This is a genomic window from Paenibacillus sp. J22P143, assembly GCF_059692035.1.
The window spans coordinates 1-189784 of record NZ_JCAUAQ010000007.1; the positions used below are offsets into that span (position 1 = coordinate 1).

General features: G+C 45.0%; 137 protein-coding genes, 2 pseudogenes and 1 riboswitch. Of the genes and pseudogenes, 43 read left to right on the forward strand and 96 right to left on the reverse strand.

Going from position 1 to position 189784, the window contains the following annotated elements; all coding sequences use genetic code 11:
• Nucleotides 1-298 precede the first annotated feature (298 nt).
• Nucleotides 299-691, forward strand: a complete 393-nt coding sequence (locus AC58PQ_RS13505) for a hypothetical protein (RefSeq protein ID WP_497242441.1) — start codon at nucleotides 299-301, stop codon at nucleotides 689-691.
• A 356-nt stretch (nucleotides 692-1047) separates the two neighbouring features.
• Here AC58PQ_RS13505 and AC58PQ_RS13510 read toward each other — a convergent pair whose 3' ends face one another.
• From AC58PQ_RS13510 to AC58PQ_RS13525, 4 genes are all read right to left on the reverse strand, one after another.
• Nucleotides 1048-1431, reverse strand: a complete 384-nt coding sequence (locus AC58PQ_RS13510; protein ID WP_497242442.1) for a hypothetical protein — start codon at nucleotides 1429-1431, stop codon at nucleotides 1048-1050.
• A 112-nt stretch (nucleotides 1432-1543) separates the two neighbouring features.
• A complete protein-coding gene (locus AC58PQ_RS13515) occupies nucleotides 1544-1819 on the reverse strand; it encodes a hypothetical protein (protein WP_497242443.1) in 276 nt (91 codons plus the stop codon).
• Nucleotides 1820-2009: 190 nt separating this feature from the next.
• The gene (locus tag AC58PQ_RS13520) at nucleotides 2010-2951 is read right to left on the reverse strand and encodes a DUF5107 domain-containing protein (protein ID WP_497242444.1); all 942 of its coding nucleotides are present in this window, start codon (nucleotides 2949-2951) and stop codon (nucleotides 2010-2012) included.
• A gap of 14 nt (nucleotides 2952-2965) precedes the next feature.
• Complete coding sequence (locus AC58PQ_RS13525; protein ID WP_497242445.1) at nucleotides 2966-6304, reverse strand: DUF5107 domain-containing protein; 3339 nt, start codon at nucleotides 6302-6304, stop codon at nucleotides 2966-2968.
• Nucleotides 6305-6418: 114 nt separating this feature from the next.
• Here AC58PQ_RS13525 and AC58PQ_RS13530 point away from each other — a divergent pair, with 114 nt between their 5' ends.
• On the forward strand, nucleotides 6419-7303 hold the full coding sequence (locus AC58PQ_RS13530; protein ID WP_497242570.1) for a helix-turn-helix domain-containing protein: 885 nt from the start codon (nucleotides 6419-6421) through the stop codon (nucleotides 7301-7303).
• Between the two features lie 18 nt (nucleotides 7304-7321).
• Entirely contained in the window at nucleotides 7322-8101 is a 780-nt protein-coding gene (locus AC58PQ_RS13535) for a helix-turn-helix domain-containing protein (RefSeq protein WP_497242446.1), read from the forward strand.
• 47 nt (nucleotides 8102-8148) lie between these two features.
• On the opposite strand, the gene AC58PQ_RS13540 is transcribed toward AC58PQ_RS13535, so the two are convergent.
• Both AC58PQ_RS13540 and AC58PQ_RS13545 read right to left on the reverse strand, forming a co-directional pair.
• Nucleotides 8149-9189 (reverse strand): S-layer homology domain-containing protein, encoded by a 1041-nt coding sequence (locus tag AC58PQ_RS13540; RefSeq protein ID WP_497242447.1) that lies wholly within the window; start codon nucleotides 9187-9189, stop codon nucleotides 8149-8151.
• Between the two features lie 249 nt (nucleotides 9190-9438).
• Complete coding sequence (locus AC58PQ_RS13545; RefSeq protein ID WP_497242448.1) at nucleotides 9439-18189, reverse strand: S8 family serine peptidase; 8751 nt, start codon at nucleotides 18187-18189, stop codon at nucleotides 9439-9441.
• A gap of 370 nt (nucleotides 18190-18559) precedes the next feature.
• On the opposite strand from AC58PQ_RS13545, the gene AC58PQ_RS13550 reads away from it, so the two are divergent.
• The gene (locus tag AC58PQ_RS13550; RefSeq protein ID WP_497242449.1) at nucleotides 18560-19465 is read left to right on the forward strand and encodes a LysR family transcriptional regulator; all 906 of its coding nucleotides are present in this window, start codon (nucleotides 18560-18562) and stop codon (nucleotides 19463-19465) included.
• Nucleotides 19466-19517: 52 nt separating this feature from the next.
• Here AC58PQ_RS13550 and AC58PQ_RS13555 read toward each other — a convergent pair whose 3' ends face one another.
• The 10 genes from AC58PQ_RS13555 to AC58PQ_RS13600 all read right to left on the reverse strand — a co-directional run bounded on the left by AC58PQ_RS13555 (nucleotide 19518) and on the right by AC58PQ_RS13600 (nucleotide 36767).
• Nucleotides 19518-21119 (reverse strand): glycoside hydrolase family 43 protein, encoded by a 1602-nt coding sequence (locus tag AC58PQ_RS13555; RefSeq protein ID WP_497242450.1) that lies wholly within the window; start codon nucleotides 21117-21119, stop codon nucleotides 19518-19520.
• Nucleotides 21116-21439: an L-rhamnose mutarotase gene (locus AC58PQ_RS13560; protein WP_497242451.1), complete on the reverse strand. Its 324-nt coding sequence runs from the start codon at nucleotides 21437-21439 to the stop codon at nucleotides 21116-21118. Before AC58PQ_RS13560 ends, AC58PQ_RS13555 begins: the two co-directional genes overlap by 4 nt.
• Before the next feature lie 36 nt (nucleotides 21440-21475).
• Complete coding sequence (locus tag AC58PQ_RS13565) at nucleotides 21476-23407, reverse strand: DUF8034 domain-containing protein (protein WP_497242452.1); 1932 nt, start codon at nucleotides 23405-23407, stop codon at nucleotides 21476-21478.
• A 33-nt stretch (nucleotides 23408-23440) separates the two neighbouring features.
• Nucleotides 23441-24340 (reverse strand): aldo/keto reductase, encoded by a 900-nt coding sequence (locus tag AC58PQ_RS13570; protein WP_497242453.1) that lies wholly within the window; start codon nucleotides 24338-24340, stop codon nucleotides 23441-23443.
• A gap of 136 nt (nucleotides 24341-24476) precedes the next feature.
• Entirely contained in the window at nucleotides 24477-26744 is a 2268-nt protein-coding gene (locus AC58PQ_RS13575) for a hypothetical protein (RefSeq protein WP_497242454.1), read from the reverse strand.
• Nucleotides 26745-26825: 81 nt separating this feature from the next.
• Complete coding sequence (locus AC58PQ_RS13580; RefSeq protein ID WP_497242455.1) at nucleotides 26826-30473, reverse strand: discoidin domain-containing protein; 3648 nt, start codon at nucleotides 30471-30473, stop codon at nucleotides 26826-26828.
• Between the two features lie 246 nt (nucleotides 30474-30719).
• Nucleotides 30720-32990, reverse strand: a complete 2271-nt coding sequence (locus tag AC58PQ_RS13585) for a DUF5703 domain-containing protein (protein WP_497242456.1) — start codon at nucleotides 32988-32990, stop codon at nucleotides 30720-30722.
• A gap of 119 nt (nucleotides 32991-33109) precedes the next feature.
• Nucleotides 33110-34855 carry a hypothetical protein gene (locus tag AC58PQ_RS13590; protein WP_497242457.1) on the reverse strand — a complete coding sequence of 582 codons (1746 nt, stop codon included), beginning with the start codon at nucleotides 34853-34855 and terminating at the stop codon, nucleotides 33110-33112.
• A 46-nt stretch (nucleotides 34856-34901) separates the two neighbouring features.
• Nucleotides 34902-35798: a carbohydrate ABC transporter permease gene (locus tag AC58PQ_RS13595; RefSeq protein WP_497242458.1), complete on the reverse strand. Its 897-nt coding sequence runs from the start codon at nucleotides 35796-35798 to the stop codon at nucleotides 34902-34904.
• Between the two features lie 18 nt (nucleotides 35799-35816).
• Nucleotides 35817-36767, reverse strand: coding sequence for an ABC transporter permease (locus AC58PQ_RS13600; RefSeq protein WP_497242459.1), 951 nt, complete (start codon nucleotides 36765-36767; stop codon nucleotides 35817-35819).
• 152 nt (nucleotides 36768-36919) lie between these two features.
• On the opposite strand from AC58PQ_RS13600, the gene AC58PQ_RS13605 reads away from it, so the two are divergent.
• Together AC58PQ_RS13605 and AC58PQ_RS13610 are read left to right on the forward strand one after the other, a co-directional pair.
• Nucleotides 36920-38476 (forward strand): response regulator transcription factor, encoded by a 1557-nt coding sequence (locus AC58PQ_RS13605; RefSeq protein WP_497242460.1) that lies wholly within the window; start codon nucleotides 36920-36922, stop codon nucleotides 38474-38476.
• Between the two features lie 104 nt (nucleotides 38477-38580).
• Complete coding sequence (locus AC58PQ_RS13610) at nucleotides 38581-40305, forward strand: sensor histidine kinase (protein WP_497242461.1); 1725 nt, start codon at nucleotides 38581-38583, stop codon at nucleotides 40303-40305.
• Nucleotides 40306-40327: 22 nt separating this feature from the next.
• Here AC58PQ_RS13610 and AC58PQ_RS13615 read toward each other — a convergent pair whose 3' ends face one another.
• The 9 genes from AC58PQ_RS13615 to AC58PQ_RS13655 all read right to left on the reverse strand — a co-directional run bounded on the left by AC58PQ_RS13615 (nucleotide 40328) and on the right by AC58PQ_RS13655 (nucleotide 74853).
• Nucleotides 40328-45199, reverse strand: a complete 4872-nt coding sequence (locus AC58PQ_RS13615) for an Ig-like domain-containing protein (protein WP_497242462.1) — start codon at nucleotides 45197-45199, stop codon at nucleotides 40328-40330.
• Between the two features lie 128 nt (nucleotides 45200-45327).
• Nucleotides 45328-47538, reverse strand: coding sequence for an S-layer homology domain-containing protein (locus tag AC58PQ_RS13620; protein ID WP_497242463.1), 2211 nt, complete (start codon nucleotides 47536-47538; stop codon nucleotides 45328-45330).
• A complete protein-coding gene (locus AC58PQ_RS13625; RefSeq protein WP_497242464.1) occupies nucleotides 47535-47732 on the reverse strand; it encodes a hypothetical protein in 198 nt (65 codons plus the stop codon). Before AC58PQ_RS13625 ends, AC58PQ_RS13620 begins: the two co-directional genes overlap by 4 nt.
• A gap of 634 nt (nucleotides 47733-48366) precedes the next feature.
• On the reverse strand, nucleotides 48367-54564 hold the full coding sequence (locus AC58PQ_RS13630) for a right-handed parallel beta-helix repeat-containing protein (RefSeq protein ID WP_497242465.1): 6198 nt from the start codon (nucleotides 54562-54564) through the stop codon (nucleotides 48367-48369).
• 564 nt (nucleotides 54565-55128) lie between these two features.
• Nucleotides 55129-59997: an Ig-like domain-containing protein gene (locus tag AC58PQ_RS13635; RefSeq protein WP_497242466.1), complete on the reverse strand. Its 4869-nt coding sequence runs from the start codon at nucleotides 59995-59997 to the stop codon at nucleotides 55129-55131.
• Between the two features lie 748 nt (nucleotides 59998-60745).
• The gene (locus AC58PQ_RS13640) at nucleotides 60746-65845 is read right to left on the reverse strand and encodes a right-handed parallel beta-helix repeat-containing protein (protein WP_497242467.1); all 5100 of its coding nucleotides are present in this window, start codon (nucleotides 65843-65845) and stop codon (nucleotides 60746-60748) included.
• 50 nt (nucleotides 65846-65895) lie between these two features.
• The gene (locus AC58PQ_RS13645; RefSeq protein ID WP_497242468.1) at nucleotides 65896-67542 is read right to left on the reverse strand and encodes an S-layer homology domain-containing protein; all 1647 of its coding nucleotides are present in this window, start codon (nucleotides 67540-67542) and stop codon (nucleotides 65896-65898) included.
• Between the two features lie 72 nt (nucleotides 67543-67614).
• On the reverse strand, nucleotides 67615-72282 hold the full coding sequence (locus tag AC58PQ_RS13650) for an Ig-like domain-containing protein (RefSeq protein ID WP_497242469.1): 4668 nt from the start codon (nucleotides 72280-72282) through the stop codon (nucleotides 67615-67617).
• Nucleotides 72283-72579: 297 nt separating this feature from the next.
• On the reverse strand, nucleotides 72580-74853 hold the full coding sequence (locus AC58PQ_RS13655; RefSeq protein ID WP_497242470.1) for an AraC family transcriptional regulator: 2274 nt from the start codon (nucleotides 74851-74853) through the stop codon (nucleotides 72580-72582).
• 250 nt (nucleotides 74854-75103) lie between these two features.
• Between AC58PQ_RS13655 and AC58PQ_RS13660 the strand changes: the two genes are divergently transcribed.
• The 4 genes from AC58PQ_RS13660 to AC58PQ_RS13675 all read left to right on the forward strand — a co-directional run bounded on the left by AC58PQ_RS13660 (nucleotide 75104) and on the right by AC58PQ_RS13675 (nucleotide 80361).
• Complete coding sequence (locus tag AC58PQ_RS13660; RefSeq protein ID WP_497242571.1) at nucleotides 75104-76021, forward strand: ABC transporter permease; 918 nt, start codon at nucleotides 75104-75106, stop codon at nucleotides 76019-76021.
• Nucleotides 76022-76041: 20 nt separating this feature from the next.
• Nucleotides 76042-76923, forward strand: a complete 882-nt coding sequence (locus tag AC58PQ_RS13665; protein ID WP_497242471.1) for a carbohydrate ABC transporter permease — start codon at nucleotides 76042-76044, stop codon at nucleotides 76921-76923.
• A gap of 64 nt (nucleotides 76924-76987) precedes the next feature.
• The gene (locus tag AC58PQ_RS13670; protein ID WP_497242472.1) at nucleotides 76988-78541 is read left to right on the forward strand and encodes an ABC transporter substrate-binding protein; all 1554 of its coding nucleotides are present in this window, start codon (nucleotides 76988-76990) and stop codon (nucleotides 78539-78541) included.
• A 281-nt stretch (nucleotides 78542-78822) separates the two neighbouring features.
• Nucleotides 78823-80361: an ABC transporter substrate-binding protein gene (locus tag AC58PQ_RS13675; RefSeq protein WP_497242473.1), complete on the forward strand. Its 1539-nt coding sequence runs from the start codon at nucleotides 78823-78825 to the stop codon at nucleotides 80359-80361.
• Between the two features lie 72 nt (nucleotides 80362-80433).
• On the opposite strand, the gene AC58PQ_RS13680 is transcribed toward AC58PQ_RS13675, so the two are convergent.
• The 9 genes from AC58PQ_RS13680 to AC58PQ_RS13720 form a co-directional block, all read right to left on the reverse strand.
• Nucleotides 80434-81261 (reverse strand): helix-turn-helix transcriptional regulator, encoded by an 828-nt coding sequence (locus tag AC58PQ_RS13680; protein WP_497242474.1) that lies wholly within the window; start codon nucleotides 81259-81261, stop codon nucleotides 80434-80436.
• Between the two features lie 259 nt (nucleotides 81262-81520).
• Nucleotides 81521-82735, reverse strand: a complete 1215-nt coding sequence (fdhA, locus tag AC58PQ_RS13685; RefSeq protein WP_497242475.1) for a formaldehyde dehydrogenase, glutathione-independent — start codon at nucleotides 82733-82735, stop codon at nucleotides 81521-81523.
• Nucleotides 82736-82779: 44 nt separating this feature from the next.
• Nucleotides 82780-85740 (reverse strand): malectin domain-containing carbohydrate-binding protein, encoded by a 2961-nt coding sequence (locus AC58PQ_RS13690; protein WP_497242476.1) that lies wholly within the window; start codon nucleotides 85738-85740, stop codon nucleotides 82780-82782.
• 197 nt (nucleotides 85741-85937) lie between these two features.
• The gene (locus tag AC58PQ_RS13695) at nucleotides 85938-86879 is read right to left on the reverse strand and encodes an aldose epimerase family protein (RefSeq protein ID WP_497242477.1); all 942 of its coding nucleotides are present in this window, start codon (nucleotides 86877-86879) and stop codon (nucleotides 85938-85940) included.
• Between the two features lie 36 nt (nucleotides 86880-86915).
• On the reverse strand, nucleotides 86916-88154 hold the full coding sequence (locus AC58PQ_RS13700; RefSeq protein WP_497242478.1) for an NAD(P)/FAD-dependent oxidoreductase: 1239 nt from the start codon (nucleotides 88152-88154) through the stop codon (nucleotides 86916-86918).
• Between the two features lie 13 nt (nucleotides 88155-88167).
• A complete protein-coding gene (locus AC58PQ_RS13705; protein ID WP_497242479.1) occupies nucleotides 88168-88488 on the reverse strand; it encodes a MocE family 2Fe-2S type ferredoxin in 321 nt (106 codons plus the stop codon).
• Nucleotides 88478-89611: a fatty acid desaturase family protein gene (locus AC58PQ_RS13710; RefSeq protein WP_497242480.1), complete on the reverse strand. Its 1134-nt coding sequence runs from the start codon at nucleotides 89609-89611 to the stop codon at nucleotides 88478-88480. Before AC58PQ_RS13710 ends, AC58PQ_RS13705 begins: the two co-directional genes overlap by 11 nt.
• A gap of 35 nt (nucleotides 89612-89646) precedes the next feature.
• Nucleotides 89647-90552 (reverse strand): creatininase family protein, encoded by a 906-nt coding sequence (locus tag AC58PQ_RS13715; protein WP_497242481.1) that lies wholly within the window; start codon nucleotides 90550-90552, stop codon nucleotides 89647-89649.
• Nucleotides 90533-91513, reverse strand: coding sequence for an aldo/keto reductase (locus tag AC58PQ_RS13720; RefSeq protein WP_497242482.1), 981 nt, complete (start codon nucleotides 91511-91513; stop codon nucleotides 90533-90535). Before AC58PQ_RS13720 ends, AC58PQ_RS13715 begins: the two co-directional genes overlap by 20 nt.
• Nucleotides 91514-91700: 187 nt before the next feature.
• Here AC58PQ_RS13720 and AC58PQ_RS13725 point away from each other — a divergent pair, with 187 nt between their 5' ends.
• A complete protein-coding gene (locus tag AC58PQ_RS13725; protein WP_497242483.1) occupies nucleotides 91701-92585 on the forward strand; it encodes a helix-turn-helix transcriptional regulator in 885 nt (294 codons plus the stop codon).
• A 188-nt stretch (nucleotides 92586-92773) separates the two neighbouring features.
• Here AC58PQ_RS13725 and AC58PQ_RS13730 read toward each other — a convergent pair.
• The 17 genes and pseudogenes from AC58PQ_RS13730 to coxB form a co-directional block, all read right to left on the reverse strand.
• Nucleotides 92774-92914, reverse strand: a pseudogene (locus tag AC58PQ_RS13730) (aldo/keto reductase); the annotation flags it as partial.
• Between the two features lie 65 nt (nucleotides 92915-92979).
• The gene (locus tag AC58PQ_RS13735) at nucleotides 92980-94845 is read right to left on the reverse strand and encodes a hypothetical protein (RefSeq protein WP_497242484.1); all 1866 of its coding nucleotides are present in this window, start codon (nucleotides 94843-94845) and stop codon (nucleotides 92980-92982) included.
• Between the two features lie 201 nt (nucleotides 94846-95046).
• Nucleotides 95047-95226, reverse strand: a complete 180-nt coding sequence (locus tag AC58PQ_RS13740) for a cellulase-like family protein (RefSeq protein WP_497242485.1) — start codon at nucleotides 95224-95226, stop codon at nucleotides 95047-95049.
• A gap of 33 nt (nucleotides 95227-95259) precedes the next feature.
• Nucleotides 95260-96432 carry an SGNH/GDSL hydrolase family protein gene (locus AC58PQ_RS13745; protein WP_497242486.1) on the reverse strand — a complete coding sequence of 391 codons (1173 nt, stop codon included), beginning with the start codon at nucleotides 96430-96432 and terminating at the stop codon, nucleotides 95260-95262.
• Between the two features lie 240 nt (nucleotides 96433-96672).
• The gene (locus tag AC58PQ_RS13750; RefSeq protein ID WP_497242487.1) at nucleotides 96673-100035 is read right to left on the reverse strand and encodes a right-handed parallel beta-helix repeat-containing protein; all 3363 of its coding nucleotides are present in this window, start codon (nucleotides 100033-100035) and stop codon (nucleotides 96673-96675) included.
• A gap of 227 nt (nucleotides 100036-100262) precedes the next feature.
• On the reverse strand, nucleotides 100263-101780 hold the full coding sequence (locus AC58PQ_RS13755) for an ABC transporter substrate-binding protein (RefSeq protein ID WP_497242488.1): 1518 nt from the start codon (nucleotides 101778-101780) through the stop codon (nucleotides 100263-100265).
• A gap of 92 nt (nucleotides 101781-101872) precedes the next feature.
• Nucleotides 101873-102763 (reverse strand): carbohydrate ABC transporter permease, encoded by an 891-nt coding sequence (locus AC58PQ_RS13760; RefSeq protein WP_497242489.1) that lies wholly within the window; start codon nucleotides 102761-102763, stop codon nucleotides 101873-101875.
• A gap of 14 nt (nucleotides 102764-102777) precedes the next feature.
• Nucleotides 102778-103692 (reverse strand): ABC transporter permease, encoded by a 915-nt coding sequence (locus AC58PQ_RS13765; protein ID WP_497242490.1) that lies wholly within the window; start codon nucleotides 103690-103692, stop codon nucleotides 102778-102780.
• A gap of 186 nt (nucleotides 103693-103878) precedes the next feature.
• Nucleotides 103879-106185 carry a helix-turn-helix transcriptional regulator gene (locus AC58PQ_RS13770; protein WP_497242491.1) on the reverse strand — a complete coding sequence of 769 codons (2307 nt, stop codon included), beginning with the start codon at nucleotides 106183-106185 and terminating at the stop codon, nucleotides 103879-103881.
• Nucleotides 106186-106577: 392 nt separating this feature from the next.
• Nucleotides 106578-107858, reverse strand: coding sequence for an ABC transporter permease (locus tag AC58PQ_RS13775; protein WP_497242492.1), 1281 nt, complete (start codon nucleotides 107856-107858; stop codon nucleotides 106578-106580).
• Nucleotides 107851-108756: an ABC transporter ATP-binding protein gene (locus AC58PQ_RS13780; RefSeq protein WP_497242493.1), complete on the reverse strand. Its 906-nt coding sequence runs from the start codon at nucleotides 108754-108756 to the stop codon at nucleotides 107851-107853. The genes AC58PQ_RS13775 and AC58PQ_RS13780 overlap by 8 nt, the downstream gene beginning before the upstream one ends.
• A gap of 130 nt (nucleotides 108757-108886) precedes the next feature.
• Nucleotides 108887-109342, reverse strand: a complete 456-nt coding sequence (locus AC58PQ_RS13785; protein ID WP_171632365.1) for a DUF420 domain-containing protein — start codon at nucleotides 109340-109342, stop codon at nucleotides 108887-108889.
• A gap of 16 nt (nucleotides 109343-109358) precedes the next feature.
• Nucleotides 109359-110216: a cytochrome c oxidase assembly protein gene (locus tag AC58PQ_RS13790; protein WP_497242494.1), complete on the reverse strand. Its 858-nt coding sequence runs from the start codon at nucleotides 110214-110216 to the stop codon at nucleotides 109359-109361.
• A 99-nt stretch (nucleotides 110217-110315) separates the two neighbouring features.
• Entirely contained in the window at nucleotides 110316-110633 is a 318-nt protein-coding gene (locus AC58PQ_RS13795; protein WP_497242495.1) for a cytochrome C oxidase subunit IV family protein, read from the reverse strand.
• The gene (locus AC58PQ_RS13800; RefSeq protein ID WP_497242496.1) at nucleotides 110634-111248 is read right to left on the reverse strand and encodes a cytochrome (ubi)quinol oxidase subunit III; all 615 of its coding nucleotides are present in this window, start codon (nucleotides 111246-111248) and stop codon (nucleotides 110634-110636) included.
• Nucleotides 111245-113080: a cytochrome c oxidase subunit I gene (gene ctaD, locus AC58PQ_RS13805; protein WP_497242572.1), complete on the reverse strand. Its 1836-nt coding sequence runs from the start codon at nucleotides 113078-113080 to the stop codon at nucleotides 111245-111247. The genes AC58PQ_RS13800 and ctaD overlap by 4 nt, the downstream gene beginning before the upstream one ends.
• A gap of 66 nt (nucleotides 113081-113146) precedes the next feature.
• Nucleotides 113147-114163 carry a cytochrome c oxidase subunit II gene (gene coxB / locus AC58PQ_RS13810; protein WP_497242497.1) on the reverse strand — a complete coding sequence of 339 codons (1017 nt, stop codon included), beginning with the start codon at nucleotides 114161-114163 and terminating at the stop codon, nucleotides 113147-113149.
• Between the two features lie 280 nt (nucleotides 114164-114443).
• Here coxB and AC58PQ_RS13815 point away from each other — a divergent pair, with 280 nt between their 5' ends.
• The 4 genes from AC58PQ_RS13815 to AC58PQ_RS13830 all read left to right on the forward strand — a co-directional run bounded on the left by AC58PQ_RS13815 (nucleotide 114444) and on the right by AC58PQ_RS13830 (nucleotide 119390).
• Nucleotides 114444-115139 (forward strand): YhcN/YlaJ family sporulation lipoprotein, encoded by a 696-nt coding sequence (locus AC58PQ_RS13815; RefSeq protein ID WP_497242498.1) that lies wholly within the window; start codon nucleotides 114444-114446, stop codon nucleotides 115137-115139.
• Nucleotides 115140-115350: 211 nt separating this feature from the next.
• Nucleotides 115351-117396, forward strand: a complete 2046-nt coding sequence (locus AC58PQ_RS13820) for a DEAD/DEAH box helicase (RefSeq protein ID WP_497242499.1) — start codon at nucleotides 115351-115353, stop codon at nucleotides 117394-117396.
• Between the two features lie 154 nt (nucleotides 117397-117550).
• Nucleotides 117551-118138 carry a guanylate kinase gene (locus tag AC58PQ_RS13825; RefSeq protein WP_497242500.1) on the forward strand — a complete coding sequence of 196 codons (588 nt, stop codon included), beginning with the start codon at nucleotides 117551-117553 and terminating at the stop codon, nucleotides 118136-118138.
• A gap of 109 nt (nucleotides 118139-118247) precedes the next feature.
• Nucleotides 118248-119390 (forward strand): conserved virulence factor C family protein, encoded by a 1143-nt coding sequence (locus AC58PQ_RS13830; RefSeq protein WP_497242501.1) that lies wholly within the window; start codon nucleotides 118248-118250, stop codon nucleotides 119388-119390.
• Between the two features lie 95 nt (nucleotides 119391-119485).
• Here the strand turns inward: AC58PQ_RS13830 and AC58PQ_RS13835 are convergent, their stop codons facing one another.
• On the reverse strand, nucleotides 119486-120733 hold the full coding sequence (locus AC58PQ_RS13835; RefSeq protein ID WP_497242502.1) for a M48 family metallopeptidase: 1248 nt from the start codon (nucleotides 120731-120733) through the stop codon (nucleotides 119486-119488).
• Nucleotides 120734-120923: 190 nt separating this feature from the next.
• Here AC58PQ_RS13835 and AC58PQ_RS13840 point away from each other — a divergent pair, with 190 nt between their 5' ends.
• Nucleotides 120924-121739, forward strand: a complete 816-nt coding sequence (locus tag AC58PQ_RS13840; RefSeq protein ID WP_497242503.1) for a C39 family peptidase — start codon at nucleotides 120924-120926, stop codon at nucleotides 121737-121739.
• Nucleotides 121740-121928: 189 nt separating this feature from the next.
• Entirely contained in the window at nucleotides 121929-122426 is a 498-nt protein-coding gene (locus AC58PQ_RS13845; protein WP_497242504.1) for a hypothetical protein, read from the forward strand.
• Here AC58PQ_RS13845 and infC read toward each other — a convergent pair.
• Nucleotides 122408-122896: a translation initiation factor IF-3 gene (gene infC, locus AC58PQ_RS13850; RefSeq protein WP_497242505.1), complete on the reverse strand. Its 489-nt coding sequence runs from the start codon at nucleotides 122894-122896 to the stop codon at nucleotides 122408-122410. The genes AC58PQ_RS13845 and infC overlap by 19 nt on opposite strands.
• 150 nt (nucleotides 122897-123046) lie before the next feature.
• On the opposite strand from infC, the gene yxiS reads away from it, so the two are divergent.
• A complete protein-coding gene (gene yxiS, locus AC58PQ_RS13855) occupies nucleotides 123047-123355 on the forward strand; it encodes a protein YxiS (protein ID WP_497242506.1) in 309 nt (102 codons plus the stop codon).
• Between the two features lie 64 nt (nucleotides 123356-123419).
• Here the strand turns inward: yxiS and AC58PQ_RS13860 are convergent, their stop codons facing one another.
• The 3 genes from AC58PQ_RS13860 to AC58PQ_RS13870 all read right to left on the reverse strand — a co-directional run bounded on the left by AC58PQ_RS13860 (nucleotide 123420) and on the right by AC58PQ_RS13870 (nucleotide 126115).
• A complete protein-coding gene (locus tag AC58PQ_RS13860; protein WP_497242573.1) occupies nucleotides 123420-124451 on the reverse strand; it encodes an LLM class flavin-dependent oxidoreductase in 1032 nt (343 codons plus the stop codon).
• Nucleotides 124452-124735: 284 nt separating this feature from the next.
• A complete protein-coding gene (locus AC58PQ_RS13865; protein WP_497242507.1) occupies nucleotides 124736-125413 on the reverse strand; it encodes a phosphatase PAP2 family protein in 678 nt (225 codons plus the stop codon).
• A gap of 36 nt (nucleotides 125414-125449) precedes the next feature.
• Nucleotides 125450-126115, reverse strand: a complete 666-nt coding sequence (locus AC58PQ_RS13870) for a TVP38/TMEM64 family protein (RefSeq protein ID WP_497242508.1) — start codon at nucleotides 126113-126115, stop codon at nucleotides 125450-125452.
• Between the two features lie 415 nt (nucleotides 126116-126530).
• On the opposite strand from AC58PQ_RS13870, the gene AC58PQ_RS13875 reads away from it, so the two are divergent.
• From AC58PQ_RS13875 to AC58PQ_RS13910, 8 genes are all read left to right on the forward strand, one after another.
• Nucleotides 126531-127961 (forward strand): FAD-binding protein, encoded by a 1431-nt coding sequence (locus AC58PQ_RS13875; protein ID WP_497242509.1) that lies wholly within the window; start codon nucleotides 126531-126533, stop codon nucleotides 127959-127961.
• A 1-nt stretch (nucleotide 127962) separates the two neighbouring features.
• Nucleotides 127963-128496, forward strand: coding sequence for an MFS transporter (locus tag AC58PQ_RS13880; RefSeq protein WP_497242510.1), 534 nt, complete (start codon nucleotides 127963-127965; stop codon nucleotides 128494-128496).
• A gap of 269 nt (nucleotides 128497-128765) precedes the next feature.
• Nucleotides 128766-129791 carry a BMP family lipoprotein gene (locus AC58PQ_RS13885; protein WP_497242511.1) on the forward strand — a complete coding sequence of 342 codons (1026 nt, stop codon included), beginning with the start codon at nucleotides 128766-128768 and terminating at the stop codon, nucleotides 129789-129791.
• A 98-nt stretch (nucleotides 129792-129889) separates the two neighbouring features.
• Nucleotides 129890-131389: an ABC transporter ATP-binding protein gene (locus AC58PQ_RS13890; RefSeq protein WP_497242512.1), complete on the forward strand. Its 1500-nt coding sequence runs from the start codon at nucleotides 129890-129892 to the stop codon at nucleotides 131387-131389.
• Nucleotides 131382-132449, forward strand: a complete 1068-nt coding sequence (locus tag AC58PQ_RS13895) for an ABC transporter permease (RefSeq protein WP_497242513.1) — start codon at nucleotides 131382-131384, stop codon at nucleotides 132447-132449. Before AC58PQ_RS13890 ends, AC58PQ_RS13895 begins: the two co-directional genes overlap by 8 nt.
• Entirely contained in the window at nucleotides 132433-133356 is a 924-nt protein-coding gene (locus tag AC58PQ_RS13900; RefSeq protein ID WP_497242514.1) for an ABC transporter permease, read from the forward strand. The genes AC58PQ_RS13895 and AC58PQ_RS13900 overlap by 17 nt, the downstream gene beginning before the upstream one ends.
• A 32-nt stretch (nucleotides 133357-133388) precedes the next feature.
• Entirely contained in the window at nucleotides 133389-134066 is a 678-nt protein-coding gene (locus AC58PQ_RS13905) for a sulfite oxidase-like oxidoreductase (protein WP_497242515.1), read from the forward strand.
• Nucleotide 134067: 1 nt separating this feature from the next.
• Nucleotides 134068-134799 (forward strand): nucleoside phosphorylase, encoded by a 732-nt coding sequence (locus AC58PQ_RS13910; protein ID WP_497242516.1) that lies wholly within the window; start codon nucleotides 134068-134070, stop codon nucleotides 134797-134799.
• Nucleotides 134800-134997: 198 nt separating this feature from the next.
• Here the strand turns inward: AC58PQ_RS13910 and AC58PQ_RS13915 are convergent, their stop codons facing one another.
• A complete protein-coding gene (locus AC58PQ_RS13915) occupies nucleotides 134998-135849 on the reverse strand; it encodes a sugar phosphate isomerase/epimerase family protein (RefSeq protein ID WP_497242517.1) in 852 nt (283 codons plus the stop codon).
• A 184-nt stretch (nucleotides 135850-136033) separates the two neighbouring features.
• Between AC58PQ_RS13915 and AC58PQ_RS13920 the strand changes: the two genes are divergently transcribed.
• Together AC58PQ_RS13920 and AC58PQ_RS13925 are read left to right on the forward strand one after the other, a co-directional pair.
• A complete protein-coding gene (locus tag AC58PQ_RS13920) occupies nucleotides 136034-136885 on the forward strand; it encodes a helix-turn-helix domain-containing protein (RefSeq protein WP_497242518.1) in 852 nt (283 codons plus the stop codon).
• Nucleotides 136886-136931: 46 nt separating this feature from the next.
• The gene (locus AC58PQ_RS13925) at nucleotides 136932-137321 is read left to right on the forward strand and encodes an MmcQ/YjbR family DNA-binding protein (RefSeq protein ID WP_497242519.1); all 390 of its coding nucleotides are present in this window, start codon (nucleotides 136932-136934) and stop codon (nucleotides 137319-137321) included.
• A gap of 76 nt (nucleotides 137322-137397) precedes the next feature.
• Here AC58PQ_RS13925 and AC58PQ_RS13930 read toward each other — a convergent pair whose 3' ends face one another.
• The 8 genes from AC58PQ_RS13930 to AC58PQ_RS13965 all read right to left on the reverse strand — a co-directional run bounded on the left by AC58PQ_RS13930 (nucleotide 137398) and on the right by AC58PQ_RS13965 (nucleotide 144240).
• The gene (locus AC58PQ_RS13930; RefSeq protein WP_497242520.1) at nucleotides 137398-138513 is read right to left on the reverse strand and encodes an aminopeptidase; all 1116 of its coding nucleotides are present in this window, start codon (nucleotides 138511-138513) and stop codon (nucleotides 137398-137400) included.
• Between the two features lie 3 nt (nucleotides 138514-138516).
• Complete coding sequence (locus AC58PQ_RS13935; protein WP_497242521.1) at nucleotides 138517-139128, reverse strand: ArsR/SmtB family transcription factor; 612 nt, start codon at nucleotides 139126-139128, stop codon at nucleotides 138517-138519.
• 548 nt (nucleotides 139129-139676) lie between these two features.
• Nucleotides 139677-140336, reverse strand: a complete 660-nt coding sequence (gene thiE, locus AC58PQ_RS13940; protein WP_497242522.1) for a thiamine phosphate synthase — start codon at nucleotides 140334-140336, stop codon at nucleotides 139677-139679.
• The gene (gene thiD / locus AC58PQ_RS13945; RefSeq protein ID WP_497242523.1) at nucleotides 140333-141175 is read right to left on the reverse strand and encodes a bifunctional hydroxymethylpyrimidine kinase/phosphomethylpyrimidine kinase; all 843 of its coding nucleotides are present in this window, start codon (nucleotides 141173-141175) and stop codon (nucleotides 140333-140335) included. The genes thiE and thiD overlap by 4 nt, the downstream gene beginning before the upstream one ends.
• Nucleotides 141176-141436: 261 nt before the next feature.
• Nucleotides 141437-142204 (reverse strand): thiazole synthase, encoded by a 768-nt coding sequence (locus AC58PQ_RS13950; RefSeq protein WP_497242524.1) that lies wholly within the window; start codon nucleotides 142202-142204, stop codon nucleotides 141437-141439.
• 4 nt (nucleotides 142205-142208) lie between these two features.
• Nucleotides 142209-142412 carry a sulfur carrier protein ThiS gene (gene thiS, locus AC58PQ_RS13955; RefSeq protein ID WP_056608183.1) on the reverse strand — a complete coding sequence of 68 codons (204 nt, stop codon included), beginning with the start codon at nucleotides 142410-142412 and terminating at the stop codon, nucleotides 142209-142211.
• A complete protein-coding gene (gene thiO / locus AC58PQ_RS13960; protein ID WP_497242525.1) occupies nucleotides 142396-143619 on the reverse strand; it encodes a glycine oxidase ThiO in 1224 nt (407 codons plus the stop codon). The genes thiS and thiO overlap by 17 nt, the downstream gene beginning before the upstream one ends.
• Nucleotides 143620-144240, reverse strand: a complete 621-nt coding sequence (locus AC58PQ_RS13965; protein WP_497242526.1) for a thiamine phosphate synthase — start codon at nucleotides 144238-144240, stop codon at nucleotides 143620-143622.
• A 144-nt stretch (nucleotides 144241-144384) separates the two neighbouring features.
• Nucleotides 144385-144483, reverse strand: a riboswitch (TPP riboswitch).
• 149 nt (nucleotides 144484-144632) lie between these two features.
• On the opposite strand from AC58PQ_RS13965, the gene hflK reads away from it, so the two are divergent.
• The 3 genes from hflK (at nucleotide 144633) to AC58PQ_RS13980 (ending at nucleotide 147670) form a co-directional block, all read left to right on the forward strand.
• A complete protein-coding gene (gene hflK, locus AC58PQ_RS13970) occupies nucleotides 144633-145643 on the forward strand; it encodes an FtsH protease activity modulator HflK (protein ID WP_497242527.1) in 1011 nt (336 codons plus the stop codon).
• Nucleotides 145640-146512: a protease modulator HflC gene (hflC, locus tag AC58PQ_RS13975; protein WP_497242528.1), complete on the forward strand. Its 873-nt coding sequence runs from the start codon at nucleotides 145640-145642 to the stop codon at nucleotides 146510-146512. The genes hflK and hflC overlap by 4 nt, the downstream gene beginning before the upstream one ends.
• A gap of 174 nt (nucleotides 146513-146686) precedes the next feature.
• Complete coding sequence (locus AC58PQ_RS13980) at nucleotides 146687-147670, forward strand: bile acid:sodium symporter family protein (RefSeq protein ID WP_497242529.1); 984 nt, start codon at nucleotides 146687-146689, stop codon at nucleotides 147668-147670.
• A gap of 45 nt (nucleotides 147671-147715) precedes the next feature.
• On the opposite strand, the gene AC58PQ_RS13985 is transcribed toward AC58PQ_RS13980, so the two are convergent.
• Together AC58PQ_RS13985 and AC58PQ_RS13990 are read right to left on the reverse strand one after the other, a co-directional pair.
• On the reverse strand, nucleotides 147716-148024 hold the full coding sequence (locus AC58PQ_RS13985) for an SdpI family protein (RefSeq protein WP_497242530.1): 309 nt from the start codon (nucleotides 148022-148024) through the stop codon (nucleotides 147716-147718).
• A gap of 6 nt (nucleotides 148025-148030) precedes the next feature.
• Nucleotides 148031-148219, reverse strand: a pseudogene (locus AC58PQ_RS13990) (ArsR family transcriptional regulator); the annotation flags it as partial.
• A 130-nt stretch (nucleotides 148220-148349) separates the two neighbouring features.
• On the opposite strand from AC58PQ_RS13990, the gene AC58PQ_RS13995 reads away from it, so the two are divergent.
• Both AC58PQ_RS13995 and AC58PQ_RS14000 read left to right on the forward strand, forming a co-directional pair.
• Nucleotides 148350-149471: a hypothetical protein gene (locus AC58PQ_RS13995; RefSeq protein WP_497242531.1), complete on the forward strand. Its 1122-nt coding sequence runs from the start codon at nucleotides 148350-148352 to the stop codon at nucleotides 149469-149471.
• Nucleotides 149472-149569: 98 nt separating this feature from the next.
• Nucleotides 149570-150343 (forward strand): hypothetical protein, encoded by a 774-nt coding sequence (locus AC58PQ_RS14000; RefSeq protein ID WP_497242532.1) that lies wholly within the window; start codon nucleotides 149570-149572, stop codon nucleotides 150341-150343.
• A 60-nt stretch (nucleotides 150344-150403) separates the two neighbouring features.
• Here the strand turns inward: AC58PQ_RS14000 and AC58PQ_RS14005 are convergent, their stop codons facing one another.
• The 5 genes from AC58PQ_RS14005 to AC58PQ_RS14025 form a co-directional block, all read right to left on the reverse strand.
• Nucleotides 150404-150946 (reverse strand): GNAT family N-acetyltransferase, encoded by a 543-nt coding sequence (locus AC58PQ_RS14005; RefSeq protein ID WP_497242533.1) that lies wholly within the window; start codon nucleotides 150944-150946, stop codon nucleotides 150404-150406.
• Between the two features lie 266 nt (nucleotides 150947-151212).
• Entirely contained in the window at nucleotides 151213-152271 is a 1059-nt protein-coding gene (locus tag AC58PQ_RS14010; RefSeq protein WP_497242534.1) for a sulfate/molybdate ABC transporter ATP-binding protein, read from the reverse strand.
• Nucleotides 152272-152284: 13 nt separating this feature from the next.
• The gene (gene cysW / locus AC58PQ_RS14015; RefSeq protein ID WP_497242535.1) at nucleotides 152285-153157 is read right to left on the reverse strand and encodes a sulfate ABC transporter permease subunit CysW; all 873 of its coding nucleotides are present in this window, start codon (nucleotides 153155-153157) and stop codon (nucleotides 152285-152287) included.
• Between the two features lie 41 nt (nucleotides 153158-153198).
• Nucleotides 153199-154035: a sulfate ABC transporter permease subunit CysT gene (cysT, locus tag AC58PQ_RS14020; RefSeq protein WP_497242536.1), complete on the reverse strand. Its 837-nt coding sequence runs from the start codon at nucleotides 154033-154035 to the stop codon at nucleotides 153199-153201.
• A 17-nt stretch (nucleotides 154036-154052) separates the two neighbouring features.
• Nucleotides 154053-155171, reverse strand: coding sequence for a sulfate ABC transporter substrate-binding protein (locus tag AC58PQ_RS14025; RefSeq protein ID WP_497242537.1), 1119 nt, complete (start codon nucleotides 155169-155171; stop codon nucleotides 154053-154055).
• 292 nt (nucleotides 155172-155463) lie between these two features.
• Here AC58PQ_RS14025 and AC58PQ_RS14030 point away from each other — a divergent pair, with 292 nt between their 5' ends.
• Entirely contained in the window at nucleotides 155464-157605 is a 2142-nt protein-coding gene (locus tag AC58PQ_RS14030) for a methyl-accepting chemotaxis protein (RefSeq protein ID WP_497242538.1), read from the forward strand.
• 70 nt (nucleotides 157606-157675) lie between these two features.
• On the opposite strand, the gene AC58PQ_RS14035 is transcribed toward AC58PQ_RS14030, so the two are convergent.
• The 3 genes from AC58PQ_RS14035 to AC58PQ_RS14045 all read right to left on the reverse strand — a co-directional run bounded on the left by AC58PQ_RS14035 (nucleotide 157676) and on the right by AC58PQ_RS14045 (nucleotide 159989).
• Nucleotides 157676-158896, reverse strand: coding sequence for an ATP-binding protein (locus AC58PQ_RS14035; RefSeq protein ID WP_497242539.1), 1221 nt, complete (start codon nucleotides 158894-158896; stop codon nucleotides 157676-157678).
• A 112-nt stretch (nucleotides 158897-159008) separates the two neighbouring features.
• Nucleotides 159009-159434 carry a GTP pyrophosphokinase gene (locus AC58PQ_RS14040; protein WP_497242540.1) on the reverse strand — a complete coding sequence of 142 codons (426 nt, stop codon included), beginning with the start codon at nucleotides 159432-159434 and terminating at the stop codon, nucleotides 159009-159011.
• Nucleotides 159435-159518: 84 nt separating this feature from the next.
• Complete coding sequence (locus AC58PQ_RS14045; RefSeq protein WP_497242541.1) at nucleotides 159519-159989, reverse strand: GNAT family N-acetyltransferase; 471 nt, start codon at nucleotides 159987-159989, stop codon at nucleotides 159519-159521.
• A gap of 178 nt (nucleotides 159990-160167) precedes the next feature.
• Here AC58PQ_RS14045 and AC58PQ_RS14050 point away from each other — a divergent pair, with 178 nt between their 5' ends.
• Both AC58PQ_RS14050 and AC58PQ_RS14055 read left to right on the forward strand, forming a co-directional pair.
• Nucleotides 160168-161583, forward strand: a complete 1416-nt coding sequence (locus tag AC58PQ_RS14050) for an RNA-guided endonuclease InsQ/TnpB family protein (protein ID WP_497242542.1) — start codon at nucleotides 160168-160170, stop codon at nucleotides 161581-161583.
• A 175-nt stretch (nucleotides 161584-161758) separates the two neighbouring features.
• Nucleotides 161759-162487 (forward strand): hypothetical protein, encoded by a 729-nt coding sequence (locus AC58PQ_RS14055; protein WP_497242543.1) that lies wholly within the window; start codon nucleotides 161759-161761, stop codon nucleotides 162485-162487.
• A gap of 45 nt (nucleotides 162488-162532) precedes the next feature.
• Here the strand turns inward: AC58PQ_RS14055 and AC58PQ_RS14060 are convergent, their stop codons facing one another.
• The 20 genes from AC58PQ_RS14060 to AC58PQ_RS14155 form a co-directional block, all read right to left on the reverse strand.
• Nucleotides 162533-163108, reverse strand: a complete 576-nt coding sequence (locus tag AC58PQ_RS14060) for a hypothetical protein (protein WP_497242544.1) — start codon at nucleotides 163106-163108, stop codon at nucleotides 162533-162535.
• Between the two features lie 341 nt (nucleotides 163109-163449).
• Nucleotides 163450-163971, reverse strand: a complete 522-nt coding sequence (locus tag AC58PQ_RS14065) for a YbjN domain-containing protein (protein WP_497242545.1) — start codon at nucleotides 163969-163971, stop codon at nucleotides 163450-163452.
• 52 nt (nucleotides 163972-164023) lie between these two features.
• Complete coding sequence (locus tag AC58PQ_RS14070; RefSeq protein WP_497242546.1) at nucleotides 164024-164302, reverse strand: hypothetical protein; 279 nt, start codon at nucleotides 164300-164302, stop codon at nucleotides 164024-164026.
• Nucleotides 164303-164800: 498 nt separating this feature from the next.
• A complete protein-coding gene (locus tag AC58PQ_RS14075) occupies nucleotides 164801-165637 on the reverse strand; it encodes a tetratricopeptide repeat protein (RefSeq protein WP_497242547.1) in 837 nt (278 codons plus the stop codon).
• 104 nt (nucleotides 165638-165741) lie between these two features.
• Nucleotides 165742-166923, reverse strand: coding sequence for an anhydro-N-acetylmuramic acid kinase (locus AC58PQ_RS14080; RefSeq protein ID WP_497242548.1), 1182 nt, complete (start codon nucleotides 166921-166923; stop codon nucleotides 165742-165744).
• Entirely contained in the window at nucleotides 166901-167902 is a 1002-nt protein-coding gene (locus tag AC58PQ_RS14085) for a GNAT family N-acetyltransferase (protein ID WP_497242549.1), read from the reverse strand. The genes AC58PQ_RS14080 and AC58PQ_RS14085 overlap by 23 nt, the downstream gene beginning before the upstream one ends.
• Before the next feature lie 41 nt (nucleotides 167903-167943).
• Nucleotides 167944-168858, reverse strand: coding sequence for an N-acetylglucosamine kinase (locus AC58PQ_RS14090; RefSeq protein ID WP_497242550.1), 915 nt, complete (start codon nucleotides 168856-168858; stop codon nucleotides 167944-167946).
• Between the two features lie 25 nt (nucleotides 168859-168883).
• On the reverse strand, nucleotides 168884-170023 hold the full coding sequence (locus AC58PQ_RS14095) for an exo-beta-N-acetylmuramidase NamZ family protein (RefSeq protein ID WP_497242551.1): 1140 nt from the start codon (nucleotides 170021-170023) through the stop codon (nucleotides 168884-168886).
• A 90-nt stretch (nucleotides 170024-170113) separates the two neighbouring features.
• Complete coding sequence (locus tag AC58PQ_RS14100) at nucleotides 170114-170818, reverse strand: PIG-L deacetylase family protein (RefSeq protein ID WP_497242552.1); 705 nt, start codon at nucleotides 170816-170818, stop codon at nucleotides 170114-170116.
• Entirely contained in the window at nucleotides 170818-171786 is a 969-nt protein-coding gene (locus AC58PQ_RS14105; protein ID WP_497242553.1) for a GNAT family N-acetyltransferase, read from the reverse strand. Before AC58PQ_RS14105 ends, AC58PQ_RS14100 begins: the two co-directional genes overlap by 1 nt.
• A gap of 28 nt (nucleotides 171787-171814) precedes the next feature.
• Nucleotides 171815-172675, reverse strand: coding sequence for a carbohydrate ABC transporter permease (locus AC58PQ_RS14110; RefSeq protein ID WP_477588856.1), 861 nt, complete (start codon nucleotides 172673-172675; stop codon nucleotides 171815-171817).
• A 16-nt stretch (nucleotides 172676-172691) separates the two neighbouring features.
• Nucleotides 172692-173594: a carbohydrate ABC transporter permease gene (locus tag AC58PQ_RS14115; protein ID WP_497242554.1), complete on the reverse strand. Its 903-nt coding sequence runs from the start codon at nucleotides 173592-173594 to the stop codon at nucleotides 172692-172694.
• A 95-nt stretch (nucleotides 173595-173689) separates the two neighbouring features.
• Nucleotides 173690-175126 carry an ABC transporter substrate-binding protein gene (locus AC58PQ_RS14120; RefSeq protein ID WP_497242555.1) on the reverse strand — a complete coding sequence of 479 codons (1437 nt, stop codon included), beginning with the start codon at nucleotides 175124-175126 and terminating at the stop codon, nucleotides 173690-173692.
• Between the two features lie 30 nt (nucleotides 175127-175156).
• The gene (gene murQ, locus AC58PQ_RS14125; protein WP_497242556.1) at nucleotides 175157-176071 is read right to left on the reverse strand and encodes an N-acetylmuramic acid 6-phosphate etherase; all 915 of its coding nucleotides are present in this window, start codon (nucleotides 176069-176071) and stop codon (nucleotides 175157-175159) included.
• A gap of 175 nt (nucleotides 176072-176246) precedes the next feature.
• On the reverse strand, nucleotides 176247-177113 hold the full coding sequence (locus tag AC58PQ_RS14130) for a MurR/RpiR family transcriptional regulator (RefSeq protein ID WP_497242557.1): 867 nt from the start codon (nucleotides 177111-177113) through the stop codon (nucleotides 176247-176249).
• A 284-nt stretch (nucleotides 177114-177397) separates the two neighbouring features.
• On the reverse strand, nucleotides 177398-178078 hold the full coding sequence (locus AC58PQ_RS14135; RefSeq protein WP_497242558.1) for a hypothetical protein: 681 nt from the start codon (nucleotides 178076-178078) through the stop codon (nucleotides 177398-177400).
• A 159-nt stretch (nucleotides 178079-178237) separates the two neighbouring features.
• The gene (locus AC58PQ_RS14140; protein ID WP_497242559.1) at nucleotides 178238-178468 is read right to left on the reverse strand and encodes a hypothetical protein; all 231 of its coding nucleotides are present in this window, start codon (nucleotides 178466-178468) and stop codon (nucleotides 178238-178240) included.
• A 259-nt stretch (nucleotides 178469-178727) separates the two neighbouring features.
• Complete coding sequence (locus tag AC58PQ_RS14145) at nucleotides 178728-179204, reverse strand: UPF0158 family protein (RefSeq protein ID WP_497242560.1); 477 nt, start codon at nucleotides 179202-179204, stop codon at nucleotides 178728-178730.
• A 148-nt stretch (nucleotides 179205-179352) separates the two neighbouring features.
• The gene (locus tag AC58PQ_RS14150; RefSeq protein ID WP_497242561.1) at nucleotides 179353-179688 is read right to left on the reverse strand and encodes a cupin domain-containing protein; all 336 of its coding nucleotides are present in this window, start codon (nucleotides 179686-179688) and stop codon (nucleotides 179353-179355) included.
• Between the two features lie 217 nt (nucleotides 179689-179905).
• Nucleotides 179906-180874, reverse strand: coding sequence for an ROK family protein (locus AC58PQ_RS14155; RefSeq protein WP_497242562.1), 969 nt, complete (start codon nucleotides 180872-180874; stop codon nucleotides 179906-179908).
• Nucleotides 180875-181462: 588 nt separating this feature from the next.
• Between AC58PQ_RS14155 and AC58PQ_RS14160 the strand changes: the two genes are divergently transcribed.
• The 4 genes from AC58PQ_RS14160 (at nucleotide 181463) to rocF (ending at nucleotide 186246) form a co-directional block, all read left to right on the forward strand.
• A complete protein-coding gene (locus tag AC58PQ_RS14160) occupies nucleotides 181463-182794 on the forward strand; it encodes a spore germination protein (protein WP_497242563.1) in 1332 nt (443 codons plus the stop codon).
• Complete coding sequence (locus AC58PQ_RS14165) at nucleotides 182791-183900, forward strand: GerAB/ArcD/ProY family transporter (protein ID WP_497242564.1); 1110 nt, start codon at nucleotides 182791-182793, stop codon at nucleotides 183898-183900. The genes AC58PQ_RS14160 and AC58PQ_RS14165 overlap by 4 nt, the downstream gene beginning before the upstream one ends.
• A complete protein-coding gene (locus tag AC58PQ_RS14170) occupies nucleotides 183897-185006 on the forward strand; it encodes a Ger(x)C family spore germination protein (RefSeq protein ID WP_497242565.1) in 1110 nt (369 codons plus the stop codon). The genes AC58PQ_RS14165 and AC58PQ_RS14170 overlap by 4 nt, the downstream gene beginning before the upstream one ends.
• Nucleotides 185007-185334: 328 nt before the next feature.
• Nucleotides 185335-186246, forward strand: coding sequence for an arginase (gene rocF, locus AC58PQ_RS14175; protein WP_497242574.1), 912 nt, complete (start codon nucleotides 185335-185337; stop codon nucleotides 186244-186246).
• A 110-nt stretch (nucleotides 186247-186356) separates the two neighbouring features.
• Here the strand turns inward: rocF and AC58PQ_RS14180 are convergent, their stop codons facing one another.
• Nucleotides 186357-186719 (reverse strand): hypothetical protein, encoded by a 363-nt coding sequence (locus tag AC58PQ_RS14180; protein WP_497242566.1) that lies wholly within the window; start codon nucleotides 186717-186719, stop codon nucleotides 186357-186359.
• Nucleotides 186720-187176: 457 nt separating this feature from the next.
• Between AC58PQ_RS14180 and AC58PQ_RS14185 the strand changes: the two genes are divergently transcribed.
• From AC58PQ_RS14185 to AC58PQ_RS14195, 3 genes are read left to right on the forward strand one after another with little or no spacing between them, the layout of a single operon-like run.
• Nucleotides 187177-187782: a TetR/AcrR family transcriptional regulator gene (locus tag AC58PQ_RS14185; RefSeq protein WP_497242567.1), complete on the forward strand. Its 606-nt coding sequence runs from the start codon at nucleotides 187177-187179 to the stop codon at nucleotides 187780-187782.
• Nucleotides 187779-188201: a DUF3995 domain-containing protein gene (locus AC58PQ_RS14190; protein WP_497242568.1), complete on the forward strand. Its 423-nt coding sequence runs from the start codon at nucleotides 187779-187781 to the stop codon at nucleotides 188199-188201. The genes AC58PQ_RS14185 and AC58PQ_RS14190 overlap by 4 nt, the downstream gene beginning before the upstream one ends.
• A 5-nt stretch (nucleotides 188202-188206) precedes the next feature.
• On the forward strand, nucleotides 188207-189355 hold the full coding sequence (locus AC58PQ_RS14195; protein WP_497242569.1) for an FAD-dependent monooxygenase: 1149 nt from the start codon (nucleotides 188207-188209) through the stop codon (nucleotides 189353-189355).
• Nucleotides 189356-189784: the final 429 nt, after the last annotated feature.

Below are 189784 nucleotides of genomic sequence, written 5' to 3' on the forward strand. Positions count from 1 at the left end.
ACACGTTTTATGGAGGCGTCCTTTTCCTTTACTGTGATACGGTCATTATATTCGTCAATCCCTGGACAGGCAATTCCGTCAGCTTTTGGGCATTATGATTCAGCGGCAACAATAATGTAATTGTACATGATAACTGGGAAACAACCCCAACTAATGTTTGGTTTGAATTTGATGATGAAGACATTGATGATATTTATAAAATCAATGAAGTTTTTTAATTGAATTAATAGATTAAAGATAATGCAGCAAGCCATTGTGCTTACTGCATTATCTTTTATTAAGAAAGGAGCATACTATATTGAAACTAGTGAAATCAATATTTATAGTATTTCTTATTATGATGCTATCTTGTGGATGTACATCAAAAAACTTTTCAAGTTTTAAAATAAAAGATCATTTACCCAAAGATATTTCAAAGATAAATAAAATAATTATTATTAACGGTAATAGTGGTGAAAAAAAGAATATCACAGAAAAATCCCAGATCAATCATTTTTTAAATTCGATTCAAAATATTGAACTTACTACTGCGAGCGATCAAAAGGAAAAGGATGGATTTAATTATTCCATGCAATTATTTGAAGATTCAAAAAAAATGTTTGAATTTACAAATTCTAGAATTGTAAATTACTATATTGAAAATAATAAAACTCTTGATGACGAAATAAATAGATTTTTCATGAATAATTAAAATAAGCAGGTCGCTGATTGGACTGATAAAAGAACGGCTCTGTTCGCATCAAAAGCGAAAGAGTCGTTCCTCGTTTTTCTCCTGATTTCTCGAAATAGATAGGCAAGTCACTAAAAAAAATTTCTTCTAGTGATTTCTTCCTTGAAAAAATCTCCAGAGCACCATTCATAAACTCGTTTTACAAACTCATCTGTGGAATATTCAGCAAATTTATTAATATCATTAAAGGTCTCGAAGTAACTAGTTACCACTTTACTTATTTCAGGTACTTCCTATCTCCTTACCATGTGATTGTTGCTTAGTTGAGCATCCGATTAATGTAACTAATAGTATTATTATAAGAACGAAACCTCTTTTCATATTTCTATTATTTCATTTCCTTTGGTTTCCAATAAATGATTTTCATGAGGTTCTGTCTCAGTGGCTGTTATTATAAAATCGCCTTTTAATTTAATTCCTTTCGTTACTTTTAACGATAACCATAAAGGAAGAAACAAAAATAATGACGTAATTACTCCGAACAGTATCATTACAATTGGAATAAACAATAAATCAGACAAAATTTCTTGTGTTCCAGTAATCTCTTTGCCATTGAAAGTTGATTTTACATTCCCGCCTAATAAGCTAATTATTGCAAACAATAGCCCCGTTAATATCCCTATTGATATTGAAATATAAAGATTCCATTTAATAAAAGAACCAAAATTTATGTGCTTAATTACTATTTCCTGCTTCTTCATCGTTTCTCTCTCTCGGAATATGATTATAATGTGTAGCAGATTTCCACTGCTTAATTTCATTAAATATTTTTTTGAACATTTGATTAACTCCAATTTAAATTATTTAATCAACTCAAATTTTTGTCTTAGCCATATATTGTTTTTCAGTCCAGGCCCACACCCATAATCCCCAAATGATCCCTCCGATTGGAAAGAAAATTAGTGAACTTAGCAGCAGTTTGAAAAACTCCCAATCTAGTTGTATGGAATAAGAATCCAAGAAATCCATAGCCAATGTGAACATTACTGCTGTTGGTACGCCCCATCCCAATATTCCGTTGTAGATAACAAACTTTTTCTTACCCTTTGCTCTAAGTTTTTCCCATCTTTTCCTTTGATGTTCTTTCAATTTCACCCATCCCCTTAAAATGAATGTCTGCCTGAATTACTTATCGTTTATCACTCCTTCTTTTAATTCAATTAATCCCAAAATATCCCTGCTCACATCGGTACTTTGTACTCAAATTACGGAAAAGATCCACAAAAAAATAAAGACAGCACCCCAATGGAGTAACTGTCCTGAAACCAATAACTTCAATTTAATTAGAGTCTAACGCGTTAACAACATTCCGCCAATCACCTTCACCGATGGATAGCTCTAAATACCATTCAAAAGAGGTATGTGCCGGTACCGTTTGTGCAGTCCCATTACTTACGGCCCTATCCAGGGAATCATAATAGCCAATACTAGGCTCCAAAGCACAAGTAACGCGATCATTGAACATGCCTTCGTCCATCCAAACACCTAGATAAGGAACCTTATCCTTGGGGACAGAGACGATCAAGAAGTTATTGCTTTCCTGACCGTATAGGCCAGACCAACTTACGGGTACTTGCCCCTCATAATAAAACTTTCTTCCATCCCCCGTAACCTCAGGAGAAATCAGAGACACGTCATCCCAGGCATACGTTTCTCCATCCTTCAGCTTATGACCAGCGTACACGCAAAGCATTTCCTCCATCGATTCGGGTAGAAGAAGTCGAGTCGGTTCCGTGACTGCGAATTGGGGGTGAGGCACCCACAGGAAAGGCATAGGCTGGTCACCACTATTATCAATACGGTAATTCATCCTCACCTTATTCCCCGAATGCATGGAGAGGCTTCTAGTAAACCGATAGCGCAACAATGAACTTTCAACCGAACAAATAACCTCGTTCCCATCAACCTTATAATGCCAAGGCAGCGCCCAAATATCCCCATGGTCGGGCAGTTGAATGTTCGTATCCAATTCCCATGGACAAGCATTAATCGTTGGAAAACATTCATCCCAACCGCTCATATCCCATTCGACAAAGCTGGAGCCGTACTCGGGCTGTCTTAAAGGTCTTTCACCCGAATCCAGCATCCATTCCTTGCCGCTAGGCTTATAAAGGATTGAAACCAACTTCCCTCCGAGGTCAGGTACCAGCTCGATACGGATTTGTTCATTTTCCATGGTGATGGATGAGAAGCCTTTATAGGTGTCCGTTGTTACGATCATCTTAACCTCGTTCCTCAGATGCACATACCCCGGTGAATGCGCGCACCTGAATGATTAGCTTCTATATTTAATGCGTTATCGAATTGATCTCTAGCCATTTCCTTGTTACCAAGACCTAGGTGGCCCAGTCCCATCATATATAAACAATGAACTTTATTACGAACATCCAAATTGTCCTCGAATACCAAGAAGTCTGGCAAGGAAACGGCGAAGTAGTCAAATTTCACCTCGTCGAACAGATGCTTCTCAGCGTAATCAATTAGCTTATTGAAACGACGTTTCGCTTCCTTCTCGTTGCCCAAAGCTAGCCAAGCCATTCCTTGATAGAAGATCATATCCGGCGGCTGATCATTATAATACATGGCACTAGCTGGCTCCTCCAATCCCTGGGAAGCAATTTCGAAACACTCTTGCGCTAATTCAGTCTGAGCTAAACCTGCATGAGCGAGTCCAAGATAATAATACACATTATTTTCTTGTGCGCCAGACAGCTTACCTTCTCCTAAATTATCTGGATAAACAAGTGCTTGCCGTAAAAATGATACTGCCGCTTCAAACCGATTTTCAGCTAAAGCTGTCTTCGCAAGCTCGACATGGGCAAATACATGCTGACCCGTTACTTTACCCTCGCCGCCTTCCCATGGGTGGAAATTGCGCGCTTGTATAGCTTGAACAGCTTTATCGTGATAACCTTGCGCATTCAATAGGGTAACATACTCCACATAGAGATCGTCGCGTTTGTTAACTAAAGCTTGGTGTTCCTCTAGTTTCGCGCAACGATTCGCGGCCGTGTAACCTAGCTTCTTATACAATTGATCAAGTTCATAGAAAACACGTGCATCATCTTGTCTACAAGCAAAAGCTTTCTCCATGGCGATCAGCGCCGATGCTGAGTCTCCGCGTTTGTTGAAATATGCGAGAGACAGATTGCGATGTACTGTCGCGAAATCTTCGCGAATGGAACGTGATGCTTCCCAGTGTGTGATCGCATCTTCGTGCCTTTTTTTATCGTAGAACCAATTCCCTAGGTAATAATGTGCTTTATCGTCCTTATCATCCACAGCTATAACGCTTGTCAGTACATGAAGATCGAATAAGCTATTCGGGAAACAGTAATCCGAAGTTGCCGTATTTCCTGCATGCCTGTGAGTACGAGCCAGTTCCGATTGCCCAACATTCTCATAGAGATAGCTAAGCGTGTAATGAACCATCGGGTACACTTCTGAAGAATCGCGATCTTGCACAATGCGTCCTAGCAATTCAATCGCTTCCTCGAACAACCCGGAATTCGCATAATCGGATGCCAAGTTCAAGTAATTATGAGCATCTCCGCGCATAAGTCGCATAAGCTCCGCTTTCGCTTCGTCTGCAAGACCTTGCTCACCTTGGCTTGAAAGTGTAAGGTATCGTTCGTTGGCTGATCCACAATCAGCGATATCCAAAGCGAGTGTCTCCTGGGAGAAGACAAGTGCTTCCTGCAACTGCCCTAGCTTACGAAGTAGTGCAGCTTTCAAGTGACGGGCTTTGTAATTGCGGGAATTGCGGACCAGTGAACGCTCAACCAATTCCAACGCTTCACTGTAGGATCCCTTCTCACAAGCAATTTGTGCCAGTGTGAAGAAGCCAGCATCTTGCCAATTCGCGGACCATGTCGCTTTGTAGAGCGCAGCGAATGCTTCTTCCTTACGTCCCTGCCCTTTCAGCGCAACACCTAATTGATAGAGAGCTTCACTATCATACGGATTCGGATTCCGCCAAGTAAGAGACTTTATAGCCGTCCTGAAGTGTTCTTCTGCCTTGGTATACAGCCCGCGACGCAGCAAGAGTGTGCCGTAAGCGACATTAATACGGCTATCGCTTGGGTCGCGCTTTAAGCCTTCCAAGTAGTAATCTTCCGGCTCGAACGTTGCATGGCGATATTGCTCTAAATGCAGACCAGCTAAATACAGCTGCTCATTCGTTTTCAACTCCGCTGGCTCCAGAAGCGGCTTAGCGGCATCTGGTACTTGCTCAATGGAAGGCTTAGCAGGCTGATAAGCAATGAGTAACGTACCATTGGCATCTCTTACAGTCAGCTTCAAGTCGTGTGCTTGGTCGTTTGCATCCAGTGTAAGGACTGATTTGAATGTTTCCGTTGGAGACAGCTCCACTGTTTCCTTCAGATACGTCCGGCTGCGGCCTTGTAACTCGATAACAGCGCCAGCAAATACGGATGTAGCATAAGCAAATACAACAGCTTCACGCGTCTTCTCGTCAACTTCTAAGTTGACAGCAGCATCGATGGAAGCATTTTTAACGACACCGATATTTTTGTAAGGCATGAAATATTGCTTGAATGATTTTTCTTCATAAGGTTGCAGCCACGTGAAGTCCGGTTGGTTATCTGTGTAAACGCCAGTCATGAGCTCAATATACGGTCCGTCTTCATCCGTCAAATTGCGATCCCATGCTTGCCCGAATTCACCGTTCCCCCACGTCCATTGTTTCTTACCTGGTGAAACATGATGGTTCGCCACGTGCAGCAAACCTGCCCCAACACCATGATCATAACCGCCGACAAAGTTGTAATCGGATTTGTAGGCCATATACGAAGTAGGAACTGGAATGTTCTTGTAGCGTGAAATATCAACGCCAGCGGAATAATCCATCTTGTAGTACGTTCCTGTTGCAATTGGAAATCTAGAGACGTCACGTTTCCCATGGTCAAAGACAGCCGTTACATCTGGAGGAAATACGGATTGCGTATGATCATTTACCGCAACTGCGGGATTCGCCCACCACAAGAACGTTTGCGGTTCCGGTGTCCGATTATACAGCTGTGCAGAAATTTCTAGATAGGCTTTGCCTGGATACAAGGTGAAGCCTGCCGTCACTTTCGTCCCGTACATGCGGTCGATCTCACTCACCCAAACGGTAGCACTTCCATCTTCTTGTTCAGTGAGCTTGTATTCAACCGGACCGTACGTATTCGGACGGTGATGCTGCGGCCAGTTGAATTCGATGCCACCGGAAATCCATGGTCCAGCTAGGCCAACCAGTGCTGGTTTAATAACTTGGTTATAATAAACGAAATCGTAGTCATTCGTTTTGTCCAATGCACGGTAAATGCGTCCGCCAAGCTCAGGCATAATCTCGATACGAACATATTCATTTTCCAGAAACACCATTTGATAGGACTGGGGTTTCTTCTCATCTTCAATTTTATCGATAACTGGATGCGGATATACCTTACCAGAGCTTCCTTGATAAACACGTTTCTCTAAAAACATTGGATTGCGATCAGGCTCCCCAATGCCATAAGTTGGAATCGACGTTGCTTCTTCCCAAATGCGAACTTTCTGACTCACCCTCATCACTCCCTTATCTGATTGTCTCTACTTTACCTCAGAGGATTACAATATCCAATTGACAAAATGCTTAATGTGATGGATTATATTCTTATTATGGAGGGGGACGCACAATTGGAAATGAATAGAAAACCAGAAGGCTTTGAAGAAGAGAAATTGTTCATTCTTCCTGATTATATGCAGACCGAGCTTTCTCGCTCCGAGCTGACGCGTGATTTATTCATAAGTGATATTGGCTTCTTCCGGAATGCCCGTCATCACTATCGGGAACGTCCTGAAGGCAGTAACTCCCATATCTTTATTTTTTGCTCCGAAGGGGAAGGCTGGATCGAACTGGGGCAACAACATGCGATAACTTTGACCCCCAATCACCTAGCTGTCCTTCCTGCCCACACCCCACATCGGTATGGCGCATCTACCCATGCACCATGGAGTATTTACTGGTTTCACCTTCAGGGTGATCATACCGCGGCTTTTATACAAATGTACGGGATGGATAAGGGCCCGCTTCATTTACCCATCAGCGCAATGACCGAATACAAGGATGTTTTTGATAAATGTTATTATCTTCTATCCGATAAAACCTATTCCTTACCCATCCACACCCATGTTTCCCAATCGATCCGGCAACTGATTAGCAGCATCGGTATTAGCGCGGGCGGTACAGCCAAGGACAAAAAAAGGGAGCAATATCTAGAAGCGGCCATCCAATACATGAATGATCATTTAGAAGACGCCATTACACTCCCTGACTTGGCCAACCACATAGGTTTATCTAGACAGCATTTAATTTTATTATTTAACGAAGAAACAGGATTTCCGCCGATTGAATACTTTTTGCGCATGAAAATTCAAAAAGCAGCCCATATGCTCAGTTTAACGGCGCTATCCATCAAGGAAGTTGCCGCAAACATTGGTATGGCTGACCCCTATTATTTCTCGCGATTATTTAAAAAAATGACGGGTTCCGCCCCTAGCGCTTATCGGAATGTTCCGAAAGGGTGACGATTGGAGGAAATGATCATGAACATCGATGAATATTCCTTATTTGCTGGTCACTTTCTAGAAAATGACACGTATTTCATGAAGCGTCCACAAGGCAAAGATGACTGGCTGCTTACCTTCACCCTAGATGGCGAAGGTTATTTTAACATGCAAGGCCATGTACAGAAATGTAAAACCGGTGACTTTAACTTATTGCGCCCTGGAACTCCGCAGCACTATGGGACAAGCCCGAGTGCTACTTGGCAATTCTGCTGGGTTCATTTCCCTGATACCTTTATGGAAACGAATCTTCTTCCCAATCAACCCCTTTTGCACCTCTCTATTGATAGCGAATCCCTTCGCGATCGCATTTATCGTACCTTCATTCGTATCCTCGAGGATTCGCGAGAGCGCAGAGAATATTGGTTTGAACTTTGTAGTACCTCCGTCCAAGAACTTTTATACATCATCGCTCAGAAATCGCACAGACAAATGGATCCGCGCATTGAGGAGGCCCAATACCTACTCTCGAAGAATATGCATCAACCCATTCGGATTGACGAGCTGGCCGCCTCTGTAGGCCTCTCCTCTTCCCGTCTGTCTCATCTTTTTAAAGAAAGCACAGGCCACTCCATCATCGATACCTTGAACCAAATGCGGGTTAAACAAGCTGTCCTCCTTTTGAAACATACGGATCGCAGCGCGACAGATGTTTGCTATGACGTTGGCTTCCAAAACTACAACCATTTCACAAATCAATTTCGCAAATGGTACGGCGTTAATCCCAGCGCGTTAAAAAAAGAGAAAGACCGTTTATAGCCCTTCTCAGGCTACAAACGGTCTTCTTTCATTTAGGAGTTCCCTTATTATTGATCATGGGAAGCAGATTCAATTTCATTGTATGCCCAATGCGTAGCAGGTACGTCTGACCAAGTAGGTTGAGCTACTGTAGAAGTAAGCTCACGACCTAGATAATGATTGATCATCTTAACTGCTTCAGCACGGGTCAATGAGTTGGAAGGCTTGAAAGTTCCATCCTCGTAACCATTGATAATTCCTGCAGCGGCCACTTGATCGATAGCTGCTTTCGCCCAATGACCAGCAATGTCACTGAATTTGCTTGCTGCAGCTGTGTCTGAACTGCCTAACAAGCGAGCAATAATGCTTGTTAATTCTGCACGAGTAATCTCTTGATCGCCGCGGAACGTACTGTCGCTGTATCCGTCCATTAGCCCCATTTGAGTTACCGTTGTAATAGCATTCATTGCCCAGTAATCATTACTTACATCTGTAAATGTCATTGCCGTTCCATTCGCAGATTTAGTTGAAATTTGCGCAAGGATTGTAGCTGCTTCTGCACGCGTAATCTTGCCTGACGGCTTGAATGTGCCATCTGGGTATCCATGTACATAAGCTTTTTTCGTTTTGCCATTACCGCCATTTGCTGATACCTTCTCGCCCACTGACTTAAGTGTAGAATCTAACTGCGAATTCACCAGTTTCACGCTGTTCAGTACAATATCGGCTGCTTCTTCTTTCACTGCGCGAAAGGTTAATGTGGCTAATAGCGCATCTCCATTTTGACCTGGTGTATCTCCAATTTGCGTATGTGCGATTTGAATTTTGTTCCCGTCCACAATAGGATTTATAGCAAATCCGCCGCTTTGGCTGACACCGCTCACAAACTCTATCTTACTAGAATCGTAAGTTACATTAACCTCATACGCGTACAAGTCGCTTAGCTGTTTTCCATTCACCGTTACTTGAAAGCTGGCACCTGCCGTCGGGCTTTCGTTTGAGATGGTCAATAGAAACTGCGGGCCTGCGTCTGCATGTATGACATTTCCGGGAAATATAGTCACAATCAAAAGCAATGCCAGCATATAGGCGAGCAGTTTTTTTATCATCGGAGAAGTCACCCTTTCTTTACCACATAAGAAAGTATAAGTTTTCTTTTTCCGAAAACAGCTTTCTTATTGGCGATAAAATCTACCATATATAGGGATCTTTGGTCGGAGACCAAAGTCTCTCCACTTCTAAACGCGGTCGCTCATCATTGAATTGCATCGATAGAGGTTTTCTCATGCCCTTGCCATGCAAGCATATTTTGAAAAAGGGGGAGAAACTATGTTCTCCCCTCATTTTCAACGATCAGTTTAATGAATTATTGCTTTGGCTACGATCGCAAGGTCTACAATATCTACCTTACCGTCTTTATTGACATCCGCTTTGGCATTCCAACCGTTTTGACCAGATTGTTTGCCATAGCTTAAAGACACAATACCCAAGTCCCCAATAGAAACAACGCCATTTCCATTAACATCTGCTGTTATTTTGTTGTTTTCAAATGCCTGAACTGCCGCTGCAAGCGTAGCTTTGGCATTATCCACCTGAACCTGAGTAGCATTCGAGTCATTAGCTGCCAAAATCGCTGCACTGATGGCTGACTGAAGGATTGCCTTTGAACCCGTCAAATACTGACCGTCCTTATTTCCTTCTACTGCAGCATCATGCTTAGTTTGAGCGCTTGTAATTAAGGCATTCAGCGATGTCTTATCCACAGGTAAAATAATTTGTGTGCCGGAAGAGGCTCCGTTAATTTGCATTTCGTTACCTAGACCGTTAGCAATTGTAATACTACTTACACCAAAGGTTGTATTCGAAACTTCGGTAATAGCTTTGGCGGTAAAGCTAAATTTCAGTAAAGCTCCTTGCGGAACAAATCCATCAGGGTTTGTGCTTGCAAGAATAATCTGAACATGTCCTGGCACTGTCTCTTGATGGTCGATGACTTGCAATCCGTAAACAAGAGAGGTCACCGTATTGAACTGCATATTCACCGCATCATAGGTAAGGGTTAACTCTTGAGCATATATATGTTGGAACTCATTTTGTGTAACATTGCGGAGTCCCATCGTCAAATCAAATGCTCCCCCAGCTATCACCTGCTGTTGATTGGTTAGATAAGCCTGAGGCGATACAGATACTGGTAATACCGTCACGCTGATGCTTGTTGTCAGTGCCACATTGTTCGGGTTTGCAACTCCGTCAGGCAAAGTTACTGTACCGTTCACGGTGAACGTCTGAGCCGCTTGTAAGGAAGGATCATAGGATGAAGCATTAACATCCCATGCCACATTGGCATTCATGCTTCCCGCCTTTTCAGTTATCAGCTGGACTGTTGCTGGCAAGCCAAGAGCTGCTGCCGTCTTCGCCGTACCATTTGCAACTCCGGTGATGGATGCCGGTGCTGTTATACTCAGAAGTGTGTTAACTGAGTCGAGTGTCCACTTCGCATATAACATAGTATTTGCTGTTACTTTATCAGTTGCAAAGTTCCATGCAACTGTTCCCTCAGCATCCTTATACCAACCGCCAAACGTATAACCCGCTTTTGTTGGAGCTGTAGGAGCTGTGATTGTAGTGTTGTAATCTGCATAAACACTTTCTACAATGTTTCCATCTTGTCGATCGAAAATTACGGCAAATTTAGAAATTGACCAATTACCATAAAGTGTCTTATCCGAATAGACGGAGTTAGTGAATTCCCAAGCGTTTGTACGTGCCTCATCTGCAAACCAGTTTACATCATAACCTGTAACAACAGGTTGTGTGATTCTGCGTGCTACAATTTGGTCTTGTACTTGGAATGGAGCACCTACAAGGACAAAATGCACATTGTATCCATTAACAATATTTTGAATAACGTTTACATCCGCATAATCCGTTGCACTTATCGTGATATAGAAATCTCCTGCTTTTGTAAAGAGACTCTTATCTAACGTAATCGTGCCTAAAGCAAAATCTACGTTGTAGTAGGTTGCTGCACTTACAGTATTACCTGCAACTTTAATTTCAGTAATCGCATGTGCCCAATCGGAATCACTGAATTCAAGCGTCATATCATTACCGATAGCGTTATCTGTCGTATCCTCTACAACAAGTGAAGTTGCTAATGCATATTTAGCATAAAGTGTCGTTGGACCTGTAATAATGTTTGCAAAATTAAATGGTGTTGTTAAATCGCTAGTCGTGTACCAGCCAACAAACTTGGAGTCTACCTTAGCAGGATCCAAAGGTTTGGTAGCACGTGAATCAACGATTTGAGGCGCAACAGCATCACCGCCATTAGAAACGAATGTTACCTGATGGCCAATAACTTGGTCAGTAACGATAGCATCCGCATAGCCTTCTGATGAAATCACCACATTCACCTTTTGTCCCACTGTGAACAGGGCATGGTTAAGTGTGATTGCTCCGTCAGTAATCGTGTAATCCGTATCACGAACTAGTGCTTTGGAGCCAATACTAACTTTGTTAATATTTGTTTTCCAAAGTCCCTCATTTGTGAATGTTAACGTAATGTCACTTCCAACGATATTTTGGGCGATGTCTTTTTGTACAGTTGGAGGTGTTTTGATCCAGCTAATGAAGTACGTAGCATTATCTTTCAGCACAACAGGGCCATTCGAAATCGGCGCTTCTTTATCACTTGTGCCTGTATTATCTACATATAGTTTTTTACTAACAGAAAGACCACCATTTACTATATGACTTAGAGCATTTGTCATATCAGGTGCATTGGCTTTTCCATTCACTAGAATGTCGTAGAAATAGGTGTCAGTTGGCGTCTTCACCGTTCCGCCGTTTAAGTCAATATGACGTCTATAACCAAGCTTTACATCTGGAATCACTAGCGATACACCAGGGGTAGTCGATGTAACGGTTAACTTATACCCTTTATTTGGGCTTGCTGAATTTAAGCCTGGCGCTGCACTAAATGCGAACTTTTCAGTTGGATGAGCAGCAGCATAAGCTTCCGTTGCAGTTGTGAAAGAAAGGATTCCGTTACTACCGCTAGATTCCAATTTATATGTGCTAGGATCTAATGTGTAAGTTGTAGGTGTAGTTTCTTGAGTTCCATCACTCTTGATTTTATAGTAAGTTGCTTCAACTACGGAAATATCGTCCTTACTCGTCAACCAAGAAATATTCGTTGCAATATCCGGCAAGGTAACCTTCAGATCACCTTCACCAAGCACCCAGCCAGTTCCACTTACTGTTCCATTCGTTCCGTCGAACTTCAAACCGTTAGGTTTTGTTAAATCGACAGGCGAATAGTTTTGTGTAGCATTAAATTTCCATTTGGCAGCCACTTTAGTATCACCGGTTACGATTACAGCTGGATCCCAAAGCGTCGTTAACTGATTTGTATTCGGATCCACGTTATACCAACCATCAAAAACATATCCAGATCTTACCGGAAGAGGATTTTTAGAAGTAGAATTTGCAATTAAATCTCTACCATTTCTGCTTGATGCTGGTCTATAACCTACCGCTATTGGGTCAACAGCCTGGCCACCTTGGCTATCGAATGTAATGCCATACCCAACCGCTTGCATAGCTGTATAAACTGAATCTCCTCCAATCGTTACAAGCGGGTAAATCGTACCATCTGCTTGATTTGTTGAATTGATTTCAAATTTATATAGCTGAGGCAGATCGTTTGCTCCACCTGGATTTATTGCTGCGTTGGAATAGGTGGAATTTACAGCTGGATTAAGAGTTGCATCGGTCTTAAATAAATTAGCCTTGAATGTAATTTGCCCAGGGATGCTTATATCGTAATATGCACTACCGTTTGGCAATGTCGATAAATCTACACTTTTTGAACTATTTGTTTTAACCACAATTTTATTGATACCGTTACGCCAAGCCGCATCATCAGTAAATGTAAAAGTTAAATCATTTCCTAAATGTGCTTTTGTTGGGTCAGTTATCATTGGAATCGTTGGCGTTGGAATAGGTACAGCTGCAATTGTAAAGCTATTGCTTACAGGAGCATATCCATCAGCCGAAATTTTGACTGTGTAAGTACCAGTTGACTTGAATAATGAACCATGCATTGTAAGTTTTGAAGGAACAAATTGCATCCCTTTTATTGCATCGAAATACACATAACCTTCTGAGATTTTTAATGCTTTATCTGTTGTATTTGGAATCATCTCATTTGTTACATCTACTAAATTTCCGCCAATACCTAGCTCAACTTTAGTAATAGCTTTTCTCCAAACGACATCATCTTTAAATACAGTGTTATTTGGTTCTAAACTAATGCTCGCACCATTTTTCAAAGCATCGTATGTTGGCAGCGTAGATCCTGAAGTTATTTGTGGTGGGCCTGCAAAATTAAGTTTAGCCATTACTTTCTTAAGGTCGTCACCCGCGTTTAAAGTTATGGTACCTCCATACGGTTTTGTAATTGTAGTATCTTGATCCACCGTAAGCTGCGGGGTCGGAGCCGTTATTTTACCGGCATCTATTGCGTTTCGATTCACTTGACCAAAATTTTTGAAAATGTAATAGAAGTCATAATAATCAATTCCAAAACCAGTTGTTCCTGGTTTTTTCCAGTAAATATCAGCATTTCTATTGTCATTCAGGAAAGCCGTTTTAGATGCTAGATTTGCTTGTACAGGGTTATTAAACGCGATCAGGTCTTTGTAATTTAAATAAGCCTGGATTTCTGCAATCGCATCCTTCATATCAATCACATTATCGCCATTGACGTCTCCGCCTAATAGCGTAGGCGTTTGATAACCAGGGATATCCTTGTAACCACCCGTCATATAACCAAACCTATCTGTACCAATGACAGGGGAAGTTAAATATCCCTTAAAATGTCCTGGCATGTAAAGCTCAACGGAGTAAGGTTTATCGCTTACATCCACTGTAACGGCATAGGTACCAACAGTATTACCAAAGTATTCAAATGTGTTATTCTCGGATGTAGGATTATCAGTTATATACGTTTTTCCATCTTGCGAGGAAACCGTAGCCTTTGCACCTGAATCCTTCGTAATACCCTTGAATAATCCGCTAAGCGAATTCTCTCTGAACGCCTCTGCAAACATACCGCCTGTAAGCATAGATGTAGCTTGTCGCACATAAGGCACATTTGTTTCGAAAGCCGGAACAACGGTTTCTGTACCAGACATTGTCAAGGCTGTGTCTCTAACATAGAATTCCCATGGTCCAGAAATCGGGTCAGGATGTGAATAAGTGACATCTGCTTCTAAAATGTTCATATCCTTATCAAGAGCGCCAGCAGCACTAATTCCTGATATCGTAATATCAGTGGACTTACCAGCAGAATATATCGGATCTATATACGGCTGACCTACTGTTAGAACAGTCGTAGGGTCAATTCCTTTGTTGCTTAAATAGGTTTTATATTCTTCTGTAAGTCTGATATTTGCAAATGTATACAAATTACTATAGAGCGTAATTTTACCGCCTGTCATGCCGATGGCATTTTTCATAGCAAAGGTGGTTTTGAATGGTTTATTCGCATCCACTACAGTCTTATCTTGATTCGCAATACCTGCATCGATGCCTCCAGACGATGTATACGTTACATAAGGAGAGCCTTTTTTGATGAATTGATACCTTTGTTTGGTGGAATCCGTATCAGCTGCACCCGCATAGTCACTTGGATAGATCCAAAATTCACTGCCTTTTGAAGTGAGGTCCTCCGCGGTAATACCAAAATGGAACCGACCTTTCGCATCCGTTTTAAAGAGTGTAGTTGGAAAAATACTATCTTGGTAACCCCAAACCACATTCAAGGCTTGATCTAGAGGCACAGGTGTTTTCAGATCCTCAGGACTTGGCACTGAAATTTCACCGTTATTTTTCATGAAGTCGACATTAGAATCATAAACGGTACCATAAAATCCTTTAATTTCTTGTCCAGGTTGATAGCCAGTAGGGTCAATTTCATAAATTCCCGGCTTCGAATCACTGTCCATGTCGATGGTAGGCGCTTGATAGTCAACATATAATGTATCTTCTGCCTTGTAGTGTTTACCAGTTGAGTCAGTAGCAATCATCTCAACTGAATAAGCACCTTCTGTGATAACCGACGGGCTTGTTGCTATTCCGGACTGATCCAGTGACCCGTCATATGCTTTTGTAAATGGAAGATACATGCCTCCCAGAAGCATGGGATTAGGACCAAAAATGACACCTGGACCTGCCGCACGGATATACGCAATATTTTGAATGACACCTAAATAATTTCCATTCTTGTCTTTCAATAGAATGTACATGCTTTCCATTGCATTATTGACAGAGAAGGACATGTATGTTCCGCCAGACCCGGCTGTATCCGGGTTCCAGTTCCCGGTATTGGCATAGGGAAGTGTAAACGCCTTAATGATTATATTCATATCGATTCCTTTTACAGATACGGTAATTGTGAAAGGAATACGGTAAGACTCCGATGGGTCAGTAGAATTAACAAGGTTCATATACCCTTCGTAAGTGCCATCTAATGCATTGGAAGGAACAGTGATTTTCGCTGTTGCTTTAACGGTACTACCACCAGCGACAATAATTGATGTCGTTTGCGCACCAGCAACAGATAAATCTACTTTCACATCATTTCCTGTTCCAGGACCTACTAGATTGGATTTCGCAAATTTTGTCGAAATAAATTGCGTACTCACATTAAATGTTTTACTGCTAGATCCTTGATTGATTACGTTAAAGTCTTTGGACGCAATAACATCATCAGAACCGTTCGTTGAACCTTCGCCTCTGCCTTTAAATCCAAAGAACATGCTTCCTGTAATGTCATCGATTTGTGTTACTACGGGAATACCTGAACTGCTATCAACTGTCGTTGCTTTGTTCAAAACTTGGACTTTGATATTCGAGTGAATCGCACCTGCAGGGTTAACACGCCCCGCACCAACTTGGTAGATGCTGTATGTCTTGGATGGTGTATCCATACTCTTCGCGGTATTCATTATTGCCGTCTTGACATCTGCCGGAGTGTAATCAGGATGAGCAGCTAGAACCAATGCTGCAATCCCTGCGATGTGAGGACTTGCCATTGAAGTACCGGAAATAGACTGATACGCATATTGATAATTATGAGTTGGCGTGTCTTGAGCCTCCCACAGATCGTATGGTGCTGTAGACCAAATATCAACACCCGGTGCGACGATGTCTGGCTTGATATCCCAGTCTTTTACCGGACCTGTTGAGCTAAAGGATGCCAATTCGTCCCCTTTTTTCATATATGGCGCATCCAGTGTAGTTGGGAACGTAATCGTTGTATTCGGATTGATGCTAATTGCATTTGTTAACGATTGACCTTGAGCTTGTGTCATTACAAAGGAATAAAGATTATCCATCTTAACCCCTAAGATGCTTGATGGATATCCTTGGAATTCTTCATCCGCTGTATTATTCCAAATAATCAAGCCTTTAGCGCCCGCAGCTTTAGCATTCGCATTTTTTTTCGTCAATGTCTCTCCGCCGCGTTTCACAAGGGCAAATTTACCACGCATATCTACTGTATACTCTGCCTGTGTGCCTGATCCAACATTTACAATTGGAAAGGAGTTACCAGCAAATTCAGGATCTAAATCTGACTGCGTAAAGCTCCTACCTAATTGACGAACTGGATAAGACGTTGAACCACTTGTAATAGTCATTGCCGCAATTTCTTCAGGAATCGTGCTTGCTCCAACAGTAATCGCAAGCGGCGACGTGCCTGGGGAACCTACCGTTGCAACACCTGGACCACTATTACCAGCTGAAATCGCACATATAACACCTGCTAACGTGGCATTATTAATTGCGATACTTGTTGGGTACAATGGATCGTTTATCGTTGCACCAAGAGAAAGGTTGATAACGTCCATATGATCTTTAGTGGCTTGATCAATACCCTTTAATACAGAATCTGATGACCCGTGACCGCCTGGCCCCAAAACACGGTATCCATAAAGAGCAACATTCGGTGCAACACCATTTGCTGAAAACACGGTACTATTCGTTGATGTTCTGGCAGCAATGGTTCCTGCAACATGCGTTCCGTGTGAAGTGATATATTCCTTATAATCCGCTGGAGGTGCAGCTTCTAATGGATTTGGGTGTGCTTTCGCATATACATAATCCGGATAAATGGTTTCCATTGCATCATTGTCATCCGAATAATTCATATTACCATTAGCATCGACTGTACCATTGATAAAATCATGGTCGCCGTCTTGTACATACACATCTTTTAAATCCGGGTGGTTGTAGTCAAAGCCTGTATCCAGAACACCGACCTTAACTTTTTGGCCAGCACGCGGGCCAGATTTAATAATTCCTGTATGGCCTTCCGCATGAAGTTGATCAATTTCTAGTAAACTAAGACCTGCTGTCGGCTTACCGCCTTCATAAACGTCAGGAACTGTCGTCTGTGCTGAGACTCCCGCTTCAGATGCCTCGAAATCTACAACTGACCAAACAGAAGCAACTTCTGAATGCTCTGCAACAGCTGCAACTTGGTCTGCTGAAAGAGATAACGCAACACCATTAAATGCTTCTGTGTACTCTCTAGTAATTCGCATATTCGAATTAACAGTTTTGCCGCCAACAATTTGCGTTGAAGGCTTTGTATTTACAAAGCTTTTAAATTTCGCGTGAGAATCTGCCACTTTTTGTTGGGCTGCTTCATATTCGGTAGCAAAAGCTTGGCTATTCACTGTAGCTCCGCCATTAGCTAATGATTGTTTTATCATTTGTATTTTAGCTGGATCAACCTTAAATTGAACGATAACATTAACTTTACCGCCAGCACGCAAATCCTTTGGATCCACATGGTTTTTTTGCGCATTTTCTGCTCCAGTAAGCTTATTAATATTGGCTTTTTGCTCATCCGTTAGACCGTCAAGAATGCGCTTAACTTCTTCTGAATTAAAAGTCCCGCTTGATACACTTTGTTGAATCGGATTCGTAGCGACCTCTGCAAAGATTAGACTTTGAGGCAGTGCAGTAGTTAATAGCACACTACTTAACGCGAGGATCGATAACGCTCTTTTTGTTGTCTTCAATTTCTTCCGCATAGTGACCCTCCTACTAAAATATAAAAATAGTTCTTATGAATCCAATTTCATAGAATAGAAACCGGCGAAGAAAAAACAGATTTTTCAAATAATTATTCAGTGGTCAATTAATCCTTAAAAAAAAGCCCCAGAAATCCAGGATTTCACTTTACTAAACTAAAGTCTTACGACATACCTCCCCTAAATAGTTGAATGTGCTTGCCTTGAACGAGCAACTAATCATGCCACCAACATTTGGATTAAAAATTCCAGGTGGGGCATACTAGATACCGATTTGTTCTAACTTGAATTATAGTGAAGACCTTTAACAATGTATAATACATAAAACGATATATTACATAGACTTAAGTCTATATAAAGGGGTATTTCTTTGGAGCTATTACAGTTAAAATACTTTCTAACGACTGCCAAGCTCGAGCAAATAACGAATGCCGCGAAGATATTAAACATCGCTCAACCTTCATTGAGCAAAACCATCACTCGGTTGGAAGAACATATTGGCGTTCCGCTATTCGATCGGCAAGGCCGTAATATTCGTCTGAATGCTTATGGCGAAGTACTGCTTAAGCGCGTGGAGCGTGTCTTTCAGGAATTAGAAGAAGCACAGCATGAAATTAGAGATATGGCGGGGCTTGACCGGGGCAGCATAACGATTGCGGTCTCGTTTACAAGCCTATTATCGGACATGCTTGGAGCTTTTATTGAGCTTTATCCCGATGTGAATTTTCAACAAGTGGTTGAACATACAACTTTACTGAAACAACTGCTCGAAAACGGCGAAATTGATATGTGTATCACTTTTGCGCAGTTTGAAGGTCCTGATATCGAGTGGAGGCCGTTACTCACAGAAAAGATCCATTTGCTTGTACCGGATCATCACCCCTTAGCTGGACGTGAATGTGTCTCGTTAATAGAGATAAAGGATGAATCCTTCATTGGCCCACCTCAAGGATATTGGTTCCGTGATTTGACAGATAGCTTGTGTATGAAAGCCACAGGATTTAAACCTCAAACAAAAATTGAAGTAGAGGATCCGTATACGGCACTTTTGCTGTTAAAAAAAGGACTTGGCGTCACTTTCGCCCCGGATATGGTATGGAGGACAAGAATGAACCTAACCCCGAACAAAGTGAGAATTACCGATCTCGGAGACAACTTGACCTTAGGTCTAGCCTGGTCAACCAGGCATTATTTGTCGTTCGCAGCTCAGAAATTTCACGAGTTTGTTCTAGACTATTTCAGCGGTGAGGGAATGTACGAACAAGAAGATAGATAAATCAACGGATTGATTCATCTATCTTCTTTTCTTCGTACAGCTATAATCAACTTTACTTCTGTTCCTGGTACGAAAACGCTTGAAAAATCACTCGTCCCTCCGACTCCCCATAAACACCTTTCGCATACAGACCGATTCTTGGGGCGGTAAAACACAAGAAACGTGTATACATTTCCGGATAAAGAAACTCCGCTGCAAGTTCAACGCCTAAATCCGTGTACGTGATGCCGTCTAGTGAGTGAAAAAAAGTGAAGTTTTGTGATTGGGCATTCAACACAATTTTAAGCCAGAGCGGTTGCCCTTGCTCGATAGGAAGCTTAATCCTTGCAAGCATCTTCTTGTGAACAGCCACGTATTGATCGAGTTCAAGGTAAAGTCCGTCATGTTCTTGGTTCTCGTGAAGACGACTTACATCAAAGCCTTGTCCGGACGTTTGTCCAATACCGTTTCGAATGGAGAAGAAAAGAAAGGAATCGGAGTCCCGATAAAGCGCCAATCCCGCTTCTTCACCTCGACTTTTCGGCTCAAAAACCATCTTGGTTACTGCAGAAAAACCGAAATGACGCCAGCGTCGTGTTAGTATGAGCGTGGATCCAAGACCGTAGGGAATAAACGGTTTGCAAATCATTTGCAATCCCGCTTTCGACAATTGATGTCCGTCTTCTACCGGATGCCTTACCCATTCCCAATCAGGTGATAACGCAGCTCCTTCAAACAAATCTTCGACTGATGAATCTTCCGTTAATAGCCCGTCTTCTGTAAAAGGCATCGTCACTCGATCCATCGGCGCGCCATCCTCACCGACAGTAAACCAATCATCCTCCGTCCAACGCACAGGTGCCACGAATGTTTCCCGCCCCAGCGGGCACGCACCACCTGGTGTTAGTGGACGACCGCCAAGATGGTACATCCACCATTGTCCATTCGGGTCTTGAACCAACTTTCCGTGTCCAGGTTTCTGTATACGCTGTTCGGGATCGCGTTGCGTAAGCACCGGATTATGCGGGCACGGTTCGTAAGGCCCCCAGATGGAACGACTGCGCGCAAGCGTCTCCATATGTTCAAAGAAGGTGCCTCCTTCCGCCAGCATCAAATAGTACCAGCCGTTGCGTTTCACAATGTGCGGCGCTTCAGGAGCAGCTCCGCCGGTTCCCGGCCATACCTGCTTCGCCTCTCCAAGCAGACAAGAGCCATCCGCTGCCAACTCGTGAATCCATCCGCCACCGAATGCTAAATAGCGTTTACCGTTGTCATCATTGAAAATAGATGGATCAATAAAGTGATGATTGAGCATGATCGCTTCGCTATACGGTCCTTCCGGACGCTCTGCCACAAACAACAGATTCGTACAGCGCGGCTGACCATGGTAATAAGGAACGACAACCCAAAACTTCCCATCATAATAAGAAATATCTGGGGCAAATACACCGAATGAATCCGGCATCCCTGTTAAATCCAGCTGACTCTTGCGAGTAATGACATGTCCAATCGGACGCCAATGAGCCATATCACGAGAGTGTAAGACTTGAACGCCAGGGAAAAACTGAAACGTCGAAGTGACCATATAGTAATCCATTCCAACACGCACGATCGAAGGATCGGGGTGGTCTCCGGGTAAAACTGGATTGCAGACTGTTGTTTGCCGTTCGCTCATCCCTTAGAGCCCTCCTTATTAAACTGGTAGATCTCGCTAGCATCCTGCCATGTCTTCGAAAAGCATTCGCCCGTCAACCGATGCCACTCTTCTTCCAGCTGGGTATCAATGACCCGATCGGGAAGCGCCAAGGATGCATCGGATTCGACGATCATAAACAGGGTCAGCCCCTCGCGAAATATGCGCACAGACACGATGCCCGCCTCCCGCATATGCTTTTCGTTCCCTGCTGGAATATCATTGTGAAGCTGTTCGTACCTTTCAACTTGATCTGGATGAAGATGAGCTACTTTGATTTCTGTCAGCCTGTTTGCTGGCATGTCCCTACTCTCCTATCGCTGTTTACTCCTTACTTGTTACTCCCCGCGTCCACGGATGAATGCCGTCTTGTCCTCGCTCGGCCAAGGCATCTCATACGTTGGCGTGTGCACATAGCGCTCCATCGCAAGCTTCAAGCAAATGCCTGTTCCGGCAGGCAGCGACACGTACAGCCATTTCCCCTCAATCGTGATTGAATCCCCCGCTTCGCCGGAAGCAAGGAGGATCTCTCCCGATACAAAGCGGTGCTCCCCGAATACGCCAGCCTGCACGATCAATTCGCGATCATCAAACAGGCTTGTATTGATCAAATGAACGGTTGCCGAATCCGGCGTCAGCTTCTCCACCAATGCTGATACGCCTGGCGGCAGTCCCGGACGCTTGGCCGCAGCGTCAAAATAGCGGACGCGTCCATGTTGCAGCCCGCCGTGAGAGATATGCATCGGTCCGCCCAGCGTCAGTTGCACAAGCCCTTCAAAATACAGCGGACACATTTCCTGCCAGATGTGAATGGCGGAATACATCCCCTCGCTGTAGTGTTCGGTCCACTGATGCGGATCTCCTTCCGGCGCGCGCATTTTGGCAAGCTGGTTGCCAATCATTTCGTAATTGGCACTCAGAATGTCCTGCGGATAGTTCGGGTTGTACCCGCGAATATATTGATACCACGGCTGTGTATTGCCGATGTAGTGTTTGGTTTCCCGTCCGGTCTTCGGATCTCTGCCTGAGAACGCCGGCACGATGACCTCATTCCAGTCGTGGTCTTTCGGAATCCGCTCGACACGTTCCAAATCCTCATCCGCCATCGACATCGTCCACAGGTAGATCGGATATTTCGGCAACGCTTCGCGATAATCGGTCCAACCGCTGTCGAAGCGCTTATACGGCACGACCCATTTGCCGTCGTGCTCTTTACGCAGCTCCCAGTTGCGATCCAACTGCTCTCTAGCCAGCTGCAGTCCATGCATGTCTCCGGTAAGCAGTACCGTATTCATGCATGCGTTCGTCAGCGGCTCGATAATCGTCATAAAGCCGTGCGGCCACCGCCAGCCATAGTAACCGCCCCACCATTTGCCATCATTGTATTCGCCAATTTGACCCGAAAGCCCGATATTGTCAGGGATAATGCCGCCGTTCAGGCGTGTTCGCTCCTGCCATGCATTCACATAGTCGATCACCCAGTTCCGCAGAATCTCATCTCCCGTGTGAAGAAATGCATGTGCGATCAATCCTGTAGCATTCAAATTCAGCGGAACATCACCGCGATTCATTCGCTCGTTCATCATGGCAATGAGTCGCTTATAGACCTTATCGTCAGACCATGAACATTTGCCGCTAGCGAAATCCACGCCCTCAATATCCTCATAAGGAGCTAGATAATCGTCCAGAATACCTCGATGCGTGCTCCAATCCTCTTCCGACACTTCGAATCGAGGGCCCTGGCTGCCTGTTAACGGTGATCGAATCAGCCTCAATTCCGCATCATAGTTTGGTGCTTCTGCATCATCCCCCGTATACATCGCTGCAAATTTCATTGCCCGCTGTCGATCCTTCAGTGTTGCTGGTCCTGCTAGCCCAAGAAAATACAAATACAAGTAACCTTCGCCATGGTGCATCCAGTCATAATAAGCGTCAAATTCCCGATGTATTTGTCCGTATTCCGTCCACTGCCACGTTATGCCCTCCCAAATTTTGCGGGACATCTCATGCAGTTCGCTGCTCCCCCCAAGTACATAAAGGAGTGCCAGATTCATAAACCCTTCATAGGGATCGTCTGATCCGTCCATACCCGGCCAATGCTCAAACCAAATGAGCGTTCCGTCAGGATTCGTATACCGCTGCACGAACTCTTTCGCCGCCTTATTCAAGGTCTCAAACAGCAGCTGTTCCTGTAAAGCCCACTGCGGGGGAACGATTCGCTCTGTGGCACGGACGTATGCGAACGGCTCCTGACTATAAGATGAAATCATTACACATTTCTCCTTTCGATTTATGCCGTTAAATTAATCAAACAACGGTTGGCCTTGAAACAGCGCATATACTTTTTCCAGTTCTTCAGACTCCAAGCCTTTTCCATCACAAAATGACAAGTTCGTGCGCAGCGATTGAAGCGAAGCCGTCCCAGTAAGACTGACATGAATGTCAGGGTTACTCAAACTGAATCGCATAGCAGGCTCTACCAGCCCTTTCGGTTCCGTCTTACGTAGAAAAGCCAATTGCTCAATCCGATTTAAAGATTTCGTTCTAACATCCTCTTCCAAGAAGTGAGCAGGCGCATCCGCCAGCAAACCTAAACCAAGGACGCTACCGTTAATGACACCTATTTCCATCTCATTGGCAAGCGGCAATACCTCATCCTTAGCTGTGTGATCGATGAGCATATACCTCGCGTAAAATTGAATCGCATCGAATTTCCCAGTTCTCATATAGGTCATCATCAAAGGTAGAACTCTCGTCGATACGCCGAGAAAACGGATCTTCCCATCCTGCCGAAGTTTCTCCAAAGCTGGTATCGTCTCGTTCATAATTAGATCGTAAGACTGCGTTTCCACATCATGAATTTGCAAGATATCGATATAATCTGTCTCCAGCCTTTGCAGGCTCTCTTCTACAGAACGAATGGTCGTGTCATAATCGTAGCTCATGTCGAATCGCGTTGCCTTAGATGCTATGACAATTTGATCTCTGAGTCCTTTAAGCGCTTTGCCAATGCGTCGCTCTGATTCCCCGCTGCCGTATTTAGGCGCAGTATCAATAAAATTGACGCCAGAACCGATAGCCTCATGAATTAATCGCTGCACTTCACTTTCATCCGTTTTGCCGAAATCCCCTGCAAGCGGAGCTCCCCCCAGACCAAGCTTTGATACTTTGAGACCTGTTTTACCGAAAGTCGTATACTCCATGTTTCTCTCCTCTTTCATATTAAGGTTGACTGGTTATAATCTAATCCTATCAGACCTAAAAACGAATACAATTTCTTATATAATTGATCAGTACATTTTCAAGCAAAATAAAAGTTCTTAAATCAGATATCAGTTCTTAATTCAGCTTTTTATCAAATACAAGCTCCAAGGATGATTGAGGCTCAAGTTCTACTTGCCTGCACCCGTATAAAGCATTCTGACCTAAAATAGTATGCATAGACGAAGACTTCTCTTCGAAAACCTTTATTTTCGCTTTAAAAGAAGTCGAATTTATTACGTTTAGAACCCATCTATCCTCTGTGTTTTCTTTCATTTCATATTCAATATGATCCATAGCAGCAACAAAACCGCTATCCGTTTGCACATACAACCCCGGAACTTCTACATAGGTCAACATATTTGAAACCTCACACCAGCACGAACCATAGAAGATCTCTCCAACCGGCTCCAGCCAATCGCTCATTTCAACCCGTTCATTCATCCATCCTGCAGGCATAGCTTTACCGTCAGCGGCATGGATGGGTCTGTCTGATCTGGATAGATATTGCGTCAGGTTGTGCGCTATTTCCTTTATTAGCTCCAAATATTTCAAACTCCCTGTATAACGGTAAAGCTTGAATAGCGAATTCCCCGAAAGCGTGCATATGCCTGGTGAACTATGCTTATTTTGAACATTGGCATAAACAGAGCCTGTTGTACGCATATTCAATTTACCGAAGGTTGACTCCTCAGGAAATTTAAAATCATAAGAAACACACCATGTGAAACATTGGTTAGCCGTATCTACAGCTTTTGCAATCCACTGTTTTTCACCAGTAACCTCATATAAGACGACAAAAGACTCTAATAGCCCAAAAGCAGATTCACTGTCCGGACACTGCAGAATTTCCCCGGGACCGCCAGTTGTATATCCCTTTTGAACAAAATGATCGTAATAATAATTAGCAGATTCTGCTGCAATTACGAGATATTTCTTTTCCCCAAAGAATTGATAGGCTAACGCAAGACCAGCAGGAGCTATGCCAGCACTTGTTGAACCACCAATGATGATTTCACCTGTTTCGGAATCCACGAATTGCCCAAACTGCCCATACTTCGTCCACAGCTTCACAAAGGCATCTGCACATTTCTTGGTGCCATCCATCCATTTCTCGGGTATTGATCGAGAGAGCTCCCTATCGCTAATGAGCATGAATTGTTTGATGATATAATACAGAGCATCACTGCTCTTTCGAATCAAATGCCATTTATTTTCCAAATCCTTGAAGTTGTCTCCATACCATTCGCCTTTATATCCACAGCTTTTGAAAAATCCTGACTCGTCCTGTCCTTCGTTGAATACAAACTCAAAATTTCGAAGCGCCCTTTCTCTAGATAGGCTTGAACCTTCAAAAAGCATCGGGTATGTGGTCATGAGGCCCCCTACCCAACCGATCTGCCAATCTTGATGTACACCTTCCACCGTTCCAACCGAGTAATAGCCATATTTCTCTACCCAGTTCTGTGTATTATATTTATGCTCTTGAATCTCCCAAGCACCTGAAAACGTAAGATCATGAGTGAGCTTGACCTCACCGGTTAGATCCTTTCTAATTTCAGTAAAATAGTCGAATAAAGCTGGGACATCCTCGCAATCGAAAAAGAATAGTCTGAGATTTAGCTTGACAGTATCCCCTTCTATGAAGTCTACTCCCGTATCCTCGGAAGGGTAGTTTGTATCACAAATCGTATATCTAACATCTTCTCTAACACCGGGAGCAGCTACCGAAATTTTGCATGTCTGATTTTCAACATCTTCTTCCATGGTAATTCCGGAGTCGCCAACCCCCGTACCCTGCTCAGTCAGAAGCCAGAAACCCTGTTTCGTTTGAAGATCCGCAAAGCCCACTGCCGGTGTTGCCAGATCTCCTGTAAGCAGTTGAATTCTCGACCGTCCTTCACCGCCGATATTTAACCGTGGAACATCGGTGATTAACGTAGGTACATCTACTCCAAAATCCTTTTCTTCGCACAACTGCGGCGGGTACGCCATTTTTCTAACCTCAAAGCGATTTCCATTGTAAACCGCTGAAGGCATTAGGACATAATTGTTGGTAGACCATCTATCGAAATTTAAACGTATAGCCACATTGGTATTTTCAGAGATGCCTTTGCGAAGTCTGAATGACACCTCTAGGTCCATTGCATCTTTACTTTCTTGCACACGTGACACCTTCGAAGTTATTTCCCATTCAGCTCCGTTGAAATCAGCTTTGCAGCATTGTAAGTCCTGGTCTGAAAGACGAATAAAGTGTGAGTCCACGACATGAGAGCCTTTAAATGCCGATATGACAGCATCCAAGCGCAGATTGAATTGTTTGAAAAAATGTTCACGAAACTCCATGTAAACTACCATTCCTTTCACTGACTGAATCACATTGAATATAAGGGCAGGACATGAAGTCCCTGCCCTCTTGTCAATCCATTAATTTATCTCAATATAATCTAAATTACAGCAAGCCTTCGTTCCGTTTGCCGTTTTGTCGGCACTGTCGATTTGAAACTTGACGCTGCCACTGATCGAAAGATTCACGGTCATCGTGCTGTATGTCGCCCAGCTTCCCGTCGATGGGAACGTCAGCGTCTGGACCTTCGTCCCGTTCACATACAAGCTTCCCTGAGTCGATGTCGAGTTTCCGTTCGAGAAACGGATCGTAAGCGTATTGCCAGAGACAACCGATGAAAAATTCACATAATCGCCAGTATTGTCAAAATAACCGATGTTTTTGCCATTGGAAGCCGCAGCATTATTCTCGATAGTTACGCCGTTCAATGCTACGTTTTCCGCTTCGTATCGGGTAGGCACGGCATTGTACACGTTGAATTCGTACATCGCCCAGTAGTTTGTCGAGCTGCTGCCTGTTTGGACGACCTTGATATATCTAGCCGTTTGCGTAACAAAATTGATTTCCATTGTGCCCGCCGCACCGCTTCCGCTCGCGATTGCGCTTCCCCAATTCGTTCCGTCGTTCGAAGCGTAGATTTCGTACGCTAATGGATAATCGTTGTTGAAAATATTCATTTTAATCTTATTGAACGATTTCGAGGATCCCATATCGACCCTATACCACATACCGCTCGTTTGCAGTGCTCCGGTTGACCAATAGGAGCCTACACTTCCATCAAGCGCTAAACTCGCTGGCGTATTAGGGAAACTATGCGATGCAGTCGCCGTCCATCCGGTTCGATCCAATTGTGACGGCGCAACGATGTAATAGACCTCGAACTCGTTCATTGCCCAATAGTTTGTCGAACTGCTTCCTGTCTGCACAACCTTGATATATCTTGCCGTTAGCGTCCCGAAATTGATCTCCGTTGTTCCCGCAGCAGCGGTTCCGGTTGCAATGGCGCTTCCCCAATTCGTGCCATCGTTCGAAACGTAGATTTCGTAGGCTCTCGGATAATCGTTATTAAAATGATTCATTTTAATCTTATTAAACGTTTGCGTGGATCCCATATCGACCTTATACCACATCCCGTTCGTTTGCAGCGCACCGGTTGACCAATAGGAGCCAACACTTCCATCAAGCGCTAGATTGGCCGGCGTATTCGCCAAGCTATGCGACGCAGTCGCCGTCCAACCAGTACGATCCAATTGTCCAGGCGGAATCGGGAATGCCTTCGTCAGAGACACATCGTCAACGAAAGCCGCATTCGCAGTACCCGAATCCTTGTAAAGTTTAATCGTCGCGCTGGTGCTGCTCGGACCTGTGGTAAACGTAATAACAGGATGAGCCATAGGCCATGCGGTACCCGATTCGGCTTTGGGCGTTACCGCAGTCCCTCCAAAGTTTTCAACCGTCAGGCTGACTGAACTGCCTGCTACGACTTGATTCATGCGCATGTATGCCGCTACTTGATATCTCGTGTTAGGCTGGAGACCGGTAATGGTTTGTTGGATACTATCGCCGGTGTTCAGTTTGATGGAATAAAAGCCTGTTTCTACGAAGTGGCTCCAGCTTGGACTGGAGTAGTACACCTCTGCGGTATTATTTCCGCCCTTTGTCCAACCATTGAACGCATCATAGTTTAACGCGCCGCCCCATAATGCCGACTCGAATCCGGAATTGTACACGAGATTTTTTTGCGGCCAGCTGGCTGGTGTAAATGAAGGCTCAGCCGGTGGGCTCGCCAAGTTGCTCCCCGCAGTCCAATCCGTACCGTTATACTCGTATGCGCCTGCATCCGGAGCAGTCCCGACAAAACCATCTGTAATACCCGGTATTTCGACGCCATAATCTTTGGCGACAGATGTTGAAGTAAGACGGAAGTTTGCTGCCGACGCGTTTACGAAACCGGGACTGGCATTGCTTTCGATATTGTTGTTTTTCGTTGCGTCATTGGAAACCTTAAACGTTCCTTCCGACGTAATGTTGTTTACGCCCTGCGACATATAGGCATGATGCGGAGCGCTTCCTCCCCAGGATTGAATAAACATTTTACCCGAATTGTACCCCGTGTTATTGAACACCGAGACGAAATCATTCGGATCGTTGGACAAGATCGCGCCATTAGGAATATTATAAATGACGTTATTGAATAACGCGGCGTTTGAGGTGCCATTATCGAGATACCAACCATATGTAGATCCCGTGGAGCCGTGTAGAATATTATGATGAAATTCCGTGTTTCCTAAATCATTGTTGTAAGGGTGCGTGAACCCATTGTCATTATTGGAAACTTTATCGATATTGTATAAATCATTGTACTGAAAAATGCTCCCATATCCCGTGTAAATAATCGCTGCCGATGCACATTCGTAAACGGAGTTGTGGCTTATCAAGTGGTTCTTTCCGGTTACAACAAGACCGCCGTTATTTAAGCTATCGTGGATATGATTATTGAAAACCTTGCTTCCCTCTCCGCCCACGGAAACCAGTATCGAACTCGAATTGCCGATCGAACTATTTTTCAGCGTATTGAATTGGCCGGAATGATTCTTAACTGCACCCAGCATAACAGCTGTATTATAATGCTCACTTGCATAATAAAACGGATAAGTCAAAGGAGGGTTCGTATCGAATTTAAGTCTGTTGATATTACCGTATGTTGATGTAATGCTATCGATCACGACATGCTGCGCGTCAATTGCGTTAACCGCGCATGCTTTAAAGTTCAGCCCTTGGATCGTAATATACGTATGAGTTCCAAGATCGAATCCATTTTTTCTTGCTTTGATTTCGACTGTATGTGTAGCGGGTGAATCCCCATTCGGTGTCCACAAGTAAAGCGTGTTCGTGGTCGTATCGAGACTCCATTCTTTCGCGATATCTAATCCTACTCTCGCCCCTGCAAGGTAAAATTTGCTTCCGGAATTCGGAGCCCAAGTCGGATCAGGACGGAACCCAGGCAGCATCCATGAATATTCGTACCCAGTAGCAGGTAATCCCATCGGGTCGTAGGATACTTTATGCGTCGATGCATCGTATCCCGTTATTTTCCAACCTAGCGTATCCCAACCGCCGTAGGTATCGCCATGGATTACACCGCCATTCCATGCATTCGTCGAACCGGGAATCGAACTGGAGGTGATATAACCATATTGAACAGACCCAGGACTATCATAATGCGCCCACGAACCGACATTCGGCCACCTCGCAAGGTCCATATCGTTCCCGTCGACAAACACCTGCATGTCATAGATGCCTAACGGCGACGTAACGCCAGTTTTTTTATAAATATTGCCGCTATCCAACGTCCAGCCACTTGATTCGACAGCATCGGCTCCGCTGATCGTAACGGTCTCTCCATTGTAGCTCTTATAGGTAATTGGATTTCCGGATGTACCCGAGTTGGCAGGCGTCACCGTTTCTCGATAAGTTCCTCCTCTGATATTTACCGTATCACCGGCTTGTGCAACACTTGCGGCTTTTTGAATCGTTTTGTATGGTGTCTGTAAAGTAGTACCATCGTTTGTATCTGCACCGTTTGCAGCGTCAACATAATACGTAGTACTCGTAGCGTTCACTACGATTGGATTCACCAGCAAAAGAGAAACTAAGATTAAAGAAAGACTAAGAAGGAGAGGAACGCATTTTTTCATAATGCTTTTCGTACTTTTGTACATCATCATTATTACCTCCTCTAGCTTTTTTAAGTGCTTGGCGGAGCATTTTGAATATATTCTAAGGTTTTGATTTAAGTGTGATGTGTACATAGAAGGAATACCTGGCAAGAAATTACGATCAAATAAATCAAACTCAGTTTCACCACTTTCTCTCTCTGATTTTGATCACACGGCCAGCCTAATGCGGGTCATACACATAAATGCAAATACCATAAGAATCGACGCCGTTATTACACTGTATTGTAAGCTTCCTTATGTCTCCGTTGCCGTTGCACCGTTCCAAATGACAATATCTTCTCTACGCCAAGATGGCTCGACCTTCAAATATTCCAGCCTTTTCCCCCTGAGCTTCGCTTCCACGATCGTGTTCATCGGCGCATGAAGCTTGAATTCGACATCCCATTCCTCCGGCCATGCCGGAAACAGCACTATTTCGCGCCCATCTGCCTGCATCAGCATCGCTTGCAATGTTTGTTGGGCGACTCCTCCATTATCATGATCAGGAACCCAATCTCCTTCGACGTAAAAGGTAGGGAACCGATAACCGTCATGCAAGGTATAACGCATCGCGAGGTATTTCCTCGCTTCAGCCGTCAATCCGAGATAAGCGGCAAATATATTATCTGTGCCCCAGCATTTATACATGCCTTCAAAGGGCCTCATCCAGTATGTGTTCTGAACAATTTCCAACCCAGGCTTATTCACGCCGAACAACCGATAAGGAAATACGGAATAAAGGCCAATATTCTCGTAGTTATGGGATTCTCCGCGATTTTCTTCGCATGAATCGATATACGCGTTGCCATCTCTAATCTTCACTGGAATCGGAGGCAGTTCGGACAACAACTTCTGCCACATATCCCTTGTGCTCTGTGGGACGTGATCTGCCGATATGGCGAGCAAGCCATTCAGTGATTTCAGTAGTCCTGCGATCTCCGGCAGAGGATTCGTTACATCCCATAACGTCTCTAGAGCCTGTGCAGGTTCGATCAGGAGCTCACCCGCTGAATTTCTCGGATAATGCTCGTTGTAAAAACGAATGATTTCCGTCGCGATCGGCAGCAGCGTTTCTGATAAAAACTCCTCATTCATCGTGTGAGCATGATAATCAAGCATCATGCAGAGCAGTTCAAGCCCCCCCTGCCAGTATCTTCGAACATAACCGCTGTCTGTAAGCGATATCTCCGTTCTCTCGGATGCTGGTACTTGACCGTAATCTGTACGATTATATCCGCCCCAGAAATACATCGTCTCTGGAAAAAAGGCCCCTTCATGCTTAAACCATGTTTGGGTATGCGCTTTGGCAAAAGGCAGCGCATCCAGATACATCTTAAAAAAAGGCAGCATGCCATCGAAATCGCCAGCAGCGAGCATCGGCCAGTAGATATGTCGTTGATTTTGAAACCAGAAACATCCTCCCCAAGCTCTAAAGTCAGCATCATAGCCCTGATGGCAAAATTGGTTAAGGACTTCATGATTTCCATCCACATTGAAGATAGATCCATTAAATTTGACTGGGAAGTTTCCTCTTGCCGTGCAAGCAACCGTATACCGATGCAAATGCCAAGCAGATGATAAAACTCCCGTTTCACGATGATCGCCTTCGCTCACATGAATCCAGCTGCGATCCCAAAACGACTTCCACCATTGTCGATGCGCCTCTCTCGCATGTTCAATCGGAATCCGTGAAGCTTCTGCGGCTTCCGCATCAAGCTCACTCATCCAATCGCTCACTTCAGCCGCTTGCATCGTTAATAAACAAGCCGAGAAATGAATCTTTGTAGATGGCTGCCGGGTCTTTATGGCCGTGGAATTGACCGTAACAAAGTCTTGCCCCCAGATCATGCCGCCCGTTGTAAGATGCAATAGCGGATCGTTTGCCTCTCTGGCAAACGCCTCCATCCCCTGATGGGAGAGCTCCCCATACCAGATCGACGTTTCATTTCGGTGGTACCACGTCATGCTGCCTGCTCTATCTGATGATGCAGGAACGACAGTATCCGCAGTAATACATGGATTCAAACCTGCGCTAATCAGCCCTTGTTCACTATGCGAGCAATCCGATCCTCCTGATGTCCTGCCTTCACGCTTATCCTCCAAAACCATTGGTCTTGTTGCATGCCGCCAAAGCTCCAGCTCAACCTCACAACCCACCTCTTGCTTGCTTTCAATTTCAATATGAACAACAGGTGAGCAGGCATCTACCCAAATCCGGAGCCTTACACGATCTTCATGATTGCCTGAGCAAATGATAATCTCGCCATCAATGAGATGAAGCCTTTGCTCGAATTCCATGCCTATTTCAAACGGGTTAGGGTGCAGTCTCAAACGTACTCGACCTAGTTTCAGTAAGCGATGGGATTCATCCCATGCATCTGTTTTCCCTATATAGAAGTACAAATCGCCTTCTTCTTCGACCCAAACATTAAGTCCGATATCGCCGTTTCCGATCGGCATCGATCCCGCAGCATTTTGACTAGGGGACTTCCAAATCACATCATAGTTCTCTACAAGATGTTTCATAGCGAATAAATTCCTTTCTCATCTACCATTTTCTGCAAATGAAAACCGCGGTTTACTTGGAGGTGAGAGATTTCCAAATATAACCGCGGTCCATTAACCTTTTCTATGACCTAAAACAATTACTTAACTCTGTACTCCTTGTACTTAGCTGCTTTTTGTGCAGCAGCAGCAAATTCTGTTTTCGCCCAAGTAAAGTTCTTATCGGCACCCAATTTCGATGCTTTGTCCATCAAGTCTTGTTTGAGCGTATTGTATTCATTATCACTCGCAGCGTATACCATCTTCCATGATGCCGTCTTAAGCAGCTCTCCCAGCTTTTGTTGAATGACCTTAATATCATCAGTAGGAGCGCCCGCTAGAGCAGTGACGCCATCGTCTTGAACGACTTTCAGATTTTTCTTGGCGTATTCATACACGTTCGTAACATTGTTAGCTTTCGTCCACTCCTGTTCAGCGGCCGTCAGGTTCTGCTTCACAAACTGTGACCAACCTTCGTGTGTAATAGGCTCGTTCGTTCTTGGGTCGATGTTCCACTTGTTAAGCATTGTGAAGCTTTCATACCCAGCAGTAGAAGGGTCGTTCTTCATCACTTTGTCTAAATACTCCGGAGCATATTCAGCTTTGCCGTTGTTGATCTTGAACGCTTTGCCTTCTACGCCGTTCATTAGCTCAGTCGAGCCTTGTGCGGATGAAGCGTAGTTAAGCAGTTTAATAATGCGATCCGCATACTTGGAGTTTTTGCCGATTCCGAATACGTATCCACCACCTACAGGAAGCTCCGCTTGTACGAGGAATTTGGCCTCATCTTTCGGGAACAACGGAATCAAACCAGCTTGTGGATTGCTTTTCACGTAATCGCTACCATTAAAAATTTGAGATTGCCATCCCCATAGTGCAGTAAACGTGCGGCCTTCCTTCGTTTTCGTTTCCGCGTTCGGCCATTTTTGGGAAATGGAGTCTGGATCCAGAAGCCCCATCTTTTTCGCTTTATAATAGAAATCTACACCTTGAAAGTACTTGCTATCGGCATCAAATACGCTCTTGATCTGCTTGGAAGCCGGATCGTACTCCGTAAACTGTAAAGTACCAGCGTTCGCATTGACACCCATATAACCAGGCACAGTGAAGTCGACAAGGCTCATACTAATGGAATCCCAATCACTCCATAACTGCATCGGATAGACTTTCTGTCCCGTGGCAGTAGCAGGATATTCTGCTTGCATTTTCTTCATCGCCTGCAACAGATCATCATACGTTTTTAATTCTGGCGTTCCGATTTTCTTATATAAATCCCATCTCGAATAGAGCGCCATATGCAGTAAATTGGTCGGTTGTCCAGCACCGATTTGGGAAGCCAAGCCAAATAGTTTCCCCGTACCGTTACTATAGTTATCTCGCATATACTGAAGCATAGAAGGTAGGTTATTCGTAATATTAGGACCGTATTGAGCGACTAAATCATCCAGAGACATTAGCACGCCCGCTTTGACGGCGCTCTCAAACTGCTTCTTATCTTTAAATTCGATCAAATCCGGCATATCTCCGCTAGCCATAATAGCGGACAACCTTTCGTCAAACTTATCTCCAGCGAAAATGTAATCCATTTTCAACCCGAATTTCTTTTCGAAAATTTCTTTGGAAATTTCATCGCTTTGTATGCCTGACAGTGAACTAGGTCCAATCAGGGCTTGAATCTTTACAGGCTCCAATGCCGTATTCGCTGCTGTGGAAGGCGATACTGCTGCTGCCGAAGGTTGGGTGGATTCAGATGGCGATTTCGTCTCTGTACTTCCACACCCTGTCAAACTAATTGCCATCGTACCAACAATAACCAAGCCTGCAATACTCGAGAAGTTCTTTTTCATTTGGTGCTTCCCCCTCAATCAATTTGGTTTACCTATTTATTGAATTCTAACCTTTTACTGCACCTAACATAATCCCTTTTGTAAAATAGCGTTGCATGAAGGGATAAATGCAGACAATCGGCAGAATAACAACCATTGCAATCGTCATGCTGACAGCCGTCGGCGTTAGCTTAAAGCTCGATGCCGACAAACTCGCTCCGCCGTCAACCATGATCTTTCTTGCCAATGCATCGGCTTCGGACATGAATTTATACAAAACAAACTGCAGCGTATTCAGTCTCGAATCCGTAATCAAAAACAAATTGTCCCGCAGATTATTCCACTGATTGACACATTCGAAGACAGCTACAGTAGCTAATATAGGCTTAGATAATGGTACTAGTATGCTCCAGAAAATCCGGAATACCCCTGCACCATCGATCTGCGCTGACTCTTCCAATGCCTTAGGAATACTTTCTATAAATGTTTTGATAAGTATGACATAGAACGGAGCAATAATATAAGGAATGATGTATACAGCAAACGTATTCATCAGATGTAGATTTTTCATATTGATATACCATGGAATCAGACCAGCATTAAAATACATGGTTACGATAACAAAACGGTACAGAAACTTTTTCATGAACATGTTCGGCTTCGTAAACAAATAGGCCAAGAAAGATGAGCCAGCCAGTGTCAAAGCCGTACCGATAACGGTTTTCAATACGGAAACCCCTAACGCCATTCCAATTCCACTCAGCTTCAACACCTGCACGTAGTTTTCAATATGAAAACCTTTTGGATACAGGACGAGGGCACCTGATGCAGCCCACTGGTTGTTGCTTAAGGTAAGTACGAAAATATAGTACAGCGGGAAAATACATATGAATGCAAATAGGATAAATACCAAACTGTTGATAACACTGAAACTTAGATTTCCGATTGTCACTTTTTGTTTCATGGGTGTACAATCCCCTTCTTAAATAATGCCTTCTCCACGAACCTTCTTCGATGCGTAGTTGACTGAGAATAAAAGCGCAACGCTGACGACTGATTTCAAGATGCCAACGGCAGTAGCGAAAGAATAATTGTATCCGGACATCCCATTGCGTATGCCGATGTTGTAGACATAGAGATCAAGCACTTCGATCGAATCTTTGTTCAATGCGTTTTGGAATATCAAGTATTGCTCGAGACCGTTATTTAGAAAGTTGGCAACGCTTAACAGCATGAGAACGAAAAAGGTTGGCATCAGATGAGGGATTGTAATATATCTCATGATACGGAACCTGCCGGCCCCGTCGATTCGTGCCGCCTCGTAGAGCTCATTGTCTATGGATGTCACCGCTGCGATATAAATAATGGCCGTCCAACCAATCGTCTTCCACGCCAAGTAGGCTGTTTGCGTTAACCAAACATGGTCAGAACTAACTAGCAAACTAATTGGTTCTTCAATGATATGGAGATGCATGAGAAATTTGTTTATAAAACCGTCTGATTCCGAAAACATAGAGAATGCAAACGCATACACAAGTGGCCAACTTAGAAAATTCGGAAGTGTAGTTAGCGTCTGGACGGCTTTCTTGAGCGGTTCAAATTTAATCTCCACAAGGAAGACCGCAAATATAAGAGGTAAAATTTGAACTAATAAACTTAATAAACTCATTCCAAGCGTATTTGACATGACTCTTTTCACTTCATCAACCGTCATTGGATCGCTCAAAAGCATCTTGAAGAAGAAGAAGCCTTTAAATTCCGTATCAAAAAGTTTATAACCTGGTTTGTAGTCAAAAAAAGCGTAAATCCAACCGTAGAGCGGTAAGTACGAAAAGACGAATACGAGTAAAATGAAAGGCATCGACAGGTAAAAAAGCTTTTTCCCTTCCTTTTGGGAAACGGTTACAACGCGTTTTCTTGCTTGACTGCTCATGTTCTGTGTATCCCCTCCTTCATATCCAATGTTAATACGGAGCGGTTTCGGACTCAATTGTTTAAACTCTAGATGCATCTGTCAAAATTATAGAGCGTTTTCATTTTCACTTTGTATTTGTTATGATAGGAATCAAGTGGAGGGATTCTATTATGTATCAAGTACTGATTGTAGAAGACGAGCCGATCGTAGCAGAAGCACTCATTAAATCATCCGTCTGGGATGACCTAGGTCTCGAAGTTGTTGGCAACGCTTTCAATGGTTTAGATGCCATCGACTGGATGGATAAGTACCATGTCGATATCATGATAACAGACATTAAGATGCCCCAGATGGATGGAATTGAGCTGATCCGAAACATACGCGAACGAGGTTCAAAGGTAAAAATTGTTATTTTGAGTGGACATGACGACTTTAACTACGTGAAAGAAGCTATCAAATTAGGCGTGGAAAACTATCTGTTAAAACCACTTGATAAATCGGAATTAGCCTCTACACTGAGCAGTATCGTAGACAAAATGCAAGCAGACTTCGATCGTCAAATCAATCTCAACGAGCAGATAAATGCTTTTCGGGAAAGCTTTCTCCTTCGATGGGTAACCAACTCTGTAACCAAAGCAGAATTTCGAGAGAAAGCCCACATGGCTCAATTTGACACCAGCCTTGCCCAATATCGTATAGCATTATTCAAAATACTTAATCGCAATGGTAATTCAGACAAGCATGCGGCAACTTTAATCATTCAACATTTTCTATTGCAACAGTTCGGGCAAGATCTGAAAAACTTGTCTTTTTGCGATCCATCTTATGATCTTGTGGTAGTTTTCCCAGAGCATTTATTTAACAAGGGCAGCTTATCTTTACACGATCAACTACAGTCCATATTAACGGCCCTAACCGTTCATACTGAACTGCAATTGCTCCTCACCATTGGTAATGACGAATCGGACTTATTTACTGCCCATAGAAGTTACCATACGGCAAAGGAATTACAAGGGTACACGTTTCTACTGCCGCCTAACAGCCTTGTCACATCCGATGACATCGAAAAAAATAGAAGCGATGGTGAATGGTATCTCGATTTGCCACTTGAACAAATAAATAATTTCATCCTGTCAAACAAAAAAGAGGAATGCCTTGAAATCACCCGAATCACATTCACCAAAATCCATGGAAATAGCCAGATTACACCTGTCATGTTCAAAAATGCAATCTTGGAACTCTTATTTCAAGTCTCCAATACTGTAAAAAATACGATCATTCATCCTGAAAGTATCCCTTTATCATTTAGAAATCTGTATCACCACTTTGCAGTTTCGGATAGATACGAGGACCTGATCGGGCTTGTATATGATACCATCAGTACTGCATGCGATTTGCTTTCCGAGAGAGACAACGCGACAAATGCAACAATCAAGCAAATTTTGGATTACGTCAAAGAAAATTCGGAACAAGATCTTTCATTAAAGACACTCTCTTTTCAGTTCAACGTCAATGCTTCCTACCTAGGACAGCTATTTCGCAAGGAAACTGGCATCCTATTTAGCAACTACATCAATCATTTGCGAATTGAGAAAGCGAAAGAACTGCTTCTCCAAACAGACATGAAGGTAACAGATATATCCGCCAAGGTCGGATATTTGGAGCCTAGTCATTTTTATAAAATTTTCAAAAAGGCGACTGGTGTTTCCCCAGCACAATTCAAATGAAAAAATTTATTCAGATCAAATTATTCACAAAAATCTTGTTGCTATATATCCTAATACTTTCATTTGCGCTTTATGGTTTTACTCGATATGTTGCTGACAATTCCATGGAACTATTAAAAAAGGGCCAAATAGGGATTCACCAACAAATGATCGCCGCCATGCAGAATATCATGGATAATCGTTCAAAAACGATACGAGATATTTTATTGAAAATTTATAATGATCAGGATTTGAACACCTACATCATGAGCATGATGGGCGATACGGAACCTAGCGAATTTTACGTCGATCATTCGTTCGATAAGCAATCAATGGTTAATAAACTGGACGATCTTGTAAGTGTTGACAAGAATATCAGCCATCTCATCTTGTATAATAGCACTACTAAAAAAGCTTACTTGTATTTATATGATTTAAATTATACTTTTTCTGATTTTACAGAGCCTATTACTAAAAACATACCTCAGTTACAGAATCCATCCCAGGTCAGTTTTATTTTGCCAGCGCATTTAGATTCCTACAACACGCGCCAAAGTTCCAACTATTATTTTGGAATGGCCAGTAATTTTTACTACCCTCGATCCAGCTTATTTATGGGAAGATTCATCATCGAGTTTGGCATGGAAGACCTTCAGAACACCGTCATTCAATTTGGTAAAGATATGAATGGCTATCTATTGATTTTAACCAAAGAAGGAGAGGTCGTATTCGATTCATCTTCCACCTATTACGGTAAGAAGTATCCTTATTTCGATAAAATATCCCAATCTTCTGATTCTGTAGAATTAGCGGAGGAAAGTATTGTACATGTTGTCAATTCGGATGAGAGTAAATTCATTTTTGCTTCAGTTTTACCTAAATCGACCTTGAATAAGCAATTGAATATTTTTAATAACTCAACTTATCTTGCTGCGATTATCCTTCTCTTATTGATCTTCTCCGTTTACTTTTTTGTAACGGGGATCATATCGAAAAGAGTCAATCGAATCGTTAATGCGATGGGAAAAACGGTTAAAAGCAATTTACTTCATAGAATTCCCTTGACCCATAAAGACAATGAATTTGAACAAATCGCCATACACTTTAACAAAATGTGCGACAATCTGCAGGACTATATTAATAAATCTTATGTCTATGAATTGCAGCAGAAGGTTGCCGAAATGAAAATTCTTGAAAATCAAATTAACCCGCATTTTCTTTACAATTCTTTAGAGGCGATCCGAGCAAGGCTGGAAATCGACGGGAATGATGAAGGCGGGCAAATGATTCATTCCCTCGCAACGTTGTTTAGAGCTTCCCTGAAAGCGGATTCGGTCGTCACGATCGCTGAAGAAATCGAATTCTGCCAAATGTATTTGAACATTTTTGAGGTTAGGTATCAAAACTTATTTCAGTTCCATATCGACATCCAAGATAAAATAAAGCACTGTGGGATCATTAAATTAATTCTTCAGCCCATTGTAGAAAACTACCTTATTCATGGATTTGATCGCAGGAGACAAGACAATGTATTGTCCATTCTCGGTTACCAAGAAGGCAATACGATCTTCATAACCGTCTCAGATAATGGCATCGGTATCCCATCTGACAAACTTAGTGAACTTAAACGAAAACTAAACATAGCTTCACCATCGACGATAGGAAGCATCGGCCTTCATAACGCGAATGAGCGGATAAATCTTCTGTTCGGTTCTTCCTATGGTCTGGATATCGAAAGCGATGGTTCCAATGGAAGCCACGTTACGCTGCGAATTCCTTGCATGAAGCCGGAAGAAATCAAGGAGCAAAACATAACAATGCTGAAAAGCCTGCCCTCCAATCATCGTTGAGGGCAGGCTTTTCACTATAAGCTTATTGTCCAAGAATTTTTCTAGCCAAAGCTGCCAGATCGACAATATCCAACTTGTTGTCCTGATTAAAGTCATACATTTGGAGATTAGACCAATTTGGACCGCTGCTAGTTGCTCCATAATGACCTGCCAATAAAGCCAAGTCTCCTATGCTTGCGGTCGTATTTATGGCTGCCGCAAAAGTAACCAGCGCTGTGTTCAGATCAATAACAGCCTGATTCGCTTGCGCCTGCGTGGCATTCGCATCATTGACAACTGTACGCGCGCTGCTAAGCGCTGCTTTCAACGCATTGACTGCACTCTGTGGATAATGTCCCCATAGTATCGGGCTGATCTTGGCTGTATCGACTGTCGTCTGTGCAGCTGCAATCCCCGCATTCAGCACTGTTTTGTCCACATTCGAAATCGTAAGCAGAACATTGTAGTCAGAGAGGCTATGTAAGGATGTTTCAACACCATTAACGTTTGCGACGACAGATTGCGTCACGTAAACGGAACTGCTCACTGTTTGGTTCATTTGCTGAGCCTGGAAGTTCAGCTTCAGAACGTCTACTGTTCCCGTAACGGCGCCATTCGATCCTGTTGCTGCTGCAAGCAATCTTACAATCCCATTAGAGTCTGAATCACCCACAACTGAAAATCCGTTAACGATTGACTCCGCAGATATAAATCGCAATTGTCCTGGATCAAAGCTAATCGTCAGATCCTGGGCGTAAACACTCGTAGTGACATTCACCAAGCTGTACGTCAAAGTAATAGGCTGCCCGACTAGTACGGTTGCCGGACCGGTTAACTGAACACCAATTCCGGCAGTGACAAGCGTAAATTGAGCAGTTAAGATAACATCGTGATTTGGCATGGTAAAGCTGTTATTGATAATCGGAGTTGCATCCCCGTTTGAAGGATCTACATACATAAGTGAGTCAGGGATCAACTGATATCCCGAAGCAGGCATTACGCTCACGCTTACCTGATCATTGTAATTTGCCTTTGGGTTAGCTAAGACTGCTCCGTTAACTAAGTTCGGATCGCTCATAATATTATAATTCGTAAGTGCAAAAGAGGCATATACCGACTGATCCGCTGTAGGAGTAAAGCCATTCAAATTAACAGGCGTTCCGTTATTGTCAACCCAACCTTGGAACGTATACCCGGCTTTTGAAGGCATATCAAGCGGCATAATCATCGTCCCGCCATTTTTAATCTGAAGCTTACGCCAAGTAGAACCGTTAGAGTTTAAAGTAATGGTATGATAATCAGTGGCAACCTTGGAATACAGCCTTACGTGTTCTACATAACCTTGAAACAAATTCGATGAGAAGCCGATTCCTCCGTTAGTAAACAAATTGGTTTTCGTTGCTGCAGAAAATTGAAGTGATCCATCAACATACCAGTTTAAAGTAGAACCGATATGCTGAATTTTAACATGACGCTTCGTATTCAACTTATAGTAATCGGTCAAATTGTATGGAATCGGGTTAGTTCTGTAATTTTTGCCACTATCGTCATTGTAAGGAACACCACCCCAGATATCCTTTGTAACTGTATCCCACTCTAGCACGTTCGAAGCATTTCTCGGCAAGAAAGCATACGAATTTTTCCCGCCCGAAACAGGCGTGTATCTTGTGTAAATGCCAAGTGCCTGCCAGGGCGCTCCTCCAGACCAACCTGTCGTTGTCTGATCAAATTCAAGGACATAGTCCTGCCATGTCTGACCGCTTGGAGGGGTAATGATATACTCCGGATAGCCGTCTGTGCCCGTAGCATTAATATTCAGTCTCATATTTGTCGAATCAAAATCTGACGTAGATGCACCGCTCATTAAGGTCCAACGCGCTGCATTGGCAGGTATATCCTGCGAAGTGAAATCTTCGCTAAATAGCACGGATTTACCATTTGCAACAATCGTATCCGTATACGCCATTGGACTTATACGGCCTGTTGAATCGCGGCCTTGAATCACATAACTGTATGAAGCACCTTGGATAAGCCTTCCGCCCGGAAGATCTGTTCCCTCATCGTCCAAGAATGTACGATCTACATTCGCGGCAATTTGTTTCAGCTCTGTACCGTCATATCTCCAAACGGTGTACGTTTCGTTTGACGCAGTGCTATCTGCCGTCCAATTAATCGTATTATTGCTGTAAGCTGCTGTTACAACCGGATTCAGAGGAGCCAGAGGAGCCTGCCCTGTAGAAGTAGTAAAAGGCATAACATTGCTGACAGCGGTTCGATTCGTCATTCCGTATGATAGGACATGCCAATAATACGTAGTTCCTGGAGTCAGATCTGAGGCTGTGACATTAGCGCTTGTACTTGCCAACGTATTGCTGTAAACGACATTGCTAAATTCTTTATTGGTAGAAATCTCTACCTTGTAATTAATGGCGCCGGTGGCCTGACTCCAAGAAAGTGTAAAAGGAAGCTGCAAGGAATTAGGCGTGTTTAAAATCGGTGCATTGGGCATAAGTCCCGGCGTATTATTTGCAGTCAACAAGCTAAGATTAGCGTTTCTTAATGAGTTATACCCCGCAGGAGCATCAGGCCAACCAAAAGCAGATCCGGCCGTTGTGTTGCCTCCGGTCAGACCTATTCCGGAAGTTCCGTAATGGGACATAACCGACTGCTGATGCGCCCAGATCTGGTTGTTTGACATGCTTGTATAACTGCTGGAATTATCAAAATACAATACATATAGCGGCCATGCAATAGCATCACGGCTCTTGTAAATCGTATTGTTATCATACGAATTATAACGTCCGCCGTACCACTGGTACAAGCATCCTCCGTCGGCCATGTACAGCATGTACTCATCAATTACATTATTACTATATACATTATAATCATTATTGGAAAAATCACGCGTCAATTCTGAGCCGGGAGATCCACGGCCTTCGTCACCGATACGAGTTGTATCCGTGGTAAAATCTATATTCGCGCCTCCCGCACCTTTCAATTCATTAAATCTCACATGATACTGTGCAGTCTTGTCTCCGTACGAATCTATTGCTGCTCTCGTATTGGGAGTAGTCGAAGTCATACTGTTTTGGTCAGTTCCGGCATTGTTAAACGCTGTGTACGGAATATTTCCAATGTAGTTATAGTTCGCAGTATTGTAAGACGTTCCGTTTGTAGTTACTGCCGATGAATGCAAGTAGGGTGCCTTACCAATATATTGAATGTTATTGTAGTTAACTGTGTTTGATTTGTTCAAATCTTTCGTTCCAGCACCGTAACCTATGATTTCAACGCCTCCGGCACCCAAATCAGTTAATTGATTGGCAAGAACTTTATTGTTTTGAGAATAAAAATTTAACGCCACTGCATACGAACCTGTGTGCTGAATGATATTATTTTGAATTGTAATATTGTTGCCACCCTCAACAAGTACAGCTGCATCCGGATTTTCGGAATTTCTTAACATCCACTGATCGGCCGGCCACTGATTTTCAGGCATACGGTCGGTGTATTGTAAAGTTATTCCTTTAAGCGTAATATCAGAAACTGCTGACTTCCAATCTGCGTCTTGAAGGGTTTTTCCATGCGATTGGTTGTAGTCACCTGTAAATTTAATAAGCTCATAAGGTTTAGGAGCGACAATGTTTTTTCCGGACATCGTTCCATCGCTTGGCCAAAAGTACACCTTGCTGTTGACCGAATCAACACACCACTCTCCGGCAACATCAATAAACTGTGGTGCATTCAATATATTGTAAGGCGTATTGCCTACATCACGGTTGAAAATATTTGGATTTTTGGACTGCATGTAAGCCTGATTGGTTGTGCCGTTGATTTCACTTAAAGTAACAAGGGAGTTCCAGTATATTTCCGGCATAAAATTCACTTCAATGTCAGGATTTCCGGTAAGTCCCGATAAATCGGTACCCGAAAACTGATAAGGAAGTCCCTTGGTCGAATTGGGATGCGGAAATCCACTTGTGGAACCGCCCAAACTTGTCAAATAACTACCATGAGGCCACTGATGCCAGTCCGTGGTATTTGATTCTTGAGACACTTGTTGGCGAATGTTATCAATGTACAGGTCGTGGAAACGGAAATTGGCAAGTGAAGTGCCTGCAGTGCTTGCGACAAAAATATGTGATTGTGCCGCTGTCGGAAATTTACTGAAATTGATATCGCTTGATGTCAATTGTGACCATCCTGAAATTGGAACTCCGCCAGAGATAACTGGGGTTTCACCAGGGTAGTTTTGGTAAACAATCGGCTTACCGGGAGTGCCCGAGTCAGCTGGCGTAAATGTTATAGGCGAGGTTTGCGGGTATTCGCCACCGCGAAGATAAACCGTCACGCCTCCTACAGGTAAGCTTGCTGTTGTCGGATATGCTGTACGAATCGCATTCTGAGCCGCCTGCACCGTTTTAAAAGGTTGAGATTGTGTTCCTGGATTGCTGTCGCTTCCAGTCGGGGAAACGTAATAGAAAGTGGTAGATGCTGATGGTGCGTTATAAACAGTCAGTATACAGGTCGTAGAACTCCCTGTAGTAATATTGGTTGCGGTAATCGTCACCGTTCCTGCCGCAACACCCGTAACAACCACCGTTCCCCGTGAACCATAAGCACCGGCAACTGGTTGAGTAGGGGTTCCAAGACTTGCTATCGAAATATCATCTGTACTTGTTGTCCATGTAATATTTCGGTTGGAAGCATTGAAAGGCAATGCGATGGCGGATAAGGTAATGGTGCTTCCTACTTGAACCGAGGCTATATCGTTGGAAATCCTCATACGCGGGTTTTCAGTTTGAGTTAGCCCTGAAATAGCCGCTGATACCGTTATTACGTTTGCAAACATGCTTAAAATTACTGCAAACGACAAGAACATTGCTATAACCTTCTTGTTAACACTTTTCTTCATCTAAAACCCTCCTAAACTTTGCAGCGATTCAGAATTGAAACCGATTGTTTAAAACCGTTTGCAAAGCGCATTATCATTGTAAAACTCCCTTTAGTTCTTAAATCCACTTCATTTAAACGTGCATATGTTTACGGTAAAATGCGCTTTAAAACCGTCGCCGCTTCGGCCCGTGTTGATTGACCTTTCGGCTCAAATTTGCCCTCTTCGCGACCGCTGATCAGCTGCAGAGAAGCAGCCTCCCGCACGTACGGCAGAGCCCATGAATCCACATCCGCTTCGTCACTGAACGATGAAGACTTAATAATGTCTGCTGGTGCGCCATGGCTGATCGTGTATGCGCGCATCACCATAGTGACCATTTCTTCACGGGTGATCTGCTCGTTCGGAGCGAATGAATCGGCGGTCTTGCCGGTAACGATTCCTGCCTTCACCGCAATCGAAATCGGCTGTGCATACCAGTCACCAGAAGCTACGTCAGCAAACGTCTGACTGCCTACTTGCGTTAAATGTAGCCCGCGTACAAGCATTGCCGTAAATTCGGCGCGCGTTACCGAACGATCAGGCTCGAACGTATTCGCGCTCGTGCCGTTAATGATTTGTTTAGCTATCAATTCTTCAATCGATGCCCATGCCCAGTGACTGGACGGAACGTCGGTGAACGATTTTTTATATTCTAGCAATGCATACTTACTGAAGTGATGGATTTGCGCAACCATCTCACCATTCACGTACTTTCCGCCTATGTATTCCAGCGTACCATCGTCAGCGATGTAGTAGATCGCAGTCAGCTTCGGATCAAAACCTTCAGCTGGTTTCAAGTGGATTGTCAACGGCTTATTGAAGTTAGACAACTTCAATGATGTGCCGTCTTTTTGGACCACGGATAAGCTGAATTCGAATACTTGTCCGGACAACTGCAGCTGAGCCGCACTTGAGGTTTGTCCTTTATCCAACAAATGTTTCGCATCTGCATCAGCCATCGGCATAATGTTCAGTTCGATGGTGCTATCCTTCAATATATCCGCCGATACTATGCTCGCCAATTGACCGAGAACTTCCGGAGGAAGATCCAGCGTTAGTTTGTCCGTGTGAATTGCCAGCATATGATTGCCGAGCAGATTGCCGCTATTGGCTGGAAGCACGATCGACTTCACCTCACCGCTGATGGTAAGGTTCACTATACCGTTAACTGCTGGCTCTTTGATGTCTTCAACCGTTACCACCTTTGTCGTTTGACTGTTTGCTGGAACAGTAGGCGGTATTAATGTATCCGGTGGTGCCTGTACAGGCGGCGGAGCTGTATTGTCAACACTTTTCCTTGGGACAACCACTTGAATGTTACTTGTTAATGCTGTTGTATAGTCTGATATTTTGGTCACTTCCAAGACAAGTGTCACGGTTGTATCGGCAGTGGGAGGAATAATCGAGCCGTCCGTTCCAATGACATTGGTGTTGTCCGAGCTCTTGATCGCAACCGTAAAACCATCTGGTACAGTTGGAAGCGCCAGCGAAACTGCATTCATTGAAGGCGTCGGAATTGAGCTTATAGCTGCTGCTACATCCGCTGCACTTATTCTGTTGTCGCCATTCCCTGGGACAACCACTTGAATGCTACTTGTTATCGCTGTTGTATGGTCTGATATTTTGGTCACTTCCAAGACAAGCGTCACGGTTGTGTCGGCAGTTGGAGGAATAATCGAGCCGTCCGTTCCAATGACATTGGTGTTGTCCGAGCTCTTGATCGCAACCGTAAAACCATCTGGGACAGCTGGAAGCGCCAGCGAAACTGCATTCATTGAAGGCGTCGGAATTGAGCTTATAGCTGCTGCTACATCCGCTGCACTTGCGCTATTATCACCCTGAACCGATATCATCACAGAAACTTGTACATCGGATGTTTCCACCGTAAGTGAAGCAAGCTTTGAATCTATCAATTTTACACGCTTAAGAGTTATGTCCGCGGGGGCGTCGCCATTCGTCTTAAAAGTGATCGTCCCCAGATCCAGATTCCCGTGAATCCCCTGAGCGTTACCTATTTTCGTATACGCAAAGGTAAGTTGGTTCCCCTTAACAATCGGAGCTACCTGAAAACCTGATGTCGGAGCCGTCCAGCTGTCGTAAGTCAAATGTACGGAGTCAAACTCCAAGCTGGCTTCGTAAGCAAATACATCGTTTAAACCTTGTCCCGACAATGTAACCTGTATCCTATCCCCAGATCCAGGATTACTATTGTTAAGTGCTAGCTTAAAGTTAGGACTATGGTCCGTAGCTGACGCAGTCTGCGGCAAGACATAAACCAGGCAAAACAACAGCAATAAGTTAAGCAATTTATACTTCATGAGAATCCTACCTTCCAAGTTAGAATGCGCGGAGGTTTAGTCTTAAATGTTACTGATTCTGGACCTACAGATTCACTTGGATAATTGATGTTTGCAGCAGTAATCACTATTGTACCTACACTGATCGGCTTTACTAATTCGAGATCTGTGTAGTTCAACTGGACATTAGAGCTTGTCGTTCTTCTCATTAGCATGAAACATTCCCTTCCAAAATGTTAACTTTGAACATTTGAGGTAACATGCAAGTCATGATGATCGCCATCAAGCGTGAGCTGAATGCCAATTGCCCGTATTGCTTTCGTTGAGCGTCACTATGATCGGACTTAGAACGTTCGGAAGTGTTGTTATTTTCTGCATGGTTTTCTTGTGAGGTAGAATTAAATCTCATGAGGAAAGTTACGAATATTAGCTGTATTAATTAATTGAAAACGCTTTCTACAATTTCATCGTTCACCTCCCGTCTCTTAAATGTAAATATTTAGGGTGTGAAAATAAACTTCTTATCTCATTAATAAGTTCTATTTTCGAGAAAACAAGCAGTTCTCTTTTCATGCATTTGTTCTGTAATTACCAAAATAAGCCCTGGTTTAGTTAAATCCGCTTCTGCCCCACCTATGGATTGAGAAAACCTCTATCGAGGCCATTCAAAGATGTGCGACCGCGTTTGAAGTGGAGAGACTTTGGTCTCCGACCAAAGATCCCTATATATGGTTTTATCGCCAAATAGAAAGACGTTTTCGGGACCCGAAAACTTATACTTTCTATTGTGGTAATAAAAAACCGGACAGCGGCTATATGCCAACTGTCCAGTTTTTCATTACAAGCTTATTATCCAAGAATTATTCTAGCCAAAGCTGCCAAATCGCTAATATCCAACTTGTTGTCCTGGTTAAGATCATACATCTGGAGATCAGACCAATCCGAACGGCTGCTGGTTGCTCCATAATGAGCTGCCAATCTGGCCAAGTCTCCTATGCTTGCAGTCGTATTCACGGCTCCCGCAAATGCAACCAGCGCTGTGTTCAAATCAATAACAGCCTGATCCGCTTGCGCCTGCGTAGCCGTCACATCATTGGCAACTGTACGCGCACTGCTAATCGCCACGTTTAACGCATCGACTGCACTCTGTGAATAATGGCCCCATCGTGTCGAGCTAATCTTGGCTGTATCGACCTTCGTCTGTACAGCTGCAATCTCCGCATTCAGCGCTGTTTTGTCCACAACTGAAGCAGTAATCTGTACGTTGTAGACAGAAAGGCTATTTAATGGGGTTAGAATGCCATTTACATCAGCGACGACAGATTGCGTCACGTAAACGGCACTGCTCACGTCTTGGTTCAACTGCAGAGCCTGGAAGTTCAGCTTCAGAACGTCCATTGTTCCCGTAACGACGCCAGTCGGTCCTGCTGCTGCTGCAAGTAGTCTTACAATCCCATTAGAGTCTGATTCACCCACAACTGAAAAACCGTTAACGATTGACTCCGCAGACACATATCGCAATTGTCCCGGATCAAAGCTAATCGTCAGATCTTGGGCATATACACTTGCGATTACATTCGCAAAGCTATAAGTCAAACTTAGAGGAGCCCCGACTACTACGGAAGCTGGACCCGTCAATTGCGCCCCTTGATTGATTTGCAGCCCTGAAATAGCAATCTGCAAATTACTAGCCGCCGTATCGACCTGTGCTTGCGTCGCATTCGCGTCACCATTTACATTCACTGCAGTCATCAATGCAACTTGAAACAAAGACCATGTTGTTAGTGTATAAGTATTGCTATTCAGTGCTTGGGCTGCTGTAATCCCCGCACTAAGCATCGATTTGTCAGCAGTCACATGCTCGACCGTAACATTGACTTGAATTGCTGCACCTGATGTCGCAAAGCGGTTTCCATCGAAACCATTCCATGTAAACACATCTGCTCCTACATAATCAGTAGCTGGCGTATAGGTCAAGTTGGCAATATCGCTTGCGAGGAACACTTGATCTGCCACTACAGCTGCTCCACTTAACTTCAGTGTTCCATGGGCTGGCAGTGTAAGAATCTTGACACTGGTCAAAGCATCACCATCGAGATCACTGAAGCCAAAGTTTGTAACAGTAAGATTAACTACAGTGTTTTGCTGGGTCGCAAGCGTTGTGTCAGAAACTATTGGTAACTTATTCAATGAAATAGCAATAGTTTTGGTAACTGCATTCCCCAGATTGATACCATCATAGCCTACAATACTCAGGCCACGAGATCCAACACTTGGGGTTGTTAAATTGTTTTTGTACTGCACAGCTTGCAAAGCAGCCTGCCATTGAGCAGCAGTTGCACCACTTGCAGAAGAAAGAGTAAGAATACCTGCAGTTGCATCGTAGCTGCCTGCAATATCCCCCATAGTGCTAGGAGCATTGGTTAATTGTAATACATCTTCTGCACTCTTGAAGCCATCCACGATACTTACCATTACTTTTGCAGTATTGGGTATAGTGGCGGAATCCAAATCTTTAAAGGTAATACCACTGTCAACAGCTACACCATTTGTATCCGCATAGTATGTGGTCGCGTTGGTTGATGGTGTGATCGTAGGACCCATGGTGTTTAAAGAGGTGGTTACCGCTACATTGTCCCAGTACGTGGTTAAAGCTTTTGAAATTGCATTCTCCCACAAGTCACCTAGGGCAATGTAATTAGGAACTTCTGTCGTCCTTGGTTCTTGACGTACCCGCGTACCATCAATATACATATCTGTCGTAGTAGCTGGGGTAAAGTCAATCTTTAATTGATGCCATCCTGCTGATCTTGAAATTCCGGACGGAATAAATGAATTACTTGAAGTTGTAAGTGCACGAACACTATACTGTGTTGCTGACCCTTGCGCCGGAGATGTCCTATTGAACTGTCCTAGGAACCAAGAGTTCGCAGGAGCAGTACTACTTTTCACTTGTAAAACCTGATTAACAATAGCAGCGGTAGGATCAGCGTCGTAATACCAAGCAGTAACAACCTTGTTACGGAAATCCCATCCAGCTTGAGTCTGGTTAATCGCATTTAAGTTTCTGCCATCGTTACTTGGGGTAACAGCAGCAGTGCCAAAACTACTATAGCCATCAAAATTAAATTGATTAGTCGTAGCAGGTGTTGCTGCTACAATTCCAGCTGTTCCGGAAGTATTCGCCTTCCAAGGTCCCATTAAAGTAGGATTTGCACTGTTAGTTGTGTTAGCTTTTCCGCCAGACGTGTCTACTGGATCATTCTCGAAGTTGTCAAAGTAGTATGTCTTAATGACATTCACAAAAAAAGTCTTTGTGATGACTGTAGCACCATCCGTTACCTTAACGGTCACCGTGGACAAACCAACAGGAAGCGAACCACCAGTTGTAAAAGGCTGATTTGTACCAAGGGCATTTGTCACAGTCAAGGATACTTGCGGATTATTTCCGCCTCTGACTTTAGGAGCAAAGCTCACTACAGCACTGGTGTCTGTCGTTAGTGCCGTTCCCACTGTCAAGTTGTTTGGTACAATGAGGTCCAGCGGTGGTTTGAGAGTGGTTGTATCCACAACATTCACATTATCAAAGTTACCTGTACTGTTTTCCCCTGTGAAAAAGTCTCCCAACGCAACGGTGTTAAAAGAAGAAGCCTTGTTGGAATACCCTATCCAAGTTTGATCAATATATATATCCACGCCAGTACCAGATGAATAATTAAATGTAAGCGTATGCCAACCTGGCGTACGAGGAACGGTTGACGTTTGCCACACACCTGTGCCAAGTGTAATCGAGTAGTTCGTTGCAGAATTTGCAGTGTGGATACCTGCGCCATACATATAAGCAATCTTATCAAAGTTTGTTGCACCACTGCTGTCAACATGTGCAATAAGGCTCTTATTGCCTGCCGCCATGTCGTCATAGAAATCTACTGTTGCAACCTTTGCATAAGATGAGCTTAATACTCTATAGACTGCATTTTTGTCTACAGAGCCATCCAGTTTATAGCTATAGTTACCCTCTGACTTCATCGTTGAATCGAGAAGAGGCGTACCCAAGCCCCAAGTCCAGTTAGCAGGATGCCATGAATCTTCAAAGCCATTAAAGTATGTGCTGCCCGCTGGATTGACAGGAGTGTAAGCTGAATTCTCTGATAATCCCAACTCGTCAATGTAGCCTCTTAACGTGTTGGTACCACCTTTTTTCACATAGTAAGTCAAACTGGTATCATTCGGTCCAGTTGTAAAACTAATACTATGTGTAGGGCGGGCTGTCGAACCAGCGACACCAAAGGTTGAAGCCGTTGCTTGCTTTACAGGAGGATTCGTTGCAAGCCCCGTAATGCCCAATTCAAGATAGTCTGAGGCTGCAACTGGCGCTTGTTTGAATACGACGAAGTCCATAAACATACAAGTACGTGCCAAAGCCGCTGGGTTTGTGTTTGTAAACTTCAAGTAAATATCCGCTGATGCACCGGCTGCAGGTACGTTTGACAGCGTATTTATGGCCCTATAACCCCAACCCACATTACTACCCAGTGTCTGCGAAGCCATTAACACGCCACCTGCCGCTGGGTCACCCTTATACATCTCTATCTTACCAGCAGGGTTTTCAGAAGCAGTACCAAACATTACTTTGTCTACACCAGTTGCAAACTCAACATCTGGGAATTTTAGTGTAACAGATGAGCCTGCAATAAATGCGCCTTCTGAATTACGGAAAGGAAAAGAATCAGGAGCGGTTGCTGGTGTGACTGGAATTGCATCTGAATAGTATCTACGTTCACCCATTACCTTACCCCAAAGCGAGGCCGTGTACGTGGTGTTTGGCTTTACATTAACTGTTTGGGAAATCTGTTCGTTATTTTTTAGGACTGCACCTGTGTAGCCATCTTTTATAAGCATACCTTGGGCTTTTTGTCCACCGTTTCTAAAATCCCATGCGTTATGTGTAATAATAGATGGAGAACCTACGGTAGTCCAATTAGCCAATCCGTCCACAAAACCGCCGTTCTTTAGCAACTGTTGATAAGGTAAATTCTTCAACTGGAACGTTGGGTTAATGTTTGAAGCATTCGCCATATCATAGCCAGCAGTCCAAACTACTCCCGGCTGAACTGCGCCTTGTACAGCAAAACCAGTCGTGTGTCCATCTGTTACACCTGGAATTTCTATGCTTCGATACTGCTCAGGTGTTTTCAGTCTGAAATCGCCATTGGCTGGGTCTACAAAAATTGCGCCAACAACAGCATTCGTACCCGTAGTATTATACTGCTCAACTGCTCCACCAGCCGTTTGGGATTCTAATGTGCCACCCAAGATGTTACCCATGAGTACCGTTCCAAAAGATTCAAGTTGGTCAGCAGGGTCGCCCCAAGTGCCAAAACTATTTTGATTAGAGTTGTGAACTGTATTGTTTACAACAGTCATACGCTCGTTAGGCGTACTAAAAAGCATAGCAACTTTCGTGTTGTAGATAATGTTGTTATAGACTTTTAAGTTTCCAGACACGTTATCAGGATAGATCCCCTCTACGTTTGCCGAGTTAGGCACATCATAAAGAATATTGTGGTGAATTTCTGAACGGTCAAAGTCATGGTTGACAAGGTAAATGATACCGCCATCGTAGGAAATCTTCATCGTATCATGCATTTTGTTGTACTGAATGACGGAGCTTTGGAACTTACCGCCAATAGCTGCACGACCCACGTTATAGATCTCGTTGTGGCTAACCAGTTGATTGTAACCAAAGATACCTACACCATCTTGATAATAACCAAAAAGGTCAACATCGTGAATGTTGTTGTTGATTACCTTGTTGTCATGCCCCAACATTTTGATGCCGTAACCATACATGTCTTTGATTTCACAATCACGTACCATGTTGTTGTAGCCATCTAACTCAAACGATTTTGTAAGGCCATCTGTAAGCACACTCATTGTAAAAAGTTTGTTATAGGAATCTACTTTTTCGATAACAGCACCTTTGAATGTGTTGTCATGAGAGTTTTTAAAGTTCACTCCCGCAGAACGAATGTTAATACCTTGAATGGTAATATGTGAACGCCCGTCTAAGTTAAAAACATTCTCTCTGTTTTTGAACTCAACTTGACCGCTGCTTGGGTTAATAACCGTAGCGGAAGCATCTGTGAAGTACACATACAACTTACCGGCAGCAACATCTTTATACCACACTGCTGCGTTCGATGGTTTTGTAGCTGCGCCAGCAATAAGCTTAAGCGCTTGATAGCTGTTAGAAAGATACATACCAACGGCTACACCAAATGATTTTGGTGTGTATCCAGATAGCGGCCACTTAAAGGTGATTTGATTGGCCGTATTGCTAATAACTTCACCAGTCCCTGCAGAGTATCCATTGTTTGACGATGCATAAACGAGTGCACCTGTCCAAGCATTCGCTGTCATGCCAGTAAATCCACGTACATACTCGTTGTCATACGTTAAAAATTGTCCATCTGCATTCACAGTACCCGATGGGTCAACATCTGCATTTGCAGCAGTTACAAATTTTCCATACTTTGACTTGATTAAGAGTTCACTGTCTTTTATATATGGAAATCGTGCTGGGCTCATGGATACAGGGTTACCAGTCGAATCCGTGAAAAATGCAATGTTGCCGTTACCGCTATCAAAATTCCAAGACACATTAGCCTCAAAAATACCAGCATCTGCGGTTTCGGTCCATCCTGTCACCAAGTCGCCGCCGGACATGATAACTTTTTCACCGTTGTAGTTCTTAAATGTTACGTTGTTACTTGCAGGGGTAACCGTCTCGCGGTAAACACCAGCCTTAATCTCGACAGTGTCACCGCTAGTTGCCACAGTTGCGGCCTTTTGGATGGTTTTGAAAGCTGCTCCGGTTGTCAAACCATCGTTAGCATCACTACCATTTATACCATCAACGTAGTAGCTTGTTGCAGCTGCTGCTATTGTTGTTACCGGCATGGATAGAATGGGTGAACAAATCATTAGCAACGCTAACAATAGGGCAATCGTTTTGCGCGTTTTTATTGCAATTCCTTTCAGCATAAACTTACCTCCAAATAGAAAATAATGTTCACTTTGAAAAAAGGGGCAAGTCGAATGTACGCTTTCCTCACCCTTTTTTTGTCGTTCAACAAGCCCTACGTATTATTAAGATGTTAATTTAGCCAAAATTCGTGTCAAAATTGTTGCTGCTTCAGCACGTGACGGTGCCTGTACAGGAGGCGGAGCTGTATTGTCCACATTTTTCCTGGGACAACCACTTGCATGTTACTGACTTAGAACGTTCGGAAGTGTTGTTATTTTCTGGATGGTTTTCTTGTGAGGTAGAATTAAATCTCATGAGGAAAGTTACGAATATTAGCGGTATTAATTAATTGAAAACGCTTTCTAAAATTTCATCATTCACCTCCTGTCTCTTGATTGTAAATATTTAGGATGTGAAAATAAACTTCTTATCTCATTAAAAAGTTCTATTTTCGAGAAAACAAGCAGTTCTCTTTTCATGCATTTGTTCTGTAATTACCAAAATAAGCCACCCACCTCTAGATTAATAAAAAACTGGACAGCGGCTATATGCCAACTGTCCAGTTTCTCATTACAAGCTTATTATCCAAGAATTATTCTAGCCAAAGCTGCCAAATCGCTAATATCCAACTTGTTGTCCTGGTTAAGATCATACATCTGGATATCAGACCAATCCGAACGGCTGTTGGTTGCTCCATAATGAGCTGCCAATCTGGCCAAGTCGCCTACACTTGCAGACGTATTCACGGCTCCCGCAAATGCAACCAGCGCTGTGTTCAAATCAATAACAGCCTGATCCGCTTGCGCCTGCGTAGCGGTCACATCATTGGCAACTGTACGCGCGCTGCTAAGCGCCGCTTTTAACGCATCGACTGCACTCTGTGGATAATGTCTCCATAGTGTCGAGCTAACTTTTGCAGTATCGACTGCCGTCTGTGCTTCTGTAATTTTCAAATTTAATGCTGTCCTATCCACTTTTATTACAAGTCCCGCTATTGCTGCCTGCACATTTCCAACTGCCTCATCCACCTGAACCTGAGAAGCATTAGCGTCATCTCTTACGTTGACTGCTGCGGTCAAAAGTGTTTGCAGCGAAGTCCAGGATGCCGCTGTATAGTTGCTGCTATTAAGCGCCTGTGCAGCTGCAATCTGCGCATTCAGCACTGTTTTGTCTGCAGGCTGAACAGTAACCTGAACATTATAGACTGAAAAGCTGTTTAATGGCGTTTCAACGCCATTCAGATCAGCGACGACAGATTGCGTCACATAAACGGCACTGCTCACTGACTGGTTTACCTGCTGAGCCTGAAAGTTCAGCTGGAACATGTCCTTTGTTCCTGTAACAGTGCCATTCGATCCGGTTGCTGCTGCAAGCAGCCTTATTGTCCCGTTAACAACTGAGTCACCCACAATTGAGAATCCGTTAAGGAGTGAATCCGCAGACTCAAATCGCAATTGTCCCGGATCATAGTTAATGGTCAGATCCTGGGCATAAACACTCGTAGTGACATTCATCAAAGTATACGTCAAGCTTATAGGCTGCCCGCTTTGTACGGATGCCGGACCGGTTAATTGGACTCCCATTCCGGCTTTGACAGTTACTTGGATGCTGGTTGTCAATGGTACACTATTTGGATTTGCCACTCCTACTGGCAAAGTCACCGTTCCATTCACAGTGAAAGTTTGCGAAACTTTCTTCGCAGGATCGTAACTTGCAGCGTCTACATCCCAGGCCACGTTGGCGTTTATATTTCCGTTATTGGTTACCAAAGCGACTGTGGTTGGCAATGCGAGGGCTGCTGCCGTCTTCGCCGTTCCGTTCGCTGCATCAGTAATGGCAGGTGGCGTTGTTATGCTCACAAGATCTTTAGCAGCTTCGAATTCCGCCGTTACAATTAGATCGGCCTGCACATTGGCTGCCAAGTACTTGCCATTGGCCAACCCGACTTCATTGCCATTGACGAACGCTTTCTTGACCTTGTAGCCGTTGGCAGGGGCAAACGTAAACTCTACGTTTTGACCTGCTGTCACTTTGCCTGCTGTCGCTGTCGAAGAAATCGATCCGTTCGCTGATTGGTTAAGCGTTACGGAGTAATCCTTCAGTTTGAGAACACGGACATTATCGATCTTAATGTTATCTTTGCCGTAACCAAACCCGATCCCGCCGCTAGGAATCGAACTGTCCGTCGCCTCAGCGATCAGCACGCCATTCAAGTAGGTGCGAACAAGGTTCCCTTCATTCTCGAATCTCATTTTAAACAACGTACCTGCAGCAGGTTTGCCTGCATTGTTTACAGTAAAATATGTCGTCCAAACATCAGCGTTAGTTTTAACGAATTCGTACTTTTTATCATTTGAACGTACGATAAATTGGTAGAATTGTTTCTTCGTTCCGATTTTATTTGCTCTAGTAATCAGACCAAATCCGGAATAGGCTTCCGCCCCTGCTTGAAGCCCGCTGAAGGTAATGTCGGCTTCAACCGCATAATTTTTCCATTGTGAGTTACCTACCCCCACATAATACTCTCTCCAGTTGCCCGCCGGAATCCACTGTCCGTCCGTAACTACCGCATTTTCCGGTGTATTCTTCACTTTGGTTCCGTTAAGATCTGTCCAGAGATCACTAATCGAAGTGTCGAACGTATCACTAAACAGGATCTCCTGCGCTAATGTGGAATAGGTAATCGGATCGCTCATAGGGCCCTCGCCAGCCGTGGTGACGGCAGCAATCTTATAGGAATACGTTTTTTTCTCTACGACATTGCTGTCTAAATAGCCGTTTCCTGCAATATTTCCTGCTATCTTTACAAAATCAGCATCATTCTCGCCTTTTCTGTATACATTGACCGACGTATTCGGCATTGGATTCCACTTCGTGAGAACAGCACCGAAACTATTGATGACGGAGAACCCTTGCGGAACAACCGTCGGTGGCTGCTGAACATCGGTTGTGAAGGTTGTGACGCTACTCGTTTGCGGAGGCGCTAAATACTCACGAGTAGTGACTCGGCTATAATATTTCGTATTAAAATTAAGATCATTAATGGTAACGATCGATGATGATGTATCAATCGTTTTCACAATATTTGTGAAACTGGCATCGGTTGCAATTTCGAGCTTATACGCCGACGCGTTGTGAACCGTATTCCAATGAATGGTCGTTGGCATCGGAGCTTTGGTATCCCCGTCGACAGGTTGAATAATTGTCGGAGTTTCCGACCCCGGGAGGGCATACCCGCCGACCATTCGCTGAACGTCGTTCAATATTTTTTGACGTTGTGCATCGTAACCTGCCGGTACGGCTGGATAAGCTGCATAGGTGTTGTTGATCCATTTATTCGTGTAAGGTGCAAAGGATTTATCAATGGTTGCATTAAAATTCCCACTAGTAAGGTTGCTGTCAAGAGTAAACCCTAAGGCGCGATCATCCATATAGAGTCTAAACACCCAAGTTCTGGAGCCTTGCAGCTGTTCCTTCAAAATATTGTAAGCATACACATTTCCAAGACCGCTATACCAGGAATACAGAGCGCCGCCATCATCCATTGACTGAGAATAGTCATCCAGAATGTTGTACTCCGCTACGTTGCGCTCAGAGTGCTGATATTTTTGAGCAAGCCTGCCAATTGAAAAATATTCGCCGTTCACGCCGTCTTTCTCAGAAGCTGGAAGTTGATTCAACTCATTGAATCGAATGCCGTATTGATTTTTCCGTTCACCGAACAGATCGTATGCCGCGCGAGTGTTCGGTTTGGTTGCGCTGACGGAGTTTTCGTCAGTTCCTACAATTGAAATTCCGGCGTAAGGAGCACCTGCAATATAATTGTAGGCCAACGTGTTTTTACCGCTGCCGAACACGCTAATAGCCGGTGAATGCTGATAAGGGCCGACACCCATTTTGAAAACGGAGTTAAACATCACGGTATTGTTTTTGTTAACATCCGTTGTTCCCACGCCGTAACCCATGAACTGAACGCCACCGCTGCCAAGATCACTCAGTTGATTGTGAATGATCTCGTTGCGTTGCCCGTAGTGATTAACCGTGATGCCGTAAGATCCGGAATGCTTAACGCTGGAGTTGATGATTTTAATGTTTCTAGTTCCATCCAGGTAGATGGCCGCATCCGGATTTTCAGCATTTCGAATAATCCAGTCATCAGGAAACTCCGTCTCTGGAAGTCTATCCGTGTATTCGAAGCTGATCCCATCGAAAGTGAGATATTGGACAAGATTGGCGAACCCCTGTTCAACAGTATCCCCTTGAAGCTTCAGTAGTTCATAAGGTTTCGGTGCAACGATCTGATCTGTATTTATGGAGTTCGCATCTTTAGGCCAGTAATAAACCTTGCCTGCCTGACTGTCGATGCTCCACTCGCCCGGCTCATCCAAATATTTGAGAGCGTTCAGAATATTGTAGTAGCCTTCGTTTGTTCCAAAATGATCCGGCCAGAAGTTGGAAGGCACTTTGGATTGCAAATAACCGGTTTTAGTTGCCGGGTCTATATATTTGAGAAGAGGGATCGAGTTCCAGTACATGACGGGCAACAGCGCGACCTCAATATCCTGCTTCCCTTCAAGACCGTTCAACTCGCCGTTCCCGAATACGACTTTCGTCCCTTTTACAGGATCATACGAAATTGGAGCTCTGCCATAGAATATAGGCCAAGAACGCCAGTTACTCGTATTAAAAGATCTGGATACCTGCTGACGTTCACCGTTTACGTAGAGATCATGAAATCTCCATCCCGTTCCTACGTTGGCAACATATATTTTGCCCTGGGCAAGAGAGGACATCTCGCTCGAGTCCGCCGCTTTGCTCCACCCCGTAATCGGAACTTCACCTGTGATAATCGCTTTTCCGGCATTTCGCGCTTTATAAATAATCGGATTATCCCGGGTTCCGCTGTCTTCAGGCGTGAACGTGATCGTTTCTGGCGCGAAGTATTTGCCATCTTCTAAAATAACTGTAATTCCCCCATTTGGAATAACAGGAAGTGCTCTAATCGTATCTCTTGCTTTTTGAATCGTCTTAAATGGTGCTGCTTCTGTCCCTGCAGCTGTATCAGAACCATTTGGCGACACATAATAAAAGCTATTGCTGGTAGTTGAATAAACGGTAACATCACATGTTACAGGTTCACTAGGAAAACTTACGTGTGTAGCCGTAATGACTGTTGAACCTACACTGACCGGCTTTACTCTGCCGTTTGAGTCAACTGTAGCCACTGCTGGATTGCTGCTTGACCAAGTAACCTTACCATTTGCGCTTGGCTCAGTAAAAGAACCTACAGTAGCATATAATGGCGTTTCATAAGTATTACTAAGGTTTAATTCGAGGTCTGTGTAGTTTAATTGGACGTTAGCGCTTGTTGCTGCCGATACAGAAGCTGTAAACGAAACCATTGAGAAAAGTAGGCAGAACGCTAAAAGTGCAGACATTGTTCTTCTCATAAGAATGAACATACCCCTTCCGAAATACTAACTTTTGGACATAAACGTTAATATACGAGTCACGACTATCGCTGCTTCTGCGAGAAGATTTACCTGGGTGAAGAGAAATCCCCCCGATTGAAAACGCATCCATTACTAATAGCGGCCACTTAAAGGTGATTTGATTAGCCGTATTGCTAATAACTTCACCAGTCCCTGCAGTGAATCCATTGTTTGACGATGCATAAACGAGTGCATTGTAAATTCGGCGCGCGTTACCGAACAATCAGGCTAAAACGTATTCGCGCTCGTGCCGTTAATGATTTGCTTAGCTGTCAATTCTTCAATCGTGCCCATGCCCAGTGACTGGACGGAACGTCGGCGAACGATTTTTTAAATTCTAACAATGCATACTTACTGAAGTAACGGATTTGCGCAACCATCTCACCATTCACATACTTTTCGCCAATGTATTCCAGCGTACCATCGTCAAAGCGATGCTATCCTTCAATACATCCGCCGATATTAGGGGTATTAATTAATTGAAAACGCTTTCTACAATTTCATCGTTCACCTCCCGTCTCTTAAATGTAAATATTTAGGGTGTGAAAATAAACTTCTTATCTCATTAAAAAGTTCTATTTTCGAGAAAACAAGCAGTTCTCTTTTCATGCATTTGTTCTGTAATTACCAAAATAAGCCCCACCTATGGATTAATAAAAAACTGAACAGCGGCTATATGCCAGCTGTCCAGTTTTTCGTTACAAGTTTATTGTCCAAGAATTTTTCTGGCCATAGCTGCCAGGTCGACAATATCCAACGTGTTGTCGTTATTAAAGTCATACATTTGGAGCGAAGACCAATCCGGACGGCTGCTAGTTGCTCCATAATTACCTGCCAATATAGCCAAGTCACCTACCCTTGCAGTAGTATTTACGGCTGCCGCAAATGTAACCAGCGCTGTGTTCAAATCAATAACAGCCTGATTTGCTTGCGCCTGCGTGGCATTCGCATCATTGACAACTGTACGCGCGCTGCTAAGCGCTGCTTTCAACGCATTGACTGCACTCTGTGGATAATGTCCCCATAGTGTCGGGCTGACCTTGGCTGTATCGACTGCCGTCTGTGCTTCTGCAGTTTTTACATTTAGTGCAGTCATATCCGCTTTCAATACAAGTCCAGCTATGGCTGCATGCACATTTCCAGCTGCCGCATCCACCTGAACCTGCGAAGCATTCGCGTCATTTCTTACATTGACGGCTGCGGTCAAAACGGTTTGCAGTGAAGACCAGGATGCCGCTGTGTAGCTGCTGCTATTTAGCGCCTGTGCGGCAGCAATCCCCGCATTCAGCGCTGTTTTGTCCACATTCTGAACATTAATCTGAACATTGTAGACAGAAAGACTATTTAATGGCGTTAATATACCATAAACGTCAGCAACGACAGATTGAGTCACGTAAACAGCACTGCTCACTGATTGGTTCAGCTGCTGAGCCTGAAAGTTCAGCTTCAAAACGTCCATTGTTCCCGTAACAATGCCATTCGATCCTGCTGCTGCCGCAAGCAATCTTACAGTCCCAATAGAGTCAGATTCACCCACAACTGAAAAACCATTCACGACCGACTCCGCAGATATAAATCGCAATTGTCCCGGCTCAAAGCTAATCGTCAGATCCTGGGCGTAAACACTCGTAGTGACATTCACCAAGCTGTACGTTAAGCTAATAGATTGCCCGGTTACTACCGATACCGGACCGGTTAGTTGAACTCCTTTTCCAGCAGCGACAGTTACACTGATGCTGGTTGTCAATGGTACACTGTTTGGATTTGCCACTCCTGCCGGCAAAGTCACTGTTCCATTTACAGTAAATGTCTGCTCAATCCTCTTGGATGGGTCATAGCTTGAAGCACCTACATCCCATGTCACATTGGCGCTCACACTTCCTGAATCAGTAATTAGTCCTACAACAGAAGGTAAACCAAGCGCAACTGCCGTCTTAGCTGTTCCGTCCACTACGCCTGTGATTGCTGCGGGTGTTGTTATACTCATAAGTGTCTTGCTATTAGGTTCAAATTCTGCTGTTACTGATAAATCTCCCTGCACATTTGTTACCGTGAAACTGTTATTTGTCAAACTAACTACATTTCCGTTTACAATGGCATTTTTTACCTTGTAGCCATTAGCAGGTGTAAATGTTAACCCAACATTTCCTCCTGCTGTTACTTTTCCATTTACCGCATTTGAAGTTATGGTTCCATTCGTTGCTTGATTGATGGTTACGGCATAATCCTTAAGCTTAACGACTCGAACATTATCAACTCGAATCAATTCTTTGCCGTATCCAATGCCAATCCCGCCGCTTGTAAAAACAGAATCTGACGTTTCGCTAATCAAAACACCATTCAGATAGCCGCGTTGAATGTTGCCCACGTTCTCCACTCTCATTTTGAACGTCGTTCCTGCAACCGGTTTAGCGGCGTTGTTGACAGCACTAAGCATGACCCAATTACTGTCTTTTCTATGGTATTCATACTGGTAATTATTTCCGCGAATAATGAATTGGTAAAAATTATTAGTGGAACCGTTTTTCTTGGCTCTAGTAATCAGACCAAAACCGGAATAAGCTTCCGCCCCTGCCTGAAGCCCGTTGAAGATAAAGTCTGCTTCAACCGCATAATCTTTCCACTGGGTGTTGCCCAACTGCACATAGTACTCCTTCCAATTGCCACTCGACCAAGTGCCCGCTGGTACCCACTGACCATTCGTGACCCCCGCATTGGCCGCCGGCACAGCAGCACCGTTAAGATCTTTCCAGAGACTGCTAATCGAGGTGTCGAAAGTATCACTGAACATGATTTCCTGTCCTAGAATCGTAACACTGATTGGATCACTTAGAGGACTCTCGCCAAGTGTATTCACTGCTGAAACTTTATAAGTATAGGATTTATTCGCTTCAACACTGTTGTCGAGATATCCATTCCCAACAATATTTTGAGCTATTAACACAAAGTCCTGATCCGTCTCACCCTTACGATACACATTAACTTTTGTGTTTGTAAGCGGATTAATCGGATCCCATTTCATTAGAGCGGCACCAATACTATTGGTTACCGTAAAGCCTTGCGGAGTTTCGAGTGTTATAATCGATGGGTCTGTTACCTTCGCAGTAATCTGTTTCGTGAGTGTCTCACCCGAAACATTGGCCGTAATTACGATTGCAGTAGTACCATTTTTCTTCGCTTCTACTCTTCCGCTTGCATCAACAGTAGCAATGGAAGGATCAACTGCACTATAAACGAAGTTTACATCGCCTAACATCTTACCGCCTGCCGTTTTTATCATTGGATTAACGAGAGCAGCTTCATTCTTTGTAATCTTAAGCGCAATATTATCTGCTTCAATCGCATTTGGCGTATCCCCAGCATAAACGGTGTAACTGTCTGTCTTTCCTCCGTAGCTTGCAGTAATGATTGCCGCACCGTTACCGATGGCCGTTGCAAGACCCGTATTAGAAACAGTAACTGCCCCTGGATTGCTGCTTGAGAATGTTACACCCGTCAGATTATCAAGTGCATAGTTCTTTACAGTTCTTGCGTAAACCGCAAGCTGAACAGTTCTCCCAACAGGAAGTGCTGTCGCTGACTGCGTGTTATTGGTTGCAGTTATAAACAATGTTTTAACATTATCGTTGCTTGCAAACTTATAATCAGGAAGAAGTCCGATCTTGCTTGACTCAATAGAACGAATTCCCTGTGCAAATGCAGGAGAATTAGCATTCAATCGGTAGTCTCTGTTTGCCGTATCTTTGAAGTTCGGATCTGCAAGTACGCTATCCTTATCATATTTACCTGTATTGTTGGCAGCTGACTTCCATTGGTCCAGACTCAGGTTTTGGCCAATAATCTGGAAGATTGGTGCACCCAACTTATTGAAATATACATTTTTATTCATAGTTCCCATAGATTCAAGAGCTTTCGTTCCGGATACATTATAAGAACCATCATCAAACTTCAGCATGACTCTATCGCCATTTCCTGTATTGCTCCATGTACCGTTTGAATTCAGAGTTCCTGGAGCATCGGAATAGACAATATTCTTCTCAAATACCATGCCGCCAGACGGTTCAATGTATGGGCCAACGTTTACCGCGCCGTTATATTCGTAACCTATATCAAATACGTTGTTCGATACATAGTTGGATATACTCTTCATCATCGTTCCCGCATTTACAGCAACAGCATTTTCATCATATACGATGTTATTGGTCACCATGGTATGATGCGTTGCATCATCCGTGAAAATACTGTGACCTCTCCATCCCGTGGTTGCCACACCTCGATATGCATTATAAATGATGTTGTGATCAATGCGGTTATCTCTGCCGATGCCCCATCCTTCGACACCGCCGCCATCACCAGAGCGCATACCTGTGTTGTAGATCGTATTGTAGCCGATATAATTTCTTGTTGTCTGATTGTACTTATAGTGATCCTCAAACGGAACACCAGTAACGCCATTTGCTGCAAAAACGCCGTAACGGATACCTTTCATGGAGATGCCATAACGCGGAACGCCCGAAATGTTGTTATGGGTGATCTGATTCTCTCCGCTGTTCATTAAATAGATGCCTGAGCCGTGCCCAACAAATTTGCCTACATTTTTAATTTCATTGTTGGATATCACATTGTTTTTATTAAAATATTTCAAACTTCCCGGATTCTCACCAATAAGAAACATTCCTGCATAGCCAGTATCCTCAATGTAGTTGCCATATATCGTGTTGTTCTGACCATAATGATTGATGACAACTCCCATGTAACCGGCATTTGTCAATTTAGAATCACGAACCTCAATATTCTCCGTATAATCAAGATCAACAAGTCCTTTGAGATTATCAGGATATTCGGCTGTCTGATCGCCATTATGACCAGCATGTGCAATTAGATTTGCGCCAAAATCATTCATTGTAAGATTCATGCCTTGAATAATAATGTTCTTTACACGGTTTGCCTCTGTACCCTTAAGGTAGAAGATCCTGTCGGTTGTAGGCGCAATGATTTCGTGACCGGTCAAATCGGAAGCGTCAAGAGGCTTATAGTAAAGTGTATTGGCCGAAATAGCCCATTCTCCGGGTTGATCAATATATTCCTTTGCACCCTGTAAATACTCTAGATTACCACTGTATGCGCCCTTTGCAATATCTGTTGTAACAGACGAGCCACTAAGGGTATTTACTTTTAACACTTCACCAAACCAACTGGTGGCATTACCGTAGCTTGCCTGTAAATGACTTTTATCAGCCACTGCAATACTCTGCCAGTTCGTTGCCTTTGCATTGGTAAGACGCACACTATTGTCAAATAGAGCCCAGAAATTGTTTCTTCCTGTGATATCAGCTTCGTAGATGCCGTTGCTGTCGGTATCTGTCCATCCTGTTATCGGTTTGCCTCCGACTATACTTACATTTTCATTATTATAGCTTGAATAAATAACCTTAAATCCATTGTTGCCAGAATCTGTTTCATCAAGCTTTATTGCATCAGTTAAATAATAGGTTCCACCTCTTACGTAGACATGCACATCCTTAGTTAACCCTGCTGCAAGGTTGGTTTTTACTGCGTTTTTAGCCTTTTCAATGGATGCAAAAGGATTTTCAATTGAACCATCGCCTGTAATATCGCTTCCTGAGGTAGAAACATAGTAATTACCAGTGGGTGTTTCTGCAGCCGAAACTGGAATTGTACAAGTAAACGCTGAAAATATCATGCTAAATGCAAGAGATGCAGAAACTGCTTTGCTCTTTATCATCCCATTACCATTCCTTCCCAAAGCCGATCCTTTGATACCGTTTGTAAAAAAAATTGTCATTGTATAGCTCCCTTCGTTGCTAAATCTACTTCATTTAAACGTTTATTTGCTTACGGTAAAATGCGCATCAAAACCGTCGCCGCTTCGGCCCGTGTTGTTTGACCTTTTGGCTCGAATTTGCCCTCTTCGCGACCGCTGATCAGCTGCAGAGAAGCAGCCTCCCGCACGTACGGCAGTGCCCATGAATCCACATCTGCTTCGTCATTGAACGAGGAAACCTTCGTAATGTCTGCTTGTGCGCCATGGCTGATCGCGTATGCACGCATCACCATTGTAACCATTTCTTCACGCGTGATCAGCGCGTTCGGAACGAATGAATCGGCGGTCTTGCCGGTAACGATACCTGCCTTTACCGCAATCGAGATCGGCTGTTCGTACCACTCACCTGGAACTACATCGGCAAACGTCTGACTGCCTGCTTGCGTTAAATTTAGCCCGCGCACGAGCATTGCCGTAAATTCGGCGCGCGTTACCGAACGATCAGGCTCAAACGTATTCGCGCTCGTGCCGTTAATGATTTGTTTAGCTGTCAATTCTTCAATCGATGCCCATGCCCAGTGACTGGAAGGAACGTCGGTGAACGATTTTTTAAATTCTAACAATGCATACTTACTGAAGTGATGGATTTGCGCAACCATCTCACCATTCACATACTTTCCGCCAATGTATTCCAGCGTACCATCGTCAGCGATGTAATAGATCGCAGTCAGCTTCGGGTCAAAACCCTCAGCTAGTTTCAAGTAGATCGTCAAAGGCGTATCGAAGTTGGACAATTTCAACACTGTTCCGTCTTTTTTGACCATGGATAAGCTGAATTCGAGAACTTGTCCGGACAACTGCAGCTGAGCCGAACTTGAGGTTTGTCCTTTATTCAACAAAAGTTTCGCATCTGCATCGGACATTGGTGTAACATTCAGTTCGATTGTGCTATCCTGCAATTCATCCCCAGATACTTTGCTCGCCAATTGCTCGAGAACCTCCGGAGGAAGATCCAGCGTAAGTTTGTCTGTTTGAATCGAGAGCTTATTATTGCCGAGCAGATTGCCGCTATTAGCTGGAAGGACGATCGAATTCACATCGCCGCTGACGGAAATGTTCACTTTGCCGTTTTCCGCTGGCTTGCTGATGTCGTTAACTAACACGACATGCTTCGTTGGACTGTAGTCTGTTGATGCAGGTGGCGGTGTTACCGGTGGGGTAACCGGTGGTGCAACTGCCGAAATCATCGCAGAAGCTTGTACATTCGATGTCTGCACCGTAGTGGAGCCAAGCTGTGAATCTACCACTTTTACGCTCTTTAGCGTTATGTTCGCAAGGCCGTTGCCTTTCGTCTTAAAAGGTATCGTACCCAACTCCAGATTCCCATTAACTCCCGGGCTGCTTCCAGTTTTCGTAAACGCAAAAATAAGTTGGTTACCCGAAACCATCGGCTCTACCGAATAACCTGATGTCGAAGCTATCCAGCTGGCTTTGTCGTATGTCAAATGTGCGGAGTCAAACTCCAAAGTGACTTCGTAAGCATATAAATCGGTTACATCTTTCCCCGACACCGTAACCTGTATCAAATCCCCAGATTTAGGATTGCTGTTGTTAAGCGCTAGCATAAAGTTAGGGCTATGATCCGCAGCTGACGCAGTCTGCGGCAAGACATAAACCAAGCATAACAACAGCATCAAGTTAAGCAATTTGTATTTCAAGAGAATCCATCCTTCCAAGTTAGAATACGAGGAAGGAATGGCTTCCTCCCTCACATTCTCCCGTTCAAGAAATTACTGTCCAAGAATTTTTCTGGCCAAAGCTGCCAGGTCAATAATATCCAACTTGTTGTCGTGATTTAAGTCATACATTTGCAGCAAACGCCAATCTGGACGGCTGCTAGTTGCTCCGTAACTACCCGCCAATCGGGCCAAGTCGCCTACGTTTGCGGTCGTGTTTACCGCTCCAGCAAATGTAACGATCGCTGTGTTTAGATCAGCTACAGCCTGATCCGTTTGTGCCTGCGTAGCAGTCACATCATTGGCAACTATACGCGCGTTGCTGAGCACCGCATTTAACGCATTGACTGCACTCTGTGGATAATGTCCCCATAGTGTCGAGCTAACTATCGCGTTATCGACCGTCGTCTGTGCGGTTGCAATCACCGTATTCAGCGCTGTTTTGTCTACAACCTGTTTTGTAACCTGAACATTATAGACTGAAAAGCTGTTTAATGGCGTTTCAACGCCATTCAGATCAGCAACGACAGATTGCGTCACATAAACGGCACTGCTCACTGACTGGTTCACCTGCTGAGCCTGGAAGTTCAGCTTGAACATGTCCTTTGTTCCTGTAACAGTGCCATTCGATCCTGCTGCTGCTGCAAGCAGCCTTACTGTCCCGTTAACAACTGAGTCACCCACAATTGAAAATCCGTTAACGAGTGAATCCGCAGATACAAAGCGCAATTGTGCCGGATCATAGTTAATGGTCAGATCCTGGGCGTAAACACTCGTAGTGACATTCATCAAAGTGTACGTCAAACTGATAGGCTGCCCGCTTTGTACGGATGCCGGACCGGTTAATTGGACTCCCATTCCGGCTTTGACAGTTACTCGGATGCTGGTTGTCAATGGTACACTGTTTGGATTTGCCACTCCTACTGGCAAAGTCACCGTTCCATTGACAGTGAAAGTTTGCGAAACTTTCTTCGCAGGATCGTAACTTGCTGCGTCTACATCCCAGGCCACGTTGGCGTTTATATTTCCGTTATTGGTTACCAAAGCGACTGTGGTTGGCAATGCGAGGGCTGCTGCCGTCTTCGCCGTTCCGTTCGCTGCATCAGTAATGTCTAATGGCGTTGTTATGCTCACAAGATCATTAGCAGCTTCGAATTCCGCCGTTACGATTAGATCGGCCTGCACATTGGCTGCCAAGTACTTGCCATTGGCCAACCCGACTTCATTACCATTGACGAACGCTTTCTTGACCTTGTAGCCGTTGGCAGGGGCAAACGTAAACTCTACGTTTTGACCTGCTGTCACTTTGCCTGCTGTCGCCGTCGAAGAAATCGATCCGTTCGGTGATTGGCTCAGCGTTACGGCGTAATCCTTTAGTTTGAGAACACGAACATTATCGATCTTAATGTTATCCCTGCCGTATCCAATTCCAATCCCGCCGCTTGCAAACGAACTATCCGTCGTTTCACCGATCAGAACACCATTCAAATAGATACGGACAATGGTCCCTTCGTTCTCGAATCTCATTTTGAACAACGTACCTGCAGCAGGTTTGCTAGTATTGTTTACAGAAAGAAATGTCGTCCAATTACCGGCGTTACTTTTAAGGAATTCGTACTGCGTATTATTGGAACGAACGATGAATTGGTAAAATAATTTACCGCTAGATCCGGTTTTACTCGCTCTAGTAATTAGACCAAATCCGGAATAAGCTTCCGCCCCTGCCTGAAGCCCGCTGAAGGTAATGTCGGCTTCAACCGCATAGTTTTTCCATTGGGAGTTACCTACCCCCACATAATACTCCCTCCAGTTGCCCGCCGGAATCCACTGTCCGTCCGTAACTACCGCATTGGCCGGCGTATTCTTCACAGGAGTTCCATTAAGATCTGTCCAGAGATCGCTAATCGAAGTATCGAACGTATCACTAAATAGGATCTCCTGCGCTAACGTGGAATAAGTGATCGGATCGCTCATAGGGCCCTCGCCAGCCGTGGTGACGGCAGCAATCTTATAGGAATACGTTTTTTTCTCTGTGACATTGCTGTCTAAATAGCCGTTTCCTGCAATATTTGCTGCTATCTTTACAAAATCAGCGTCATTCTCGCCTTTTCTGTATACATTGACCGACGTATTTGGTATCGGATTCCACTTCGTGAGAACAGCACCGAAACTATTGATGACAGAGAACCCTTGCGGAACAACCGTCGGCGCTTTCTGGACATCGGTTGTGAAGGTTGTGACGCTACTCGTTTGCGGAGGCGCTAAATACTCACGAGTAGTGACGCGACTATAATATTTCGTATTAAAATTAAGATCATTAATGGTAACAATCGATGATGATGTATCAATCGTTTTCACAATATTTGTGAAACTGGCATCCGTTGCAATTTCGAGCTTATACGCCGACGCGTTGTGAACCGTATTCCAATGAATGGTGGTTGGCATCGGAGCTTTGGTGTCCCCATCGACAGGTTGAATAATTGTCGGCGTTTCCGACCCAGGGAGGGCATACCCGCCGACCATTCGCTGAACGTCGTTCAATATTTTTTGACGTTGCGCATCGTAACCTGCCGGTACGGCTGGATAAGCTGCATAGGTGTTATTGATTCTCCGATTCGAGTATGGTGCAAAAGATTTATCGATCGTTGCGTTAAAATTACCGCTGGTAAGGTTGTTTTCTAGCGTATATCCGATCGCGCGATCATCCATATACAACCAGAATACCCACGTTCTTGCTCCCTGTAGCTGTTCCTTCAAAATATTATAAGCGTACACATTTCCAAGACCGCTATACCAGGAATATAGTGCACCGCCATCATCCATCGACTGAGAATAGTCTTCTAGAATGTTGTACTCCGCTACGTTGCGCTCGGAGTGTTGATATTTTTGAGCGAGCTTGGCAATAGAAAAATATTCGCCGTTCACGCCGTCTTTCTCAGAAGCTGGAAGTTGATCCAACTCATTAAATCGAATGCCGTATTGATTTTTCGTTTCTCCGAACAGATCGTATGCCGCCCGTTTGTTCGGGTTGGTTGCGCTGACGGAGTTCTCGTCTGTACCTACAATTGAAATCGCCGCATAAGGAGCGCCTGCAATATAATTGTAGGCCAAGGTGTTTTTACCGCTGCCGAACACGCTAATAGCTGGAGAATGCTGATAAGGGCCGACGCCCATTTTGAAAACGGAGTTAAACATCACTGTATTGTTCTTGTTGACATCCGTTGTTCCTACGCCGTAACCCATGAACTGAACGCCGCCGCTGCCAAGATCGCTCAGTTGATTGTGAATGATCTCGTTGCGTTGCCCGTAGTGGTTAACCGTAATGCCGTAAGATCCGGAATGCTTAACGCTTGAGTTGATGATTTTAATGTTTTTAGTTCCATCCAGGTAAATAGCCGCATCCGGATTTTCGGCATTTCGAATAATCCAGTCACTAGGAAATTCGTTCTCAGGAAGTCTGTCCGTATATTCGAAGCTGATCCCGTCGAAGGTAAGGTATTGGACCAGATTGGCGAAATTTTGTTCCACTTTGTCCCCTTGAAGCTTCAATAGCTCATAGGGTTTCGGCGCAACGATCTGATCTGTATTTATGGAGTTCTCATCTTTAGGCCAGTAATAAACCTTGCCTGTCTGGCTGTCGACGCTCCACTCGCCCGGCTGATCCAAATATTTCAGCGTGTTCAGAATATTATAGTAGCCATATTCAAAATGATCTGTCCAGAAGTTGGAAGGCACTTTGGATTGCAAATAACCGGTTTTCGTTGCCGGATCTATAGATTTGAGAACAGGGATACTGTTCCAGTAAATCACTGGCAGCAGCGCAACCTCTACATCTTGCTTTCCATTCAGCCCGTCCAGTTCACCATTTCCGAATACGACTTTCGTCCCTTTGACAGGATCATAAGAAATAGGAGCCCTGCCTTTGAAAAGAGGCCAAGAACGCCATTCACTCGAGTTATAGGATCTGGACACCTGCTGACGCTCGCCGTTTACGTAGAGATCATGAAATCTCCATCCCGTTCCTACGTCGGCAACATATACTTTGCCCTGGGCAAGAGAGGACATCTCGCTCGAGTCCGCCGCTTTGCTCCACCCTGTAATCGGAACTTCACCTGTGATAATCGCTTTTCCGGCATTTCGCGCTTTATATATAATCGGATTATCCCGGGTTCCGCTGTCTTCAGGCGTGAACGTGATCGTTTCTGGCGCGAAGTATTTTCCATCTTCTAGAATAACTGTAATTCCCCCATTTGGAATGACAGGAAGCGCTCTAATCGTATCTCTTGCTTTTTGAATGGTCTTAAATGGTGCAGCTTCTGTACCTGCAGCTGCATCTGAACCATTTGACGACACATAATAAAAGGTATTGCTGGTAGTTGAATAAACGGTAACATCGCATGTTACGGGTTCACTAGGAAAACTTACGTGTGTAGCCGTAATGACTGTTGAACCTACACCGATCGGCTTTACTCTGCCGTTTGAGTCAACTGTAGCCACTGCTGGATTACTGCTTGACCAAGTAACCTTTCCATTTGCGCTTGGCTCGGTGTAAGCACCTACAGTAGCATATAATGGCGTTTCATAAGTATTACTAAGGTTTAATTCGAGGTCTGTGTAGTTTAATTGGACATTAGAGCTTACTGTTGCCGATACAGAAGCTGTAAACGTAACCATTGAAAAAAGTAGGCAGAACGCCAAAAATGCAGACATTGTTCTTCTCATAAGAATGAACATACCCCTTCCGAATGCTAACTTTGGACATACGTAATATACGAATCACGACAATCGGCGCTTCGGCGAGAAGATTTACCTGACTGAAGAGAAATCTCCCTCTATTGAAAACGCCTCCATTATTAATTCAACAACTGCTTCGTTCACCTCCTATCTCCTAACTGTAAGCAATTAGGCTGCATAAATGAACTTCTTATCTCATTAAAAAGTTCATTTTCGAGTGAACAAGCAGTTCTCTTTTCATACATTTGTTCACTAATTACTAAAACAGAGAAGAAGAACATGCGGTTATTCCGCATGTTCTTCTTCTCTGTTACGCACCTTCGCATTACTTCGATACTGATTAGGCGTCACGCCATATGCCTTTTTAAATAAAGTAAAAAAATGGCTGCGGCTGACAAACCCTGATTTTTCCATAATATCGTTAATCGTTTCCTCTGAGTTAGCGATCAGTTCACTTGCATATCCAAGCCGAACATGATTGATATAATCGGTGACAGAAATGAGCCGATGCTTCTTGTATAATTTACCTAGATATGGAGATGATAAATCCACCTTTTCAGCAATTTCTTCTAAAGATAACGCTGGATTTGCGAATTCTGCATGAACGATCTGATTTACGTCCTCAATCAGTTTGATGTATTTATTGTCTTTTTTAGTTTCAAGCTCTGACGCTAAATGGTCAAACAACTCATGAAAGTCGGCCTGGATCTGTTCTAACGTTTCCATTTTTTGAAGAGCTGCCAGGTAGGTATTGAAATTGAAATTCACTTTAATCGCGTAATTAGCTTCAACGATTTCAATCGCATGACGAATCGATAACAATAGTCGGATGAGCACTGAATTTAGCACTGTATAACTATAACGCGAAGCCTCCTGGATCACGCTTGACAACACTTGTTTTGCTTCAGCAAATTGGCCCTGAATTAAGGCATCTGCCAGTTCCTTGTCCTGGTCCTGCGGATATTTAAACTCATCCGTCTGAATGTCTATACGGTCGTAAGAAATTAATGCTTTATGCCCAAGAATTAATCTGTAATTGGATAAATCAAGTGTTTTCAAGTAATGAAAGTTGATGGTATCCAACATTTGAAATGGTTCGCTGAAGGTAAACGAAATCGATACATTCAAATATTTTTGTGTATTTTCTTGAATCCCATTGACAAGTGAAACTAGACTGTCATCCATAGATGGCAAATCCAAACCATTGTAGTTCATCCAAATTAAGATCTGATCCTCTTCGATTTCAACACATTCATGTTTATATGTGCTAGACATCAGCTCAGAAATAATGTTAATCATGCCGAATTTCAATAAGCCTCGATCCTTTAAGCTAAACGCCGAACAAAAATCCGCAAAACGATCAATTTTCACTAGTAAAAGCAAAAACGAATCTGCCGGCTCAAGCTTAATGTGATAGGTATGGAAGCGCTTCTTGAGAGCTTCAACAGACATCCTCTCATTAGAACGTACCATTCTTCGCAGGAAATTTTGTTTTCGATTGTAAAACTCATTTCTCTTCTCGGATTCCAACTCGATGTAGTTCTGAATGACGACGTTCATAGGCTTATATAGTCTTCGCGATAAATAAAACGATAGTAAGATACTTCCGACAATGAAACAAATAACAAGTAGATAGGTTTTTTGCTTCATACTTTCGACATCTTGGACGATGCTATGATAGGGAGTAATGCTAATTACTTTCCAGCCAAAGGCATCGGTGACTGCATATGTAATAAATGAATCCACACCATCTACATTCAAGCGCAGGTTTCCGCTGGATTCCTTTGATGATTGAATTTTTTGAATATAGTCCTCTTCATTTAGATCACTGAGCAAAGGATGCTTGCCATCTCCCGACATTAACCTTCCATCACGATCAATGATAAAGATGCGATTGTCATTTTTATGGTCGGACGAGCTGATCGTTTGTTTGATCGACTCTTCCGAGATATTAAGAATAATGGCTTCGCTGACTTTACCGCTCTGAACTTGCGAATCGAAAAAAAGATAAGAATACACATAAATATCTTTCTCTGCGTTTGATGAAATTCCATACATAATATTAGGTATTTGTCTTAGAACAATACTATGAGATCGATTATGCAGAATGTCGTACAAAATCGAAAAAATCCCCATGTCTTCAAAGTTTGAACGGTCATAAACAAATTTCTGGCTTGGCAACGCATGAATTTGACTTCCATTATAAATATAGATCGATTGTAAAAAAGGATAGATGTTTTTATAAGATGCTAACTTGTCCTTATATTTAATGTAGTCTCCGGGATTTACATCCGAATACAGCAAGTCCTTAATTGTATCATCAAAAAAAGCTGTCGTTGCAACCGACCGAGCTGCTTGTGCCATTACGCTTACATTTCGACTTGTATTCTGCAAGTCGTTTTTTTGTTGATTATAAACCATTTGAAGAGCAAAGCTTTCAAAGTTCTGGGTTAAAAACGAAGATTGTACGAAAAGAAGCAATACTGTACTTAGAAGAAATGGCAGTAAAATTGTAAGAAACAGTTGATAGGGGTTTTTCATGCTGAATTTTTTGAACACAAGTAACAACTCCTTCTTCAAAAAGATTATCACAAAAACAATTTTTAATGAACCCTCTGCAAAACAATCGAGGTTATTTCCCTAATTTAAGAACTTACTAATCAATTCAGAACTCGCATTTTGACTCCGAATTGAACTTTTCCGTGATATCAGAAATTGTTTTTTGAAAGAGGCACAGGCTAAGATAAAGCCAGAGGTCAGCCACCAAGCATTTCGACAAAATCTAGTTAAAGGAGCAAGGATCACATTGATAAAAACCATACTTAAGTCTCAGAATACGAAAAAGAATGTTCAGCTAACTATGTTAGCGTTTCCAGCCATCCTCATTATATTCGTGTTTTCTTATATCCCTATGGGCGGGATATTCATCGCTTTTAAAAACATCAACTATACAGATGGCATCTTTCACAGCCCCTGGGTCGGTTTCGACAATTTCAAGTTTTTTTTCACATCTAGCGATGCATGGATCGTGGTGAGAAATACCTTAGCCTACAACTCCATTTTTATCGCAGTCGGTACGTTTCTCTCCGTGTTGTTTGCCATCCTTTTGAATGAAATTGTGAGCAGAAGGCTTCTAAAAGCGTATCAAACCATATTTTTCTTTCCGTATTTCTTTTCGTGGGTCATCGTCGCTTATATGGCTTATTCTTTTCTAGGCCCGCATGGCATTATTACTTCTTATATGGAACGGTTAGGTAATTTTTCGTTTGATTTTTACACAGAGACTTGGATCTGGCCTATTTTATTAACGTTAATTAACATTTGGAAAGGTCTAGGCTATGTAAGCATCATCTTTTATGCGGGCATCCTAGGTATCTCACAAGAGTATTACGAAGCTGCGGCTATTGACGGCGCATCTAAATTTCAAATGGTTCGAACCATTACTATTCCGTTGCTCATGCCGCTAATCACAATTATGACTTTATTATCTGTAGGAAAAATCTTTTACTCCGATTTCGGCTTGTTCTTCTTCGTACCGAGAGAGATCGGCCAGTTGTACCCTGTAACGCAAGTTATTGATACGTATGTGTATCGTATGCTGAAAGTTTCCGGAGATATTGGTATGTCATCAGCAGTAGGTCTATTTCAATCTACAATGGGATTCATCATTGTGTTGATTAGCAATTATATCGTGAGGAAAGTAGACGAAGAGAACAAATTATTCTAGAACAACAAAGAGGTGAGCACATGCTGGCAAGAAAAACGTGGCCTCAGGTCATGATTAACCTACTATTCATCCTGTTCAGTCTCACATGTATTATTCCGCTTATTTCCATTATTTCCGTTTCATTCAGCAACGAAGTCGATATTGTTAAGAATGGATATCAATTATTCCCACAAATATTTGATACTACGGCATATGCTTACATTTTGTATCAACCTGTACAGCTATTAAACGCATTCAAGGTTTCTCTATTTGTTAGTTTTTTCGGTACATTCGTTTCAGTTACAGTCATGGCAGGCATTGCCTATGCGCTGTCTCGTGAAGACTATAAATTAAAAAACTCTCTAAGTTTTTATGTCTTTTTCACAATGCTGTTTAACGGTGGACTCGTTCCGACCTACATCTTAATTACGAATTATCTGCATTTGAAAAATACGATCTTTGCGCTTATTCTTCCCTATTTGGCTATTCCTTGGTTTATCTTGATTTTGAGATCCTTCATGCAAAAGATTCCGCTCAGTATCATTGAATCCTGCATGATTGACGGAGCAAGCGAATTCAGAATCTTTTTTCAAATCATTCTACCGTTAGCTAAGCCTGGGCTTGCAACAGTTGCGTTATTTATGCTTTTACATTATTGGAATGATTGGTGGCTAAGCTTGCTGTATGTTGAGAAAGAAAGCCTCGTTCCTCTCCAATATATGCTATATAGAATGATGAATAATATTCAATATCTAACCAGTGCAAGCAACATGATGCCGCCTAGTATGAAAAATGCCGATCTTCCCTCGGAATCCGCCCGTATGGCTATGGCCATACTTGCCGCTGGTCCGATGTTAATTGTGTTTCCATTTTTCCAAAAATACTTCGTCAGAGGCCTTACAGTAGGTGCAGTAAAAGGGTAACTTAAACATGGTTAAATCCATTTTAAGAATATAATGTTTACAAACAAAAGGGAGGATTTTGTATATGTACAAAAATTTAAAGCTAGTAAAACCAGGTCTAGTAGCAGGTAGTATGCTTCTCGCAATCAGCATGATGCTTTCCGCTTGCGGAAGCAACGGGGCACAAGAAACAGCAAGCCCATCTGCCAAACCAGCTGAATCTGCCCAAGCCGCTGTCACACCGACGACTCTTCCAGAAGTTAAACTGACTTGGTACTTCCCAGGAAACTTCCCGCAGCCTGAGCAAGATAAAGTATTTGCCGAAGTGAATAAAATCTTGAAAGCAAAAATTAATGCAACCGTGGAATTCAAACCGTTCGCATTCGGTGAGTATGATCAGAAGATGCAAGTCGTCGTTGCCTCAGGCGAACCGTATGACATTGCCTTTACTGCAAGCTGGATTAACAACTACAGCCAGGGTGTTGCAAAAGGCGCCTTAATGCCGCTTGATGATTTACTTGCTAAATATGCTCCTAAATCATTTGCTTCTGTGCCAAAATCAATGTGGGACGCTACGAAAGTGAAAGGCAAAATTTATGGATTTATCAACCAACAAATCTCTGCCAGAACACCAGCTCTAATGTTCCCGAAAGATCTGACTGAGAAGTACAAGCTAGATGTCAAATCTGTAAGCGGCAAAATCAATGCAGACACGCTAAACCTGCTGGAGCCTTATGTAACGAGCGTGCATAAAGACGATCCAAAGAAAGCATTCATCACTTCCTTTAATTCATTTGGCGATTTGTTTAATCTTGATTACATTTCCGGCTTTAACGTTCCGGGTGCGGTTGATTATTCTGATGGATCACTAAAAGTCGTTAACCAGTATGAAACTCCGCAAGCTAAGAAATTCGCAGCTACAATGAGAGATTGGAACGCCAAAGGATTATTGAATTCCAAAGACCGTATTTCTCAGAAAACGGATGATTGGACAGATGCGAAGGCTGGCAAATGGGCAATGAATATCGGCGGCGCTTACAAACCAGGCGGTGATATCGGTGAAACAGCTCAAGCTGGTTATCCGATGGTCGATGCTCCTGCCGGTACAGCAGCTCTTACAACAGGCGGTATTACTGCAACAATGCAAGGTATCAACAAAAACTCGAAAAATCCTGAAAGAGCTATGATGGTTCTTGAGCTTCTGAATACAGACAAAGATCTTTACAATCTGTTGAACTTCGGTATGAAAGATAACCATTTCAAGATCGATGCAGATGGATTCATGATTCCTGGCGACAATCAAAAAGCTTACAATCCACAAGTTGCATGGATGTTTGCTTCCAACTTCCTTGCTAACGTTGAAAAAGGTATGCCTAAAACGGTTTGGGACGACACGAAGAAACTGAACGAAACGGCAACACCTTCTAAATTACTAGGCTTTAACTTTGATGCAGAGCCAGTAAAATCCGAGATCGCGAAATCGAGCGCAGTTTATGACGAATACTCCAGATCCATTGAACTTGGTACTGCTTCCGAAGAGAAGTACAATGAGTTCTTGGCTAAACTAAAAACAGCCGGTTCCGATAAGATTATTGCTGAAATGCAAAAACAAATTGATGCTTGGAAAGCTTCAAAATAATACGATAACATGACAAACCCTGTCCACAGATCACATCTGATGGGCAGGGTTTTTATTATACTTTAAAGGTATACATCGATTCGTTCTGCCTAATTTAAGAACTCACTATGCAATTAAGAACTCGTATTTTAACTCCGAATTGAACTTATTCATGAGATTAGAAATTGTTATATGGATGAGATTCAGGCTACGATAAAACTAGAGGTTAGTTAGGTAGCTTAAACATGGATTTAAATCCATTTTAAGAATATAATGTTCACAATAAAGGGAGGATATTGTACATGTTCAATACTTTAAAACTAGGGAAACCAGTTCTCATAGCAGGCAGTATGCTTCTCGTAGTCAGCATGATGCTTTCCGCATGCGGCAGCAAAACAACGCAAGAAACAGCAAGCCCGGCTGCCAAAGTCGTTGAAACACCTGCGGCTCTTCCGGAAGTCAAACTGACTTGGTACTTCCCTGGCAACTTCCCGCAGCCTGAACAAGATAAAGTATTTACAGAAGTGAACAAGGTGTTGAAAGCAAAACTTAATGCAACCGTAGATTTTAAACCGTTCGCATTTGGTGACTATGATCAAAAGATGCAAGTCGTCATTGCCTCAGGCGAACCGTATGACATTGCCTTTACGGCAAGTTGGATTGCCAACTTCAGCCAAAATGTTGCAAAAGGCGCCTTTCTTCCTCTTGATGATTTGCTCGTAACCTATGCTCCTAAAACCTATGCTACCGTGCCAAAAGTGATGTGGGACGCTGCGAGAATAAAGGGTAATATTTATGGATTTGTCAACCAACAAATCTCTGCCAGAACCCCTGCCTTGATGTTCCCTAAAGAGTTGGTAGACAAGTACAAGTTCGATCTCCGTTCTGTAAGCGGAAAAATAAATATGGACACCTTAAAACTGTTGGAGCCGTATGTAACGAGCGTTCATAATGACGATCCAAAGAAAGCGTTTATTACTTCATTTGATCAAGTTGGCAGTGATTTATTTAACCTTGATTCCATTTCTGGCTTTAATGTTCCGGGTGCGGTCAATTACTCCGATGCATCTCTTAAAGTCATTAACCAGTTCGAAACTCCACAAGCCAAAAAATTTGCAGCTATGATGAGAGATTGGAACGACAAAGGTTTATTGAATTCCAAAGAACGCATTTCTCAGAAAAAGGATGAATGGACAGATGCGAAGGCTGGTAAATGGGCAGTGAATCTCGGCGGCGCTTTCAAACCAGGCGGCGATATCAGTGAAACGGCTCAAGCCGGTTATCCTATGGTAGATGCTCCTGCTGGAACAGCACATCTTACAACAAGCGGTATTACCGCTACGATGCAAGGTATCAACAGAAACTCGAAAAATCCTGAAAGAGCTATGATGGTGCTCGAGCTTCTGAATACGGATAAAGACCTTTACAATCTGTTAAACTTCGGTATCAAGGATAACCATTTCAAACTCGACGCAGATGGGTTTATGGTTCCTGGCGATAATCAAAAAGCGTACAACCCGCAAGTTCCATGGATGTTTGCTACCAACTTCCTTGCTAATGTTGAAAAAGGTATGCCTAAAACGGTTTGGGAAGACACGAAGAAAATGAATGAATCGGCAACACCTTCTAAATTACTAGGATTTAACTTCGATGCAGAGCCGGTAAAATCCGAGATCGCGAAAACGAGCGCTGTTTATGACGAATACTCCAGATCCATTGAACTTGGAATTGCTTCGGAAGATAAGTACAATGAATTTTTGGCTAAACTGAAGACAGCCGGTTCCGATAAAATCATTGCTGAAATGCAAAAACAAGTTGACGCTTGGAAAACTTCCAAATAATGGTATTTTATATCAAAAACCCTGTCCTCAGTTAAATGCTGAGGACAGGGTTTTTATCATTAATAGCTTACCTTATTTGAAATTGATATCTTTCGCATGCCAATGGTCGTGACGTATTTCGGTCGGCGTCCGATTCGTCCACTTTTTGATTGTACGAGCAAAATGATAGGAGGTCTTAAATCCGCATTGATTTGCGATTTCTGTAACAGTAAGGCCCGTGTTGATCAATAAATCCACACCTTGTTTAGAACGGTACTGCCATACATATTGCATCGGTGTTATTCCCAAATGACGGTGAAACAAACGGATTAAATGTTCCTGCGTAATGTTACCCGCCTTCGCGAGATCCGCAAGTGTCAACTCATCGCTAAAACTGCGATGCGCCAACGACCTAGCTAGGAAAATCGCAGGATGCTCGGCTTCAACCAAGTCCACGTTTTTTGCCTCGGCCGCATACAAATAAAGGGCGGACATTCCTAAAGATTGAATGACCTTTTCATATTCTGGCGAAGATCTATGTTTAAAAAGAATTAACTGATTGACCATGCGACTCATCTCTTGGCTAATCGGGATCATGAAAGGCAATTGAGCAAGAAATTCTCGAATCTCAATGGACCATGAGTCTACACTTACCGTTAACCAACGATGCCAGGTTTCCTCTTCCTTGGAGAATTCAAACTTTTCCCGATGTCCGGGTTGTAATAATACCAGATATCCTGGAAGTACTGTGTGGCATTTATCATCGATCCATAATCGCAGTGAGCCGGAATCCAATAAAAACAGCTGTAAATCTTGTTGAATCCGCGGTCCGAATTGACTGCTTGGCGGGTAAACAATCGTCCCTGGTGAAACTTTTACTATACGAAAAGGGGGGAAGATGGGATCAACTGTAGGTAGCAACGATGTAACCACTCCTTTGTCGAGACTGAATCTTTTATAGTAAGAAGATACCAGTCAAAAGGTTCTATGAGTATGAAGGACAATTATCGCACACATTGGCACATCGAAACAATTGTATTAGTTAAAGAACAGTCCCGCCCTTTTGAATGAAGGTGAGACTGTTCTTTTTAACTCTCTAGATATTACGCAGCTGCCATCAATAAGTCATCCAGCAACCGTACGGCTTCCCCATTTATGACAAAAACGTCCAAAATTCGACCTATTTGACTAGGCCATGAGGGTCAATAACAAACTTCCGAGAAACACCGCGATCAAACTCTTGATACGCATTCGGTGCTTCTGCAAGCGAAATTTTCGTTGCATTAACAGCTTTCGCAATTTGCGCTCTGCCGCTAAGAATCGCCATCATCAAATCACGGTGATATTTCATTACCGGGGTTTGTCCAGTAACGAACGTATGGGATTTCGCCCAGCCAAGTCCAAAACGGATTTTGAGCGTTCCGATTTTTGAATCCTCATCTACAGCACCCGGATCGCCAGTCACATAAAGTCCTGGAATACCTAAGCTTCCGCCTGCGCGAGTGACTTCCATAATCGAGTTAAGCACAGTAGCCGGCGCTTCTCCGTGTTGCTTCCCATGACCGTGGGCTTCAAAACCTACACAATCGATTGCGCAATCGACTTCTGGTGAGCCCAAAATTCGATCGATTTGCTCAGCTAAATTACTATTCTCACGCAGATTCACCGTTTCGCAGCCAAAGCTCTTTGCTTGCGCAAGACGTTCCGCATTCAAATCACCGACAATAACAACGGCTGCGCCCAACAACTGAGCGGAATGTGCTGCTGCCAAGCCGACAGGACCTGCACCCGCCACGTATACCGTGGAGCCCGGACGAACGCCCGCACTTACTGCGCCATGATAACCAGTAGGGAAAATATCCGAAAGCATCGTTAAGTCGAGGATTTTTTCCATCGCTTGCGCTTTATCCGGAAATTTCAAAAGTTGAAAGTCCGCGTAAGGAACCATCACGTATTCAGATTGTCCGCCTACCCAACCGCCCATATCTACGTAGCCATAAGCAGAACCAGGACGATCCGGATTCACATTCAGACATACATTGGTATTGCGCTCTTTACAGCTACGGCAGCGTCCGCATGCGATATTGAAAGGAACAGAGACCAAATCTCCCTTTTTGATAAATTCCACATCGCGTCCAACCTCAATCACTTCACCTGTAATTTCATGTCCTAAAATGAGTCCTGACGGCGCCGTTGTTCTTCCTCTCACCATGTGCTGGTCGCTTCCGCAAATATTCGTCGTTACGACTTTCAGAATAACGCCATGTTCGCACTTGCGACCTACGTTTAAAGGATTGACACCAGGACCATCGTGCAAAATAAGATCTGGATAGTCTGTATCTCGAATCTCTACGCTACCTGGTTTGTTATATACCACTGCTCTGTTTCCTGCCATATCCATATTCCTCCCAATTTGAACTATATTTCTCTCCAATTCCGCTATTTCACTACGATCGTCTGATTTAGCACCGGCGCAGTTACAGGGAACTGTAATCTTTCATCATCTTCTAAAATGGCTTCGATGTAATACTCGAAATCCTCGGCAGATTCCGGCAGGTGTGAAACATGATAGACGCTTCGATTGACATGTGCACATTCGACTTTCTGATAGGTTGTACTACCAAGAGTTCTCCAGTAAAAAGTTAATTGGAGAGGTTTCTGGCCTTTCTGGCCCAGTACAATCACTTTCAAATTCAACCTCTCGCCGCTGTTCAGACTTGTGCGGACAGTTGGAACGATTAAGCGTGTCTTGCCTGTATACTTCATGGAAGGAAGCGCATCTTGCGGCAGCGGTTCGCCTAGCCAATCTTCCAATTCTCTACCAGGTTTATGCAGTTGCAGCTGCATCGTTTGCTGCTGTATGTTGGCGAAAGTGCCTAGTTCTCCGGGCGTGTAGACACAATCTAGTAAATATTGATTGAGTTCGGCATATTGATGGATGAGCTTTTTGCGAATAGGCAGCAGCCGTTCACGGGCTACTATCCGTCTCTGTGTATCCGAAGCATCTGGCTGCAGGCCTTCCAGTTCAGCTTCGTACAATCCAAGTGTGCATCCGATTTGGGCCGTACTACGCAGATATCGGAATTGATTGAGCCAGTAATCGAATCGCTCCAAATACCCAGCGCCACGGATGTTGCTTCGTAATGCCTCAAATCGATTTATAAAGTCATATTGTGGTGATACATCTGCCCAAGACGCTCGATTGGCCACAATAGTGCTGCCAGGTCCTGTGACCCAGGTGATCGGACGTGGAAGTTTTCCGTCAAGTTCAGTAAACAACGCTGCTGCTTCAGCTGCAACATCAGGACCAAACTGAGCGTAAGCCCAATCCTGATAAAAGTCGGCAATCGGCAAGTCACGATCACGGATCTTCAACTCTGGAAGGTCGGCCTCATAGGAGCCAATCGCAGGACCCCCGCAGTTTATTTTTCGCGAATACGCATAGCCCTTGAATTGGTTAATATCGTCAGTCTGCCCATCAACCTCTATGGCACTTAGACAAGCTTCACCATTATGACTTTTGAACGTCAAATCGATGATGCCGTCAGACACTTTGAATTGTTCGATCACTCGCTCCAAAGGACGCATGTGACCACTTCCGGCAAAGATGTCCAGCTGATAAATCCTTTTGCCAATGTCACCATTTGTGAATACATCAAATATGCGCTTCCCGGACTCCGTCACGTCGCACTCCACAAATTTCAGCTTCAACGTATAGATTCCGTTTGGCACTTGAAGGCGGTACCCCTTCATCCCTGCTCGCATCGTTTGATAGACAGCTTCCTGTGTGCTTTCCGACTCCTCTACGGTCAACGATCTCCCGCCAATGGCACCTTCCGTCGTATAAGAATCCATCTCTTCCTGTTTGCCTAGGTTTGGATTCCAGTCTGACTGCTCCCAGCCTGCGTAGGCAAGTGTTGCTAGTGTCGGATCGATTACCTTCGTCCGCCAGTGAATGCCCATCAACCCATCGCATCCATAAGCCGCTGCATCCGCCGCATCCCGTCTTACACGTCCTGCCCATAATTGCGGCAAGTTCATCGCAGGATCGTCCTCGACCCATGGAATCGCCCACGTTGGACGGTCTTGGATCGTTTGGAATCCGGGCTCCACGAATTCATTTCCAAGATTCCGATTGATACAGCTGAATGGCACAGACTTAGGCAGATGGCGGTCAAATAATGTCCGATCCGTTTGAGGTCCAAGCACCCAGCCGCTAGTGGCTACTTGAATCGATGGGTTCACCTTCTCTGCCGCTCCAATGGCCAATTGAATATCACGCAAGGTGGTTTGCGTTTGTTCTTCGGTGTTTCCGCCCCATGTCCAATGCTCTGGCGTCCATAACCAGAAATAGTCCAGCGGATGGGTATTATTGATTCGAGTGAAAATCCCCTCATATAGCTGCTGAACAACTTTGGGGTCCTCGGGGTTCAACCCCTTCTCGATCAAATGCGATTTGACATCCTGCGGTATGGTTAGAGGTCCCTCCATCCCTAAGCAAGTCGAGATGCTGAGCTCTTGTGCATAATGAAACACTGACTCCAACAATCGTCCGAAACGATTGAAAAGCTCATTATTGGCCTCCATCGAGTCCGGCCAGGGAGCCATGCCTTGCATATAATCGGCTCCGTAATCATCTTTTTCGAACAGCTGATCACCACCATCGGTAAAACTTCCGGTTTTTTGCGAAGTATATCCCCACGCACCATTGATCGTCGTGTAGTGCCTGGATGGATAGCTGTGCGTTACATCACCGTTGTTTTTGGTGTCCTCCGGCAGCCCAATCCAAGTAGCTGGTTCTGCACTGGCGTATAGATTCGTACGAGGTCTCTCCGGGTAAGTATGCAGCCCAATAAAATTCATCCGAAGCTTAGGCAGTTGGGATAGCACGCTCTTATAGTCGTCTTCGTTCCACCAATCCGGTCCTTCTGGAAAATCGTGAAACGGAAGAATGCCTCGCAAATTAAAGATGGGGGTGCTTGTCTCATCAAGGTTGGGTAAGGATAGGGGAATCTGCCCATCAGGAACAATATCTCCGTGAAGAGAGAAGCGGATACCGAAATGTTCTATTGCACGATAAGCCGCAAAGAGTAATCCTCCTTTTCGTCCTCCCGCTACGACAAGCCAGTTCCCATTTGCAATTGTGAGCGTTTTCAACTTATAGCTTTGTTCACGTAATACTACATCTTGGATCTCTGGAAAAGCGATCGTATTCTTTATTAAATCATGATCAGGATACGCGATAATAAACCCACTGCTCCCTTCGGGAACACTGTCTGTAGATACCAAAGGAAGAAGGACAGATGTACGCAAATATATGTACCTGCGTATTTCTTTGGCAGCAAACACTTCTTCCTTGGATGCACTGCGCGAGTACACAATAATCGATGAATTAGGCATGTAAAGTCACTCCAATGTTAGATATGATGATTTCTCGTATTACAATCATCATACTTTGTATCTCAGTTCTAGGACAATGGCTGTGAATTGCTTTTTGTGTCTATAATTGATATCCAAAAAAAATATAACGCTGCATAATATCCGCCGCGTTATATTTCTATGTACTTCTATTAGCCTCGTCTTGCGATCATCCAATACTAAACGCTCTTTTGCCAATCCCCTGCTCCAATGGCAAGCTCCAGATACCACTCACATGAATTGTGTGCCGGTATCGTTTGCGCCGTTCCATTCCCCATCGCCTTTTCAAGGGAATCGTAATACCCGATACTTGGCTCTAAAGCACAAGTTACTCGGTCATTATACTTGCCCTCATCGATCCAAACGCCAAGGAATGGTACTTTGTCTGGCGGAACAGTTACGATCAAATAGTTGCCGCTCTCTTCGCCATACAGCCCTGACCATCCGGCAGGTACTTCCCCGTCGTAATAGAACTTTCTGGCATCCCCCGTAAGTTCCGGGGAAAGCAAGGATACGTCTTGCCAAGGGTAAGATGCACCCGCCGTAAGCTTACAACCTGCATCTACACAAAGCATTTGTTTGACGGCCTCCGGAAGCAGGATACGCGTCGGTTCTGTAACTGCAAACTGAGGATGAGGTACCCATAAAAAAGGAATCGGCAGCTCTCCCACATTTTCAACAAAGTAATCCATCCGAACCCGATCCGCATCTGGGAATGAAATCCGCCTTGTGAAACAGTACGGCAGCTTAGGACTTCGTATCGAACAAACAACCGCGTTATTCTCGATGGTATGCGTCCATGGGAGTGACCAAAGCTCACCGTGGTCAGGCAAACGAATGTCAGGATCCACCCCCGAAGGGCAAGCTATGATGGTCGGGAAGCATTCATCCCAGCCACTCATATCCCACTCGGTAAAAGATGACCCATAATCCGGCTGACGTAAAGACCTTTTGCCCGAATCGAGCATCCACTCCTTACCAGTCGGCTTGTAAACCATCGAAACCAGTTTCCCACCCAATTCAGGCAACAATTCGATCCTTATCTGTTCGCTCTCGATAATAATGGAGCTACAGCCCTTATATTTCCATCGATAAACCTCAATTGCTCCGTTCTTCTCCACCCTGCTCCTCCTCCCTTGCTCCTGGTCAAGACAGTCCTACGCATGAAGAAGTGTCTTCAATTTTACGTTTGGATTAGCCAGAGCCTCAGGATCCGGCTTCGCCTGCTGCTCAATCAGCATTTCACCGACACGGATATCCTTAGCGATGCTTGCAGCCGTACCGATGCCACTAACCGCAACCAAACGCCCTTCTTCCGTCAGATGGAAATTAAGAATGGCGGATTCCCCTATATTACGCCGCACAATACGACTTCCATAATCAGTCATGCCCGTTACTTGAAGTGTTAAATCATATTGATCCGACCAGAACCAAGGTATGCATGCATACGGCTTTACTTGTCCCAACATACTTTGGGCCGCATGCGTCCCTTGATCCTGTGCATTTCGCCAAGCTTCAAGCCGGATCGTATTCCCGCCGTAGAATGGATGATGGAAAGAACAACAATCTCCCGCTGCGAAAATATTCGGATCACTCGTTGCTAGGCTCTCATCAACGCGGATACCGTTCTCCACAGCAAGTCCGCAGGCTGCCGCCAGCTTTGTCTCGGGAATAGCCCCAATGCCAGCAACAATATGATCGCATACGATTGACGTACCGTCCGCAAGAATAACGACACTTTCTGAATCTGAGCTTGTGATGCTACTTATTCCGACGCCAAGCTTAAATGTAACACCAGCCTCACGATGCCGCTCTTCGACAATGCAGGCGATCTCCTCTGGAACCCCTCGCATGAGAATACGAGGACCGACCTCAATGACGGTTACAGAACAACCGCGTTCTATAGCACTTGCCGCAACCTCAAGACCAATAAAACCTGCGCCGATAATAGCGATGCGCCCACCAGGTTGAAGCTTATCTCTCAGTTTAAGAGCGTCATCGTAAGTTCGAAGATAAATCAACCCTAACGGCTCAATGCCCTCAATAGATAACCTACGTGGCCGTGCCCCTGTAGCAAGCAACAGCTTCACATAACGAATTCGCTTCCCATCCGCCAATTCAACATGCTGAGCATCTCTGTCAATCCAGATCACTACGCTGTCGGAAATAAAGTCAATCTGATGATGCTGTAATTTCGCCAAATCCATAATAAATACTGGCGAGGGCACATTCTCTCCCTTCAGAGTATCCTTCGAAAGCGGCGGCCGTTCATATGGGGCCCATTTCTCCTCCCCGATAAGTGTTATGCTGCCTTCCCAGCCTTGCGTTCGAAGCTCGATAGCCGCACGCACGCCAGCTTCCCCTGCACCAACAATGACCATACCTGAATCAGCCATGTTTCATCCTCCTCTAGTCGACCCTGATGTAAACCTTGCCTGCTTCAACCATAACGGGGTACATCTTTAAATCTACACATACCGGTGCTCGCTTCGCCTGACCAGTCGTAATATCGAATCGACCATTATGCTTGGGACATTCAATTGTATTGCCCATAACCAATCCGTTCGATAGATGAAATTTTTCATGCGTGCAATAACCATCTGATGCGAAGTAACTGTTGGTATCCGTACGATAAATAGCAAATGTTCGGTCGTTATAGTCAAAGCGGATGACGTCCTCTTCCTCGATCTCATCTGCAGAACATGCCTCAATCCATTCGTTAAGCTCCATGTGTCATTCCTCCTGTTGTCACTTTGCTTGCACGAGTTCCTTGTGCTGCGGATGTGCTTCCCAGCGGACTATGCATATAAGGCCGTGCGGTACTTGGTAAAGGCTTAATGATGGTATAAGACGGGTCTTTTCCCTGTTTAATTAGTGCAATAATAACCTCTTTAAGCGCTGCACCCAAGCTTCGGCAAGGCTCCGGACAGTCTGGTTGCATCTCTTTATGCAGAGCCGGCAGTGCGTGATAAGGAACCATCGGAAACATATGGTGCTCGATATGATAGTTCATATTCCAATATAAAAATCTGAAAAAAGGATTTAAATACATCGTTCTCGAGTTCAAGCGATGATCCAATACATCCTCATACATGCCCAAATGCTGTGACATTCCGAAAAGCAGCATCAAGAGCGTTCCGTAAAATGTTGGCAGACCCACAAACATGAGGGGGAGAAAGCTGTGCAGATACACAGACAACCCGATAACCGACAGTAAAATGAGTAAGTAAATACGAGCCTCCAAATAGGACTTTGGACGTTCTGATTGCGGAATGTACTCATTTTCCGTTGCATCCACTTTCCCGACGCAATGCAATAGAAATCTTTTGATTTCTATTGGCCCACCGTACAGATGGAGAATTTCCATGAAAAGGACCTTCCAGATCGGAGGTCTCTCAGTCAGAATTTCAGGGTCGCGACCAACGATATACGTATCGCTATGATGACGCGAATGGCTCCAGCGCCAAGGCGTAGCCGATCGCAGAACCATGAAGGAAGCAATTTGATAAATGACTTCGTTCATCCATGGTGTCTTAAACGCGGTACCATGCCCGCATTCATGCCAACGTGAGTCACCAGGCGAGGCATATAGCGTCCCATATAAGAAAAATGCAGGGATTGCCCACCATGTGCCCCATGAGTAATACGCCAGCACGCCAGTGCCAATCAGCAGCGCAAACCAGATGATCGTATCTCGAATCGCGGGACCGTCCTTTCGCTTCATGAGCTCCTTCATCCTCTGTCGCGGGATGGGCGATTGGTACCATTCCGATGTTACCAGCCCTCTCTCTTGAGCCCTCTTATTTTCAGGTCCGGTGAGACTATAATCTCTTTTGATTTTAGTAGATGCCATCGTTCTCTCCTCCTTATTCACATGGGAAAAGCTCCCTATCCCATCGTTTCTTCCACATACTCAAAAGGCTTCCAGGGTGAATCCGTAGGTACACGGTTTTGTTCTAGATGTGGCTGAGTCGTTGTCCATTGACCTTGTTTAACCAATTGACGCCATATGTCTTCCACGATTTCGTATGAAAGTAGTGATGTTGGTTCACTTGCGTCCATAGGGCTATGAAAGCTCACTTTCATTTGATCAGCTTGTTTACACAACTCATTCAGACAAGCATGCATAATGCGCTCGCCATGCTCGGCGCTTGCTTCCAGGGCATCCTCACCTAGCGCAAGTCTCCCCCCTGAACCGTCCTGCAATTGCAGATGTAATCGTGTAAAATCTACAAGATCCGGACGAAGAAATTGAAGCTGAGAAATTTCGTATTTTCCTGCATGATCTCCTGCATACATGCCCTCAACTAACTCAGGATCGCTTACCACTCGGATAACTACACCCGTTTGGGCTGAAAATGCTTCCGCAACCTTGCGAAGATCATATTGGTTTCCACCGCTATGTCCGCTGACCACGAATATCGATCGGAATCCCGCATTGACGAATGCGCGAAGCTGATACAAGAAGAAAGGAAGCATAATATGAGGAGGCATCCCCGTCATATGTGGATTTTCTCGCCCCACTGTATCCTCCAACCAGCGCGCGTGATAGCCGGACTCATGAATGTGATAGCCAAGAGCGGGTGCCACGATACCCCCGCATCTTCTTGCCGCCTCGATGCATAACCATTCTGCTTTGATGGTATCCAGCCCGAATGCGGATATTTGGCCGTGAGGCTCGCAAATGCCTAGCGGAAGGAAGACAAGCGGATTATGGGCCAAACGTCTTTTAAATTCATATGGCAATAGCTCCGACCATAGCACTTTTTCCGAGCTACCAAAATTTAGTGTCATAGAAATTACGCACCCATCGGTGATATTTACGAATTTCTTCAAATACGTCATCCGGTAGCGGTTCCTTATCGACAGCTGCAATGTTTTGGTCGGCATACTCAGGCACATGCATCGAGACTAGAGCGGTGGTAACCGCTGGATGCTTCAATACGAATTTAATCGCAAGCTCCGCCAAATTGTTTGCATACTGCGGAATAAATTGACGCAGACGCTCTACCCGTTCGATATACATCTCACGCGGTACATAGTCGAAATACGTCTTCCGGTAATCACCGTCTTCAAATTGGGTTTCTTTGGTCAGAAATCCCGTCAAACCGCCTTCATCCATAACACAGCGCGCAAGAAAGGCAACACCGTGCTCCTCGCAAAATGGAATTAAACAGTCCAGCGGCAGCGGATCGAAAATATTGAACACGGTCTGGACGGCGTCAATTTTGCCGCTTTGCACAAGGGCGAGCGCAATGTCATGACGTTGATCGGGAATTGAAATACCGATATACCGGATTTTCCCCTCTTCCTTCAATCGCAGCAATTCTTCCATCCAATAATCCTTCTTATCCCACTGCGGCCAGTATTGGTGAAGCTGCATAAGGTCAATTGTCTCTACGCCAAGTGTCTCCAGTGAAATTTCTGTACAACGGCGCAGCCAGCCTTGCGGGTAAGCGGTTTCAACAGGAATGTGCGTCCCCCATCCGATTGAACCAGGACCGAGGGATTGTACCTTAGAGGTAATAAACGGGCGTTCGCCACGCCATTCTTTGAGAGCAAGACCCACAATCCGTTCCGATTCGCCGTAAGCGCGTGCGGTATCAATCAACGTCACACCTTGATCCAAACTGTGCAGGACAGAATTTATTAAATACTTTTCATCATACGTACCAAAAGAGCCTCCTAAGCCCATAGCTCCAAACCCGATGCGAGATACCAGTTCGCCTGATCCAGCAAAATTAGAAAATTTCATACACGGTTAAACCTCCATTTTATGATTTTGTGAATTCCCCTGCTTCCATGCTTATATTTTACTTAGCTTTGAGGCTTTCGTATTTAGTCGAAAGCAACAGAGTTGTAACCAAAATCACACTTTTCATAAATGGAGAAGCCCATGTATACTAATAACAGCAATCTTCACCCGTTAGGAGGTATACCAAGTGTCAAAGAAGCTTTATTTTATGGAGCCGCATGATACCCTTGAACAATTAAAGCAATACTATTTTCCTCCGTATATTACGCTGGCTCACATCTTCAACGCCCCCAATGGTTGGAAGCTCAAACCGCGTATACTTAAGCAATTTCAGTTGCAATATGTGATCGAAGGGATCGCAGACTATCAGATCAACGGCCGTGATTATGTGACTAGGCGCGGCGACCTATTGTTTCACAGACCCAACGAGCTTCATCATGTCAGCACCCGTCCAGACCAACCCTATGTTTGTATTTCGATTGTGTTCCATTTTGGTGATTCGGGTTTTCCAATTCAGCAGCTTGTAGATCTAGATGACGAAACCAGAACACATAATCTAGGAAATTACCATAATCACACTCTTGAACATAAGCTCACCGAACTTGTCCATCATTACCGAATGCCAGATGTAAAGGATCATTTCCATTGTCAAAGTCTGCTCATCCAAATCTTGTATCAACTATCTACACACAAAAAAGAGCTTGCCGTCCGATCTTCAAATAAAGAAGATGCAAACAGAGCTAAGCTCATCGTTATACGTAATTATATGACCAGCCATCTACAGGATGGCTTTAAGCATCAAGACCTGGAGAAGCTTTCCGGATGGAGCCGCAACTACATCATCACACAGTTCCGCAATGCCTTCGGCATGTCACCTATGCAATATCTGGTCTGGATTCGACTGGAAAAAGCCAAAGAACTAGCCTTACAATCAGGACTTTCTTTCGGTGAGATCGCAAATAGGGTCGGCTACACCAATATTCATGCTTTTGCAAAAATCTTTAAGCGCAAGACAGGCATGAGCTTAAGTCAGTTCTGCAGCACAGTTTTTACCGATACGCCGGATCTTTGATTTGAGTAACGGTTATATTTGAGACTGGAAAGCACCCGAATGGGTGCTTTTTACTTGTAGATTGTAATATCAATAACACAAACAGACCTGAGGTGTCCCTCTGGCCTATTTCGTGCTCGTTCACTTAATTATCAATGCGCCCATGAATTAGCTGTTTGTCATTATCCGGCCAGGGCATAGCATATGTCGGAACGAATCGTATTCTCATATGTATAAGGCACTCCCCGCATGACCGCTTTGCTAGCAAGGACTACTTGATCCCTTTTCCCTTTAAGCGCTTTCCCAATACGTCGCTCGCTTTCTCCATGACCATATAACGGTGCTGTATCGGATATCCAAAAAAAGAAGCTACATCTTAATCCAGCTTCTTTTTACTGGCGTTTTAGGCACATTTTCAAGTAATCTCAAAACGGAACTGACATGTAATGGATTCGCTCATTTCTTTACGAGTCAGCAGTAATCGATAAAACGTCCTTTCGATGTCAGGATGCGCAACCGTCAATTGTGCTTCCACTTCAACCTGCCACTCGTTGGCTTCAAACGTCATCCATACGGCACCAATCGAAATTTGGCCCGGTCCTTTCTGCCGCGGCTCAACACCGCAAATGAACACTTCTTGGAAAGAGGCAGTAGGTTCATCCAACCTCACTTGATCTATCAGCATAAGCTGCGCGTTTTCGTTCACCGGACGGCGCCACAGGAATTGGCGATTAAATTGCTGTAATGATGGGCACTCGTAAGCTTTCGTTAAATCCAGCTCAAACAACATCTCGTCTTCTGTGATGTCTTGATTTATGATTTCCGACTTGTACATTGGACCAAAGCCTTGTCTGCAGCCGTTAATAATCGGCACAGAATGTCCATGAGAACCTGGTTGAATCATTTCATACCGATATTCCGGTTGGAAATACTGCCTGGTATACACGCCTATTCCAATATCAGCGAGCACATTAACTCCGCCAGCATGCAGTATGAAATGCCCCAAATCGTTATGGTTGTGCGGTTCCTGGTTATGTCCACCCTTCGCTGCGAATGCCGCCACACTTCCATCTGTCTGCAGCACCTTCGAGGTCACCCATTGATTTCCGGCGAAAATCCGCTCTTCTACTCTTTCTTGCGCACTGGGAACTTCAGTTGCTTCAGCAGCAGGCTGATCTGACGACCAAAGCATTAGTCTTATCGCTTCGATCCAAAGAACAGAAGCCTTGCTGGCTTGGTACGCTCGGTACGCTTCCGGCGGTAAAGAAAGGGAAGGGAATGTTTGGCGCAAACGATGGAAAAGACCGGTATGGAAACGAAGTTCTTCCGCAGCGTCGGAGAAATTGACTACTTTGCCGTTCGACAGCATGCAGTAATGCGGGAATTTCGCAATCTTCTCAATCTTCGGTTCAGCAAGTAGGTTGATGCGTCCGCCCGTGCGCTCTTTCAGTAATTCGGCAAAAAATACAAGGTTCGAAAAACCGTACTGCCAGTATACCGGACCTTCAGGGGTCGCTCCCTCCTCATCAAAACCTGATACATATTGGCGCAAAGCGCCAATTACCCGCCAGAGCATACCCGCTAGCCGTTCGCTGTCTTGCGTTAAATAAATCGCCGCGGCGCCGATGTTGCTTGAGCAAACCGCCGGCCAGTTATTCGTTTTCAACTCCCAGTTTTGCGGAACAGGATCATTGAAGTAAACCTGAAAGATGCGGCGTTCAATCTCCTCTTTGGCGCGGAAGACTACCCAAGGATGCAGTCTGTGACCGAGATGGTAGATGATTTCAGCCAGTGCAAATCCGATAGCAGCTGCCTGTAGATCGATTGTTTCACGGGGCGGAATCGGCTGATCCCAAATTCCTTTCGGATATTCATTCACATACAGCCCGGCATGTACCGGCGGAACCCAAGAATATTCATTACATACGGACCAAATCGCATTCTCAAGCCCTGTCTTCCATTCTGGACGGTCATCCGTCATGGCAAGCAAGCTGAAAGTGTGAAGCCCCGCGTATAACTGATTACGTATATTCTCAAAATTAATGTTGTCACCTGTCTCACCGAATACGATATAATCGGAAAATTGAGGTAGATTTGCTGGATTTTCCTGAATGCGTACTGCCTGTTCCTCAAGCCCTTCCCAGAACGCCGAATAGCGTTCATCCTTTCTAACTTGCATCCACCGATCGGTGGATGCAAGTTCTGGAAATAGCTTGTGCGCTTCTGACTCTGATTGCTCCAGTGCATTCTTCAATTCGCGGAGCGTTAATGTGCTGAGCATATAATCAATCCTTTGCTTTTTTTGAGTGTGCGGATAATATCGGCAGGCTTAATACGAATTTTGGAGAAAGAGGTTGGTCGTCCTATGCCATTCCTCGTCTTTCCATAAACGGTATTGCGGTTCAGCAAAATTGGAAAGGCTAGTCCCCGCAAATGGAAGCTTAGCAATTAATTTTGCCGCATCTGCGTTATACCTTTTATATCAGTCCCAGTTAACATCCGGAAAGCAATCGACCAGCAAAGTGTTATAACCGCGAATTTTGGCTTCTTCCATACATCTGGCCAAATCTTCATAAGCACCGCCAGGATGGTTCCCCTTCAGCCAAGAAAAGTCCCACATGGATATCGTCAACGGTTCGCCTTTTGTAGAATATGAAATCAAATTTTTCACGTCCTTTTCAGATAATAGTGTGCTCTATTCATTCACTAACAGCTTCAAAATATGAACCTCGTGCCCTCTACTCATTTCATGCTTCTCGCTGGATATGCGAATATTTACGGTATGTGCGCGACGATCAAGCTGGTCGGAAAACATGACAATGATTGGTCGATAAAACATCAAGCAGTATCGATCAAATAGTGGTATGGTTCGAAAAGCTCCGCCATCAATGGAAACCTCGATATCTCCGGTGTCCATTCCGGCCAGCAAGGAGATACCGACTGCCGTGCCGTTAAAGTTGAATTGGAATTCAGCCCCGGGCGTCTCCCCCAAAAAGATGTCGGCAGGCGGAGCCCAGTTGAAGAAATGCTCGGTTGTCCAGCTCTCAATCATTCGCCAATTGAAACTCGTCTCTGCTAATAAAGGTGACAGTTGCTTCCCATTCTCATAACAGACCGAATCAAGTGGCGAAGGGAGCGCAAGAGGATCTTCGGACTTCTCATTGGGTACGATTAGCTCTCTTTCCAAGAAATCTTCCATAACTTTTGCATACAAACTATAACCAAAATCATTCGGATGCACGTCATCACCGCTAATATCTTCCCATTTTAGATCCCCCGAGATGACCTTGTTATAAATGACACTGGCAATGTTTACGGAAGGAAGTCGATAATATTCAGCGACTTCTTCGTGGTTGTAAATATTGTCCTGCAGCCTGCGATTTGCCGAATAACTTTCGGAGCCCGTTCGGCGTGCGGTATAAATAAAACAAATGTCTATTCGCGGATTGCTTCGCTTGGCATGACGAATAATGCCTTCCATCGCCCGAATGGACTCTGTACGGTTTCCAGCATCATTCACGGCAAACTCGACAAAAAGGAGATCGACATCACCATGATCGAGTACATGCTCTTCTAACCGAAACGCCCCGAAGGTAGAAGTGGTTCCTCCAATAGCTGCATTAATGAACTTGAACGCCGCTTCAGGAAAGCGGCGCTCTAAATATCGATATGTCAGTGCACGGTAGCTTGTGGATTCTGAATCAGAAGCACCTTCTCCCGCTGTAACCGATCCTCCTATGAAAGCGACAGTCGCTTTATGGTCGTTTGTTAATTTATTGGCAATATGCTTTAGGCCATCACGTGTAGAACCAATATGATCCAAATACAATTCGGCAAAATTAATTTCAGTTTTCCGCTTTGATATCAACCTAAGCGCCCCCATCATTGATCATTAAAAATCCATGCCAAAATGAAACATAATACTCTTTTTCAGCCATCAATTCCTTCATCCGTCATGATTCGAAGCAAAGCATTGCTTGTGTTAGCCTGATAGTTTCACTATAACATTCCGCATCAGTACAAAATTGAAGAGTACAGCTATTGCTGCACTCTTCAATTTTAAAATCTTCTTCAAATTTACTGGATTATTTGATTGTCTGCAATCTCATTATTGAATATTCATATCGTCGAAATACACGGTGTTGGTATTTCCAACCCATTTATCCCCCAATTCAATCTTGTTGAAATTCGTTAATCCTGTTGGCGACGCGATGAGGACCCCGTCGATATACATATCTACTTTCGTGCCAGACGTATAATCCCACTTGAACTCATGCCAGCCAGTCGTTCGGGTAATATTCGTTGCCGTGTGGGTTCCTCCAACACGGTAAGCATATTTCGTTGTAGAAATACCTGTGTAGACTTCAATCCCTCGGGTGCTGATTCCATCATCCACAAAGGCTGCCATTACCATATTTGTTGATGAGGCGTTATCATAGAACCACACAGTAGCTATTTTGTTGTACGACGTCCCGAAGATTCGCTGAATCGAATCAAAATCTTCATTAATTAAGTAGCTATTGCTGCCGGAATGGGCTTGTGCCGTGGTCGTTGACGCTGTACCGTTCGTCGTAGTCCAGTTAGCTAATCCACTCTCAAAGCCGTCGAATATCGGCGGATCTGAGATCGTGATATCATCAAAATAAGCCGTATTCGTACTGCCCGCCCATAGATCGCCAATCTGAATACGATTAAAGTTCGTGGCCTCCGTAGGTGAAGCAATTAGCACTCCGTCGATATACATATCAAGCTTGGTGCCTGATGTGTAATCAAATTTGAATTCATGCCAGCCGGTGGTGCGGGTCACATTGGAGGCTGCATAGGTACCGCCGACACGATATGAATATTTGGTTGTTGACGTCGGTGTATTGACAAAGATACCTCTTGTATTAACACTGTCGTCTACCACAGCGCCATTCTGCATATTCGTTGCGGTAGCTGTGTCATAGAACCATATGGAGACAATTTTATTATAAGAAGTGTCAAAATTTTGCAGGATGGCATCCTGGTCTTGATTGATTAGGTAGCTATTGGAGCCAGAATGCGTTTGAGCGGAGCTCAGCGATGGCGTTCCAGCAGCCGTCGCCCAGTTGCTAAATCCGGATTCAAAGCCTTCTGATGTATATATAGACTGGTACACCGTCGTATCTAATGTGAGCCCTGCATCATCACAATAGGCTTCACCCGTTGCGGACGTTTTCTTAAAATAGATTGTTGCGCTAGTATTCGTCGACCCAGTCTTAAAGGACACCTTAACAAACGTCCAGGTAGAACTGGAAGAAGAAACTGATTTTTCTGTGCCGCCAAAGTCCTTAACACCAAGTGCAGCAGTTTCCCCTGCAGGCGATCTAAGCCAACCACCAGCGACATAATTCGTATTTGGCTGCAGCCCTGAAATTACCTGTGCAATTCCATCAACACCTCCACTTAGCTTCATACCATAGCTATGTGATCTGGACATTCCTGCATTAGCTGCTTTGCCCCAGTGATTGTCACTGACAACAACAGCATTGCCCGCATCCGTTGTATTCCAGCTCGACAAGTCCCCATTTTCGAATCCGCCATTAACGGCTAAGTTCATATTAAGTGTCGATGGTGTTGTATATGTTGGATTAGGAGGGCTTGCAAAGTTGTGACCGGCAGTCCAGCCTGTGCTTCCGTATTCAAATGCCCCAATATCAGGTGCACTTCCAACATAGCCGTCCGTAATACCTGGAATCACAATTCCTGTGTCTTTTGCTGGCGAGGTAGACAGTAATTGATAGTTCCGACTGGCTTCATTAACGAATCCAGGTGAACTCGTTACTTGGCTGCCATGCACAGTATAGGCATTTGACTCCGCATCATATCCTGTGATGATGTTGTTGAATATTCGAGTTCCATACATATCCGTTGTAAACGCATTAGAAGCTGCTGATTGAATGGCCCACGCATTTGTCCAAGCAGTGTTGTTGTAGGCCAGGTTATAATTTGAAGGAATATTAAGCTGAAGACCAGCGTTATTCCACGTCACGTTATGATGAATGATGAAATTGTTCGTATAGGCATCCAAATAGATACCCGGCTTCGTGGCAGGTGCTTTATTATCATGAACATAGTTGTGATGAATTTCCGTATTCTGTCCATCTACATTCGGTCCGTACAACATGCCCAAGTCATCTGAAAGCCATCCGGCGTTGTAGATATTATTATACTGAATCTCGTTTGCTCTCATCGGGCTGGTGAAATAAATCGTTACTCGCCCTGCATCCGCCACTGTATTATGGCTAATCAGGCTGTTTGCGCCCTTCAGGTTCACAAGACCTTCCCAATCTGGTACATATCCCCCGTCGTGAATATAGGAGTTGATTACATTATTATACGAACCGCCGACCGTAACCAGGCTTCCAGAGCTGTATGCAAACTCGCTGTCCTTAAGCACGTTATAGCTGCCGTTCAGCAATAAACCAGTATTGGTTTGCTCCTGGACAGAAGTGTTTAGCTTGTTATGGGACAAATATTTCGCCACGATTCCTTGGAACGTAAGGTGGTTAGAAGAACTGTCCGTCACAACCCTAGACGCAGTCGTTTGAACCCCGTTTAAAGTTATATATGCTTTGCCGGATAAATCAAACGAGGTATCCCGACGCTTAGCATCTACCGTTAGGGTGGAAGGATCACCGCCGCCAGGCACCCAAATGTATAACTCGGAATTGGCGGAGTCGTACCACCATTCATTCGCTGTGTCTAGCATCGCTTTGATTCCGGACAAATAATAAGGGTCCCCGGATGTAGGCGCATATCCCCCACCTGCTCTCAACGGACCCAAAGTGAGCTTTTTGGCCACCGTGTCGTATGCAGTGATTGTTGGCGTCTGGACGATCCAGTCCCAGCCGCTTTGAATCCACATCGTAGCTCCTGTGAAATCGACGTTCCCTGGCAGGGCCGAATCAATTACTTGGGTGGCATTGCTTCCACTGTCTGTTGTCGCCCGAGTAGGTTGCAGCATCGTGCCTGTCTGATTCGGCCACCGCGCTTCGTCTATCATCACGCCACCGACAAACACCTGGTTTCCAGCTGCCAAGTTCCAGTTCATCGGTGCTTTGTAAATATTGCCGGAATCTAACGTCCAACCTGTAACAAGATCAGCACCGCTTACTATAGCCGTTTCACCATTATAGTTCTGATAAGTAATCGGACTGCCCGATGTACCTGAATTGGTTGGAGTGACCGTTTCACGGTATGTACCTCCACGAATATTTACCGTGTCGCCTGCTGTCGCTACAGTTGCAGCCTTCTGAATCGTTTGGAATGGTGTAGAAAGAGATGTACCATTATTGAAATCGCTTCCATTTATGTCCACGTAAAACGTAGTTCCAGCAGCTTTCACCGTTGTTTCAAACGGGGCCGCAACTGAAAAAGGTGCGATCAATAACGATGCAATTAATAACTTGCTTAAATTTCCTCTCAAACTACCAGAAAACTTAGTCACTTTACTCACTCCCTTTAATTTTACTATCATCTACAAGAATGAACTCTTTCGAAATGACGATAAAACTTGTAATGCGTTTATGCCGCATTCAGTATTATTAATCCCCTCCTTTTTCTAGTTTACTGAAACTGGCTTTCGGGCCCTGCGTTTAACCATTGTGGGAATCCAATTTGGAAGGATTCCCACCTGATTACTGCCATCGCTTTGTTCACTGAGAGGAGCTTAGATTACTTCGTTTTTTTCCACTCATCAAGTTGCTTCTGAGCTTCTGCAATAACTTTATCAACGCCAGCTTGCTTCAACTTCTCTTGAAATTCTTTCAGTTTCTCGCTTGCAGCTACTGTACCTGTTGCAAGACCTGGGTTATATTGATCAACAACAGTCGCAATGTTAGCAATTTCCGCAACAACTGACGCCGGCACAAACTTAAAGCCCATAAGCGGAGACGGTTTAGCCGTTTCGTTTTCTTTCTTCGTATCAGCTACTACATTTGGATCTGTACCTTCAACCAGGAAAGCGTTGAATGTGTTACCGAATACCCAGCTTGCGTTAGGCACATAACCAGCATCCTTGTTAATTTTGACTACATTATCGGATACTTTCGTGTAATGCTTACCTTCAACGCCATAGCTGATTGTGTTATACAGCTCTTTGTCCGTGTTCAGCAAGTTAATGAACATCATTGCTCGCTCAGGGTTTTTGGACGTTTTGCTAATGGCTTGCATCGTTGTAATGATGGAGCCTGTACCTGCCCATGTTTCAGTGATCGGAACAACAATCACATCATTACCGCCATTTGCAGTCTTATACGAAGTTGGACCGGCTGGATTCAATACGTTGTGGAATTGAACAACTGCGTTGCCTGTTTTCTCAATGTCCGCTTTGTTTTTCAATGTAGCTGCGTTATCGTTGATTAAGGCTTTATCATGCCAGTTCTTAATTAAACCCAAATATTTCGCGAACTGCGGAGTCTCGTAAATATTGATGACTTTGTCCGGATTTGTTAGATCAATCCCAACAACGTTCGGTACAATTACTTCTAAACCGTTAGTGCGCATCATATTATTGAATCTTCCACCGCGATCCACCAAGAACGGAACGATATCTTTAGATTCGCCTGCTTTAACTTTTGCCAAGAATGGCTCGATATCTTCAACCTTTTTGATGGAGTTGACGTCCAAATTGTATTTGTCAGCATATTTCTTTTGGATAATGAAGCCTTCTTTGTTCGTTACCGTTTGATAGTTCGGAACACCGTAAATTTTGCCACTAATTTTAGTTGCATCCCACACGAATCCAGGCAGGGACTTCGTCACTGTTGGCGCATACTTATTGATCAAATCGTCCAGTGGAAGGAAAGCTCCCTTTGACTGGTTAGTTACATAGTCAAAGTTCCAGTTAGACGTCCATGCGATGTCGAAATTTTCGCCAGCTGCAACAGTTGTGTTCATCTTTTGTGTGTAGTCACCGAATGCTTGCGGTTGCAATTTAACTGTCGCATTAATTTTAGCTTTTGTGATTTTGTTAATAGCTTCCTGAACGGTTGCCATATCTGCCGGAATCGCGGCTAGCGGGAAGTTCCAGATCAATTCTACTGGCGCCAGTTGCTCAACCTTGGCAGTAGCCGCCGCGCTAGCTGCTGGACTAGCTGTGGAAGTGCTTTCAGATCCTTTACTTCCGCATGCCGACAATAAGACAGCGAGACTCACTGCTCCCGTTACAACTTTAAACATTTGCTTTTTCATAGAATTTCCCCCTAATAGAATTTAGTTTTTTTGATTGCTTATATATCAACTGCAGCTACATGATAAGCTGCAGTTCGATAACGAAAGTCTGGTTAACCTTTGATGGCGCCAACGGTAAGACCGCTGATGAAAAACCTTTGGAACATCGGAAAAATAATCATCATCGGTCCGGCTGCAAGTACAGCCATAGCCATTCTAGCCGATAAGCTTGGGAAGTCCGCGAGATTAAATTGGACATTCACCGTTGCGATGTTGTTCGATAAGAATTCAATGGTGCTCATGATGCGGTAAAGAAGCAGTTGAAGCGGTATTAGCTTCTGGTTATCGATAAACAATAATCCTAGCCACCAATCATTCCAATATTGGAAGGAAATGAACAGCCCTATTGTGACAAGCGCAGGTACTGATAAGGGAATCACCATTGTGAAAAAAATGCGCCACTCATTCGCACCATCAATTTTCGTCGACTCGATGATTTCAAATGGAAGTTTATCCATAAAGCCCTTCATGATGAGAATAAAGAAAGGACTTAGTAAATAAGGAACGATAAGCACCCAAATCGTATCCTTCAAATGCAAATACTGCGATATCAGAATGTAAAACGGAACAAGTCCTCCACTGAACAAGCTTGTAAAGAAAACGTATAACGTCATCATTTTGCGGTAACGATAATCGCGTCTTGAGATCGTATAAGCCGTCAAACTCGTAAAGAGTAAACCGAAAAATGTCCCGACGAGTGTAACGAATATGGTAACCCCGTATGCACGTAACAGCGCCTTGGGAGCATCCAAAATGATATCGTAAGCCTTCGTACTGAATTGCAAAGGAATCAGATGATAGCCATGTGTCAATAACGATTTCTCATCCGTCAACGAAATGGATATGACGAGAACAAGAGGCACTAACAGCGCCAATGACAGTATACAGAAGAACAGGTTAATCATTTTGCCTGTCCAGTTCATTCTGTTGCTTTCCGTTTGCATACATACATCCCTCCTTACCAAAGTGAATTATCTTCGTTAATTTTTTTGACAACCCAGTTGGACAGCAGCACCAGAATGAATCCAACGACAGACTGATAGAGTCCAATCGCGGTCGACATCCCGAAATCTCCAACTATTCGCAGCGACCTATATACGTACGTATCGATAACATCAGTCGCGTTATACAAGAAGCTCGTATCATTAGGAATGAAGTAGAATAATCCGAAATCAGCACGGAAAATACCGCCGATAGCGACAATCAACAAAATCACGATAAGTGGTGTCAGTAACGGTATTGTAATCTTGCGGATCATTTGCCATTTGGAAGCGCCATCAATCTTGGCGGCTTCATAGTAGCTCGAATCGATGGAAAGAATACCCGCGTAATAGATAAGCGTTGAGAAGCCTACGCCTTTCCATAACTGTGTAAGTACGATAATAAACGGCCAATACTTGGCTTGTTCATACCATTTGATCGGCTGTTCGCCGAACGCTTGCAGCATGACGTTCATAAAACCGTTTTTATGATCCATAAACCCGAAGACGACATATCCGACAACCACCCATGATAAGAAATAAGGTAAAAACAAGATCGTCTGATGCACTTTAATCCATCTTCGAGAAATCTCATTTAGCAGAATGGCTAATGTAAGCGCAAGCACTAAGGTTAAGATAATAAAAGAAAGATTATATAGAATCGTGTTGCGTGTTACCGTGAAAGCTTTGTCTGATTTAAAAAAGAATTCAAAATTTTTAAATCCGATCCATTTGCTTCCCCAAATCCCAAGATCGTATCGGTATTGTTTAAATGCAAGGACAAGACCGATCAAGGGCAAATAGTTGAAAATCAATTTATACAGGATCGCTGGCAATGACATAACGAACAATTCCCGATTACGTTTGAAGTGCTTCCACTCCCGTTGTAGCATTTGTTTCCCTCCCTGCGGTGTTTAACCGTCGTTGTATGCACTTATTATTGGGGGAAATCTGCACAAATAACTACTACAATAAATAAAAAACACTACACTTTTCTCCCACACAATCTCAAATACACTGTATTTTTAGCTATTTTTGAAAAAAGAAAAGCTTTTCGGGCACTATCGCACCCAAAAAGCTTACTCTTGAACGACTATTTTGAAGCGATATTCTTTAGGCGTGATACCAAATTTCTTCTTGAATAGCTTGAAAAAATAACCTTCATTGTTATAACCAACCATTTCCATGATGCGATTGATGCTGTAATCTTTGGTTTCAAGCAACTCCAGTGCCTTTCGCAAGCGAACATCATTCATATACTCGCTAATAGACATCGATTCATGCAGTCTAAATTGCTTGCTCACATGGGCGGAAGATAGTTTCATTGCAGCCGCTATGCTTTGCAGGCTCAAATTTAAATCCCTATACTGCTCTTCAATCATTTCTTTCACGGTATCCGTTAAGATCTGATTCGACTGATCTTTTACATCCTGCGTTCGTTGCTTCTGAATGTCTTGGTATATGTCCAATATCAAATCATAAATAGGTTCTAACGTTTCTTGCTTCATCATGTGCTGCACCTGCCGCTTAAAGTCCAAGCTAACTTGTCTGACGGTTCGGCTATTCATTTCACGCACGATATTTTCCACTAACGCAAGCAAGTGAAGAATGGAGTACAGGATATTATTATAATGCATGACTTTCATTTGTTGGAACAATTGCACCAATTGCTCCTGGAAATCCTTCTCTTGCCCGGACTTTATGGCTTCCGTCATTTTCTTCTCCGTATCAGTGGAAAATTGGAACGTAATATTTTCATTATTTTGCCTCACGAGATCCGGTGTAATGATACTTCCTTTACCGAAAATAATCCGATAGGACGCATTTTCCATAGCAAGACCGTATTGCTGCGATACTTGTTGGTATCGGTCAACCTTCTCCCCAGTCGAAACGGTTATCGAGAGACGGTAATATTGAAGAAGAGTTTGCTGAAGCTCTTTCAAAGCGTGCGTCAGCGAGCTCAAATGATCGCCTTGAGCCTCTTTCGCATCACCAACGAGTAAGACAAAGTGATCATTAAACATAGGAACCACTTCGCAATTAACGTGTTTTGACACAAGTTCCTTGGCAATATTGGTGATCGCAAACTTATACATTCTCTTCTCGACATCACTCGTGTTCGATTCAAATTCAGCAAAATCATCGATCAACAGCACACACACCTGAAGTTCTTGATTAAAATTAATATCCCAATCGACTTGTTCAATTTCTTCTGGAGTAGGCAGGCTCGCATCGGATATCAGTCTCCGCAATGCGAATGTTTTCAGTGCATCACGGTTTGAATGCTCTTCTGATTCATGCTTGACTAATTGATGCATAGCATCTTGATACGCTGTGGAAATGAATTTCAATTCATCCACATCAGACTTGTCGTCCGCGCCTTTACGACGGTTTGACGTCACTTGATTTAACAAATTTTCAATCGGACGATACAGGCGGTAGGCAATCAACAGCGAGCTCGCAATGGAAAGGAATAAAAAACCAATGATAATGAAGAAGGAAATAATCCGCATCTTGCTTAGTTTTCCCCACACAACCTCATAGGGCTGAACGCTTGCAATGATCCAGTCGCTTTTGTTGGACGACATAAAGCTCAGAATCGACTTGTTCTCACCTGATCCATGCACGAGATAATCCTGGTTTACACCGGAGCTCACTTTCTCACGGATTATGGATTGAATTGTGTCCGTAAAAGTATCCTTGCCCTGCTGTTGTGCCATGAGCGGGATGCCTGATTTATCTGCAATAAAAATAGAGCCTCTCGATTCATTTGTCATCTTATTCATATTCGTTAAGTTATCAAACAGCCAGCTCGGCTTGATCGTGACGATCAGCTTACTCCCGGACATGCTGTCGTATAAGAACATCGCTAATGCTGGAGAGAGCATTTTATCATAAGGTAGAGGAACAAAGGTAAGCATAGGTATACTTTTTTGTGATTGGATATACTGATCAATGACACCGTTCAATCCATCATCCTTACAATTCAAACTGCTCAAGGTTGAGTAATAGCAGCCTGTTTTGGCGTTGTAGATCGTTATACTTTGCAAAAAGGATGATTTTGAAACCGTTTTCTCTAACCTATTTAATTTTAGTGCGAGCTCGCCTTGATCCATCACATCGACATTCGACAAATAGAGGACATCATTGTCAAAAAACGTGGAAAGCGTAATGTTTTTTAATGTATCATGCATGTAGTCGATATTGTATTTGATTTGTGACAATACCTTTAATTCCGCTTGTTGCTGCATTTGAAGCATCGTTTTATCGGAGTTGTAATATAGAAGCGTCGTGCTGACAGATAAAAACACAACCATAAGAACCGTTATGGAAAGTAGCAGCTTTAACAAATATTTTCTCGACTTGTATAAACGAATAAAATTCATCTAAGTCCACCCTTTTCTAAGTTGTCTACTTATTCTATATTTATAACATACTTGGTCTCCTTAGTTACAACAATATCTGTGATTTTTGGCATTCGCTTATCTGATATTGATATTTTGTTTTGATATTTAAGGTAATAAATATCAGAATGTAGAATGTAATAGGGTGAGAAAATGTACAATTTGCCTATGCAGGTACTATTGTTTATCTCATTTCTTGGATAGATATAATTTCCAGTCCCTTCTGATTGAAAAAGAAAAAAGATAGATAAATCAACGAATTGATTCATCTATCTTCATTATTTAATCTCAAACATGTACCCAAATTTGTCTCAGTTATCGACCAAATCAGTCTTAACTATATCCATTACTCATAATCAAATCAGTCGCACCCACTACCGATACGCCTTCATCGCCTTGCGCAGCTCCTTCAAGCTCGGACGCTTGCCGTACATCAGCACGCCCGTGCGGTAGATCTTCGCCGCTAGCCATGCCATAGCGCCGATGGAAACCACCTGAATGGCGATCGATATCGCAATCTGCCAGAAGGACGGACTGCTCATCCCGATGCGCAGGAACATAATTAAAGGCGAGAAGAAAGGCACGAAGGACATCGTGACCACGAACGGAGCATTCGGATGATTAAGTCCGAAGATGGCAATCATGAAAGCAGCCACGATGATGTAGGTAACTGGCATAATGGCTGGGCCTACATCTTCGGTACGACTGACGAGCGAGCCTACAGCCGCGAATACCGTCGCATAGATGAAGAAGCCGAGTAAGTAAAAGATCAGGAAATAGACGATGAGCGATAGTTCGAGATCACTCCAATTCAGATTCAACTCTTTTAGCGCCGAGGCGTCACTAAAACGAATATTGGCTGCCGAGACGGCAATCAATACGGCAACTTGTAATAGAGCTAGTAAGCAAATGCCTATGATTTTGCCAAACATCTGCTTCAGCGGTGACACACTCGTAATGAGCAATTCCATGACACGCGTGCTTTTCTCCGCTGTAATTTCCGTGGCTACGACGTTTCCGTATCCAATTGCACCCATGTAGAGCATGAATAGCATGACATAAACGAGTGCGTACGACAACACCATTTGTGATTCCGTTTTGCCAGTAGTTGCTTCATCGGTTATGGAAATTTGCACGGTATCCAAGGATACAGGCGTTTGGATATCCGTTTTAAGCGCGTCTGGCAGGCCAGCTCCTTGCAGCACCATATCCGTCTTGATCAACTGAAGCGCCGTTTGGAGCTTGCTTTTCAGGGAAAACTCCATCGTTCCCGTCGATTTGTAGAGCATCTTCGGAAATCCACCCTGTTTCCCCTCGGTGAACTCCAAGTACCCCTTAATGATCTTATCCGCGATTTGCTGCTTCCCAAACGCTTCATTAGCTTCCGCGCTGCCTTTGTCTGGCAGTGGTACAATCTGTATCTCAGCTTTCGGCTGATTATTATAAAAAGCCGCTAATTTTGATGTCACATCCGCTTGTTTCGTACCAAATACTCCAATTTTCGTCGGTTCATCGGAAGAGAATTGATTAATAATGGCTGGAAGATGAATTAATACCGACATGAGAATGACTAAAATTAAGCTCATTATGCGAAAAGATTTTGTGCGAAAACGAGTCATGAACGTGAATTTAATCACCGTCAGGATGCTATTCATGCTGGCCACCCACTTTCTGGATAAAAATCTCATTCAAAGTTGGCTCCATGATTTGAAACCGCTGTATCGCAGATTGCTCCATCGCCAACTGTAGTATACGCTGCGCGGCTTCTGGGCTGTCTATCCGCAGCTCATAGCCATTGATCCCCTCGGTCACAGATGTAACTCCAGGAAGCTCCGCCAACCCTTGTATCCTTGCTTCCGTCTCGAGAATGATGCGTTCCTTCGGGAAGCTCGCTTTAATTTCCTTTAAGCTGCCCTGCAGTATCGTATTCGATCGATGCAAAATGCAAATATTTTCACACAGCTCTTCGACGTGTTCCATCCGATGGCTGGAAAATAAAATCGTTTTCCCTTCATCGCGTAGACTTTTCACCGTTTTCTTCAGTAACTCCACGTTCACTGGATCTAGCCCGCTAAAAGCTTCGTCTAAGATCAAAATCTCTGGATTATGTATGACTGCCGCGATAAATTGGATCTTCTGCTGGTTCCCCTTCGACAGCTCCTCAACCCTTCGGTTGTAATAGTCGGAAACCTCAAATCGTTCCAACCAATCCTTGAGACTTCGTTCTGCCGCGCTGCGTTTCATACCCCGAAGCTCGGCTAAATATGTAATTTGTTCACTAATCTTCACCTTCGGATACAAACCACGCTCCTCTGGCAGATACCCCATCAGGCTGCGCAGCTCATCCCGATAGCCTTGCCCCTTCCATTCAATTGTCCCTTGATCGGGATAGATTAACCCGAGGACCATGCGCATGGTCGTTGTTTTACCAGCCCCGTTCGCACCCAATAATCCGTAAATTTCACCCTGCTTAACACGAAGACGAATGCCATTTACGGCCGTTTTAGCCCCGTACTGCTTCGATACCTGTTCAACAATTAAAGGATATGTCATCAATGAGCCTGCCTTCCATAACGAAGTTGCTTACACGAACTATTTTACATGATATTGGAAATAAAATGAAATTCTTCGCACAAAAAAACGCCAACTCCTGTGTGTATACACATTCATCAGCGTCTATCTTTTACAAACCAAAAATCGCATCAATCACAGGCTTAGTCGTTCCACCTGGATACAGGACATATAACAGAACGTATACCATAACGCCTGTAGGCGCTGTTAGCAGCCACACAATTGCGGCAACTTTACCGATTTTCTTATGTTTCAGGAATTTCTTTTTGTAAGCGAACCACAACGTGACAAGACCAAGTACGCCACCAATAGTTGCTAAAGTGATATGGAAGAACAAGAACAAATGATAAGGCAGCTTCAAGCTCTCAGGCCCACCGAATGCCGTGTTTCCTTCAAATAAGGTACGGGACATGTAGATAATGAAAAAGGCGAGCGCGAAAATCGCACCGAGAACCATCAGCTTTTCATGTGTATCCCGATTCCCCTTCACAATATGATACCATCCGAAGCCAACAAAAATGGCACTGATAACGATAAACATCGTAGAAATCGTGGGTAATATATGCATCCTTCTAATCCTTTCTCTAAGCGCGATTCCAGTTCCCGCCTTGATTATTCAAGCTTTCTTGTGATGGAATTGGATCCAATTCGTCTTCATCCTTGCGCTCTCTGCGATACCAGCGGAAGAAAATATAAGCTAATGTGGCGCCATAGATAATCTCTTGCAAAATTTTCATAATCACACCACCGAGCTGTTGATCATCGATCGGTGACAAATGAGCAAAGGGAACCGTGACATTGTCATACATATCGTAGATAATCGAATCCGCAAAAATGATAAGCGCACAGGCTGGTGTGAGTAAAACACCATTTCCGAAAATATACGCCATTTTCTTCAAATCGTTCAATCGATTCAACTCAGGCAGCGGACAAAATACCGGGAACCACATGATAAAGGCCGTCACTAAGAGCACCGTATGATAAGCAAGAAGCCATACATCATTCTTCATCAAGTAATCCATAATATAAGGCATATGGTAGATGGAGAAAAGCATATTGAACATGAATAATGCGATTAGAGGTCGAGTGAAGAAGGAAAATAAGCCACGAAACACGATATTTTTCATACACACACGCACTAACCAAGCAGGAGTTCCTATCCAAATGAAAATAGGTACGACTAAGTAAAGAATGGTTTGTTGCAGCATATGCATACTGAACAAGTAGTGATGCCCGATGTAATTGATTGGACTTCCTTGCCCAATATAGAATAAGACAAGCCCCGAGTAAAAGAGTAGCTGCTGTGTGATCGCAATTGGCTCCGATTTCGCAGCGCTCCCATTCCCATTCACAACAAATCGACCATAGCTATATCCGATCACGACGACGATCAACAGTAAAACAGGATTCCACAAATCGAAAAATCCACCAATCTGACTCATACTTGCATCTATCTCCTTTCAATCTGATTACCCGCGAATATCTCTGCTTAAAAAAAGAGGAGGCACTTTGTCTAGACAAAGTTGCCTCTTCTTCCTTTTTTACCACCAAACCCAATATACGGCTGTGATTACACCGGTAAGAGCAACGAATGCTCCTGAGAAGATAAAGATTAGAGGGAACAAGTGTCCTCTCTCTTTGGCATGCATCCAGAAGAGCAACTGAACCAATGCCTGAACGATCCCTAGAGATACGATGAAAATCAAGATAAACGAACGATCCAAATCTCCGTAAAGTACGACAGCGAATGCCAACATCGTGAGTAGAATCGAGATAATGTAAGTCAAGTAATGATTAAGTGTTGAATCGTGCTTTACTCGCTTGCTAGGTGCGTGTGTATCATGAGAATTGCTGCTCATTTAGTGACCCACCTTCCCCATCAGATAAACAACTGTGAAGATAAATACCCAGACCAAGTCAATAAAATGCCAGTACAGGGAAGCGACATAAAACTTAGGTGCCGTTACAACTGTAAGACCTTTTTTGAGTCCTTGTGCTATCAACAGCGTAATCCAGCAAACACCGAATGCTACGTGAGCACCGTGGAAGCCAACCAACGTATAGAACGAGGTAGCGAAAGCACTTGTTGTAAATTTATGTCCTTCATGTACATATTCGAAGAACTCGTAAATTTCCATGCCCAAGAAAGAAAGACCGAACAGAACGGTTACAGCCAACCATGCTAGCAATTGACCTACTTTTTGACGGTGCATCGCAATAATTGCGAATACACTCGTCAAGCTGCTCGTCAAGAGAATGAAAGTTGACCAACCAACAGTTTTAAGTTTGAAAATTTCCTCGGCTGTCGGACCATCTGGAACTTGGTTCCGAAGGGCGATGTAGGTTGCGAATAAACAACCGAACAATACAACCTCAGCGCCAAGGAAAAGCCAAAAGCCAAGAACTTTATTTTTCCCTTCGAGGGTAGCCGTTTCCGGATTAGCAGGCAGTGCGCCCGTATGATGACTACTCATGCCTTTACCCCCTTATGATCGTCTTCAAGTTCTTCCGGCTCAATATGCCAACCGTGGTCGTCATTCACAGAACGGATGAACATGCAAATAAATGTTACGACAATGCCTGCTGCAGCTACGTAGTAGTTTTTGTACATGAAGCCGAAGCCAGCAATGAACAAACCAACAGACATCATGAGAGGTAGAATCGATGCAGACGGCATATGAATCGAACCAATTGGCTCAGCCGGCGTCATTTGTTTGTTACCTGCCATTTTCTCTTTCCAGAAAGCATCTAAGCCGCGAACAAGCGGAGTTTGTGTAAAGTTATGCTCAGGTGCAGGTGAAGGAATTGTCCACTCCAAGGAGCGTCCATCCCACGGATCTGCAGGAGCCGTCATTGGTTTTCTTGCTGTTGCGATAATGTTGATCAAGAATACCAAGGTACCGATCCCCATTAGGAACGCACCAATGGTTGAAACGAAGTTACCGACTTCGAGATCGTATCCTGGTTGATACGTAAAGACGCGTCGTGGCATCCCCATTAGACCCAAGAAATGCTGCGGGAAGAATGTCAGATGGAAGCCGATGAAGAACAACCAGAAATGCAATTTACCTAAGCCTTCACTTAGCATACGACCGAACATTTTCGGCCACCAGTAGTAAAGACCTGCGAACAAACCAAGAACGAGACCACCAACGATAACGTAGTGGAAATGCGCGACTACGAAATACGTATCATGATACTGGAAGTCAGCCGCTGGAATTGCAAGCATAACCCCTGTTGTTCCCCCCATTACGAAGGTTGGAATGAACGCTGTAGCAAATACATTCGCTGTTGTGAAACGGATTTGACCACCCCAAAGTGTGAACAACCAGTTAAAGATTTTCACACCGGTAGGAACAGCAATCGCCATTGTAGCAATCGCGAAGATCGAGTTCGCTACTGGGCCTAGACCTGCTGTAAACATATGGTGAACCCAAACCATGAAGCCTAAGAAACCAATCAGCACTGTAGCGAACACCATGGAGCTGTATCCGAACAGACGTTTTTTCGAAAAAGTAGATACGATCTCAGAAATAATACCGAATGCTGGAAGAATCAAAATGTATACTTCGGGGTGCCCGAAAATCCAGAACAAATGTTCCCAAAGCACGTTATTACCGCCTCTGGCTGCATCGAAGAATGCACCGCCGAAGACACGGTCAAACATAAGTTCAACCAAAGCAACCGTAATCGCAGGGAAAGCAAGAACGATCAGACCTGAAGTTACAAAAGCTGACCATGTAAACATAGGCAACCGCATGTATGTAAGACCAGGAGCACGCATGTTGATAATCGTTACGAGGAAGTTAATCCCCCCGATTAGTGTACCAATACCTGCAATTTGCAAGCCAAGAACGTAGAAGTCAGTTCCTTGCAAATTGTTTTCTATCGTCCCACCCCAAAGTGGGTCTGTCATTGATGACAATGGTGCGTATCCCGTCCAACCTGCATCAGGGGCGCCGCCCAAGAACCAGCTTGTATTCATGAGCACACCACCGGCGAAGAATAACCAGAAGCCGAGTGAGTTAACGAAAGGGAAAGCAACGTCCCGTGCACCAATTTGTAGAGGAACGATCGCATTCATGAAAGCGAAGATAACCGGCATAGCCGCAAAGAAAATCATCGTTGTTCCATGCATCGTTGTTAATTGGTTAAATGCATCGCCAACAAAAATTTGTTGATCTGGATAAGCGAGTTGTATCCGAATCAAAATCGCTTCTAGTCCTCCTACGAGGAAGAAGAAGCCGCCCGCTAGTAAATACAAGATACCGATTTTCTTATGATCGACGGTTGTAAGCCAATCCATAAGGCCGGTGTGTTTTTTTACTGGATGAGAGTGAGCCAACGTATGAACCTCCTTTACATCAAGAGTTTATTTCAATGTTTGTAAGTACGTAACAATATCTTTGATTTGAGCGTCATCTAATTTGCCTTCAGCCTCTTTACCAAAAGCCGGCATTTTGTTGCCTGGTTTGAGTTCCTGAGGATTATGTATCCATGAAGTCAAGTTCTCAGGTGTCATCTTTAGGATGCCCGCGAGTGTGTCGCGATCTGCGAAGCCTTTAAGGTTAGGTGCAACCCCTGGACCGCTTGCATTCACAGCATGACAAGACATGCAATTATCTTTGAAAAGCACTTCACCCTTCTGAGCAGAAGCTGGTACTGTGTTAGGTGCTTTCATTTTCGCAACCCAAGCATTAAAGTCTGCATCAGACTTCGCTGCAACGGTGAAGTTCATCAAAGCGTGTGATGCTCCACAAAGCTCTGTACATCTACCTTGGAAAGTTGCAATTTCATCTGCTTGCAAGTAAAGCGTGTTACGGATACCTGGGTTCGTATCGACTTTACCACCTAGGGATGGTACCCAGAATGCGTGCGCTACGTCAGCAGATACAACATCAAAAGCAATGATTTTATCCTTAGGAATCACTAGCTGTTGAGCTGTCGCGATACCAAGGTCTGGATATTCAAACTGCCACCAGAACTGATGTGCAGTGACTTTCACATGGATGGCGTCTTTGTTCTTGTTGTAATTCTCGGAGTGTTTGAACGTGTAGGATACTGTTGGCACCGCAAGTACTAACAGTAAGAGAATTGGGATTACCGTCCAGATAATCTCCAAAACATGACTTCCTTCGACTTGTTTCGGTATGCTTTCGTCACCTTTGCGCTTGCGAAAGCGAACTAAAACGTACACATAAATCGCAAATACGACAATTACGACAAAAATCATGATAAAGAGACTTAATTTCATTAAATAAAGCTGCTCTGTCGCCACAGGACCCTTAGGTACTAAAGCAGATAAGGTTGGGTCTCCGCACCCAGTTAGCATGAGCGTCATCACCGCTAAAAGGGGTAGCAGACGCCAGAACTTTTTCAATTGACTCATTGTATCAACCCCACTTTTAAAACAATATTTTTACCACGAAGGCCATGCCCATGTCAATTCACTTTAATAACTATAAATTCGTGAAAACTTTTTGTCAATCGCTGTAGGAGAGTTCACAAATTGTTCTTAAACAGCGGTCTGTAGCGATATATTTCCCTTCATGGTTATTTCCATACACCCACCTCTTTATGCATAAAAGCCTTTATTTGTGATGACGAATAATTACACAGAAACATCTCATCCTAATAGACATTACAACGCATTGGGAGGTCTGTTAACGATGTTTAGGAAGTTAGGTTTTCCGATTTATGGAATGATATTCCTCTTGCTCACATTATCTGCATGCGGCACTAGCGGCAAGGAGTACAGAGGCAATCCCAATAACTCCACTAGCTCGAATTATGGCGGTCATGTCGAAAAAGCTGATCAGAACGATCGAGCCTATCAAGTTGCGCAGCTCTCCGGTCCAGTGACGCACAACAATACCACGTTGGAATACAGCCAGTATCTCTCTGATCAATTGCATACCATGGACGGGGTAAATACAGCCTTTGTCATGATTACAAATCAGAATGCCTATGTTGCTTTAATGATGGATAGCAGTGCCATTGGTACGAAGGGTTTGACGAAAGAAACGAATAATCAAGGAACGGCTAAGGGCTTCTACAACGATAACAATCCCTATGATGACTCTTTACCGTCTAATGATTTAAATAAAGGTTACAATAGTTACGAAACGGCTATGCATCATGATTTACTTTCTCATAACTTTAAACAAGCCATTGCAGAGAAGCTTAGGGTGCTTAAACCAGATCTAATGGACGTTTACATTTCTGCGAATCGAGATTTCCTTAATAAAATGAATAGCTACGCACAGGAAAGTTGGAAAGGCCATTCCCTCTTGCCGTTATTAACGGACTTCAATCAGACGGTTACACGTGTGTTTGGGACGGCCCAGTCATTACCGCATGACTAGATAGATTAGGGCTAACCTCCTATTAGAAGCTTTCCCATGTAATAGGGGGTCTTGCCATGTCTTTTGGAGATCAACCAACATGTAAAACTTCTATTTCTAAAGTAGTTTATTTTTGCTTGTGGGTCGGCTCCTGTTTTCATTTGTCTTTCATTCCTGTACAATGAAGGGATCGTCTTTACTAAGAAGGAAAAAGGGAGCTGGCCAATTACCCATGTCAAATGGATTTGCCTCATTAGGTATCAGAGAAAATTTAGTTCAAGTTTTGCAAAATCAAGGTGTCGTAGAACCGACCCCCATTCAACGGGAAGCGATTCCTGTACTTTTAAAAGGTTCGGATGTTATCGCACAGGCGCAAACAGGTACAGGTAAAACCCTTGCCTTTGTACTTCCTATATTAGAAACCATTGATGTAGAAAGCTCCGATGTCCAAGCGCTTATTCTAACGCCTACGCGTGAGTTGGCAATTCAAATCAGCAATGAGCTGAAAACCCTTGTACCAGTTACAGGTGCAAAGGTCTTAGCTGCATACGGCGGGCAAGATGTAGAAAAACAGCTTAGAAAGCTTCAAGGTAACATACATATAGTAGTAGGTACACCGGGAAGGCTTCTAGATCATCTTCGCCGTGGTTCTATCAATTTCTATAAATTGAAAATACTCGTATTAGATGAAGCAGATCAAATGTTGCACATGGGCTTTTTGCATGAAGTCAAAGACATCATTGCGCAAACGTCACCTTACCGCCAAACGCTGCTCTTCTCTGCTACAATGCCCGAACAGGTCATCAATCTGTCTAAGGCTTATATGAAGGAAGCAAAAGAAATTAAAATTCAAAGTAAACAAGTCACTTTGACTGAAATTCAACAGGTGCTTGTTCCTACGACTGATCGGGATAAACAAGATGCTCTAATTGCAGCAATCAAACAATATAGGCCTTATCTTGCGATGATTTTTTGTCGGACCAAAGCCAAAGCAATTGCACTCAATGAATACCTGCAGGAGCTTGGTTTAATGTCTGATGAGCTGCACGGGGACTTGTCTCAAGCTAAACGTGAACAAGTTATGAAACGGTTCAGAGAAGGACGTATCGAGCTCTTAGTCGCTACCGATATCGCGGCTCGTGGTTTAGATGTTGAAGGCGTAACGCATATCTTCAACTATGATGTTCCTCAGGATGCAGAAAGCTACATCCATCGGATTGGTAGAACGGGTCGTGCTGGAGAGTCTGGCGTTGCAGTGACCTTCGCTACGCAAAGAGATATGCCAACGATTGAGCTCATCGAAAAAGGAATCAAAATGTCATTGCGCAGCCCTGATGGGCAGCAAAGACGCGTTGTTCGTTCATCTACCGAAGAGTACGTACCACAAGATGGCAGAGGGTCACAAGTACGTAAAGGTGGAGGTGCAGCTGGTGCTTCACGCAGTGGCAGACGCAATGACCGTGGCGGTGCGCCAGAACAGCGCAGCGGCGGACGTGCAGGAAGACCGGGAGCGCGTGAATTACGCGGCGAACGTTCGAATGTGCAGTATGGCGAACGTAATTCAGGATTTGGCTCAAAAGGTGACAAATTCGGAGCTCGCGGTGGTTCAACTGGAGCTAAGAGAACTGGTGAAAGACCTGCTAAAGTGAATTCCGAACGTAATCCGAATACGTGGGGTCGCGCAACAGTCGTTCACGAAGCAACAACAACCAATGCTGCACCAGCACGTGGTACGAACATGGGCGCTGCGAAAGCACGTGTAACGGGTTCGTATAATGGCGGCGGTGAAGGTGCAGAGCGCAAGCGTTCAGCTCCACATGGCGATAAGTCATACTCGCCATATAACAAATATGCTGGCGCAGGTCGTGATGATGCGGCTGCTGCATCTCGCACACTTCGCGGCGGCAAGGGCCGTGGCGAAGGCGGAGCACGCGGTGGCGCAGCTCCTCGCGGTGAGGGCTTCGGTGCTCGTACTGGCGCAGCTCCTCGCGGTGAGGGCTTCGGCGCTCGCACAAACGGTGCTCCTCGCGGTGAGGGCTTCGGCGCTCGCACTGGCGGCGCTCCTCGCGGTGAGGGCTTTGGCGCTCGCACTGGCGGTGCTCCTCGCGGTGAGGGCTTCGGCGCTCGCACAAGCGGTGCTCCTCGCGGACGAAGTGATGAGCGTGGTGCGCGCAGCGCAGCCTCTCGCGGCGACAGACCAAGCGGCCCGCGCGGTGGGCAAGGCGGCGCTCGTGGAAGTGCGCCAAGAGGCACTCGCGGCGGTGGCGGTAAACGCTAAGTAAAATGAAGCGATTTCATACAAGACTTTACCGATGAAGCCTTACGTTGTAAAATATAGCTGTGGTTAATTAAGATCCTACATTATAAAAATCGTTTCAACCCGTGCTCGCACGTAGGATTTACCCCCCATCCAATCGAAGGAGGTATGTTCCATGTACGCATTAAAGGATAAGGAAATGATTTTTGTATTCACTGGCCCACACGGGGCAGGCCGTAAAACCGTTGCGGAAATGTCCGGCTCCACGTTGGGGATGAAACAAGTGATTTCTTACACCACACGACCTCCGAAAGCGACAGAGGAAGATGGTCAAGATTATCACTTCATCTCACCCGCTCAATTTGTGGGGGCACAAGCTGGCGGTGAATTCATTGAAGTAAGTACCGTTAATGACCATCTATATGGAATCAAAAGCGCAGATATTGAGCTGATGTTCCAGCAAAGTGGCAGCATCTACTTGATCTTGAACCGCTTCGGAGCCGTTACGCTAAAAAATCTATATGGCGATCGTGTCGTCCAAATCTTCATTTATGCCCAGCGAGACACACTTGAAGAGCGGATGAAAGAAAGTGGAGATTCTGAAGAAATCGCCTCCAAATATTTGTCTGATTACGAAAATGAATTAGCCTACCGTGACCAGTGTGATCATGTTTTTGAAAATGTGGACTTGGCTCATACGGTATTCGATCTTACCAAAACATTGGATCACTATTTAAATCGTAACCTAGTCGACTTAGACTAGAAACGAAGGGCACTAGCTGCCGATAAAAGGCCTGGACGGTCCCCCGTCCGGGCCTTTTCATTAGATTAGCTATGTTAGGATAGCTGATCCAACTAAGGAGTTGTACGCTATGAAAATCATTTCGATCGAACCCACACCCAGCCCTAATTCAATGAAACTCAACATGGATGAATCTTTAGCATCCGGTGTGCGAGAAACGTATACGAAAAAGAACGCTGCTGCTGCTCCAGTAGAAGTTCAAAAATTACTTGCCGTGCCTGGCGTTATCAGCATCTTTCACGTAGCTGACTTCATCGCGGTGGACCGCAGCTCGAAGGGTGACTGGCAGTTCATCCTTGCGCAGGCACGCGAGATTTATGGCGAAGCCCAGCCAACGGCTGGCGCTGGGTTGCCAGCCGAGCAGCCTGCGGCTGAAGCCGCCTTCGGCGAAGCGCAGGTGCTCGTGCAGATGTTTCGCGGCATTCCGCTCCAGGTACGGGTGCGCGCAGGCGCAGAAGAAGCGCGCATCGGCATGCCGGAGCGCTTCACACTAGCCGCGGTCCGCGCAGGTACGGCTTCGCCGAACCTGATCAAAGAGCGGAAGCTCGAGGAGCTCGGCGTCCGCTACGGCGAGCTGTCGGACATCGCGGGCGAGGTCGTCCAGGAACTGGACGCCTCTTACGACGATGCCCGCATCGAGGAACTGGTCTCCCGCGCGATGCAGAAGACCACGGACGCCCCTGTGGAGGCAGCTGCCACAGGGCAGGATCTGAGCGCAGCCGCGGAGCAGCTGCGACACAGCGATTGGAAGCAGCGCTACGCCGCGCTTCAGAAGATCCAGCCGTCGCTAGAGACGCTGCCGCTTCTCGTCCATGCACTGCAGGACGAGAACACGTCGCTTCGGCGACTGGCTACGGTGTACCTCGGGGATATCAAGGAACCCGAGGTACTGCCTTACCTGTATCGTGCCCTAGAGGACGATACGCCTTCGGTGCGTCGGACAGCAGGCGATACGCTGTCCGATCTCGGTGACCCTGCCGCCATGCCCGCGATGGCCAAGGCACTCAAGGACCGCAACAAGCTTGTCCGTTGGCGCGCGGCACGTTTCCTTTACGAAGTCGGAGACAACACCGTGCTTGACGACCTAAAGCAAGCTGCAGACGACCCCGAATTCGAAGTGCGGATGCAGGTGAAGATTGCCCTCGAGCGCATTGAAGGCGGTCATGCCGCTGAAGGCTCGGTTTGGCAGCAAATGACACGCAGAAATGACTAGCCCTTTGTCTTGAATAAAGCTCATGAATAAAGCACGAATGTCTCCTACGCAAGTAGGTTCTCATTCGTGCTTTTTTATTTACATACTAGGCTCACTCACTTCGTAAATTGCTTGAAATACACGATTCTCTCCTCGATTGTCGGATGCGAGCCGCGGAACCATTGCACCAGCTTCGGCTGGGTAACGGGGCTGAGATTTTCTTTGGCGATATGCTGAAAAGCGCGGATAGCTGCATCCCCATCGCCCGTCATTTGCATCGCATAGACGTCTGCTCGGTGTTCAATCACCCTTGAGAATGCGTTTTGAGCTGGCGACGAGAGGAAGCTCATGAGCGATATGAGCAACAGCAGAATTGGTAAGGCCGCTAAGTCCCGTTCGCCTCGCATTCCCCACCGTGAGCCCCAATGTTTCAAGATCAAGCGATAGGCGTGGAATGCTAGCCAAAAACCGACAAAGCTGAGTGCGACGCCATAAGCGATCCCCCAGTAGATATGTCGTTCCACGTAATGTCCCATCTCGTGAGCCATCACCGTCAGGATCTGATCTGGCTGCAGCTTACCCAGAATCGTATCCCAGAGTACAATACGTGCGTTCCCCCCGATGCCATTCACATAGGCGTTAATCGCATTCGTACGCTCGGACATGTTGACCTCGTAAACCTGATCGGTCGGTATGTGTGATTTTGCCGCGAGATCAAGAATCTGCGCCTTTAGCTCCTGATTTTGAAGAGGCTGGAAATCATTGTACAACGGGTCTAGCACCACAGGCTGAATAAATGTTACGAATAAGATCAAAGGAATCGAAATCAACCACAGCCACACCCACCAGCGCTGGGGGCTCCATTTACTGATCCATCTAAAAATCCCCACCATCACTATCGTGCCTACGATATCAATGAGAAATGTTTTTAAATAATCCTTCAGAAAAATGATAGGCGTTTCATTGGAGATGCCGTAGGCTTGGTCGATTTTGAACAAAAATACATCGATCGGAAGAAATAGCACGTCCATAACAAGTGTAAAAAGCACCACAAACAGCAGCATTTGCAGGAACGAAGCTCGGAATACTTTCTCAGCGAGTTGGCGGAAGCTAACGGCGATGCCGAATAAGGCGACTGTCACTCCCATTTGCAAGGGTGAGCTTAAGAAGAAGGTTAATGAATGAATCCGAGAAAGCGACTCTGCTTTGACAATTTCTGCATGGGTCATGAACGTATTCGGATCAGCCACAGTTCCCACTAATGTTGTTGGGATTTGAAATAAATCCCCTTTGATGAAATATACAATCACGCTAACTGCATAACAAACAAAAGCAACTGTACCCCATAAATAAATACGTTTCATCCCTTGCCTCCACAATCTTCTTGATATTATCATCCTTGGCAGAACCGAGCTGTTCTAGATATGCTTGTTTACCTAGTCTATGCGTGTATGGGAGTGGTGTATGTGTCTCAAGGCATATTTCGGATTCCTGTGTTGCATTCTCAAGTAACCCATGATGTAATGAGAACATCGACTGGAATGGACGTGCGACATGAAGAAATGGATTACGCTTTGTATATTGGCTTTGGTTAGCCTTACACTTATCCTATTGGTAAAAACAAACACCCCTGGTGCGGAACAAATCACCTCGATATCCATTCAGCCTTCCGCTACACCGAGTACTGGACAAGCTGAAGCATCCATAGCGCCGAAGGCTTCAGAGGCAACAACGGCAGTCATAAGCCCATCTCCTGCCGCACCTTCAACTCCCACTGAGCATCATGTTCAAATACAAGCCATTCCCGCGCTCTCACAACTACCCGAGCTGCCTAATGGATGTGAAGCTGTCGCTGCGACGATGCTGCTTAATTGGGCTGGTCTGCCGATTACAAAGGAAGAGGTGGCTTACGCCTTGCCTACGGGGGACATGCCCTACGAGAATGAGTACGGCGCCTTTGTTGGCGCAAATCCCAAGGACGTTTTCGTTGGCGATCCTTTTGCTATCGGCTACGGGATTTATCATACCCCCATCGCTAAGCTTATGAATCATTGGTTGCCTGGCCACGTTCGCGATCTGACAGGAACCTCCTTTGACGATTTACTTGGCGTCATCGCTGGGGGTAGCCCTGCCATGGTTTGGGCAACCGAGCATATGGATACCCCTTTTTTGGATTTGGAATGGGAGGACGAGACAGGTGAGCTTGTTCCTTGGTATCAGCCTGAGCATGCCCTATTGCTTACCGGATGGGACGATGATTATGCCTATATGAACGATCCGATGACTGGCGAGCAAGAAGCCTATCCGCTGGCTGCCTTCAAAGAGGTTTGGGAGCACATGGGGTCCCAGGCGATCACGATCATCACATAGATATGTAGAGTCCCGTCCAGTACGCCTCTATTTCACAGCCGATAGGTAGTATAAATCATTATGAATCCACCAAATTTAGTTGGTTTTTTTGAAATATTGGACTAACGCGAGCGGCGAATGAAGTTGAGTTACTCGAAAATGTCGAGTATCTCGAGCTCGACAGCAGCGATTGAGCGGAGATACTCGAACATGTCGAGTATCTCGAGCTCGACAGCGGCGATTGAGCGGCGTTACTCGAACATGTCGAGTATCTCGAGCTCGACAGCAGCGATTGAGCGGCGTTACTCGAACATGTCGAGTATCTCGAGCTCGACAGCGGCGAATGTGCGGAGATACTCGAAAAAGTCGAGTATCTCGAGCTCGACAGCAGCGAATGTGCGGCGTTACTCGAAAATGTCGAGTATCTCGAGCTCGACAGCAGCGAATGAGCGGAGATACTCGAAAATGTCGAGTATCTCGAGCTCGACAGCGGCGATTGAGCGGCGTTACTCGAAAATGTCGAGTATCTCAAGCTCGACAGCGGCGATTGAGCGGCGTTACTCGAAAATGTCGAGTATCTCGAGCTCGACAGCAGCAGTTGGAGTGGTGTCTGTCGATGAAAGCTCATTACTATCCCTATCTCAACACAAAAAGCATGGACCATCCCCGAAGGGTTGTCCATGCTTTTTCTACAAGGGATCCAGCTGAACAGCCGCTTGCTTGCCGCTCAATTGGATGCCTGTGTGCTTCTTGCCGTGGGAGCCGAGCTCCTTAACTAGCGTTTCCAATAATGCCTTCGCCTTCACGCCTTCCTTGCCGGAGATCTTTACGACCAGCAGAACGGCGTCTCCGCCTTTCAGCATGCGCTCAGCCTGCTGGCGCTTCGTCTCGAGATCGTGATCTTCGATGTTCGCTGTCAAGCGAAGCTCCTTGACCTTCGGTCCCTGCTCTTGCTTCCTTGCTTGCTGCTTTTCCTGCAAGGCCTCCTGTTTGGCTGCCCCTGCTCCGATCAGCTTGCAAGGTGGCGGGCTGCTCATAAGCGAGGTGCAGACGAGGTCAACTTTTAACTTTTTCGCCAAAGCAAGCGCATCTTCCGTAGACATAACGCCTAGATCCTCACCCTGCAGCCCAGTGACCTGTACATCGGATGCTTTAATTTTCTCATTCTTAATAATCATTGTGAATACACCTAATCTTTCGCTATAATGAACCCATCCACCCGTCGAAGGATCGATGTTGGTTGAGATTTTACGCGTGTGATCGATAGAGGTTGGCTGAAACTTTACGCGTGTTGCCAAGAGGTTGTATAAGGAGATGTCTGTTACCCGATGAATAATAAACAATTAGAAGAGCAAATGATCGAAAATTACAAACGTGAAGAGCATATGATGATTTTGGTTTTTGCACAGTGGTGTATTAACCACGGTCTGGACCCTGCAGCACTTTATCATAGCGCCTATCCAGACCAGCCGAATAATGAAGCACTAGAGAAAGCTTTAGAGTTAACGGTGCCGAAAGAAGAAGCCGGCGAGGTCCCAGATGACACATTGCTTGGCGTGCTTTCCCTCTTTGGCAATGAAGAGCTTGCGTTTATTGTAACGCAAGAAATCGATAAAAGACCGAAGCTTCATCGCTAGGGAATCCTCCCGCCAATTGCAGCGGAACGACGACCATCCTCGAATTCGCTGCACAATCCATTCTCTATATTACGTAACTATGCTGATGGCTTAATGCGAAAGCTTCCGCTAACAGCTCAACTGTCCGCTTTCTCGTTTCCACAAGATGCCCGCCTGCGACGACCATAACTTCGTCAACACCATAGCTTTCGGCGAGTCGCAGGATTTGTTGCCTGACTTCGCCTGGATTACCCACTATCATCCGTGAGCGATTGTCTCTCACTCGCGTTTGATCCCAATCGGAATACGCATATTCCGCAGCTTCTTTCGGTGATTTCACTCCGGTGAACTCGCCTTTTTCCATTTGCAGAATACGCAAATCGATCGAGGTCGCAAGCTCTTCCGCCTCCGCTGACGTTTCAGCGCACAGTACATAAATACACACCGTCGCCTGCGGCACGACATTGAGCGCCGACGGTTGGAACGAGCTGCGGTAGCTTCGCACCGCTTGCTGTCCTCCCGCTCCGTTGATGAAGTGCGCGAAGCAGAAGGCTGCGCCTGCCTGCGACGCATACACCCCGCTCTGCCCGGTGGAGCCGAGCAGCCACACCTGGGGCATCGAGGCCACCAAAGGGGTGGCGCGGATTCCCTCGAATACGTGCCCTGGTTCCACCGAATCGGTGAGGAACCGCAGCAAATCCGTGACTTGCGCAGGGAACCGCTCCAGTCCCTCGAACAGATCGGCGCCGACGCCACGCAGCGCTTTGGCTGTATGCGGCGTGCCGCCTGGCGCACGCCCGATGCCAAGGTCGATGCGCCCTGGATAGAGCGCCTCGAGCATACGGAAATTCTCAGCGACCTTGTAGGCGCTGTAATGGGGAAGCAGCACACCGCCGGAGCCTAGCCGAATACGGCTTGTGCGAGCGGCCAGTGTGGACAATAAAACCTCTGGCGAGGAACCGGCAAGTCCGGCTGAGTTATGATGCTCCGACACCCAGAATCGGGTGAAGCCGAGACGGTCAGCGAGCTGCGCGAGTGCAATTGTTTGTTGTAATGCCTCACTATGGGTAAAGCCGGATGATACCGGTGACTGATCAAGAATACTTAGCTTCAGCATAGTCATCCCTTCTTTCTGAGTGTTCTGCCGCTGATGATGATAATTATACAACGCCCAGACCACAAAAGAAAAAAGGACAAACCGAAGTGGCGTTGTCCTGAGTTCCATGCATGCCCCGAGCATTTCTTTTACTTACTAAAAGTGTATGGTTACTGGAAAACTTTATGACTTCCTTTTTCATTATGAAAATATAAGAATCTATATGCTTCACATAATACGTCGGCTATATTTCTCCATAAACACTGTGATACGTCCTAAGAGGACGGTGCAGCCGTTTGTTTTGCTTACATGGCTGTCGATCGGACTCGTTTTCTACTCCGAATATACCGAATCGCATGTATACAACCCATCAGAGCAACACCGCCAACCATGAAGCCAGCAAGCACATCACTTGGGTAATGAACACCGAGGTAAATACGGCTAAGTCCAATATTGAGAATAACCAAGACGGTCAACGCAGGTATGAACCAAGCTGCTTTCCAAGATTGACGCACATTCACCCATAACAAATAACCGAGCAGCCCGTAGAAAAGAATCGCAACCATCGCGTGACCGCTTGGGAAGCTGAAACCATCTACCTCGACTAACCTTCCCTCTATGGAAGGACGATCACGCTCAACAAGCTTCTTAAGTGCTACATTCAGTCCCCAAGCACCAAGTACACCAAGGAATAACACAAGCGTTTCCCACTTATGCTTGAATTTAAATATCAACAGAGCAGCAACTAGAAAAAAGAGTATAAATTCCGCCAACCCGCTTCCCATGAAGGTGAATACTTTCGCAATGGCGGTCCATAGATCACCTCGCTGATCCTGAATGTAACCGCCTACATGTTGATCAAATGCTAGTAGCCATCGAGCCGAAAAGCTCTGCGACAGCACGATAAAGATAAGGAGCAGTACGCCTGCTCCCCCTAAGCTCCATACCATATCCCTTGCTATGACTTTCCCTTTCCCCTTCATCTTTCTAGCCTCCTACTGAATTGTTGATCAATAATCTTAAGCTGCCTGGCGCACCTTACGGGCCTGCCGTTTCTTGATGATCAGCGGAACAACGGCAAAGACAGCATACATCCCTACAGCCCCCAGAAACTTCCACGACCAAATATCGTTCAAGGAAGCACCAAATACGTTATACACAATCGCTCCTGGAATAATTCCGATGAACGTAGCCCATGTATAGTCCCAGAAGCGGATTTTCGATAATCCGGCCCCATAACTGATGCCATCGAAAGGAAAGAAAGGCATGAGACGCATATAAAGCACGACCATGAAGCCTTTTTCCTCTGCTTTTTGATCGAAAGATAACAACTTAGGACTTCGTAAAATGCGTTGAAAGCTGCCGCGGCCCCATTTACGCGTAATGTAGAACGACAATAATGCGCCTGCACCAGCCCCAATAATATCGTAGATCGTCCCCCAAAAAGCGCCAAAAACATACCCCCCATAGAGGGTCAAAGGTGTTGCCGGGAACAAGACTAATGGCCGAAGTGTATACGCAAGGATATACAACAGTCCGCCTAGCGGGCCTAAATCACGCAGCCATTTCGTAACCCAATTCAGATCCACATGCTCCCAAACACCTGTCCATTTCAATATCAATAGCCCAAGAATGGCAGCAACAAACCAACTAATTAGCAACCAAAGCGGCTTTGAACGCGCCATGGCTCGCCTCCTTCATACTCCTGATTCCCAACTATCGCAGGTTGATCTTCCCCTCCATCTTACACAAATATGTGAGTCGATATCAACTTAACGCACGGGGCAGATATTCGGACACGCTTCTCTTGTTTTTAGGACAAAGGAAATCTAGCTATTACTTCATGCGGGTATTACCCTTTCCTGCAAAAGTATTTCGTGAAAGGCGTTATGATCGGCGCGATCAAAGGTTGATAGCGAGCTCATACACCGAATTAGGAGAGGTTCACCGCTCTTATTTTTTCGCTCCTTCGACCATAAAACTGATGACTAGCGTGCGTTAATTATGCTGAAACATCGATTTTCATTTGACAGGCTAAAAGTGTGAATTTACACTATAGGAATAATTTGGAGCGTAAGCATAACGAGAGGAGATAGCCACATGAAGAAAATCATAGCGTTACTTCTTTTATTTGCGCTATGTCTCTTGCAGTACATGAGGACATCAGTTGCTGGCGAGGATCCCTTCTTACGATCGGATTACAGTAAGCTTCGACCTGTGAAGATTGAGCGGGTCATTCCAAGTAAGGAAGTAGAGCAGCTTCAAGAGATTGTAAAGGATGCCCGGGAAAAAGGCACCAAGATTTCAATTGCTGGCCAGCGGCACAGCCAAGGCGGGCATACGTACTACAAGGACAGTATCGTGTTGGATATGACCCCATTCAACAAGGTTCTCGCCTTTGACGAGAAGGTGAAGACGATTACTGTGCAGTCTGGTGCCACTTGGGCAGATGTGCAGAAGTACATAAACCCGTACGGGCTTGCAGTGAAGACCATGCAGTCACAGAATATTTTTACAATTGGAGGCTCGATCTCGGTCAATGCCCACGGCCGTGACATTCGGAATGGCTCTCTCATTAGTACCGTTGAATCCTTCCGATTATTAGGGGCAGATGGCACGATACGCAATGTTTCCCGATCTGAAAATGCTGAGCTATTCCCGCTGGCGCTAGGCGGATACGGTTTATTCGGTGTCATCTTGGATGTGACGTTGACATTAACGGATGACGTAGTTTACGAGATGACTAGTGAAACGATGACGACTGAAACCTATACGGATTATTTCCTTAACCAGGTTAAAAACAATCCCGACATCCACATGCATCTCGCACGTATTTCTGTTGCGCCAGATAGCTTCTTATCCGAAATGTATGCTACGAATTACATGGCACGACCTGATCTTCCGATTACCGAATACAATACATTCAAGCTGAAGGACAGCTACGTATTGCCTCTAAAATTCCTTTTCGGACTCAATCGTTCGTTCGACTGGGCGAAAAATGCGTTCTGGGACTTACAACGGCATTTCCTTATCGGCCGCAGCACAATCCTAACGCGTAACAACGCAATGCGATCTGAATCTGATTTCATGGACTACAGCTCAGATACCAAAAATGATCTCTTACAAGAATATTTCATTCCCGTGGAACATTTTGGCGACTTTGTTAACAGCATGAAACCTATCCTGCAAGAAGAACAATTAAACCTATTAAATATTACGGTACGTTACGTCAATCATGACGAAGAAGCGATGCTCTCGTATGCGAAGAGCGACATGTTCGCCCTCGTTTGTCTGTTCAACACACCGTTAAGTGAAGCGGCACAAGCTCGTATGACCAAAGGTGTCCGGCGGATCATCGATCAGTTGAGGACATTTCATGGCTCGTATTATTTACCTTATGCCCCTTTTCCTTCAGTCGATCAGTTCCAAACGATGTATCCAAAGGCGGACGCCTTTTTCCAAGCCAAAGATCAGTGGGATCCACAGCATCTTTTTATGAACCAATTCTACGACGATTATAGGGGGAATTAGGATGAATGTGGGATTACTCATACGATCACAAAGTTTAGCAACATTGGCGGCGGGGATGATCTATCCTTATTATTTGCTGTTCTTAAAAAATCTCGGCAGTACGTATTCAGCGTATGGCCTTGCTTTTGCCATATTCACGATAAGCTCTGCAGCGTCTGCCGTATGGCTGGGTAAGCTTGTGGACCGCTCCTCAGTTAAAATGATGGCAGGCGGTTCGCTCGGAATGATGGCTGCGATGCTCATCTTCCCTTGGATTCCTTCGTACGGCTTCGTCTTACTCATTCAAGCATTCATGGGCGTCTGTAACGCCATGCAGAAGATGAGCGAGCGCGGATTGCTCGCAGATGGGACTGAACACGGAAAGCGCGGCGGTACGCTTGGCAATTACCACTTTTGGACATCGGTAGCATCTGGGTTTGCTGTGCTCATCGGCGGTTATATCATTGATTGGCTGACGATTGATGTGTTGTTTTACGTAAGCGCGGGGATTTATGCGGTGAGTGCTTGGATGACGCTTAAGATGCGGAAGAATTAAATAACGTCACCATCCATTTAATTCAAGGTTGAAGCCATATGAACACCGAATATTTCAGTCCGTTGCCTATAACTATTGGTATTTAATTGAAATAGATGGATTGTGTCCGTACATTTTAGTATAATAACCGTTAGGTTTATCGTTTGTAGAATTTTGGATGAATTTGTCGAATTGGAGAATAACTCCTTTGACTATATCCGAGTTCTTCAGCAGGCTATTATTAGCCATTGGTTAATAAATACATAAATAGATCAGGGGAGAGAGACATCATGAGAAAAGCCATATTTTCAGTTCTAGCCGCAACTGTATTACTAACAGGGTGCGGGGCAGCGAAGACAGACACAGCATCACCTGCAGCATCAGGGGCGCCAGCAGCCAAATCAGATAAGAAGATTATTCTTATTACGCCTGAGAAAATTGGTGTGAATCCATTTTTCGCACAAATGGATGAAGGTGTGAAGAAAGCTAGTAAAGAATTTGGTGTTACTGTAAAAACCGTAGAATCCGCGGATGCGAGTGCAATCGAGCAAAACTTGCGCGCTGCCGTTGCCGATAATTATGATCTTATTATTACAAGTTCCTTCACGGCTGAGGATGCACTTAAAAAAGTAGCTACCGAAAATCCGAAGAAATCATTTGCTATTATTGACACGGTTGTCGACCTTCCGAATGTTCGCAGCGTTGTCTTCCGTGAGCATGAAGCAGCTTACTTGCTTGGAGCAGCTGCGGGTCTAGCTACGAAGAAAAATGTAGTAGGTATGGTTGCAGCGGTTGATATCCCGCTTATCAAGAAATATACGGTTGGCTTCCAAGAAGGTCTGAAATCAACGAATCCAAATGCGAAATTCATCGTAAACTATGTAGGCAGCTTCACGGATCCTGCTAAAGCCAAAGAATTGGCATTAACGCAATTCGCGCAAGGCGCAGACTTCATTGCTGGCGCATCTGCTGTAGGCGATCTAGGTGTATTTGAAGCAGCGAAAGAGAAAAGCTTCTTTACTTCCGGACAAGATATTGACCGTACCGTAACCGATCCACAGCATATCGTCCTTTCCCAATTGAAAGGTACGGATGCCGTTGCTTATCAAACGGTGAAAGATTTCGTAAATGGCACGTTCAAATTCGGTGCCGTTGACTACGGCTTGAAAGAAGATGGCGTTGGTCTTACTTTCGTAACGAGAGAAACGAAATCGACACTAAGTCCTTTCATCGGACAAGACGTTGTAACGAAGGTAAAAGCTATTCGTGATGATATCGTTTCTGGTAAAGTAAAAGTAGAAAACCCAGTTAAATAGTCATCCGCCGTACGATAATCTCATAGGTTTGACCTGGAAACTGTTTACGGAGACGTAAGCAGTTTCCTCATGTCTAGGTAAAGGAGCGAAAAACCGTTATGCTGCTTCAAATGCGTCAAATTACGAAAACATATGGCAATTTAACAGCGAATTCCAATGTTGATTTCTCGCTGCGTCAAGGTGAGATTCATGCGTTAGTCGGGGAAAATGGCGCTGGCAAAACAACCCTAATGCGCATCTTGTACGGCATGGAGCAGCCTTCGGCTGGCCGTATTCTTTTAAACGATAAAGAAGTTGTATTTACGAATCCCACTGACGCTATACATCATCGAATCGGTATGGTGCATCAGCATTTCATGCTTTTTCCGTCTTTTACCGTGGCTGAAAATATCGTGATCGGCAATGAGCCGAAAGCGTGGCTTTCATTTGATCGTAAAAAAGCCATCACCCAGGTTGAAGAGCTTTGTGCCCAATATCGCTTACCGATTGATCCGCGCATGAAGGTGGCCGATTGTCCACTTGGTTTGCAGCAGCGCGTCGAAATCTTGAAAGTGCTGTACCAAGGGGCCGACATTATTATTTTGGACGAGCCGACCGGGGTGCTTACACCATTGGAAGCGAAAGAACTTCTGGTCATTATGAGGAGCCTAGCCATTCAGGGCAAGAGCTTCATCATCATCACGCACAAGCTGCATGAAGTGATGGAGGTTGCTGATCGCGTTACCGTGCTTCGGGATGGCAAAGTGACGGGAACCGTCGATGCAGGGGCAACGAATATGGAAGAATTGTCGAAGCTAATGGTAGGCAGAGATTTGAAGCAGCTTAAGAAACGAGCTGTGAAGGTCGGTCAGAGCGTTCTTCAGGTTCAAGACGTTTCCATACATGGAGATAAAGGAAAGCCCGTGCTGGATCGCGTCAATTTGCAAGTAAAAGCGGGAGAAATCGTTGGTATTGCGGGCATTTCAGGTAATGGACAATCCGAATTGATTCAAGCTATTTCAGGACTCCAAACGATAGATCAGGGAGAAATTCAATTATTAGGCAAATCTATTCGGGAGAGGTCTGTACGTGAAATTAGAGATATTGGACTATCTCACGTTCCGGAAGATCGTTATCAATGGGGAGCCGCCAAAGAAGGTACTGTGTTAGAGAATGGGACGATGGGCCATCATAAAATCAAAAGTCGTTCAGGCTTTTTACAGGGCATGGAGCTCCGTCAAATGGTTAGCGGCTTTATCCAGCAATTTCAGATCAAAGCAGGCTCACAAGATGCGAAAGTGAAATTTCTATCCGGGGGTAATTTACAGAAGCTCATTGTGGCCAGAGAGATTGCACAGAAACAGCCCTTCCTCATAGCTGCTGAGCCTACTCGCGGTGTTGACATAGGGGCCATGGAATTGATTCATGAAGAGCTGCTTCGCAAACGCGATGAACAAGGTGCTATTCTATTAGTATCCTCCGAATTAACAGAGATTCTCAAGCTGTCAGATCGGATTGTGGTCATGTACGAAGGTCGAATTGCCGGCGAATTGTCGGCTGAAGACGCAACTGAGGAGCAAATTAGTTTAATGATGGCAGGAGGAAATTCAAATGCTTAAAAGTCGCTTCAACCTAAGCGCTTGGATTCAGCCGCTGCTTGCCGTTCTCATCGGTTTACTCGGTGGTGCGATTGCCATTTCACTGATTGGCGGGTCCGTCATTGAAACGTACACAGAGATGTGGAAAGGTGCCTTCGGCAACTTCTTCTATGTCACCAATACATTAACCCGTGCTACACCGCTCATTCTTGTTGGGTTAGGCGTTTCGATCGCCTTTCGTGCTGGATTTTTCAACATGGGAGCGGAAGGCCAAATGATTCTTGGCGCCTTATCGAGTGCCATGGTTGCCCTTTACCTGCCTGGACCTCCGCTATGCAAATTGCTGGCTGCCATTCTTGGCGGAATCTTGGCAGGCGGAATTTGGTCAGCGTTCGCTGGCTGGCTGGATGCTAGATTTCGATTGAATTTGATCATTACAACCTTGTTGCTTAATTATATTGCGGCTTTATTTGCAGGTTATTTGGTAGCCTATCCACTCAAGGACAAATCAGGTTCCGCTGCGCTAGCTCAAACGATGATGATCGATAAAAGCGTTTGGCTGCCCAAATTATTTCAAGGTATGAGCGTCCATGCCGGCTTTATCATCGCCATTGGACTCGCTATTCTCCTGTTTTTGTTCATTAAATATACAGTTGCCGGTTATGAAATTCGGATGTTGGGCTACAATCCGTTATTTGCGGCCTATGGCGGAGTAAATAGACGGAAAGTCATGCTAACGAGTATGTTCGCCAGCGGTGGTTTCGCAGGACTTGCTGGAGCCGTCGAAGTGCTTGGCATGCAGTATCGCTATACGGATGGCATGATTTCAAACCCAGGCTACGCTTGGTCAGGCATCATGGCTACTTTGCTTTCAGGGGCTCATCCATTGGGGACAGCCATCGCCTCTATTCTCCTTGCTGCGTTGCAGACCGGAGGCATGGGTGTTGAACGCAATACGGACATTCCGTTGCAAATATCCAGCGTTATTCAATCCTTGCTCATTCTGTTCGTTACAGCTAAATTCAGCTTTATCCTTTGGAAACGTCGGAAAGGAGGCAAGGGCGATGCAGCATCTTCTTGATGTGTCTTTATTTAACTCCATGCTTCGCATGGTCGCACCAATCCTTCTCGCCGCACTCGGTGGGGCGATTTGTTCGCGGGTTGGCTTATTTAACGTCGGCTTGGAAGGGTTCGTATTGGTCGGCGCCTTCTCGGCGATTGTTGGTAACTATTACACAGGAAACGTGTTTCTAGCTGTACTCATTGCCATCGCCGTAACCATGCTGTTTTCACTGATATTTGCTTATATGAGTATTCATTTGCAAGCGAATGTCATTGTTGTCGGTATTTCATTCAACTTTCTAGCCTTAGGCTTAACGGCGTTTTGTTTGAAAGCCATTTTTAATGTAAAAGGCGCTTACTATGATAAAAATATGATCGGTCTTCCAAAGTGGGATATCCCTATCATTCAAGATATCCCTGTCATTGGCGGGATTATTTCCGGGCATTCCCCACTTGTCTATCTGGCGTTTGTGCTCGTATTCGGTCTTCAATATTTACTATTTAAGTCCGTTCTAGGCTTTCGCATGATTGCAGTCGGGGAAAATCCGGTTGCCGCGAAAAGCCTAGGCATCAAAGTCAATCGGATGCAATATTTGGCGGTGCTGATCTGTGGTGTCCTGTGTGGACTAGCCGGTGCACAGCTTTCACTCGGACAAGTCACGATGTTTACCGAAGGGATGACGGCAGGCCGAGGCTTTATTGCACTCGTCGCAACGATGCTGGGACAAGCCAATCCGATTGGCGTCATGGCCTCCAGCTTACTATTTGGCTTAATGGATGCGTTCAGTATCCGACTTCAAGGCTTCTCTTTACCTACCCATTTCACACAAATGCTGCCTTATATCGTTACATTGCTTGCGATGCTATTCTTCCGTAAAGGGAATTACTTGGCGGATGCACAGAAAGCGAATGGCAGTTCACGTTAAGAGATTCACGCATAAGCTTAGGAGGATGACAGATGCACAAAGACACCAAAGCGGAGCGCATCAAGCGCATGCAAATCCCCGCTGTAGAGGTTCCACAAGAGCTTGCTGATCGAATTCCGCCTGGTCAAGTAGTTACGGACCGTTTCCCTATTTTGCATGAGGGAGAAGTACCGAAGTACGATATGGCGGAGTGGTCGTTACGCGTTTTTGGACAAGTAGCTGAAGAGAAAACCTTCAGCTACGACGACTTGCTTGCCCTGCCTCGCACCCAAATCCAATGCGATATTCACTGTGTGACCCGTTGGTCCAAGCTGGATACGGTGTGGGAAGGTGTGCGGTTCAGGGATTTCCTCCAACACTTGGATGTGAAACCTGAAGGAAAGTATGTCATGATTCACGCGGACAACGACTATGAAACGAATGTGCCACTCGCAGATCTCATGGGTGACGATATCTTGCTTGCCATGACCTTCGATGGCAAGCCGCTCACGCTAAAGCATGGCTGGCCGCTTCGGCTCGTAGTTCCCCATTTGTATTTCTGGAAAAGTGCCAAATGGATTCGCGGTATCGAGTTCATGGCCGAGGATCGCGAGGGCTTCTGGGAACGGAATGGCTTCCACAATGTAGCCGATCCTTTTGAAGAACAACGCTTCTCTGGCGAAGCCATTCCTATTCCAGAAGATGAATGGGTCAGAAAGGAGTTCGACTAGTATGTTATTGCCTATTTTACAAGTCAATTCGGAAGACCTATCACCATATGCGATCGTCTGTGGGGATCCGTTCAGAGCCGAAGCTATTTCGCGTAAGCTAGACAATGCAAGAGAGCTCAGCTTCAGCCGAGAATATCGTACTTTCGTTGGCGAAAAAAATGGTGTTCCCATCACCGTTGTAAGTCATGGTGTCGGATCCCCTGGTGCGGCAGTTTGCTTCGAAGAACTTATCAAAGGCGGCGTCAAGACATTGATTCGCGTCGGGACGGCTGGCTCCTACTCCGCGGATGTTCCACCAGGAAGTCTCGTTGTAAGCACCGCGGCGGTACGTGAAGAAGGTTTAACTCGCCAGTTAGTGCCACATGGCTTCCCTGCGGTAGCCGAACATGACGTTACACGCGCGCTTTATGAAGCAGCTTGTGAGACGGACGGTCTAGTGAAGCTAGGGATTACGGTTACGTTAGATGCTTTCTTCCAAGGCGTCGAGGAATTCCCGCATCGTAAATACAAGCAAGCTGGCGCTTTAGCCGTCGAGATGGAAATTGCGGCACTCTATGTCATCGCTTCGTTGCGCGGTGTGCGTGCTGGTGCTATTGTCGCCTTGGATGGCTATGCGGATGCTGATCTGCGGGAAGTGTACAACCCGCATACGGATGTTGTGTCTGGGGCGATTGAGCGGGAGATTGAAGCTGCGATTAGCGCGGTTGTGAAATTGGCGTCGGCTGACAACTAGAATCGTCCGAGCGATATTCATTAGCAGCACCGTATCTACATCCAGCGTACGCTCCATCCTGCTGCGAAAGTGCGAAAATGTAAAAGTGCATCAATGATCCGAGCACAAAAATAACCTTCAATCCCATAGTGGTCATTCCCGTGGTTTTGAAGGTTATTTCTTTATTAGGCTTTATAATTAGGCCTTATAAATCATCTATTAAGCCAACCATTGCTTCACTTTCGCGGAGAAGTTATTCAGCATCTCTTGTGAGCCGAATTGACCGCTGAAATCTTCAATACCGAGGTAGCCGTCATAACCAACTGCTTTCAAATCGCCAAGCAACTGCTTCCAGTTTACGATACCCTCGTCAATTGGCGTCCACGCGCATTTCCACAGCTTAATGCCGTCTTCTTCCTCTCCTGTAAGCGACCATGCGGCATTTTTGACATGCACATGTGCCAAGTAAGGTCCTAGCAATTCAAGGCCCATACGGTGGTTCTCGAACCCTTCATAAACCATGTTGCCCGCATCGTGAAGAACACCAAGATGCTCAGGTTTAAAGCCAGCTACCAGTCTGTGCGCAAGACTTGCGCTTGGCGCGATCGTATTCATATGAATTTCAACCAAGCCTTTCACCCCATACTGCTGGGAAAGCTCTTGAACATGGTGAAGGTAGTCCACTGCTTTGGCAAACAAATCATTGTAGTTTTTGCTTTTATCGTAAGCAGGTACACCCACACGGATGAAAGGTACGCCTACCTTTTGAGCCGCTTTAAAAACATGCTCCGTTTCAGCAACGTCACAGTTATTTAAATATGGCGTGATGCTCAAGTTCACCAAGTTTTCGTTAATGGCAGCAAGCTTAAAGCGTTCAAGCTCTGCCTCCGAAGCAGCTGGATCGATGGAGCACAGATTATTTCTCCAGAAGGATGGAGTCTCTCCCACAGCGTCAGCAGGGATATCTTTGAAGCGCCACTCAATACCAGTAATACCAGCAGCAGCAGCCGCTTTAGCAAGTTGTTCAGGGGTCAAATCTGGTGTCGCCACAGTAAATACGGATAATTTCATATATAAGCCTCCTAAAAGTTTTTCGCTAGAAAAACTAGCATCGTAAGCATAAGCTTAAGTATAAGCAAGATCAGGTTGAATGTTTAACTCTCCTATATTTTGCAGTATAATAATAACGTATTCATTGCATTAATTGGGCAAAAGTTTGCTTATATTGACTCCAACTCATAGAGGAGCGCTTCATATGCAGGAAATGTATAACAATCTCAATCATATGATAAATTTCCGACACGCGGTCACCCATAATCCGATCCCGCTGGAGTTCCACCAGCATCAGGACCATTATGAAATCTACTTCTTCCTTACAGGTGACGTTCATTATTTTATCGAAAAGCAAGTATATCCCTTGCAATATGGCGACTTGCTGATTATGCATAGCAATGAGCTTCATCGGCCTAATTTTCAATCGAAGAAACAGCGTTACGAGAATGTCGTTATTCACTTCAATCCCGCTCTGTTACAGCATTTCAATTCTACTGAGTTCAATCTGTTGGACTGTTTTGATAACCGTGTTTTTGGTGAGCAAAATCGGATGAGACTGACGCCGTCGCAAATCGACGACATCATGAAGCTCTATGAGCGAATGGAGATGCATCGCCGTCCGCAGGCACTACCAGGATCAGAGATCCTGTTCGTTGCTACCTTTATTGAGCTGCTCGTTTTTATCAATCGAATCTTTCAAAATCAAGGCAAACAAGAAGAGCAGGTCATGATGCCAGACAAGCTCTCCTCTCTATTCACCTACATTGACGAAAATCTAGATCAAGACCTGTCGCTCGAGGTGTTGGAGCAGGTCGTCTTCATGAATCGCTCCTACCTGTGCCGACTGTTCAAAAAGCATACCGGCAGCACGATTCACGAGCACATCCTGTTCAAACGAATTGCTAGAGCGAAACATTTGCTGCGTGAGGGCTCCACGGTCACTGACACGTGCCAGCTAGCAGGCTTCAATGACTATTCGAACTTCATTCGGACGTTTAAAAAGGCCGTTGGCCTGCCCCCGCGGCAGTACCAGTCGCAGCAGCGACGGGTGTAATAGGCAGTTGCAGTGAATTCCAATCCATCCTCAGGAGTTGATCTTAGTGTCCCACAGTCAGATTCAATCCGCTCAGGGACTGGCACTCGTTGCCCGAATCCGTGATTTTTGCACAAAACTGCCAGAAGTAGAAGAAAAGGTAGATGGATTTGGCCACACCACCTTTCGTGTCAAAGACAAACCTTTTATTTTTATGGGCGAAACGGATGGCCAAGTCTCAACATCACTCAAAACGAACCTTACTACGCAGGAGTTCCTCTTAGGTCAGGATGCCACGGCTTATCAGAAGACGCCTTACATCGGCCGTCACGGCTGGGTTAGCATCCTGAATGTTGAACTCGTGCCATGGACAGAGATTCAGGATTTGATCGTCGAAGGGTATGCGCGAACGGCACCCAAGAAGCTTGTCCAGCAGCTGAAAGTTACGATGTCATAAATACATTGTTTCATACAAAAAAGGTTGCCCACGTCAATACATGACGTTGGACAACCTTTTTACTGTGGAACGGAACCTATTTCAGGTTTTCCGGATTCAATACTAGAAGCTCAGGCAGAACGAAAATACCGTCCTTACGGATCAATACATCGTCGAACCAAATTTCGCCGCCGCCATACTCAGGACGTTGGATGTTTACCATGTCCCAATGCAGCGAGGATTTATTGCCGTTGTAGGCATCATCATAGCAATTACCAGGTGTGAAGTGGAAGCTGCCGTCGATTTTCTCATCGAACAGAATATCCTTCATCGGGTGTTTGATATAAGGATTCACACCAATCGCAAACTCACCTACGTAGCGAGCGCCTTCATCCATATCAAAAATCTCATTAATGCGATCCGTATCATTCGCCGTCGCTTTAACGATTTTACCATTTTCGAAATGGAGCACAACGTTCTCGAAAATAAAGCCATCATGAGGCGAAGGCGTATTGTACGAAATGATACCGTTAACGGAATCACGCACAGGAGCCGAATACACCTCGCCATCCGGGATGTTCAACTCGCCGTCGCATTTGACGCCGCCGATGCCTTTGATCGAGAACGTCAAATCCGTACCAGGGCCAACCAGGCGCACTTTGTCTGTGCGATCCATAAGCTCTTTTAACGGATCCATCGCTTTGGACATTTTGCCATAATCCATCGTACATACATTGAAGTAGAAATCTTCGAACGCTTCTGTACTCATGCTTGCCAGCTGCGCCATGGAAGACGTTGGGTAGCGAAGAACAACCCATCTTGTATCCTTAATGCGGACATCAAAATGAACCTGTTGATAATACACGGAGTTGTACAGCTTCATGCGATCAGCCGGAATATCCGACAGCTCATAAATATTAGCGCCTCCGCGTACACCTATGTAGCCTTGCATTTGTTTCATTTGGAACGAATCCGCATCCGCCCATGTTTGCATTTGAGCTTCTGTACCGTTCATAACGAGTTCACGAATGACAGCATGATCACGCAAGTTTACGAAAGGATGCGCTCCTGCGGCATGAACTTTCTTTACAATTTCTTTAACCAGCGCGGAATCAATCCCGTACGCTTCAATTAAAATATTCTCGCCAGCTTTCGCTTTCACGGAGTAATTCACCAATACGTCTGCAAGCTTAGTTAGTCTAGGATCCAACATGAATTAACTCTCCTCTTCTTGGGCGGGTTCGATGGGGTCAAAGCCTCTTTCATGTGTCTGAAAGCCGACCGTGGTCAAATAGAACCATTCCCCGTTCTCTTCTTGTTCGCTATCTAGCTCATAAATTAGGGCGCGAAATTTCCTCAACCATTCGGTATATTTCGCTCTACTCATTTTCACTTCAACCTGCGTCATGATGATGGGCCATTGAGTGCGGTCGGGTGACGGAATCTGAAACGCCTCTTCAGGCGCATTAATCGCTCTGTTTCTAGCATGTCCAAGTACACTCAAAGTACGTTCACGGTAGTAATTTTCTACCTCCGATACATACGGGAGCAAGTTCTCACTAGGCACAAAACCGCGTGCTACGGCACGATAGAATTTTTGTACAATACCATTCTTAAGTTCCGTACGAACAACAATAATCAAATTATGACGCTCAAGCTCGTTCAAATGATAATGCACCTTCGCGCGCGCCATCCCTAACAGTTTGGCCAACTGTTGGCCGGTATAAGCTTTCTCTATGAGATAAAGCAGTACTCTAGCACGAAGTGGATCACTAATGGTTTTGAGCTGTTCGAGTTCTTCAATGATATAAACAGGTTGCAATTTCATCGTGGATCCGACCTCCCTCTCTTGTACCAATGAAAAACGTATGTACATCTACTAGAACGAGTGAGTTTTTCTCGAAAAAGCCTTACGTCATGCGCTTCTTGGTCAACTTTTAATCTCTTAACGGGATTAATTAAACGACGGTCAAATCTTTTTAACCGTATCATAATGCTAAATAGAATCTATGTCAATTGCGGTTTCTGCCTACCTAATTAATCAGTACGACGCCTTTGTTTGTGCATCGTTTCACCGCGTTAACGAGTTACCGAAATTAAGCTTTCTACTATGGTAGCAAAAAGGGACGTTTCTGTCACCAATAAAGGTAGAAACGTCTCAGAGTTTTCAGCTGACAATTAATGATATTTGTCATTCGTCATCTTGTGATGCGAAGTGGGGGATGGTACTGGGCCATTCCAACCAGAGCCTATCCATCTATCAATTAATCTATTCTAGCTAATTACAGCTAACAATTAATGATATTTGTCATCCGTCATCTTGTGATGCGAAGTGGGGGATGGTGCTGTGCCATGCTAATTCCAGATAATTCCTGATTATTCATCTATCAGCTTTCGTAACGCCATGGCGGCTTCGCGTGGTGAGCGCGCACCCGCGATGGCGCTAACCGCCGCTATGCCATCCGCCCCTGCGCGGATGACGGCGCCCGCATTCGTGGCATCGATGCCACCGATGCCCACGAGCGGCAGCTGGATGCCGCCTGCACGCATCCGCGTTAGTACAGTAGGCCCCTGAGCCTCACGCGCATCGAGCTTCGTGCGCGTGGCGTACTGGGGGCCTACGCCCAAGTAGTCGGCGCCTTCGGCCAGCGCCGACTGGGCTTCGCCCAGATCGTGGGCCGATACGCCCACGATCATGTTCGGCAGCCGCTTGCGCACAGCAGCGGCTGGAGCGTCCTCTTGGCCGATGTGGATCCCATCGGCCGCAAGCGCTAGAGCCAGCCGTTCATCGTCGTTCACGATGAACGGGATCGCGCGCTGCGCGCAAAGCCGGCGCAGCCGTGCGCCTAGCGCGAGCAGCTCCGGCCCCTGCAGGGCGCCGGGGCCCTTCTCGCGCAGCTGAAACATCGTAATGCCGCCGTCGATGGCGGCTTCCAGCACTTCGTACGGGTCAGCCCCGCCACAATTGGGGCTGCCCATCACGAGATACAAACGCAGCGCCTTGCGCAGCTGCTCCTTACTCAACACAACGCTCATCGTACACCTCGCGTTGCAATATCCTTAACATCAGCAGCCCGAACACCCTGCTGATATGCCCAATGATTCGTCGGTCCATGCCCGCTTCCGATATGTAAAGGCTCCGATATCGCAGCGTGGATGAAGCTCTTCGCCAACTGCAAAGACGCCTTCGTCGCAAGTCCTTGCGCCAATCCCGACGTCAGTGCAGCTGCAAACGTACAGCCTGTTCCATGCGTGTGCTGCGTAACTAGCCTTTTAGACGTAAACTCAGTAAAGGAAGCTCCATCATACAGTAAATCCGTCGCCTGCTCGGTATTCGCTTCATGACCGCCTTTGATCATCACATGCTTACAGCCGTACGCATGAATTCGTATCGCGGCCTTCTGCCGAGAGTCCCCATCCGTAATCCGCATCCCGCTAAGCGCCTCCGCTTCAGGGATATTTGGAGTCACCACATCAGCTAGCGGCAGCAACGAATGGATCATGGCATCAATCGCCTCCTGCTGCAGGAGCGAAGCCCCGCCTTTGGCAATCATCACCGGATCTACAACAATTTGCGTCCATTCATACTTCTTGATGGCTGCTGCCACAATGCGAATAATATCTCCGCTGAAAAGCATCCCCGTCTTCAACGCATCAGGTCGCAAATCTTCCCCAATGGACGCCAATTGGCGCTCGATAGCTTCCGCGCCCATCGGGTAAACCCCTTGCACCCCCAACGTATTCTGTGCGGTTACAGCCGTAATCACGGACATGCCGTAGACGCCTATCTCTTGAAATGTTTTCAGATCCGCCTGAATGCCTGCGCCACCGCCGCTATCTGAGCCAGCTATCGTCAATGCTTTGTAAATCGCCACGCTATTCCCCCCTCTCTCAATCCTACGCTGCAGACTTCCATCTAGATTTTCTAACGGTCATAACGGACGTTATAGTTGCCTAAATAGCTTTATCCATGATCTAACGGACACCACAGACGTTATCTCAGCAGAATTCACAAGTATTAAGCAAATTCCGCTGTATAGCGTCTCCAGTGTCCGTTAGAATTTCAAAACCTCATATACTTACCAAATAGCGTCTTCCATGTCCGTTAGCCATGATTCCGTATTGCAGGGCTTTCCCTATCCCCGACTCAACCCGTCCATCGGACTGCTTGCCGATGCGTAGCGCTTCTTCGGAATGCGCCCCGCCTCAAAGCCAGCGCGTCCCGCTTCAATCGCGAGTTTCATGGCGTACGCCATTTTGACTGGATCCTTAGCACCTGATACTGCTGTGTTAAGCAACACGCCGTCCGCTCCCATTTCCATCGCCAATGCCGCATCCGAAGGTGCACCAATACCTGCATCCACGATAACGGGAACCGTCGCCTGCTCGATGATGAAGCTTAGGTTCAGCGGGTTAATAATCCCCTGCCCCGTGCCGATCGGTGATGCGCCTGGCATAATTGCATGTACGCCGAGAGCTTGCAGACGCTTAGCTAACAACACGTCATCTGATGTATAAGGAAGCACGATAAAGCCTTCCTCTAGCAGCATTTCCGAAGCTTTCAGCGTTTCCACTGGATCGGGCAGCAGCGTCATTTCATCCCCAATAACCTCAACTTTGATCATGTCGCACAAGCCTGAGGCTTTCGCTAAACGCGCGATGCGAACCGCTTCTTCGGCTGTTTTGGCACCTGCGGTATTCGGCAGCAATGTGAAATTCGACGTATCCAGCATCGACAAGAAATTCGGCTGACTCGCTTCAAAAATGTTCATCCGTCGCACCGCAAACGTCAAAATTTGGGACTCACTGATATCCACCGCTTGTTTTTGAATCTGAAAATCTGGAAACTTCCCCGTACCTAGCAGCAAACGTGAACGGAACTCATATGGACCGATTTTTAACATGTCTTTATCCTCCTCCAACGAAATGAACGATCTCAATTTTGTGACCTTCTGCAAGCTCAGCACCTGCGTGATCCTCTTTATGTAAAATGGCTGCGTTATGCTCAACCACGAGCATTTTGTCGCTCAAATCGAAGTGTGCCAGCAGCTCCACAACGGTTCGAATCGTATCGGGTACATCAACCTGCTGACCATTAATGTGCAGTTTCAAGGCTTATCCATTCCTTTCCTGTAGCCGAGAATTCTTCCTTAGCCTGCTGACTCACTCGCGTGGTCTCCGGCGATAAATCAGGGCTGAAAGCATTCAGCCAAGTGGCTAACGGTGGCATCCCTTGTTCACCAACGCCATCTCCGCCCACGATCCAATCCGCCATCACTTTCCCGGTGATCGGGCTCAGCAAAATCCCGTTGCGGTAGTGACCGCAAGCTGTATACAAACCCTCTACCATCGGTACCTTGCCGATGTAGGGCAATCCGTCGGCTGTCTGCGGGCGCAGCCCCGACCAAGCCTTCTCCCACTCTGCATCGCAAAGTAGCGGCATCAGACCCCTCGCGCGTTCCATCAGCTCGGCTAAGCCCGAGAGCGACACCTTGCGGTCATAGCTGTTCGGTACGACCGTCGCGCCGACCACCAACCGTCCGCCGGCTTTCGGAACGATATAGCACCCTGGCGTGAACAGGGTTTTCTTCAATAGAGGCTTCGGCGTCCTCACGGAAAAGCACTCGCCCTTCACGGGATACATCGGCAGGTCGATGCCGATGCCTGCAAGCAGCTGACCGCTCCACGTGCCTGCGGCGACGACAACGTGGTCGCTGTAGAGCGGACCGGCGGCTGTCAGCACGCCGATGACGCGCTCCTGCGCGGTCAGCAGCCCTTGCACCCCGGCGAAGGGTTGCACCTTCGCCCCCAGCACCTGCGCAGCCTGCGCGAACGCCGCAGCCAGCAAGGGCGCATCTACCTGCCCATCCTCGGGCAGGTACAGGGCTCCGCGCGTAGCTCCGCTCAGCGCGGGCTCTATCGCAGTGGCTTCAGCGGCGCTGAGCCACTGGGCCTTCTCGCCCACCGCGCGCTGGAGCTTCTCCCGCGCGCGCAGCTCTCGCTCTTGAACGTCGCTGAGCGCGACGTTCAGCAGCCCCTCACGGACGAGGCCGATGTCGATGCCCGTGAGTTCTCGCAGTTCCCCGCTTAGCTCGGGGAACATGGCACGGCTTTGGCGCGCCCATTGGAACAGGGCGCCGGTGTCCTCCATCTCGGACTGCGCACCGAGCATGCCCGCTGCCGCAGCCGAGGCTTCTGTGCCCAGCTGGCCGCGCTCCAGCAGCGTGACGGATTGCCCTCTTTTAGCCAAGTAATAGGCGATGGATGTACCAATAACACCACCGCCAACGATGATGACATCTGATCTTGTTGCTGACATTTAACTCACCTCTATCTGCCTAAGCTCATCGTGATAGGCCAGAACGGCTCCGAGTGGATCCGCTGCTTCCCAAATTCCGCTCATGACCGCGATACCCGATGCTCCTGTATCCAGCACGGATCTTACTCTCGCAGGCGTCATCCCACCAATCGCTATCACAGGAATGTTAACGTGATTAACCAGTTCCCGTAATTGCTCCAAGCCTCTAGGCGGCGCTCCCCGCTTCGAGTTTGTCGCAAAGATATGACCGTACATGACATAGTCGGCACCTTCTTTTTCACGCCATTTCGCCTCATCTGCATGATGCACGGAGACTCCGATGCGCTGTATCCCTTGGCAGAACTCATCCTGAATAACCAGCGATGGTGTCGTGCCTGGAAGCTGAAGCCCCCCTGTTTGTAGAGCTAGAGCGATAGAAGGAAAGCCGTTGATGTACAGACTTTTGGCAGGAATCCCTTGCTCCAAGATGTACTGCATGCCGATAAAAATTTCGTCCAAGGACTTCGTTTTTTCGCGAATATGAATCGCTGTGACATAGGGGTGAATCTGTGCCGCAATCTTCGCTATCTCTGACCATGTATGCTTTCCACCTGATATGACATGCAGCTCTTTCTCTGACACCGATCGCTCGACTCCTCTCCACCAAACATCGCTTGTGCTCACGAACAAGTAAACCATCCTGACGTTGTCGAAAAAATAAAAAAACCACTTTCCTCAGGAAAGTGGTTGTAGGCTGCCTCATCATATACCGATATTAAATCGGCTCCAAAGCTCGTTCCACTTTCCTCCGCTGGTATAAACCAGATCAGGTTCAAAGGGTTCAGTCTACACTGTCTCAGCCTCTCGGCGCCCCTAGGGATTCATTCGTTTGCAATTACTAAATATCATAGCATGACAGCCAACTCTTGGAAATAACTAATTTCCATCGTATCCCTCATTCGACCATAATGAAACTAATTCCAACTTCACCCGTATAGCATAGCAGTAAATCTTATATTAAAGGGGTGTTTTCAATGGAACCATTTGTACTGCCAGAACCCGATCGACGAAGACCTACCTCGCTCCCTCCGGGCTTGGTGACTAAAATCATAGCCGGCCTTATTATCGTTCTTGTCCTCATCTTTGGATCGTCCACCTTCTATACGGTGCAGGAGCATGAGAAAGCGGCCATTTTAACATTAGGCAAATATACGACGGAGAAGGAAGCTGGGCTTCACTTTAAACTCCCTTTCCCTATTCAACAGGTGATTGTACTGCCTGCCAAAAAGACTCAGCGTATCCAGATCGGCTTCCGTGAAGCCAATGGTAAAATCACACCCGTAGATGAAGAAGCGATGATGATCACGGGGGATGAAAATATTTTATCAGCCGATGCCGTTGTGGAATGGAATATCAGTGACATGCGTAACTACTTGTACAACATTGATAATGCAGAATTGTTCCTTCGCAACTCCGCGAGTGCAGCGATTCGTTCAGTTATCGGTGCTACCGCACTCGATTTTGCCATTACAGAAGGAAAAACCGAGGTCCAAGGCAAGGTCAAAGAACGATTGATCGAGATGCAGACCAAATATCAAACTGGCATCCATATTGTCGATTTGAAGTTCCAAGATATTGAGCCGCCTGCGGGTGATGTACAGAATGCTTTTAAAGATGTAACGAATGCGCGGGAAGAGAAAAACACGAAGATTAACGTCGCAACGAAATACGAAAATGATATCCTGCCTAGGGAGCGCGGAAACGCTCAGGCCCTTCTTGAGAATGCCGAAGCCCAGAAGAAATCACGGATTTTGAATGCTCAGGGGGATGTTGCGAAGTTCAATGCCATCTATGCGGAGTATGCGAATAATAAATCGGTTACGGAAAGCAGACTTATCATCGAGACGTTAGAGAAAATATTACCGAATGCCAAAATTTTCATCAGCGACAGCACCGGCGAAACGGTCAAATATTTACCAATTAATGAGCTGTTACGGACACCTGCCGCTGCAACAGGAACGGCGCAAGGAGGGGCTGCGAAATGACCATGCAACGCAAATGGATTTTCAGATCAATCGTTGGTGTAGTTCTTGCTTTTTTCTTCCTGATTTCCATCTTTATTGTCAAAGAAGGACAATACCGCGTCGTTCTCAAATTCGGAGAAGCCGTTCGGATCCAAACGGAGCCTGGGATTCATTTTAAAATCCCATTCATTGAATCGGTTCGCACGCTTCCAAAATATCAGATGGTGTATGACAGCAAGCCTACTTCCATTTTGACCAAAGATAAAAAGCCGATCGAAGTTGATAACTATACGGTATGGCGGATTGATGATGCTCAGCAGTTCCTGCGTACGATTCAATCCATCACAGGCGGGGAAGAGCGCATTGATGCGGCTGTGTATAACACCGTTAGACGGAAATTATCGGAGATCAATTACAGCGATATCATCAGCGAAAATACACAACGTGGTAACCTGAACGATGAGATTACGAAGGAAGTTTCGGAGTTGATGGAGCGCGATAACTACGGCATCCAAATCGTCGATGTGCGTATCAAACGTACCGATCTGCCCGATTCTAACAAGCAAAGCGTGTATAAACGGATGATTTCCGACCGCCAATCCATCGCGGCGAAGTACTTATCCGAGGGGGATGAAGAATCGAAGAAAATCACCTCCAAGGCTGACAGACAGGCAAGCGAGTTGATCGCTCAAGCCCAAGCTGACGCGAAGAAAATCGTGGCTGAAGGCGAGCAAGAAGCGGCTAAAATTTACAACACTGCCTACGGCCAGGACCCAGCCTTCTACAATTTCTACCGTACGCTGGATAGTTACTTGGTGTCATTTAAAGGAGAGCCTGTCATCATGCTTCCTATTGATTCCCCGTACACGAAAATTTTACTTGGTAAATAAATTGGTTATCCCTCAGAGCATGTCATCTTCGGATGGCATGCTTTTTTTATTGATGTCATTAACCTTCCTCTAATTGACTCTTATCTTCTATTTTTTGTTCTGCTACAATTGTAAGATCAATCGGCATATTACTGCACCAGTTCTGAACTGGTCACGAAAGGAATGTTCACCTAGATGCTGCCTCAGTTGAATCGTCAATTAGAAAAGATTATGCCGCTTATCACCCCCATCAGTGTCCTGATCGGCGTTCTGCTCGGAAGTCACTTATCAGGATTCACCTATTTATCACCTTGGTTGTTTGCCTTCATGACCTTCTCGGGGAGTATCTCCTCCAGTTTCCGAGAATTCATTAAGGTCGTTGTTCAACCGCTTCCGCTTCTAGCTACTTTGTTCATCTTGCATGTCGGGATGCCGCTTATTGCGCTCGGTCTCGGGCATGCTGTTTATAGTCACGAACCGTTGACGATTACGGGACTTATTTTGGCCGCAGCCATTCCTACTGGGATTACTAGCTTCGTGTGGGTGGCGATCTATCGGGGCAATATTGTGCTTACATTATCGATCATCCTGATGGATACGATTCTCTCACCTTTCGTCGTACCGTACACACTGTCTGTTTTGGTTGGCACCAAGGTACAGCTCGATACCTTTGCCATGATGAAGGGCTTATTCTTCATGATCGTCGTACCTTCTCTCATCGGGATGCTGCTGAATCAATGGACGCGAGGGAAAATTAAGGAGCAGTGGGGTGGTCGTTTAGGTCCTTTTTCTAAAATTTTCATGGGTATCGTCGTTGCGATTAATAGCTCCGTCATCGCTCCCTATCTGCGGGATTTCAACGCCAAATTGCTAGGATTGGCAGCTTTTGTGCTCATTGTGGCCTCGCTGGGCTACATGATCGGTTGGCTTGTCGCTAGGTTGTTCCGTTGGGAACAAGATGTCGTGGTTGCCCTTACTTTTAACAGTGGTATGCGAAATATCAGTGCGGGCGCGGTACTCGCTGTAGCCTATTTCCCGCCGCCCGTGGCGATTCCAGTCGTGCTTGGCATGCTGTTCCAGCAATCACTTGCTTCCCTCTTCGGCTTTCTTCTGAATCGAAAGTATGCGTTAAAAAGTGACACGCCTAGCTTAAAGGTTAATGGTGTTAAACAAATGTGAGAAAAGGCTGCTCAGCGTTTCGCTGGCAGCCTGCATGCACCCTATTCACTTCTTAAGACGATTAAACAACATATAGGAGTAGAGAACTGGAATTAAAGAACTAATTGGCGTTCGAATTCCGAACGTATAGTTGGGCTTCACCTGCGTTAAGAAATTCCCCATGACAGCAAACAACGCGCCAAGCGGAATCATCGTGATTTTTTGGAAATCCAAGCTATGGCCTAAATTAACGAAAATGACCGCCCAGCCTACAACAGCTAAAAGAAGGGTCACCCCGAACCGTGTCACCTCAAAAGCCGCAGGAAATTTCTCGAAATTCGCTTTCTTCGGATCAATAGACCTCATAACCCGCATATGTTTTCATGACGGTTCCTCCTGATCTTTTTTGTTAAGTATGTTAAACATCCATCCAATCACTTCTTCGACAACTGTGGTGTGCAAGGTGTACATAATATGTTGTCCCTGACGTTCATCAAGTACAAGCCCCGCCTGTTTAAGCAAATTCAAATGATGCGATATGCTCGGCTTGCTAATCTTGAAATGATCAGCCTCAATTGGCGCATGCCCTTTGCTTCTTTGGCTTTACAAACACTTTTTGGCTATTCACCACAACTTATTATCCATATTATAGTAGAACATACTAGGTGATTGAAATCATGGCATGAAGGAGTGACAGACGATGTGGAAAAAGATTGTAGCTCTTGGGCTAGTCAGTATAGGCTTGCAAGTCAGTCTTGGGATTTCTTCGGGGAACGCTTACGAATATGCTGATACACCAACGGAAGTCGCGGACGGGGTCCATATTCCCACAAAAATAACCCTGCTTGCGGACATTCCTTACTATGTGATTCCGAATGCACTGCTGAACAAAGCAGAGGGGTCCTTCTCCCCTCAGACCGTTGAGGTCATTGAAGCCGAAACCCACTGGTCAGGGGGATGGAATTGGTGGAAAATACATACCGACGTCGGAGATCGATGGATTAAAACCGCTCCTTGGCAATTCGAAGCCCCGCCGCCAACGACGATAAGCTTGATGATCGAGACGCCGATCTATGCGAAGCCATCGGAAAAAAGCCAGCCTACAGCAGCCCTTTCCCCACAGGAGGTCCGTGTCGTTGACGCAGAAAAAGGTTGGTTCAGGAATAGCTCTGGTGGAGGCGATGTTTACAATCCGAAGAAATGGCTAAAAATTCACACAACCTGGCTGGGAGATCAGTGGATTCATTTGAATCTAGATCAGATTGGCACCTTCCTTCCAGCAGATCAAATGAGCTATTATTCAAACTTTTCCTATAACCTTAAGCCTCAATTTGATTATCAAACCTATCAAACAGACGGGACTCTATTTAAACAGTTTGTACATGTAACTGGCAAATTTCATACTTTGCTCGGAACCTATTATCGAATCAACACAGCTGATGGTGTGAAATGGACATTTGGTGGCGGACAACCGATCGAATCCGAAACAAAGATCATTAAACGAACACATCCAAGTGCGCTGTATACTTATCCTTCCGCCCAGTATGAGGATGAGCCTAAGTTAGTCCTTACAGGAGACTTGCCTGTCTTTGAAAAAACATATAACGAATACATCACTAATTATGGCTATGATGGTGATTGGTATCACGTGCGGACCACGCAGGGTGAAGGCTGGTTTAATCCTACGTTTGCCGAACCTGAGGATGCTGTCGCTGAGACTGCAACCATCCAGCTTAACTCGCCTGTCACGTATCTGTACCGTTATCCACAGGCATCTCACTTCATCGTGGGCAGCTCGGCCCACAAACTCTCCATCCATTAGCCGCTTGGACCGACCCGAATGGCATCCGTTGGTTCCAGATTAATTCATTCGTGGGTAAGGCATGGATTCAGCTTGTCCCCAGTATGGATAGGGTAGTATTGAAGGACCGCGAATCGGATATGGAAATCCAAAGCAATAGCTCCTATCAAGGGGCTTTCTATAAAAATGAGGAAGGTGCCTATACACACGGCAGTGAATCCATTGGATTCGACGACAAGCAAGGTGAACCTTTCTTAGATACTGCCTTTCTTGCACGTATGTATCATTACGAGCTAACAGGTCCTGATGTCGCAGGCTGGTGGACGTTAACGAACGATTCCGGCTATGCTTTTCAAATAAAAACGGGCGATCTTCAGGCTAGAACACGCTGGGACGGTAAATTGGCTAAACAGTTCACACTTGCCTCTTCACCTGTTTCTCCTAACCCTCAGGGCACACCCTACCTCAGTCTAACCGATATAAGAACTTTGTTTGGAGCCACCACCAACGTCAACAAAGGCTATAATGATAGCAAGGTTATAACATTAAGTTCACGCCAGTATGAGATTGCTCATCTCCAACTGCCTCCTAATGCAAGTGATAAACATTGGCGTATGTCAGGGCTGCTTTATGCTAACCGTTATGATGAGAGTGGCAGCATCTCTCAAACCTTACAAATCACGGTTAACAACCGCGATTCCAACGAAACATCCACAACCGAACAAGTTGCCGCGATGAAATTACTTTATGATTTGAGTTATAACGATGGGCTGTATGACATTTCATTGGATCAACCACTTAAGCCAGGGATGAATCATCTGACCGTCAGTTTCAAAGTCGGGGAACGGATTATTTTACAGCGTGATTGGGATATCATGGGTGCTACGAAATAGCCATATAAAAAAAGCGGGTTGCCAAGTTCAAGGCAACCTGCTTTTTGCATCCTTTCTAGATTAACCCTGCCTCCACTCACGCTTCAGCATGCCATACACAATAAGGTCGATGTAATGATCATTCAGCCATGCGGCATCTCGAATCTGACCCTCTCTTGTAAACCCTAATTTCTCGGGAATGGCTCGGCTTTTAAAGTTGCTATCTCCACATTTGATTTCGACTCGGTTTAAGCCTAGTTCGTTAAACGAATAGTCTACAAGCCATTGAGAGGCTCTAGTCATGATGCCGTGACCTTGAAAGCCTTCCCCTAACCAGTAACCAAGGCTTGCGCTATGATTAGCCCAATTAATCGGGTGAAATCCGATACAGCCTGCGAACTCCCCCCTGAACCAAATGCCAGCTGTGAAGCCATTATTGGATGCCTCTTGATTTTGACAGTGCTGTATAAAGGCTATGGAATGATCGCTATTCTGCGTCGCATCCACCCATGGCAACCATTCTCTCAGGTACGCTCGACAGCTATCGGTTAGTGCAAATAGGGCTTCAGCATCCTTCGGTTCAAGTGATTTGAGTGTCAGGTCAGCGTCGATTGCTATGATCATATAATCTCCCCTTCATCCTCATATCTAGGAATCACATGTAAAAGCGCATGAAATATGTCCTGTCCTTCAACATGACCACCATTCCAGCCCACATTGTATCCTATGGTTGATAGTATTCGAGATGAAAATGGAAATTCCTGTAGTTTCCTCCCCAGTGAATAGATGTATAACTAAAGTTAATTTTTGCGAGTCCGACGTTTATAAAAGAAAATGCCACGCCCCTCCTGGGACGCGGCTCACGCGAAGAATATGGTGTTTGCTGGACATTAAATATTCACCGGCATCGGATCATGCTTAAGGCTATTCTCTACGGCAATCGTCTTGTTCCCATCGGATGCGTAAACGCGATGTATGAGTACATGAACACTTGCGCCTGGATCCAGCGTCGGCTTCTCAAACGACCGGTATGCAATCAGCTTAAAATCCTCAACTTCCACTTCCACCTGCCAGCTCGTTCCGCGAAAGAAAAGATTTCTCACGATGCCTTGCTGAGATGCCGAAGGATGGCTCAGCTCGTTCTTGTTTCCAACCTCGACAAATTCAGGCCGGATAACGGCCTTGCAGCCGCTCGCCAATTGCTCGAAGCCCCGCAGCAGATGCGCATCTGGTATCTCGCTCGATTCGCCAATAAAGCCCGCCACGAAAGGTGTTTGTGGCTTCTTATAAATATCGATAGGCGTTCCCTTCTGCTCCAGTCGGCCTCGCGAAATAATCATAATCTCATCAGCCACTTCGACGGCTTCTTCCTGATCGTGCGTGACGAATATGGTCGTGATGCCAACTTTATTGATTGTTTCACGCAGCCAGGTCCGCAATTCCTTACGCACTTTGGCATCAATGGCCGCGAACGGCTCATCAAGCAGCAACAGCCCTGGCTTCGGCGCTAATGCCCGAGCGAATGCCACACGCTGACGCTGTCCGCCGGACAGCTGATGAGGGAGCCTTTTTTCCAGCCCAGTCAGCCCAGTCAGTGTTACTAGCTCATGCACGCGAGCCTGAATGTCCGCCTTTTTCTTCTTCTGCACGCTCAGACCAAACGCAATGTTATCGAACACGCTCATGTGTCGAAAAAGAGCATAGTTCTGAAAAACAAAACCCAGGTTCCGCTCCTGCGGCGACAGGTCGTTAACCCGCTGCCCGTCGAACAAAATATCCCCGTTGGTTGGCTCTTCCAGGCCCGCTAACATGCGTAGAATTGTCGTCTTGCCGCCGCCACTCGGTCCCAGGAAGCCAATCAGTTGGCCCTGCTGCACACGAAACGATACATCGTCGGCAGCCTGAAAGCTGCCGAAATGTTTAGAAAGATTTCTAACCTCGATCTGCATGTTCCTTCCTCCGTTATGTCTCCGATTGTTCTTGTTTCCACTCTAGGAACCTTTTGACCAGCAGCGTGACCAGCGCAAGTCCGACTAATAAGGTTGAAAATGCAAACGACGCCGCATATTTGTATTCCTGATACAAAATCTGAATATGAAGCGGAATCGTGTTCGTTTCCCCCCGGATATGCCCGGATACGACCGACACCGCACCGAATTCACCCATTGCCCGCGCATTGCACAGGATGATGCCGTACAGCAAGCCCCATTTGATATTAGGCAGCGTAACTTTCCAGAAGATGTACCAGCCCTTAGCGCCTAGGGTTGTCGCTGCTTCCTCCTCCTGCACCCCCTGTGCCTGCATGACAGGAATAAGTTCCCTTGCAACGAACGGGAAGGTGACAAAAGCAGTTGCCAGTACGATGCCCGGCAGCGCAAAAATAATCTGAATATCATGGTCGTTCAACCACGGCCCAAGCCAGCCTTTAGCCCCGAATAGCAAGACAAACACAAGGCCCGCAATAACGGGTGAAATAGCGAAGGGCAGATCAATCAGCGTAATTAGCACGTTCTTGCCCTTGAATTTGAATTTAGCGATGGCCCATGCGGCGCACACGCCAAAAATAATGTTCATCGGCACGGCAATCGCCGCAGTTTTGAGCGTTAAGATAATAGCGTGTCTCGCCGCTTCATCCTCGAAGGCAGAGAGGTAGACATCAAGACCTTTTTTAAATGCCTGCACAAAAACAGTAATTAATGGAAGTACCAGTAGAATCGTCATGTACAGAAGCGCTATACCGATTAGCGTCCACTTTACCCAAGGGGCTTCGGTCACATGTTTCGGCCGCCCCGTCTTACGACGGTCTGCTTTCATATTCGTTACAACCCCCGCCATGGTGCGGTTCCTCCCCTTCTACTTACGGTCCTGATGATCAATTAGCTTGAGACGACTTTGCGGTTTGCGTACCATTGCACGAAGTTTATGAGCAACAGCAACAGGAACGAAACGACTAGCATGACAACGGCAATGGCCGTAGCGCCAGCGTAATCGTACTGTTCGAGCTTCGTCATGATGAGCAGAGGCGTGATCTCGGTGAACATCGGGATGTTACCAGCGATGAATACCACGGAGCCGTATTCGCCGATCGCTCGGGCAAAGGCCAGAGCGAAACCGGTCAAGAGGGCCGGTAGCAGCTCCGGCCAGATGACCTTCCGGAACGTACGCAGCCGTCCAGCTCCTAGTGTCGCTGCTGCCTCCTCTGTATCGGCCCCCAGTTCTTCAATGACAGGCTGCACCGTCCGTACCACGAAGGGCAGCCCGATAAAGGTTAGTGCGATGATGATACCCAGCGGTGTGAATGCAATTTTAATGCCATACGGCTCCAGGAGGGCGCCGATCCATCCTTTGGTTGAGTAGAGGCTGGTTAAAGCAATGCCTGCCACGGCTGTCGGAAGTGCGAAGGGCATATCGACAAGCGCGTCCAGAATTCTTTTGCCTGGAAAGCTGTATCGCACTAAGACCCAGGCTACGATGAAGCCGAAAACTGCGTTGATTAATGCCCCAATGAGCGAGGCGCCGAATGTTAGCTTATACGAAGCGACCACCTGCGGGTCGGTGATGATTTGCCAGAAACGATCCCAGGGCATCGTCGCTGTCTTCAGAATGAGCGCGGATAGCGGGATTAGTACGATTAGGCTTAAGTACAGCAGGGTAAAGCCCATAGTGACGCCGAACCCAGGGAGTATGCTTTTATTTTTCCAACCTGTTTGCATAATGAGGTTAACCCCTTTTATTTGGCTGCCGGTTTATAAATCTGATCGAAGATGCCTCCGTCATTGAAATGAACGGTTTGTACCTTGCTCCAACCGCCGTATGGCGCATCATTAATCGTCACAAGCTTAAGTTTCGGGAATTTGGACTCGTATTTCTTTGCAATCGCCTCAGACGTCGGACGGTAGAAATTTTCCGCTGCAATTATTTGGCCCTCATCGCTGTATAAATAGTCGAGATATGCTTTAGCAACTTCTTGCGTGCCTCTGCTGTCTGCGACTTTATCTACAATCGCAACTGGCGGTTCAGCAAGAATGGAGACGGACGGGTAGATGATTTCATATTTGTTCGGTTCCGCTTTAACGGATAACAAGGCTTCGTTCTCCCAAGCGATCAGCACGTCGCCAATTCCCTGCTCAACAAATGTTGTTGTTGAATCGCGGGCGCCGGTGCCCAGCACTTTGACGTTCTTGTAAATACTTCCTACGAACGCTTTCGTTTGAGCTTCATCATTGCCTTTACCCAGGGAGTACGCCCAGGCTGCGACGTAGTTCCAGCGCGCACCGCCAGATGTTTTGGGATTCGGTGTAATGACCTCAACACCTGGTTTCGTCAAAGCATCCCAGTCATTAATGCCTTTCGGATTGCCCTTGCGAACGAGTAGCACAATCGTTGACGTGTAAGGCGCGCTGTTCAATTTAAACTCCTTCTCCCAGCCTGGCTGAATCAGGCCTTCCTTCTCCAAAGGATCAATATCTGCGGATAGCGCCAGTGTTACCACGTCAGCCTTGATACCGTCAATGACGGAACGCGCCTGCTTGCCAGAACCGCCGTGAGACTGCTTAATTGTTACTTTGTTGCCAGTCTTCTCCTCATATTGCTTGGCGAAGGATTTGTTGTAGGCTTCATATAACTCGCGCGTCGGGTCATACGATACGTTGAGTAGCTCGTAGGATTTGCCCCCTGCTGGTTTGGCGCTGGCCGCTGCCGTAGCCGCTGCTGTAGCTGCCGCCGTGGCAGCCGGCTGTGTCGTTGTTGCCTTGCCTCCGCATGCCACCGTGCCTGCAACGAGTGCAGACAGCACCAATAATGACGATGTTCGTTTTAAAAGCGGCTTCCAAGCTAAAGTGTTTCCCATGAATAATAACCCCTCTCTGTACTGCTTCATTTTTTAGTTAAAACAATAATTCCTATGCGTTTACTTGGTATTATGTTTGAATTAATTTATCATCTTAAGGAAACATCTGTCAATAGAAAATTTTTGGAGGCATATGCAGGCGGGAACAAGTTTTTCCAATTGTTGACATGGTAAAATCTTTATGATAAAGTCCAAAGCGCAGTAAATTCATCGGAATAGTTTTATTTCCATTATCTTGAATTATACTTGTATGCCATTTAACTTGAATTAGCAAAGGAGATAGTTGACTGCTATGAAATCATTTATTCTTTTCATCAAACAGTGGCGGTCTATTGAATCGCTCGGCTTAAAACCAGGGATCTTATTATTGAATCGGCTTTCGTTCTTGGGTAAGTTTGCGCTGATCGGCATTGTGGTGCTCGTCCCATTGCTCGTATTGACGGGGCAATCCCTCATCGACTCCCGCGCCTCGCTATCTGCTGTTCGGAAGCAGATTGATGGTTTGGGGGCCGTTCGTACGGTAGGTGATCTATTACGCACGCTGGAACTGCATCGAACGCTTCAAGAAAGTGCTCGTACAAATCCGTCCAATGTCGAGCGTTGGAAAGCTGCACAAACCAAAGCGGATCATTCGATCGAAACTCTTGGGATCTACGTGGCGAAGGAAGGCGGGAATCCATCATTGCAGGAGACGTGGAGTGATTTCGTCAAGGGATGGAACCAGTTAAAAGCGCAAGGACCAGAACTAAAACGCATTGAAAGCTTTGACGCTCATTCGGTACTGTTAAACCAGTTATCCAGACTAACCGATCGGTGGGGATTGGCGTCGGGCCTACTTTTAGATTCACAACCAGAATTATTTCAACTAAAGGATGAGACCATTCGGCAATTTCCCAAACTCTTGCTCCACCTCGACAATTTTCAGGCCGATACGCTGTTGGCCGTTGCGCAATCGACGATCGCTGCGAATGATAAGAATAAGATTGCAGCGGGAGCGGAAACGGTTAATACGGAATGGGCAGCTATTTTCCAAGCTTTGTCCGACCCCGGCCATGCAGTCGCGCATCCTGGTGTGAAAGAAGGAGACGCGAAAACGCAGGAAACGATTACGCGTATGTTGGATGACGTTCAGTCAAACGTTGTATTGCCACTTAGAGCTACACTAAATGTGCAGGATTGGCAAAAGTTATCTGAGGAAGTGGCAGATCACTTACATGAGCAATGGAGTGGGCGGATCGCTTGGATCGATCAAAGTCTACATGAGCGTGTTACGAGTGAGACGAAGCAGACGATTTGGATTCAACTGATTAGTATCGTAGCGGTATTGGTATCCATCTATTTGTTTTTGGCGCTTTATCGTTCGATCACTCGTGTTGTTTTGGACATGGAGAAGGCTGCGGTACGACTAGCCGACGGGGACTTGACTGCACGGTTTCAAATCGGAACAAAGGACGAGTTTCGAGTCGTCGCGAACAGCTTTAACCATATTTGCGAATCGTTCCAATCCGTTTTGTTTGAAGTAAGCCAAACCTCTAATCAATTGGCGGCTTCTTCCGAGCAGCTATTGGCAAGCGCAGAACAAAGTTCCAATGCCTCCGGACATATTGCCGATATTACCGAACAGATGGCGGACGGGGCCAGTCAGCAGGTATACAAAGTAGAGGAAAGCGTCCAAACGATTCATAAAGTATCAGCAAAAATTCAACAAATTGCAGTGAGTGCACAATCTGTTGCGGAGACGACAACAACAGCCTCTGAGAAATCATCGGAAGGTGGACGCGCTATTCAGACAGCTATAGGACAGATGAGTTCCATTAGCAATTCTGTGGATGGACTCTCACAAGTAATTACTCAACTAGCCGTTACTTCCCAAGAGATTAGCCAAATCACTGATGTAATTACAGAAATATCGCAGCAAACCAATCTACTCTCTCTTAATGCTGCAATTGAAGCAGCTAGGGCAGGCGAACACGGGCGTGGATTTGCTGTAGTTGCAGATGAAGTAAAGAAACTTGCCGGACAATCTTCCCAATCGACGAAAAAAATCGCAGATCTAATCCATACCATTCTCAATGAAATTGATAGGGTTCAGGAATCAAAGCAATCCGCTATTAAAGAAGTAAATCTTGGAATGAAAGTCGTTCTTACGGCTGGAAGCCTATTTTCCGAGATTGAACACTTTGTTGATGAAGTAAATATCCAAGTGAGAGAGGTTTCAGCAGTAACTCAGCAAATTTCCGCCGGAACAACGCAAGTTGTTCAAGCCATTGAAGGAATTTCCAGTGTAGCTCAAGCGACTGCATCCGGCACCCAACATGTATCTGCCGCAGCAGAAGAGCAACTGGCTGCTATTGAAGAAATTTCATCCTCATCTTCGGCTCTTACACACATGGCAGAGGAGTTACTCGTATTAGTGGACAAATTTAAGCTGTAAGTACATTGGGCCCTCACCTCCATATACAAAACAAGAGACACTCATTCGAGCGTCTCTTGTTTTGATTATATTACAGAGTCGCCATCAACCGTTGTCGCTCCTCTGAACCTATGAGATGGATCAGGTGCGCAAGCACCTTCTTCTGTTCGGGATTCAATCTAGCAAACACCTTTGGCTCCGCATGGCATAACTCACGAATCGCCGCTTCCAATTCATCCCGGTGGCTGGCCGCCTCAGGATCACCTGTGAACGCTGGAAACGCCTTCGCTTCAGCAAATTCCTTGATGACGGCATCGGATAATTTGTGCAAATAGGGCTGCCTTTTCTCACTAATAAACGTGCCCAGCTCATCTAACAGAAATTGAAAAGCATCGCTTTTTCGACTCGCACCGAATGTAAACGACTGCTGCCCGCTTGGATCTTCACTGCTAAAATCAAACTGATCAAATAGCTTACTCTGAATATATAAACTATGGTAAAAGGAATCGCCTTTATTGTTAAACGTCGTTGGCTGTTTATGCTGCTCTTTCAGCTTCGAATCGATAAAATAGAGCTTCGAATATTCATGATTCATCCGATCTTCCCAACGAATATACGTGATGCGAAATTTCGTTTGGGACATCGGATGAACGGATGTAAAGGTTTCCTTTTCCGCGATCAAGCTAGCGTAGTCCAACCGTTCACCATTAATACGAATAGCGAAGGGCTTGTCCGCATGCAACTCCAAGAACCATCCAAATTCTCTGCTCAAAAATGCCAGAAAATCCTCAACCACGAACTCCTTGATGATATTGTTAAACGTGACGATCGTCCCTCTGTCCTTATCCGTTACATCAGGCTTCGTCACGTGATAGGCATCCAACCGTTTGGCATGAATGTGAATGTTATACGTGTTTTTGAGCAGGAGACCGTCCTCATACGTGGTTTGCCAAATGGCCTCAGTAGCAAAATGGTGGAAGGTTAAGCGACCTATCCCATTTTTACCGTGCATGGCTGAGGTCGTTCTGCCCCTTTTATCAGGATCCACACCCTTCTCGGATTCATAGAAAGGCGTAAACTTCCCCTCTAAATCTTTGAGCTTAATGCCATAGCCGTTATCTTCAATCACGATTTGATCTACGCCGTCGAGTATGTTTTTATGAAGAGTTATGTCTACCGCCGTAGCCTCAGCGTCGAAACCGTTCCAAATGTATTCGGCAATAGCTTGCAAATAATCAAACTTACGAAGCGCTTTTTCGATACCTTTTGAGGATATTTTTATGTTGTTCATGGCGATCAACCCTTTCTTCATATAGTCAGCCCGTACTCATACACTTATCATATGGCATAAAGCACATTTCGTATGTCGATTGGTGTCCTCTCGCCACAAGTGTTTTTCGACAAAAAAACTGACACCTAGGGTGTCAGCTTCCAAATTTCAAATCAGCAATCGCTTTTTTGTATTTATCGATTCTTTCATAGTCTTGGCGGGTAGGATGTTCAATTCGACTCAGATCACAATTATCTTCTAAGTCCAAGAGCTTCACAAACGAGGCTAATGGATTTACTTTGATTCTCTTAATGAATCCTTCATAGGATTCATCTGGCCTTCTAGTCAGGCAATCCAGCGCTTCAAGGATGGGTAAGCTAAAGCCTTCTTTTTTCAAATCAAATAGGGTAAAAGTCGAATCCTCCACAACATCATGTAACACAGCAACTATCGTTTGTTCCGTAGATTTCGCCATACTAGCTAATCGGATGGGATGTAAAATGTAGGGGTTTCCCCCTTTGTCTACCTGACCATCATGTGCCTTAGCCGCTATTAAAATTGCTTTCGTTATGGTGCTCATGGATGTCTCCCTCTCACATGGATTGTGACATAGCTTTTCACCATTTATAGCATAACTCCGGGTTTTTGGATAGCTGCATCGCGACTAGAGATCCTTGACCATTCGCCAGACAGCGTTGGGTTGATCTTCTTCTTTTTCTATGAGGCGAAAGCCACATTTCTCGTACAAATGCAGAGCGCGCAGATTCGTCGGTGCCACTCGTAAATGATAGGATTTTACGGCATATTTCTCAAAAAAGCCTTCCGCATACGCCACTAATTGTCGACCGTACCCTTTCCCTCTGTATGATGGGATCAGGTAGAATAAATTGGCATAGCCGATATAGCTGCCCTCATGGAGAACAATTTGAAGCTCCAGTTGTCCAATGGGTTGTCCATCTTCTTCGATCAGCACGAGCCCGTCGGGAAATCGTATAGCGCGAGCTGCAATCCTTCTGACATATTCGTCCTCGTCACCGAAACCTTCTTCACTTCCGAAGCTTACGACATAGGAATCTTTACGAAACGCAATAATCGTTGCACGATCCTTTACCACATCAATCGTTCTAAACTCCATTTAGCGCCTCCCTATTGTCATTCTATCAATTCCGCGGAGAGGACTCCCACCAAGTAGCGAGGTGAATCCGCGACTTCCAGAGTTCCCTCACTAAATGTTCTTCTTTTTCCAATTCATATGCGGTAAAATAATCATAGAACACTTGTTCTAATTTGCTGTATGGACTGGAGGTGAAGTCATGTCAGAGCCAAAGTCAGTTTACAGAACCTATCAAGTATGGATCAAACCCGGACATCGGTTGTATGCGTACCTGGAGCAGATGTGTCAGGATGCCAAGAACCTCTACAACACGACCAACTTTTATATCAGACAAGTGTTTACTGTTTTCGGGCAGAATCAACCCCTACAGCCATTACAGCAGCAAGTGATGGAAACACTGCAGACGCACATCGACGCCATGAATGAACGACTGAGCGAGAAGAATAGTTCCCGGCCTTTCCAATTACCATCGCAGGAGAGTCCTTTTATCAATTACCGCTTTCTGGACGCCTTATTCAAAGTGATGGCACAAGTCGATTATCGTCCGCTCCCTACGCAGAGTAGTCAAGGGGTTATGCAGGTTGTGTTTCAGAACTGGAAGTCCTTCTTTGCCAGTATCAAGGACTATCGTAACCATCCTGAAAAGTATAGTGGAAAGCCACGGATTCCTGGCTACGCTCGCAGTCAAGCAAAAGAAGTGGTTTTCACGAATCAGGATTGTGTGATCAAGGAACGGAAATATCTTAAACTTCCGAAAACGCGGATACAGCTTAACATCGGAAAGCTGGGTTATACCGATGGACAGTTGATGCAGGTACGTGTTGTTCCAAGATATGGGCAATACGTGGTGGAAATGGTCTTTGCACGTCGGATTGAAGAGAGAGAAGCAGAGAAAGAACATTTACTAGCGATCGACCTCGGCGTAGACAATCTTGCAACCATCGTCACAACGACCGGATCCAAACCGGTGTTGTTGAAGGGCAAGGTAGTGAAAGCCATCAATCAGTATTACAACAAGATGAAGGCTCGTTATACAGGTATTCTTCGGCAAGGTAAGGAACCGCAAGAAGGTGTACATACTTCCCACCGTTTAGAACGATTGCATCTGAAGCACCATCGCAGGCTCAAAGATTTGTTCCACAAGGCGAGTTATCATATCATCAAGTTGGCTGTGGAGCAAAACATCGGCACAATCGTCATCGGACATAACGACGGGTGGAAGCAATCATCCGATATCGGGCGGCGAAACAATCAGTCCTTTTGTCATGTCCCTCATCAGCTTCTTCTCTCGATGATCCAATATAAAGCGACTGAACGGGGGATTGCCGTCATCATGACAGAAGAAGCCTACACCTCGAAAGCCAGTTTCTTGGAAAATGATCCACTGCCGCGTTATGACGAAGAGGGCACATGGACGTTCTCAGGGAAACGAATTCATCGCGGACTGTATAAGAGTGCGAATGGTTTGATCCATGCCGATGTTAATGGCGCAGCCAACATTATGCGAAAAGTATTCCCAAAAGTATCCGCCAAGGAAGCTAATGGGATAGAGGGGTTGGATGGTACAAAAACCATCAATGTGTCAACTCCACTGGTGTTAAGCATCCTGAAATAAGTAAGGTTGATACACTAGAAACCCCTACTTCAACCTTAGCTTTAGCTAAAGGTAAGTGGCGGGAGTATTCATCTGCTAACTTTAAGCTTATATTCAGGTTGTTTTCTCTATTATTTCATAATATCATCGTATAATGACACCGTGGACTAAAATAATAGGAGTGATACTTACACGTATGAATATGAATAAACTAGCAAGCATATGCATCTTGATCCCCATTCTTTTAGCAGGATGCGGGAATCAATCTGACACCCAAACCGCAGCGGCAAACAACTCGCAGCCTGGACAACAATCGGAGAAGGCCGCAGGAGACGGCCAACAGAATAACCAACCAAACCGTCCTGCTATGGATCCAGCGCAGAGACAGCTCTTCAGTACTTTCCAAATGCTGATGATGCTGGATAAAGCGGATGGGTTGACCATCACGAAGGAGCAAGCGCAAGCTATGCTGCCTGTCGCTCAAGATATCGTCACGAAAAATGAGCTCAGCGATGACAATAAAACCAAGCTGCTTGCCAAGCTGACCGATGCACAGAAGGCCTTCCTTACAGATGCAGAAACACGCATGACGAATCGCGGTAACGGTGGCAACGGAGGTCCAAACGGACAAGGTAATGCCGGACAAAATGGCCAAGGCCAGGGCAATCGCAATGGCGGTTCAGGCGATGCAGGCAAAGCCCAGACGCCAGATGCTTCTGCTAAGCCTAGAGCTAATGCGGGCGATGGTGCAGGAAATGGCCAGCAAGGTGGCGGCCAAAGAGCGAATGGCGGTGCCAGCGGTGGTAATGCCAATGGCGGAGGCCAAAATGGTGGCAGCTTCGGTGGCGGTAATCGCCCTGCAGGCGGGCAAATGGGAGATTTCGGCAAGCAGTTTGTTGAACTGCTGCAAAACAAGGTGAAATAAGTCGAATATTTCCGAGGAAATGAAGAAGAACTGAGATCTGTGTTCTCAGTTCTTTTGGTTGTCTTCTTTTACAGGCTCAGAGTAATAACGTATAAATTCATTCAGACAAAATGGCACTTCTTCAACTCCACCAATCACGAGATACGGACAATCCATTTGATCCTTGGGTTCGGAATTCACTTTCTGAATACGAGGAGGCATCGTTGCTTGCAGGCTATTTTGATCTGAAATCCGTTCCATTTCCTCCCACGTGATTCCATAAGGAAATCCCCAGTCCGTATATCCCGCAATAAAAGCATAGGTCTCATCTGAGTCTGAGTACTGTACTTGCTCTTCTTGCACACGTCGCAGCCGCTTTTCTTTACGAGCCTTTTTCGCCGCTTGCAGATTAAAAGCACTTTGCTCGGCATTCTTTATCATCTTCTCAGTGAGCAGCACCCCGAGTATGCGAAGCTCGGCTACGGCACTTCCAACATTTACACCATAGTGCTTACTATAACCTTTTATTATATGGCTCCCCTCGTACCTCTTCACCCACTCCACCGCGGATTGTAGCCTAGCGTCCTGCTTCATCCGCTTGACTCTAGGTGTATTTGGCTTTGACTTTCTTTTCTTTACCAAAGGTAATCTCCTTTTCTCTGTAATCCAGTTCATGACAGGCAAAGAGCCGGGGGTTACTTCTATAAGAGTGGTTGACCACCTCTATTTCACCTTTTTCACCCGTTGAGCCCGATTTAAGTGCGGTTGATCCCTTTTATTTCCACTCATGACAGGCAAAGCGCAACGGTTTAGCTTCAATAAGAGCGGTTGACCACCTCTATTTCAGCCTTTTCGTCCTTAGGGTCCGATTTAAGAGCGGTTGACCACTCTTATTCTTGCGCATGACGGGCAAAGGGCAATGGTTTAGCTTAAATTAAAGAAAGACCTCCGATCCCACAATGGGCTAGAGGGCTTTCACTTTACTATGATCTTAAAGCCTGAATAACCTGCTCTGCATTCGCTTCACCGCTGGCAACCTGCTCAATGTGCTCTGCAAACATATCACACATGTATACGTACAGGGTAAGGATTTCCAGCACTTCGTCACTTTCGAACGTACGGGAAGCCGATAGGCTGTACACATAGCGGTAATGGATCTCGCCTTCCTCATTAACGCCAAAGTGACCTATTGGCAAGCGCGTATTAATTTCTAGTAAGAGCGCGGCTACACCTTCACGAGCACTTGCCTCTAGATGAAATGGCAGTGTACTGTAGATTTGCAGCAGTTGAATAGCGACAATTTCGTCATCATTCAACGGTAAGAAGCTAAAATGAAGGAAGCGATCTCGCCCTTTACTATCCTCTTGAAACCCGGCTATTAGCACATGCAGCGGAATAGCTTCGGATTTCTCTAATAAATTCGTGGCAAGCTCAGCTTCATCTAAGATCTCTTTCAATTGCCCTAACTGCGCCAAATGACGCGCATGTGCAAGCTCTGTCAGCATGTCTGTTCAATCTCCTATTCTCTCTTGCCCATCGCTTCAACAATGGCGCTTTTCAGCTTAACTGGATCGTTCTCTGTATCGTGAGCACGTTTTCAAGCTTTTTCTCCGTCGATTTATCCGCATTGAAGACTGCTTTAGTAATTCCCCAAGCCCCTGCCTTCGATGTGCGATCACGTCCAGCTTGCTTCATGGATCTTGCAATAGGCATCGTTGCTCCAATACCTGTGGCAACGATTTTGAGCGGAGTCCCCACTTGAGCTCCTCCCCCTGTAAGCGTAGCAATATCCGCAGCAATCTTCGTGAGCTCAAGCCTTTTGCCGATTTGACCCATTCGCCCAGGGCAGCAGAATACGCGCAAAATCCGCTCGAAATCATCCGTTAGCTTCGTCTATAGAGTAGCATAATTCGGTTTCACATGAACATTTTTTTAAGCGGATATCCCATCCGCTTTGTTTGCTGTACGCTTTTTTCCTTGTTTACATAAAAAAATAAACGGCACAGGGCTTTTTCCCATGCCGTTTCGAATCCATCTTTATTCCCTGTTTTGTCTTTGAGCTTAACTTAATGACATTGAGGACAGCCTCCGGCTTTTGGTTTATCCTCATTCGGTTATGCTAACGGACCTGACAGCCTCTATTACATGAAATATAGGCAGTTTCGATTTCTAACGGACACGAGGAGCGTTATTTACTGATTTGTGTGCTCAAATGTACCTTATGGAAGTAAATAACGGCCGTGACGGCCGTTAGAATTGGATATCCCTGTATTTTAGTCAAATAACGACTATGGTGTCCGTTAGAAGGGGCTTGTGGGCTTGTGCCGCTTCAACCTATTCCCCTTTCACTTGATCAACCTCATCGTCACCTAATTGACTTGAGAATAACTCAATATCCTCCTTGGTTAAAGGGGTAACGAGCGCGAGTTCCTTCCCCAGCGCCGTTTCAAGCTGCGCCCGAGCTGCCTGCGTTCGACCGAGTTTATGGAGCGTTTGTGCATAGAAATAATAGGACTCCGCGTGCTTAGGTGTTTTCGCGATCACCTTGGTGTACATCTCATCAGCTTCATCCAGACGACCGAGCATATAATAGTTTTGCGCTAAGTTATCCATAATGGTCAGATCGTTGTCATTATAGTCATAGGCCTCGAGATTATAGGTAAGTGCTGCCTCTATGTCTCCATGCAAGATTTGGAAATAGCCATAATTCCCATAAACCAGCGTAGTCTTAACGGACTGCGCTAACTCTTGCAATATGCTGAAAGCCTCGTCCCTTTTGTTCTGCAGCCAGTACACCGTTGCCACGTTGAGCTTCGCTTGCATACGAATTTCCGAAGCATTCGATGTCTGCAGGACCTCTTCGAACATTTGTTCAGCCTTAGTCAGATCACCTGTCTTCATTAACAAATAGCCATAACCAATCTGCTGTTTCGGCAGAAAGGCTTTGGAAAGGTACGCTTTTTCCATCCAAACCAACGCTTGTTCACGATCACCCTTCATATAGGCCAGATTGCCCCTCTGAGCATAGAAAGTAGATCGATTCACATAAACAAAATAACCTAGGATACCTACAATCGCAGCTACTCCCACTAGCCAATTAACCTTAAACCCCATGAAAATCACGACAAGCACAACGATAATTTTAAGAATACTTTTTAGGATAGGCGGCATGCATATAACTCTCCTTTACAACCTCTAGTAAGTTAGACACATTGTACCAAAAAATAAAGACCGAATACCACCTGCTGTTCAGATGACCTCGGTCTCATTGAATCTTACGGCAAAGCTAATTTCCCCATGATGGTCTGTCTTCCCGCTCCCGTCGCCGCAGGAACATTGTTCGGCTCTCCTTGGATGAAGGCATTGCCTAGCAAGGCAAATAGCATCGCTTCCTTCGCATCGCAAGATATGCCGAGCTCGTCTGAGGTGAGAATGATCTGCTTTGGCAGCAGTTCACCCAGCATGCTAAGAAGCGTGCGATTATGAGCCCCGCCTCCACTAACAATCACTTCCGCAATGTCACACTGTGGCAAAATAAAATCCTGATATCCGCGAGCCATGCTGTGCGCGGTGAAAGCTGTCGCCGTCGCAACGATATCCTCCTGTGAAAGACCTCTTTCCAAAGCGGATGCCAGCCATGCCGCGACATAGGCTTTTCCGAATATTTCGCGTCCTGTCGTTTTGGGAGGCGGTTCTTGAAAGTACGGATGTGCGAGCATGTCCGCTAGCAATTCCTTATGGACCTTGCCTTTGGCTGCCCAATCTCCATTGGCATCGTACGACATTCGTCCCCCGGATAGCTCGTATACCACTTGATCCATGACCATATTTCCTGGACCTGTGTCAAAGGCAATCATCCCGCTGGCACCAGCAGCGATGGCTGTGCAATTCCCGATACCGCCAATATTTTGAAGAATACGCCCTTTCTTCGCGTCTTTGAAAAGCAGATAGTCACCGTATGGAACAAGCGGTGCGCCTTGCCCACCAACGGCGATATCCGCTGTCCTGAAATCACCGACGACAGGTTTGTCTGTTCGTTTGGCAATCACGGACAAATCTCCAATTTGCAGCGTTGATTTGGGCAGAAAACGATCCACTTCATCCGCTACAGGGATGTGCCAAATCGTCTGACCATGCGAGGAGATGAGGTCGATGTCCTCCATCCGCATGTTCGCCGCGGCCACTGTTTGTATAACAGCATCTGCGAAAAGCTCCGCAATGGCGAAATTCATGCCGCATACTTGCGCAACATCGGAATGTTCGATGGTGCACAACAGCTTGAGTTTCTCCCGAATTTCGTCTTCGTAAGGAATGCTATCAAAATGAAGCAATTCGATTCTCGTATCCGCTCCACGTCCCTCCATGCGGACAATGGCCACATCGATGCCATCAAGTGAAGTGCCGGACATAATCCCCGCAATGGTCAGTGATGTTTTATTCAGAAGTGTTCGAAGCAAGTCGATTCATCTCCTCGGTTTCTACTACCTTTGAATAAGAATCATAGGATTTCCACACTCTGTAGTTCAGCTTTTCGTAAAAAGCTACGAGTGTTGTCCAATCGATGACGATCTGTCGGATGTTGCGTTCCCTAAGGAAATGAACACCTGCCTGAACAACCGCCAGCCCATAACCTCTCCCTCGGTACGCAGAGTCGACACCTAGAGGACCAATCCCTCCTAGCTCATCCTCAAATAACGGCGACCAATATACGTTCTGAGCGATGATTGGCGATGAACTGTCGTTAATCCGGCAAAAACCGATAATTTGGCCTTCCGTTTCGACCACAACAAACTCGCGCCCCGTCCCCCCGAGCTCGAAATAGCGAATAGCCTCATATTCCCATCGTCCTGGATAGCAACGCCTGAAAAAGGCAAGCAGCTCGTTCTTCTCATGACTCTCCAACAGCCGATACGTAACTCCCTCTTGTTTAGGCAATTCATTGACTGAGTTTTGGTCATACCTCGCAAGAAGATCATTTTCAACACGTTGGTCGTCCTTATATCCTTTGGATTCGAGCCAAGTGCGTACTTCAGGGTATTCTTTGGGGATTCCTGGGAAGTAGTGCCACGGATCACGACCGATCAAGATTTTCTGCACGCCATGATCCAAAAGAGTCGTTTCAGCCTGTTTCAGCAGCTCACTTCCAATGCCATGATTGCGAAAATCCCGATCAACCAACAAAACCTGAATCCAACCTGCACCAGCTCCCAATACGAAATCCCTATGCTCCTGCCACAGCTTTGCAACGATAAAACCAACTACTTTCCCGGATACCTCTTCAACAGCCATCCAAGAACCGCTCTTTGATACGTTGACATCGACGAAGCTGTTTTGCCTGAGCAGTTGTTCTTGCATCGGAAACTGATCGCCAAGCTCTCGATTCCACAGCAGGCATAATTCTGTCAACCGATCTTCGGATAATGGTACATATTTCATTCGAAAACCTCCAAACCTATTTTGATTTTCGTGTCACAACATCACTGCAATCGGCCAAGCGCCATTAGCGCGGCACCGCTAGCGGCATCACTCTTCGGTGTTATACAGGTCATGGCCGGATAATGTTCTTTGAGCAAATCGATAAAAGCTGTCTGGATAAAGCTATTCTTCAGCAAAGCGCTCCCAGCTATCGCCAGCGTTCCATCCTGCATCGACAGTTTTTCCGCTACGGGGACGACCAGTTCGAGCAACGAACGAGCACTTTTGTCGGCAATCGCCATTGCCGCTTCATCCCCTAGTTCACATGCTTTAGATAATATAGGCGCGAGTGCAGCGATATCTTTTTTATTGGTCTGTTTATCATAAACAAACCCGATAATCTGTTGAATGGATGTCATGCCTAACTGCTCAAACACCATCTTCACAATCACCGTCTCCGATAAACGTCCATCATGAACACGTACGACGGCAGAAAGTAGATCTCTCCCTATGCTGTAGCCGCTGCCCTCATCATCGATGAGATAGCCGTAACCGCCAGCACGATGCGTATCACCCGTTTTATTTTTGCCGTAACAAATCGAACCTGTCCCTGCGATCAGAATGATCCCAAGTTCTCTGTTATGTGCACCGCAAAGCGCCGTATCTTGATCTCCGGTTATGATCAGCCCACCCTCATAGCCACATGCCCGAACACTGGATTCCAGACGGGTCTTGACCGTTGGATTGCTGACACCAGCCGCCCCAATGCACACTTGCACGCAATGCATAAGGCCACCGCATACGCTTGCAATTGTACGAAAGATCTCCTCTATACTAGCCCCAACACTCGCCTCTTCCTGGCCATTATAGTTAATGGCTCCCGATGTAAACGTGTGGACGACGTTACCGCTCTCATCGACGATGGTTACTGCGGTTTTGGTACCTCCGCCATCCAGTCCCACTGCATATTTCTTCATATATGAACGTCACCTCCAAATGCCTCTAATACAGATGATATTGCAGCTTTCTTCGAGCAAATTCACTGCTCTCCTCACGGAATTGTTCCAGCATAGCCGGAATATCAATCTCATTCGCACGGTAATGACTGTCGCCGCCAAGCAAATCAATGAATGGTCTTGAGCCCTCTTTAAAAGGTGGCAAAAATGAAAATTGTTCATAATTTCTCTTTATCGTGAACATCAGATTCACGCCAACATCGATGGGACGAACCGCACGGTTGTCGAGCACGTGAACTTGCACGCCTGCACATTGTTCTCCCTGAAATTTGGAAAATGACGGTTTAAAATAAACAGGCCGGAACACGACGCCAGGCAATTTCTTCGCATTCATTTCATCCGCTAACTGCTGCGCGTCAATGAACGGAGCGCCGACGATCTCAAACGGGACTGTCGTGCCCCTGCCTTCCGATAGATTCGTTCCTTCAATCATACAAGTGCCTGGATATAGCAGCGCTGTCTCAAACCGAGGAATGCCAATGGACGGCATAATCCATGGACGCCCTGTTTCCGGGAACAGCATGTTACGGTCCCAGCCTTCACAGCGTACGATATGCAGCTTTCCATGCCATTGCTTTTCATCGTTCGCCATCATAGCGACCTCTCCAGGCGTCAGTCCGTAGCGGACACTGAGCGGGTAGTTGCCGACAAAGGATTCGAAGCCGCTTTTGAGCACATTTCCTTCTACCGTTACCCCATCGAGCGGATTGATGCGATCCAGAACGACAAATTCTTTCCCAGCTAACGCGCAGTCTTCTAGAGCATAAAGCATCGTATAAAGGAACGTATAATAGCGGGTTCCTACGTCTTGGATGTCGTAAACGATGATGTCAACCTCATCCAGCATTTCCTGTGTCAGACGTTTGGAATCTTTCCGATACAAGCTATAGACGGGAATTCCCGTCAACGAATCCAAATAGGTGTCGACCAGCGCACCTGCTGCAAGATCCCCACGAACACCGTGCTCCGGCGAAAACAAGGCTACCAGGTTGAATTTCTCATGAAAGATTTGTATGGTCGATACAAAATCCTTGTTTAATCCAGTAGGTGCTGTAATAAGCCCTACACGTTTACCTTCGAACAAGTGAGCATACCGTTCTATACAATCGATACCATTTAAGATCATCGCTGCCTCCCCAACCCGCCTTTATTTTAAAATGACTGCAACAAGCTCAAGTCTCGTTACAGTCATTTGGTATTTTTTTATGATTCAGTTTTATAATTCCGATTGGCGAATTCGCATCGTTTCTTCTGGAACCATGAACGTCTGCGCATATTCCTTTCTCGCTTCAAGGCCACGTACACGCATCAGATGCTTGTAATATTCCAAGTATTGAAAAGATTTGCTGCCAGTCACAAACCAATGTGTCGAAACAGCCTTCACCCATAGATCAAACGCCTCTTTAGGGAAATCGACATAGACGTAAGGACGATAGTCAACGGCATCCTCCCAGTTTTCGGCATAATACAATTTCGGAGCAAAGTGAGACGGCTTCTCCCTCTCAAATGAGGATAGCCCTGCGAAAAACCGCGCATCGTTCACAATACGGTGAGTCGTCATATGATCCTTATGCATGCTGTTTTTAAAATGTGTGATGATCACATTCGGACGTACGTCACGAATCACATCGCACACGCGATAGCGCATTTCATCGCTATCTTGCAGTTCACCGTCCGGAATGTCAAAGACGATGGATTCCCCACCTAGCATTTCGGCAAAGGTTCTAGCCTCATTCACTTTCTGCACACGATATTCCTTCATGTCTTGTCCGGCAGGAACGCCGCGTTCTCCAGCAGTTAGAGCTAATGTTACAATGCGGTCACCCTTCAGAGAGTGGTGGGCGAGTACGCCGCCTGCCGTTAATTCCGCATCTCCTACGTGACCTCCGATAGCTAGAATAGTCATTTTGGGTTCGCTCATTATGCAAACTCCCTTCTCATAACAGCAAAAAGTTTCACAGTTTGAAAACCTGCTCGTTCATAGATACGGATTGCGGGGTTCGATACACCTGTATAGAGCGACATGTAATCGGTCCCAATTTCCCGAAACGCTTCGCATAACTTAAAAAATAAGAGACTGCCCAAACCATGGCCTTCATGATCAGGAAGCACACCGATGCCGGCAAAATAACCCCGTCCGTTCGATTGACGAATAACTGGGCCTGCGAAGCCAATGGTCTTACCTTGATACGCTGCTATGACAACCGGTACACCAGATGCGGTTGCTCCGCCGATCTCCTTTTGCCATAACGGATTCCCAAAGCCCTCCAGCATGTCTTCCACACCAACGTGCTTAACAGTGTTAAACATCTCGATTGCATACCCTTCGGCGCTTGCCTTTGCTTCTTTCACGTTGACTTCATCGGGTATCGAAAATCCTGACAAATGGAGATACATCGCGCATTGCTTCGCACGCTCCATATAGCCACTCTTCAGCAAAAACGCATAAAGCTTGCCCTCCACAGGTACACCTGGGGCATTGTTATGCTCATGCTTGGATGTTCCCGGGATATACCATGGTAATAACATTGGATTGAAAAAAAGGATGTCGGCTTGCTTTTTCCCCAACTGTTTAAAGCGATCTTCCAGAGCAGTTAATAGCATTAAATAATTGGCATCCGTATCAAAGCCACTTGCTAACACGATACACGTGATATATCCTGCCACATCGCCTAGTGGAAGATCATCACCTGTGCATCCACAGGCATAACCAATGACTTCATCATCTGCCAGTAGAAGAAATGTATTCTCCCTATCGAAGTAAGGATTCTTCGTAAAAATTTGTTCGAAGCTTTGTTCCGAAAGTTCCTTATAGCCATCCTTCACCGCGGCTTCATTCCATAACGCGATGACGGCGTGACGATAGGAGTCGTCCCAAGTTGCCAGCATGCTGCCGCGACCTCCTTTTGACCAAAGCTTAGCCCTTCACCGCACCTACGGTTACGCCTTCCAAGAAATATCTTTGTAGGCTAAAGAATAGAACAAACATCGGTAATGCCGAGATTGTTGCCCCTGCCATCATTGGCGCGATCATGGTTGTATTCGCAAATCGGAAGCTCTTGAGCCCGACCTGGATGGTTTGCATATCCATGGAATTGGTCACAAGCAACGGCCAGAAGAACGTATTCCAGCTCTCCATGAACGTCAGAATCGCCATAACGGCCAGAACCGTTTTGGACAAAGGTAGAATGATTTTCCCATATATTTGAAACTGATTGCAGCCTTCGATTTTGGCGCACTCCAGTATTTCGTTCGGGATGCTGCCCATAAATTGCTTGGCGAGAAAAATATTGAATACAGTAACGAAGCCTGGCAAAATTAATGCGCTATACGTATTTTGTAGTTCAAACACGTTAACCATCAAGATGTATAGAGGCACAAGTGTCACTTGATGAGGAATCATCATGGAACCTAGCAGCAAAGCAAATAGAAAGCCTCTGCCTTTGAACTGAATCTTAGAGAACGCGTAGCCTGCCATACTGGCAAAAATAACGTTCGAAATCATGACCGTGACCGCTACAATAAGCGAGTTCAACAGCCAACGAATGGAATGCTCGTTAAAGTCGAAGAAGTATTTGTAGGACGCGAGCGTAAACTTTTTGGGAAATAGAGAGTACTCGATCTCTCCGACCGCAACTGGATCACTAAGCGATGAAATAAACATGAAGTAAATCGGAAATATCGTCGCCAAAGCAAAAAGTAGAAGGGCGATAAAAATGATCCCATTTCTAATCTTTTTTACTTTGGGATTGCCTGCGTGATTGCTATACAAAGCCATTTATATCCTCCCTCTCCTAATACTCGACGTCTTTACCTGCGTATTTAAACTGAATGAATGCAATGACGCCAATAACGAGAGCCAGTAGCAGTGATTGCGCTGCGGCTTTACCGAAATCGAACAGCGTGAACGCATTGTCGAAAATGAGTAACCCAACCATCGTCGTTGCATGGTTTGGACCTCCACCAGTCATCAGGAAGGCATTCTGGAACACCTGGAACGAGCCGATGACGCCAGTCACCAATAGAAATAGTGTTGCTGGCCGCAAACAAGGAATGACGATGTGCCACAGCTTTAAGAAGAATCCCGCTCCATCAAGCTCTGCCGCTTCGTAATATGTTTCGTCAATACCTAGCAAACCAGCTAAGTAAATAATAATGCTAGTGCCATGACTCGATAGCCAGGACATGAGTACGAGTGAGAACATCGCCGTTGCGCTTTGGCCTAGCCAGTTCTGATTCTCGAAACCAAAAAGAGCGATGATATGGTTCATAATACCGCCTTGCATCGGGTCGAAAATCCAGAGCCAAACGACTGCTAAAGCTACACCTGAAGCCACCATAGGTAAATAGTAAATGCCTTTGAAGAAGGATTGCGTTTTCTTCCGAAGCGGCAAAATCAAAATGGCAAGCACAAAAGAAAGTATCAAGTTAACAGGTACCGTCAAAATTGTATAGACAACCGTGTTGCGCATCGCTTTCCAAAACAACGGATCCGTCAATGAATTCACATAATTATCGAATCCAATAAAGGTGGAACCGAGCGGTCTGTATTTCTGCAAACTAATGATGAACGCACTTACGACCGGGTACGCATGAAATAACACAAACACGATCAAAGAGACGGCAATAAAGGCATAACCCCAAAGGGCATCTCCTTGAAACTTCTTTCTTTTTATGGGTTTTGCGATATTGTTCATAATTGTCAAACCCCGTTTCCAAAACATCGGTTTAAAGTAGTTCGGATAGCCGCGCAGCATCTGCTGCACGCCTATCCGAGGGTCATACTGTCATCTTAATCTTTAGCAATTCCGTCTGCGCCGAACTCTTTGATCGCTGCAGCTTTCACAGCTTCATACATAGCTTCAGGCGTAACTTCACCTGCAAGAAGACCTTGGAATTTAGGAACGATTACTTCCGTTTCCAACTTAATTGCTTTTGCAGCCAAGTCTGTCGGAATATCGGTACGATTTGGTGTTGCATTTTTAAGCATATTATCTACTGCTGCGACATTGTCAGGGTTTCTATCAATCTTCATGCTCTCAGCGGCTTTTTTAGCGCTTTTCGTAATATGCGCAGCGAAAAGATCATTATTCGTTTGAGCTGCAACATTACCGCTAGCCAAGAAGTAAGCTGCTTTCACAACATTTGCTTTATGCTCAGCAGTTGGTTCTTTTTTGCCGCGGAACGTCATGTATCCGTCAACGACTGTGTTAGCGGAAGCTTTTGCACCTTGGAATGTTGGAGCAGGCAATACAATGTAATCAACCGGGATGCTGTCTTTCACTGCAGTTGCGTCAGCTGCTTTAAGTTTCGCATTGTTCGCTTTTGCAGAGTTCTCAAATACGGCAAGACCTTTACCCGTGATCATCGTTTGCGCTGTCAAGAACATGTTCCAACGCTTACCTGCATCTACGGAGCTAAGCTCTTTCGGCATGGAGCCGTCATCGATCAATTGACGAAGATCTTTCAGCAAGCCCAAGTAGTTTTTGCTTGTGTAGGCATATTTCAAATCTTTATTAAATGCGTAAGGCATACCAGCGTTTTTAGCCATAATGCCCAGGTAGTCAACCGCAGCAACGCCTTTTACAGCAAATGTAAAGCCATAACGCGTTTTACCGTTTTCAGTCACTACGCCTTTTTTGATCGCTGTACGGAATTCATCGTAAGTCCAGCCATTCGTCTGTACTTTTTTCCAGTCGATGCCTGCCTTCTCCAAGAACTCTTTATTACCGCCTAGTGCATGAACTTCCATGTAAGCCGGGAAGCCGTATAGACCTTTGCCACTTTTCATGTAATCCAATGCCGTTTTATCATAATCGCCTACCATCTCTGGTGTAGCTGCATCCGTAACGTCCATCAGCAAGCCTTGCTCCAAATATTTCGGAATCGTTCCTGAACCACCGAAAGCGATATCCGGCGGGCTGCCTGCATTCACTTGCGTATCCAGCTTCTGCTTCATATCTTCCCAGCTAGCTGGTTCGATTTTCAACGTTAGATTCGGATATTGTGCTGTAAAGTCTTTCGACAATTGTTCAAATGTTTTTTGATAGTTTGGTGAAACCGGCGGAAGTAATGCTGTAATGGTGTCTTTCGCAGTGCTGGCAGTAGCTGCAGGAGCAGTTGTGCCTGCTGGTGTAGTCGTTTCTTTCGTACCAGAAGTACCACCACAAGCTGTTAGAGCCATTGTTAAAGCTACGACAGAAGCTAATATGGGCATTGTTTTTTTCATAAAAATAGACCTCCTAATAATTTCAGTTATTTACACAACTTGAACAAAAGTACGTATGGCCCTCTTCAAACTACCCTCACACTGTGTTAGTGCTTCTTCCGCTTCCATAACTTCCATCCCGGTTTTAATCATCAATATGGCAAGTTTGCAGTTCATGGACGCTTTCTCTAAATGAGTTATGGCTGTGGATTCATCCACCCCAGTCGCTATCCGAATGATGCGAACAGAGCGATCGTACAATTTGATATTACTAGCCTTCATGTCAACCATGAGATTGTTATACGTCTTACCAAGCTTAACCATTGTTCCGGTCGTCAACATGTTAAGAACCAGCTTCTGTGCTGTACCCGCCTTCAGACGAGTAGATCCCATAATCACTTCCGGCCCAACCACTGGCGCGATGCATACATCTGTAACAGGTACTAATTTGGAATTTTTGTTATTCACGACACCAATCGTTGCGGCACCAATTTCTTTCGCTTTCTTTAAGCAAGCTATAACGAATTGTGCACTTCCGCTGGCCGTAATTCCAATTACCGCATCCTTATCTGTCACTCCGCATCGTTCAATGAGGGCGACCCCCTCCTCAGCGTTGTCTTCAAAGCCTTCCACTGCCGTGCGCAATGCGCCATCGCCACCGGCGATATGGCCTTGCACCAACATCGGATCAATGCCAAAGGTTGGAGGACATTCAGAGGCATCAAGCACACCGAGTCTGCCAGAAGAACCAGCTCCTACGTAGAACATCCTGCCACCGTTTCTGAGAACCTGATGCAAAATATCAACCGCTTTCATAATCTGCGGTATTTCGGCTCCGACTGCTGTTGGAACCAACGCATCTTGTTCATTCATCATCCGTAGCATTTGTTCTGTTGAACATTCATCAATTGTCTGTGTCTTCTCGTTAATCTCTTCCGTAGTTAAACCCGATAAATACTCATCCATAGCTGTCCTCCTGCCTGCTGTACTCTTCACTGGTCTTATATTAGCGAAAAATTTCATGATGGTCAATACTTTTTGAAATTTTATTTTACTGTAAAATAAAATGCTGATTTTTTATTTCTTAAAATTCGACAAAAAAACGACGTCTGAAAAGACATCGTTAGTTTGTTCTATAAGCTTATTTTTTATGCTTACTGCTGGCAATAATATCGTGCGTTTTGGCCAAATACTTCTTCACATGCTTATATTCGCTGCTCGCTACTCCCGCAAAAAGAATATCAATCACCGTCAACATCGCGATGCGCGAGCCCATAGCTCCACTTCGAATCGTGACCTCTGGTGTCGAAATACTAAGCACGATATTCGCATTATCCGCTAAAGCGCTTTTGTTATACTTGGTAATAGCGATGATCGTAGCGCCGTTCTTCTTGGCGATTTCGAGCGTATCCAGAATTTCAATAGTGCTGCCCGAATTCGATATGAAGATGGCGACATCACCTTTCCCAAGCAGTGTAGCTGCAGTAAGTTGACTATGTCCGTCCGTATACGTGTGACACATCTTGTTGATTCGTGAGAACTTCTGCTCCGCGTCCATCCCGACTAAGCCGGAAGCACCGATCCCGAAGAATACAATCCTGTTGCATTCAACGAGCACTTTCACCGCGCGTGCAACTTCATTTCGATCAATAACACTGAGCGTATCTTCAATGGATTTACTATTATTATGTGAGATATTGGAGATGATCGTATTGAGATCATCCCCAGGCTGAATATCCGTGTATTGGTCCTTCTGCTCCTCATCCATCGACCCCAGTGACGCTGAGATACTCACGATAAAGTTACGATAGCCCTTATATCCCATCGTTTTGCAGAAGCGAAGAACAGAGGCATCACTCGTTTTGGTAAACTGAGCAAGACTCTTAATCGAGAGATGTGGAATCTCTTCCAGATTGTCTAGTATATACTCAGCGACTAGCTTCTCTACAGGAGTGAGGCTGTCTTTCATATCGCGAATTTTGATTAAAATATTATCATTTATTGACATATTGCTTCCCTACTCACCATAGATTATCCTTGCTGAAATCACCTTCATCATACGGATTATTCGTCGAAAACACAAGATGAGGATGTAAAATAATTGTAAAATTATATCAATTTCAAGAAATCTCACCCTAATGATTTCTCTGATGATTGAAATCCTCCTAATACTACTAATGTGACCTTCCTCGCATACGAGAAAAAGGAACATTTTGAAGACATATTCAACCAAAAGAAAAACCGCCTCATGTGAAGGCGGTTAATTGAACAAACATTTCCTGTTAGCTTAACTCATCGTCTTGGACCCTCGATAATTAAAAACGGCTTCAAATCCTCTGGAGACTTGATCTCATCCAACCCGATCTTTGTTACCCTCTTATTACGCGAGTCAAAATCGATCCTATACGGTAGGGGCTCATTAAAGAACTCACTTCTGAAGTCGAAAACATCGAGTTTCTGTTTTTTTTCAACAAGATTCTCGATTAAGCTCCGCGGATAGAAGTTGATCTCGATTGCAGCATTCTTCAAGCCTCTCGTTTTCATAAATTCAACAACACGATAACCATAATCAAGTGAAAGTTGTTCAGAAATATCACGATCTATCAACACACCCATGAATAGATACTCTTCGGTTACATTTTCATGTTGCTTCCGTATATCTCTATACTTTGTCTCGACAGGGTACGTACTTAACAACTCTTCTGGAATGAACACATTGACTGCATACAGGTTGAAATCTGGGCTCATTTCATTAATTAAGGGGACGTACTCCAAGATTGTGTCATATCGCCATTTAGACTTCTTAAAACTTTTTTCATCCACGCTTAGGTTCTGAAATACATTCATCGATAGTTCAATTTCTGGTTTCTCCACTGGGCGAGCTGTAATGGAAAATGTCCCCTCATCATCCCCGAACGGTTTAGAATATGTCACATCATCGATTACAACGTCCTCTGGAAATGATGCCTTCAAATAGTTTATTGCTCTTTCCTCAGCCTTGCTTTCAATCAATGGATAATAAATTTTTGTGGGCTTGCAACACAAAGGTGCTTTGGAATAGAAAATCCCCGATTAACGGGGATTTGTAAGCACTAATGTTTGTGTCGTCGTACAGCTTATATCGCCTTCACCCTAAATCAATCTCTTCATGCCCCGCAACCACTCATAAAAACCATCATCGAAGAAGAGATCGGGGATGTACGTCTGAGTGTAATTGCAATTAGGGCAAAGAAGAACCAACCCTTGCTCAAGAACCTTAGGGTATAATTTCTCGTGTTTACTATTGAGTCCGCAAATAAGTGGGTTCACTCCATCTGCCTGCTGGTAATCTTTAATACGTTGCTTGACATCCTCTTGGTTCATTTTTATCCCCTTTATTTGTTCAGTTCAGAATTATTCCAAAGATAACTTACGTTTCAATTCTACCAACCTTGAGAATTTTCAAATGGTATTTCCACATCATTACGCTAATTATTATACAAGATGTACTCATATACAACACCAAAAATAATCTAAGCGTCCATTAGATTTCTACCAGTAACTTCCACGTTGACCTGCCCGATAGCTTAATAAGTTCTTTGGAAAAGGATAATCAAATATTGTGAAGGGCTAATAACCAATATTAATTTTGGATCTCAATGTCGTGCTCTTTACACCAGTCAATTACTAATTCTTTAATCTTATTTTCTCTATACATGTACCAATGTTTATCAACACCATGTTCAATTAATCCATCTTTAAATCTCCGAAACGCTCCTCTTCCTTGAATTGCATCATACAGTTCTTCTCGAATCCTCTGATCCTTAATACTCAGAATAAACTCCTCAATGATTTCATATTCATTGAATTCATTTCTTAATGTGAAGTCAACGTAAACCCCGACTTCATCCTCAATTATGTTAATGGCTTTTTCAATATTCTCCCTTTGCCATACAGGAAATTTTTCGAGAGGCTCTTCATCTTCAGCAGCCCCAATTTCTTCTCTCATTAATGTAATAACTTCACCTGTTTTAGTGTTTATAAAAGTAAAAGCATCATCAATTTGAAGTTCAATTTCACTGATTAAATCATCTATCCTTACTGGTTTGTTACTCTTCATATGCCTTTGCTCCTTTTCGATATATACAAACATCATATCCAAAAAAACAAACAAAGCTACCTATTCGGTAGCTTCGAACACGTACTGATTGGATAGTCCAACGTTATGGACATTGAACTAACGTTCACCGTTAGCTTAAAGCACTAACTTATTTATTTGAGTGTTCTGCTGGTGAAAAAAAGACCAAAGTAGTTAGGTCTTCCGTTATATCATAGAATCTATGTTCTTTGTTAGCTTCTACGAATAGGATATCCCCTTTATTAATTTCAGCAATTGTATCTCCATTCTGAAACGAGGCTTTACCTTCAATTATCAAATAAATCTCATCCTCTGTATGTGGATTTTGTTTATCTTGCTCGCCTTTATTCAGTTTATAGAGCCCTACACTCATCGATGGCACCTTCAAAAATTCATAATATGAGGTGTTTTCTACATTTTTAAGCTGATTCAAATGATTATGTAATTCGTCTAATTTAAAATTCAAAGTATAATCCCCTTTCTTTCCAAACATTTCATTTTAGTTTCAATAATTATCTAATAATGATGCAATAAATAGATATAAAATGGAAGGTATAAATTAGTTAATTAGTTATTAATTGAACTAAACTGCCCGTTAACAATAGGCTGCACGCGGCAGCCTATTTACGTTTGTTCAACTATAGTTCCCAGTTAGCGTAACATTTTAATAAAAATAGGTTGGCTTATGAAGGCATCTTACTGTTCGCATATGCAGCCGCGCCGATCATACCAGCTTGTCCACCTAATTTCGCTTGTACTATCTTACAAGCATGGGAAGAGAGCTTTAAAGCATGATTTCCAACGGTATCGCGTACTGAATTTAGCAAGCGATCACCAGCTGCCGACATTCCACCGCCAACTATAACTACTTCTGGATTTAATAGGTTGATTACATTCGAAAGACCAAATCCAAGAATCTTTCCTGTTTCATGCATAACTTCAATTGCAAGTGAATCTCCCAGATCGTATGCCTCTGAAATCAAATGGGAAGTAATTGCCGTTCGATCGTCTCCCACCCATTGAAATACGATACTTGACCGACCGTCCTCAAGCTTGTCTGTAAAGGTTTTAACCATTCCTATCGCAGAGACATATCTCCCTAGACAGCCTGAGCTTCCACAACGACAAGGACGACCTTCCCGATACATATTCATATGCCCAATTTCGCCCGCGCTAGATGTAGTACCGTAGAAAACCTTTCCATCATTTACAATACCAGATCCTAGCCCAGTACCTAACGTGATCAATACCAAGTTTTTGTAACCAATGCCTGCACCAAACAGCCATTCACCATACATATTTACCCGCACATCATTGTCAATAAAAACAGGAAACTCAAAATTACTTTTCATCTGATTCACAACATGAATGTTTTCCCAATCTGGGAAGTTTGGTGAAAATATTGATAGACCTTCCTCTGGATCAAGCAAACCAGGGATTCCCATACCCATACACTTAATAGAAGTTTGACTGATTCCTTCGAACGACATCATCTCTTGAACAATTTCTTTAATTCTGTTTAACACATGAGCAGGACCTTTTGCTGCTTCCGTGGAGTCACTTCTTTGATGAATTCTTTGAAACTCCGTGTTGAAAATTGCGGACTTAATATTGGTTCCACCAAGGTCAATTCCAATAACATATTTACTCATAAATTTTCTCCACTCTCATATATTTTCTAATATCTTATAATACTAGATTATTAAAATAAATGGACTTATGAGACTATTATTATGGAAATTTATTACATAAAGTTACTGCAGTAAACTGCCCTTTAGCTTAATGACCATATGAATAATCCATTACAAATCTAACCTTTACTAATCATAGCCCATTATGCGCATATGTTTGTGTCGCCGGACTTCAACGGTTCACACGGCCTTGCAATGTAGATCACTAACAACATTCAATAAAACATGCATTTTGTTGAATGTTATATGACGCGCCAACCGCTTCTCCTGAGTAGTGTCCATCCATTGACACACAATTCCAATAAAGCTAACCCACAATACATTTGCGCTAGATTTTGCAGCAATGAGCTGCAGTTAGGGGTACAATCTAGACTGTTTCCTTTTTTACAAGTCAAATACATTGTCTATAACAACCATTTAAACTAAATGCGCCCGTTCTTCAGTGGCCTTATGATGGTCAAAATTTTTTTCGTTTTTGTAGCGTATTTCCTCCCAGTGAATGAATCCCTAAATTCTGGTCATCATAAGCCCAAGAAGGAGGGACAAATATTGCCAACCGTTGATATCGCTTCGATTCAAGAGGCCCTATGTCATACCGACGATTTTATCATTCGAGAACTGAATATGGGTGAAGACAAAGCCGTGCTTCTCTATTTGGAAACGATGTGCGACAAGGCAAAAATTGAACTTAGCCTTCTTAAGCAGTTACAGCGTGAATCCATTGATGGGCAAATAGCAATTCCTATGGAAGAACTGCTGACCGCTACCAAAGTAAAGCCCTGCCTCTCGGTGCAAGATGCTGTTGACGCTCTGCTCGAAGGCAGCGCCATCATCTGCAGCGAAACAGCGGGTCTCAGCTACAGCTTCGATGTCAGTCAGCAAAACAGCCGCTCTCCAGAGGAGCCAGAGAATGAGCGCTCCTTAGCGGGAAATCGAGACGGTTTCGTTGAGCATTTGCAGACCAATCTGAATCTGGTTCGCAAACATTTGTCCACTGGTGAACTCAGAGTGCGTTATTTCAAGCTGGGCATGAACGCCAAGCGTCTAGTCGCTATGGTATGGTTGGATGGAACAGCCGATACGGGTATCGTAAATATTGCAGCTAACCGTATATCATCAATGACATCATCACACGACTTGCACCCCGGCCTAATTCGGAAGCAGTTGCGGGAAAGCAAGTATTCCATCTTTCCGCAAACCCTTAGCACGGAACGCGTTGATTTCGCGGCCGCTCTGCTGGCCCGCGGAAGAATCTGCGTGCTTTGCGACCGAAGCAGTGCATGCCTTACTCTGCCCGTTTCTTTTTATACGTTCATGTTGACGCCGGACGACCTTATACAAGGCACTATGCCCTCGTTATTGATGAGGATGGTCAGAGTAGTTGGACTGCTGTTCAGCCTATTTCTGCCAAGTCTTTATATCACGATTACCGGTTACAATTATGAAGTCCTTCCGTTCTCGATGGTTAACACCATCAAGAGCTCCCTGGAAAACGTACCCTACCCACCGTTAATTGAAGTGATACTCATGATTATGATTTTCCAGCTCATTGCTGAGGCCACCCTCCGTCTGCCCTCAACGCTTGCCCAGATGACGGGTATCGTCGGCGGTATCACCATCAGTGAGTCACTTGTCCAAATTGGTTTCGTGTCCAACATCATCATTGTTATCATCGCGCTTACGACGATCGGGAAGTTTGTGATTCCATCGAATGAGTTACGCTCCTCAGCGACGATAATGCAGTTCGCACTTATTATCGGGGCAACAATCTTGGGCTTTTACGGTATTGTGTTTGTGCTTGCCATCATCCTCATCCATTTCCTTTCCCTGGAACCATTCGGCGTCCCGTACTGTTTGCTGGTCAGGAGCATCAAACGATGAAGACCGTGAATATGCCCATCGGTCCCATTCAGTTGTTCTGCCTGCTGTTCCAAACACAATTCGGTCTTGGGGTCTTATCTCTCCCGCATGCGGTTAACGCCGATGCCGGGGCGGACGGATGGATTGCCTGCCTGTTCGGAGGCCTATTGAATACCATTCTATTGATCCTGGTCTGGAAGCTTAGCGAACAAGACAGGAGCAAAACCGTGTTCCAGATGCTATTACAGCGGCTCGGCCCGTACTTAGGACGCTTATTCATTCTGGCGTTTGCCGTCTATTCGTTTACCATATGCTATGAAGCCCTTGCGAGTTGGATTTTTATAACGCATTTATGGGCTTACGAATATACTCCCGCTTGGATACTGGCGGTGCTGCTCATAGGCGTGTGCACCTATCTCGTTTCCAATCCGCCACGTGTTTTTGCCCGCTTCGCCGTGTTCGCCACGGCAATCGTTCCATTGTTCATCGCGCTGATCTGCTATACGCTCAAGGATGCCAATTTGCACTTTGTGATGCCTCTATTTTCTTCCAGCTTAGTAAAAATCGGCTATAGCACTTGGCAAAGTATGATGTCGTTTATAGGCTTAGAAATTCTTATGGTTCTTTCGCCTTGTTTTCAGATGCCGTCTAAATCCGTCTTGCGCACTGCGATTTTCTGCAATATCACAATCACGGCCATCTATATGCTCTGCGTGTTCTCTTCGACGGTCATCTTCAATTCTGAAATAATCAGTTTCATCCGGCATCCGATGCTGTTTCAGTTCAAAACGATATCGGTTAAGCTCATCGAGCGAACGGATATCATCGTGCTGGCTGTTTGGATCCTGTTTATTATCACTACATTATCTACTTATCTGTTACTGTTTGTATCCTCGGTGACTGCCATCGCAAGTCCCAAGAAGGGAATCAAACTTCCTGCGCTGCTCGTGAGCGCGCTTGTCTTGATCGTGCTTGGCCAATGGGAGCTGGATGTCTCGCAATTAGACCGGTTCCAAAGCTTCGTCTCCCTTTATGGGCCAGCAACGGCAATAGGGATCCCGGCATTGATGTTGATGATGATCTACCTTAAAAGATGGTTATCAGGGGGGAAAGGAGTTCGAACATGAAGCCGCACATAGGAAGCTTGCTCCTGGTCCCCCTCCTTCTAGGGTTGACTGGGTGCTGGGACCAACGCGAATTGAAGGAAATACGGATCGAGGATGCAGAAGCCTTCGACTTGCTCGAAAACGGCAAGATTCTGTTCTCTATATCCATTCCGAGCATTAAGTCAAAGCAACAATCATCCAAATCCGAAATCATTGTGCCAATCATCGGCGCTGAAGGAAGGACGATCAACGAGGCTTACGTGGAAATTAAGAAGATGGCCTCCCAAAATCTAGATTTCGGAAAAACACGCCTCTTACTCATCAACAAACGATTGGCACGAAAAAGCTTGTATCCCGCGCTGGAGTCGTATTACCGAGAAGCCCATAGTCCGATCAATGTCAAAATGGCCATCGTGGATGATTCCGCAAGCAAGTTGCTGCAGTTGAAAGCGGAGGATCGCATGATGGCCAGTAACTATCTTTACGAATTGCTACAGAGTGGCGAAGACAACGGTCTGATTCCGAAAGCCTCTCCTTATTTAATTTATTCGATGTTAACGAATCACGGTACCGACGCTACGATTCCGATCGTCAATCCAATTGGCGCAGATCGGGCTAAAATAACGGGACTCGCGCTATTCCACAACAAGCAGATGACCGGCGAGCTTGACAGCAAAGCATCCATGATCTTCATCATGCTCTCGAAATTCAAGCCTGAGTACTTCACTATCACCGAGAAGGACATTTCTTCCAACATGTATGTTTCGCTATTCATGAACCGAGACGGCAAACGTAAAATTGACGTCACAAACGACAAGGACTCCGTCAGGGCGGTTATAAGTGCCGACTTCACTTGTGACCTAGTAGAAGTGCCCGATACGATTCACTTCGATGATGAAATGCTGAAGAAGCTCGGCTCGCAATTGGAGCAAAAGTTGAACGAAAGGGCAAAGGAAGTGATTAAGGAGCTGCAACTAGCCAATTGCGATGCCTTAGGTATTGGGTTGGAAGTAAGAGCGCATCTTTATAGCTATTGGAAAACAATTCAATGGGACGAGGTCTATCCCGAAATGTCCATCGAACCCAAAATCACCGTAAACGTCGTCAATAGAGGCCTTTTGGAGTAAGGCAAAACCGCATAATGATAAATCTGTGTTTGAAGAATCTCTCTCAGATACTCGCTTCGGGCTAGCTACCCATTGCATGTTGAGACCTGCGATATCACTAAACTCCCTCGGAGAACAATAGCTCATAACAATAGGCTACTGAGATGGAGATGCTCGGTAGCCTATTGAAAGTATCTGGTAGCATTCCTATTATGTAGAAATACGAGGTTTGAAAATTAATCAAATCTCTTATTCAATTATCCCATACCAAGTCGAGCCTCTGCGTCTTTCTTTCTCGCGATTTTACCCATATCTAATCATTCAATCAAAAGGAGTGGATCCGATGCGTATCAAACCTAAAATAGCTGCTATCAGTGTTAACTTTGATCTTGGAGCAGACCGCCGGGGCGCAAGTCATGGACCTAATGCCATTTTTGAAGCAGGGTTACTTCAATCGTTACACCAAATGGATTATACCGTTGATCACGTTGCTGATCTGCGTCTGGATAATGAACCAGCAGTTCCCTTAGATGCTCAAGTGGAAACGTCGAATTTGAAACATTTCGCTGAGGTTATTGAGATCAATACCCAACTAGCTGAACAGATTTCTAAAGTCGTTAGCCAAGATTATTTCCCGCTCATTATCGGCGGAGATCATAGTATTGCCATTGGCACAATTGCGGGATTATCTAATCATTATAAGCAGTTAGGGGTCATTTGGATTGATGCACACTCCGACTTAAATTCAGCAGATACAAGCCCGTCTGGAAACATACATGGCATGTCGCTTGCGGTCAGCCTTGGCATCGGGCATCCCTTATTGACCAACATGAAAGGTATAAATCCGAAGGTGAAACCAGAAAATATTGTGCTTATCGGAGCTCGATCTTTGGATGAGGGTGAGAAGAAACTAATTCGCTCCCTTGGTATAAAATGCTTTACCATGTACGATATTGACCGAAAGGGCATGGCACATGTGATGCAAGAAGCAATTGATTATATTAAATTAAGAACAGATGGCGTTCATCTCAGCTATGATGTTGATTCTGTGGATCCTATTGAGGCACCTGGCACAGGGACTGCCGTCAAAGGTGGACTTCAATTCCGCGAAGCTCATCTCGCCGTCGAAATGCTGCATGAAGCAGGTATTGTGACTTCTGCTGAATTTGTTGAAGTGAACCCGTTACTCGACAATAGCAACAAAACCTCCGAGTTAGCGGTAAGCCTTATCAGTTCCTTCTTCGGTGATCAAATTCTATAATCGACTACACAGGAGTCCTTTCATTTCCTGCCCGGAGCACAATAATGCTGCACGCGGCAAACTTTTTACTTTTGTTCAACTATCGTTCTCCGTTTGTTGAATGACTCAATTTACTGCATTGCAGCAAACATCCAAAAAGCACCAAAAATTACTCCCCATAAACTAAGAAGCGAACTAATCAGAAAAGGTAGCCATCGAACTTTCCTTAATTTAATGTACATCATCACCAAAAATGGATATAAAGCAAATATCTTTATTACCAAGAAGATTAACGAAAGAATTAATTCATTATTGAGTAACAATGATAAGATAGCCGTAAAGATTAATCCAGTTACTCCAACTGAATAGCCAAAGAACTCTCCAATAAAACTTGATATGTTGGGGTTAACATCAAGCATTAGAGCGGCTATCATTGGAGGAAACAAAATAATTACATACTGTGTTATCAAATGATAAAAGAAATTCCTTTCCAACAATTTCACCCTCTCACTTTTCGTTCTCAAATTGCGATTTGCACAAAAACAGTATGCTGTCTAGAAGAGCAATATTCGTTGTTTATTGGAAGTATCCTGCCCGTTAACTGGTCAGTCCAGATTTCAGCAATATTTTAACCAAACTAACTTTCTTTCTTATCATCCGTCGGGAATGGGATAAAGTTCTTGTCTTTGTTTTCTGATTTAATTCACCCAATATTCTATATGCAGATTTGCCGATATTCATAAGAACGGCTCGCTGTTCACGGAAATTAGCCTCGGGGAATACTTCTTGGACATTGTTTGCCGCTGCCCCCATGATGCTCGATATCTTCCATTCTGCACCCTTGAGCACAATTGCTTTTTTCGCCTATTGTATTTCTCATTTTCCAGGCTATAATATGACTATAGTCATATTGTGACTACAGTCATTTCGATAAGGAAGTGAGATGCCCTCATGATACGGAACGTGCGAAAACAAGAACTCAAAGAACACATCTATCATAAAGCTATGGAACTTTTTCAAGAAAGGGGTTTCCACCAAGTCACTGTAGAGCATATTACACAGGCTTGTGGTGTAGCAAAAGGGACCTTCTATCTGTATTTCCCAAAAAAAGAAGCTATTCTTCTCCATCTTGGCAAATCGCAGATGGCTGCCGTGCATCAAAGCATTCTTCGCCATGCCCATGTCACCGGATTAAAAGACAAACTTTTACTCGTATTTCACGATCTATTTGCTCGTTATTCCGAAAATTCTGAGATGATTCGACTTACAATTTCCGAGATGTTACGTTCTTCTCTTCTTCTAGAGGATGAAATGCACATTATGCAAGAATTTCAACATTCTCTTTCTATTTTATTACAGCAAGCGCAACAAGAAGGACAACTGTCTCGTCGTCTGTCCTGTGTGGATACAGCGACTGTCCTTGTTGCCATTTACTTTAATTCGATACTCACATGGGCAGCTTCGCCCCAAAATGAGATTGCGGTTGAAGCTTTATTTACGCGACAATTCGAAATCGTATGGCTTGGCATAAGTCAGGATAAGGAGCTGTTATCATGATCATTAGCGCGATATCGGTACTAATTTTACTTTTTATTGGCGGCATCCATCTCTATTGGGCTTTTGGCGGTACATGGGGAAGTCAAGTTGCGATACCAACTCAAAAGGAATCCACAAAATCGGTGTTTCAACCGGGTAGAGATGCTACTGTCATCGTCGCTTTACTTGTAGTCTCAGCTGCATTCTTATTGAGCATTCAGGGGCAATTACTCACATTCATGGCGTATTCATGGGTAAAATGGGGTTGTTGGTTATGTGTTGCCATATTCGCACTAAGAACAATTGGAGATTTTAATTATGTAGGATTATTCAAGAGAGTCAAAACATCGCGCTTTGCCCGCTACGATACTTTCTTTTTCACTCCTCTATGCTTGTGGCTCTGTTTCTCATTTTTCTATGCACTTCAGTTTGGAGGGTGATTCGAATGACGAAGAGAAATTTCATGATTGTTGGTGGCGGAATCGCTGGTTTGACTGCCGCTATTGCGCTTCAACGAAACGGAGAGTCTGTTCAAATATATGAACGGTTTCCAGATGTGCGTATTGCAGGTGCCGGATTATTAATTGCTCCCAATGCCCTTAAAGCGTTTGAACGTTTGGGGTTAGCATCAAAAATCATTGAAAATGGGCAACCTAGCCGCGGTGGTATGGCAATTTTTAATGAGCGCGGTGTCACGCTCTCTGAACTTCAAAATTTAGAATTCGAGTATCCCATGATCGCAATCCATCGTGCTGACCTGCATCGAATTTTGATAGAAGCCCTTCATCCAGGGACTATTCATAGGAATGTAACTTTGCAAAATGTTCACTACGAAACCAGGAATATCGTGCTCTCCTTTCATGACGGAACAACGGTTTCCGGTGATTACTTGCTTGCTGCTGACGGGATTCACTCTCCCATTCGCAAACAGCTCTTCACTAACAAACCTTTACGATATGCAGGTTACACCTGTTGGCGGGGCATCGCTGATCGCTGGCCAGACCTGCAGGATGTGCATCGTTTTTGTGAAACTTGGGGATCCAAAGGGCGCTTCGGCATCGTTCCCCTCCCCAACCAAAAGACTTATTGGTATGCGCTATTGAATGGGCCTGCTGGGAGCAAACGCTTTGAACACTTCCAACTCAGAGATCTCCTTGCCATCTTCGGCAATTACCAGAACCCCATTCCAGCTATCCTTAAAGCTACGTCTGAAAAGAACATCATGCATCATGATATCCATGATATTGCTCCCTTAACTCATTTCACTGATGGACGCACACTCCTTCTGGGAGACGCTGCTCACGCAATTACCCCCAACCTTGGTCAAGGCGCTTGCCAAGCGATAGAAGACGGTGTCGAACTTGTACGGTGCCTGGAAAAGTTTCCAGATATTCCAACGGCTTTCGCTCATTTTGAATCTATCCGTACTAAAAGGACGACTCTGATCTCCAAACGCTCATTGCTGATGGGAAAGTTAGCTCAGTTGGAAAATCCGCTCCTATGCAGTTTGCGCAATCAAATGATACGTTTAACTCCGCCTTCCTTCCAGTTAAAACAACTTGCTTCCTTGTATCATGTTCAATTTAACGATTAAGGATAGTACCAGCATTGCTGACACCTCCCGCATACGCATGGATTAAATTGGAATTTTTCGCATTTAGTAATCTGACACTTATCCTGCCGCTACCTGCTTCACGCTTTCGCATTTTCGAGAGTTCATTAACGCAAACTCCCCTTAGCTTAGAAAAGGCCACCGATTCACCGGCAGCCTTGATTTCCTCGATAGTGCTGTATACATCTTATTTTTTTCGTATTTTTCTTACTATTATTGTTACTGCTAAACCATACTGTCCGCCAATTGACGGCGTAAGTTGTCCTAACCCTGACGGACAAGCTGTCCAGTCGGTGGTTTGAAAAAAGGGAGAATCAAGAACATTCTCCCTGGATGACGCGTTTGACCATGTGATCATCTATGATGCGATGCCCATTCTGAGCTCCGTAGATTAAACTGTGCGTGCAAACC

Bases quoted from the DNA above. Each gene is read 5' to 3' on its own strand.
- AC58PQ_RS13510 (WP_497242442.1), bottom strand. From the start codon at position 1,431: ATGAAGAAGCAGGAAATAGTAATTAAGCACATAAATTTTGGTTCTTTT.
- AC58PQ_RS13520 (WP_497242444.1), bottom strand. From the start codon at position 2,951: ATGATCGTAACAACGGACACCTATAAAGGCTTCTCATCCATCACCATG.
- AC58PQ_RS13525 (WP_497242445.1), bottom strand. From the start codon at position 6,304: ATGAGGGTGAGTCAGAAAGTTCGCATTTGGGAAGAAGCAACGTCGATT.
- AC58PQ_RS13530 (WP_497242570.1), top strand. From the start codon at position 6,419: ATGAATAGAAAACCAGAAGGCTTTGAAGAAGAGAAATTGTTCATTCTT.
- AC58PQ_RS13535 (WP_497242446.1), top strand. From the start codon at position 7,322: ATGAACATCGATGAATATTCCTTATTTGCTGGTCACTTTCTAGAAAAT.
- AC58PQ_RS13540 (WP_497242447.1), bottom strand. From the start codon at position 9,189: ATGATAAAAAAACTGCTCGCCTATATGCTGGCATTGCTTTTGATTGTG.
- AC58PQ_RS13545 (WP_497242448.1), bottom strand. From the start codon at position 18,189: ATGCGGAAGAAATTGAAGACAACAAAAAGAGCGTTATCGATCCTCGCG.
- AC58PQ_RS13555 (WP_497242450.1), bottom strand. From the start codon at position 21,119: ATGAGCGAACGGCAAACAACAGTCTGCAATCCAGTTTTACCCGGAGAC.
- AC58PQ_RS13560 (WP_497242451.1), bottom strand. From the start codon at position 21,439: ATGCCAGCAAACAGGCTGACAGAAATCAAAGTAGCTCATCTTCATCCA.
- AC58PQ_RS13565 (WP_497242452.1), bottom strand. From the start codon at position 23,407: ATGATTTCATCTTATAGTCAGGAGCCGTTCGCATACGTCCGTGCCACA.
- AC58PQ_RS13570 (WP_497242453.1), bottom strand. From the start codon at position 24,340: ATGGAGTATACGACTTTCGGTAAAACAGGTCTCAAAGTATCAAAGCTT.
- AC58PQ_RS13575 (WP_497242454.1), bottom strand. From the start codon at position 26,744: ATGGAGTTTCGTGAACATTTTTTCAAACAATTCAATCTGCGCTTGGAT.
- AC58PQ_RS13580 (WP_497242455.1), bottom strand. From the start codon at position 30,473: ATGATGATGTACAAAAGTACGAAAAGCATTATGAAAAAATGCGTTCCT.
- AC58PQ_RS13585 (WP_497242456.1), bottom strand. From the start codon at position 32,990: ATGAAACATCTTGTAGAGAACTATGATGTGATTTGGAAGTCCCCTAGT.
- AC58PQ_RS13590 (WP_497242457.1), bottom strand. From the start codon at position 34,855: ATGAAAAAGAACTTCTCGAGTATTGCAGGCTTGGTTATTGTTGGTACG.
- AC58PQ_RS13595 (WP_497242458.1), bottom strand. From the start codon at position 35,798: ATGAAACAAAAAGTGACAATCGGAAATCTAAGTTTCAGTGTTATCAAC.
- AC58PQ_RS13600 (WP_497242459.1), bottom strand. From the start codon at position 36,767: ATGAGCAGTCAAGCAAGAAAACGCGTTGTAACCGTTTCCCAAAAGGAA.
- AC58PQ_RS13605 (WP_497242460.1), top strand. From the start codon at position 36,920: ATGTATCAAGTACTGATTGTAGAAGACGAGCCGATCGTAGCAGAAGCA.
- AC58PQ_RS13610 (WP_497242461.1), top strand. From the start codon at position 38,581: ATGGAACTATTAAAAAAGGGCCAAATAGGGATTCACCAACAAATGATC.
- AC58PQ_RS13615 (WP_497242462.1), bottom strand. From the start codon at position 45,199: ATGAAGAAAAGTGTTAACAAGAAGGTTATAGCAATGTTCTTGTCGTTT.
- AC58PQ_RS13620 (WP_497242463.1), bottom strand. From the start codon at position 47,538: ATGAAGTATAAATTGCTTAACTTATTGCTGTTGTTTTGCCTGGTTTAT.
- AC58PQ_RS13625 (WP_497242464.1), bottom strand. From the start codon at position 47,732: ATGCTAATGAGAAGAACGACAAGCTCTAATGTCCAGTTGAACTACACA.
- AC58PQ_RS13630 (WP_497242465.1), bottom strand. From the start codon at position 54,564: ATGCTGAAAGGAATTGCAATAAAAACGCGCAAAACGATTGCCCTATTG.
- AC58PQ_RS13635 (WP_497242466.1), bottom strand. From the start codon at position 59,997: ATGAGAAGAACAATGTCTGCACTTTTAGCGTTCTGCCTACTTTTCTCA.
- AC58PQ_RS13640 (WP_497242467.1), bottom strand. From the start codon at position 65,845: ATGACAATTTTTTTTACAAACGGTATCAAAGGATCGGCTTTGGGAAGG.
- AC58PQ_RS13650 (WP_497242469.1), bottom strand. From the start codon at position 72,282: ATGAGAAGAACAATGTCTGCATTTTTGGCGTTCTGCCTACTTTTTTCA.
- AC58PQ_RS13665 (WP_497242471.1), top strand. From the start codon at position 76,042: ATGCTGGCAAGAAAAACGTGGCCTCAGGTCATGATTAACCTACTATTC.
- AC58PQ_RS13670 (WP_497242472.1), top strand. From the start codon at position 76,988: ATGTACAAAAATTTAAAGCTAGTAAAACCAGGTCTAGTAGCAGGTAGT.
- AC58PQ_RS13675 (WP_497242473.1), top strand. From the start codon at position 78,823: ATGTTCAATACTTTAAAACTAGGGAAACCAGTTCTCATAGCAGGCAGT.
- fdhA (WP_497242475.1), bottom strand. From the start codon at position 82,735: ATGGCAGGAAACAGAGCAGTGGTATATAACAAACCAGGTAGCGTAGAG.
- AC58PQ_RS13690 (WP_497242476.1), bottom strand. From the start codon at position 85,740: ATGCCTAATTCATCGATTATTGTGTACTCGCGCAGTGCATCCAAGGAA.
- AC58PQ_RS13700 (WP_497242478.1), bottom strand. From the start codon at position 88,154: ATGGCTGATTCAGGTATGGTCATTGTTGGTGCAGGGGAAGCTGGCGTG.
- AC58PQ_RS13705 (WP_497242479.1), bottom strand. From the start codon at position 88,488: ATGGAGCTTAACGAATGGATTGAGGCATGTTCTGCAGATGAGATCGAG.
- AC58PQ_RS13710 (WP_497242480.1), bottom strand. From the start codon at position 89,611: ATGGCATCTACTAAAATCAAAAGAGATTATAGTCTCACCGGACCTGAA.
- AC58PQ_RS13715 (WP_497242481.1), bottom strand. From the start codon at position 90,552: ATGACACTAAATTTTGGTAGCTCGGAAAAAGTGCTATGGTCGGAGCTA.
- AC58PQ_RS13720 (WP_497242482.1), bottom strand. From the start codon at position 91,513: ATGAAATTTTCTAATTTTGCTGGATCAGGCGAACTGGTATCTCGCATC.
- AC58PQ_RS13735 (WP_497242484.1), bottom strand. From the start codon at position 94,845: ATGCTCAGCACATTAACGCTCCGCGAATTGAAGAATGCACTGGAGCAA.
- AC58PQ_RS13755 (WP_497242488.1), bottom strand. From the start codon at position 101,780: ATGAAAAAGCAAATGTTTAAAGTTGTAACGGGAGCAGTGAGTCTCGCT.
- AC58PQ_RS13760 (WP_497242489.1), bottom strand. From the start codon at position 102,763: ATGCAAACGGAAAGCAACAGAATGAACTGGACAGGCAAAATGATTAAC.
- AC58PQ_RS13765 (WP_497242490.1), bottom strand. From the start codon at position 103,692: ATGCTACAACGGGAGTGGAAGCACTTCAAACGTAATCGGGAATTGTTC.
- AC58PQ_RS13770 (WP_497242491.1), bottom strand. From the start codon at position 106,185: ATGAATTTTATTCGTTTATACAAGTCGAGAAAATATTTGTTAAAGCTG.
- AC58PQ_RS13775 (WP_497242492.1), bottom strand. From the start codon at position 107,858: ATGAATAGCATCCTGACGGTGATTAAATTCACGTTCATGACTCGTTTT.
- AC58PQ_RS13780 (WP_497242493.1), bottom strand. From the start codon at position 108,756: ATGACATATCCTTTAATTGTTGAACAGGTATCGAAGCAGTACGGGGCT.
- AC58PQ_RS13785 (WP_171632365.1), bottom strand. From the start codon at position 109,342: ATGCATATATTACCCACGATTTCTACGATGTTTATCGTTATCAGTGCC.
- AC58PQ_RS13790 (WP_497242494.1), bottom strand. From the start codon at position 110,216: ATGAGTCAGATTGGTGGATTTTTCGATTTGTGGAATCCTGTTTTACTG.
- AC58PQ_RS13795 (WP_497242495.1), bottom strand. From the start codon at position 110,633: ATGAGCAGCAATTCTCATGATACACACGCACCTAGCAAGCGAGTAAAG.
- AC58PQ_RS13800 (WP_497242496.1), bottom strand. From the start codon at position 111,248: ATGAGTAGTCATCATACGGGCGCACTGCCTGCTAATCCGGAAACGGCT.
- ctaD (WP_497242572.1), bottom strand. From the start codon at position 113,080: ATGGATTGGCTTACAACCGTCGATCATAAGAAAATCGGTATCTTGTAT.
- coxB (WP_497242497.1), bottom strand. From the start codon at position 114,163: ATGAGTCAATTGAAAAAGTTCTGGCGTCTGCTACCCCTTTTAGCGGTG.
- AC58PQ_RS13815 (WP_497242498.1), top strand. From the start codon at position 114,444: ATGTTTAGGAAGTTAGGTTTTCCGATTTATGGAATGATATTCCTCTTG.
- AC58PQ_RS13820 (WP_497242499.1), top strand. From the start codon at position 115,351: ATGTCAAATGGATTTGCCTCATTAGGTATCAGAGAAAATTTAGTTCAA.
- AC58PQ_RS13825 (WP_497242500.1), top strand. From the start codon at position 117,551: ATGTACGCATTAAAGGATAAGGAAATGATTTTTGTATTCACTGGCCCA.
- AC58PQ_RS13830 (WP_497242501.1), top strand. From the start codon at position 118,248: ATGAAAATCATTTCGATCGAACCCACACCCAGCCCTAATTCAATGAAA.
- AC58PQ_RS13835 (WP_497242502.1), bottom strand. From the start codon at position 120,733: ATGAAACGTATTTATTTATGGGGTACAGTTGCTTTTGTTTGTTATGCA.
- AC58PQ_RS13840 (WP_497242503.1), top strand. From the start codon at position 120,924: ATGAAGAAATGGATTACGCTTTGTATATTGGCTTTGGTTAGCCTTACA.
- AC58PQ_RS13845 (WP_497242504.1), top strand. From the start codon at position 121,929: ATGTCGAGTATCTCGAGCTCGACAGCGGCGATTGAGCGGCGTTACTCG.
- infC (WP_497242505.1), bottom strand. From the start codon at position 122,896: ATGATTATTAAGAATGAGAAAATTAAAGCATCCGATGTACAGGTCACT.
- yxiS (WP_497242506.1), top strand. From the start codon at position 123,047: ATGAATAATAAACAATTAGAAGAGCAAATGATCGAAAATTACAAACGT.
- AC58PQ_RS13860 (WP_497242573.1), bottom strand. From the start codon at position 124,451: ATGCTGAAGCTAAGTATTCTTGATCAGTCACCGGTATCATCCGGCTTT.
- AC58PQ_RS13865 (WP_497242507.1), bottom strand. From the start codon at position 125,413: ATGAAGGGGAAAGGGAAAGTCATAGCAAGGGATATGGTATGGAGCTTA.
- AC58PQ_RS13870 (WP_497242508.1), bottom strand. From the start codon at position 126,115: ATGGCGCGTTCAAAGCCGCTTTGGTTGCTAATTAGTTGGTTTGTTGCT.
- AC58PQ_RS13875 (WP_497242509.1), top strand. From the start codon at position 126,531: ATGAAGAAAATCATAGCGTTACTTCTTTTATTTGCGCTATGTCTCTTG.
- AC58PQ_RS13880 (WP_497242510.1), top strand. From the start codon at position 127,963: ATGAATGTGGGATTACTCATACGATCACAAAGTTTAGCAACATTGGCG.
- AC58PQ_RS13885 (WP_497242511.1), top strand. From the start codon at position 128,766: ATGAGAAAAGCCATATTTTCAGTTCTAGCCGCAACTGTATTACTAACA.
- AC58PQ_RS13890 (WP_497242512.1), top strand. From the start codon at position 129,890: ATGCTGCTTCAAATGCGTCAAATTACGAAAACATATGGCAATTTAACA.
- AC58PQ_RS13895 (WP_497242513.1), top strand. From the start codon at position 131,382: ATGCTTAAAAGTCGCTTCAACCTAAGCGCTTGGATTCAGCCGCTGCTT.
- AC58PQ_RS13900 (WP_497242514.1), top strand. From the start codon at position 132,433: ATGCAGCATCTTCTTGATGTGTCTTTATTTAACTCCATGCTTCGCATG.
- AC58PQ_RS13905 (WP_497242515.1), top strand. From the start codon at position 133,389: ATGCACAAAGACACCAAAGCGGAGCGCATCAAGCGCATGCAAATCCCC.
- AC58PQ_RS13910 (WP_497242516.1), top strand. From the start codon at position 134,068: ATGTTATTGCCTATTTTACAAGTCAATTCGGAAGACCTATCACCATAT.
- AC58PQ_RS13915 (WP_497242517.1), bottom strand. From the start codon at position 135,849: ATGAAATTATCCGTATTTACTGTGGCGACACCAGATTTGACCCCTGAA.
- AC58PQ_RS13920 (WP_497242518.1), top strand. From the start codon at position 136,034: ATGCAGGAAATGTATAACAATCTCAATCATATGATAAATTTCCGACAC.
- AC58PQ_RS13930 (WP_497242520.1), bottom strand. From the start codon at position 138,513: ATGTTGGATCCTAGACTAACTAAGCTTGCAGACGTATTGGTGAATTAC.
- AC58PQ_RS13935 (WP_497242521.1), bottom strand. From the start codon at position 139,128: ATGAAATTGCAACCTGTTTATATCATTGAAGAACTCGAACAGCTCAAA.
- thiE (WP_497242522.1), bottom strand. From the start codon at position 140,336: ATGAGCGTTGTGTTGAGTAAGGAGCAGCTGCGCAAGGCGCTGCGTTTG.
- AC58PQ_RS13950 (WP_497242524.1), bottom strand. From the start codon at position 142,204: ATGTTAAAAATCGGTCCATATGAGTTCCGTTCACGTTTGCTGCTAGGT.
- thiO (WP_497242525.1), bottom strand. From the start codon at position 143,619: ATGTCAGCAACAAGATCAGATGTCATCATCGTTGGCGGTGGTGTTATT.
- hflK (WP_497242527.1), top strand. From the start codon at position 144,633: ATGGAACCATTTGTACTGCCAGAACCCGATCGACGAAGACCTACCTCG.
- hflC (WP_497242528.1), top strand. From the start codon at position 145,640: ATGACCATGCAACGCAAATGGATTTTCAGATCAATCGTTGGTGTAGTT.
- AC58PQ_RS13980 (WP_497242529.1), top strand. From the start codon at position 146,687: ATGCTGCCTCAGTTGAATCGTCAATTAGAAAAGATTATGCCGCTTATC.
- AC58PQ_RS13985 (WP_497242530.1), bottom strand. From the start codon at position 148,024: ATGCGGGTTATGAGGTCTATTGATCCGAAGAAAGCGAATTTCGAGAAA.
- AC58PQ_RS13995 (WP_497242531.1), top strand. From the start codon at position 148,350: ATGTGGAAAAAGATTGTAGCTCTTGGGCTAGTCAGTATAGGCTTGCAA.
- AC58PQ_RS14005 (WP_497242533.1), bottom strand. From the start codon at position 150,946: ATGATCATAGCAATCGACGCTGACCTGACACTCAAATCACTTGAACCG.
- AC58PQ_RS14010 (WP_497242534.1), bottom strand. From the start codon at position 152,271: ATGCAGATCGAGGTTAGAAATCTTTCTAAACATTTCGGCAGCTTTCAG.
- cysW (WP_497242535.1), bottom strand. From the start codon at position 153,157: ATGGCGGGGGTTGTAACGAATATGAAAGCAGACCGTCGTAAGACGGGG.
- cysT (WP_497242536.1), bottom strand. From the start codon at position 154,035: ATGCAAACAGGTTGGAAAAATAAAAGCATACTCCCTGGGTTCGGCGTC.
- AC58PQ_RS14025 (WP_497242537.1), bottom strand. From the start codon at position 155,171: ATGGGAAACACTTTAGCTTGGAAGCCGCTTTTAAAACGAACATCGTCA.
- AC58PQ_RS14030 (WP_497242538.1), top strand. From the start codon at position 155,464: ATGAAATCATTTATTCTTTTCATCAAACAGTGGCGGTCTATTGAATCG.
- AC58PQ_RS14035 (WP_497242539.1), bottom strand. From the start codon at position 158,896: ATGAAGAAAGGGTTGATCGCCATGAACAACATAAAAATATCCTCAAAA.
- AC58PQ_RS14040 (WP_497242540.1), bottom strand. From the start codon at position 159,434: ATGAGCACCATAACGAAAGCAATTTTAATAGCGGCTAAGGCACATGAT.
- AC58PQ_RS14045 (WP_497242541.1), bottom strand. From the start codon at position 159,989: ATGGAGTTTAGAACGATTGATGTGGTAAAGGATCGTGCAACGATTATT.
- AC58PQ_RS14050 (WP_497242542.1), top strand. From the start codon at position 160,168: ATGTCAGAGCCAAAGTCAGTTTACAGAACCTATCAAGTATGGATCAAA.
- AC58PQ_RS14055 (WP_497242543.1), top strand. From the start codon at position 161,759: ATGAATATGAATAAACTAGCAAGCATATGCATCTTGATCCCCATTCTT.
- AC58PQ_RS14065 (WP_497242545.1), bottom strand. From the start codon at position 163,971: ATGCTGACAGAGCTTGCACATGCGCGTCATTTGGCGCAGTTAGGGCAA.
- AC58PQ_RS14070 (WP_497242546.1), bottom strand. From the start codon at position 164,302: ATGGGTCAAATCGGCAAAAGGCTTGAGCTCACGAAGATTGCTGCGGAT.
- AC58PQ_RS14075 (WP_497242547.1), bottom strand. From the start codon at position 165,637: ATGCCGCCTATCCTAAAAAGTATTCTTAAAATTATCGTTGTGCTTGTC.
- AC58PQ_RS14085 (WP_497242549.1), bottom strand. From the start codon at position 167,902: ATGAAATATGTACCATTATCCGAAGATCGGTTGACAGAATTATGCCTG.
- AC58PQ_RS14090 (WP_497242550.1), bottom strand. From the start codon at position 168,858: ATGAAGAAATATGCAGTGGGACTGGATGGCGGAGGTACCAAAACCGCA.
- AC58PQ_RS14095 (WP_497242551.1), bottom strand. From the start codon at position 170,023: ATGATCTTAAATGGTATCGATTGTATAGAACGGTATGCTCACTTGTTC.
- AC58PQ_RS14100 (WP_497242552.1), bottom strand. From the start codon at position 170,818: ATGAGCGAACCCAAAATGACTATTCTAGCTATCGGAGGTCACGTAGGA.
- AC58PQ_RS14105 (WP_497242553.1), bottom strand. From the start codon at position 171,786: ATGCTGGCAACTTGGGACGACTCCTATCGTCACGCCGTCATCGCGTTA.
- AC58PQ_RS14110 (WP_477588856.1), bottom strand. From the start codon at position 172,675: ATGGCTTTGTATAGCAATCACGCAGGCAATCCCAAAGTAAAAAAGATT.
- AC58PQ_RS14115 (WP_497242554.1), bottom strand. From the start codon at position 173,594: ATGAACAATATCGCAAAACCCATAAAAAGAAAGAAGTTTCAAGGAGAT.
- AC58PQ_RS14120 (WP_497242555.1), bottom strand. From the start codon at position 175,126: ATGAAAAAAACAATGCCCATATTAGCTTCTGTCGTAGCTTTAACAATG.
- murQ (WP_497242556.1), bottom strand. From the start codon at position 176,071: ATGGATGAGTATTTATCGGGTTTAACTACGGAAGAGATTAACGAGAAG.
- AC58PQ_RS14130 (WP_497242557.1), bottom strand. From the start codon at position 177,113: ATGTCAATAAATGATAATATTTTAATCAAAATTCGCGATATGAAAGAC.
- AC58PQ_RS14140 (WP_497242559.1), bottom strand. From the start codon at position 178,468: ATGAACCAAGAGGATGTCAAGCAACGTATTAAAGATTACCAGCAGGCA.
- AC58PQ_RS14145 (WP_497242560.1), bottom strand. From the start codon at position 179,204: ATGAAGAGTAACAAACCAGTAAGGATAGATGATTTAATCAGTGAAATT.
- AC58PQ_RS14155 (WP_497242562.1), bottom strand. From the start codon at position 180,874: ATGAGTAAATATGTTATTGGAATTGACCTTGGTGGAACCAATATTAAG.
- AC58PQ_RS14165 (WP_497242564.1), top strand. From the start codon at position 182,791: ATGAAGACCGTGAATATGCCCATCGGTCCCATTCAGTTGTTCTGCCTG.
- AC58PQ_RS14170 (WP_497242565.1), top strand. From the start codon at position 183,897: ATGAAGCCGCACATAGGAAGCTTGCTCCTGGTCCCCCTCCTTCTAGGG.
- AC58PQ_RS14185 (WP_497242567.1), top strand. From the start codon at position 187,177: ATGATACGGAACGTGCGAAAACAAGAACTCAAAGAACACATCTATCAT.
- AC58PQ_RS14190 (WP_497242568.1), top strand. From the start codon at position 187,779: ATGATCATTAGCGCGATATCGGTACTAATTTTACTTTTTATTGGCGGC.
- AC58PQ_RS14195 (WP_497242569.1), top strand. From the start codon at position 188,207: ATGACGAAGAGAAATTTCATGATTGTTGGTGGCGGAATCGCTGGTTTG.